This window comes from Motiliproteus sediminis (assembly GCF_017912535.1).
GTDB lineage: Bacteria > Pseudomonadota > Gammaproteobacteria > Pseudomonadales > Balneatricaceae > Motiliproteus > Motiliproteus sediminis.
Window position 1 is genome coordinate 1 of sequence record NZ_JAERQK010000010.1, and the last position, 165,145, is coordinate 165,145.

Here is a 165,145-nt window from a genome sequence, read left to right on the forward strand (position 1 = left end):
TCGGCAGGGACAAGCTGTTTGAACTGCTCAAGACCCATCGACTACTGGTTCGGCGGCTGAGGGCCTATCACAAGACGACGCAGAGTCATCATCGTTTTTGGTGTCATCCTAACTTGCTCAAGCCCGGTGCGGCGCAGGAGCAGGCAACACAACCGGAACAGATCTGGGTCGCGGATATCACCTATTTACCGGTAAGGAATGGAGAGGCGTACCTGAGCCTGGTTACCGATGCGTATTCACGCAAGATCGTTGGATACCATGTACACAGTGACTTGCGAGCGGAGTCTGTAGTAACGGCTTATCAAAAGGCGCTCAGGGACTATCGGGGTGGAACAGGATTAATTCACCACTCTGATCGAGGCATACAGTACTGTTCGCAACGTTACCAAGCCGTGCACGAAAAGTATGGCGTGCGTTGTTCGATGACGGACGGCCACGACTGTTATCAAAATGCGTTGGCGGAAAGAGTGAACGGGATACTGAAAGGAGAGTACTTGCAGAGGAGGCCTGATAATCTCGAGCAGGCTACCGTCATGGTTGATGAATCAGTTCGTCTCTACAATACACGGCGGCCACACATGGCCTTAAAATACAAAACGCCCGATGAAGTGCATCGGGCGTTTTTAGCGTGAAATAGTGTCAACCTATTTCAGGACAAGACACGGTTGGTTCAATGGGAGTGGCGTCGCTGCTCCAGCCGCATTTGACGCTTAAGGTGATCAATGAGGTCTTGCATCCGTAACGGGGTGCCTTGCTCGCGCAGCTGTCGGACTCGTTGCTGAAATGCGTTTGAGTGATCGCCGGTGTCGCGGCTCTGGGCAATCAGGCGTGCGGTAACTTCGGCGCGCAGGTGCTGGATCGCCGGATGATCAATCTTAAGTGGGGTGGCTTGATTAAGGGTTTTGTCCTGCCTCAAACGGCTGAAAATGCCCATGTGTTTCTCCACTGTTGGCTTGCGTTCATGGGACAGCAGCAAGATGCGGGCCAGGCCTGGACCGCGCGCAAAGTCTGGGTTGCGCATCAAATCCTCCGTCACTGTCGGCAGCTGTTTGCCGTGGGAAGCGGCAACCTCATCCCCGGCTTGCCGTCGGGAAAAATGTGTTTGCGTTTCATCAGGCTATGGTTTAAATTACGCGCTCCTCGAAACGAGGGCATTGCGGTGAGGTGTCCGAGTGGCCGAAGGAGCACGCCTGGAAAGTGTGTATGTCGAAAGGCATCGAGGGTTCGAATCCCTCCCTCACCGCCACGAATTATGAGAAAGCCCCGGTCATCTGGCCGGGGCTTTTTCGTTCAGGCTGTTCCGTCCAGAATAGCGGTCTGCGATAGGGCTGGTGGCTGACGAAGAGCGAGCCCTAGAGTGCGCCCCCGAAACGAAAAAAGTTGAAAACCATTTCTGATTTTCAGCTTTTCCGAATGTGGTAGCGGGGCCTGTGTTGAAGTGATCGCCTTCGCGGGCTGACGAAGAGCGAGCCCTAGAGTGCGCCCCCGAAACGAAAAAAGTTGAAAACCATTTCTGATTTTCAGCTTTTCCGAATGTGGTAGCGGGGCCTGTGTTGAAGTGATCGCCTTCGCGGGCTGACGAAGAGCGAGCCCTAGAGTGCGCCCCCGAAACGAAAAAAGTTGAAAACCATTTCTGATTTTCAGCTTTTCCGAATGTGGTAGCGGGGCCTGTGTTGAAGTGATCGCCTTCGCGGGCTGACGAAGAGCGAGCCCGAGAGTGCGCCCCCTGAAACGAAAAAAGCTGAAAACCATTTCTGATTTTCAGCTTTTCCGAATGTGGTAGCGGGGGCCAGATTTGAACTGACGACCTTCGGGTTATGAGCCCGACGAGCTACCAGGCTGCTCCACCCCGCATCAACGTGGGGCAAATTATATGGGTCTGGTTGGCTTCTGTCTAGGGGGTGGCGCAATTAATCTTGTAGAGGCTCCATGGCGTCGGTCAATGGCAATTGGCCACTCTGGCGCTGGGCTCTAATGGCCGCTTTCTGGTGTTGGACGATAAAGCGGCTCAACATCTTTTGACCTTGGATATTGAAGTGAATGATGCGGCAGCGATATTCGCCATCGTGCTCGCTGACCAGTGCCAGAGAGAGGGGCAGGGGGTGGTGGTCTTTGCCGAGGAAGAGGATCGCCGGGATCTCTTGCTGCGGTTCAGCGAACGGTGAGGGAGAGGCATCGGCTGGCAGTCGGAATGAAACCCCGTTGGCGGAGATATCGATCACCTGTGCATTGCTATCGCACAGGCGCAGATCAAGTGGCGTATCGGAGTCGGGCGTGACGCGGTAGGCCTGGCGCCGGTTGTGGCTGGGGTAGTCAACGTAAATCAAGACTTTGCTTCTTCTCCAGAACAAACTCTATGCGACGATTGCGCGCCCGCCCCTCAGGTGTGTCGTTAGACTCGAGCGGGAGGGAGTCGCCGTAGCCGGTGGCGGTGAGTCGGGCGGGGGCAATCCCTTTGCCGATAAGATAGCGCAAAACGGTGGTGGCGCGCAGGGCGGACAACTCCCAGTTGGATTCATAGCGTGGGGTGCTGATGGGCAGGTTGTCCGTGTGGCCCTGAATGTTGATGGTGAAATCGTGCCGCTGCCGGAATACTTTCATCAGTGAATCCAGCACCTGATCGACCTGGTAGTTAAGATCGGTGGAGCCGGAATCGAATAGCGCCTGGCCGCGAATCTGGATTGAGATCTTACCCTCGGCCGGTATGTCGATGGCGACAATGTCTTCCACTTCAAATGTTGACAGGGTTTTACGCAGCTGGTCGGCCAGCCCCATCCATTCGTTGCTAATGGTTGGTGTGGCGCTGTCCGGTTGTTCGGGGGTCTTGGGCGGATTAGGGGGCAGCGGCTTGGTGGTGACTTCGGCGTCGGTGGCCGGGGTCAGCTTTTGTGCCCGGTGGGGCATCTCGATCAGTGAGTTAGAGTTGCCGCTGTCGCCAAAAGCCAGCTGCAGCGAGGTGAGCATCACCTGAAAGCGTTCGGATTCCACTGTCGACATGGAAAACAGTAGCACGAAGAAAACCAGCAGCAGGGTCATCAGGTCGGCAAAGGTAGTGATCCAGCCACCGCTGCTCTCCTCCTCCATTAGCTGATTTCGGTGGTTCATGCTGACGACTCTTGTTTGCTGCCGCGGCCGACCACCAGAGGTTTGCGCTGGGCTTCGGGGATATAGGACGAGAGGCGTTCGTAGACGTGGGCGTAGTGGTCGTTGGCCAGTATGCCTTGGGTGCCCTCGCGAATGATCTCGAGGTTGGTCACTTCCATCAGGGTGCGTGCTTTAAGCTTGCCACCAATAGGCAGAAACAGCATCGAGGATAGTAGCGAGCCGTAGAAGGTGGTCAGCAGGGCGACCGCCATGGACGGGCCGATACTGCCCGGGTCTTCCAGTTTGCTCAGCATCTGAATCAGGCCGATCAGGGTTCCCAGCATGCCGAAAGCGGGTGCGTAGGTAGCCATCTTGCGAAACACATCCTGGACTACGTAGTGGCGACTCATCAGTGAGTCGATTTCGGTCTGCAGAGTTTTCTGTACCATCTCCTGAGATGAGGCGTCGGCGATCAGGTTGCAGGCACGGCGCAGGAAGTTGGAGTTGGTTTTGACGTCGGCTAGCGCCAGCAACCCGTTGCGATGCGAAATTTTGCTGAGGTTCAGCATGGTGTCGATCATCTCTTGCGGGTTGGTGTCGTCGCGTGTGAAGACGATGTAGGCGGCGCGAAAAGCGGCAATGACATCGCTGAAACGGACCGTCAACAGGGTGGCGGCAATGGTGCCACCAACCACGATCATCATCCCCGGTACGTTGACGAAGATGTCGGCGCTACCGCCCAGAAAAATGGCGGATATGATCAGTGCAAGGCCTGATAGGAACCCAAGCAGGGAGGCGAAATCCATGAACGGCTGCTCTTTGAAAGCTCATGAGAAACTGTGGATGTTGAGTATGCAGTCAAGTTGATTGGTAGGCATTGATGCAAGTCAGAGACGCCTTGATCGGCAAAAATTAGGGAAAACGCGCAGTGCATCTGTCATCTTGTTTGCATATGATGGTCAGGCTTGCTATTACGAACTGATAACTACAAGGCAAGTCAACAACGGGGTCCGGCGTCAGGATCATCGGATCTCAGGGAATATCAGTCAAAGGAGACGTTTTAAATGACTCAACGGATCGCATTGGTCACCGGTGGTACAGGGGGCATTGGCTCGGCAATCTGCGAGGCACTGGCGGGGCTGGGAATGAAAGTCGTTGCCGGATACAGCAACGAAGAGAAAGCCAAAGCCTGGCAGCAGGAGCAGAAAGATGCCGGCTTCGATTTCGAAATTCAGCACGTGGATGTAACCAGCTACGAATCCTGCCAGCAGGCGGTAACGGAAATCAAAGAGAAGTGCGGCGGTTCAATCGACGTACTGGTCAACAACGCCGGTATCACCCGTGATGGCTTCTTCAAGAAGATGGGCTGGGACCAGTGGCACGCGGTACTGACTACCAACCTCGACAGCGCCTTCAACATGACCCGTCCGGTCATTGAAGACATGCTGGAGAAAAAGTGGGGTCGTATCATCAACATCTCATCCGTTAACGGTGAGAAGGGCCAGATGGGCCAAGCCAACTACTCTGCTGCCAAAGCGGGTATTCACGGCTTTACCAAAGCGTTGGCTCAGGAAGGTGCGCGTAACGGTGTGACCGTCAATACCATCTCTCCCGGCTATATCCTGACGCCGATGGTGGCCAAGATCGACGAAGCGATCCAGCAGAAGATCGTGGCCCAGATTCCGGTGGGTCGTATGGGTCAGCCGTCTGAGATCGGTCGTGCGGTTGCGTTCCTGGCAGCAGAGGAGGGTGGCTATATCACCGGCTCCAACCTGTCGATCAACGGTGGCCAGCACATGCACTAAGTCGCTGCGGCGATAGAAAAAAGGCTCCTTCGGGAGCCTTTTTTGTGGATTAAGGTCAGCTGCTGCGAAGCTGCCGTAGCAGTGCCTGAACGGGGTGGGCCAACTGTTGCTGATCCATCCGTTTAACCTGGCTGCGACAGGAGTAGCCGGTGGCCAGCAGTCGCTCCGGGTGCTGTTCCGCGGCGATCGCCTCCCCCCAGCTTTGCCGGTAGATGGTTTCTGAGGTTTCCAGGTTGGCGGTTTCGTGGCCATAGGTGCCGGCCATGCCGCAGCAGCCGGTATTCTGATGGTCGAGGCTTTGGCCGAGTGCGGCGAACACCTGCTGCCACTGGGTAACCGCTGCAGGCGCGTTGGTGCGTTCGGTGCAGTGCGACAGCAGGCGGAAGTCGCCGTCGGCCAGCTGCAGCTCTAACTGCTCAAGATGAGCCTGCTGGCCAGCCAGCCACTCCTGCAGTAGCTGCACCTTGGGAGGTTCCATGTCGGTGAGGACTTTGGTGTACTCCTGACGATAGGTCAGGGTCATGGAGGGGTCGATACCCACCAGTGCAACATCGCAGTCGGCCAGGCGTTTGAGCCGTTCGGCGTTGGCGCGAGCGGTTTGCTCAAAGCGGTGCATGAATCCGTGTACGTGGAGCGGCTTGCCGTTGGCGGCATAGGGCGCCACGAAAACCCGGAAGCCCAGGCGCTGCAGCAGCTCGCAGCAATCCAGCACCAGTTGGGTCTCGAAATAGCTGGTAAAGGCGTCTTGTACCAGTACTACGCTGAGCTGGCGCTCGGCGTCTGCCAGCTGGCGCAAGTTGTCCGGAGTGGCCCAGGCGATGTGGCGCTCCTGTAACGCCCGCGCGAGACCATTGGTGCAGATGGCGGGGCTGTCGACCATGCCGATCTGGCGTCGGAATAACTGGCGCCCGAGTGGGTTCCGAACCATCCAGTTGTAGGGGCGTGGGAACTTGGCCAGCCAGGGGATCATGAACTCCAGTCCGGCGATCAGGTAGTGGCGCAGCGGGCGCAGGTAGCGGCCGTAGTAAAGCTCCATGAACTGGGCGCGGAACTCCGGCACGTTGACCTTGATCGGGCACTGCGAGACGCAGGACTTGCAAGCCAGGCAGCCCTCCATTGCGGTCATCACCTCGTGGGAGAAGTCATACTCGCCGCGGGCTTTGCTAACGCTGTTGCGGATGCGGCTTGGCAGCGACAGGCCCGGCAGGCGTGATCGCAATTTGCGTGCTTCCGATGCCGGATTGCTGCCTTTCTCACTCAGCAGGCGCAGCCATTCGCGTACCAGCGATGCCCGCCCTTTGGGAGAGTGGATCCGTTCGCGGGTGCCTTTCCAGGAGGGGCACATGGCATCATTGGGATCGTAGTTATAGCAAGCGCCGTTGCCGTTACAGTACATCGCTTCACTGAAGTGCTGGCGCACCGGCGGCGGAATCTGGCGGTCGTGCTGGCCGCGGGTGGACACGCCATCGATAGCCAGCAGCTCGGCATCGCTGTTGGCCGGGGTGCAGATCTTGCCCGGATTGAGCTGGTTGCGCGGATCAAATGCCGCTTTGATCTGCTGCAAACAGCCGTATAGTCGGGGGCCAAAAAAGGCCGGCGCATACTCCGAACGAATCCCCTTGCCGTGCTCGCCCCAGAGCAGGCCGTGGTATTTCTGCGTCAGTGCGACCACGCCGTCGGTGATGGTGCGGATAGCGGCTTCCTGCTCGGGGTCTTTCATGTCGATGGCGGGGCGGACGTGCAGTACGCCCGCGTCCACATGGCCGAACATTCCGTACTCCATGCCGTGGCTGTCGAGCAGGGCGCGAAACTCGGCGATAAAGTCGGCCAGGTTTTCCGGCGGCACCGCGGTGTCCTCGACAAAGGGGATCGGGCGCTTTTCGCCCTGGGCATTGCCCAGCAGGCCGACCGATTTCTTGCGCATGGTCCAGATTTTGTTGATCTCGCCAGCACCATAAGCCACGGTGTAGCCGATGCTCTTGCCCGGCTGGCCCTGCTGTTGCTCAAGCTGGGCAGTTAGCGTCTCTACTTTGGCTTGCAGTGCCTGCTCGTCGTCCGCGGTGTACTCGACCAGGTTGATGCCTCGAATCTGTTGGCCGTCCTCGGGGAAGTACTCGCGCACGCTGTCCCAGACGATGTCCTGCATCGCCAGGTTGAGCACCTTGGAGTCCACCGTTTCGATCGAGGTGGGGCCTGCACGCATCAGATCCTGGGCGTCGCGCAGCGCCGCGTCAAAACTGCCGTACTTGAGGTTGACCAGCGCCGCATACTTGGGAATCGGCAATACATTGAGCTTGGCTTCGGCGATAAAGGCCAGGGTGCCCTCGCTGCCGCAGAGCAGGGCGTTCAGGTTGAACTGCTGTTGTTCGTCATAGATGTGGGCCAGATCGTAACCGGTGAGACAGCGGTTGAGCTTGGGGAAACCCGCCTCGATAGCTTCCCGGTTGTCACGGTAGATACGGTCGGCGAGGCGATAGAGTTCGCCCGCCAGCCCCTGCTGTTGCTGTGCCTGTTGCAGCTCCGTACCGTCGATTGCCCGGGTGTCGATAACGCTGCCATCGAGCAGCACGCTTTTCAGCGCCAGCACATGGTCGCGGGTTTTGCCGTACTGGCAGGAGCCTTGGCCGGAAGCGTCGGTGTTGATCATGCCGCCGATGGTGGCGCGATTGCTGGTAGAGAGTTCGGGCGCAAAGAACAGGCCGTAGGGCTTAAGCGCCGCATTTAGCTGGTCTTTGACAACGCCGGTCTGAACCCGCACCCAGCGCTCTTCCGCGTTGATTTCCAGAATCTGGTTCATATGGCGCGAGATATCGACCACCAGACCGTCGGTCAGAGACTGGCCGTTGGTTCCGGTGCCGCCGCCGCGGGCACTGAGAACGATGTTCTGAAAACGTGGTTCCTGGGCCAGGCGGGCGATCCGCTGCAGATCCTCCAGATTGCGTGGGTAGAGAACCCCTTGCGGCAACAGCTGGTAGATGCTGTTGTCGGTGGCCAGCACCACCCGGTTGGCGTAGTCGGGATTGAGATCGCCGCGGAACCCCCGCTGCTTGAGACTCTCGATAAAGCTGAGGTAATGGCTCTGGACAGAACTGGCTTCAGAGAGTCTTGGAATCATGGCGCGTAAACTCGGGTATCAGGGCAATGAAGGTAAAAACGGGGCGCCATTATAGCAGGCATTGCCGCTGTCCAGCAGTTGGCGGTTTTGCTGATGTGGACAACGCCCTATAATTTCCAGCCTTTTATGCTGTAATGGAGGCGATGTGAGCCCGGATCTCAAGCAACGGCAAGCCGCGTTGGCCGAAAGCAGTCTGATCGATGAGCCGGAGCTGGAGAAGATGCTGCGGGCCATGGAGCGTCAGGCCGCCAGCGGCAAACCCTATGATCGGTTGGCCTCGCGCTTTGACAAACTGCTGGCTCAGTCGGCCGCGCGGGTCGCGCTCCGTGGGCCGGCTGTGGCTCCCCGTTACGACGATCAGCTGCCGATCAGCCAGAAGCGGGAGCAAATTCTGGCGTTGCTGGCCAAGCATCAGGTGCTGGTGCTGGCGGGTGAAACCGGTTCCGGTAAAACCACCCAGTTGCCCAAGTTGTGTCTGGAACTCGGGCGGGGGCGGCGGGGACTGATCGGTCACACGCAGCCACGCAGATTGGCGGCGCGGGCGGTGGCGGCGCGAATCGCCGAGGAACTTGGCACCGAGCTGGGCGGTCTGGTGGGTTATCAGGTCCGTTTTACCGACCAGGTGGGTGATTCTACCCGGGTCAAGTTGATGACCGATGGTATTTTGTTGGCCGAGATTCAGCATGACCCGTTGCTGCGTCGTTACGATACCCTGATCATCGACGAGGCGCATGAGCGTAGCCTTAACATTGATTTCCTGTTGGGTTACCTCAAGCGCCTGCTTCCTCGCCGCCCCGACCTCAAGTTGATCATCACCTCGGCTACCATCGATCTGGAACGCTTTTCCCGGCACTTTGGCGACGCACCGATTCTGGAGGTGTCCGGTCGCACCTACCCGGTAGAGGTGCTTTATCGTCCGCTGGATGAGCTGCAGGCGGAGCAGGGCGGCGAGTTGGATCAGGCTGCTGCGGTGCTGGCGGCGATCAAGGAACTTGAGGTGCTGGAGCGACAACGCAGCCGTTCGGGGCGCGGCGATGTGTTGGTGTTTCTCAGTGGTGAACGTGAGATTCGCGAAACCGCAGAGGTGCTGCGGCGTGCACAGCTGCGCGATACCGAAGTGCTGCCTCTTTATGCGCGCTTGAGTAACGCTGAACAGAACCGCATTTTTCACCCCTCGGGTCAGGGGCGGCGGATCGTGCTGGCCACCAATGTGGCAGAAACCTCGCTCACCGTGCCCGGCATTCGTTACGTGGTTGATCCCGGGTTTGCCCGTATCAGTCGCTATAGCTATCGCTCCAAAGTGCAGCGCCTGCCGGTGGAGCCTATATCCCGCGCCAGTGCCAATCAGCGCAAGGGGCGTTGCGGTCGTGTGGCTGAAGGGATCTGTATTCGCCTGTATAGCGAGGAGGATTTCAATAACCGTCCCGCCTTTACTGATGCCGAGATTCTGCGCACCAATCTGGCCTCGGTGATTCTGCAGATGGCGGCCCAGAACCTCGGTGCCATGGCCGATTTCCCCTTTATCGATCCTCCGGATCCGCGCCAGATCAAGGATGGTGTGCGCCTGCTGGAGGAACTGGGGGCTATGCACGGGGGTAAGTTGACCCGACTGGGGCAACAGTTGGCGCGCCTACCGGTGGACCCGCGGCTCGGACGTATGCTGCTGGAGGCGGAGCGTAACGGCAGTCTGCGCGAGTTGCTGGTACTGGCGGCGGTGCTGGGGATTCAGGATCCGCGCGAACGCCCCTTGGAGAAGCAGACCCAGGCGGATCAGTGCCATGCTGAGTACCGCGACGATCTATCCGATTTTGTCACCCTGCTTAATTTGTGGCAGCGCTTTGAGGAGCAGCGTCAGGAATTGAGTCAGAACCAGTTGCGCAAACAGTGCCAGAAGCAGTTCCTCTCCTATCTGCGTATGCGCGAATGGCGTGATCTGCATCGGCAGTTGCTGCTGGCCTGCAAGGCGATGGGGCTGAAGCAAAACGCCGAGCCGGCAAGTTATGCTGCTATCCATCAGGCGCTGCTGTCCGGACTGTTGGGGCAGATCGGTTTTCGGCAGGAGAATCGCGAATATCTGGGGGCTCGTAACCGTAAGTTTCTGGTGTTTCCGGGATCGCCGCTGAGCAAAGGCAAGCAGAAGTGGATTGTCGCTGCCGAACTGGTGGAAACCAGCCGGCTGTACGCTCGTCTGGTGGCGCGGATTGAGCCGGAGTGGGTAGAAAAGCTCGCGGGGCATCTGGTTCGCCGCAGTTACAGCGAGCCCCACTGGGAAAAGAAGCGCGGTGATGTGGTCGCTAATGAGCAGATCAGCCTGTACGGACTGGTTATTGTGCCGCGGCGCAAAGTCAGTTTCGGTCGCATCGAGCCCGATACTGCCCAACAGATCTTTATTCGCAGCGCGTTGGTAGAGGGTGAGTACGACACTCAAGCGCCTTTCTTCAGCCATAACCGTGACCTGCTTGCCGAGGTGGCGGCGTTGGAGGATAAGTCCCGGCGGCGGGATATTCTTATCGACGAAGAGCAGCTCTATGAGTTCTATCGCGAGCTGCTGTTAAAAAACGGCGGAGAGAGCGTCGTCAATGGCGCCTCATTTGAGCAGTGGCGGAAGAAAGTCGAGGCGACCAGTCCTCAGCTGCTATTCCTCGATAAAGCCTACCTGATGCGTCACGATGCGCAGACGATCACCGGTACCCAGTATCCTGACACCCTGACCCATGAGGGGCTGCGTTTTAAGCTCGATTATCACTTTGAGCCCGGCAGTGATGATGATGGCGTCAGCGTGAATGTTCCCGCGGCGGCGCTTAAGCGGCTGCCGGTGGAACGGCTGGAGTGGTTGGTGCCTGGGCTGGTGGAGGAGAAGTGTATTGCGCTGCTGAAGCAACTGCCCAAGGCGCTGCGCAAGAACTTCGTTCCGGTGCCGGACTACGCCCGTGCTTTTCTGCAGTCGCAGCCAGTCGAAGCCAAATCGTTGGTGGAGCAGCTGTCTCGGTGGCTGCGTCGAAAAACCGGTGTGCAGGTGCCCGATGATGCCTGGCAGAGCGAACGGCTGGAGCCGCACCTGCGTTTCAATATCCGGGTGCTGGATGCTCACGGGCGTGTCGTCGGGCAAGGGCGCAGCTGGGAGGAGCTGCTGGCCCGTTTTGGTGACAGCTGCGACGAAGAGGCGGTTGCTGATCCGGGTAGACAGCGCTGGGAAGTTGCGGTCGAGGGGGTTGATTTCGAACCGCTGCCAACCGAGGTTGAACTCCATCAGGCAGGCATGAGCGTGCCTGCGTATCCGGGGCTCAGTGTTGAAAAAGAGGGGCTGTGGGTGCGGCTGTTTGATCACCCCGCGGCGGCCATGCGTTCTCACCGGCAGGGGCTGGTGTGCCTGTTGGAGCGGCGTGAGCAAACCCGACTGAAGGAGTTGCGCCGTGGTCAGCGTGTTTTTGAATCCTGTGCGCTGCGCCTGGGTGCTGTCGTGGCTAAAGAGAGACTGTGGCAGGATCTGGCCCAGTGTGCGCTGATCAACAGCTATATAAAGGAAGGGTGTGCATTGCCTCGCTCTGGAACCGAGTTGGAGCAGGCCATTGCGCAGGGGCGCGGGGAGCTGGCGGCGCAGTTTGAGGCCGCGTTGGGGTTACTGGATCGTATTGCGACCCATTATCAGGTGCTGGGCAAAAAGCTTAAGGGGCAGGTGCAGTTGGCTTGGGTGCCGGTGCTTAATGATATCCGCGCGCAGCTGGAGCAGTTGGTCTATCCCGGATTTATGGCGGCTACGCCCACCCGCTGGCTGGCGCGGTATCCGGTGTATCTGCACGCTATTGACTATCGTCTGCAGCGGTTTAAAACCGACCTGCAGCGACAGCGGTTGCAAAGCGACGAGCTGCGCCAGGGCTGGGAGCGCTTTGCCGTCCAGCGGCGGCAGATCGCAGCGCTGGGTGGTGATGATGCTGAGCTGCAGCAATACCGCTGGATGCTGGAAGAGTATCGGGTTTCACTGTTTGCCCAGCAGTTGGGCACTGAAATGCCTGTTTCTGCCAAGCGCTTGGCCGAGCAGTGGCGGCGCTGCGGGCCCTGATTGTGCGGTGTTGACCCCTCTGGGGAAACATGGTTGAATGCTTTCAGTTTCGCGCACCGCCTGCCGCAGAGCGGCATTAAACGGGGTGCGAAACTTTATCCCGGCATATTCTGTACTCGCTTGGAAAAGGTACGGGATAGGGAATAAAAACTGAAGGCCTTTCGCCAGGTTGTTTTGGCTGGGAATTGCTGGCTAAAAAACAACCGTAACGCGAAAAAAAAGATAAAAAAACGCCGTTTTTTTAATTGATAGGTCTACATTTTTTGTTTTTGCTGGGTTAGAGTTGAAATCGCTTGGAATTTTGGCCGCGCTCAGATGAGCCCGAGGATACGGGTGATCGAGGTCGGTTAAAGACGTTTTAACTACTAGTATGTTAAAAACTGAAGGGGAAAATTTAATGAAGAAGTCACTGATCGCTCTGGCTGTTGCCGGTGCAATGACTGCTCCGATGATCGCTCAAGCCGACGCTACTATCTACGGCTCTCTGCGTACCAAGATTGAAATGTCAGACAAAGACGGAAGCTCTGCAAAGGTTACCGATAACTCCTCACGTATCGGCCTGCGTGGCAAAGCTGAAACTGGTATCGACGGTGTTTCTGCCTCTTACCGTGTAGAAGTTACTGCTTCTACTGATCCGGTCGGCACCGTGGAAGATTCTAACGGTGACACTCACACTGATAGCTCTGCGTTCAAGACCCGTCTGTCTTACGTAGGTCTGAACGGCGACTTTGGTAACGTTTACGTTGGTCGCCAGTGGACTCCGGCATTCTTGATGACCGGTTCTATGGTGGATGTACTGGACGCCAGCTCCAACCCGACTCACAACTATGGCAAAGAAGGTCGTCAGAGCAATGCGCTCTCCTACACCACGCCGAAGATGGGTGGTTTCCAGGCTGCTCTAGCCCTGATGGGTCGTGATGGTGACGCTGGTGAGGAAGATGTTGATGCGTACAACCTCGCAGCCTCTTTCGAAATGGCTGGCTTCCGCCTAGCTGCTTCTCTGAGCAGCTACGACACCGACGATGGTGCTACTCCTACTCCTGCGGTTACTGATGGCGACATCACTACTTTCGCAGCGAGCTACACCATGGATGCGCTGTACGTTGCCGCTCTGTACCAGGACAACGACGACGGCTTTGCTAACGCAGGTGTTGGTGAAAACCCGCTGGAACTGGTTGCTACCTACGACCTCGGCAACGTGAAGCTGCTGGCTAACTACGTCGATTTCGACGAGACTTCTGCTGGATCTGATCAAGGTCGTCAGGTTGCCGTTGAAGCTTGGTATAAGCTGGGCAAGAAGGCACGTGCCTTCGTTAACTACACCGACGTGAACAGCGATCGTGAAAACAACGCTAGCAAGTACGGTTCTTGGAGCGTTGGCTACCGCGTAGACTTCTAATATCGCTGGATATTAGATTCTCGTAAAAAAGGCTCCTTCGGGAGCCTTTTTTGTTGGCGTTATATTTAATACTATCCGACTGAGATCTGCGGCGGTTTAATTCGATGTTGAATAAGCGATGTGGCAAAGGTAGTGGTGTGATTCAACGGGTGCTACTTTGGGTGGTGGTGTTGGGATGGGTAAATGGTGCGGCTGCTGAAGAGGTGAATCCCGATCCTTGGGAGGGGTTTAATCGCAAGATGTTTGCGTTTAACGAGGCCGTCGATGAATATCTGTGGCTGCCTGCGACTAAAGGCTACCGCTATATAACCCCGGAACCGGTACAGCGTGGGGTGCATAATTTTGTCGGTAATTTAAATGATGTGGTTTCGCTGTTCAGTAATATTCTCCAGCTTAAGTTTCACAACAGCATGCAGGACCTTGCGCGGGTGGTGGTTAACACCACGTTCGGTCTCGGTGGATTGTTCGACGTTGCAACCCCGGCGGGTGTCGCTAAACAACATGAGGAGTTTGGCCAGGTGCTGGGCTACTGGGGGGTGCCCTCCGGCCCCTATCTGGTGCTGCCTTTCCTGGGGCCGAGCAATATCCGTGACGGTTTTTCCTGGTTGCCCAACGCTTACCTGCATCCGGTAACCTTCTATGATGACGAAAGCTTTAACTGGTCCTATACCCTGCTCTATGCGCTGGATCTGCGTTCGGAGCTGATGAAGTCCGAGGCGCTGATATCGGGCGATCGCTACACCTTTATTCGTGATGCCTATATGCAGCGGCGCGAATACCTTGTTAATGATGGGCAGATAGACGATATTTACGGGGATGACGGGTTTTAGGCCCGTGACGCGGTTTGGGCCCAAGGCTCTCAGAGGCAGGCAACCGATTGAATGAATAATGCTGAACAGCAGGGGCTGATCATCGTGCCCGGAGATCTCCCCGACGTCGAGCTGGCCTCGATCGTGAAGGATGCTGCTGAATGCGGTTTGGTGCTGGGCTCGCCGATTTCACTGGATCTGGCTACACAGCGGCTTGCCGAACAGGCCTCCTTGGTCACCGTTGTCGCTGTTGACGGCAGTACCTCGCTGGAGCAGCTGCGCCAATTGGTTGTTGAGGCGGAGCCTCATCCGGTGATCGCGCTCAATAGCGGCGCCCGGCCAGCCGATCTGAAACAGTTGCTGGCGGTTGGGGTGGCCGATGTGCTGGACGCAGATTCCGCCGACACCGAACGCAACCGCGCCTCACTTGCCCGCCATTTGCGCAGAGCTGAGCTGGTTGCAGAAAGTGAAACCCTGCGTGCAGAGCTGGAACAAAGTCTGGCGCTGCTCAAGGAAGATCAACAGGCCGGTCGTCACGTACAGCGCAAAATGTTGCCGCCACAGGAGGCGGTGATCAACGATTACCGTTTCGAATACCGCATCAAGCCCTCGCTGTTTTTGAGTGGCGACTTCATCGACTTTTTCCGCATCTCTGAATCCCTGTCCATGTTCTATCTGGCGGATATCTCCGGCCACGGGGCGTCGTCGGCCTTTGTAACCGTATTGCTAAAGAACATGACCAATCGGTTACTGAGGAACTATAATCGCGGCTCCAGTTTCCATATATTATCCCCCACTGATGTTTTGTGGCGGATCAACAAGGAGCTGCTGGATACTGGCCTTGGCAAGCATCTGACCATTTTTGTGGGGTTGCTCGACCGGATTGAGAATACCTTGCAGTACGGTGTGGGCGGGCATTACCCTATGCCGATACTGCAACAGAATGGTAAAGCCGAGTTTCTTGCGGGAACGGGAATGCCCGTTGGTCTGTTTGACGACGCCGAGTTTGATGGTCGTATCGTCGAGTTGGAGAATGAGTTCAGTCTGACCCTGTTTTCAGACGGTATTCTCGAAGTGATGGATCAGCCGGACCTCAAAGCTAAGGAGCAGGCATTACTGGATGCGGCGGCACGAGGCTACCGCGACCTGAATGAGCTGGCCGTGGCGCTGGGAGTGGACCAGGTGGTTGATGCTCCCGACGATATAGCGGCGCTGAGTGTGTCACGAGTAGTTTGACCATGCAAAGCGGAAAGATTTTAGTAGCCGAGTACGAAGGCAATTACGTTCTGAAGTTCGTCGGAGACGTACGCCTGACGCTGTGCTCTACCCTCGATCATTTTCTCGAGGCGATGCTCGACAATGAAGGCTTCAAGACGGTCATTATCGACCTGACGGAAACCGAGGGTATCGATAGTACCTCGCTGGGGTTGCTGGCGAAAATCTCGGTCAAGATGAAGCAGCGTCACCAACTGCGGCCGACTATAGTCTCGACCAACGATGACATCAGCCGGATTCTGCTGAGTATGGGCTTCGACAAGGTCTTTTTTCTGATCCGGGAGTTTGAACAGCAGGAAACGTCGCTGGTCGAACTGTCACCGTTGCAGGAATCTGAGGAGCAGGTGCGCCAGCGTATTTTGAACGCGCACCGTGTTTTGATGGACCTCAACGAACATAACCGCGAAAGCTTCCGCGACCTGGTGCGCTCGCTCGAGTGCGACTGATTTTCCGCAACTGCAGTATAAATAACTGATATCAAAGTCCCGGCAGGCTGTTTTCTTGACCTGCGCAGTATCCGGTGCGAGTCTAATACTAACAACAATAACTCCTTCCCCGGAGGGTGCTGCGCTTGGATTTGGCTCAAGAAGTTGAACGACTGCGAAAAATACCGATGCTTTCCAAAGTGGAAACGTCGAAGCTCAAGCTGCTTGCGTTCACCAGCCAGCTGCTGCACTACCACGATGGCGAAGCGCTGTTCCACCTCAAAGATCCCGCCGACAGCGTCTATCTGGTAATGTCGGGGGAGGTTGAAATCCTGACCGAGAGCGAATGTGGCACCCTCAACAGTATCGTCAGGGGCGAAGGGGCCTTGATTGGAGAGATGGCCGTTATCTCCAAGACCGGGCGCAGTGCTACCGTGCGTGCCAAGGGTGGGGCAAGCGTCCTCAAGATCGAGGATGATGCCTTTTTGCAGTTGCTGAGCGGCAACCCCGAGGTTGCTCTGGATGTGATGCGCCAGTTAAGCGACAAGCTGGCGGAAGCCCATCAGGCTAACGAAGCGTTGCAAAAGCAGCTGCGCCTGGGCCCGACAGGAGAGTAAGCCGGTGGATCGGCTGCGATTCCAACAGTTGTGGGCGCGTAACGTAGACTCAGCCGAGTGCCCATCGGGTGACGACGTGTTCACCATACTCGAGCAGCTCTATGCACACCCTTCGCGCTGCTATCATGCCGGTGGTCATATTGATCAGTGTTTGTTGTGGCTGGATCGCTACGCTGATTGGGTGTCCGACCCTGACGCGGTCGAGTTGGCCCTGTGGTTCCATGATGCCTGTTATTCCCCTGATCCCCGTGGGCACGAGGCGCGCGGCGCCAAGCTTTTTCGGCAGCTGAGTCATGGTGGTATCAGTGCGTCACGACAGAATAAAATCTGTGACATGATTCTCTACACCACCCACAACGGTGCACCTCAAAGTGACGAGGAAGCACTGCTGGTGGATATCGACCTGGCCAGTTTTTCCCGTCCATGGCATCGCTATGTGGCTGATACTGCCGCCTGCCGTGCCGAGCGTCGCGAGATCAGTGATCTTGAGTTCTGCCGTTGCCAGGTCGCTTTTCTGCAGGCCATGCTGGCGCGGCCCTGTTTTTATTTCAGCCATCCTTTCCGCGAGCACCACGAGGCTGATGCTCGCCACAATATGCAACGCATGATTCGGTTGCTGCAGAAGCGCGAGCAAAAGTTGCTCAAGCGAGAGCGTTTGGTTTAGTCGCAGTGATCGAGAACAGCGCCACCGGCTGATGCCGGCCCTTGACCCGCACGTCACCTCTGGGCTCAAACGCGAGCTCCGGCGTGCAGCAGGCGTTGACGGTGGATTCCGACAACAGGATATCGGTCCCCAGCTCTTTGTTGAGCTGCTCCAGCCGGGCGGCAACATTGACCACGTCACCGTGAACGGTATAGATGAGGCGATTGCTTGACCCCATCAAACCACCCACCAGTGATCCACTGTTGATGCCGATACGGCAACGGAGCTGATTGCCGCTGAACTGCTGCGTGTGCAGCATCCGCTGGATGGCCAGAGCGGCACGCACAGCATCGTCGGCGGGGCTCCGTGATCCGCTGGCAGGGTCAAAACTGGCCAGAATTGCGTCGCCTTGAAACTGGTTGATGGTTCCACCGTGTTGCTCGAGTATCTGCTCGACCGCGGTGAAGTAACTGTTGAGGGTTGCCACCACCTGGGTTGGTGAGAGTGCTTCACTCAGGCTGGTGAAGCCGACAATGTCGATAAACATCACGGTGGCGTCATAGGTCTTGGCTTGGCCCGCCTGGGGTTGTTCGCTGGACTCGGCCAGATTACGCATCACCTGGTCGGGTACGAAGTGACTCAGGTCATCGGCGACGCTGGCCTCTACCACCGACTCGACCAGCAAGCGCTTGGCCCGATATACCGCCGCCGCCAGTACCAGAGTAACGATCACGATGGTGACCACCTTGTCGAACTCCGCCCCCAGAAGCACACTGTTGGAGGTCAGGTAGGTAACGTAGTCTTTGGTGATCATGGTGTTGGCGGCGTCTGCGAATACGACGTAGAGGATCATTATCAGCCAGCCCATGGCGGCACTGGCACCGGCAAACAGAATGAACTTGACCTCGAAACGCAATGCGCGCAACGCGATGAAGATAAACACATAGAGCAGTGTCGGTGCTTTGAGATAAAAAGAGGGCGGCTGCATATATTGCAGATGAAAGCTCCAGATCAACAGGTAGATCAGGGCCATATCCACCAGAATCGACAGGTAGGTGAAACCGTCGCTGGGCAGTCGCCGCTGGCAGACGTACAGGTGGACCAGAGTAAACAGCGTGTAAGCGGCCAATACCCAAGGCACCGGGGCGAAGGTAGCCTCCGCCGAGAAGGTTTTGGGTGACAAGGTATAGAGCAGGCTGAAGGTGAGTACAACGGCCAACTGAATGCGCGCTACCAATCGTTCGCTGCGCCACTGGTGACGATCAATGGCCGCACACACGCGCTCCGGCAGGCGGCGGTGGTCGCTGGCGTGGCGCGAGTGCTGCTCTAGCAGGTCGGCGATATGGAGGCTCATGGCGGTTCCTCTAACTCATTGACAGCTTAGGCGATAGATTGCTGTAACGTTGATTGTCGTTGCCGCCTCTATCCCCTAAGATGCTTCAAACCGTGCGAATGTTACGTAGGTGTAGGGATGCCAGAAAAATTAGAAAACGCCCGCGTTCTGATCTATAGCCACGATACCTTTGGCCTTGGGCATCTGCGCCGTTGCCGGGCCATTGCTCACGCACTGGTGGAGCGTTACAAAGGATTGTCGGTCCTGATCCTTACCGGCTCGCCTATCATTGGCCGTTTTGATTTTAAGGCACGGGTAGATTTTGTTCGTATTCCCGGTGTTATTAAACTGCACAATGGTGATTACACCTCGCTGGGCCTTCACGTCGATATTGAGCAGACGCTGGCGATGCGGGAATCGATCATTCGCCATACTGCCGAGATCTTTGCCCCCGACCTGTTTATTGTTGACAAGGAGCCGCTGGGATTGCGCGGTGAAGTGGAGCCGACGCTGGCGATGCTCAAAGCCCGCGGAGTACCGCTGGTTTTGGGGTTGCGTGATGTTCTTGATGCGCCGCATCTGTTGCGGCGGGAGTGGCAAGACAAGGGCGCTTGCTCGGCCCTGAAGCGCTACTACCAGGAGATCTGGGTTTACGGTGACCAGAGCATGGGCAATCCGCTCGATGGCCTGTCGATACCGGACGAGGTAACGGCGCGCATTTTCTATACCGGTTATCTTCGCCGTGGCCTGCCAGGCCAGGTTGCGTCGCGACGATTGCTGGATCTGCCTCGCCCCTATCTGCTGGTGACTCCAGGAGGGGGGGGGGACGGAGCCGATATGATCGACACCGTGTTGTGCGCCTATGAGGCCTGTGCGGAGATGCCCTGGCATGGTTTGTTTGTACTCGGTCCATTTATGCCCAGCGAGCAGCAGGAGGCGTTTCGCGCCCGCGCGGCAGAGCTGCCTCATGTCACTATGATCACGTTCGATAACCATCTTGAAAGCCTAATGAACGACGCGGCGGCGGTGGTTGCGATGGGGGGCTACAACACTTTCTGCGAGATCCTCTCGTTTGACAAGCGTGCGTTGCTGGTGCCGCGGACCGAACCGCGCGAAGAGCAGCTGATCAGGGCGGTTCGGGCTCAGGCCTTGGGGCTGGTGATGCTGCACGACCTGCGCGAGCCTGGCAATGGCCAACGGATGTTGCGCTCGTTACAGGCGTTGCCGGACCTGCCTCTTCCCAGTAGCCGCCTGAGTGAACACTTTATGGGTGGGCTGGACGCGGTAGCCGAGCGGATGCAGGCACTGACGGCGGTGGACGATTGCTAGCAGCGTCATCCCCCCGGGTGTTGTTTTATGTCCAGCACCTGCTGGGCATCGGTCATCTGCGTCGTGCTGCCCTGTTGGTAGAAGGCTGGCAACGAGCGGGTCTTGATGTCGCGGTGGTGCTGGGCGGCTTGCCCGTGGCAGGAATCACCTTTGGCAGCGCGCGCGTCTATCAACTGCCGCCACTGCAAGCCGCTGATGCTGACTTTTCGGCGCTGGTCGACCCCCAGGGGCAGGCGCTAAGCGAGCCATTCAAGCAAGGGCGGCGTCAGCAACTGTTGGCGCTGCTGGCGCAGGAGCAGCCCGATATCCTCATGCTGGAAACCTACCCTTTCGGGCGGCGGCAGCTTCGTTGGGAGTTGCTACCGTTGCTGGAACTCGCGGATCAGCTGCGTCCTCGGCCACTGATCTGCAGTTCGGTACGCGATATTTTGCAGCGGCGCAAGCCGGAGCGGGAGGCGGAAACTCTGGCGCTGATCGCACAGTACTTTGATCGGGTGCAGGTCCATGGTGACCCCGCTTTTGTGACCCTGCCAGAAAGCGTGCCCGGTTGCAGCGCCATAGCGCAGTGTCTTGATTACACCGGCTATGTCACGGATAGCCGGCAGCCTGACTATCGGCCGCAGTCTGACGCTGAGGTCGTGGTGAGTGCGGGGGGCGGCGCGGTGGGTTTTGAACTGTTGCGCTGTGCCATCGAAAGTCGGCCTTTGGGGCCGCTGTCCGACCGGGTGTGGCGGGTGTTGCTGGGGCCGAATGTGAGTCCAGAGGCGCGCCGGAAACTGGCGCAGTTAGCCTCTGACAGAGTGGTGTTGGAGTCGGTCCGGCCCGACTTTACCGATCTGCTCAGTCGTTGTGCGCTATCGATATCCCAAGGGGGCTATAACACCCTGATGGATCTGCTTGGTGCGGGCTGTCCGGCGGTGGTGGTGCCTTTTGAGGGGCAGGGTGAAACCGAGCAGCGGATGCGCTGCGACAAGCTGGCGGCCGCGGGCGTTGTCACGGCGGTTAACGAAACCGAGCTTACGCCGCAGCGGTTGGCCATGGCGATAACCCGGGCGTTGCACCAGCGTCGCCAGCCACTGACCTTGGCTCGCGATGGTGCGCGTCGTTCAGCGGCGTTGCTAATTCAGCGTTGGCAACAGTATCGGAGTGCGAATGGGAGCTGATCAAACCGGCCCATGGCAGGCTCTGGCTGAGGAGCTGGCACTCTGGGGCCAGCAGGGGCGCTGCGCCACCCTGTGGTGGCGCGATGATGATGCCGAACGTCAGTCACCTCAACTGGCCCGGCTGGATCAGCTCAGCCGCGACTATCAGGTGCCATTGGCGCTGGCCGTGATTCCCCAAGGCGCGGATAGCTCTCTCTGCCCGCTGCTTGCCGCCAACCCGCTGTTAATTGCCTATCAGCACGGCGTTGCCCATCGCAATCATGCGCCGCAGGGCGCGCGCAAGTGTGAGTTGGGCGATGATCGGCCGCTAGCAGCGATGGTGGCGGAACTGATTGCCGGGCGTGAGCGCCTCGCCGGATTGTTGGGAGATCGCTTTGAAGCGGTGCTGGTGCCGCCCTGGAACCGCCTGAGCGAATCGCTGCTGCTGCAGCTTGATAGTGCCGGCTTCACGGGGTTGTCGACCCTCGCACCCCGCCGCCGCAGGTTTATTCGGCAGTTGAATGTGCATGTGGATCTGATCGACTGGCGCCGCGGGCGCTGTTTTGCCGGGGATGATGAGGTGCTGGGGCAGTTGATTGCTCATCTGCGCGCACGTCGCAGCGGTGCGGTCGACGGTGGCGAGGCGACCGGCATCATGAGCCATCACCTGGCCCACGATGAGGGGTGCTGGTTATTCCTGCGGCAGCTGTTTGATTTTATCGCCGCGCAACCGCACGCACGCTGGATCGATTCACGTACTGAGTTTCGTGGTGATCAGTCCTGCAGATAAATAAATCCACGCATTGAGTCCGGTGCCGCCACCATGTGCCATTGCTGGCAGGTTGCGCGGGCTCGCTATGCCGTCTTCGTTGATCCCGGGGGTTATAGCAGCGGCTGGAGCAGTGTGCGCAATCTTTGTGATGCTGCCTCCAGACTGTGGCACTGGCGAACGTGTTCTGCCGCGCAGCGGCGCAGTTCGGCCAGCCGCTGCGGGCGATCGAGCAGCTCTCGTGTCGTCCGGGCCAGGGCTGTACTGCTGCGGGGCTCGGTCAGCACACCGGTCTGGCCATCGGCTACCACGGCGGCAACGCCGCCCTCGCGCCCTGCGATCACTGCGCATCCAGACGCCTGCGCTTCCAGCAGCGCGATGCCGAACGCCTCATTCACTGCCGGCCACAGCAGCAATTCGGCCTGCTGGCCCAGCGCGGCGATGGTTGGGGTTGGCTGCTGGCCCAGCAACCTTACCGCGGGGTGATTAGCGAACGCGGACCTCACTTCGCTGGCGGCATCGCCGTCACCGACCACCAGCAGTTGCCAGTCGTCGCCGGCCAGTTGGTGGCAACAGTCCGCCAGTAGCCGGTAGGAAGCCAGCTTGTCGCCCGGACGCATCATCGCGACGCAGAGCAGCCAGCGCCGGTTGCTATCGAGGTTAAAGCGTTTGGCCAGTTGCCGGCGGGTCTGCCCCGGCGACTCGAACGGCGCAAGGTCGATAAAGGGCGGCAGGTCGGCCTGGGGCAGTGTCGGCACCGCCTCAGTCAGACCCCGGCGGTCGACGGGGTTGAGACAGATAGCCAGCGCGGCGCGCTGAAGTGCGATGATGCTGGCCTGGTAGCCAGCGTGCCAGCGGCCATGCTGCTGCTTGGTGGCGACCGATGCCTCGACCACCACGTAGGGAATACCCAGCGCCTCGGCTACCGCCGGGCCGATATGGTCCGGGGCCTTGTGATAAAGGTGATAGGTGAGCCAGAGCGCCGGGCGGCGGGTGAGAGGGGCGCGTTGATAACGCCGGATCAGGCGCTGGCTCAGACGTTCGCCGAGCTGCCGCAGGCGCTGTTGCCGGATGGCGTCGCCCCGGCCCTCGTAGCTGCGCAGAGACGCTGCCAGCTCGACCTCGAATCCACTCGTCTGCAAAGCACGCATCAGCATACGCGCCATCTCCCGATCACCGGAGGGAACCGGGTGATGGGGGGGCTTGAGAGGTGCGTAAAAAGCGATCCGGCTCACTCTTGACCCTCGCACAGGGCGGGCGTCGTAACCAGGTCCGGGCCGAATCGCTGCAGCAGTTGGTCGATGCCGCGATCGACGGCAAACTGCTCCCTCACCCGCTGATAACCTGCTACTGCCAGCTGCTGGCGCAGCTGGGGTTGGCGGATCAACTGTGCCAGCGCGCTGGCAAGGGCGACCGGATCGTGCTGGGGTACCAGCCAGCCGGTTTCTGCATGGGTGATCAGTTCCGGAATCCCGGACAGGTCGGTCGACAGGCACGCCAAGTGCTGGCTCTGAGCTTCCATCAGCACATTGGGCAGACCATCACGGTCCCCGTCGCCATGAACGCGGCTGGCCAGTACAAACAGGTCCGCTTGACGGTACGCTGCCAGTACCTGCTCCTGTGGTTGCGCGCCCAGCCATGTCACCCGGTCACTGAGACCGAGCTCTTCGGCCAGGCGTTGCAACGACTGACTCAGCTCACCGCCGCCGATGTGGGTCAGCGTCCACTTCAGTCCGGCGGGCAGTTGGGCCAGCGCGTTGAGCAGATCGTCGTAGCCTTTTTTGGGCACGGCGCGTCCGACCGATATCAGCCGTACGGTGGTGTTTTGACCATCAGCGGTTGAGGCCGCAGCGGTCGGCGGCATGGGAAAGCGGCTGAAGTCGAGGCCGTGGTAGACCAGCCCGATCCGCTCCGGTTCGGGAGCCAGTGTCGCAAGGTAATCGCGGTTGGCGCGAGTACAGGTGACCAGCCACTCCAGCTCGGCCAGCTTTTCGCTCAGCTCCCAAGGCTCCAGCGTCCAGATATCCTTGGCGTGGGCGGATGCCGACCAGGGGTGAGCGGTCAGGCGGGCGCAGTAGCGGGTTACCGAGGCCGGGGTATGAATAAAATGGGCGTACAGGTGTTTAATAGAGGAGGGGAGCTCGCGCGCCAGCACCAGCGCCTGGCCGAAACGACGCAACCGATTGCGGCTGGGGTCGCGCCGCCAGTCCCGCCACCACAGGGGCAAATCACGCCAGAAGGTGCGTCGAAACAGCGCCCGGGCCAGTGCCAGCAGTACCCGCAGCGGTTCCTGGTGGAGATATTCGGGCAGGTAGAGCACCGGTGCTGCGATCTCATGATGGATGGGGTGACGCGCACTGTCGGTGGGATGCCGCAGGGATACAATCAACAACGCCATTCCGCGCAGCTCAAGCTGGCGGATCTCCTGGGCAATGAAGGTTTCAGACAGGCGAGGGTAGCCCTTGAGCACCAAGGCAACGGTGGGTGACACGGCACACTCCTTATGGTCGAATGCCCCGACTATAACACTCGGGTGTCGGTGCGGAAGATAGAAGCGTTTGAATCAATAACGATTTATCGCTGCTATGTCACCGATCTATTGGCTAAGCTAGTATCTACGGACGGCACCGCAACATGGCGGCAGCGTCGCAGACGGGGGACGGGACGAATTGATGGAATCGTCCATTTTCAAGTTCATTCTCAAGTACACCCTGCGAGACCAGATCTGGATTTTGCTGCTGACGCTGGTGTCCTTCCCGTTCGTGTACGCGACTCTCGAAGTCCCCAAGATGATCATCAACGATGCCATCGGTGGGGCGAACATACCGCAACAGGTGTTTGGTTACCCGGTTGACCAGATCAGCTATCTGGGGCTGCTGTGCGCTGTCTTTTTGGCGCTGGTGCTAATCAACGGCGCGATTAAATACGTGCTTAACGTCTATCGGGGCATCGTTGGCGAGCGCACCTTGCGGCGACTTCGTTATCGGTTGTACGACGCGATTTTGCGTTTTCCCGCACCCCGTTTCAAAAAGATCTCCCAGGGAGAGGTGATCCCTATTATCACCGCCGAAACCGAGTCACTGGGCGGGTTTGTGGGTGAGGCCTTTGCGTTGCCTGCCTTTCAGGGCGGACTGCTGCTGACCTACCTGTTCTTTATCTTCAATCAGGACCCGTTACTGGGGGCGGCGGCGGTGGCGCTTTACCCGCTGCAGATGTACCTGATTCCCAAACTACAACGCCAGGTCAATAAGCTGAACAAAAAGCGGGTGCTGCAGGTGCGCAAGCTGGGCGACCGTATCGGCGACTCCATGGCGGGTGTGCGCGAGGTTCATACCAATGACACCTCCCATTTTGAGCGTGCGGTGATCAGCCAGCGGCTGGGAAAGATCTTCGTTATACGCATGGAGATCTTCCGCAAGAAATTCTTCATCAAGTTTCTCAACAACTTTTTGGCGCAAGTTACGCCGTTTTTCTTCTACCTGATCGGCGGTTATTTCGTTATCAAGGGGGAGTTGTCGCTGGGCGCGCTGGTGGCCGTGCTGGCGGCCTACAAGGATCTGGACGCGCCGTGGAAGGAGCTGCTGCGTTATTACCAGGCCAAAGAGAGTGCGCGGATCAAGTACGACCAGATTATCGAACGCTTTGAAGTAGACGGTATGCTCAACGCCGACCTGCAGCAAGGGCCGGTATTGCGGCTGGAACTGGATAAAAGCGGCTGGCAGGGGCATTGGGTCGGCTACGCTGAAGAGGAGGGCGTGCAACTGCTGGAACGGCTCAGTTTCACGCTGGCGGCGAATGCTCATGTGGCTGTGGTCGGCAGGGGGCCTAGCGGCGTGGAGGCGTTTGGGCAGTTGTTGGCGCGCCTGGTGATGCCCACCAGTGGCAAACTGACCCTTGCCGGGGCGGATCTGCGCCAGCTGCCGGAATCTGCCTTGGGGCAGCATATCGGTTACGTAGGTGCCGGTGCGCATCTGTTTTCCGGCAGCATTCTGTACAACCTGCTTTATCCGCTGCGACATCGTTTTAACCAGCAACAGGATGATGAAACGGCGCGCGCCAAGGAGATTCTGTTTTCCCGCCAGTCCGGCAACAGTACTGCGGACCCTGACGGGGTATGGATCGAGCCCGATGCCTTGCAGCTTGAGGGGGATGAGGCGCTCAACGACCATATTCACTGGGCCCTGCATCAGGCAGACCTCGACGATGACCTGTTTCAGCTGGGGCTGCAGGCTGATCTGGCAGAAGCGGCCAGCGACGCGCTTAAACAGCGGATGCTGGATGCGCGCGCGCGCATCCGTGAACGCCTTGAGGAGGACTCGTTCCGTGGGTTGGTGGAGCCGTTTGACTGGAACCGCTACAACACCAACCTGAGCGTGCATGAAAATATTCTGTTCGGTTCCACCCGGGCTCGGCCCGATGGTGAGGAGGCTGCGCAAAACCCTCTGGCTCGTCAGTTCCTGCGTGATCAGGGACTGCTAGAGGACTTTCTGCGGATCGGCCGGCAGTTGACCGAAACCATGGTTGATCTGTTCTCCGACGTTGAAGAGAGCAGTGATCTGTTTGAGCGTTTCAGCTTTATTCGGGCTGAAGAGCTGCCCGAGTATCGCGCCTTGTTAAAGCGCACCAGCAGTGAAGCCATTGATATCGATGACGAAGAGGCCACGCAGAAATTTCTCAGCCTCACCTTTATGCTCTGTCCGGCGCGTCATCGTCTGGGGCTGATAGATGCCGGCATGCAGCAGCGTATTTTGCGTGCGCGCCATGCCTTTGCCGAGTTGTATCGCAATCAGGGGACGCAGATCGAGATCGAGTTCTTCGAGCAACAGCAGTTCAACAGCGGCTTGAGCCTGCTGGATAACCTGCTGTTCGGTAAACTGGCCTATGGTCAGGCAAGGGCTAATGAGCGGGTAACGGGGTTAATTCATGATGTGATTCATGAGCTGGGGCTGGAGCGTGATGTGCGCGACGCCGGGTTGCGCTTTGAGGTAGGGACTGCGGGCAGTCGTCTCTCCCTGCCGCAACGACAGAAGCTGGCCATCGCCCGGGCGTTGATTAAAAAACCGGATGTGGTGATCCTGAACGAAGGGACCTCGGGTTTGGACCCGACTACCGAACGGCGGGTACTGGAACGGCTGCGGCAGAGTCAGCAGGGGCGGGGGTTGGTGGTGATCACCGGACGGCCGGAGCTGGTGCAGGATTTTGCCCAGCTGATGTTCTTCGAGCGCGGCCAACTGGTGGCCGAGGGCCCCTATGATGAGCTGATGGATAAAGAGGCCGGCTTCCGTGCGCTGGCTGGATAAGCGCAGCTGGACGGCCTAACTGCGGTATGGGTCGGCGGCATCACGCAGGCCATCGCCGAAGAAGTTGAACGCCAGAATCACCACGATTACCGGTACCACCGGTAGCATCAGCCAGGGATAAACGGCGACCACGTTAATATTCTGGGCTTCGTTGAGCAGCACTCCCCAACTGGTGATGGGCGGGCGCAGACCCAGGCCCAGAAAACTCAGCGCCGTTTCGCCAAGGATCATCGCCGGAATCGACAGCGTGGCCGAGGCGATCAAGTGGCTGAACAGCCCCGGCAGCAGGTGATGGCCGATCACGCGGGCTGGCCTGGCTCCCATGAGCTGTGCTGCTGCGCAGTAGTCTTCTTCTCTCAGTGCCAGCAGTTTGGAGCGTACTGCTCGGGCGAGACCGGTCCAGTCGAGCATCGCCAGAATCAGAGTGATGCCGAAGAACACCCAGATGGGGCTCCAAGTGACCGGCAGAATAGCGGACAACGCCATCCATAGCGGCAGTTCCGGGAACGAACGGATCACCTCGGTAATCCGCTGTACGGTGGCATCGACCCAGCCACCGTAGTAGCCGGCCAGACCGCCAATTACGATCCCCAGTACGAAACTGACGGTAATGCCGAGCAAACCGATGGTGAGCGAAATACGGGCACCATAGATAATCCGCGATAGCATATCGCGCCCCAGACGGTCGGTGCCGAGTATGAACAGGGTGCCACCCTCGGGGGCACACACCAGATGCAGGTCCGATTCCCACAGCCCCCAGACGCTATAGCTGTCGCCACGGCAGAAAAACTGCAGCGGATAGATCTGGCTGCGATCCTCCTCGTACTCGCGCAGCAGCTTGTCCATGTTGAGGTTGTACTGCCAGCCGTAAACAAAGGGGCCGACGAACTCTCCCTGGTGGTAAAGATGTACCGGTTGCGGCGGCGAGTAGATATAGTCCGTATGCCGGGTGGGCAGGGCGTAGGGGGCAAGGAACTCGGCAATCAGAATCGAGCCATACATCAGTGCCAGCAGCACCCCGCAGGCCAGCGCCAGACGGTGGCGTTTGAAGCGCCACCACATCAACTTCCATTGCGAGGCGAAGAACAGTTTCTCCTGCTCCGGGGTGATCGCTTCGATGCTCTGCGGATCGAAGGGCTTACGCGAGACAAAATGGTCGCTCATCGCGCTCCCTCCCCTTGCAAGCGGATGCGCGGATCCAGCAGTGCCAGCGCCAGATCAGAGATCAGCACCCCGATCACAGTGAGCAGTGCCAGAAACATCAGAAACGAACCGGCCAGATACATATCCTGGCTCTGCAGCGCGGCGATCAGGATCGGGCCGGTAGTGGGCAGCGACAGCACCACGGCGACGATCTCCGCCCCGGAGATGATGCTGGGCAGCATGCTGCCGATGTCGGCGACAAAGAAATTGAGTGACACCCGCAGCGGATATTTCACCAGCAGCTTGAACGGGGGGACACCTTTGGCCCGCCCGGTGGTGACATAGGGCTTGTCCAGCTCGTCCAGCAGGTTGGCCCGCAGCCGGCGGATCATGGCTGCGGTTCCGGAGGTACCGATTACCACCACCGGAATCCACAAGTGTTCCAGTACCGACACCACCTTGCCCCAGCTCCAGGGCTGGTTGATGTATTCGGCATCCATCAGCCCCCCTATGGAGGTGCCGAAGGTAACGTTGGCAAAGTAAAGCATCACCAGCGCCAGCAGAAAGTTGGGGGTTGCCAAACCGAGGAATCCCAGCAGGGTCAGGCCGTAGTCACCCCAGCTGTACTGGTGGGTGGCGGTGTACATGCCGATCGGGAAGGCGATCATCCAGGTAAAGATGATGGTGAAGATGGAGATAATGACGGTAAGAAACAGTCGATCTCCAACCACATCGGTGACCGGCAGGCCATACTCGAACGAGTAGCCGAAGTCGCCCACCAGCATCCCCGATGCCCAGGTGACGTATTGCAGCAGAAACGGCTGGTCGAGTCCGTATTGGGCGCGCAGGCGCTCAATTTCGGCCATGTCGATCGATTCGCCGTGACTCTGCAACTCGGAGATATAGCTCTCAAGGTAATCACCCGGTGGCAGCTGGATGATCACAAACACCACAAAGCTGATAAAGATCAGCGTCGGGATCATCAGCAGGATGCGGTTGAGAATATAGCGGGCCATCACTCAGCCTCCCGCAGGTCTGCATCCAACCAGAAGCGGTCGGGGCGATACACACCGAAATAGGCGTTGGGTTCCCAGTTCCACAGTCCCTCTTCGGGGACGTTATTAAGCCCTTTGCGCACCACGATCGGTTGCAACACCCGAGCGACGGTGCCTATCACAAAAACCTGGTCGCTGCTGATGGTCAGCATCTGCTGCCAGACGTCACGGCGCTCCGCCATGTTGGTGGCGTCGCGCCAGCGCTGGTTCAGGGTCATCAGTTGCTGTACTGCCGGTAAACTGGGGGCTTCGCCCGCGCCGGTTTGATAGTAATTGCCCCACATGGGCCACTGCAGCTGCTGCTGGTCGGTGGGGGCCAACTGGGCGGGCGTCATATCGGCGGAGGCGATGGCGTTGGGCAGACCGGTCCACACCGACATCAGTGCGTCGCCTGAAAACACCCGGTTGCGGAATACCTCACGCTCGGTGGGTTTGACGTGAAGCTTGACCCCCGCTTCCAGCCAGCTGTCGTGTACCAGCGCCAGCACATCGGTCTCTTCGGTACTCTCCCCGGCGCTCTGGATAATGATCTCCATGGGGCGGCCATCGGGTAGCAGTCGGATCCCGCGTGAATCCTTGCGGGTCAGGCCCAGCTCATCCAACAGCCGGTTGGCGTGCTTGAGGTCGAACCGCGCCCAGGCACTGCGGTATTCCGGTTTGTAGAGTGGAGACTCCGGTAGCAGCGTATCGGCCCCTTCCAGTGCCAGGCCAAAGTAGATCACCTGGTTGATCTCGTGGCGGTTGACCGCCAACGACAGGGCGCGACGGAAGCGAACATCACGCAGTAGCGGGCCCCACACAGGATCGGTGGCGTTGAGATTCGGGTAGATCGCAACTCGTGAGCCGCGGGATGTGCGCCACAAGCGTACGTCGATGGCGTTGCGCTGGGCGCCTTCTCGCAGGAAGGTGTAGTTGCTCATCTCCAGATAACGCCCCTGCAGATCAGACTCCCCGGAGCCGGTTTTGGCTGCCACCAGTTTGCTGCTGGCGATATTGATGATGATGCGATCGATGTAGGGGAGTTGATAGCCCTGCGGGTCGACCCGGTGATAGAAGGGGTTGCGCTCGAACACGAAGCGTTCCGACGGTGGCGCTGTGGTCGGCAGCCAGGGCTGCAGGGTTGGCAGATCCGGGTTATCGAAACGGTAGGGGTGGAACATGCGATGGTGCAGCGCGGTCCACTCCTTGCGTTTGGTTTTGGCCTGTTCCACCAACTGAACCAGGCGCTGTGGATCGGCGTAACGCTGGTGGAACTGTTTGAGATAGTGGGCCGGCGCATAGATATACAGTGGTCGCGGGCCAGCCAGTGCCAGCAGGAAGTCGGGGTTGGGGCGATCCCAGCTGTAGCGCACCTGATAGGGCCCCAGCACCTCAAACTGGGGTGGTTGGCCGTCTACCAGCAGTTGGTTGGGTATGCCGAAGGGGGAGAGCGCCTTGTTATTCAGTACATCTTCCCAATAGTAGCGAAAATCCTCACTGGTGAAGGGGTGACCGTCGGACCAGCGATGCCCCGGGCGCAGGGTCAAAGTGAAGATTCGCCCTTGCTCCACCTGATAATCAGCCAGCAGATCCGCCTGCAGTAGCAACTCCTCATTGAAGCCGACCAGTCGGGCGTAGCCGTACACCACCAGTTGCCGTGTGTCCTTGGCCTTGCCCATCAGCAGGTTAAGGGTCCCGCCGGGCTGGCCGAGGGTTTTGCCGTGCAGCGGGTCCTGCAACGGTTTGTCTGGCAGGCGCTGGTTGATTGGGGGCAACTCGCCGGAGGCAACGCGTGATTGCAAGTAGTCGTGCTCCTGCCAGCTTAGCGCCCGGGCATCCAGCGTGAACAGTGCCGCCAGCAACGTGGTAAGCCGGCCGAGCCAGAGGGTGCGTGATGCCGCCGCCAGGCGGGTCATAGGTTCAAGCTCCTGGCCGAGATCTGCTGTGCCAGCACCCGCACCTGATGGCCGGGTTCTATCTCCCACCAGGCGGTGTCGGTGTTGGCTGAGTGGCCGTAGGGCTCGGGCCATTGGTCTGGATCGCGAAAGCTTTCATCGCGAATCAGGCTGAAGTCCAGCGGGCGGTCAAGATCGGGGTAGGGCACGGCCGCCAGCAGCGCGCGGGTATAGGGGTGCTGGGGGTTACGGAAGATCTGTTCCCGCCGGCCCAGCTCGACCAGTTCGCCGCGGCACATGACGCCGATGCGGTCGGCAACGTAATCCACCACCGCCAGATTGTGTGAAATAAACAGATAGGTCAGCCCCAGCTCACGCTGCAGATCCTTGAGCAGATTGAGAATCTGCGCTTGCACTGAAACGTCGAGGGCCGATACCGGTTCGTCGAAAATCAGCAGCTCGGGTTCCAGCGCCAGCGCCCGGGCGATACTGATCCGCTGCCGTTGACCGCCGGAAAAACTATGGGGATAGCGGTTGAGGAAGCGCGGGTCGAGCCCTACCAGTGCCATCAACTCTTGCGCGCGCTGGCGGCGGCTGCGGGCGTCGCCAACGTTATGGATCAGCATCGGCTCGCACAGAATACGCAGAATGGTCATGCGTGGATTGAGCGAACTGTAGGGATCTTGAAAGACAAACCGCATCTTGGGCCGGAAAGCGCGCAACTGTTCATCATTCAGGTGCAGCAGGTCGATCATGGTGCCGCGGTCGTTGTAGAGAATGCGCCCGCTATCCGGTTTGAAGGCCCGCATCAGCATCTTGCTCAGGGTGGTCTTGCCGCAACCGCTCTCGCCCACCAGGCCAAAGCACTCCCCGCAGGCTATATCCAGATCCACGTCCCGTACCGCCTGGGTTGAGGAGACGGTGGCACGGCTAAACCAATGGCTCTTGCGATCGCTGAAGCTTTTGCTGAGGCCGGAGACACTGAGGTGAGGGCCGGCGTTTCGTTGCTCCTCGGTCCAGGGTGCGCGCAAGCGGTGAAAGTGGCTGGTGTCGTGATCGATTTCACGGATCGGCGTCAATCGTTCGCCCGCCCCCATGTCAAAGTGCGGCACCGCCGCCAGCAATGCCTTCAGATAGGGGTGCTGGGGAGAGCGAAACAAAGCCGCTGCGCTGCCGCGTTCCATCACCTCGCCGTGGTACATCACCACCACGTCGTCGGCCATGTTGGCGACCACGCCCAGGTCGTGGGTGATCAGCAGTACCGCCATCCCCAGTTCCTGTTGCAGTGATTTGATCAGATGGAGTATCTGCGCCTGCACGGTGACGTCGAGGGCGGTGGTGGGCTCGTCGGCGATCAACAGCGATGGGTGGCAGATCAGCGCCATGGCGATCATCGCCCGTTGGCGTAAGCCACCGGAGAGTTCAAAGGGGTAGTGCTTGAGGGCGCGCTCTGGCGCCGGGAATCCGACCAGGTCCAGCATATCGCGGGTCGCTTTCATCGCTTCCGCAACGTTGACCTTGCGATGCAGCAGCATCGCTTCGCTGATCTGGTCGCCGATGGTGTGCATGGGTGAGAGCGACACCATCGGTTCCTGAAAAATGATCGAGATCTGATTGCCGCGGATATCCAGCATCTCCGGGCTGGAGGGTTGCAGCGCGGCGATGTCGACGCTCTGGCCGCCGCGAGGGGTAAAGCGGATGGTGCCCTGGGTGATGCGGGCGCTTTTGGGCAGGATGCCGAGAATCGCCTGGGAACTGACCGTTTTACCGGAGCCTGATTCGCCCACGATTGCCAGCGTCTTGCCTGGCCACAGTTCGAACGACAACTCCTTGACCGCTGGCACCCAGCTGTCATGGACGCGAAACGCCACCCCCAGCCGGTCTACGGCGAGCAAGGGTTGTGAGGCTGTCGATGAAGAGGGCTGCGCCATCGAATCGTTCTCGGTCGGCGAATGGGACGATCTGCTGATACCGTTCATACTAGGCTAAAATCCTTGAATTAGTTCTAATTTATTCCGCCCCGCCAGACGCTGACGGGGATCAGGAGGACGTAGGATGAAGGTCAGCTGGATCGCGATTCTTTGGCTAGGTTGGTGCGTTGCGGTGGGGGCCGCAGAGCGAGGCCCGGCGGACTTTTTCGGCGAATATATCGGTGCTACCGATGGTGCTAGCGGCAAGGAGCGAGACCTTAACGTTACCATTCGCCCGGAGCATGGTGACGGGCATTTTTATGTTGAGTGGACCACCGTGATTCACAAACCGGACGGACGCACAAAGCGCCGCACTCACAAGGTATCGTTCCATCCCAGCGGTCGGGACAACATCTATGCCTCAGCGATGCGCACCACCGTGTTCGGCGGCAAAAGCAGTCTGGATCCGCTTAACGGTGAACCGCTGTTCTGGGCACAAATACAAGGTGATACGCTGACGGTTAACGCTTTCATGATTGACGATTCCGGCAACTATGTGATGCAGGTGTACAAACGGACACTGACCCGGCAGGGGCTGCACCTTGAGTTCGAGCGCAATCACGGTGGTGAGCCGCGGGTAAGCCTGCAAGCTGACCTGGTGCGCGTTGCTGATTGATGCAGACGGGACGGCTATCGCTGACATGGGTGCTGGCGGCGACCTTCGGACTGCTGCTGACGCTGGCTTTTTCGCTGTTATTCTATTTTGGTGTCTCGGCTGCCGAACAAGGGGTGCGTGGCCGGCTGACGCTGCTGGCTGATGCGGCCATCGCCGCGGTTGAAGATGAGCTGGCGGATCAGTTACAGCCGGTTGAGGTTCAACTGGAGTACCTGGCCTCCGATGTGCGAGGCTGGCGGTTGCCGTTGCAACCGACGGAGCGGTTGGTTGATAGCCTCAATGGAGCGCTGGCGGCAACCCCGCAACTGCGGGCGATTGCCTATTTTTCCGTTGGCGGCGAAGTGACGGTGGTCAGTCGGGACCCGCGCCCGGTGCATTTCGCCAACTGGCGCCAGCGTAACCAGAACCGGCTTGCTCAATGGCTGAGCGAGATGCCGCGTCAGCCAAGCTGGGAACAACCGGTCTGGAGCCAGCTGTTGCGTGCCGGGGTGCTGCCGCGTCTGCAACCGGTTTGGCAGGACGACCGGTTTCAGGGGCTGCTGGTGGCGGTGGTGGGCGCGGATAACCTGTCCTATTTTCTTAATCGCCTGCGTGACCGCATTGGTGCTACGCCCTTTGTGCTGCTGGGCGAGCGGCAGCTACTGGCCTACCCGGAGCTGGGCGTGCGCCTCAAACGCCCGCTCGGGCCAGAGCATCCGTTACCACTGCTCACCGATATGGATGATATCCAGTTACAGTCCCTCTATTCACCCCGGCGGCAAGCGGTGCGTTGGCATGACGATCAGCAGTGGTCTGCCTGGCGGGTGGGAGAGGGTAATCGCCAGACCCTCTACCTGCAACGCACCCTTGATCGTTACGGCACGACGCCCTGGGTATTGGGGGTGTATCAGCAGTTTGAGCGACCGGGCATCTTTAACGGACCGTTGCGCGGGTGGTGGCTGGGCGGTGCGCTGTTGCTGGTGGTGCTGATTGCACTGCTGGTGGTAATCAGTCGACGGCTGGGCGGTGAGATGGCAGCGTTGGAGCGGGCTTTTGCCCGGGTTGAGCGCCAGCCGGTAGCGGATATCGCCCCGCTGGCGGGCAGTGCAGTCGCCGAATTTGACGGTCTTGCGCGTGCCTATAACCGCATGCTGGTCAGTTTGCGCGATAAGGAGCGGGTGGAGGCGCTGTTTGGTCGCTACCTGCCACAGCCGGTCGCTACGGAACTGATGCGCGATGGCGGTTTCCCCGTGGCACAGCAGGCGCAAGCCACAGTGCTGTTCTGCGATCTGGAGGGCTTTACCGCCCTGTCCGAGCGGCTGCAGCCAGCCGCTATTATCGGACTGTTGAACGCCTATTTTGCCGAAGTGGTGGCGATCGTCGAAGCACATCAGGGGGTTATTACCCAGTTTCAGGGGGATGCCATCCTGGCGGTGTACAACGTCCCGGTTGCGGTCGGCGACCACGCGAGTAAAGCCTTGGCTACGGCTCGCTTACTGCAACAGCTTACTGACCAGCATGAGTTTGGCGGCCATCGGTTGCGCTGCCGGGTGGGTATCAACACCGGCAGTTTGGTGGCGGGTAGCGTGGGAGCGCCGGAGCGTTTGAGCTACACCGTGCACGGTGATGCAGTCAATTTGGCGGCCCGCCTGGAAGCGATGAACAAAGAGCTGGGCACGCGGATTCTGGTCAGCGAATCGACCGCGGAGCAGGTTGGCTATGAAGGACTTCAACCGGTGGGCGAAATGCCGGTGCGGGGACGCAGCGCAACGGTGCGTCTCTACACCGTCGCGAAGTCTGGCGATGAGCAGTCAATCGTGCCCGTTTAGGCCTGAAGCAACGCTTCCAGCTTGAGCTGATCAGCGGTAAAACTGCGGATCCCCTCGGCCAGTTTTTCGGTGGCCATGGCGTCTTCATTCATCAGCCAGCGGAACTGCTTCTCATCCAGGCTGAGTTTGGGCTGGGGCTCGCCGGTCCTGCCAGCATCCAGTTTGCGCTCGAGGTTGCCGTCAGTTTGGGCCAGCTCTTCCAGCAGTGCCGGGCTGATGGTGAGGCGGTCACAGCCAGCCAACTCCAGGATCTCACCGCTGCTGCGGAAGCTCGCGCCCATGACGATGGTGTTGTAACCGTGCTGCTTGTAATAGTTGTAGATGCGGGTGACCGACAGTACGCCCGGATCTTCGTCGGCGGCATAGCTCTCTATACCGGTGCTTTTCTTGTACCAGTCGAGGATCCGGCCGACGAAGGGTGAGATCAGGAATACCCCCGCCTCGGCACAGGCTACCGCCTGGGCAAAGCCGAACAGCAGGGTCAGGTTGCAGTTGATCCCCTCTTGCTCCAGTTGACGCGCCGCCTGAATCCCTTCCCAGGTGGAGGCGATCTTGATCAGCACCCGGTCGTTGCTGATGCCAGCCTGATTGTAGAGACCGATCAGTTGGCGGGCGCGGGCAATGGTGGCACCAGTATCGAACGACAGCCGCGAATCCACCTCGGTGGATACGCGCCCGGGGATCACCTTGAGAATCTCGGCCCCGAAGTTGACCGCCAGCTTGTCCGCCAGCAGCTCCAGCCGGCGCGCGTCGTCACCGGGCTGGTCGGCAGCCCACTGGCGGGCTTCCTCCACCAGCGATTGGTATTCGGGTAGTTGTGCCGCCTTCAGCAGCAATGAGGGGTTGGTGGTGGCATCTTCGGGGGTGTACTGACGGATCGCCGCGAACTCGCCGGTGTCGGCGACCACGGTGGTCATGCGCTTCAGTTGCTCAAGCAGATTACTCATGGGTGTTCGTTCCTTGATAACAGATTAGGCCGCGTGGGTATCGATATTAACCAGAGCGAGGGCATCTTGCAGCACTTCAATGCCAGCACCGGGCTTGAACGCGTTCTCGCTGATGTGACGGCGGAAGCGGCGGGCGCCGGGACGGCCCTGGAACAGCCCCAACAGATGGCGGGCGATCCAGCCGAGCTGGGCACCCTGATCGAGCTGATTCTGGACGTAGCCGAGCAGCCCACTAATGACTGTGTCGAGGTCGGTGGGGCCATTGGCGGTGCCATAGAGCCGGTGGTCCACATCGGCCAGCAGCAGCGGATTCTGGTAGGCCTCACGGCCCACCATCACGCCGTCTACCTGGTTAAGATGCTGTTCGCACTGGTCCAACGTCTGGATACCGCCGTTGATGATGATCTCCAGCTGCGGCAGCTCCTGCTTCAGCTGGTAGACTCGATCGTAGATCAGCGGTGGGATTTCGCGGTTCTGCTTGGGGCTGAGACCCTGCAGGATCGCCTTACGGGCATGGACGATGAAGGTAGTGCAGCCGCTGTCGGCGACCGTGTCGACAAAGTTGCGCAGAAACTCGTAGCTGTCCTGATCGTCGATGCCGATGCGGTGCTTGACCGTCACCGGGATTGACACTGCTTCTATCATTGCCCGCATACAGTCGCGCACCCGGGCGGGATCGGCCATCAGGCAGGCGCCGAACATGCCGTTTTGCACCCGGTCGCTGGGACAGCCGACGTTGAGGTTGACCTCGTTGTAGCCCCACTGCTCGGCCATCCGTGCACATTCGGCCAGTGCCGCCGGGTCGGAACCGCCCAGCTGCAGCGCTACCGGCTGTTCAAAGGGATCGAACTGCAGAAACCTCTTCGGCTCCGCGTGCAGCAAAGCCCCGGTGGTGACCATCTCGGTATAGAGCACCGCGTTGTGACTGAGCAGTCGATGGAAGTAGCGACAATGGCGGTCGGTCCAATCGAGCATCGGCGCCACGCAGAAGCGGCGATTAAGGGCGGCGGATGAGTGTGTTTCAGGCATGGGTACGGGGTAACAAAGTTAAAGCGTCCGGCGCGGCCGGTCTGAACCGGCGATTTTACCTTAAACCGGACGCCGGTGCTCGGATCGGGCCTAAGGCGCGATCCGCACCGCACAGTATTTCAGTTCCGCAATTTTTCCGAAGGGGTCGAGGGCGTCGTTGGTGAGCAGGTTGATGGCCGCCTCGGCGTAGCAGAACGGCATAAACAGCTGCCCCGGCTGCAAGCTCGCGTCGTCGTGCACTGCTACCCGGATATGGCCTCGACGCGATTCGAGGGTGATGGTGTCACCATCGTTGAGGCACAGCCCTGTCCGTTGCTCAGGGTGAATCGCCACCCAGGGGCCGGGTTCCAGCGCGTCCAGCACGCGGGAGCGGCGGGTCATGGCGCCGGTATGCCAGTGTTCCAGCTGGCGGCCGGTAAGCAGCACCAGCGGGTAGTCATCGTTCGGCAGTTCGTCCGCCTGAATCAGCTCGGTGGACACCAGCTTGGCTTTGCCATTGGGGGTGGGGAAGCGGTCGCCGAACAGTACTCTCTGGCCGGGATCGTCACTGGTGGTACAGGGATAGGTAATCGAGTCTTCGGCCTGCAGCCGTTGCCAGCTGATGCCGGCGATGCTGGGCATCAGCTGCTGCATCTCCATGAACACGTCGCTTGCAGGCTGATCGCGCCAGGGAAGCCCCAGCCGTTTGGCCAGCTGCTGAATAATCCACAGATCCTGGCGGGCATCTCCCGGCAGTTGCAGCGCCTGGCGGCCGCACTGTACCCGGCGGTCGGTGTTGGTGAAGCTCCCGGTTTTCTCGGCAAAGCCGCTGGCGGGCAGAATGACGTCGGCGTAGGCGGCGGTTTCGGTGATGAACAGGTCCTGCACCACCAGATGCTCCAGCCTGGCGATGGCGGCACGGGTATGGTTGAGGTTGGGATCCGACATGGCCGGATTCTCGCCCATAACGTACAGGCCGCGAATTTCGCCTTGGTGGGCCGCTTCCATGATCTCGACCACGGTTTTACCGGAGGTTGCCGGCAGAGTGCAGTCCCAGGCCTGTTCGAAGCGTCTTCGGGCGTCGGCGTTATCGACTCGCTGGTAGTCGGGCAGCATCATTGGAATCAGCCCTGCATCGGATGCGCCTTGAACGTTGTTCTGCCCGCGTAACGGATGGAGGCCGGTACCGGGGCGGCCGATCTGGCCGCACAACAGCGCCAGAGCGATCAGGCAGCGGACGTTGTCAGTGCCGTGGATGTGCTGGCTGACGCCCATGCCCCAGAAGATCATGGCGTTGCCGGCGGTGGCGAAAGCCCGCGCCACTTGGCGCAGGCGGCTGGCCTCGATACCGCAGATCGGTGCCATCTTCTCCGGGGTAAAGCGCCGCACCGACTGTTTGAGTTCATCGTAACCTTGGGTGCGTGCGGCGATGAAGGCGTGGTCGACCAGGTCTTCTTCGATCAGGGTGCAGAGCAGCGCGTTGAGCATCGCCACGTCGCTGTCGGGCTGGAACTGCAGAAAATGGGTGGCATGGCGCGCCAGCGGTATCCGCCGCGGGTCGGCGACGATCAGGGTCGCGCCGGCCTTGGCAGCGTTCTTGATAAAACTGGAGGCGACCGGATGATTGCTGTCCGGGTTGGCGCCGATCACCAGGATCAGGTCGGCGTGGGCGACATCGGCCACCGGGTTGGAGACCGCGCCGGAGCCGATGCCTTCGAGCAGCGCCGCCACCGAAGAGGCGTGACAGAGACGGGTGCAGTGATCGACGTTGTGGGTGCCAAAGCCGGTGCGGATCAGCTTCTGGAACAGGTACGCCTCTTCGTTGGAGCCCTTGGCCGAGCCGAATCCGGCCAGCGCGCCGCCGCCCTGCTGCTGTTTGATGCGCTGAAAGCCGGTGGCCGCGCGGTCGAGCGCTTCATCCCAGCTGGCTTCACGGAACCAGCTTCTGATCAGCGCCGGGTCGTCCGGCAGCAGTGCCTGCTTGGGCACGTCGTCACGGCGGATCAGGGGGTGTAGTAGCCGGTCCGGGTGGTAGTGGTAGTCGCCGCCAAAGCGGCCTTTGACGCACAGGCGGCGGTGGTTGGTGGCGCCATCGCGTCCTTGCACGGCGATCAGCCGGTCGCCTTTTATCTGGTAGGTGAGTAAGCAGCCAACGCCGCAATAGGGGCAGACCGAGTCTATCTCCTTGTCGGCCTCCACAGGGTCGGCGGCGACCAAACCGAGGGCTCCGGTGGGGCAGGCTTGCACACACTCACCGCAGGCCACGCAGGAGCTGCTGACCAGATTGTCATCAAGATCGAAGCCGACCTGGGTGGCGGCACCGCGACCGACCCAGCCGATCACGTCGTTGACCTGTTCCTCGCGGCAGGCGCGAAGGCAGCGGCCGCAATGAATACAAGCGGAGAGATCGACGGTAATAGCCGGATGGCTGTGGTCGGCAGCGGGATGGTTGACGCGTGCCGGGTAGCGGTTGGGGTTGGCGTTGAGTTTGTTGACCCAATGCTGCAGTTCGGAATCGGTTTTTTCATGGCTGCTTTCTACGTCCGACAGCAGCAGTTCCAGCACTCCCCGCTGGGCGTTGCGGGCGCGCATCGAGTCGCTGCTGACGGCCATGCCAGCGGTGGGCTGACGCCGGCAACTGGGCGCCAGTGCCCGTTCACCCTCGATCTCGACCACACAGCTGCGGCAGTTGCCATCGGCGCGCTGGCCTTCGCAGTAACAGAGGTGGGGAATCTCAACACCGTGACGCGCCGCGGCCTGCAGTATCGATTCACCGGGCTCGGCAGCAACGGCGTGGCCGTTGAGGGTGAAGGAAACCGATTTCGCCATGGTCATAGAGCACCCTCCTGTTCGCTAGCATCGAGCGCGGCGAGTGCGGTGCGTTCGACGGTTGAGAACGCCTCGGGAAAGTAGCGCATGGCACACAGCAGTGGATTGGGTGCGGCCTGTCCCAGTCCGCAGATGGACGCATCCTGCATCACCCTGGACAGCCGTTGCAGATTTTCCAGATCCCATGCAGGCTGTTCCATCAGCGCCACGGCACGGGCGCATCCGACCCGGCAGGGGGTGCACTGGCCGCAGGATTCATGGGCGAAGAAACGCAGAGCACTAAGGGCCAGCTCACGGACCGAGTCTTGCTGTGAGAATACAATCACCGCCGCCGAACCGATAAAGCAGCCGTGGGGCTGCAAGGTGTCGAAGTCGAGCGGCTGGTCGGCCAGGTTTGCCGGCAGAATGCCGCCAGACGCGCCCCCGGGGAAGTAACCCTGGAGCTCATGCCCCGGCAGCATGCCGCCGGCGTACTCGTCGATCAGTTCGCGTGCGCTGACGCCGGCCGGGGCCAGATAGACACCGGGCTGACGCACCCGGCCGCTAACGGAAAAGGACCGCAGTCCGTGCCGCCCGCGCCGTCCCTCGCGGGTGAAAAAGTCGTTGCCTCGGCGCAGTAGTTCACTCACCCAGTAGAGGGACTCGCCGTTCTGGACTAGCGTCGGCCGTCCGAACAGGCCCACTTCGGCCACGAACGGGGGGCGCTGGCGCGGCATGCCACGCTTGCCTTCGATCGATTCCAGCATTGCCGACTCTTCGCCACAGATATAGGCTCCGGCACCGCGGCGCAGCTCGATCTCGGGCAGCTGCAGATCCGCCGGTGGGCTGGCGCGCAGCGCCGCCAGCTCCTGTTCCAGCAGCATCCGGCAACCGGCATACTCGTCTCGCAGGTAGAGATAGATCCGTTCGCAGCCCACGACCGTCGCGGCGATCAAGGCTCCTTCCAGCAACCGGTGGGGGTGACGTTCCAGGTAGTAACGATCCTTGAAGGTGCCGGGCTCTCCCTCGTCGAGATTGACCGCCAGCAGTCGCGGTCCCGGCTGCTGGCGCACCAGTAACCACTTACGTCCCACCGGGAATCCCGCTCCGCCAAGGCCGCGTAGCCCGCTGTCTTCCAGTTGGGCAATCACGCTGTCGGCTGAACGCGCGCCACTAGCCAGCTCTGACAGCAGTTTGTAGCCGTTGTCGCTGCGAAAAGCGAGGTAATCCTCATACTCTTCGGGCAGGTTCGCTTCGCGGTCGTTGGCGTCCAGAGCGCGCTGGATCGCGGTGACATCGGCGTTGCCAACTGGGTGTCGGCCCAGAACCGCCACGGGTGCCTCGGCGCAACGGCCCACGCAGGGGGCCGGCTGAATACGCAGCCGGTCGCCGAAGGCAGCCGTCAGGGCGTCAACTAGCTCATCGGCTCCGGCCATATGACAGCTGAGTGACTCGCACACGCGCAGGGTTAACGCTGGTGTCTGTTCGGACAGCTCGAAATGGTGATAAAAGCTGGCGACCTCATGGACTTCGGCAGGAGCCAACTGGAGCAGGTCGGCCAGCGCGACCAGTTGTGAAAGCGGCAGATGACCATGCTGGTCCTGAATCCGGTGCAGGTACTCAAGCAACCGGTCGCGGCGCAGCGGCGAATCGTCCAGTAGCGTCTCCAGCTGCTCGCGGACCACGGGATCGACCCGGTGGCCGCGGCGGGGACGCGATGAAGAACGGTTGCTGGCGATCAGTTCGGGCATGGCGGTTCTGCTCTGTGTTTTTGCCTAAGTGTACACCCCCTTGAGGGGTTGTGGCTTGTGCACAACATCTGTGGATAGTTTTGTGAATTGCCTTCGGGTAGTTGGCTACAGGCCTTGTGCGGTGAGCTATTCAGCGCTCTGGTCGCTTTTTCGACGGCACCGGTCAGCGGCTGTACAAGCGGCGATTGTCAACAGGTGAAGGCGTTTTTCTGCAGCTAAAATTCGCAGCGCAGGGTATCGCATATCGATACGATAGCTGTTTGTGGTGACTGTTGTGGATTGCTTTGTGATTCTTCGTCCATCAACGCAATCAACGGAGCATCACCATGACCTCTTCCGCTTTATCCAAGCCCCTGGCCCCGACGACCAACGCCTCGCTGGAGCAACTGGTCGCCGATACCGCGGCGCAGCTGCGCGAGGGCGACATTCTCTTTATTTCCATCAACGCGTTTCTTTACAGACAGGTGGCCAGGGGGACCGGCAGTTGGTGTTCCCACGTGGGGATTGCGATCAAGGAGGCGGGCGAGTGGTGGGTGCTGGAAAGCAAGGTGCCGACGGTGGCCCGCACCCGGCTGCGTGACTTTTTGGCCCGCACCTGCAACGGTGAGCTGGCGGTACGCCGGTTGCCGCGCCCCTTGTCGGCTGATGAGCGGGTGAAGCTGAAGGCCGCTGCCGAGCAGCGAATGGGTATCTGGTACCACCTTGGTTTTCGCTATGACTCCAAGCGGATGTTCTGCTCCAAGTTCGTGTATGAGGTTTACCGCGAGGCGCTGGGCTTTTTACCCGGCAAACTGCAGACCTTGGGTGAACTGCTGGATGAGAATCCGCAGGCATCGGTGGGCTTCTGGCGCACTTGGTACCTGGGGTTCATTCCCTGGAGTCGCCGCACGGTTACCCCGGCCAGCCAGCTGCATGATCCGCGACTGGTGACGGTGCTGGATACGACTGCGGGATAATACGCCGATCGATCATTCTGTGGTCTGCTGATAGATCTTGAGGCCGCGACGCTGATAGTTGGCCAGCGCGGCCGGATGGTCGAGATCGCAGGTGTGAACCCACACACGTTGGGTGCCGGGCCAGCCCCAGGCTGACCGTAGTGCGTGACTCAGCAGGTAGCCGCCGAGGCCCTGGCCGATAAACTGGGGGGCGAGGCCGAAGTAGAGAATCTCCACCGCGGCACCGTCCCGCTGCAGTTCGTAGTAGCCGGCGATGGCACCGTCACGGTAGGCAACAAAAGTCCGGTGCTGGTCCGCTTCGACTAATTTCCGCCACTGGGCATCGCTCCAGTCGAGTTTGTCGGTCCACTGCCAGGGGCCTCCCACCAGTTGATAGAGAAAACGGTTAAAGGGGAACTGTTTGGCTACTATCTCACTGACGACCAAGTTTTCTACCTCGGGTGCCGCGCGGAGTTCGTCGGCGGCGAGCATCTGCAGGTAGGTAGTGGTGATGGCCACGGTATCTCTCCGTTGCAATGGGAAAGCCCGCAAGTGTGCCGAAACCGGAAGAGGGTTTCCAGTTGCTGTGGAGTGTAATGGCGGGGTTTTAACGGGAAGGGGCAAACCAGCCCTGGGCGAGCTGGTTTGAGCGTTGGATCGGCCGGTTACTTCTGCTCCGCGCCTTTGTCCTTTTCTTTGTCTTTATCTTCACCACCGCAAGAACCGCAACAGCCCATATTATTTCTCCTGACATGAAAGATGAGTACCCCAGGTTGGGGAAGCGCGACTATAGCCCTGTTGAATGGTGGCCGTATTGATGAAGGTCAAATCGGTGAATTGCGACCCCGAATGGCGTATCCTGCCGCTTCGCCGTTGAACCCGACAGGAGCCGAGATGACCGATCAGTACGCCGTGGTGGGCAATCCCATCGAGCACAGCAAGTCGCCGCTGATTCATGCCGCCTTTGCCGCCGCAACCGGGCAGGATCTGGAGTATGCCAAGATCTGCGCGCCGCTGGACGATTTTGCCGGCTGTGTGGAGGGCTTTCGTCTGATGGGTGGCAAAGGGCTTAACGTCACCGTGCCGTTCAAGCTTGAAGCCTTTCGGCTGGCAACCAAACTCACCGAGCGGGCGCGTTCAGCGGAGGCGGTCAATACTCTCAAGTTCGATGGTGACGAGATTCTGGGTGACAACACCGATGGTGAAGGGCTGGTGCAGGATATCCTCGGTGGTTGCGATTTCACCATCGAGGGTCGGCGGGTGTTGGTATTAGGTGCGGGCGGTGCGACTCAGGGGATCTTGTTGCCGCTGATCGCCCAGCGACCGGCGGCACTGATGGTGGTTAACCGTACTGCCGCCAAGGCTGATGCCCTCAAGGCCCACGTGGTCGATCATTTTGCCATCGACACGGGCGGCTTCGAAGCGATCGAGGGGCGCGAATTCGATCTGGTTATCAACGCCACTTCAGCCAGCCTGTCGGCCACCGCACTGCCGATCGCGCAGGACAACTTTGCCAGCGGCTCGCTGGCTTACGACCTGGCTTACGGCAACGAAGAGACGGTATTTATGCGCCAGGCCCGTGTCTGCGGCGCGGCCCAGGTGGCCGATGGCCTTGGTATGCTGGTGGGGCAGGCGGCGGAGTCCTTTTACCTATGGCGCGGCGTGCGTCCGCAAACCGCAGCGGTGATTGAACAGCTGCGGCAACAGCAGTCCTAACGGGTTGAAAATCTAGGCGCAGCAACTATATCTGGTGCTAGAGGGGTAATGCCGTAACGGCTGGCCCCCTCCGTTTTTTCCAGAAGCTCTGTTGCGCTGGCTGCATTGCCGCCGGCTGAGGTTTGCCCATGACTGACCAATCCGCCGCCATAGACAGTGACGAACCGGAACTGATCACCGCCGCTGACGAGGAGCATCACGGTGGCTTGATCGTTGCCGACCAGTCGCTGCCGACCAAGCTCTATCTGCTGCCGATCAATAATCGCCCCTTCTTCCCCGCCCAGGTGCATCCACTGGTGGTCAATCGCGGCCCTTGGGAAGAAACACTCGCCCGTGTCAGCGACACCCCGCGGCAGGTGCTGGGGTTGTGCTATGTCGGTGAACAGGGCCTTGAACATATCGAACCCGGAGACTTTGCCGAGATCGGTTGCGCGGTGCAGGTGATGAGTCTCAACGAGGGCGAGCAGCACTATCAGTTTGTGGCCCGCGGTCTGCGCCGGTTTCGTATTCGCCGCTGGTTGAGCCGTAAAGCGCCGTTTCTGGTGGAAGTGGACTATCCCGAAGTGGAGGAGGCCCGCGACAGTGAAGAGATCAAGGCTTACGCTCTGGCCTTGATTCAGGCGATAAAAGAGCTGTTGCCGCTCAACCCGCTCTACAGCGAAGAGCTCAAAATATACCTCAGTCGTTTCAGCCCCCAGCAGCCCTCGCCGCTGGCTGATTTCGGTGCGGTGCTGACCACCGCTCGTGGTGATGAGCTGCAGTCGGTGCTTGAGACCCTGCCACTGTTGCGACGCATGGAAAAAGTGCTGATGCTGCTGCGCAAGGAGCTGGAGATGTTGCGCCTGCAGGGCGAAATTCGTCAGCAGGTGGAGCAGAAAATGAGTGATCACCAGCGCGAGTTTTTCCTGCGCGAACAGCTCAAGGTGATCCAGCAGGAGCTGGGGCTGTCCAAGGATGACAAGACCGCCGACGTGGAGCAGTTCCGCGAACGTCTGGACGGCAAAGAGGTGCCACAGCAGGCGCAGAAGAAGATCGACGAGGAGCTGGAGAAACTGGCGGTACTGGAAACCGGTTCGCCTGAATACGGTGTCACCCGCAACTACCTGGACTGGATTACCGCCTTGCCCTGGGGCGTTCATGGTGACGATCAGCTCGATCTCAAGCGCGCTCGCGCCATCCTCGATCGCGACCACGACGGCCTCGATGACGTCAAGGAGCGGATTCTGGAGTTCCTGGCCGTGGGTGCCTGGCGGGGGGAGGTTGCCGGCTCTATCGTACTGCTGATTGGTCCACCGGGGGTGGGTAAAACCTCCATCGGTCGCTCGGTGGCCGATGCGCTCGGGCGTCCGTTCTTCCGCTTCAGTCTCGGCGGTATGCGTGACGAAGCCGAGATCAAGGGCCACCGGCGTACCTATATTGGTGCCATGCCCGGCAAACTGGTGCAGGCGCTGAAAGAGGTCGAGGTTGAGAACCCGGTGATCATGCTGGATGAGATCGACAAGCTCGGCGCCTCGTTCCAGGGCGACCCCGCGTCGGCACTGCTGGAGGTACTGGACCCGGAGCAGAATCATGCCTTCCTCGACCACTATCTGGACGTTCGTTTGGACCTGTCGCGGGTGCTGTTTGTCTGTACCGCCAACCAACTGGATACCATCCCCGGCCCGTTGCTCGACCGGATGGAGATCATTCGCCTGTCCGGGTATTTGACCGACGAGAAGTTGGTGATTGCCAAGCATCATCTGTGGCCCAAGGCGCTGGAGCGTGCGGGCGCCAAGGGAAGCCAGATCAAATTGAGCGATACCGCGTTGCAGCGGCTGATTGAAGGCTACGCCCGTGAAGCCGGGGTGCGCAAGCTGGAAAAACTGCTGGCCAAAATCATTCGCAAAGCGGTGATGCGACTGGTCGAGGGGGGCAAGCTGCCGGTGCGGATCAGTAACCGCAATCTGGAGGAGTTTGTTGGCCCGGCGCCATTCCGTGACGAGCGCCCGCAGCAAGGTGTGGGGGTGGTGACCGGTCTGGCCTGGACCGCGCTGGGCGGAGCGACGCTGACGGTGGAGGCCTCCGAGGTTCACCGCTATAACCGCGGTTTCAAGCTGACCGGTAAGCTGGGCGACGTCATGAAGGAGTCGGCCGAGATTGCCTATAGCTACATCGCCGGACGGGCCAAGGAGTTTGACGCCGATTCGTCGCTGTTTGAGCAGGGATTGGTGCATCTGCATGTGCCTGAAGGAGCTACCCCCAAGGATGGCCCCAGCGCGGGTATCACTATGGCCACCGCGCTATTGTCGCTGGCTCGCAACCGTCCACTGAAACGCCCGCTGGGAATGACCGGTGAACTCACCCTGACCGGCCAGGTACTGGCGGTAGGTGGGATCAGGGAGAAGGTGGTAGCGGCCAAGCGTAACGGCTTACGGGAGCTGATTCTGCCCGAGCCGAACCGTCGCGATTACGACGAATTGCCGGAGACGGTGCGTGCGGGAATGACGGTGAATTTCGCTCGCACCTTTGCCGACGTCGAGAAGCTGGTGTTCAGCTGACGCAGTGGCCGTGGTGGTGTTCGCGCGCCTGCGTCAGTAGACTGTCGGATACGACACCTCGTTTCGCACTCAGGGATTTGAGTTGCCATGCCTGTTTCAGCCTTACTTACTTTACTCCTGCTGCTCAGCGCCGCACCCGTTGAGGCGGCGCTGTCGTTATGGATCGGTGACGACAAAGGGGCTGCTGGCGTGCAGGCTGTGGCTGATCGTTACCAGGCCGAGACCGGGCAGCGGGTTGAGGTAACAGCCCATGCCAACCTGCCGCAGGCCTTTGATCAGGCGCTGGCGACGGGTGAGGGGCCGGATATTGTTATCTGGGCGCATGATCGACTGGGCGAATGGGCTAGTCGCGGCGGGTTGCAACCGGTGTATCCATCGGCTGAGTTTCGCCGTTTTACCGCTCCCTTTGTATGGCCGGCCCTGACGCTTGATGGCGAGCTATACGGCTATCCCATCGCCGTTGAGGCGGTCGGCCTTATCTATAATCGCAAGTTGCTGCCCCATCCTCCACTGGATTTTGAGCACCTGTTTGCGCTGCACCCGCAGTTACGTGCAGAGGGTGTCAAAACCATCGCCTGGGACTACACCAATCCCTATTTCAGCTGGGGGCTGTTGAGCAGTGGTGACAGCTTTTCCCTGCGTGCCACCGACGATGGCTTCGCTACCGGGATCGACTCTGCGGACGCCAAACGCGGTGCCCGATTGCTGCAGCGTTTGCTGGTTGATGGGGTGATGGCTGCTGAGCTGAATGGCAGCCGTGCGGCTGAAGCGTTCAAACGCGGCGAATTAGCCATGACTATCAACGGTCCCTGGAGCTGGCAGGCGTTTCGCAATGCCGGTATTGATATGGGCGTGGTGCCGCTCCCACGGGTTCAGGGGCAGCGATCGCGCGTCTTCGTCGGTGTCTGGGCCGCTGCCATCACCCGGTTTGCCGGAGACCAGCATACCGCAGCTGATTTTATCGAAAATTACCTGCTTAGCCTTGAGGGGTTGCGTCGGATCAACGCCGAGGTGTCACTGGGGCCGGTCGCCAATCGTCAATTGATGAAAGAGTTGGCCGCTGATCCGGCGGTCGACCAGGCTTTCATCGCGGCAGTCAGTGGTGAACTGATGCCCAACCGGGGCCCGGTGAGTGCGTTCTGGCGCGCGCTGCAGCAGGCGCTGGTAAGGATGACTCGGGAGGCGGAAGCACCGGGGGCCGCGCTGGAGCAGGCCGCGGCTCGCATTCGCTGACGATCCGGTTCAGACGGGTTCCAGCCGCGTAACCGGAGTTTCTTTAATCGGCAGGTGAATCACCGCAGCGGCTACGCCAAGTGCAACCCCGGTCCACCACAGCAGGTCGTAACTGCCGTGATGCTCATAAAGCCAGCCGCCGAGCCAGACCCCGCTGAAACTGCCCAATTGGTGGCTTAAAAATACTACTCCGTAGAGCAGCGCCATGTAGCGTGTGCCGAAGAATACTGCTACCAGGCCGGAGGTGGGCGGAATGGTGGCCAACCACAGGAACCCCATCACGCCGCTGAACAGGAGCACGCTGCCGAGCGTCATCGGTGTCAACATAAACAGGGTGATGGCAATCGCGCGACCGGTATAGATAAAGATCAGTACCTGCGCTTTGGGTATGCGGTTGGATACGACTCCCGATAACAGCGCGCCGACGACATTGCACAATCCGATCAGGGCGATACTCCAGGCACCGACCTGCGGTTCGAAACCGGCATCCACCAGAAACGCCGGCATGTGCACGGTGATGAACGCGACGTGAAAACCGCAGACGAAAAAGCCGAACGTCAGTAACAGGTAGGATCGATGCCCGAACGCTTCGATCAGCGCCTGCGAAAGACTTTGCGGCGGGTGGGGCGAGCTCTGGTCATGGGCGCCGGAGTAGGGAGCCAGCGGCATCGCCAGCAGGGCGATCCCCAAGGCGGCAACGGCGAGGATGTGCAGCGCGCCGATCCAGCCGAATTCACCGATCAGACTCTGGGCCACCGGCGCGATAACAAACTGACCCATTGAACCCGCAGCGGTGCCGAGCCCCAGGGCCAACTGACGCCGTTCGGGGCCCACCGCCCGCGCCATCGCCGGCAGCACGATGCCGAAGGCGGTGCCGGCAATACCGGCCCCCACCATCAGCCCGGCGCTGGTGTGCAGCAGCAGCGGGGTGTCGGAGGCAGCGGTCAACCACAGACCGCCGGCGTAGAGCAGCGCTCCCCCCACCACTACACGGACGTTACCGAAGCGATCGGCCAGACCACCGGCGAACACCGCTACCACGCCCCAGGCAAGATTCTGAATGGCCAGCGCCAGCGCGATGACGTCGCGGCCCCACTCGTTGGCCGCGCTGATCGGCTGCACGAACAAACCGTAGCTGGAGCGGAATCCAAACGACAGCATCAGTAGCAGGCAGGCGCTGGTCATCAGCAGCCATACGGAGGGGGCTAGTCCGGATCGGTTCATAGTTTGCACCGGCATTGTTCAAAGTGGGGTTTTATCAGCTTATATCAGCATCGGAGCCGGTACGCATGGATAATCATCGTCATGTCTATAGACGCGGCGGCCAGTAACCGCTTTACTGATCGCAACTTGGTGGACAGGGAGGAAACCTATGCCGATTATCTGGCAGCCGGCGATGTCGGTGGGCGCGAAAGCGATCGATGATGAGCACAAGTACCTGTTTGCGCTGGTCAACTGTGTTGAACTGGCGCTGAAAACCGGCGAGAAGGCCAGCATCAGTCTGTTTCTGGATCAGTTGATCGACTACTGCCAGGAGCATTTCAGTCACGAAGAAAAGCTGCAGTTGAGTATTCGCTATCCTTACTACGCCGAGAACAAACGGCAGCATATCGAGATTCTGGAGAACCTGCAGGAGTTACGCCAGCGCATCGAAGCCAGCGTGGAAAAGTTGGCAGTGGGAGCCGAAATCGATGATTACACTCCTGAACAGGGCGCATCAACCGAGCCGCCTGAGCAGATCGATATTGATGCCGCTACCATCCGGGATATCAGCGAACTGCTGCGGCAGTGGATACTGGAGCATGTGCTGGTGATCGACCGCAAGATGCACCCCTTTCTGACTCGCTTAGGAGAGGGCAAGCTCAAGCAGTACCTGTGAACCTCGCCCCCGCCCGACTGCGGCCCGTCGCTGGCAACGGGCCGCGCGGGAACTCAGTAGTTCTGGTATTCGTTATAGACCCCGACCTCATCACTTTCTGTCACTGCCCAGACGCGGAACGCATCTTTGCCCGCGCCCTCGTAGTCCATGCCGGGCCCCCCCTGGGGCATGCCCGGCACGGTGAGCAAGCGGATATCGTTGTCTGCCGCCAGCAAAGTCTTGATGTCCTGTGCCGGTACATGTCCTTCGATCACCTTGCCGTTGACCACTGCGGTGTGGCAGGACGCACCCTCCGGGGGTACGCCGAGGCGTTCCTTGTGGGCGTTCATATCCTCGGTGACCACATCCTCGACCTCGAAGTTGTGGTCGCGCAGATGGTCTATCCAGCCCTTGCAGCAGCCACAGGATTCACTGCGATAAACGGTAATTTGGTAGCGCTGGTCGGTTTTTCCTTCGAGCCAGACCGGATTGGCAGCCTGAGCCGGCAGGTTGGTCCCCAGCAGCGCCATCGCCAGACCGGTGGTAAGTAGAGTTTTGCGCATGGTTGCGTGCTCCTGACTAATTAACGTTGATGGCGTTCGAGCCACAGCTGATAGCCGCGCTCGGGCCAGAAACTTTGAAAATAGGCGATCACCTGATCCACCTCTTCCGAATTCAATACTTTGCTCCAGGCCGGCATGTCCCCCTGGGTACCCTCGCGAATGGTTTTTACCAACTGCGGGTAAGGGTGATGCCAGGCGTGTGCCGTGCCATTTAGCGGCGGTGGCGGGTAGTTGCCATTCGCCCGTGGCCGTTGCCAGTTGGCCGCGCCTTCAGCATGCAGTCCGTGGCACTCGGCGCAGTACTGTTTGAACAGTGGTCGCCCGGCTTCCACTTGGGCGCGGCTGTACCAGCGCCCGGTATCCGGCTGCTCAGTCCAGGGAATGCCGGATTGGCTGCAGCCGCTCAGTAGTGCCGCAACGGCGATGAGGAGTGGTTTCATGCGCCGCGAACCTCTTGTTGCTGCCGACTATCCCCATCGTTGTGGTGGCCGCGGCCTGTTTTTGGCTGTCCCGCCAACTGGTCCGTGAATGTGTCCCGTTGTTCTCCACGCTCTTGCAGTTTGGTCGCTTGCTGCGTCAATTGGTTCCAGGTGTGCCCGATTTCGGCAGTGGATTTTCTGGGGTGATTCCACCTGTCGGCGGAGAATGCTGTAACCTGTTCTGCCGCTGAGCTCCCAGCAGGATCGAAAGATAGTGATCGCACGTTGAATTCCTCCTATTGATGCGTGCTGTGGGTGCACGAACAACCGTTGCCAGATGGGCAGACGGACCTCGGGTGTCGCTCAGAGGGTTTGCGGAGGAATAAACGCCTGTGCCAGCGGCGGGATGATAAGGTTAAGGCTGGCCGTTAATGACAGCCCTCGAGGGGGCTGAGGCAGCAGTGGGGTGGAGGGAATTAGCAGTGCTGAACAGGCGTCACAGCCGTCATCACAATCTTGTGCCGGTAACGACGCTTGTCGTTGATCTGCGTCGTGGTCGACAGGTTGATCGGGCAGAGCCGCGTGATGCTGGTGCGGCTCTGCAGCGCCCGATCTCGCTGATGGATGCTCCAGCGCAGCAACGGGCATCGCGCTGACACTGAATGTCAGTACGAGACACAGCCAAGCGAGCGTTCGCTGAAGTGACTCTACCCATCGCATTGGTTAATCGAAACCCGCTACTCATTGCCTTAAGGATTGGGCGCAGTCTAGCAGGCTCGATGGGGGCTGTCAGCCGCAAGCAAGCGCGACTTTTGAGCCGTTTGCGCGACCCAGTGCGGTGCTGATATAACGCCCGGCGTCGATCAGGCGGTCAAGATCGATACCGGTCTCGACTCCCATGCCGTGAAGCATGTAGACCACGTCTTCACTGGCCACATTGCCCGAGGCACCCTTGGCGTAAGGGCAGCCGCCGAGGCCGGCGACGGAGGCATCGATGATCGCCAACCCCTCTTGCAGTACGGCCAGCAGATTCGCCAGCGCCTGACCGTAGGTGTCATGAAAGTGTGCGGCGAGGTGCTCGATCGGTACCTTGCCGGCGACCGCCTCCAGCATTTTCTTGGCCTTCAGCGGCGTGCCGACGCCGATGGTGTCGCCGAGAGAGATCTCGAAGCAGCCCATCTGGTAAAGGGTATCCGCAACCCGGGCAACGGCAGCGGGCGCAATCTCGCCTTCATAGGGGCAGCCCAGGGTGGTGGAAACGTAGCCACGCACCCGCAACCCTTCTGCGTGGGCGCGCTCCAGCAGCGGATCAAAGCGCTCAAGGCTTTCGGCTACGCTGCAGTTGATGTTCTTCTGGGTAAAACTCTCGGAAACGGCGGTGAATACCGCCACCTCTTCGATACCGGCAGCCAGAGCGCCCTCCAGGCCCTTGAGATTAGGAGTGAGAGCGGCATAGGTGACGCCGGGTAGACGGTCGATACCCGCCAATACCTCCGCCGCATCACCCATCTGCGGTACCCACTTGGGGGAGACAAAACTGGCGGCCTCAATATAGCCAACCCCAGCGTTACCCAGACGGTTGATCAGTTCAATTTTGGTGGCGGTGGGAATCAGTTCGCCCGCCTCGTTCTGGAGGCCGTCACGTGGGCCGACCTCCACCAGGCGCACCTGCTTGGGGAGACTCATGCCTTGGCCTCCATGCGTTCCAGGGCGATCAGTTCAGCCCCACCGTCGACCAGGTCCCCGGGAACGAAGAACACCTCGGTGACGGTGCCGTCAAAGGGCGCGCTGATGGTCTGTTCCATCTTCATCGCCTCGATGACGATCAGGCCATCGCCCGCCTTTACCTGGGCGCCTGCTTCGCACAGAACGGCCACCACGGTGCCGGTCATCGGTGCCGCCAGTGAGCCCTCATGCTGGCCTTCGCCATCGTCCCATTGTGGCTGGTGGCGGGCGCATTCGAACACAGTGCCATCGTGGAACAGGGTCAGCTGCTGCTCCTGCTGATGAATGGCCAGGCTGAAACGGTGGCCGTTGAGGGTGGCGTCCAGCTTGTCTCCGTCCAGGGTGGCGTTGACCCGGTATTCGGTATTGTCGACATGGATGAGGTAGTGGCGGTCGTCTTCCAGCACCGTAACCGGATGGTGCTTGTCCGCGTGGATCAGCTCCAGGGTGCGGGCGTAGTTAGCGTTCAGGCGCCAGTCGTTGAGGCGGTTGAACGGCGAGCTGGGATCATCCGGATTGAGCGCTTGCTGCTTGCGTGCCAGCGTCAGGTAGGTGGCGGCAAGGGCAATGTAGCGCTGCTCGTCGATCTCGTCGGCGCGGAACAGCTCGCTATTGTGCTTGTCGATAAAGCCGGTATCGACCGAGAAGCTGCGGAACGCGGGGCTGGCGGCCAGTTGCGCCAGAAAGCCGAGATTGGTTTTGACCCCACAAATACGATAGTCGGCCAGTGCCTGGCTGAGGCGACGCAGCGCCTGTTCGCGGTTTTCGTCCCAGACAATCAGCTTGGCGATCATGGGATCGTAATAGTGGCTGACGACGTCGCCTTCGACCACACCGGTATCGACGCGTACGTGGTGGCTTTCCGTTGGCGTGCGCAGGTAATCCAGGCGGCCGGTGGCGGGCATGAAGTCGGCATCCGGGTCTTCGGCATAGACGCGTACCTCCAGTGAATGACCGTCAAGGCGGATCTGCTCCTGCGTCAGCGGCAGGGTGCCACCCGCGGCGACCAGCAGCTGCCACTCGACCAGGTCCTGGCCGGTGACCAATTCGGTGACAGGGTGCTCTACCTGCAGCCGGGTGTTCATCTCCATAAAGTAGAAACTGCCGTCTTCATCGTAGAGAAACTCTACCGTGCCAGCCCCTTCATAGTTGATGGCGCGGGCGGCGTTGACGGCCGCTTCACCCATGGCCCGGCGCACCTCGGCGGGAATGTTCGGCGCCGGCGCTTCCTCTATCACTTTCTGGTGGCGGCGTTGCACCGAGCAGTCGCGGTCGCCCAGATAGACGGCGTTGCCGTGCTGGTCGGCAAAGACCTGCAGTTCGACGTGGCGGGGCTTGGTGAGGTACTTCTCCACCAACAGATCGCCATTGCCAAAGCTGCTTTCGCCTTCACGGCGGGCGGCGTCAAAGGCGGCTTCGAACTCTTCGGCTTTCCAGACGACCCGCATACCCTTGCCGCCGCCGCCGGCGACCGCTTTCAGCAGCACCGGATAGCCGCAGCGTTCCGCTTCGCGCTTGATCAGGTCAACCCGCTGGTCATCGCCGTGATAGCCGGGCACCAGCGGCACACCGGCTTTCTCCATGATCTGCTTGGCGGCGCTCTTGGAACCCATCGCCTCGATGGCACCTACTGGCGGGCCGATAAAGGTTATACCGTTGGCGGCCAGGGCTTCGGCAAAGGCGGCGTTCTCAGACAAGAAACCGTAACCGGGATGGACCGCTTCAGCGCCACTCTGCTTGGCGACCTCGATAATCTTCTCTACCCGCAGGTAACTTTCGCGGCTGGGCGCCGGGCCGATCAGAAAAGCCTCGTCGGCCAGCGCGACATGACGGGCGTTGCGGTCGGCCTCGGAATAGACCGCGACGCATTTGATTCCGAGGCGGTGAGCGGTCTGAATGATCCTGCAGGCTATCTCTCCGCGGTTGGCGATCAGAATCTTATTAAACATGGACATACCCCGCGGCAAGTGGCTTGGTTGGAGATGCGCCTGCTCGTGCTGCGCACGGCGGCAGGCGATTTGGCTGCGCCGCTGCGCCGCGTTGCGGCTGGTCACCACGGTTGGCGATAAGTATTTTATTGAACATGATCGCGATCCTAATTGTTGTTCTTTGACGGCTGAACCCAGTCGGGCTGGCGCTTGTTAAGGAAGGCACTCAAGCCCTCCTGACCTTCGCGGCTGACCCGAATGTCGGCGATGCGTCGAGCGGTGTCTTCGATCACCTCGGCGGTGATGTGGCGGCCGCTGACCGCGGCGATCAGGGATTTGGCGGCGCTGACGGCGGCCGGTCCGTTGTTGAGCAGGCGGCTGATGAGTTTGTCGCAGCAGTCGTCGAGTTCGCTGTCGCTGGCAACCACCTCGTGCACCAGGCCCCACTGCTGTGCTGTCGGGGCGCTGAATGCTTCGGCGGTGAGAAAGAAGCGGCGAGCCTGACGTTCGCCGATGGCGCGCACCACGTAGGGGCTGATCACCGCCGGAATCAGGCCGATCTTGACCTCGCTGAGGCAGAACAGGCTGGCCTCGGTGGCCACTACCATGTCGCAGCAGGCAGCCAGACCGACGGCCCCGCCAAAGGCAGCGCCCTGAACGCGGGCAATGGTGGGCTGCGGCAGGGCGTTAAGACGCTGCATCAGTTCGGCCAGACCGCGCGCATCCACCAGATTGTCGGCGTGGCTGTTGTCGGCCATACGCCGCATCCAGTTGAGGTCGGCGCCGGCGGAAAAGTTCTTGCCCTCCGAGCGCAGCAGCAATACCCGAATCGACGGATCCTCGGCAATCACTTTGAGGTGAGCGATCAGGGATTCGATGATGGCGTCGTCAAAGGCGTTATGAACCTCGGGGCGATTGAGGGTCAGGGTGGAGACACCGCGATCGTCACGGTCGAAGCGGACAGTTTCCAGGGTCATGCTCGCCTCCTTACATCCGGAACACGCCAAAGCGTGTCTCTTCAATCGGTTTGTTGAGTGCGGCGGCCAGCCCCATGGCGATCACCTCGCGAGTCTGCACCGGGTCGATGACGCCGTCATCCCAGAGACGGGCGCTGGCGTAGTAGGGGTGACCCTGGCGCTCGTACATCTCCACCGTGGGGCGCTTGAACTCGGCTTCCTCGTCGGCGCTCCAGCTGCCGCCATTGCGTTCAATACCATCGCGCTTGACCTGGGCCAGCACGCCCGCAGCCTGTTCGCCGCCCATCACCGAGATGCGCGCGTTGGGCCACATCCACAGGAAGTTGGGGTCGTAGGCGCGACCGCACATACCGTAGTTGCCGGCGCCGAAGCTGCCGCCGATCAGTACCGTCAGTTTGGGTACATTGGCGCAGGAGACCGCGGTGACCATTTTGGCACCATGCTTGGCGATCCCTTCCGCTTCGTATTTTTTGCCCACCATAAAGCCGGTGATGTTCTGCAGGAACAGCAGCGGAATCTTGCGCTGGCAGCAGAGCTCGATAAAGTGCGCACCTTTCTGCGCCGATTCACTGAACAGCACGCCGTTGTTGGCGATGATGCCGACTGGATAGCCATGAATACGGGCGAAGCCGGTCACCAGGGTGTTGCCGTAGAGTTTTTTGAATTCGTCGAAGTCTGAGCCATCAACGATACGGGCGATCACTTCACGCACGTCGAAGGGCTTTTTCAGATCGGTGCCGACGATGCCGTAGAGCTCATCGGCATCATACAACGGCGGCACTGAAGGCTGCACATCCAGATCGATCCGCTTTTTGCGGTTCAGACGAGACACCGCCTGGCGCGCCAGTTCCAGCGCGTGCTGGTCGTTCTGGGCGTAGTGGTCGGCCACGCCGGAAACCTTGCAGTGCACATCGGCACCGCCCAGATCTTCAGCGGAGACCTCCTCACCGGTGGCCGCTTTCACCAGCGGCGGGCCGGCCAGGAAGATGGTGCCCTGCTGGCGCACAATGATCGACTCGTCCGCCATGGCGGGCACGTAGGCACCACCGGCGGTACAGAGCCCCATCACCACGGCGATCTGGGGAATGCCCATGGCGGACATGCGCGCCTGATTGTAGAAGATGCGGCCGAAGTGGTCGCGATCCGGGAACACTTCGTCCTGGCGCGGCAGGTTGGCACCACCGGAATCCACCAGATAGATGCAGGGGAGGTGATTTTTCTCGGCGATCGCCTGCGCGCGCAGGTGCTTTTTGACCGTCAGCGGGAAGTAGGTGCCACCTTTGACCGTGGCATCGTTGGCGATGATCATGCATTCCTGGCCGGATACGCGGCCGATACCGGCGATCAGGCCGGCGGCGGGTACATCATCGTCATACACCTTGTAGGCGGCCAGCTGGGACAGTTCCAGAAACGGGGATCCTTCATCCAGCAGCTGGTTGATGCGCTCGCGCGGCAGCAGTTTGCCGCGGCTGGTGTGGCGCTCCTGATACCTGGGTCCGCCGCCCTGTTCGATGGTGGCGACCCTGTCGCGCAGGTCATCGACGGCTGCCTGCATGGCTGCCTGGCGATCCAGGTAGTCCTGGGCGCGGCTGTTTATTTTGCTGTTCAGCACTGCCATGGGTGTGTCCTGATCTCGGTGGAGTTATGGCGCGGGCGCTGCGGCCCGCGCGGTCGAATTGCTAGGGGTATAGCTGCCCGGCTCAGCTTTCGCCAAACAGTTCGCGGCCGATCAGCATGCGGCGGATCTCGGAGGTTCCGGCACCGATCTCGTACAGCTTGGCGTCGCGCAGCAGACGGCCGGTGGGGAACTCGTTGATATAGCCGTTGCCACCCAGCAGCTGGATCGCATCCAGCGCCATTTTGGTCGCCAGTTCGGCAGAATAAAGAATGGCACCGGCGGCATCTTTGCGGGTGGTTTCGCCGCGATCACAGGCGCGGGCCACGGCATAGACGTACGACTTGGCGGCGTTCATCTGGGTATACATATCGGCGACCTTGCCCTGCACCAGCTGGAAGTGGCCAATCGGCTTGCCGAACTGCTGGCGATCGCGGATGTAGGGCAACACCACGTCCATGCAGGCATCCATGATTCCCAGCGGGCCGCCGGACAGCACCAGGCGTTCGTAGTCCAGGCCGCTCATCAGCACTTTTACCCCGCCATTAAGCTCACCCAGAATGTTCTCCTTGGGAACCACGCAATCCTGGAATACCAGCTCGCAGGTGTTGGAGCCGCGCATTCCCAGTTTGTCCAGCTTCTGGTGGCGGGAGAAACCGGGCGCGTCACGCTCGACGATAAAGGCGGTGATGCCGTGCGGCCCCTTGCTGGTATCGGTCTTGGCGTAGATGACGTAGACGTTGGCGTCGGGGCCGTTGGTGATCCACATCTTGTTGCCGTTGAGCAGGTAGTGGTCGCCGTTGTCGCGAGCGGTCAGTTTCATGCTGACCACGTCAGAGCCTGCGTTGGGCTCGGACATGGCCAACGCGCCGATATGCTCGCCGCTGATCAGCTTGGGCAGGTACTTGGCGCGCTGCTCATCGTTACCGTTGCGGTGGATCTGGTTCACGCACAGATTGGAGTGTGCGCCGTAAGAGAGAGCCACGGAGGCTGACGCGCGACTGATCTCCTGCATGGCGATCACGTGGGCCAGATAGCCCATTTCGACACCGCCATGCTCCTCCTTGACGGTGATACCCAGCAGCCCCATATCGCCAAACTTGCGCCACAGATCAGCGGGGAACTCATTATCGTGATCGATCTGTTCAGCGCGGGGGGCGATCTCGGCGGCGGCAAAGGCGTTGACCTGCTCGCGCAGCATGTCGAGGGTTTCGCCCAGATCGAAGTTGAAGGACTTGTAGCTGGAAATCATCGTTGGTTCTCCCGGTATAGCGACCCGCGCAGGTGGGCTGAGTCGGTCTCGTTGTTATCTTGTTGTTAACGACTATACGCTATCGTATGTTTGGTGGTATGGTAATGTCAATACGGTAACGTATAGTTGATTTGAAACTAGCCTTGAACGTTACCTGCGGTCATTCCGACAACTAATAACAAAAGTGAACAGGGCGCCGTTTTCTGCGGCGTTCAGTAGCAGGAGGAACCCTATGTCTCAGCCCCTCTGGTCACCCAGCCCCGAACGTGTTGCCGGCAGCAATATGGTTGCGTTTATGGAGCGCATAAACGGTAACTATGGTCTGCAACTGAGTAACTACGACAATCTCTATGGTTGGAGTATCGATCAGGCGCAGGATTTCTGGTCGGAGCTGTGGGACTACGCCGAGGTCAAGGCTGAGGCGAAGGGCGAGCGCATGCTGGTGGATGGCGATAAGCGCCCCGGCGCGTTTCAGGATCAGCGCTGGTTCCCCGATGCGCGACTGAATTTTGCTGAAAACCTGCTCAGTCGCCGTGATAACAAAACCGCGCTGGTTTTCCGCGGCGAGGATGGCCGCCGCCAGAGCCTGAGCTATGCCGAACTCTATCAGCGGGTGGTGCAGCTGGCGGCCGGCCTGCGCCGCGCGGGGGTCGTCCCGGGCGATCGGGTCGCCGGGTTTATGCCCAACTGTATCGATACCGTCGTGGCGATGCTGGCAACCACCAGTCTCGGCGGCGTGTGGAGCTCCTGTTCGCCGGATTTCGGTATCAATGGGGTACTGGATCGATTTGGCCAGATCCAGCCCAAGGTGCTGTTTACCACCGATGGTTACCTCTATAACGGCAAGACGCTGAACTCGCTGCCGCGTGTGGCGGGTATTGCTGCCGATCTGCCAGCGATCGAACGGATCGTGGTGGTGCCGTTCGTCACGGACACCCCCGATCTTTCGGCGCTGCCTGACTCCGTGGTGCTGGATGATTTTATCGACAGCCAGGCCAGTGAGATCGACTTTGCTCAATTGCCGTTCAATCACCCGCTCTATGTGATGTATTCCTCCGGTACCACCGGGGTACCCAAGTGCATCGTGCACGGTGCCGGCGGTACCTTGTTGCAGCACCTTAAAGAGCACAAACTGCATACCGATCTGGGGCCGGATGATGTTCTGTTCTACTACACCACCTGCGGCTGGATGATGTGGAACTGGCTGGTCAGCGGGCTGGCGGTCGGTGCTACGCTGGTGCTGTTTGACGGCTCGCCTTTTGCGCCCAGAGCGGAAGTGCTGTGGGATATCGCCGAACAGGAAGGCATTACCGTATTCGGCACCAGTGCCAAATATATCGCCGCGCTGGAAAAAGCCGGGGTCAAACCGGCCGCGAGTCATGATCTGTCAGCACTGCGGGCGCTGTTGTCCACTGGTTCACCGCTGGCGCACGAGAGCTTTGATTACGTCTACCGCGATATCAAACAGGATCTGCTGCTGGCATCGATCTCGGGCGGTACTGATATCATCTCCTGCTTTGCTCTTGGTTGTCCGATCAAACCGGTGTATCGCGGTGAGTTGCAGTGCCTGGGGCTGGGGATGGCGGTGGATATTTTCGACGATGACGGCCAGCCGTTGCGGCAGGAAAAAGGCGAGCTGGTTTGCACCCAGCCGTTCCCGTCGATGCCGGTGGGATTCTGGAACGATCCCGACGGCGAAAAATACCACGATGCCTACTTTGCCCGTTTCGATAATATCTGGGCTCACGGCGACTATGGTGAGATCACCGAACACGGCGGGCTGATCATCCACGGCCGCTCCGATGCCGTGCTCAATCCCGGCGGGGTGCGGATCGGTACCGCCGAGATCTACCGTCAGGTGGAGAAAGTTGAAGGGGTGCTGGAAAGCATTGCTGTCGGCCAGAACTGGGATGACGATGTGCGGGTGGTGTTGTTCGTGGTGTTGCGCGAGGGTCTATCCCTTGACGATGCGCTGGTTCAAACGATCCGCCAGACCATCCGCGCCGAAACCACACCACGACACGTGCCGGCCAAGGTGATTCAGGTGGCGGCGATTCCGCGTACTATCAGTGGCAAAATTGTCGAGCTGGCGGTGCGCAAGGTGATTCATGGCGAGGAGGTCAAGAATACCGATGCGCTGGCCAACCCCGAGGCGCTGGCGCTGTATCGCGACCTGCCGGAGCTGCAATGTTGATCAGGCGGTGAAGAGATCCAAAAAATGGCGGCTACGGCCGCCATTTTTGATTCAGATCGGTGGTTTTTCCCTGCGGTTGTGGTGAAATGTCCCATCGTCGTTGCTTTCACCTCGGGTGATAACGACCGGCCCAACGCTTCCCATGACCAATACTCGGACTTTATCGTGTTCTTCAAACGCATCGGCAACAAAATTATTCTGGTGTACGGTGGCATCACCATTGCCGCTTTGCTGACCCTGATCTGGTTCTACGCCCAACAGCAGGAGCGCAGCATTCTGGAGCAGAACGAACTCACCATGGGCAAGCTGGCCCGCAGCGTCACCTCCGGGTTGCACGCGATCATGCTGGCGGGCTACGCCGATGTGGCCAAGGATTACGCCTCCCGTCTGCAGCAGGTACCGGACATCCTTGATTTCAAGATCGTCCGTGCCAACGGCTTGGAAGCCTTTCTGGACAACACCACCATTGAGAAGGTTAACGCGCGCATCGGCGACGAAGAGTTTTTCCCCCGCGATGACGAAGATAAACGGCAGATTTTTGAACACGACGATCCGGTACTGGAGCAGGCGTTTGCAACCCAGGATATGGTGCCCATCTATACCACCGGTGACGATGGCGTGGGGCAACTGGTTTTTGTCGCGCCGATTATGCCGACCAAGCAGTGCAGTCGCTGTCACGGTATCGACGAACGCGCTCGGGGTTACGTCAAGCTGACCACCTCGTTGGATTCGGTGGAGCGGGCGATCGAGAAGTCCCAGCGTAACGCGCTGATCGTCAGTGTGTTGATGCTGGCGGGGATTCTGTTTGTCACCACCCTGTTTGTGATACGCACGGTGGTCAGGCCGATACGCAGTGTGACCGATGCGATGGTGCATGCCGCCAAGGGTAACCTTGATCAGGCGGTGCCCATTTTGGGCCAGGATGAGATTAGCAGCATGGCAAGCAGCTTCAACGCCATGACCTCGGAGCTCAAGACCACTTACGTGGGGCTGGAGAGTGAGCAGGACAAACTCAACACTATTATTCTCAGCGCGCGCGAAGGGATCGTGGTGACCAATAGCCAGGGGGAGGTGGTGCTGACCAACCCGTCGGTGCAGGAGTTCTTGGGTAAAACCGGCTCACAGATAGCCAGCGAAGGCTTCCTGCATATCTTCGACGACGATGAAGCGATGCTCGGTTATCTCAACGATGACAGCGATGACCCGATTGAGCTGGAGTACAACGACCGGATCCTGAGCGTCAAGGTGGCGCGGATATACTCCGATGACGGTCATCTGAGCGGTTCTTCAGCGTTGATTCGCGACATTACCGAAGAGAAGCGCTTTGAGCAGCAACTGATCCGGATCTCCACTACCGATGGCCTTACCGACCTTTACAATCGCCGCTTCCTCAACAAAACCCTCGAATCCGAGCTGGCGCGCGCGCGACGCTATGGCCATCCGCTGTCCGTGCTGATGTTCGACGTTGATCACTTCAAGAAATTCAACGATACCCATGGCCATGATCAGGGAGACCGGGTACTGCAGTCGATCGGCCAGACCATGCGCGACGTGGTTCGCGCGGTGGATTTCCCCTGCCGCTACGGCGGTGAAGAGTTCCTGATTATTCTTCCCGATACCGGGCATGATGGCTCTCTGGTGTTGGGAGAACGACTGCGCCAGCAGGTGGAATCGACGCTGGTCGATGGCTTGCAGGTCACCATCAGCATCGGTATCGCCACCTTCCCGTTGGCGGACTTCACCACCTATGAGGCGATGATTGAATCGGCCGATGGCGCCCTCTACGAGGCCAAGGATGGCGGCAGAAACTGTGTCCGTCACGCCCAGCGGGAACTGCTGCTGGAGCCCTGAGGTTTCGCCGCTTGATGCTGGCGTGCTGATCTATGCTTTGTTCTGGCGATACGGTTTCGTTCCGGAGCAAAGGAGACGCGAGCATGAACGGCGAGCACGATCTTGAACACCTGATCAGCGACTGGCACAGGCGAGCCCAGCAGGTGCAGGATGCCCACTACGATTCCGGTCTCTATTACGAGCGCTTTTTCCTGGGGTTGGGGATCCCGGTAATCGTGCTGTCGGCCTTTACCGGCGGTACCGAAGTGCTGGGGTATATGCCGGAAACCGTCGGCGGTGTAATCAGCCTTTGTATCGCGGTGTTGGCCGGACTGCAGACCTTTCTCAAATACTCCCAGCGGGCCGAACGCCACCGCATTGCCGGGGCCCGTTATGGTGGCATTCGTCGTGATCTGGAAGAGGTCGAGTGTCAGTTGAATATTTTGGGTGAGCAGGCTTTCGAACGGGTACATCAGATCAAGACCCGCATGGACAGTCTCGCCACCGAGTGCCCGGAGATTCCGCACCGTATCTTGGCGCGCTATCGGCCGGATCAACATCGCCGCTGATCCCGCTGGTGATCAGATTTGCGTGACCACAACCAAGTCTGATCGTTGGGGTGATCAACGGTAAGGAGAGTTCAATGCAAGCAGGGCAGGTTCGTACCGCATGGATCATCGGCGTTAGCCTCGTGGCCGGGCTTGGCCTATTGGGGTATCTGCTGAGCGATGCGGCCATTCGTTTCAAGGCGTTCGAACGCACGGTAACGGTAAAAGGCCTGGCCGAGCGTGAGTACCCCGCTGATCGGGTGATCTGGCCGATTCAGTTTAACGAGGCCTCCAATGATCTTGGTAAACTGTACGCGGCACTGGACGAAGGTGCCGGCAAGATCCGTGCGTATCTGCTGCTGCATGGTGTTCATGAGGAGGAGATCAGCCTGTCGGTGCCCTTGATTACCGACAAGTCCGCCCAGCAGTACGGTGGTGGACCGCCGTCACCTTTCCGTTACACCGGGGTGCAGACGGTGACCGTGCTGTCGACCAAGGTAGCTCGCATGCGTGAGCTGATGACCGGGCTATCTGAACTTGGCAAGCAGGGTATTGTGCTGGCTGGCGACGGTTATCAGACCCAGACCGAGTATCTGTTTACCCGGCTCAATGAGATCAAGCCGGCGATGATCGAAGAGGCCACGCGCAATGCGCGTGAGGTCGCGGTCAAGTTTGCCGCCGATTCCGACAGTGATCTGGGCAAGATCCGCAAAGCGTCACAGGGCCAGTTTGTGATCCAGCCGCGGGACAGCAACACCCCGCACATCAAGCGGGTGCGGGTGGTGTCGACGGTCGAGTATTATTTGTCCGATTAAGCGAGCAGTCCGCTGGTATGCAACCCGGCCGGTGTGCTCAGTGCGTTGCGTGCCAACCAGGCGGCCAGCGCATCGGCGTTAAGCGGCGCTGTGATCGGCTTCCATAAGGGTCGGTTCTTCCAGGTGTTTTCCGGGCAGCGCTGTTGGCATATCCAGGTTTCCTGGTCACGAACCTGATGCCGAATCAGGCGTAGTTCGTCGTTCAGTTCAATCATGTAGCAGTAACTCTTATTCGGGGTGACGCGAGCAAACAGGTGTCGCGGCAGCAGTCGTGAAATCAGGATCTTGTGAGCGGTTACAACAGAGGGGACTAGCTGAGCAGTTTGGGAGACGGCAGAGAAAGGCAGGTGTTGCGGTAGGGCTTACAAGGAGGAGCGGCGCGCAGGCGCGCCGCTCGGGGGTATCCGGCGCTTTACAGCGGGGTTACCTGATCAGCCTGGGGGCCTTTCTGGCCGGCGATCTCGATGAAGCTGACAGCCTGGCCTTCGCTCAGGCTCTTGTGACCTTCACCGACTATGGAACGGAAGTGTACAAACAGGTCCTTGCCGCTCTCGCGTTCGATAAAGCCGAAGCCTTTATCATCGTTAAACCATTTGACAGTTCCGGATTGAATATTTGACATGTGTTCTTTACTCATTTTTTTAAAGGAAAATACCGGGGGCACCCGTAGCGGCGCAGCGCGGCAATTGGTATCAGGAAAGGCAGGCGGGGTGGAGCAGAAGGTAACTCGGAAGGAACGATCTACAAAAACTCTGGATGCGATTAATAATACACAACGAGATGCAGCCTACGCGGCTTAAGTCGGCTGCACAACCTTTATTTTGGTTTATTTTTGATCAATGCCGGCGGCGGCGGTCGCAGCCGGGCCCAAACCCGCTGTAGCCGCGCTGCTCAGGCGATAAGGCTGTCGGCAAAGAGGGTTCGTACCCGGACATTGTCGCTGCTGCTGACCGCCACCGACCAGAATCCTTCGCCCTGCTGGACCAGGGTCAGCGCCCGGATATCGACGCCGTGGTCGGCCAGGGTGCGTGCAATTTGCGCCAGCGCCCCCGGCTGGTCGACGATGCGAATCAATACACTGTCTTCGGAAATGGCCTGAAAACCGCCTTCGGTGAGCACCGCCAGTCCCTGGTCGACATCGGACAGCATCAGTTTGATATACACCTGATCACCGTCCAGCAGGGTGTCGAATGAGCGGATATCGATCTGGTGGCGACTGAGGAGCTCGGTCACGTCGGCCAGCAGACCGGGGCGGTTGGTGTCTACGACGGTCAGCTGTTTCATCAGCAGTTCTCCTTGGCGGTTTCGGCGACCAGTTCATCGATAAACTGGTCCACCTGGTCCATGTCGATACCGGGTACCAGAATCATGTGGGAGATCCCCTGGCTGGAGGCCAGTTGCCAGCGCTCGATCAGCGCCTGGGACGGTGAAGGGAATACCAGCGTAATCGCCCCCGGATTGCGCCAAACAGCGATGCCAGCGCTGCGCAAACGCTGCTCCGCGTGCGCGGTTAGCGCCAGCGACTGTTCCACTCGCTGGCGCAGCCCGTCGATGCCGAGGCTTTTGATCTTCTGCCACAAAATCAGCGGTGTCAGACCGTTGCGGGAGCCGGTGACGGTGGTATCCAGATTGCCGATGTAGGCAATGGAGCGAGCGATCCGATCGACGTGGGCTTTGCGCGCCAGCACGATACCGCAGGGGATCGGCGAGCCGAGAAATTTGTGGCCGCTGATGGAGATACTGTCGGCTCCGTCGGCAAAGTCAAACGGCGGGCGGGGATCCAGGAAGGGCGCGATGGCGCCCGCCAGCGCGGCATCACTGTGAATGTAGTAGTTGGGAATGGCCAGCTGTTTCATCATCGTCTGGATGCGGCTGATGTCGTCCTTGGCCTCGGTCATGGTGGTGCCGATGTTGGCGAAGATGATAGGTGGCACGTCGCGGTGAATCTTCAGGGTCTCGTTCAAGTCCTCGTAGTCGATCTCGCCGTTGCCCTGTGAGCGGATCATGATGTGGCGCATGTTGAGGAAGTGTACGTTCTTGCTGACGCTGTAGTGGGTGTCCTGGGAGAAGTAAACGATGCCGTTGGGGTAAAGCTCCCGTGCCAGATACAGGCCGTAGAGGTTACCTTCGGTGCCTCCGTTGGTGACGTAGCCCCACCAGGCATCGGCGGGGGCACGCAGCAGGCCGGCGAAAAAGGCCAGCACCTCACGCTCGAAGCTGTGGCTGTCCACCTTCCAGGTACCGACCGCAAAGGGGTCGCCAATATTGTTTAGTGGCAGGCCCAGGCAGGCCTGCAGCAGTTGGTAATCGAGATCCTTGGCAGCGGGATAGCCAAGGTAGCGGTGAGCTTCTGCACGGGCCTGATCGAGAAACTGATCCAGCCGGAGCTGGTCGTCCGCGCTGAGGAGCTGGGGTGTGGTTGTCATGGTGGTGTTCACAGCCATTGTTGTTATTGGGGTCGTAGAGCCTGATGCTCCATGTTAAACAAAATAGCCGCTCGGTGAAAATAATGATCAACCAGGGCGAGCCCTCGTTGCAACGGTGCTGAAAGAGTCTAGCGGGAGTGGTCGGGGGCGCCAATATCCAGCAGCGGCGCGGCGTCGAGGGATTCGGCGTCCATCATGGTGGCGACCCGCTGCAGCGCCGACAGTACCTGGGTTTTTTCCCAGTCCTCCAGCGATTCAAAGCGCTCGATAAACTGTTCGTGCAACAGTGGCGGGGCGGTGTTGAGGGTTTCGCGACCTAGTTCGGTCAAGCGTGCATTGACGACGCGCTTGTCCACCTGGCTGCGGACCCGCTCCACCAGTTGCCGATCTTCCAGCCGGTTGAGGATGGTGGTGACCGTGGCCTGGCTGAGCGAGACATCAGCCGAGATCCGTTTAACCGTGACATCACCGAGGGTTTCGATGGCACGCAGCACCATCACCTGGGGAATGGTCAGTCCGCATGCCTTGAAGATCCGCTTTGATTGCAGGTCGGTGGCTCGAATGATGCGGCGCAGGGACACCAGAACGTCCTGCCAGTAGTTATTTTCGGTCATGGAGTAACGCACAATGCGGTGAAACGAGCGGGGATTATAGCCCCGCTCGGTGATTTCGCCTACGGTTAGCTGCTGTGTCGGCTAGCCCTGACGGCGTTTACATGGCGGCCTTGCGGGCGGCGTCCAGCCAACCATCGACCAGCTTGCGGTTGGCCTTGATCCATTGCTCGGCGTGACGTTCGATATCCTTCTGGCTGTCTTCGCCGGCAGCGATCATCATGTTTTCCGCACTGACATCGTTGATTGGCAGCTTGGCCACTTCGAACAGCTTGGCCGCTGCGGGGTTGGCCTCGGCAAACGCCTTGTTGGCAACGATACGCTCGCTGTTGATGTCGAAACCGTAGTTTTTGCCGTTAGACAGCTTGGTGTCGGTGCCGTTGGGGTTGGCAGAAAAGGGAACTTCCAGCCAGACCACATCTCGGCCCGGAACCAGCTGCCCGGATACCCAGTAGGGGGTCCAGGTGTAGTAGAACACCGATTCACCCGCTTTGTAGCGCGAGATGGTGTCGGCGATGATGGCCGCGTACTGGCCCTGGTTGTGGTGCACGGTGTCGCGCAGTTTAAAGGCATCCAGTTGGTGTTCGATGACACCCTCGCAGCCCCAACCAGCCTGGCAGCCCGTCAGGTCTGCCTTGCCGTCGCCATTGGTGTCGAACAGCTTGGCGATCTCGGGTTTGGCAAAGTCCCCGACGTTGGTGATGTTGTACTTGTCGGCGGTCTTCTTGTCGATCAGGTAACCCTGTGCGGCGCCCTCGATGTAGTGGCCGGCGCGGTAGAACTTGTCGTCACCGCCGGCATTTTTGTACATGCTGTTATGCAGCGGGTACCAGTTGGTTGCCATAAAGGTCGCATCGCCATTGGCGATAGAGGTGTAGCCGGCGCTGTAATCAACTTCTTGTATCGGCTTAACGTCGTAGCCGAGCTCCTCCAGCGCTTTACTCAGCACCATCGTCTGAAAGGTTTCTTCGGCGATAGGGCTCTGTACCGGCTGCACGGTAACGCCCTTGCCGGGCATCTCCGCCGCAACGGCGCTGCCGGTCAGGGTGAGGGCGGCAATTGAGGCTATCCAGGTCTTCTTAGTGAGCATGGTTTATCCCTTTGCTTGCGATGAGTTTTTATCTTTGCCGGCAAACAGCCGGACGAACAGGGCCGCGGGGCCGCTGTCGTACCAGTTGCGTGTACCGCGTTCACGGGCGTCACGACCCAGCGATTGGGTCATGCGGTCGAGAATGATGGCGAGAATGACAATGCCGATGCCGCCCAAGGTGGCCAGGCCGATATCCAACCGACCGATGCCGCGCATTACCATCAGACCCAAGCCGCCCACGGCGATCATGGAGGCGATAACCACCATCGACAGCGCGAGCATCAGGGTTTGGTTCACCCCGGCCATGATGGTCGGCATCGCCAGGGGGAGCTGCACTTTGAACAACAGCTGAGAGCGGCTGGCGCCAAACGAGTGGGCGGCTTCGATGAGGTTGGCGGGGACCTGGCGGATGCCGAGGTTGGTCAGGCGGATAACCGGCGGAACGGCAAAGATGATGGTGACCACCACACCCGGAACGTTACCGATACCGAACAGCATGACGATAGGTACCAGATACACGAACGCCGGGGTGGTTTGCATGGCGTCCAGCACCGGGCGAACCAGATGATTGGCGGTTTCACTGCGGGCCATCCAGATTCCGGTGGGAATGCCGATCAGGGTGCAGAAAAACACCGAGGTCAGTACCAGCGACAGGGTGATCATCGATTCCTGCCACACCCCGATAGCGCCGAGTACGGTAAAACTGATGGCGGTGGCGATACCCAGTCGGCGCCCCGCCATCTGCCAGGCCAGCAGGCCGACCAGAACGATGAACAGCAGCGGGTGGACCGCTGACAGGGTGGCTTCGATAGCTGTCAGGGTGGCATCGATCGGCGTTTTGATAGCAGTAAAGAAGGGGCGGAAAAGAGGTACGAACCAGGCGATAAACTGCTCGACCCCCTCTTCGATGGGAAACCACGGCTGGGCGAATGGGTCGCTCAGGGAGTTGCCGGCTTCCGCTACCGGGTTGTCATTCTGGAGCCAATGGGAACCGCCGTTAGCACTGCCCGCATCGTTGCCAGCGCCGGCTTGGCCAGCGGCACCCCAGGGGTTGGCGCTGTTGTCGGCGGGGGCTTCTGTGGTCGACCAGGGGTTGGCCGGAGCCGGTTCGGCGGGCGCTTCGGTGGTGGCCCAGGGGTTGTTTTCGCTCATGCGGATACCTCACGGTCCAGGGCTTCCAGCAGCAGTGCTTTGCTGATGACGCCCAGATAGATCTGGTTGTCGTCCACTACCGGCACACTGCAGGGGGCCTGGGCTACAGTGCCGATCAGTTCGCCGATGGGCGTATCGCAGTGGAGCGGGAGCGGGTTGTCCAGCAGGGCATCGTCGAGGCGCTGGCCGTTGTTCAATACCTGCTTGAGCGAGTCAACTGAAACGGTGCCCACAAAGCGATTGCTTCTATCGACCACGTAACCGAAGTCACGATCGCTGTCTTCCAGCAGCTTCAAGCCGCTGCGCAGACCGTCCTGAGAATCCTTCTTGATCAGTGTCGCTTGCTTTTTCTGCGCTACTTCACGGGCTGAATACACATTGGTGATATCAACCCCCTTGAAGAAGGAGCGGACGTAGTCATTGGCGGGGTTGTTGAGAATCTCGTCCGGGGCGCCTACCTGCACAACACGTCCGTTTTGCATGATGGCGATGCGGTCACCGATCCGCATCGCTTCGTCCAGATCGTGCGAAATGAACACCACCGTGCGTTGGTGCTCGGCCTGCAGCCGCAGCAGCTCATCCTGCATTTCGGTACGAATCAGTGGATCAAGGGCGGAAAACGCTTCGTCCATCAACAGAATGGCGGGGTCGTTGGTGAGTGCCCGGGCCAGCCCGACCCGCTGCTGCATCCCGCCGGACAATTCGTCGGGATAGGATTCGGCCCAGCTGTCGAGGCCGACCTGGCGTAACGCCTCCATCGCCCGCTGGTAGCGGTCCTCCTTGCTGGCTCCGCAGAGCTCCAGGCCAAAGGCGGTATTGTCGATGATGTTCATGTGCGGCATCAGGGCGAATGACTGAAATACCATACTGATCTTGTTTCGCCGCACATCGCGCAGTTGGGTTTCATCCATTGCCGCGACGTTGTCGCCGTCGATCCAGACTTCACCGCGGGTCGGCTCAATGAGGCGGTTCAGCAGTCGCACCAGGGTGGATTTGCCGGACCCCGAGAGCCCCATCACCACAAAAATTTCACCTTCCCGGATATCGAAGCTGACGTCCTGAACGCCAATGGTAAGTCCGGTCTGTTCAAATATCTGGTCTTTATCGAGCCCCTGATCCAGCAGTTTGAATGCGTCATCGGGGGAGTCTCCAAACACTTTGAAAAGGTGTTTGACCCTAAGCTTGGTACTCATTAACGGCGGTTCCCGTTGCAGCTCATATGATTACAGAGCAAATTAATTCATCTGAATGGAAAGCGTTAAGATTACAGCTGTAAGTATAAAGTCGCAAACGGTTGGCCGTTAAACGCCGTTTTGCGCTGCCATAAAGGAGGTTGTTGCCGGTAAATGACGGGCTGTCGTTTGGAGTGCGTATTATTAGAGGGGTAATTAAGTGCCCGCTGAGGTTGGGTGTCTTTAGTTGGCCCCCAATCTCAGCGGCTGTGACGCTTCAAAGCGCGGTGCAGTAATCCCAGCAAGACCAGCATCAGCAACGCCCCTGCGGCGAGAATCAGCTTGGCACCTTGCAGCGCCGAATCGACGCGGTGAGTCATAACTTCGGCCCGCTGACGCTCCGCCGCAATCAGCTTGTCCGCCAGCTCAAGAAAACGGACCTCAGTGGCCTCAAACTGCTCTTTGAGATCGATGATGCTGAGCGAGGATGGTTCGCCCCCAAGGGCGTCGAGCAGGTGCGAGGCAGTCTGGCGCAACAGATTGCCTTCGTAAAACAGGCGCTCTGCGCCGGGACGATCGCCGGGATAGAGGCGGGTGACCAGCAGCCGGTAGCGATCAAGCTGTTGCTTGAACGATTGCTTGCCTTCACCGATCAAGCGGACCTCCTGCTGCTGCTGGATCTCCGCTTCGGCGACTGCTGCCGCCGGCTGAGGCTGCTGTAGGGAGTTATTCGCCGCTTTGGCCAGCAGTCCGTATTCGGCTGTTGAGGAGACGATCCGCATGGCGGCGTGGCGTATGCCAACCAGCGACTCCAGTACCTGGCCTGCATCGGTATGGGAGCGGTCATGGGTGCGGGCCGCCTGATCGAGGTTCGAGTGCAGCAGCATGCCGGTGGTGAGGGTAGTCAGTAGCAGGCAGATCTGCAGGGTGAGTAGATGCTGATTCACGTGTGACTCTGAAAATGTCGTTTAAATGTCGATGGATAGGGTACAGCAGGCACCGTCGCACAGCATAGCAGAGCCAAATCCAGGCTACAGGTAAACCTTAGTGGGGCGTCGGACTTGATGGCGAGTTAGCCCATGTCGCTTAGCAGCAGGGCCAGCGCCACGCTCCACATTAACAGACAGACGATCAGATCGAGTATGCGCCAGGCCTGGGGGTGGCGGAACAAGGGTGCCAGGGCGCGAGCGCTGAACGCCAGCGTGAAAAACCAGCACAGCGATGCCAGCACGGCACCGCCGGTAAACCAGGGCTGTGCCGTCGGGGCAAGGCGTCCGCCGATGGTGCCCAGCAGAATCAGAGTGTCCAGGTACACGTGCGGATTTAGCAGCGACAATGCCAGCGTGGTTAGCAGGGCGGCAGGCAAGTTTGCGGCGCCGCGTTGCTCGGCCCGCAGAGCCCCCGGGTGCAGTGCTGCCTTGAGTGCCAGGGCGCCGTAAACGGCCAGAAACAGCACCCCGCCCCAGGTGGCGGCCTGCAGCAGCAGCGGCGACTGGCGTATCAGCCAGCCGAGGCCAAGCACTCCGGCGGTGATCAGCAGCGCATCGATAAGGCTGCACAGCGCGGCCACCTGCCAGTGGAAACGGCGCAATAGTCCCTGAGTGAGCACAAAAGCATTTTGGGCTCCGATGGCGATGATCAGACCTGCGCTGGCGGCAAAACCTTGGGCAAAGGCGAGGCTGGCGGAGCTGGTGTCCATAAGCTTTAGGCTCTTGCACGACGATGACGGAGGCACAAGCCTAAAGAGGGGTGCATAATTAGTAAAATTAAAAAATATTTATCAATATAAGTACTGCTTATGTATCTCGATGATCGCCAGATTCAGACCTTTGCGGCGGTGGCCGACAACGGCAGCTTCGAACGGGCCGCGCAGCGCCTGCATCTGACCCAGTCCGCCGTTTCGCAGCGACTCAAGCAGCTGGAGGAGCGCCTGGGGCAGCTGTTGATCATTCGCAGCCAACCGCTGCAGTTGACCCCCGCGGGCGAACAGTTGTTGACCTACCACCGCCAGCAGCAGTTGTTGCAAGCGGAGCTGCTGGCAGGATTTGAGCAAACGTTCTCCGGGCCGGGGGAGATGGAGGGCGCCACTCGCCTGGCGATCGCGCTGAATGCCGACAGTCTGGCAACCTGGTTTCTCCCTGCGTTGCGCCCTCTGTTAGGCACACTACCAATACTGCTTGACCTGCGGGTCAGTGATCAGGATCAGACCCAGCGGTTCCTGCGTCGGGGCGAAGTGTTTGGCTGTATCAGTGCCAGCTCCGAACCGTTACAGGGGTGCAGCTGCAAGCCGTTGGGGGTGATGAGCTATCGCGCTGTGGCCAGCCCGGAGTTCATGCTGCGCTATTTCCCCGCTGGGGTGAGTGCCGAAGCCCTGAGGCGGGCTCCGGCCGTGGACTATGACTCTGATGACGCTCTGCAGCGCCGCTATCTGCAGCAACGGTTCGGGCTGGGGTCTGGTGATTATCCGCGCCACCGGGTGCCTTCTCCCGAAGCCTATTTGCAGCTGGTAGAAGCCGGTCTGGGCTGGGGAATGGTCCCGGATATGCAATCGGAGGCGCTACTGAGTCAGGGCCGGTTGCTGGAACTGACCCCGGGGCACCTGCAGCCGGTGGCGCTGTTCTGGCACCGGCTGCGGCTGCAGTCGAGCCGTCTGCAGGCGGTGGAGGAGACCTTGCTCAACTTTGCTGCTCGACACTTCTAACCGATTGGTGCGGCAACGGGTCCCCGTCCCTGGCGAATCGATCCGACTCGCGCAGCGGGAATGTTAGAGGTCGACAGGCTGCTCCAGTAATGCGATCAGACGACTGGTTTCGGCCGCGGAAAAGCGTAAGCCCAGTTTGCTGCGTCGCCAGAGTATGTCTTCTGCCGTGTGAGCCCATTCCTGCTGACGCATCCAGGCAAGTTCACGCAGGTACAGGTCGGCACCGATAAGTGCACCGAGGTCCTCCAGGTGGCGGGCATCGCCAAGCAACAAATTGATTTCGGTGCCGTAGCTGCGCACCCAACGGCGCAGCAGCCGCATCGGTAGCCAGGGGTAGCGGTGGCGATAGTGACGGTATAGCTGGCGCTGGTTGTCGAAGTCGCCGCCGGGTAGTACCAGTCGTTCGGGTGGTTCCCGCAGCGGTGTTGTCAGGTGTGGCGCCAGCCGTTGCAGAGCGCGTTCGGCCAGTGCTCTGAAACTGGTCAGTTTGCCGCCAAAAACACTCAGCAGCGGAGCCTCGGTTGCAGGCGCATCCAGTTCCAGAAGGTAGTCGCGACTGATCGCTGTCAGCGAGTCCGCGCGGTCATCCAGCAGGGGGCGAACACCGGCGAAGTGGTGGCGGATGTCGTCGGGACCCAGTTGGCGCACAAAATGGCGGTTGACCAGTTGCAGCAGGTAGTCCACTTCGTCATCGCTGACGTTGGCGGTGGCTGGATCACCCTGATGGATGATCTCGGTGGTGCCGATCAGCGAATAGTCGGTTTCATAGGGCAGCACGAATACGACTCTCTGGTCCTGAGGGTGTTGCAGCAGATAGGCGTGTGGAGAGGAACTCAGCGCCGGAACCACCAGATGGGAGCCTTTGACCAAACGTACCGGATGGGGCGAGGGGCGCTTGATAGTGTCTTTGAAACAGCTCTCTACCCAGGGCCCGGCGGCGTTGACCAGAGCCTGGGCGCGAACCGCCAGAGTGGTGTTCGGAGTGCCGCTCGCGGTCAACTGCAGCCGCCAGTGGCTGCCATCACGACGGGCATCGCTGCAGCGGTGGCGGGTGAGTACTCGCGCGCCGTCACGGGCAGCTTGACGCGCGCAACTGACCACCAGACGGGCATCGTCTACCCAGGCATCGGCATACTCGAAGCCATCGTCGTAGCGAGGATGCAGGGCCGAGTCGCCAAAACGGGTGCGGCGGGAGGCAGGCAGTCGGTTACGCCGGCCCAGATGATCATAAAGAAACAGCCCCAGACGCAGCATCCACGCAGGGCGCTGGCTATCCGCCAGCGGCAGGCGGAAGAGCAGTGGCCAGATCAGATGGGGTGCCATCTGCAACAGCCGTTCACGTTCACTGAGTGCTTCGCGCACCAGTCGAAAGTGGCCATGTTCGAGATAACGCAGTCCACCGTGAATCAGTTTACTACTGCGTGACGAGGTACCTTCAGCAAGGTCTCCCTGCTCGCATAGCAGTACCTTGAGACCACGCCTTGCGGCCTCCATGGCAATGCCAGTGCCGTTAATCCCGCCGCCGATCACCGCCAGATCTACTTCGATAGGTTGTTGCATACATCGGCCAGTGGCTGCTTTGCAGCTAGTATAGGTGTGTTGTTCAGAATGCTGGGGAGAGCGGTCGATGTTGACGCAGTTAAGGGATGCGGTCAGCGCAGATGCGCAGGCGATTGCCGTTTTGCTGGAGCAACTCGGTTACCCTACCGATGCCTCGCAGGTGGTCGATCGATTGCGGCGGCTGCGAGCCTGGCCTGAGGCCAGAGTGGTAGTGGCCTGTCGCAAAGAGGTGGTAGTCGGCATGATGCAGTTGCAGCGGGTGCCGGGGCTGGCCGAGCCCGATTATCTGGAGGTGCGCAGTCTGGTGGTGGAGCAGCGGGCTCGGGGTGAAGGGGTTGGGGCCATGCTGCTGGCTGAGGCCAGACGTGCTGTCAGCGAGGCGGGGCAACTGCGCATCCGTTGCAACGTGATTCGAACGGACGCCCATCGGTTTTACCAGCGCGAGGGGTTGCGGGTTCTGAAATCCCAGACCCTGTTTGGCTGGGGTGCGCGCTGACTCTGGGGTTGTGGTGTCAAAGCGGTTATTGTAACTGACACCGTGGCTCCAGAGACCCGTTGCAGGAGGTGAAGTGCTGGATAAATCGATGTTAATCAAGCTGGCTAATCAATCCATGCCATTCGGCAAGTACCAGGGGCGGGTGCTGATCGATCTGCCGGAGGAGTACCTGCTCTGGTTTGCCAAGCAGGGGTTTCCGCGGGGGGAACTGGGGCTATTGATGCAGCTGGCGCTGGAGATTCGGGTGGAAGGGCTTGAGACACTGGTGCGCCCCTTGAAAGGGATGCCCAAGCCATAACCTGCGTAGCGTTGACGCCTGCTAAAGGCTCGGTGGAAGCGGCCGGTTGCCGTTAGTGGCTGAGCACTGGCGGCACGTTCGGCATCGATAGCCCCTGCATGCTTTATGTCTGCATTGTCGGGACTGCTAAGTTGCTATAGTCTGTGTGGTTAATGACCAGTGGAGATTCTCAGGTGTCGTCGCTTCCGCCGAACCCCCCTGCCAGTATGGCGCTGCGTGCGATGTCGCGTATCGGGATAATTCTTATTCTGGTGGAAGTGATGGCTATGCTGGTGCTGGATGCTTTTGGCGCCCACCTGCACGGGTTTGCCAAGGCGATGGCCGACGCTGGTTTCCTGGTCTTCTTTTCCGCGCCCATGATCTATGGGTGGGTGGTGAAACCTTATATCGTCGATAAAGAGCGCCAGCTTGATGAGACCCGCTATCTGGCCCATCACGACGAACTCACCCAGCTCTGTAACCGGCGGATGTTTTACGACTATCTGGGACATCTGCTGCCGGGGCTACGCCGGCAGTCGCGCTGCGGGGTTCTGGTCTATATCGACCTGGACGGGTTCAAACCGATCAATGACGAATACGGCCACGCGATGGGCGATCTGGTGCTGGTGGAGGTCGCGCAGCGGCTGAATGATGCGGTCCGCGGTGAAGATGTGATCGCGCGTCTGGGGGGCGACGAGTTCGCCCTGCTGGTGCCGGATGCGGGGGCTGATCGAGAGGCTGCACATCAGCACGCAGAGGATGTCGCCCGACGCCTGCAGCAGTTGGTGTGCCAGCCGATGACCTTCAAGGGACAGCGCATTCAGGTGGGGTGCAGTATCGGGGTTCATCTGCTGGTGCCGGGAGATGATGGCCCTGAAGTGGCGATGAAAGCGGCCGATCAGGCCATGTACCGGGCTAAAGATCACCACGGTTGTATTGTCTTCTCTGATGCTATTGCCAAAGGCTGCTATGAGATCGTCAAGATCGGCGTAGCCGAGATTGACCACGAGCACGCCGAAATCGACCAGTTGCTGGCGGAGCTGATTCGAGGCAAGGGGAGTTGTCTGACCGGGTTGGATGCGTTCACAGCATTGGTCGAGATGCACTTTCACAATGAGGCCCAGATCAGTCGCAAGCTGGGGCTGAATATGACCCCTGAACACCTTCAGGCTCACCATGAGATGCTGACCGAACTGCGGCAGATGGCGGCGCAACGGCATCATGAGGATTGGGTCGATCAGCTCACCCGCATCGGTAGCCTGCTTGAAGATCACGTCAAGGTTCACGACCGCTGTTTGCGACAGGTGGGCGAGCAGTCGGTTCTGCAAAGCGCCTGATTCAGATCGACCCCGCCGACGTTCCATCGGTCCGGTGGAACTTTCCTTTCAAGCCTGCTTATCCCCCCCCCCACACAACCGCTTCCAGCGGGTACCGGTGTACGAAACCATTGACTCTGCAGGGGCTCGCACTGCCTCGGCGGCCAATGTTAGACGCCTTCCCGCACCAATTGATCCACCGGGTTAGTGGTTCCAGCGGAAACCACGACAGCGCTGCCCCATCAGGCGGCTGTCGAAGACCGAGCGAGCGGCTGCGCCCATCGCTGCACCCAGACAAACATGCAACGGCAAGAGGTGCTCTTCGCGCGGGTGACTGAAGCGGGCGTAGGGGGCCTGATACCAGTCACACAATTGCCGGTAACGCTGTTCCGGGGTTAGCTGCGCGTCGGTGCAGCAGATTGTCAGCCAGTCATCGAAGGCATCGCCGCGGTCAGGGGGCGCGCCCATCATCATCGCCGGCAGATTATGAAATGACATCCCCGAGCCGACGATCAGTACGTCCTGATCGCGCAGCGGTGTGAGTGCTTCGCCCAGGCGGATATGCTCAGCCGGGTCCAGCGAGCTAAGCAGTGACAGCTGCAGGCAGGGAATATCGGCAGCAGGGAATAGCAGTGACAGCGGAACGAACATACCGTGATCGAATCCGCGTTGCGCATCGGTGCCGGCACTGAAACCGGCGTTCTGCAACTGGGCCGCAATGCGGTTCGCAAGTGCCGGAGCACCAGGCGCCGGGTAGCGTAACTGGTAGGACTCGGGCGGGAAACCGTAATAATCGTAGATCAGCGCCGGGGCCGCAGCAGCGGTGAGGGTCGGTTGCCGCTGCTCCCAGTGAGCGCTGATGATCAGGATGGCATTGGGACGCGGCAGGGCGCTTCCGGTCTCGCTCAGCCAGTGGCTCAGCGGACGGTGATCGGGGTCGTCCAGCAGCGGCAACGGGCCGCCGCCGTGGGGCAGAAACAGGATCGGTTGTCGGCTGGTGCTAACCATCGAATAGAACTCGCTACGGGGCCGGCCACTTCAGTGGGCGGGCCAACGCGCTGATTATTTCATGGCTGCCGCGAACCGGCGCATTAAAACAGTGTTAACCGCAACAAGGGGACGGGCGCCACGGAAGGGGGCGTGGCACCCGCGTAGGGGGGGGGTCAGGAGGCTCGGGCGATCAGTTGGTTCTTGAAGTAACTGGCAGCCACTTGCACTAACTCTTTGCCCTGATAACGGCCGAGCATGTTGCAGTTGGTGCACAGTTCCGATTCGGCCTGGGTTTTTTCGCGCAGCTGGATCGCCTCACGTACGCTCATCGCGCTGATGTTGCCCAGGCTATGGTTGTGGGCCATGTCGTTGTAGCAGTACATGTAGTCGCCCAGTGAGGAGATAAACAGTGAGGTGTTGCGCGGCACGCACTTGAACTTGTTGCTGCTCCACTGCTTGACCATATCCCAAGTGCTGGGCACGAAGTCCAGATCCAGCGCGTTGAGGTTGTAGTGACGGATGATCTCGCGCAGGGTGCGGGTCTGGCTCTTTTCATCCTGAGTGCCGGCGCGGTTGTAGAAGTTGGGCGACATCCGCAGATCGTAGACCCCCTCACTGTGGAACCACTCGATGGTGGCGGGCAGGGTCTCGAGACACTCCGGCATCGGGGTCAGGCTCACTGACAGGTGAGTCTGTTTGAGCGTCTTTTGTGCGTGACTGATATTGGCCATCACCCGTTGCTGATCCAGATTGGTATGAACGCTTTTATACACCTCGGGATCAACGCTGGAGAAAGACACCATCACCATGCCGAGCGCGCCATCCAGGTGAGCCAGTTTGTCGGCATCCAGCCGCTCGCCATTAGACACCATGTCGAACTGCACCGGATGATCGCGCAGTTGGTCGATAAAATCGAAGAACTTGGGATGGGTGGTCGGCTCGCCGTAGCCAGCGATGATCACGCGAGCCAGGTCCTCAGGTTTGAGCCGTTGCAGCAACTGTTGGTGCAGCTCGGTGGTCATCAGCTTGGGGTTATTAATGACGTGGCGCGGGCACATGGCACACTTGGCGTTGCATTTGCTGGTCCATTCCACGTTCGCGGTGAGGCGGTAACTGCTCATGGGGACTCTCCCATCCATTGTTAATCGGTATGGGGGAGAGTCTAACGAGGCAAGCTTAAAGCTTACTTAAGGCAGGGCTATTTATATCGCCGTGCCGGTAAAGGCTCTGTTAACCGGCCGCGGTGGGCAACCGTACGGTGACGCAGAGCCCGTTGGGGCCAAGACTGGTGTCGCTGAGCAACAGTGAGCCGCGGTGCTGCTCGGTGACTTCCCGAACGATGCTGAGCCCCAGGCCACTCCCTGAGATCGACTGCCCCGCCAGGCGATAGAAACGCTGCAGGGCGGCATCGCGTTGTTCCGGAACGATGCCGGGACCGGTGTCACAGACCCGCAGCACCACTTCACCATCGCTCTGATCCAGCCCGATCATCACTTGGCCTCCATCCGGGGTATAGCGCATGGCGTTATCGATCAGGTTGCGGCACAGAATCGACAGACTGGCTTCATGCCCCCAGACATACAGGCTGTCGGCGGTTTCCAGCGACAGGTCCAGGGTTTTGTCGGCCATATGGGAGGCCTGGTCGGCCAGTGTGGTGCGCACCAGGTCACTGAGGTTGACGCGTGAGGTTTCGATCTTGTCGTGTTCCAGTCGACTGAGGGTCAGCAACTGCTCGACAACCCGGGTCATGCGATCGACCCCGCAGACGATCTGGTCGGCGGTGGCGACGGTGGCGGGGTTGTGCTCCTGGCGCAGGTTCTGGGCGTGGATGCGGATCCCGGCCAGCGGTGTACGGAGTTCGTGGGCAGCGTCCGCGGTAAAGCGGCGCTCGCGAGTCAGGGCGTTGTCGAGTGACGCCATCAGGGTGTTAACCGAGCTGACCACGCCACCGATCTCTTCCGGTACGCCGGTCTGCGGCAGCGGCTGCAACTGCTCCGGGTTGCGCTCAATGATCTGCCGGGCAACGCGCCGTAGCGGCGACAACCCACGATTGACGATCAGCCAGATCATCGCCGCCAGTAACGGGATGGTCAGCAGCAGCGGTAGCAGGGTATGGAGTACAATTTCGCCGGTCAGCTCATCGCGCACGTCATCCCGCTGCCCCACCTTGATCCACAGATCGTGCTGCGGATCGTGCAGCGCGAACGAGCGCCAGTGGTGATTGTCGATCACCTCTTCGCCATAACCCTGGCGGGAATCGAAGCTGAACTGGCGCGCGATCACATGGAAACTGCTGAGCAACTCCTCGCCGTCGCCGTTCCAGACCATGAACGCCAGTTTTTTTTCATAACGGTGGCCGAAGGTGGTGGCTTCGTTGCCCTCTTCATAATGGTCCAGCTCGAACGGTTCGTACTCCAGCGCTTCGGCCAGGTGGCTCATACGGCTACGTTTGAGTTGGTCCTGCAATAGACTTTGCAGCACCCGCGCCATCTGGGCCAGTTCGGCATCGAACAGCTCTTCGACCTCGTGGGTGGCGTCGCGGTAGCTGAAGTAGGCTGCGGCAGAGGTCAGCGTAAACAGGGCCAGCAGCAGGCTGACGAGCAGAAAACGGCTGATAGACTTCACGAGGCTTTATCGACCCGGTAGCCCACGCCGCGCACGGTTTTGATCAGCTCGCTGCCAAACTTTTTGCGCAGATGGTGAACGTGCACCTCTACGGCATTGCTTTCCACCCGTTCGTCCCAACTGTAGAGCCGCTCCACCAGCTGTTCGCGGGTAAGAATCCGGCCCGGATACTGCAAAAACTCCAGCAGGAGCGCGTATTCGCGTCGTGACAGATTGACGACCTCTCCCTGGAAGGTCACCTCGCGGCTGGCGGGGTCGACGCAGATCCCGTGGAGTTCAATTTTGGGGCTGGTACTGCCGGCGCGACGGCGCAGCAGCGCCCGGATGCGGGCGTTGAGCTCGTCCAGGTCGAAGGGTTTGATCAGATAATCGTCGGCGCCGGCGTCAAGGCCGCGCACCCGATCCTGTACCTGATCTCGGGCGGTGAGAATCAAAATCGGTGTGTCGATGCCGAGCTGGCGCGCCTGGCGCAACACCTCGACACCGTCCATTTCCGGTAAGCCCAGATCGAGGACCACCAGATCGAAGCTGTGGCTGCGCAGCGCTTCCAAACCCAAACGGCCGTTTTGCAGCCAGTCCATGGTGTCTCCCTGGCGGGTGAAAGCATCAACGATGCCGCGCCCCAACAACAGGTCATCTTCAACCAGTAGCAGCCTCATAGGGCGTGTTGTCCTCGTCCTTGGCTCAGCTCTTCTCTTTGAGTGAGTTCAGCAGTTTATTGATCTCTTCGCGGCGGCCCTGATCGGCGATTTCGCGCCCCTGACGTTGCGGCGCTTCCAGTGCATGTTGCAGCACCTTACGCGCCGCCTGGTACTCTTTCTGGCTGATCAGAAAGTCGCCGTAGAAGTAGTTGGGGTCGATGCCATCGGGGTTCATCGACAGCGCCATCTCCAGGTAGTGGCGGGCTTTCTTGTCACTGCCAAAGCTCAGCGGCCAACCGGGCACCTGATAGTAGAGCGCGCCCAGACTGGTATACGCCGAGCCGGCGAGAGCCTGGTCGTCGAGCGTGATCGCCTGCTCCAGGCTTTCGCGGGCCTGCTTGACCAGATCGAGCGCCCCGAGGCCGCCCTTGGCGCCTGCATAAGTGCTGAGAACAATTCCCCGCCAGATCCACAATTCGGCGGCTTCAGGATAGCGTTTTACCGATTCGTTGGCCACTTCGGTCAGCGCCTCGTAGGCGTCCTCCTGCTGCTCCTCCGGGACGGTATAGCGGATCTCGGCCCAACGGTCCTGAAGCTCGATCATGCGCTCGTCCGGCGAGGCGGCGGATGCAGCCAGGGGCAGCGTCAGCAGCAGGGAAAGGGCTAATGAGAGTGCGGCTTTCATGACAGTTTCTCCGGTCTTTTGGTTGCGTGGTTTTTAATCGTGTCGAGTTGTTTGCTGATCGAACCTGAGACCAGGCTTGGGAACAGGCCATTGAGGCGAACAAACAACTTTTCTGGCCAGCCGAGGTAACGGTGGCTGGCGCTACCGCTGATAAACGCCAGCAGGGCGTCGGCAACGGCTTCGGGCGAATCGACCGGGGTGCGCAGTTCTTCGTTAAGCGCATCCGCGGCGCCGGCGTTCAGGCTGGTACGGGTAGCGCGGGGGGCGAAATACTGCACTTTGATCGGGCTGTCAGCCAGCTCACGTCCAAGAGCTTCCGAGAACCCGCGCAGGGCGAATTTGGTGCTGCAGTAACTGACATAGCCGGGGTAGCCGATGCTGCCGAGGGTAGAGCCGACGTTGATAATGCGGGCCTCGGGCCGCGAGCGCAGCAGCGGAATCAGGGCATGGGTCAGCAGCACCGAGCTGGTAAAGTTGAGATGAATCAACTGCTCGATAGTGGCTTCGTCCTGCTGTTCAAACAGGCACAGCTGGTTGGTGCCGGCCATGTTGATGAGTACGTTGGGCGGTTGTTCCAGGGTCATCAACTGTTCGGTCATGCGCTTGCGCGCGGCGCTCTGGGTCAGGTCGGCAGCGATCGCCAGATGCGGGCCGCTGTCTACCGGTGGCAGTCGGTTTGCCAGCGCCTCCAGCGGTGCCGGTGTGCGTCCCACGGCGATGATGCGCGCCCCGGCTGTGGCCAGACGCAGCGCTGTGGCCTGGCCAATCCCGCCGCTGGCTCCGGTAAGAAGAATATGCATCTGTTGCGGTTTCATCAGGGACTCCGGACTACTGGGGCAGTGTGTTGAGAACGTCGCCATAGAGACGGTAAAAACGCTTGGCGGCATGAATGATGGCGTGTTGCTCTTGCGGGCATTCGATCTGGTCCATCAGCTGGGCAAAGTACTGCACATGATCGAGGTCCAGCTCACCGTGCGAGTTGAGGTAGCTGAACGCCGCGGCCGGTAGTGCCAGCCGCTGCTGAATGATCTTGGCGGCCTGGGTTGCCAGTGCGGTGCTGGTGCCTTCCAGCACCAGCACCATGCCGAAAAAACTCAGCGGGTGGCGGCGGGCGATGCTGTCATAGGCATAGGCCACCATCAGCTCGGTGTAGTAACCGGGTTCGCCATCCCTTGCTGCCACGTCATCCCCACCGGCAGCCTTGAGATCATTAAGAATCCACTGTTCGTGACCGATCTCTTCGTCGATATAGGCGCGCAGTGATGGCATCAGCCAGGGATGGCTGTCGCCCAGGCGACTACCACAACTCATCATCAGCGGTACCGTATGACGAACATGGTGGTAAGCCTGTTCCAGAAACGCGTGATAGCGGCAAAGGCTGACCTCTCCGGTCAGTGTTTCACGGATCACCGGCAGGGTTAGCAGTTGTTCACGCTCCCGGGCAGTGGCTTGCAGTAGCTGTTCATAAAACGCCATGGCAATGGGGCTCCTCGTGGCGGCTATAGATTGCGTCCAGGGATTCGCGGTAGCTCGCGCCGACGGCGTCTCGGCGGATACGGCCGTTGCCGGTCAGCAGGTCGTTAGCAACCGTGAACGGCTCCTCGGCCTGGATCCAGTGGGTCAAACGGGCGTAGTCGGGCAGTACGCTGTTCACGGTAGCGATCGCGCGTGCCAGCTCATCGGCACTGACGCCAGGGCGGGCGCGCAGCACCGCCACATTGAAGGGGCGTCCATCGCCAAACAGGCAAAACTGCTGGATCTGGGGCAGCGCCGCGAATTCGGCTTCGATCCACTCGGGCGAGAGGTTACGCCCGTAGCTGGTGATAAAAACATTCTTTTTGCGGCCTTCGATGTGCAGATAACCATCCTGATCGAGGTAGCCGATGTCTCCGGTGGCAACCGCTCCGTGGTGGGGGCTAGTGTCGCCCAAATAGCCGAGAAAACCGCTACCGGTGACGATCACTTCGCCATCGTCAGCAAGGGTGATGCGGCAGTGATCAAGCGGATAGCCGCAGCTGCCAGCGCGCTGCTTATCCGGGGCATTAAGCGCGACGACTGAGCCGCACTCCGACAGGCCGTAACCCTCAACTACCGGCAGCCCCAGCTCGTGGGCCCGTTGCAGTAGTGATGCCGGCACTCGGGCGCCGCCGACGGCCAACAGGCGGAACCCCTGGGGTGACAGACCCGCACTGCAGAGGTAAAGCAGCGCCTTGAGCAGCTCGGGTGTCAGGATCAGCGACTCCGGCTGATGACGGTGCAGGAATTCGCCCAGGCTTTGCAGATCCAGCCCGCTGGAACCCAGCAGGCCGGTCTCGTTGTTGCTGTAGATCAGGCAGCGGCTGCCGGCATAGAGCGGCAGCAGAACACCGGCCAGGTTTTCCAGCAGTATCGACAGCGGCAGCAGGCAGGCGTGTCGGGTAACGCCACAGCCACCAACGCGGCGGAACAGTGAACGACAGACCTGCGACAGGTGCGCCCCCCCCAGGCAAACACCCTTGGGAGTGCCGGTACTTCCCGAGGTGAAAGTGACCAGCAGGGTTCCGTTGGGCAGAGCGACCGGGCGGGGGGGGCGTCTGTATGCCAGAGGATGCAGCGGGTCGCTGGCAAAGCGGGGATCCAGTCGGCGCCCCTGATCTGCATCGTCTGAGAACAGCAGGTCGACACCGCTCTGGTCGAGGGCATGGCGCTGTTGCTCGAGTGAAAAGAATGCCGGTATCGGGGTGACCGGAATTCCGGCGTGAAAGGCCGCCAGTTGCAACACCACCCAGGTGGGGCTGTTGGGCAGCAGAATGCCAATATGAGCGATACCCGCCGCGGTGAGCTGGGCGGACAGGGTTTCGACCTGCTGCCATAGTTCCGCGTAGGAGAGTATCTCTGTGCGGCTTTCCAGCGCGATCTGTTGCGGCGTCAGCGCTACCCAGCTGCGGATCTGGTCAAAGATCTCGTTCATGCCACCGCTCCCGCGATCAGAATGCCTTGATCGCTGTGTGGCCGTGGTGAGCGCCGCATTAGTTGGCGGAACAAGGGGTTGGCGAATAGTTTTTGCAGACCGCTGCTGAAGCGGGCCGCCACGACCTGGGGCTGACTGTCGTAGTACCGGCCCCAGTCTGCGGCATGGCTGCCCAGTCTTTCGGGACGGGCATTTGCCAGTGGAATCAGTTCCAGACCGACCCCCAGCTTGCTGAAGGTGTTGAGTACCCGCGGGGTGGCAGTAATCACCAGCCACTGGTACTGCTGTTCGCAAAAGTAGCGGGCCAGAGAGAGAATGACGCGGCGGGTACAGCCGGAGTACCTCGAAGCGAGGTTGCCAACCTCGAGGATAGCGCGTCGCTGAACCGGTGCGCCTTCGAGCCGGCTGATCAGGGCCTCGACCGGCTGGTCCAGATACTGTTCCAGAAACAGCTCGCCTTCGTGGGCACCCTGATACCCCAGACAGGCCTGAATCTGGTTGTGGGTGTCGGTCAGCGCTACCAGATGGGGGGCAAAATGGTGGGGTTTGGCGCCGTGTTCATGGAGAAAACGGTCACGGATGAAGGCTTCTACATGGGCGCGGTTCTCCGGCGACTGCACCAGAACCAGTTCGCCCTGACCGTTGCAGGACAGTTGTTTGACCAATTCAAGACGACCCATGGCGATTCTCCTCAGCTATGGGAATCAGCCTAAGAGCGCAATCTTAAGAGTCTCTTAAATTTGTTAATTAGCGGGTGGGTGGGGTCTTTTCTTGGTACCGCGGGTGGGTTCTGCGGTCAACGGATCGTCGGGCCAGGGGTGTTTGGGGTAGCGGCCTTTGAGGTCCTTCTTGACCTCGTGATAGGTGTTGCGCCAGAAGTTGGCCAGGTCCCGGGTGGTCTGGATCGGTCGCTGGGCCGGTGATAGCAGCTCCAGCAGCAGCGGCACTGCGCCGCCGACAATGGCGGGGGTGGTGGTGAGCCCAAACAGCTCCTGCAGTTTGACTGCCAGTACCGGTTCGTCCCGGCGGGTGTAATCGATACTGATCTGCGAGCCGGAGGGCACGGGATAGCGCACCGGCGCCTCCCGCTCCAGCTGCTGTTGCTGCGGCCAGGAAAGTTGCTGGCGCAGCAGCGCGGCAAGATCGAGGCGAGTCAGCTGTGTCAGCCGGGTTGCGCCATCAAGGTAGGGTTTGAGCCACAAGTCGAGGCGGGTCATCAGTGCCGCGTCGGAAAAGTCAGGCCAGTCCGTACCGTAATGACGGCGCAACAGCTGCACGCGTGCCTGCAGGCTGCGCGCGTCGCGCGTCCAGGGCAGGGCGTCGCCCCCGCGGCGCTGCAGCGCCTGTAACAGGCAGTCGGCGACCGCCTCGGGATCGGGGGCGGACAGTGGCCGTTGTTCCAGTATCAGCTGGCCGAGGCGGGTCTGCGACAGGGCTTGTACCCGGTCCTGCTGCTCATCCCAGCTCACTGCTGTGCTGCGCTGCAGGGGGTGGTGCATGGCCAGTTCTTCCTGACTGACTGCTGCCGCGGCGTAGATGCGGGCATTGCTGCGGTCGCCGTCGACCTCGGCGGCGACCAGGTAGGCGGTGCGCCGCAGGGGATCCTGCTCCGCCAGGTGAGCGCCGCGGCCGTTACTGAGCCGGTACTGATTGCTGTTGGGACGCCGCTGCTGGGCGATGCGATCCGGGAAAGCGAAACTGAGCAACAGCCCCGCCTGCTCGTCCTTCGGTTCGTGGTCGGTGTCGAGCTGCAGTTGCCGACGCCAGCGTCTGGCGCTCTGGCGCGCGCTGTCCAGTTCGCCTGAACGGCTTCGGCGCAGGGCGGCAAGGGCGTGGCCCAGGTCGGCACCGGCGGTGGAGGGCAGGCGCTCGTTCAATAGGGCTGCCAGGTCGCACCCGAGGGCGCCCAGATTGAGTTCCCTGGCGCGCAGCATCATGGCGCCCAAACGGGGATGGGCGCCGAGTTCAAGCATGGCCTGGCCGCGGGGCGTCAGACGGCCGTCGGCGTCCAGTGCGCCCAACGCCTTAAGCAGCGCCTGCGCCTGGTCCAGGTGGGCTTTGGGTGGCGGGTCTAGCCAGTGCAGCTCCTCGGCCGGGGTTCCCCATTGGGCCAGCTCCAGCCGTAGCGGTGCCAGGTCGGCGCTGAGGATTTCGGCCGGCCGCTGGGGCAGCAACTGCGCCTGGCGCTCTTCGCTCCAGAGACGATAGCAGGCGCCGGGCTCCAGTCGGCCGGCGCGTCCGCGTCGCTGTTCTGCCCCCGCCTGGCTGACAGCCTGGGTGACCAGTCGGCTCATACCGCTGGGCGGATCAAAGCGGGGCAGGCGCATCAGACCGGCATCGACTACCACCCGGACACCCTCTATCGTCAGGCTGGTTTCGGCAATGGCGGTAGTCAGTACCAGCTTGCGCCCCTGCTTGGCTGGGCGCAGGGCCAGATCCTGAGCGCTACTCGGCAACGCGCCGTAAAGTGGTCGCACCTGCAGCTCGGAGGGCAGGTCGAGTTGCGCTAGCGCCTGCTGGGTGCGGCGGATCTCGCCGACCCCCGGCAGAAAACAGAGCAGGCTGCCGCTTTCCTGACGGCTGATCTGCTGCAGGGTGGTTGCCAGTTGGCGGCAATCCAGAGCTTCGGGCCGCCCCCCCAGGTAGTGAGTGGCCACCGGATAACAGCGCCCGGCGCTTGCAATCAGAGGTGTTTCGCTGCCGAGCAGTGTGAGTAGCGGTACGCTGTCGAGGGTCGCGGACATCAGCAGCAGGCGCAGATCCTCGCGCAGTACGCTCTGGCACTCCAGCAACAGGGCCAGGGCCAGATCACTCTGCAGGTTGCGCTCGTGAAATTCGTCCAGAATCACACAGCCGACATCTGTCAGTTCCGGGTCGCGCTGTAGCAGGCGTGTCAGCACGCCTTCGGTGACGACTTCAATGCGGGTGTTTTTTCCTACGCGGGTTTCCAGGCGAGTGCGATGGCCGACGGTTTCTCCCGGCTGCTCCCCGAGCTGGGCGGCCATGAAACGGCTGGCATTACGTGCCGCCAGTCGTCGCGGTTCAAGCATCACAATTCGCCGCCCCTGCAGCCAGGGAGCGTCGAGCAGGGCTAGCGGGACGCGGGTGGTTTTACCGGCCCCGGGGTCTGCCTGCAACAGGCAGCGGTTATGCTGGTTGAGGGCCTGTTGGAGCGCGGGCAGACACTGCTCTATGGGTAAACTCATACCGATTCCGCGGCTCTGTGTACACAACGCACGACCACTCGCGCGTGACCCCGGTTGGAGTTAGACTGCCAAGTAACCACCGTTACCGCCAGTGGCCTGAATCCTGAGGAGTGACGATAGGATGACATCAAAGGTAGTGGATCTGTCCCGGGCGCGGTCCGACAAGGAACACGAGCGCAAAGAGAAAAAAGTGGATTCTATCAAGGAGCGCTTCGCTCGCGCCATGGGTATGGAGGAGCGCGACCGGGCTGCCCGCCGGCGAGCGGAGAAAAAACGCAACAAGAAAGACAAACCGCGCGGTTGGTGATGGTGCTCAGTGATCGTGTTTGAATTTCATATAAGCGATGCCTGTCGCCAGTAGCAGTCGCCAAGATAACTCCACTTCGTCGCTGTATTCCGGATCGTAGTCGCGTACGGTATCAATCAGACATTCGAGCCAGACATCGAACAGCTCCAGCTCGATGTTGAGCACCAGTTTGCTGTGGCGAATGGCGACCTCTTCCAGATAGTCGTCGGTGCTGTTGGTCGCATAGAATACCAGTAGTCGGTAAAAGGACTTTTCCAGCATCTTCTGCTGCTTTTCCATGTTGGTGTCGGCGAAATGCTTGGCGACCCGCGGATCCGCCTTGATGAAACGCTGATAAAAGGCGTGGAAAAAACCGGGCCGACCCTCTTGGTCGCATTTCACCCGTTCGAAACTGGCGTCGAAGACCTCTTCGTAGTCCATGCTGTGCTCCCGCTGACGTCTTCTCAATCTAGTCCAGCGCCGGCAGCAGGGCAAACCCGGCTCAGCCGGCGCAGCGTGCGGTCCCGGTTGGCGCTGCGGTGGGTGCGAGTGCGGCCATCGACTGGTCGGCTTCAATCCTGGCGATCACCGTTGCCAGTTGCGCTTCGGCCACCGGCGGACTGTAGAGGTAGCCCTGTGCCAGCTGGCAGCCATTGTCGCGCAGAAACTGCTGCTGCGGTTCCTCTTCCACGCCCTCAGCCACGACCGCCAGCTGCAGTTTGTGGGCCATGGCGATGACGGCGGCGGTGATCGCCTTGTCGTCGTTGTCGGTGGGGATATCCTTGACGAAGGAGCGGTCGATCTTGAGCACGTCCACCGGCAACTGCTTGAGGTAGTTGAGCGAGGAGTAGCCGGTGCCGAAATCGTCAATGGCCAGGCTACAGCCGAGCTGCTTCAGTTGCTGCAGCAGGGTGATCGCCTCGTCGATATTGGTCATCAGCATGCTTTCCGTCAGCTCCAGTTCGATCCGCTCCGGCGGGGTGCGGGTTTCGCTGAGGATGTGGCGGAAGGTGCTGATAAACAGCGGGTCACGGAACTGCAGTGCCGACAGGTTAACGGCGATATTGAGGTGGCCGTTGCCACTGTCGGCCAGCCGGCGCCAGGTTTCGCACGCCTGACGGATCACCTGCTGACCAATGGCGACGATCAGGCCGGCTTCTTCGGCCAAGGGGATGAACTGGTCCGGGTAGATCATGCCACGGGTGGGATGCTGCCAGCGGATCAGGGCTTCCAGGCCGCACACCCGACCGGATTCGAGATCCAGTTGGGGCTGGAAATAGAGCACGAACTCCTGCTCTTTGACCGCGCGATGAAGTTCTTTTTCCAGGGCAAGGTTGGCCTGCACCTCTTCCACCATGCGGCGGTTAAAGTGGCGGTAATGGTTGCCACCGCGTTTTTTCGCATGGTTCATGGCCAGGTCGGCGCACTGCAGCAGGTCGCAGGTTTCGCGGGTCTGCTCATCGGCGACGGCGATCCCGATGCTGGCGGAGATCAGGACCTCGTGACTGCGAACCATATCCGAGCCCAGCCAGGTGGGCAGGCGGAGTTCGCGCAGCAGACGTTTGGCGATCGACTCGGCCAGATTGCGATCGGTGTCACACAGCGCGATCAGGAACTCATCACCACTGATCCGCGCTACTTGCCCCTGATGGCCAACCTCGCGCTGCAGTTTGTCGGCGACGCGAACCAGCAGTTGGTCGCCTGCCTCATGACCGAGCAACTCATTGACCCGCTTGAAGTGATCCAGATCGATGTGGAGCAGCGCCACCGGTTGGTCGCCGCTTTCATCCAGCAGCTCGTTCAGCTGGCGGCGGAAGTGGCGGCGGTTGCCGATCCCGGTGAGCTGGTCGTAATAGGCCAGCCGTTCGATCTCTTGTTGATGCGCGCGTTGATTGCTGATGTCTTCCAGCACGCTGACGAAGTGGGTGATCTCGCCGGTTTCGCTGGTAATGGGGGAGACGCTCTCCCGCGCCCAGAACAGGGTGTCGTTTTTGCGGCGATAGCAGAGTTCCCCCTGCCACACATGGCCGCGGGCCACTTCACGACGCAGTGCTAGTAGTTGTTGCCGGTCGGTTTGGTCGCACTCCAGAAAGCGCGGTTTGCGGCCGATCGCCTCCGCCGCGCTGAACCCGGTCAGGCGGGTAAAGCTGGGATTGACGTACTCGATGTAACCGCTGCGATGCAGCATCACGACGCAGGTGGAGCTCTGTTCTACGGCGCGGGAGAGTTTCAGCAAGTGGTTTTCCGCGGCGCGCTGATGGGTGATGTCCTGAGCGACGAACAGCAGATTGAGCTGCTGGTCGTTACCCTTGACCACGGTACAGTTCCAGCTCAGCAGACGCTGGTCACCGTTGCGACACAACAGCGGCAGTTCGCCCTGAGTCTGGTAGCCGAGCGGTTGATTTTCCATGCCGGCGAAGAACGCTTCGGCGCGCTCGATCCGCTTTTCCGGGATGCAGCGGCGGCTCCAGTTGTCGCCGGTGAGGGTGTCCAGCGGATAGTCTAGCAGTTGGTAACCGAAGCGGTTGAGCAGGATCACGTTGCCCTGCAGATCGGTAACCAGCAGCAAGGTCTGGGACAGGTTGTCGAGGTAATCGCGAGCGCGGTCACGCTCGTGAGTAAGGGCTTGTTGCAGTTGTTCGGAGCGTTGCGCCTGTTGCTGCAGGCTGTGCTTGAGTTTGCGTGGATGGCTGAGGCGGAAGAATGTAAGCACCCCGGCCAGGGCGGCGATAATCGAGCTGAGGATGATCTGATAGGGGGTATAGGGTGCCAGGGTTTGCGCGGTGGTCCAGCCCAGTTCCAGTGTCCATACCTGATTAGGTAACTGCACCGCTACTCGCTCGGTGAATCCCTGTAGTGCCGCTTTACTGCCGGCGATCAGCGCGCTGCTGTTGCCGTGTGGATCCTGGCGCGTCAGCCGGTAAGCAAACTCAGTGTTCTCCAGTTTGCTGAGCGGCGTGGCGGCGATGAAATCGTCCATCATGATCAGCGCTGAAGCGAAGCCCCAGAATCGTTCATCATCGCCGTTGCCGACAAATACCGGCTGGCGCGCCAGCATGCCCTGTCCGCCCTGGACCAGGGTCATGGGTCCGGCAAGGGTCAGGGTACGGGTGTTGATTGCCACCCAGGCGGTATTGCGGCTGCTGTCGCTGCGCAGGATGTTGTGACCGAGGGCCTGCTGGTGTGGTTCGGTGAGCGGGTAGATCGCGTTGATGACACCATCGGGCGCCAGCTGCAGGTTGGTGACGCCCTCAAAGGCGGTCAGTAGCTCGCGAGCGTTGTCGTTGAAGCGCTCCAAGCGACCATCATACTGCCGCACCAGCATACCGAGCAGAGTGGCAACGGAGAGGTTGCGCTGCAGGTGGCGCTCCAGAATCGAGGCTACGCGAAACGCTTCGTCATGAAGTCGGGATTGGCGTTCGGTATGCCACAGTCGGTCGTTGGCGGCGACGGTAAGCAGCATCAGAACCAGTGTGACAGCGGCCACCAGCAGGGGTGTCCACACACGGTGCACTAACTTCATGCATTCCTCAGTGATCAGTAATTGTTGTTGTTCTTCCTGAGCTCTGGGGTCGTCCGTGAGTAGCGATCTTACGGAGTAAGCTCGGGGCCTTTCAATAGATTTATGTCAAACTTTGTGCGATTGGTGTTTTTTGTCAGAGGGGCGATCGAAATGAATACAGTGGTGGACTGCTATTTTACGCCGATCTCGGTATGGGCCTATCTGGGTGCCGAGCGGTTTAACCGGCTGTCGCAGCGGCTGGGTGTTGAAGCGCGCTGGAAGCCGGTGAAAATCGCCGAGGTCTTTGCCGCCTCAGGCGCCTTGCCGCTGGGGCAGCGCCCCCCAAGCCGGCTGGCCAACCGGTTGCAGGAGATCGAGCGCTGGAGCGAGTATCTGCAGATCCCGCTGCACCTTGAACCGCGTTTTTTTCCGGTTGATCCTACCCCCGCGTGCCGGCTGATTACCGCGGCAATTTTGGCCGGAGAGGATGGCGGCTCACTGGCGCGGGCTTGTCTGACCGCCTGCTGGCGCGAGCAGCGCGATATCAGTAACAGGGAAACCCTGGCCCATCTGGCAGCTGAGGCGGGCCTGGATGGCGAGGCGCTTCTGGCCCGTGCCGCCGCGGCTGAAGTTGAGGCGCAGTTGGATGCCTGGACTCAGGAGGCAATTGAGCGCGGTGTGATTGGGTCCCCCTGCTATCTGGTGGATGACCAGGTGTTTTTTGGTCAGGACCGGCTCGAGTTTCTGGAGCGCTATCTGGCGTCGCGCGCGGGGTGACCGGACTTGAATGCCTGGTAGTGGCGATAAAAACGTTGCAGTTGTTGCTCCAGAGTGGCGGCAATCTGCGGCTGGCCACGCAACCGTAACAGCTCTGCGATCGCCTCGGCGGTGCACAACTGGCCGGGGTCTGCACCACGCCGCAACGGATAGCGACTGGGTCGATCCGGTGTCAGTCGAAGGCGGGGAAGCCGTTGCAGCCAAGGCGTCTGGCGCAGCATCTTGCGGCACTCCTTCCAGCTGCCGTCGAGCAGTAGCACCGGAGTTTGCGCGTCGAGCTCGGCGGGGGCGATTATCTGTTCCGGCCAGGGCGGACGATCAGCAGGAAACAGCAGGCAGCCGGCTTCGGGCTTACCTGGCGTTGCAATACCGCGTTGCCACCGGTGCAGGCGGACCTCCTCGATCAGCGCCGCTGCAATTCGCGCCGTATTGGTGGGGCGTTCGCTTTCATTGGGGTGCAGCCAGATGTTGATCGAGGCCAGCCCGGTCTGCAACGGCGGCAAATCGCAGATGCAGTGACTGGCGGGGAGGGCGCAGTGGCACCGGGTCATCGTTTGCCTGCGGGCCACAGTCGAAGCAGGGAAGCAGCGGCCCAGTGCGGCCGGAAGCGCACCAGCAGTGCCAGCGCGGCGAGATTGAGCAGGGCGATCAACAGAAAAAACTGCGGTATTGACCAGTTGGCGTTGCCCAGCAGCACAAAACCGGCGAGCGCCGACACCACCATGAACAGGGCGTTGAAAATATTACTGACCGCAAACACACGGGCGCGGTCGCGACCGTCGGTCCAGGCCTGAAACTGGGTGCAGAGCGGGACGATAAACAAACCGCCGGCGACGCCAATCAGCACCAGATCGACGCTGATGCGCCAGCCGCTCAACTGACGTAACAGCTCGATCATGCCGTCGCCTGCCGCCAGCTGAAGTGCAGGGCTCGCCCACACCAGATCCAGCCCTGCCAACACCATCAGGGCCAGCCCGAGGCAGGGCATTTCACGTCCATAGCGATCCCGTTTCAGACGGCTGCAACCCAGTGATCCAAGGCCTATGCCGATGGTCAGACAGGCCAGTAGCCAGCTGACGCAGGTGGCGTTGCCGCCCAGTACGCTGCGAGCGAAGTTGGGAATCTGGGTGAGGTAGCTGGCGCCGACAAACCAGAACCAGGCGTTAAACAGAATCAGCAAGCGCAGGCGGGGTGACGACCAGTAGTTGCCGATCAGGCGGATGCTGGCGCGCAGCGGATTCCAGTCCGGCTGCAGTTCGGGGGCGATAGATGGTGCTGGCGGGATGTGTCTGGCCGCCAGCCATCCTGCCAACGCCTGAATGACAATCAGTGCACTGACCAGCGCCATACCCCAGGCATGGGGGTAGATCAGGCCGGCGATCAGTGTGCCGAGCAGGATCGCGGCGAAGGTGCCGGCCTCGACCAGGCCGTTGCCTGAGACCCACTGCCAGCGCTCGAGATGTTGGGGAATCAGTGAGAATTTGATCGGGCTGAAAACGGCTGATTGGGTCGCCATCAGAAACAGCAGCACCATCAGCAGCGTCAGGTTGTGGCTCAGCAGGGCCTGGGCGGTGAGTAGCATCAGTGCCACTTCAACCAGTTTGAGGCTCCGAATCAGACGGGACTTCTCCCAGCGGTCCGCCAACTGTCCGGCAATGGCGGAAAACAGCAGGTAGGGGAGAATAAACAGCGCCGCTGCCAGGTTGGTCAGTTGGTTGACGTTGCCGCCCTGCTGCGTCGCGGCCTGATAAACCACCATCAGGATGAGGGTGTTCTTGAACAGATTGTCGTTGAATGTCCCCAGGAACAGGGTGACAAAAAAGGGGCCGAAGCGCGGGCTGCGAAGCAGGCGGGCGGGGGTGTCGTCACCCTGAGGGTGGTGCATGGCTGAGGTTTCCTGTTGTGATCGGCGCAGTGTATCGCAAACGCGCGGCGACGACCGCCGGGCAATGATAAAAGGCACTTTAATTGGCCTGACCAATATTGTACCGCGCGACGTAATCCGCTAGCCTGTGCGCCACTCTGACAGATGCGTGGGTGCGGCCACGGTAGTGCTAATGTCGTATTGAGCCCTGCGACGGGGCTGATTAAGGTGCCACTCTGGTTTACCGCACCGGCGCACTGTCCGACTCATGGCGAGCTGTCTGGCTCTATTGCCGCCAGGGACGAGTCGGTAACGATTTTGATTAAGACATGGAGTAACCCTACCTATGCGTATTATCCTGCTGGGCGCTCCGGGTGCCGGTAAAGGCACTCAGGCCCAATACATCACCGACAAGTTCGGTATTCCGCAGATCTCCACTGGCGACATGCTGCGTGCGGCGGTCAAGGCGGGTACCCCTCTGGGCCAGCAAGCCAAAGCGGTGATGGATGCCGGACAACTGGTGTCGGACGACATCATTATTGGTCTGGTCAAAGAGCGGATCGCCGAAGCAGACTGTGCCAACGGTTTCCTGTTTGACGGTTTCCCCCGCACTATTCCCCAGGCAGATGCACTGAAAGAGGCGGGTGTACAGATCGATGCGGTGGTTGAGATCGACGTCGCCGACGAAGAGATCGTCAAGCGGATGAGCGGACGCCGTGTGCATCCGGGCTCCGGTCGTACCTACCACGTAGTATTCAATCCGCCTAAGGTTGAAGGCAAAGATGACGTGACCGGTGAAGAGCTGGTCCAGCGTGTTGACGATAACGAAGAGACCGTGCGTGATCGCCTCAAGGTCTACCATGACCAGACCGCACCGCTGATCGACTACTACAAAGGCTGGGCCGGCAAAGACGCGGCCACGGCGCCCAAGTACGTTTACGTACCGGGGGTCGGTTCGGTGGAAGATATTCGTGACAAAGTGTTTGAAGGCCTGTCCTGATCGGCAGCGGAAACACTGGAACAAGAAGAGGGCTGCGGCCCTCTTTTTTTATGCCTGTCACCCGCTTGTCGGTTCTCGCTCGGTCCACTGCCAGGTGATGCGGAGGGCTGTCGCTCGGGCTGTATTTTCAGCCGTCGGTGCTGGATAATGGCCCCACTTCGCGACTGGACAGAGACTTTGACTACCGTGACTCAACGTCAGCCTAAAACCGCTATATTGCTCGTCAACCTGGGCACCCCGGATCAACCAACCCCCGCTGCGGTGCGCCGCTATCTCGGCGAGTTTCTGTGGGATAGGCGGGTGATCGAAGGCAGTGGGCCGCGCCGTGCCCTTTGGTGGGTGATCCTTAATCTGATCATTCTGCGGGTGCGTCCGGGTAAGGTGGCCAAGCTTTATGCCAGCATCTGGGAGCAGGATTCGCCGATGCGCAAGATCCTCAACCAGCAGGTGGCCGCCTTGCAGTTGGCGCTGCAGCAGCGTTATCCCGGCCACAGCCCGGACGTCTTCTCCGCCATGACCTACGGCTCGCCGGGGCTGGCTCAGCGACTTAAAGAACTGCACGGTGACGGTTACCGCCGGGTCCTGGTAATGCCGCTCTATCCGCAGTACTCGGCCACATCCACCGCGCCGGTGTTTGACAAGGTGGCCCGCTTTCAGCTCGAAACGCGCGACCTTTTCGACGTGCGTATTCTCAAGGATTACCACGATCATCCGCTCTATATCGGTGCGCTGGCGCAGAGTGTGCGTGAGCAGTGGCATGCGCAGGGCCGGGGCGACAAGCTGCTGCTGAGTTTTCATGGTATTCCCAAGGCTTACTACGAGCAGGGCGACCCTTATCCGGATCAGTGCCGGACCACCGCGCGCCTGCTGGCTGAAGCTCTGGGCGTTGCCGACAATGACTACCTGGCCACCTTCCAGTCCCGCTTTGGCCCGGCGGAGTGGGTCAAGCCCTACACCGACGAAACTCTGGAACGACTGGGCAAGGAGGGGGTTAAGTCGATCGACGTGCTGAGCCCGGCGTTTTCTGCAGATTGCCTCGAAACCCTGGAGGAGATCGCCGAAGAGAACCGTGAGGTGTTCCTCAAGGCTGGCGGCAAGCAGTACCACTATGTGCCGGCGTTGAACGCGCGCCCGGACCACATCGCGTTGCTGCTGCAACTGGTGGAGGAGCAGGCCGGTCACTGGTTGCAGAGCGGAGACGCGGGTAATGAGTAAAGCGGAGCTGAGTTTCGGTCTGCACGCAGTATTCACCCTGCTGGAGCGACAACCCGAGCGGGTGCGCAATCTTTGGGTGCTCAAGGGGCGCCAGGATAAGCGGATCCAGAAGTTGCTGGCGCTGGCAGAACAGTCCGGCTGCCGTTGGCAGCCGGCGGATCGCCACACGCTGGATCAGATGGTGGATGGCAATCACCAGGGGGTGGTTGCCGAAGTGGTACCGATGAAGAGCCACGGCGAGGCCTTTCTCAAGACGTTGCTTGATGGTCTGGAGCAGCCAGCGTTTCTGTTGGTACTGGACGGTGTGACCGATCCGCACAATCTCGGTGCCTGCTTGCGATCTGCCGATGCCGCCGGGGTGCACGCGGTGATTGCGCCCAAGGATAAGTCGGCGCCGCTTAGTGCAGTGGCGATCAAGGTTGCCTGTGGCGCGGCCGAGTCGGTGCCTTACGTGCAGGTGACCAACCTGGCCCGCACCCTGCGCGAGTTGCAGCAGGCCGGCATCTGGCTGACCGGCACCGCCGGCGAGGCCGAAACCTGGGTGTATGATGCCAATCTGGCCGGGCCGATGGCGCTGGTAATGGGGTCGGAAGGCAGCGGCATGCGTCGCCTGACTCGCGAGTGTTGTGATCAGCTGGTCAAAATCCCCATGGCGGGCGAAGTGAGCAGTCTCAACGTGTCCGTTGCCGCTGGCGTCTGTCTGTTTGAAGCGGTGCGTCAGCGTCGCTGATCGCCGCGTCAATAGTGGTTGCAGCCGCGCCTTGCAATCACTATAATCCCCGCTCCCGAAAAACCGATAACTCCTTGCTTCTCCCCGGTTCGCCGGTCAAGGGAAGCTGATAACCCGTAAGGAGACCTAATGCGTCACTACGAAATCGTGTTCATGGTTCACCCGGACCAGAGCGAACAAGTTCCTGCAATGATCGAGCGTTACACCGGCATCGTCGAAGGTGATAACGGTAAGGTCCACCGTCTTGAAGACTGGGGCCGTCGCCAGCTGGCATACCCGATCAACAAAATCCATAAAGCGCACTACGTTCTGATGAACGTGGAAGCTTCTAACGAAGCCATGGACGAACTGTCCAACCTGTTCCGCTTCAATGATGCCGTGATCCGTAACATGGTGATCCGTCAGAAAGAAGCTGTAACAGGCGTTTCTCCGATCAAGGCTGCTGAATCCCGTGAAGACCGTCGCGCACCGCGTCGTGAAGCGCCCAAGAAGGACGCTGAAGAGTCTAACGAAGATTCCGCTGACAAGGCTGAAGCAGCTGCCGAGTAAGGCACCGCTGATCTCATACTGAATTTAGGAGAAACCACACATGGCACGTTTTTTCCGTCGTCGTAAGTTTTGCCGCTTCACCGCGGAAGGCGTAACCGAGATCGATTACAAGGATCTGGACACGCTGAAGGGTTACATCACCGAAACCGGTAAGATCGTACCCAGTCGTATTACTGGCACCAAAGCGCGTTACCAGCGTCAGCTGGCCACTGCTATCAAGCGTGCGCGTTACGTTGCCCTGCTGCCCTATACCGACGGCCACAAGTAAGGTTTAGTCGTAAAGGTAAGCATGATGCGTGCGTTGGCCGAGTGGGTTATGCACGGGCCGATTCAGGCGCGCATCGCAACCGTTGTTTTGGTTTCTTTCCCGCTGCTGTTTGCGGGACTCGAAGCCGGTACCGCCCGCGTAATGGTGGGCTTTGCAGCTACGGCCCTGGTGGCCTTGAGTGCTGCAGCCGTCGGTCTGGTTACCCTGAACAAGGGGCCGGCCAACGGAGCAGGCCTGCTGGCCTGGGCCTTGTTGCCCTGTGCTGTCTGGTTTGTCTGGCGTGAGGAAAGCTCACCGCTGATCCTGCTGGTGTCTACCACCTTGCTGGCTACGGTGTTGCGATCCACTGCCTCCTGGTCCCGCACCCTGATGGTGGCTACGGCTGCCGCTGTGCTGATCAGTGCGCTGTTGGGATTTCTGGTCCCGCAGACTGCGTTCGAACTGCGCGAGTTGTCGCAACAGTTGGAGCAGGCGCTGGTCGGTAATGATCCGCAACTGGCGGATCTGGTCTCGCCCGAGGCCCTGTACGAGATACTGCTCGGCGGGCTGGTGGCAGGACATCTGGGGTCGGCGCTGACAAGCCTGGTGATTGCACGCTGGTGGCAGGCGATGCTGTACAACCCTGGCGGGTTGCGTAAGGAGTTTCACCAACTCCGATTGCCGCCGCTGTTTGCGGCACTGGCGCTGGTGATACTGATTGCAGGCGGTAGCCTCAGTCAGGAACTGTTGCGCATGCTGCCGGTGGTGATACTGCCGCTGATGGTAGCGGGGGTGGCGCTGGTACACGGCGTGGTTGCGAAAAGAGAATTAGGCAGGTCCTGGTTGGTGGCATTTTATGTGGCCACCTTTGTAGCCGGACCCTATTTGATATCTTTGCTGATTCTGGTTGCGGTAGCTGACAGTCTGGTCGATATACGCAAGCGGTTGAAGGCAAAATCCTGAGCCTGAGGGCTCAAACGGAAAAGAGGTTGGCGAGATGGAAGTAATTCTGCTCGAGAAAGTAGGCAAGCTGGGTGGCCTGGGTGACAAGGTCAACGTGAAAGCGGGCTTCGGCCGTAACTACCTGGTACCCCAGGGCAAGGCTGTTCCTGCAACTAAAGCAAACGTAGCGAGCTTTGAAGCCCGCCGCGCGGAGCTGGAGAAGGCTGCTGCTGAAGCACTGGCTGCTGCTCAGGCGCGTGGCGAGAAGCTGGATGGTCTGGAAGTGTCTATCGTTTCCAAGGCTGGCGACGAAGGCAAGCTGTTCGGTTCCATCGGTACCCGTGACATCGCGGACGCGATCGTTGCTGCCGGTGTTGAAGTCGAGAAGAGCGAAGTTCGTCTGCCGGAAGGCGCACTGCGTCACACCGGTGAGTTCGACATCGACGTGCAGCTGCACAGCGACGTTACTGCAACCGTTAAGCTGGTTGTTGTTGCCGAGTAATCCCATCGACGGTTCCTCGCGGAACCCCGTCTGATGATGAAGCACCGCCGGAGCACCGGCGGTGCTTTTTTTTGCCCCGCGGTTTAGAATCCCAAGCTCACCTTTGACCCCTGCGCACCAAGGTAGTGATAGCAACCCATGAACCAGACTGTTACCGTCGATCCCGAAATCGCCAAGATCAAGACCCCGCCTCACTCGGTCGAAGCGGAGCAGTCGGTTCTGGGCAGCCTGATGCTCGATGACAAGATCTGGGACACCGTGGCGGAGATCATTACCCCTGAAGACTTCTATCGTGCCGAGCATCGAGTGATCTACACCATGATGCAGAAGCTGGTGGCGGCCGAGCGTCCCATCGATGTGGTCACCCTGTCGGAAGAGCTTGATCGCAACGATGGACAGGACGAAGTAGGCGGGCTCGATTATCTGGTCGATCTGGCCGCGAACACGCCCAGCACCTCTAACGTGCGTGCTTACGCCCAGATCGTGCACGAGCGGGCGGTGCTGCGTCGGCTGATCAGTGTTGCCAACGAGATTGCCGACAGCGCCTACAACACCCAGGGGCGCAGCAGCGAAGAGCTGGTCGACGATGCCGAACGCCAGGTGTTGCAGATTGCCGAAGCGCGCGCCAACGACGGTGGGCCGCAGCCGGTCAATCCTCTGTTGGAGCGGGCGGTGGAGCGGATCGACGAACTGTTCAATTCCGGCACCACCATGACCGGGGTCAGCAGCGGTTTTACCGACCTTGACAAGATGACCTCGGGGTTACAGAAAGCGGACCTGCTGATTGTTGCCGCCCGTCCCTCCATGGGTAAGACCACCTTCGCCATGAACCTGGTGGAAAACGTGCTGATGGGTTCGGAGAAGGCGGTGCTGGTGTTCAGTCTGGAGATGCCGGCCGAATCTATCGTCACCCGGATGCTGGCATCGCTGGGGCGGATCGACCAGACCCGGGTACGGGACGGCAAGCTGGAAGAAGACGACTGGCCGCGGCTATCCACTGCCGTCAACATGCTCAAGGACAAGCCGCTCTATATCGACGATACCGCCGGTATCTCTCCGACCGAGATGCGCTCACGGGCGCGTCGGATTCATCGTGAGCATGGCGGTATCGGCCTGATCATGGTCGACTACCTGCAGCTGATGTCCCTCAAAGGGGCGGTCGAAAGCCGGACCCAGGAGATTTCGGAGATCTCGCGCTCGCTCAAGGCGCTGGCCAAGGAGCTGGAGTGTCCGGTGGTGGCGTTGTCGCAGCTTAACCGGAGTCTTGAAAACCGCCCGAACAAGCGCCCGGTGAACTCCGACCTGCGGGAATCGGGCGCGATCGAGCAGGATGCCGACGTGATCATGTTTATCTATCGCGACGAAGTCTACAACGAAGACAGCGAATACAAGGGCCAGGCCGAGATCATCATCGGCAAGCAGCGTAACGGTCCGATCGGTACCTGCCGTCTGGCGTTCCTCGGTCGCTACAGTAAGTTCGAAGACCTGGCGCACGATAGCTATCAGGATTACGAATAGCGGCCTCTTGGCTTTTGTGAGTCGTTACTTCGGAGCGGGCTCGATTGCGCTGCCCGATTAAATCTGCGTTTCAAGCTTCTTGTCGTGCCCACCGATACGTCCTGTTGCGCCCACCCGGGCGCATTCATTTTCTTTGAGCGCTCAAAGAAAACGAATCAAAAGAAAACCGCCCCCGCTTACTTGTCGGCTACGCCGATTCCCTGCGCAGGGCACGAACAATCCGGGGATCGTCAGAATGGCCGTCCCTGGCCATACTGCCGCCGCTTCGCGCATCCAGCGCTCGCCCCTTCGGGCCTTAATCGGATTGTTCGCACCCTGCTCCGGCTGCGTAAAAGGGGGAATGGGGTGCAAGCCGATACATCAGGGTGAAAGGATCGAATAGACCGAATTTCAGGAGAACTCGGTCGCTCGACGGCGACTTAGCCCCTTTGGAGCCGACGAGCACGGTGGCGGGGATTCGAAATAGGCCCCGAAGGGGGCGAGGCAGGGATGCCGAGCCGGATTGCGGCACAAGGACAAATCGGCAGGATAGCCGATTTGCACAGACGTAGGCTGCCCGTAGGGTGAGCCACATGGATGTGGCGAATGAATGTGCCGTCCGATCCGCCCGAATCACCGCTGCCGCGCGCAGTGGACCCGGAGGGCGGCGGAACCAGGGGAGCATAAAGCACCGTTAGCGTTTTCTTGGTTCCGTTCTTTTCCGCGTCTGGAAAAGAATGAACCCGCCCGGGTGGGCGGAACAGAGGCTTTCAAACCAAGCCGTTAATGAGCTTCAAATCTACACTGGCCGGCTCTGGTCTGGTGACCGCTCCGCGCCGATTCGCGTCATCCCTCTAACCGACGAGCCGCCTCTCAGACCTCGGCCGCTTCCTTGATAAACAAATCGCGGAAGCTTTCCGGTACCTGCGCTACCTTGCGCTGCTGGTAATCGAAAAACACGATGCCAGTTTTGGCGTGGGCGATCTCGACCGCGGTTTCCTTGTTGCTCAGCAGATAGAAGAAATCACAGCCGTACTTGTTGAAATCGGTGACGGTGACATCCACCTGAATCTGGTCGCCATGGAACCCCTCGGCCTTGTAGATGATCACCGAATCGGTCATCACCAGGCCCAACCCTTCGATATCCAGTTCGCCGTAATGGTACTGCTTGAGAAAGCGCACCCGCGCTTCGTGAATCAGTCCCAGCAAGGCATCGTTGCCGAGATGGCCGCCGTAGTTGATATCGCTGATGCGGACCGGCAGCTCGGTGGAGAAGGTGAAATGCTTGGGCATCTCCAGTTTGACTCGTGCCATCTTGGCTCCTGCTTAGATTCTTTGTCTGTTTGGTTTAGAGAGTGTGAATGACGCTGACCATGGCGCGGGTCAGCGTGGCAAGTTCATCGTTGCTGATAACGTAGGGCGGCATGACGTAGACCAGCTTGCCAAAGGGTCGCACCCAGACGCCGGCATCGACCAGACGCGGCTGGATCTCCTTCATCACTACCGGCTGTTTGAGTTCGACCACGCCGATGGCGCCCAATACCCTGACGTCAGCCACCTGCGGTAGTTCGCGGCAGGGGGCCAGCCCCTGCTTCAGACCTGCTTCTATGGCTGTAATCTGCGTCTGCCACGCGCCCTCTTGCAATAACGCCAGGCTGGCGCCGGCCACTGCGCAGGCCAGCGGGTTGGCCATGAAGGTGGGGCCGTGCATAAAGCAGCCGGCGCCGCCGGCGGAGATGGTCTCGGCGATTTCAGTGCGGGTGAGGGTCGCTGCCAGGGTCATGTAGCCGCCGGTCAGTGCCTTGCCGAGGCAGAGGATATCCGGGGTGATACCGGCGTGTTCGCAGGCGAACAGCTTGCCGGACCGACCAAAACCGGTGGCGATCTCATCAGCGATCAGCAGCAGATCGTAGCGGTTGCAGAGGGCGCGTGCCGCCTTGAGGTATTCGGGATGGTAGAAACGCATTCCGCCGGCGCCCTGCACAACCGGCTCCAGAATCAGCGCGGCCAGTTCGTCATGATGCTGCTCGATCAGCGCCGCCAGAGGTGCGATATCGGCATCATTCCAGGGCTGGTCAAATCGGGTTTGTGGGGCCGGCGCGAACAGGTGCTGCGGTAGCACCTCGGTGAACAGTTCGTGCATGCCGTTGACTGGATCGCATACCGCCATGGCGCCAAAGGTATCGCCGTGATAGCCGTTGCGAATGGTGATCAGGCGATGCTTCTGCGGCTGGCCCTTGGCATGCCAGTACTGGATCGCCATCTTGATGGCAACCTCCACAGTCACCGAGCCGGAATCGGCCAGAAAAACTTTGTCGAGGCCATCGGGGGTCATCTCGACCAGTTGGCGACAGAGACTGATGGCGGGCTCGTGGGTCAGGCCGCCAAACATCACGTGTGCCATGCGGTCGATCTGTTGGTGGGCGGCCTGGTTGAGTGCCGGATGGTTGTACCCGTGGATGGCGGACCACCAGGATGCCATGCCATCAATCAACTGGCGCCCATCGGCCAGAGTCAGACGAACGCCATCGGCTCCAACCACCGGAAATGCCGCTGGCGGATCGATCATCGACGAGTAGGGGTGCCAGATGTGCTGTTGATCGAAACGGATATCGTCGGAACCGAGGCTCATAGCTGCTCCCTGTTGGAAAGCGGTTATTAGAACGCCTCGGCCCCGACCGGTTCAAGCGCTAATCGGGTTCAGTCGAGGCGGAATCCGACCTTGATTACGACCTGGAAGTGAGCCACTTCGCCATCGCTGACATGGCCGCGGGTTTCGACCACCTGAAACCAGCCGATATGGTCGAGGCTTTGGGAGGCCTTGGCCACGGCATTGCGAATCGCCTGATCGCTGCTTTCCGGTGAGGAACCCACGACTTCTACCATCTTGTATACATGATCGCTCATGCGCTGCTCCTTGCCTGAATCTAGCTTGGATGGAGCGGTCGATACCGAGCTTAGGGGTGTCTGTATCGACCGCTCCGATGCCACCAGAGTGTAGTAGAAGAATTGGCCGCGACCGGAGCAGAACCCGTTCTGGGTCCTATGCTTAGGGAATAGTAACGATTGCGGTGACAACCAAGGGCGCAGCTTATGGCACAGCAGGTAATGAGCGATATCGAGATTGCCCGGCAGGCCAAGGGGCTTGCTATCGATGCGGTGGCGGCGTCGCTGGGGCTTGAGGAAGCAGAGCTGGAACGTTACGGCCGCGACAAGGCAAAAGTCTCCTTGCAGGCGCTGCAAAACCGTACCAATCTCCCGGACGGCAAGCTGGTGCTGGTTTCGGCCATCCACCCGACGCCGCTGGGAGAGGGTAAAACCACCTCTGCCATAGGCTTGGGGGATGCGCTCAATCGGATCGGGCGCAAAGCCTCGATCTGTTTGCGCGAGCCATCGCTTGGACCCTGTTTCGGCATCAAGGGCGGTGCGGCCGGGGGCGGCTACTCCCAGGTGATACCGATGGAGTCGATCAACCTCCACTTCACCGGCGACTTTCACGCCATCGGTCTGGCCCATAACCTGTTGGCGGCGGTACTTGATAACCACCTGCATCAGGGCAATGCGCTCGGTATCGATTGCCGTCGGGTGGTGTGGAAGCGGGTCCTGGACATGAATGACCGTGCCTTGCGCAACGTCATGGTGGGGCTGGGTGGACCGGCCAATTCGATGCCACGGGAAAGCGGCTTTGATATCACCGTGGCCTCTGAAGTGATGGCGATCTTTTGTTTGGCCATGAGCCTGAATGAGCTCAAGCAGCGGCTCGGTGACATCATCGTTGCCTATACCTACGACCAGAAACCGGTCACCGCGCGTGATCTCAGGGCCCACGGAGCGATGACGGTACTGCTCAAGGATGCGTTCCAGCCCAACTTGGTGCAGACCCTGGAGCATACGCCGGCCTTTGTGCACGGTGGTCCCTTCGCTAATATTGCCCACGGTTGCAACAGTCTGGTGGCGACCCGCATGGCACTCAAACTGAGTGATTATGTGGTGACCGAGGCGGGCTTCGGAGCCGATCTCGGTGCGGAAAAGTTCTTTAATATCATCTGTCGGATGTCGGGGTTAAAACCGCAGGTGGTGGTGTTGGTGGCTACGGTGAGGGCGCTGAAGTTCCACGGCGGCGTGGCGGTTGATCGGCTGAAGAAGGAAGACGTGGAGGCAGTAGAGCGGGGGGTGGAGAATCTGCGCCAGCATATCGACAACGTGCACCGCTTTCACCTACCGGTGGTGGTGGCGATCAACCGCTTTGCCGGCGACAGCGACGCTGAGATCGACGCGATCCGTTACAAGTGCGATTACCTCGGGGTGCCTGTGGTGCCCTGTAGCAATTGGGCAGACGGCGGTGCCGGCGCAGAAACGCTGGCGCAAGCGGTGGTGGATAAAGTGGAACAGCATCAAGGCGACTTTCGCTTGCTTTACGATGATTCGCTGCCCCTGTGGCAAAAAATCCGCACCATTGCGCGTGAAATTTACGGCGCCGACGATATCCTCGCCGACAAAAAACTGCGCGACAAAATTCGTGCCCTGGAGCGTGACGGCTATGGTCGGTTGCCGGTCTGTATGGCCAAAACCCAGTACAGTTTCTCCACCGATCCGGCCCTGAAAGGGCGCCCGCGTGGGTTCGATGTGCCGCTGCGTGATGTGCAACTGGCTGCCGGCGCCGGCTTTATCGTCGTGTTGACCGATAACGTGATGACCATGCCGGGGCTACCTAGACAGCCGTCGGCCGAGTTGATCGATCTGGATGACGATGGCCTGGTTAGCGGCTTGTTCTGAAACCTCGGCTAATCTGTACCTTGGTCACCCGCTAACCGCAACGCAAAAGGAGAGCAACGATGCCGGGACTGTTATCCCACGTCGACCCCGACGGACTGCTGGAATATTCGGTGGTCTATACCGACCGCGCCCTGAATCATATGTCGGAGCGCTTTCAACAAGTGATGCGCGAGATCTCCACCACCCTCAAACAGGTTTACCACGCCGACGCAGTGGCGGTGGTGCCGGGCAGCGGCACCTTCGGCATGGAGGCGGTGGCGCGCCAGTTTGCCGGCGAACAACCGTGCTTGGTGATCCGTAACGGCTGGTTCAGCTACCGTTGGAGTCAAATCCTGGAGATGGGCGCTATTGCCGCCTCGGTGCAGGTGATGAAGGCGCGACCTGCGACCGAGCACCGTCATAGCTCTTTTGTACCGGCACCCATCGAAGAGGTCTGCGAGCAGATTGCGGATCTGCGTCCGCAAGTGGTGTTCGCGCCGCATGTGGAAACCAGCTCCGGTATGTTGCTACCCGACGATTACCTGCGCCGGTTGGCCGATGCGGTGCATGGGGTGGGCGGCTTGCTGGTGCTGGACTGCATCGCCTCCGGCGCTTTGTGGGTGGATATGCAGGCGCTGGATATTGACGTGCTGGTCAGTGCGCCGCAGAAGGGTTGGAGCGGATCGCCCTGTTGCGGACTGGTGATGCTGCGCGAGCGGGCGCTGGCGCGGATGGCCAAGACCACCAGTAGCAGCTTTGCTTGCGACCTGAAAAAGTGGCATCAGATCATGCTGGCGTATGAGCAGGGGGGGCACGCCTACCATGCCACCATGCCGACCGACGGACTGCGAGTGTTCGCCGAGGTGATGCGTGAAACGGCCGATTATGGCTTCGACAAGGTGCGTGAAGAACAGCTGGAGCTGGGGCGTCGGGTGCGCCAGTTGCTGGATGAACGCGGCTTCGACAGCGTCGCCGCGCCCGGTTTTGAAGCGCCGGGAGTGGTGGTCTGTTACACCCAGGATGGTGATCTGCACAGCGGCGGCAAATTTCGCCAGCAGGGTCTGCAGATTGCAGCTGGCGTGCCGTTGGCTTGCGATGAGCCGGAGTGGTTCAAAACCTTCCGCATCGGCTTGTTTGGGCTGGATAAACTGCACCATCCGGAAAGGACGGTGGCGGAATTGGCGCGCGCCTTGGATTCAATGGCCTGACCACGACCTTCAGGTTTTTACGGCGGCGGCCGATACTCGCTCTCTTTTGGAGGGGAGTTGGGTATGAAGTATCGTTGGTGGCTGGTCGTTGGGTTACTCGGTTGGTTGGCCGGTTGTTCGCCGATTCCGGACCTGCCGGGGCCGCTCGGTATCCCGGGCTTTTAAAACGTCCTCTCGATAAAAAAGCGCCGCTGGCCTTGAAGGTACACCGGCGGCGCGAAAGCGTATGAAGGTTAGAGGTTGATACCCACTTTCAGCAGCACGCGGCTGTTGTCGACGTCGACCTTACCGGCGCCAAAATCCTCTTTGTCAGTGATCTGGTAGCGCGCTTCGGCACCGAAAAAGAACGCATCGCGCCGGTAATGCAGGCTGACACCGGCCTGCAGGCCGAGCAGGGTCTCATCGTTGCCGTTGCTATCCACTTTCATGATTCCCACGCCCGGGCCAAAGCCCAGTTCCATATGCTCACTGACCGGAACAACATAATGGGGGTTGATCTCCAGACTGGTGATCTTCAGGCCCTGATCGTCATAGCGGGTCAGGCTGGCCTGCTGACGAATGCGGTTGCTCGGCGGCTGAATCAGCGGGCAGTTGAGTGATAACTCCAGCCCCCACAGGTCGTCCGCATCTGCTCCGGTAACGTCCGGGTCCAGTTGGCCGCCGATCAGCGCCAGCGTCGGTTCGGCGCGGTAGTTGTCGCCGGTCAGCGCGGGAAAGCTCCAGCCTTCGGCCAGGGCCAGCGGTGCGGTGGTGGAAACGGCGAGGCCCAGCAGGGCGGCAGCGGCGGGGTTGCGCATGATGAATTAGCTCCGGTTGATGAGTATGAGCGGAGCCTATCGTTGCGCTAACCCCTGGTATGTAACTGCAGTCACACAACCGTGCCGCGGGGTGAGGGTGGTCAGTCGCCGCTATGCTGGCGGGCCCGGAATGCAGCCACCGGTTCGCCGCCGATGCCCCAGTTGTCCATCTCCACCTCGTCGATCACCACCACGGTGGTGTTGGGGTTTTTCCCCAGCGTATCCTGCAGCAACCGGGTGACACCGGCGATCAGTTCGGCTTTCTGTTCGGCGCTGGCGCCTTCTTTGGTGATCTTGATATTAACGTAGGGCATGGGCTCTCCGGTTGGTTTCAGACGGCGCTTTTCAGCGTCAGTTCGTTACGTTCTACTGCACGCAACACCAGCAGCAGCACGCTGCCAACGATCATGGCGCCGGTGGCGAGAATCAGGCCCGCACTGTAATCACCGCTGCGCCCCACGATCAGTGCGATCAGCGCCGGTGCCAGAATTTGGGCCACCCCGTAGGAGAGTGTCATCTTGCCCATCATTTTGGCGGGGTGGCGGGGGTAGTAGCGCCCTGCCATGGTCAACACCAGGCTGACGATGCCGATAAAGGTGCCGCCAAACAGCACGGCGCTAATCAATGCTGCGCTTTCTGTTTTTACCACCAGCGGCAGGCCGATGCCGGCTATCTGCACCACCGACGCGATAATCAGCGCGTTGAGATCGCCGGTTATCCGCGCGATCCGGTCCCACACCACGCAGGCAGGTGCTGCTGCCAGCCCGATCAGCATGAATACCTGGTTACCCAGGCCATTCAGCGAGGGCATGGCGTCGACGATGGCAACGATAAAGGTGGCGCTGATGACGTAACCGATGCCGGCACAGAAGTAGGCCGCCATAAACAGGCGCAAAAACAGCCGCGAGGGTGGACTGTCGGTGAGCTGCTGCCCGCTGACAGTGACCGAGGTGTCGCCGGGACGAGGTAGCCAGAGCCAGGCGGGCACAGCCAGTGCAGCGCCGACAGCGCTGAACCACCACCATTGCTGAGCCCAGTCAAACTGGCCGCTCAGGCCATCTACCAGCAGGGCACAACCGGCGATGCCGATACCGACGCCGGCAAAGTGAACCCCCAGCTCGCTACGGAAATGGTGGCGGATCAGCCAGTTGAGAACCAAGCCAGAACCGAACAGCAGCCCCGCAGCGCTGCTGAGGCCGGCGACGTAACGCAATAGCGCCCACAGTATCCAGTCGCTGGTCAGCGCCATGCCGGCGGTGGAGAGCAGAGCCACCACCATCCCCAGCCGGTAGAGGCGGTCTTTAAGTGACATATCGGTGATCGAGGAGGCAAACAGGGCGCCACTGAGATAACCGAGATAGTTGATACTGGCCAGCCAGCTGCCCTGTGCGGGGGTCAGTCCAGCCTGCTCCAGCATCACCGGCAGTAAGGGGGTGTAGGCGAAGCGGGCGACGCCCATCATCAGCATTAAGCCGAGGATGCCGGCAATCAGGACGCGTATTCGTTCAGCGGCTGGAGTCATCAACAGGTACTCAGGGTATAGGTGCAACCAGCTTAATGGAGGGTTACTATCCCTACAATCGAATTAAACAGAACAAAACATTCTGCCTGAGAGATCTATCTATGGAGCTGCTTACGTTGCGTACGTTTTTGGCGGTGGTTGAGGAGGGGGGCGTGTTGGCGGCTTCGCGCAAGTTGAACACCGTGCAGTCCAACATCACCAACCGTATCCAGCGCTTGGAGGAAGAGTTCGGCAATGAGCTGTTTCACCGTCAGGGGCGGGGGTTAACGCTGGCTCCGGCTGGCAGGGTGTTGCGAGGATATGCCGAACAGATGCTGGCGCTGGCGTCGCGCACCGAAAAGGCGATGCGAAGCGTGGGCGACAACAGCGGTGAGTTGCGGGTCGGTACCATGGAGTCTTTTGCCGCGGTGCGCTTGCCAGCGGCGCTTATGCAGGTCAGGGCGCGGCACCAGGGGCTGGGTTTAAAGGTGGAAACCAACCCGACCCAGCAGTTGATCGAGCGGGTGCTGAGTCATAAGCTCGATTGTGCTTTTGTTGGTGGACCGCTGGAACATCCGGGACTGGTGGTTGAAACCGTGCTGATCGAGGAGTTGGTGCTGGTCTCGGCCAAAGGCATGGACCGCAGCGACATGCCGCTGATCCTGTTCCGGGAAGGCTGTGCTTACCGTGCTCGCGCGTTGAACTGGCAGCGGGAGTGTGGCCACCCCCATTCCGATGTCATGGAGATGGGAACGCTGGACGGCATTCTCGGCTGCGTCGCGGTGGGGATGGGCTTTACCCTGATGCCACGCGGCGTGGTTAGCAGTTCTGCCTATGCGGATCAGCTGCAGGTCTCAGGCTTGAAACCGTCGATTGCACAGGTGCCGACGGTGATGATAGCGCTGCGCGATAACCCGCCGCTGGACGCGATGCTGACGCTTAAACAGGCGGTGTTGAATAGCGACTCCCGGCAACTGGCGGCAACGGTTGCCTAAAGCGGAAAGCGGCTAAACTACAGGTCACCGACTTGGACCGGAGAGCTTCGATGGCGCTGACCGAATCCTCGATGCTGCCTTTGGGCACCGTCGCCGCCGATTTCGTCTTGCCCGACCCCCGCGGCACGGAATCGCTGAGCTTGCGTGCCGCTCGGGGGGAGCGGGGAACCCTGATCTGTTTCATTTGCAACCACTGTCCCTTCGTTAAGCATATCGAGCAGGTCTTGTGCCGCCTGGCGCCAGAATGGATCCAGCGGGGCGTTGCGGTGATCGCGATCAGTGCCAATGACGTGCAGGCCTTTCCTGAGGACGCGCCGGAGCGGATGGCGGCGAAAGACTATCCCTTTCCCTATCTGTACGATCAGAGTCAGCAGGTGGCGAAGGCTTATCACGCCGCCTGCACCCCCGATTTCTATCTGTTTGATGCCACGCTGGCCCTGGTTTACCGGGGCCAGTTTGATGACTCGCGCCCCGGTAACGAGCTGCCGGTAAGTGGTGAATCGTTGAGCGCTGCGGTGAACGGGTTGTTGCAATCACAGCCGCCGTTGGCGGAGCAGAAGCCCTCCATCGGTTGTAATATCAAATGGAAAACCACTGACCCCCAATGACCCTCATATCCCTGAGCTAAGGAGCCTGTGTGGATCTGGATCTGACTTTGCAAGAAACCCGCGTTATCGGCGCACTGATCGAGAAAGAGATCACTACGCCGGATCAGTATCCGCTGTCGCTGAACGCGCTGACTTTGGCGTGCAACCAGAAGAGCAACCGTGAGCCGGTGCTGAACCTCAGCGAAAGAGACGTGCAGACCACTCTGGGTCAGCTACAGAACCGGCGACTGGTGCGGGAAGAAACCGGCTATGGCAGCCGAGTACCCAAGTATCGTCACCGCTTTTGCAACACCGAATTCAGCGAGCTGCAGTTGAGCCCAGGCGCGCTGGCTATCCTAACCGTACTGTTTTTGCGCGGTCCGCAAACCCCGGGCGAGCTGCGCGCACGCACCCAGCGCCTGCATCCGTTCGATGACGTCGAGCAGATTGAGCGCGAACTGAACGCGTTGGCGCACCGCCAGCCCGAAGGGTTGGTGGTGCGGTTGGCGCGTCAGCCGGGCAAGCGGGAGCATCGCTACGCCCACCTGTTCAGCGGTCCGGTGACGAATATCGATACCCAGGGGTGTGAGCCGCTCGGGCGTGAGGCGCTGCAAGCGCGAATTACAACCCTGGAAACCGAGCTGGTTAGTTTGCGGCGACAGCTGGCGGCGCTGGATGAATGAGATGGATTGGCACGCGGTGATCGAGTTCTGGTTCGATGAGTGTGAGCCACAGGATCACTGGCGCAAGAGTCCGGAGTTCGATCGCCTGATTGCCATGCGCTTCGGTGACGCCCATCAGCAAGCCTGTCGCTGTGAACTGTGGCGTTGGCGTGAACGCGCGCAGGGGCGGCTGGCCGAGATCGTGGTGCTGGATCAGTTCTCGCGCAATATCTACCGTGACCAACCGCAGGCCTTTGCGCAGGATGCGCTGGCACTGGCGCTGGCACAGGAAGCGGTTGCGGTGGGGGCTGACCTTGAGCTTCGCCCCGAGCAGCGTGCGTTCTTGTACATGCCCTATATGCACAGTGAATCATTGGCTATTCATCTGCAGGCCGAGCGACTCTTTTCTCAGCCAGGCTTGGAGAGCAATCATCGCTTTGAGCAGCGCCACCAGCAGATCATCGAGCGCTTTGGGCGCTATCCACACCGCAATGCGATTCTGGGGCGGCGCAGTACGCCGGAGGAAGAGCGCTTTCTGCAACAGCCGGGGTCATCCTTTTGAGGTCGTCATGCTGAATTTTTCCGAGGCCTGTGAACGCAACCAGGAGCCGATTCGCCAGACAATGTCGGAATGGATCGACACACCGGGATTGATGCTCGAACTCGGCAGCGGTTCCGGTCAGCACGCGCTGTATCTCGGGGCGGCGTTTCCGCAGTTGCGCTGGCAGCCGACAGAAACGTCCCTGTTGTTACCCGTGCTGCAGCAGAACCTGAGTCAACGCCCGGTGAACGTGCTGGCGCCACTGATGTTGGATGTCACCGAGTCCCCCTGGCCGGTGGTGGAAGCCAACCAGATTTTTACCGCCAACACGCTACACATTATTGGCTGGAATGCGGTGGAAGCATTGCTGCTTGGGGCCGGTCGCTGTCTTACCAGCGGCGGTCTGCTGTTTGTCTACGGACCGATGCGTTATCAGGGACAGTACACCAGCGCCAGCAATGCCGAGTTTGATCGCTGGCTGCAACAGCGTGATCCGGCTAGCGGTATCCGTGAGTTCGAGCAGGTCGATGGGATATTAAAGCGCGCAGGGATGGCGTTACTGGCAGACCATAGCTTGCCCGCCAACAACCAGTTGCTGGTATGGCGTAAGGATTGAGCAACCAGTGCAAACAGAGCCTTTACGGTCAGCAAACGCTGTCGGGTACTCCGCCGTCTATGCTTGGGGAACATCCATTCACTGGGAGAGCGCTATGTTGGTCAAGTCCCTGCCTGCCATGCTGAAATCGGGCGTGGCTCTGTGCGCGTTAATGTTGTCTTTTTCGGCCCATGCCTGGGAGATGCAATGGTATGGCCAGGCAGCATTCAGGATCACCACACCGGGAGGAAAGGTGATTCTGATCGATCCGTTTATCAGCAAGAATCCCAAAACACCGGCCGAGTTCAAAGATCTTGCTTTGCTCAAACAGGTGGATCTGGTGCTGGTGACTCATGGTCACGGCGATCATGTGGGTGATACGGCGGCGATTGCCGAAATGTACGGCGCCAAGGTGGCCATGAATGCTGACATGGGGCACACCTTTGCAACGCTGGGGCTGGTACCGATGAAGCAGCTGATTCGCTTCAATAAAAGTGGCCCGATTCAGCCGCTGTCCGACATCACGGTGACCATGGTAAGAGCCGAGCACAGCTCCGAAGTGGTGCACACCGATGCCGATGGCCATAAGAGTGTCCACCCGGGAGGAGAGCCGGCAGGCTACATCATCAAGCTGGAAAACGGCACGGTCCTTTACCATGCCGGTGATACCGGGGTCTTTGCTGACATGGCCTTTATTCGCGACTACTACCAACCGGATATCGCGTTGTTGCCCATTGGTGGCCACTTCACCATGGATCCGGCGCACGCCGCCTACGCGGTCAACAAGCTGCTGAAGACGCCGGTGGTGATACCGATTCACTACGGTACTTTCCCTCCCCTCAAAGGTACGCCCGAGCAGTTTGAAGCGGCCCTTGGCAATAGCGCTAGCAAGCTGGTCGTGATGCAGCCGGGAGAGACCCGTACTTACGACGACTGAAGCCGATCGTTGCCAAGGCCGTCGTCAGGTGCGCGTTTAGGAGTTGCTCCTAAGACCAAAAGGGAATGGTGACGGCAGGCGGTAAGCGTAGAGTAGTCTCGCCATAATAATAACTCCTAGAGGGGCAAGGAATGGACTACAAAGCTGCACTGGCTCACAGTCGCCAGGGATCTGCCAACGTCGTCGGTTTGCAGATCTGTGGACGCACGGTTGAGCTGTACCGTCCGCGCTTCTGTCGAACCGCGGGTAAACTGCAAATCGAATACCGGGAGGGGGCGCTGTTTCAACAGCAGCAGGAGCAGGCATTGTTTGAGCGCGAACATATGCCGGCAGACGCCCAACGTATCCGCTATTTTGTTGCACCGATGTCGGATGCCGAACTGGATCAGGTGATCGAGGGGCAGCCGGAAATGATGCTGCACCGCCTGCTCGAGGGCGCGCCCGACCCCAGCCGTTGCGCCAGTCCACGAGACAAGGCCGCTTTCACCTCTTGGTGTATCTCGACACTGGCCGAACGTAACGGCTGATACCAACGGCGCCTTTGGCGCCGTTTGCATTTTTTCTACTGGCCCTGTTCGGACCGGCGATGCTAGTCTCAACGATGAAGCATGCCGGCCGGATAGCCTAATGTTCAGACTGCTACGTCTCTTTCCCTTCATTAGCCTGCTTGTGGTCGCAGTGGCCGCAGCGGCCCTCAGTTACTATTCCTATCATGCATCGCGCCAGATACTGGTAGATCATGGTGAAGCAGAGAATCGCACGGTGGCCGAACTGCTGGTGGCAGCCCTTGGTGATACGGTGTGGCAACTGGACTCCGAGCACGGCGGTAATCGCCTGCGTGGCTATATTAGCGATTCTCTTCGCCGTCAGCTCGAAGGGCGAGGCATCACCGCCGTTGCCTTCTATGACCCCAGCGGGCGACTGCTGTACGCCGATAACGACGGCGCGGAGGGGATTCTGGATCCTGTTGAGCTTGCTCGTCTTAACCATCAGTTGGCGCTGTCCGAGGTAGTGGAGCAGCGCGATGAGACCGACAGCAACCAAACCCGCTACGGGGTCCGCAGCCTGATTCCGGTGCACGAGGGTGAGCGCACCACCATGCTGCTGAGTCTGGCCAATGATGTATCGGCTCTTTACCAGCGTACCCAGCAAAATCGCTGGCGGGTAACCGCTTTCAGCGTGTTGTTGTTGCTCCTGCTATATCTGCTGCTTTATCTGGTAACTCGTTACGCCGAGCGCCAGCTCAAGGCCCAGCATGGCCAGCTGGAGAGTTCGCTGCGCGAACTTAAACTCTCGCGCCACGATCTGGAACGTCGGGTGGACCAGCGTACCCGTATTCTGGCTAAGGAGGTCGAGGAACGCCGGATCGCCGAGCGTCGTCTGCGCGAACAGGAAGCCTACCTGTATGCCTCCATGGATAATGTTTTCAACGCCATTATCTGCATCGACTCACGTGGTTTTGTCCGTTCGTTCAACCGCACCGCCGAACGGATGTTCGGCTACCAACCGGCCCAGGTTCTGGGCAAGAACATCAAGATGCTGATGCCGCAGCGTTACCGAGAGCAACATGATGAGTACCTGCGCCGCTACATGGAAACGGGCGAACAGCACATTATCGGCAGTCAGCGTGAGCTGACCGGACGTCGCAGTGACGGTTCGGTGTTTCCCATTGAACTGGCGATTACCGAAACCATGCTGGGCAACCAGACGATTTTTATCGGCACCATTCGTGATCTGACCACGCAGAAGTCGGCAGAGCGTGAGCTTGACGAGGCGCGGCAGAAGTTCTACCACCAGGAAAAGATGGCCGCGATCGGCAATCTGGCTGCCGGCCTGGTGCACGAGATCGGCAATCCGACGGCTGCGGTGGCGGGCCTGCTCGAAAGCTTGTGTGATGATGCGTCCGGCTGTTCACCTGAGCTGCGTGACAAGGTTGATCTGGTGCAGGAGCAGGTGCAGCGGATCATCCAGATAACCCGTGATGTGGCCGAATTCTCCAACCCGAGAGGACAGGACGCCCAACTGCTGGATCTTAACAACCTGATCGGGCGTACCTGCCGGCTGATGAAACATGACAAGCGTTTTCGGGGGGTTGAACTGGTGCTCGAACTGGATGGCCAGATACCGGCGGTATCGGCGGTGGCCGACTACCTGATCCAGATACTGATGAACTTGTTGATCAATGCGCTCGACGCTATCGAAGCCGAGGGGCGCGGTGACGGCCTGGTCAAAGTGCTGTCGGGTTATGCGGCGGACAGTGTCTGGTTTGCGGTGGAAGACAACGGCTGCGGCATGACCGCAGAGGTTTTGTCCCATGCGCGTGAAGCCTTCTATACCACCAAGCCGGTGGGCAAGGGTACCGGGCTGGGGTTGTCTTTATGTGATTCGCTGATTACCACTCAGGGGGGAGAATTGCAGATCGACAGCGAACTCGGGCAGGGAACCCGCGTTCGCGTCAAGGTGCCGCTGGGCGACGATTGAAACGTCGCGTGGCAGTGCTTAGTGCAGGCTCGGCAACAGCGCTGCGGGTACGAAACGGTTATAGGTACCGCTGCTGATCAGCGCCGCGGCGCGTTCAATGTCTGGAGCAAAATAGCGGTCCTTGTCGTAGAAGGGCACCTGTTCTCTCAATAACGCTTTGGCCTGCTCCAGTCGCGGCGAGCTTTTCAGCGGGGCGCGGAAATCCAGCCCCTGGCAGGCCGCGAGATACTCCACCGCCAGAATGCCAGCGGTGTTTTCCGCCATATCCCGCAACCGGCGCCCGGCAAAGGTAGCCATGGATACATGGTCCTCTTGGTTGGCCGAGGTGGGCATACTGTCCACCGAGGCCGGATGGGCCAGAGTTTTGTTCTCGGACGCCAAAGCCGCAGCGGTCACCTGGGCGATCATGAAACCGGAGTTGACCCCGCCGTTGTTGACCAGGAACGGCGGTAGCTTGCTCAGGTTGGAATCGATCAGCAGCGCCATGCGGCGTTCGGATAGTGCTCCGATCTCGGCAATCGCCAGGGCCAGATTGTCGGCGACCATCGCCACCGGCTCGGCATGGAAGTTTCCGCCGGAGATAAAGTCGTCGTCCTCGGTAAATACCAGCGGGTTGTCGGAAACCGCGTTGGCTTCCACCAGCAATACCTCGGCCGCGCTGCGGATCTGTTGCAGGCAGGCCCCCATCACCTGTGGTTGACAGCGCAGCGAATAGGGATCCTGAACCTTTTCGCAGCCGGCGTGGGAACCGCCCACTTCGGAGGCGTCATCGAGCAGGTGGCGATAGGCTGCTGCGGCGTCAATCTGGCCCTGTTGGCCGCGCACCGCATGGACCCGAGGGTCGAAGGGGCGGCGGCTGCCGAGGGCCGCATCCACCGAAGTGGCGCCGGCGACAGTGGCGGCGGCAAACAGGTCTTCGGCAGCGAACAGCCCTTCCAGTGCAAACGCGGTGGATGCTTGGGTACCATTCAGCAGCGCCAGACCCTCTTTCGGCGCCAGGGTGATCGGCTCCAAACCGGCAATGCGCAGGCCTTCAGCGCCGGAGAGGCGCTCACCCCGATGTAACACCTCGCCTTCGCCCAGCAGTACGGTACTCATGTGGGCCAGCGGCGCCAGATCGCCGGATGCGCCCACCGAGCCTTTTTGCGGCACACAGGGGTAGACCTCGGCGTTGACCAGCTTGATCAGCGCTTCGATCACCTCCAGGCGGATGCCGGAGAAGCCGCGCGCCAGCGAATTGACCTTCAGCGTCATCATCAGGCGCACCGTGGCTTCACTCATCAGCTGGCCGATGCCGGCCGCGTGTGAGAGCACGATGCTGCGTTGGAGCAGCTCCAGATCAGTGGGGGCGATACGGGTGTTGGCGAGCAGGCCAAAACCGGTGTTGATACCGTAGACCACACGGTCTTCGGCAATGACCCGCGCCACGGCTGCGGCGCTGGCGTGAATGGCGTCATGGCTGGATGGGTCGAGTGTGAGCCTAACCGGTGCGTTTTTGACCCGGCGCAGGTCCACCAGAGTCAGCTTGCCAGGTTCAATGGTCAGTTGTGTCATGGTGTTCAGTTCCAAAATGAGTAGCAATCACGGCGCGGGTCGTAGCCACCGCTCCGTTCTGGCGTTATGGCCTTAACCTTCCAGCATCGGCAGGTCGAGGCCCTGTTCTTTGGCGCAGTTGATAGCGATATCGTAGCCGGCATCCGCGTGACGCATCACTCCGGTGCCCGGATCGTTGCGTAGTACCCGGCCCAGGCGCCTGGCGGCGGCATCGCTGCCGTCGGCGACGATGACCACTCCGGCATGTTGGCTGAAGCCCATGCCGACGCCACCACCGTGATGGAGGCTGACCCAGGTGGCGCCGCCGGCGGTGTTGAGCAGTGCGTTCAAAAGCGACCAGTCGGAGATCGCATCGCTACCGTCTTTCATCGCCTCGGTTTCGCGGTTGGGGCTGGTGACCGACCCCGAATCCAGATGGTCACGTCCGATCACCACCGGCGCTTTTAGTTCACCGCTCGCGACCATCTCGTTGAACGCCAGTGCCAGCCGCGCGCGATCTTTCAGGCCGACCCAGCAGATCCGCGCGGGCAGCCCCTGGAAGGCGATCCGTTCACGCGCCATGTCCAGCCAGTTGTGCAGGTGGGGATCGTCAGGAATCAGCTCTTTGACCTTGGCGTCGGTCTTGTAGATATCCTCCGGGTCGCCGGACAGTGCCACCCAACGGAACGGACCGATCCCTTCGCAGAACAACGGGCGGATATAGGCGGGCACGAAACCGGGGAAGTCGAAGGCGTTGTCTACCCCTTTCTCCTTGGCCATCTGGCGAATGTTGTTGCCGTAATCGGTGGTGGCCGAACCGCGCTGTTGCAGCACAAGCATGGCGCGCACTTGGATCGCCATCGACTCCTTGGCGGCGTCGATCACCCGTGCTTCGTCGGTTTGGCGCATCTCGGCGGCGTACTCCAGCGTCCAGCCCTTGGGTAGGTAACCGTTGAGCGGATCGTGGGCGCTGGTCTGGTCAGTGACCACATCGGGAACGATGCCGCGCTCGACGATCTCGGGGAAGATGTCGGCGCAGTTGCCCAGCAGACCCACGGAAACCGGCTTGCCCTCGGCCCTGGCGGCGTCGATCATCGCCAGCGCCTCATCAAGGCTGTAGGCTTTCTTGTCGACGTAACGCGTGCGCAGGCGGAAGTCGATGCGGGTTTCGTCGCACTCCACGGTGATACAGGAGAAGCCGGCCATGGTAGCCGCCAGTGGCTGTGCGCCGCCCATGCCGCCGAGGCCGCCGGTGAGCACCCACTTGCCGGAGGCATCGCCAGCGAAGTGCTGCTTGGCCATGGCGGCGAAGGTTTCGTAAGTGCCCTGCACGATCCCTTGTGAGCCGATGTAGACCCAGGAGCCGGCGGTCATCTGGCCGTACATCATCAGGCCTTTCTTATCCAGCTCGTTGAAATGTTCCCAGGTGGCCCAGTGGGGTACCAGGTTGGAGTTGGCGATCAGGACCCGCGGTGCGTCGGCGTGAGTCTTGAACACTCCCACTGGCTTGCCCGACTGGATCAACAGCGACTCGTCGTCTTCCAGCCGTTGCAGCACTTCGATGATCTTGTCGTAGCAGGCCCAGTTACGTGCCGCTCGGCCGATGCCGCCGTACACGACCAGCTCCTCGGGGCGCTCGGCCACATCGGGGTGGAGGTTGTTCATCAGCATCCGCATGGCGGCTTCGGTGAGCCAGCTTTTGCAGCTCTTCTCGGATCCGGTCGGGGCCTTGATCACACGGCTGGGGTCGAAACGATTGTTACTACTCATTACATACTCTCTTGAAAAAGGGGTTGCGGTTAGCGGGTTTTCAGAATTTGGTGGCAAAGGCGCGCCGCCACCCTGGCGCTGCGGTTGTCGATATCCTTGACCGGGTTCAGCTCAGCCAGATCGGCGAGCCGCAGGCGAGATCCCGCGCACTTCTGCACATGCGCTATCAAGGCGTTCAGCGCGGGTAAGGCGACTCCGTGACCTGCCGGTGCGCTGACCCCCGGCATGGTGCCGGCGGGCAGTACATCGAGGTCGATGGTCAGATAGAGCGCCGCGAGCGGCGTTATAAAGCGTTCGATCATCGCCAGGGCCGGCTCCAGGTGCCATTCGCTGATCTGTTCGTCACGCAGGTAGTGCACGCCGAGACGGTCGGCGCGTTCGAACAGCGCCCGGGTGTTAGCGGTTTCGCTGACTCCCAAGCAGGCGTAGTTGAAGCTTTGTCCGTGCGCTTCACACCACTCGGCGATCTGCAGAAACGGGGTGCCGGAACTCGGTTGGTGGTCTTGGCGCAGATCGAAGTGGGCATCGAAGTTAAGCACGCCGATGGGCCCCTCCAGCCGGGTTCGGGCAAAATTGGCTAGTCCCAGGAAACTGCCATAGGCAATTTCGTGGCCACCACCCAGTAGCAGCGGGAAGTGGCCCGCGGCCAACAGCTGCTCCACCTGCTCAGCCTGGGCGCGGGAAAAGGCCTCCAGATCATCGCCATCCGGATGCAGGTTGCCCGCGTCATAGAGCGGTTGATTCAGGTGCCAAGCCTGGTTGGCCAGGGCTTGGCGAATGGCGTTGGGCCCGTTCCTCGCGCCCACCCGGCCCTGATTGCGGCGCACCCCCTCGTCGCAGCACAGACCCAGCAAGGCGATGCCGGGTGCGCTCTCCGGGTCCAGCGGTTGCACCAGATCGTGCCAGCGACGGCTGTCGCCTGGCTCGCAACTGTCCACGCGCCCTTGCCACAGGCCGGTTTTCATCGGTTCAAACATGGCTCAATACTCCACCCAGCACGCGGTGCAGGGGCTGGGGCCAACCGAGGCTGTAGCTCAGTTCGGCCGGGTCATCGAAGGTCCATACCAGCAGATCGGCCTGCTGTCCGACCTTGAGCCTGCCGCGCTGATCTTGAAGTCCCAGCGCGCGGGCGGCGTGGCGGGTGACGCCCGCCAGGCACTCATGCGGCGTCAATCCGAACAACACCGCGCCCATATTCATCATCAGGCGCAGCGATCCCAGCGGTGAGGTGCCGGGATTGAGGTCGGTGGCCAGCGCTATCGGAACCCCGGCGTCGCGCAACGTCTGAACCGGAGGCAGGCGACTTTCGCGGAGAAAGTAAAAGGCGCCGGGCAGCAACGTCGCAACGGTGCCGGCGGCCGCCATCGCGGCCGCACCGCTGGCGTCGAGGTACTCCAGATGGTCGGCTGAGAGGGCGCCGTAACCTGCCGCCAGCGCTGCGCCTCCCAGGTGGGACAGCTGCTCGGCATGAATCTTCACTGGCAAGTCATGGGCACGGGCGGCCTGCAATACCCGTTCGCTTTGCGCCAGACTGAAGCCGATGCCTTCGCAGAACAGGTCGACGGCGTCGGCAAGACCGCTGTCGGCAGCGGCGGGGATGATACGGTCGCATACCTCGGTTACGTAGCCGTCGGCATTGCCGCGGTACTCGGGGGGAACAGCATGAGCGGCCAACAGGGTGGTACAGACCCGCACGGGCAGCTCTTCACCCAGTTGGCGGGCGGCTGCCAGCATTTTCAGTTCGTCATCAAGGGTCAGACCGTAGCCGGATTTGATCTCTACAGTGGTTACCCCTTCACGGCAAAGCGCAATAAGGCGGCTTCTAGCACCATCGACCAACTGCTGCCGCGACCAGGCACGGGTGGCGCGAACACTGGCTTGGATCCCTCCTCCTGCGGCAGCGATATCACTGTAGCTGGTACCCTGCTGGCGCTGGCTGAACTCGTCGACGCGCTGACCGCCGAACACCAGATGTGTATGGCTATCGATCAGGCCTGGGGTGATCCAGCCGCCCTGAAGGTCAAACCGTTCGCCACAGTAGTCGCCAGCGTCGAGCTCGGTCATTGGCCCCAGCCACTGGATCCGACCATCGGCGACGGCCAGGGCATGTGCTTCGCGGATCGCCAGGTCGTCGTTGGCGCTGCCGTCCAGAGTAACGAGGCAGGCGTTGAGCCATAGCTGTTGGGTGTTGTTGGTCGGCTTGAACATGGTTGGTTGCTGACGTCTCGTAAATGTATATACAAATATATACAATTGCTCTGGGCGAACACAACTGCTATTTGTTGTTTCTTTAGGCACAATAGTAGCCCCTGCCGTTGTCAGCGGTCTGAAGCGGCTCGGAGTTCTCGCTGTTTCAAATCATTATTTGCATTTTAATCAGATGGTTACCGCTGGTGTTGCTGTCTGTATCAACAGGTACCGGACTGCATGAGTAAGGTGATACCCCGTTACAAGGCGATTCGTGCGCATCTGGAGCAAGGGATCCGTGAGCGGCGCTGGTGCCCCGGTGAGCGACTGCCCACCGAAATGGCGCTGGCGCAAGAGTTTGGCGTCAGCCGGATGACGGCCAACAAGGCGGTACAGGAGCTGGTAGCCGAAGGTGTGCTGGTGCGTCATCAGGGGCTGGGCACTTTCATCGCCGAGGTGAGAGCCGAATCCCCGCTGGTCGGAATCCGGAACATTTCTGACGAAATTCAAGAGCGTGGCCATGTTTACAGCAGCCGGCTGCTGGAGTTGAGTGAGGTGGCCGTGCCGGCTGAGCTGGCTGCCCAATTGGGCATGGTGGCGGGTGCGCCGGTGTTTCTGTCGCGCATCGTTCATCAGGAAAACGGCGTGCCGATCCAGTATGAGGCGCGTTACGTCAATCCGCTCCATGCGCCGGGGTATCTGGACCAGGATTATCGTCAGCAGACGCCCAACCAGTACCTTAGCGGGTTGTTTCCGCTGCCGGATGTGGAGCATGTGGTCGAGGCGGTGCGCGTCGACGTCGAGATAGAGGCGCTGCTGCAGCTAGAGCCGGGTGAGCCCTGCCTGTTGCTGCACCGTCGTACCTGGTCCGGTAGTAAATTGATCAGTTACGCGCGGTTGTTGCACCCGGGTAGCCGCTACCGGCTCAGTTCCCGCGCCGCTGGCGGGGGCGGGGCGAGCGCTCCGCGATAAACTCCGCTTCCAGGCGGTGACGCGCGCCGTCAGCATGCAGCTCGCTGGTGTACAGGCCGAAATGATCACAGCGCCAGCTGAAGCGTTGGCGTTGAAACTCGGCAATCCATTGTTCCAGCCCCGGGGGCTGATCACGGCGGTAGCGGCCCAGGGTAATGTGGGGGTGATAGCGACGGCGGTCCGGCTGCACGCCGGGTAGTTCTGCCAACACCCTGAGCTGTGCTTGACGCAACGCGCGTAAGTCTGCCTGGTCGTCTACTCGCAATCCCAATGCGCCGTTGCCGGAGTCGAACAGGCCGCTGGCGGACAGGCTGAGGCTGGGGACGGGAATCTCCGCCAGGGCGTCCTCGATCGGTGCCAGCTCCCGCGGGTTTACTTCGCCAATAAAGACCAGGGTCAGGTGCAGCTGCTCCTCGGGCATCGGTCGCAGCCCTTCGACCAGATCAACCTGCGAGGCCAGCTGCTGGCGCAATGTCGGCGGCAGTGATAAGGCGGTAAAAAGCCGCATGTTTATTCCTATTTATTCCTAAGTTTCTGGTAAAAAAGCAGAAAATACATATGGGTCTATAATAGCAGCAACTCATCGGTTGCTGCTGGATCGCCTCCTCGGGTTGACCTTGTCGAGGTTACGGGCAAGAATCGTCGCCGTTTTAGCAGGATTTGTTGCCCCTGGCTTATTCAGGCCGCCGGCAATGTTATAGAGGTAGGGACACCGCTATGCCGCTGCACCGCAAATTAATGCTCACCACCCTGTTGCTCTTCAGCACCTTGTTTGTGCTGGTTGTGTCGCTGGAGGTTCGCTACAGCCAGGCACACCTGAACCAGCAGTTGAATGCCAGCCTCAACCTTACCGCCGATCAGTTGACCCAGTTGCTCGCCCCGCCGTTATTGCGCGGGGATCTTGAACAAGCGGTTACTGCCTTCGACAACTGGCCGCTGGGCAGTCCCGAAATTGTGGTGCGGCTGCAACTGGGTGAGGGCATGCCTGATCGAGTCCGTGCCGGGCGCGTAAGCGAGTTTTCCGCCCCCGAATGGTTCAAGCGATGGGTGGGGCCGGAGCGTCTGGTGGCGACCCGCTCGCTTCAACGGGCCGGCGGCAAAGAGGCAACCTTGCGTCTCAGCGGCAATGCTCACGAGGGCTACCAGGCGCTGTGGCGGCAGACTTATCAGCTGACGCTGTGGTTCGGCATCTCACTGCTGGCGGCAATGCTCATGCTGCTCTATGCCGTCAGGCGCTGGACGGCCCCCCTCAAGGAACTTCAGCAGCGTACCGATGAGCTGGCCCAACCCCGTTTTGGTCATCCGTTGGAAGCGCCGGATCTGGTCGAGCTGCGCGGGCTGGTGGATAGCTTTAACGCCATGTCTGAGCGGCTGCGAGCGCTGTTCGGACGCCAGGCTGAAGAGATCGAAACCCTGCGTCGGGCGGCCTATCAGGATCGCCTCACCGGGCTTGCCAATCGCGCTTTTTTCAGCGCGGAGATGCAGCAGTGGATGGCTGAGCCGGGCGAGGGGGGACTGTTGTTCATGCGGCTGTATCAATTGGAAGCGATTTACCAGACGCTGGGGTTCGCCCGTCGCGATCAGCTGCTCAATGACACCGCCGAGCAGTTGCGGGCGCTGCGGCGGGTGACGCCTTCGCTATTGGTCGCGCGGTTGTCAGACGTGGAGTTTGCGCTGTTGATGCCGGGTTTTGATCCGGAACAGGTAAAGCGGGTGGTTGAGGAGTTGCAACAGCGGATGAGCGCGACGGTCAGCCCCCTGGGCGATGAGTGGGGGCCGCTGTTTGCCATTGGCGCAGCGCTGCGCTTTCCCGGCACCGACGAGGCGGGGTTATTGGCCCGTGCTGATTCAGCCTTGCAGCAAGCGCGTCAGAGCAATCTGTCACCGGTTCGCTTTCTGAGCGATCTTCAGCAGCCGCCGGCCATTGGTCGGGGCGAATGGCGTAACCTGTTGCAGCAGGCGATCGAGGAGCGGCGTATTCGTTTCCAGTTGCAGCCGGTGATGCGAATGAGCGGCAAGATTCGCGGTTTGGAGCTGCTGAGTGAAATCGAGTTTGACGGCGGCAGCTATCCGGCCGCGCTGTTCATGCCGTTTGTGGAACAGTTTCAGTTGGGCGCGGCGCTCGACCGGTACGTGCTGGAGCAGATCGCTCCGCACGTGAGCCGGCATCAGGTACCGGTGATGGTGAACCTGTCGGAGCATGCCATCGGCGACGTCGGGTTTGTCAGCTGGTTGAGTGGCTGGCTGGAGGCGAATACCCCCTTGCGGCGCTGGATCGGCTTTGAAGTGCCGGAGGCTGCTTTAATCAGTAATCCTGGCGGGCTGGCGGCCTGCGCGGCGCTGTTTCGCCGCCTTGATCTGTGCTTTGGGGTGGACCGCATTGGTCGCCATCTGGAGCAGTTGCGTGAACTGGTCGAGCTGGGCCCGGACTACCTTAAGATTGACCGGTCGCTGGTGCTCTGTTCGCCGGAGGAAGACAAGGGCTTTGTGCGTTCTCTGGCGCGTATGGCGCACGATCTGGATATCGATCTGATCACGCTGCGCATCGAAGACCAGGCTGACCTTGACGGGCTGCACGAACGCTCGATGGACGGCTATCAGGGCTATATTCGCAAGCCGATTCGCTGGAATCCGGGGCGTAACGGTAAGTCGGTCTAGCCCAGCTGCAGCAGGTTACCCTGCTGTCTTAGCCAGCGGCGCCGTCGGGCGTAGTCCGGACACCACTGCTGCACCAGTGCCCAGTAGGCGGGACTGTGGTTGAGGTGGCGCAGGTGGCAGAGCTCGTGCACGATCACATACTCCTGTACAGCCACGGGTGCCTGCATCAGCTGGGTGTTCAGGCTCACCAGTCCGGCCGCAGTGCATGCGCCCCAGCGGCTTTTGTAGGGGCGGATTTTCAGTCCGGTCGGAGTTAGCCCGGTGCGCTCGGACCAGGCGTCTAGCAGCGCTGGCCAGCGCTGCTCAGCTTGTTGTTGATACCATTGGGAAATCAGTGTCAGGCGCCGCTCCGGTGAGTCGTTGCTGAGCGACAGCCGCAGCCGGTCGCCGTCGATCTCGCAGCCTTCCACCGAGCTGGGGTGCAGCGTCAGGGTAAGCGGCCGATCGTCCAGCTTGAGGATAGCCCCGTTGGCGAAACGCGAACTCGGGTCCGGCTGCTGACGCTGCTGTTCACGTAGCCGGGCGATGCTGGATTCGATCCACGGGCGGCGCTGTTGCAGCACTCCTTCGATCGTGGCCTTACGGGTGCCCCTGGGGGCGAGAATGCGTACTTCGTCCGCCAGAATGCGCAGGGCGATGCTGCCCCGGCGTGTGGTGAAGCGGACCCGGCAGGGGAGCTCGAAGCTTTGTGGCAGAATCACGGCAGGCTGCGCACCTGTACCGCATCGACACCGGTGCCGGCGAGAATGTCGGAGATCACCACCACCTGGTCACCGCTTTGCAAGCCAGCCCGCTCTTTCAGTGTGGCAAAGGCGGTGAGCAGGGTTTTTTCCGGATCGTTGCTGAAATCGGTGCGAAACGGGTACACGCTACGGTTCAACTGCAGCTGGCGACGGGTGCGGCCGTCATTGGTAAAGGCGTAAATCGGCGTCTGGTGCGGATGGCAGTTGGTTACGTAGTTAGCCATGCGGCCGCGCCGGGTGATCACCACAATGCCGGCCGCGCCGAGCGACTCGGCCAGCGCCACGGTGGCATGGGCCAGGTGTTGTTTTTCATCGCGCATAACCAGCTTGCGGGCAAACTGCAGCCCCGGTTCGGCCTCTGAGGTGGCGGCGATCTTGGCCAGCGTCTCGACACATTTGACCGGGTATTTGCCCACCGTGGTTTCGCCCGACAACATCACCGCGTCGACCCCTTCGTAGATGGCGTTGGCGACGTCCGTGACCTCAGCGCGGGTGGGTATGGGATTGTCGATCATCGATTCCAGCAGGTGGGTGGCGACGATCACGCGCTTACCCTGCTCGTTGCACAGCCGCACCATGCGCCGCTGCACATTGGGCAGGTGTTCGACGTGGATCTCTACTCCCAGGTCGCCCCGTGCCACCATGATGCCGTCGGCCGCGTCGATGATCTGTTCCAGGTTGCGAACGCCTTCCTGATCTTCAATTTTGGCGATGATTTTGATTTTGCTTGCCTTGTCGCCCAGCAGTCGGCGCAGCTCCTCAACGTCCGCTGCCTGACGCACAAAAGAGAGGGCGATGTAATCGACCTCCTGCTCGATCCCGAACAGTATGTCGCGGCGATCTTTCTCGGTGATAGCCGGCAGGTTGACACGGATGCCCGGCAGGTTGACGTGACGTTTGCTCTTCAGTACGCCGCCGTCGAGCACCTTGCAGCTCAGGGTCGGTGGCTCCTTGCTCAGTACTTCCAGATTGATCAGGCCGTTATCGACGGTGATCCGGTCACCAACCTGCACGCTCTCGACCAGTTCGTCGTAGTTGACGTGAATCGAAGTCTCTTCGACGTTTTCGCTACCGCGGACGCTGACCGAGATTACGTCGCCTTTCTTCAGTTTCAGTTCTTTGGCGAGGTCGCCGGTACGGATCTCCGGTCCCTGGGTGTCCAGCAGCACCGGAATCGGAAAGCGGATCCGCTTGTTGAGGGTGCGAATGGTGCGAATGATTCGTGCGTGGGAGTCGTGATCGCCGTGGGACATATTCAGGCGCACCACGTTCATACCGGCCTCCGCCAGTTGTGTCAGAACCTCCAGCGATTCCGTGGCGGGGCCGATGGTGCAGATAATCTTGGTCTTACGCATGACGGTTCCGTGTTGCGGTTAATGCAGTTTACTCAGTTGTATCTCGTAGTGCTTGCCCTCTTCGACCTGCTCCAGCTTGACCACCAGATAGGGGACCTCCTTGGCCAGCCAGATCCGGGTCTGGCGGCTGGCGTCGGGGCCGCGGTCGCGCTCCACCAGCAGGGTGTCGAAACTGCCGGCGGGAGTCGATAGCTGTTGCTCGCCAATGATCCGGTAACGGTAGGTTTCCAGATGATCGCCATCAACTACGCGATACTCCAGTGGAGCGTTGCCGGCCATGGCATCACGCCAGAGCGGAATATGGTGGCTGACTTTGTCGTAGGCGGGGACATTGGCGGGCAGGCTCAAGGGAGTGGCTGTGGCGTCGGTGCGAATAAGCCCGGTGTCCCAATCGAACTCGATCTGGCGTGTGCGCTTCTTGCGCAGCACCTTGCGCTGGTAGCGGTAGAGCAGCGGTTGTACCTGCTCCTGCTCGAGCCTGAAGTGGCTGGATTCGTCGATCATGGCGATCATCGCTTCGGCGTGCAAACGCAGGCGCCAGCTGCCGTCGGCGTTCTGCTCCAGCGAACGGGTAGCCTCGCCGTCGATGGCGAGGCCAAGGTCGAACAGGGCTTTGTATTCAGCGCGAAAGGGTTGTAACGGTTCGCTGTGGCTGGTAAGCGGCAACGTTAAGGCGGTCAGTAGAAGTAGCAGCAGACCCGGCTTACGTTGCATCGGCGACCTCGTTTATCTGTCCATGTGCAGTTGGCAACCTTCCGCAGGCAGGGGCTGGCCGTCGAGGCAGGCGGTACCGTTGATCATCTGCAGTCGGCCTTCGACGAACCACTTCACTGCCAGCGGATAGATTATATGCTCCTGAGCCTGCACACGCTTGGCCAGGGTTGCTTCATCGTCGTCGTTCAGCACCGGAACCACCGCCTGGATAGCCAGCGGGCCGCCGTCGAGCTCTTCGGTGACGAAGTGCACGGTGACGCCGTGTTCGCTGTCACCGGCCTCCAGCGCGCGCTGGTGGGTGTGCAGACCCCGGTACTTCGGCAACAACGATGGGTGAATGTTCAACATTCGGCCCTCGTAGCGGCGTACAAAGTCGGGGGTGAGAATGCGCATAAAGCCGGCCAGCACCACCAGATCAGGGGCATAGCCGTCAATTACGCGGATCATTTCGGCGTCGAACAGCTCGCGACTGGTGAACGCTTTGTGGTCCACCACGCGGGTTTCGATGCCGACTGCTTCGGCACGCTCCAAGCCTTTGACGTCGGGACGGTTGCTGATTACCGCGCAGATTTCGGCCTCGAACTGACGCTCACGAACGGCGTCGATAATCGCCTGCAGATTGGTGCCGCTGCCGGAGATCAGGACTGCGATGCGGGGCAGACTCATCAGCCGTTCAGTCCTTTGAGTACCACCTGCTCCTCATCGCTCTCGAGGGCGGCGATGGCACCAATGATAAAGGCCTCTTCGCCTTCAGCCTTCAGCAGCGCTACCGCCTCGTCAGCGCGCTCTGCCGGTACTGCCACCACCATGCCGACGCCACAGTTGAGGGTGCGGTACATCTCACGCTCTTCCACGTTACCGTGACGCTGGATCCAGTTGAAGATCTCGGGGCGCTGCCAGCTGGTGACGTCGATCACCGCCTTGGCGTTGTCGGGCAGTACGCGGGGAATGTTTTCCAGCAGACCGCCGCCGGTGATGTGGGACAGGGCGTTTACCTGCGACTCGCGAATCAGCTTCAGCAGCGGTTTGACGTAGATGCGAGTCGGCTCCAGCAGTGCTTCGCCCAGGGTGCGACCGTCAAAGTCGGCGCTGATGTCGGCACCGCTGACTTCGATGATCTTGCGGATCAGCGAATAGCCGTTGGAGTGCGGGCCGGAAGAGGGCAGGCCCAGTAGCACGTCGCCGACGCTGACCTTGGAGCCGTCGATGATCTCGCTCTTTTCCACCACGCCAACGCAGAAGCCGGCCAGGTCATAGTCGTCGCCGTCGTACATGCCGGGCATCTCTGCGGTCTCACCACCGACCAGCGCGCAGCCGGACAGTTCGCAGCCTTCGCCGATGCCGGTGACTACGTCAGCGGCGACGTCGACGTTGAGCTTGCCGGTGGCGTAGTAGTCGAGGAAGAACAGCGGCTCGGCGCCGGCAACCACCAGGTCATTGACGCACATGGCGACCAGATCGATACCGATCTTGTCGTGCTTGTTGAGGTCCATGGCCAGCCGCAGCTTGGTGCCGACGCCGTCGGTGCCAGACACCAGTACCGGTTGCTTGTAGCCGGCGGGCAACTCGCACAGCGCACCGAAACCACCCAGACCGCCCAGGCATTCCGGGCGTTGTGTACGTTTGGCTACACCCTTGATGCGATCGACCAGTGCGTTACCCGCGTCGATGTCCACGCCGGCGTCTTTGTAACTGATGGAAGTGGGTTGGTTGGGAGTCGTCATAGGAGAGAAACCTGTCAGGCCATGGCTGCAAAATCGAGGGCAGCATTCTACCAGCTTGGATCGCTTCAGGCCACGCGATTCCGACCTTCTCTTTGGAGTTGGCCGGCCATGGTTTATGCTTGTCCCGTTTACCTCGGCAGCCAGCGACAACGGCTGCTTTTAAAGCGTTAATGTGGGGAGTATTTGTGACCGTTTTTTTACCTCGACCGATTATCCTGCGTTGGTTGTTCGCCGGGATGATACTGGCCCTCTTCGGGACCGCCTCAGCCCAGGCTGCGCGAGTGCAGAATCTATACAGTGCCGAGTTGATGGTGGCGCAGCAGACTATGCAGGTGTCACCGGATCTGGGTGGTCAGGCACTGGCGCAAGTATTGGTCAAGGTTAGTGGCCGCCCCCAGGTGCTGGAAACCGAACCGGTGCGAACCGCGCTGGCGAGCCCCAACCGCTTTGTGCAGCAGTTCAGTTACCAGAGTGCCGGACAGATGCTGACCAATGACGACGGGGTCGAGGTGCCGGCTCAAATCCTGCGACTGGACTTTATTCCGGCACTGGTGGACCAGCTGCTGCAGCAGGCCGGCTTCCGTCCTCTGGGTGCTGTTCGTCCGGGAGTGCTGGTCTGGATTGTTGAGGAGCGTGGCCAGCAGCGAGAGTTTCTCGGGCGCGAGGAGGATCCGGTTCTGGCACCGATGCGCGAACGGGCACGGGAGCGAGGGTTGCCGCTGTTCCGGCCGCTGCTTGATCTGGAAGATCAGGCCGCACTGTCGGTCAGTGACGCCTGGGGCTTTTTTGCCGAACCGGTAACCAAAGCGTCATCGCGCTATCAGGCGGATGCGGTGCTGGTCGGACGGTTGTTCCCGCGTGGAGGCGGCTGGCAAAGCCGCTGGATGCTGCTGCATGGTGATGAGCGGGTGCTGTTTGATGGTCAGGGTGATTCGCTGGGCGAACACTTGGGTGGCGCAGTGGATCAGACCGCTGACCGTGTTTTCGCCGATTACGTGGTCACGGTTGCCGATGATGGCGGCGACGGGGTGCTGGTGGAGGTCGGCGGGGTGAGCCAGTTTGACCATTTTGCCCCGGTGGTGGATGCCCTGCGAGAAATGACCGTGGTGCGCTCGGTACAGCTGCTTGAGCAGAACCATGAGGTGTTGACGCTGAAACTGCAACTGAACGGTTCGCTGGACCAGCTTAAGCGGGCCATTGCGCTCAACAATCGCTTTAGTGCCCAAGAAGGCCCGTTGCAGCCGTTGAGCCAGGCGCAGCTCTACTATCGCTGGGGAGGCTGAGATGAGCGATTCGCAGCGGTGGCTGCTGTTGACGGTCTTTGTGCTGGTGGGTGCTCTGGTTTATCTGCTGGAGCCGATCCTGTTCCCGTTCCTGGTCAGCTTGTTGCTGGCGTATCTCTGGGATCCGGTGGTTGATCGGCTGGAGGCCCGCGGCTGCTCTCGCACCTGGGGGGTAGTGGTGGTGTTTGCGCTGGTGACTTTGCTGGCGTTGCTGGCGGTGTTGCTGGTGGTGCCGATGCTAGGCCGGCAGTTAAGCGTGCTGGTGCAGAAAGTTCCCCTGATGATCGACTGGCTGGAGAACGTCGCCCTGCCCTGGCTGCAGGTAGCACTGGGCATCGACGTATCAGCACTGGACCTTTCACAGGTGAAGAAAGTGATCACCGCCAACTGGCAGAAAAGCACCGATCTGGTGGGCTCGGCCCTCGGCAGCGTAACCCGTTCGGGGCTGGCGTTTGCCGGCTGGATCGCGAATCTGGTGCTGATTCCGGTGGTGACCTTCTATCTGCTGCGTGACTGGGATCTGATGATCGGCAAGCTGGGTGACTTGCTGCCGCGCAGCGTTGAACCCAAGGTCGCGCGCTGGGCCCGTGAATGCGACGAAGTGCTGGGCGCTTTTATGAAGGGCCAATTACTGGTGATGCTCTGTCTGGGCGTGGTGTACGCCGTGGGTCTCAGCATTATCGGACTGGATCTGGCGCTGGTACTGGGCATGGTGGCGGGCTTGGCGAGCATTGTTCCCTACATGGGCTTTGTGGTCGGCATCGCCGCGTCGTTAATCGCGGCAATGATGCAGTTTGGTGATCCGCTCTATCTGGTGTTCGTGGCGTTGGTATTCGGTGCTGGCCAGGCGCTGGAGGGGATGGTGTTGACCCCGCTGCTGGTGGGCGACAAGATCGGTCTGCACCCGGTGGCGGTGATCTTCGCCATTATGGCCGGCGGTCAGCTGTTCGGCTTTACCGGAATTTTACTGGCGCTGCCGGTTGCCGCCGTGATCATGGTGCTGTTGCGCCACCTGCATGAGGGCTATCGTGACAGTCCGTTGTATCATGCCCGCCCCGCACCGGTGGTATCCGTAGAGAAGGAATCCGATTAAGTGAGTAATGATGGTCAGGCGCCGCGACAGCTGGCGCTGAGTGTCGGTCTGCGTGACGACGCCACCTTCGAAAATTTCTATCCGGCCAGTAATGGCCTGGCGCAGCAGGCCACCGAGGGGGTGGCGGAAGGGGTCGGGGAAACCTACCTCTACCTGTGGGGGGAAGTCGGAGCCGGCTGCTCGCACCTGTTGCAGGCTGCCTGTCACCGGGCCGCCGAGCACGGGCGGCAGAGCCTTTATCTGCCGCTGGAGCAGCTGCGAGATTATGGGCCTGAACTGCTGGAGGGGCTGGAAAGCCTGGATCTGGTCTGCATCGACCGGGTGCAGGAGATTGCCGGTGACCGGCTGTGGGAAGAAGCGCTGTTCCACCTCTACAACCGCTTGCGCGATGCCGGCACCGGCTTGCTGGTGGCGGCGGATCGTGCGCCACGCCAGCTCCCGATCGAGCTGGCTGATCTGGCGTCGCGCCTGAGCTGGGGGATGGTGTTTAACCTTCAGGTGCTGGATGACGACGCCAAGGTGGCCGTATTGCAGGCGCGCGCCCACGCTCGTGGTATCGACCTGAGTGACGAGGCGGCGCTATTTATTCTCCACCGCAGCCCGCGCCAGATGAACGAACTGTTCGCGCTGCTGGAGTGCCTTGATGAGGCCTCTCTGAGCGCCAAACGCAAAGTAACCATACCTTTTATCAAAGCCACCCTTGGTTGGTGACAGGAGAGCCTCATGGCCCGTATTGAACGTGATTTCAGCCAGCGTCCCGCCGAAGAGCAGCAGGATTTCCTCACCCAGACCTGGTGCAATGACTGCATGGAAGCGGATCTCGGTATGACCGCGCCACAGGAGTTCGAGCAGAACGGAGTGGTTTACATCGTCGGTCGATGCAAGCGCTGTGGTGGCGAGGTGACCACTGAGCTGAGTGAAGAGGACTGATACCCAGTCCTCTTGCCGGGCTTAGCTCGCTTCGTCGGTCAGCTTGCGATTAAGCTGGCTGCGCCAGCGGGCGAACAGCATGGCGCTGGTAAACAGCACCATGGTCAGGAGCGACTGCAGGATCCCCAGCAGTTGCACTTGGGGATTGCTGGAGCCGCCGTAGATCACCCCTTCGCAAAAGTAGATGATGATCACGAAGCAGAGCCAGGCATGGGGGCGCGGTCGGCCGCGCAGCACCGCTGGCACGAACAGCGCCAGAGGAATCAGGTGGATGGCGACAATGGTCACCGGATTGGCCTGACCCGGTGGCACCAGCCATAGCATCCACAGACCGATCAGTCCCATCAGCCCGAGCAGCGAGGCGCGGGTGACCAACCCGGTAATCCGCACCTTGACTTCGAGGTTTTTGGCCGGTCTTTTGCTCCTCATAGGGGCTTCTCCAGTTTTAACGCCATCTCGGCGACCCGTTTGCCCTGCGCCCGGCAGAGAGCCAGCTCAATATCGGTGAGCGGTTGCTTGCCGTCGCTGCCGGCCACATGGGTTGCGCCGTAGGGCGTACCGCCTGCAGTGGTTTGGGTCAGTCCTGCTTCGCTGTAGGGCACTCCGGCGATGACCATGCCGTGGTGCAGCAGTGGCAGCATCATGCTGAGCAGCGTGGTTTCCTGACCGCCGTGCAGGCTGCTGCTGGAGCTGAATACCCCCGCCGGCTTGCCGATCAGCGCGCCGCTGGCCCAGAGCGCGCTGGTGCCGTCAATAAAATACTTCAGCGGTGCCGCCATGTTACCAAAGCGGGTGGGTGAGCCCAGCAGCAGGCCGCTGCAGTGGCGCAGGTCGTCATCGCTGGCGTAGATCGCGCCACTGTCGGGCACCGCTGGAGCCGTGGCTTCACAGGTTGGTGATACCGCCGGCACCGTCCGCACTCGTGCTTCGATCCCCTTGATGCTCTCCACCCCGCGCGCCATATGCTGCGCCAGCGTCGCGGTGGCACCGTAACGGCTGTAATACAGAATCAGCACATAGGGCTGGCTCATCCGACCAGCTCCAGCACCTTCTCCGGCGGGCGACCGATCACCGCCTTGTCGGCGACAATGGCGATGGGGCGTTCGATCAGGCGGGGATGGGCCACCATGGCGTCGATCAACTGATCGTCGCTGAGGTTGTTATCGCCCAGGTTGTTATCCTTGTACTCCTGCTCGCCTTTGCGCAACAGGGCACGCGGCTCGATACCCAGCTGGGCCAGCAGCGTCACCACTTCATCACGGCTGGGAGGATTGTCCAGGTAAAGGCGGATCTCGGGTTCAATCTGTTTCTCCTGCAGCAACTGCAGGGCCTGGCGTGATTTGGAACAGCGCGGGTTGTGATAAAGGGTTACAGTTGTCATGGAAACTCTCTTTAAATCGGCCGGTTAAGATGATTTTTGTCAGGCGGGAGCGCTATTCTAAACCCAGACCTACCCGGAATGACAATGGGATCTCGTTATGAACGCCACTGAGCGGCTACCACAAGCGGTGCGCCATGCCGGTTTGTTCCTGCGCATGCTGGTGCACCAGTTCGGAGCGAACCAGGGGGCGCTAAACGCCGCCGCGTTAACCTACACTACGCTGTTTGCGGTGGTACCGCTGATGACGGTGACCTATTCGATGTTGGCGTCGATTCCGTCGTTTCAAGGGGTTGGCGAGCAGCTCGAAGGGCTGCTGTTTGATCATTTCGTGCCTAGCAGTGGGGAGAGCATTCGCGGTCATCTCTCCGGGTTTGCCACTCAGGCCCGCACCCTGACTGCGGTGGGGATCGGATTCCTGATCGTCACTGCGTTCCTGATGCTGAAGTCGATAGAGGGCACGTTTAACCGTATCTGGCGGGTGGATTCGCCGCGCAAAGGCCTGTCCAGTTTTCTCTTGTACTGGGCGGTACTGAGCCTGGGGCCGCTGCTATTGGGGCTGGGGTTTGTGCTGACCTCCTATCTGGCCTCGTTGCCGCTGATATCCGATGCTTCCGAGATACTGGGTGGTCGCCAGGGGTTGCTGTCATTGCTGCCCTTCGTCACCAGCACGGCGGCGTTTACGCTGTTGTATGCTGCGGTACCTAACTGCCGGGTACCGCTCCGCCATGCGCTGGCGGGCGGAGTTCTGGTGGCACTGCTGTTTGAGGCAGCCAAGCGCAGCTTTACCCTGTTTGTAACCCACTTTCCCTCCTATGAGCTGATCTATGGTGCTTTTGCAGCGGTGCCGCTGTTTCTGGCCTGGATCTACATTACCTGGATTATTGTGCTGCTGGGCGCCGAACTGGTGCGTGGGCTGAGCAGCTTTACGCCGCTCCTGAGCGACCGAGACCACCGCCCGCTGTACTGGGTCTTGCGCTTGCTGGAACAGCTTTGGCAGGCTCAGCTGAAGGGCAAGACGCTATCCGCATCGCGGCTGCGCGCGGCGCTGCCTGGCCTGCATGCGGACCCCTGCGGGCGCTATCTGTCGCTGCTTCACCGTGAAGGAATCATTACGCGCACCGAACAGGGACGCTACACCCTGTGCCGCGACCTGAGCCAGTTCACGGTCGATGCCCTCTGCAGGCATCTGCCTTGGCCGATCGCCGACACTATTGGTGACAGCAAGGTGGCCTGGCGAGGGGAGCTGGAGCGGCGGCTGGCGCAGTTGAAGTCTGCGCGTAACGCGCAATTAGGTGTGTCGCTGGCGGCGCTGTTCAGTGCAGCCGATACTGAAAAAAACCTGTCTGAGGAGGCTTCATGAATCGTATTGCGTTGCATGTCTGGGTATCCGGGCGGGTACAAGGCGTCTGGTACCGGCAGTCGACCAAGGAACAGGCTGATGCCAACGGCGTTAGCGGCTGGGTCCGTAACCTGCCTGACGGGCGGGTGGAGGCGGTGCTGTGCGGCGATGCCAACGGGGTGCGCCTGGTAGAAGCCTGGATGAATCAGGGGCCGCCGTTGGCAACGGTGGCCGAGGTGGTTGTTGAAGAGATCGACCCCGCACAACCGTTCTCCGGATTTGAAGTGCGTTGAGCGCGTAGCGCGCCGGGACTACTCTTCATAGCGATCGAGCGCGGCGTAAACCTTGCGCGGATAGCGATAGCTGCCGTAGCTGCCGTTATAGCGCGCCAGCGCTTCGGTTAGGTCGTTGTTAGCCTTCTTCAGGTAGTAGGCCAGGATGGTGCAGCCGTAGCGCAGGTTGGTGTCGATATCGGTTAAGTTGTCGTCGCTGCGCCCGATCTCGTTCTTCCAGAAACTCATCACCTGCATCAATCCCTGCGCGCCCACCGAGGAGATGGCAAAACGCTGAAAACGGCTTTCGGTGTGGATCACCGCCAGCACCAGATCCACCGGCAATCCGGCGCGGCTGGCTTCGCGGTGGGCCGAGCGCAGTATATGCAGTCGCTCTTGGTCATCCTCGACATAGCGGCGGATGCGGGTGTTCATATCCAGCAGCCAAACCTCGGCGTCAAAACGGTCGTCGAAGCTTTCCGCACTGTTGGCGGCGTCTTTGAGCAGCTGGCGTAGCTCCTGATCAACTTCGGTGGCCGCTAACAGCTTGGGACTGAGCGTGACGGCTAGCAGCCAGCAGCAGAGTAGCAGGGGGCGGATGACAGGCCGCATTTGGATCATGCGTCCTTCCTCATTACGCGCCGGTCGATATCCTCGCACCAGACGTCGCTTGCCAACGGAGGGCGCCCCGGCAGGCCGCGCAACCCCAGTTTGAACTCGACCACCCCGCGCCATTCCACAGAACCCACGTCTGGTCCGTGGCCGCGACCATCACTACTGCCAACGCGCTCCTCCAGCGCTTGGTTCCATGCAGGGGAACAGGGCGCAGGCGCGTCGCTGACCTGGGCGGCGCAGCCGCCGAGTGCCAGGGTAACGATGGCGGTAACCAGCGGCGTCATGTCGAAAGTGCGTTGACAGGGCATAGCTGTTCGGGGGCTCGTTGGCTGCTGTGGGCTCCTATCATAGCAACCGTCGGGGACCCGGGCCTAGGGGGGGATGCTGGCGGGTAAATACTGTTTTTAACAACGACAAGGGCGATAGCTGCCGAAGCCGAACAACCCATCGCGCCGCCGTGGAAAGCGCCGGTTGGTGTGGTGTCGCCTTATTGCGCCTCGGTGACATTGTCACCGTTGTCGGGGGGGGCGCTCCCTATACTGCGTGTTTTCACCCGTTGGATAGCGGGGGTGAGGAATAAAAACTGACTACTATTGTTGGTGTTACGTCAGCCGTGGCGTTATGGGTGCCTCGGTTATCCGTTTACGTGAATGATCCCAGACGGGGTCTGCTAGGAGCAATAGCAATGAAAAAAGTCGCGAAAGTGGTGTGTGGTATGGCTCTGCTGGGGATGGTGAGCGCGCCGGTGGTGGCTGCCGGTGACGATCCCATGGAGAAGGCGGTTAAGGCGCGCCAGGGCGAGATGAAAGTGCGCGCCTTTAACATCGGTATTCTGGCCGCCATGGCTAAAGGCAAGGTCGAGTACGATGCCGATGCAGCGGCCACGGCAGCCAAAAACCTACATCTGGCCTCCATGATGAAAAACGGGGCGATGTGGCCCAAGGGATCGGACAATACCAATGCTTCTTTGAAAACCGAGGCATTGCCCGCCATCTGGCAGGCCGATTCCAAGGTTGGTGAAAAAGCCAAGGCCTTTGCTATGGCGGCTGAAGAGCTGGCGGGCGTGGCCGGTAACGGTCTTGATGCGATGAAGCCCAAATTCGCTGCATTGGGCAAATCCTGCAAAGGTTGTCACGAGGACTACCGCGAAAAGAAAAAGTAGTCGCGCCTGTCAGGGTGGCGGAACTGAAGGCCACCCTGGTGATGGAGTAACCCGGCTCCGCCCCGGAATTGTTTGCCCCGCTCGCGGTCAGACAATATGATCCGCGTCAGCTATGGACGGCTCGAGAGATTCGAGTCATCACCGCGTGACGCGGATTCGGGAGGCGATAGTGCGAATTGTTATCGGAGCCGGTTGTGCCCTGGCAGTAATCTGGGCGTTATCGGTGAGGGCTGATCCGTTACCGGGGTCGCCACTGGAAGCGGTGCCGTGTGCCACCTGCCATCTTGAAACCAACGCTTCCGGCATCGTTCCCAAGGGTCGTGCCCGCCTGATGATGGAAGCGCAGGAGATGCTGTGCCTTGAGTGTCATCGTCAGGCGATCGAGACCGGCCACCCCAGTGGCTTTATTCCAGCGCGTCCCCTTTCCGCCGATTATCCGCTTGATTTTGCCGGCTTTCTTACCTGCTCCAGCTGTCACTGGATTCATGAGCCCGCCCATGGGGCAATGCGGGCTGGTGGTACCGTTTCCGAAAGCTGTCTCGGCTGTCACGATTACTGACAGGCCTCAGAACCGGTAGCCGACGCCGATACTGCCCTGCACCTGATACAACGCGTCCCCTTCGACCTCGATCCGGCAACCTGTCCCGCATTCGATCAGTGTGGTGCTGCTGGTCAGGCTGCCGAATGCGCGCAGTTCCAGGCGTACGCCAAACTGCTCGCTGATGCGCCAGCGTCCACCCAGGGCCAGGTTCATCGACGCCAGCAGGTCGCTGTCCCGCCCCGGAGTGGCGACACGGGTGATGCCGAGTCCGCCGGCAACGTAAGGCGACCAGTTTTCCTGCTGCCCCTGAAAGTAGTACAACCCGCCGAAATGCAGGTAATCCAGCTGCAGGGAGATGTCAACGTCACGAATGTGCGTGTCCTGATGGCTGTAGAGCAGTTCGTAGCCTTTGTCGGGGGCGCTGTCCCATAGCAGGCTGACACCGCCGGAGGCGCCGTGATCGATGCGATAGCTGTTGGTGTTGCTGGTGTCGCGGTAGTTGCCGCCTGCGGAGATCCCGGCAAAGGGCGTTAATTCGGCGGCATGGCCAGCAGGCGCGACAAGGGAGGCGAGGGCGAGGCAAAGGCTGGTGATGAGTGGGCGCAACATGCTGGGCATAGCAATCCTCAGACAACCGGTTTGATCAGGGAATGATAACTTTGACACGGGGCTTTGCTTCGCCGTGCACCGAGTCTCGCGCGCGGATCAATACCTCATTGATTCCTTCGGGAACCGCCACGCCGGTGAGACTGCGGGTAAAGGGCTGCTCCTGAACGTGGGGGTGGAGCAGTTCCCGCGTGCCGAGCACCTCACCATCCGGAGACAGCACTTGCCAGCGGTTGGCGTAATGATCCCAGCCTGTATCCTCATGCCGCAGGGTGACCTCGAAACGGCAAACGCGCTGCTGGCATTGGGCGTGGGCGCTGACCACCTCGGCTTCGCCGGCCTGCAAGGCGGCTGCCTGCATTAGTGCGGTCGATAGAGCTGCTACGGTCGCTTTGCGCATCATGCTTCTCGATGGGACATCCAACTCCGAATCCAGCGGGTGAATAGGTTGACGCGGAGACGCCTGTTTGTTCATAAGGATAGTAGTGTAGACCGCGGTTGATCCCAAAGTAGTGCTTGTTCGCTACCTTCGGATCAGGGTGGGGACGGGGTGCCAAGGCTAGTCTTAACGGACTATCGCCCGAGGTGAATGATGAAAACTGTGGTTACCCTGTTGTTATGGACGCTGCTGATGCAACCCGCCGCAGCCCGTGAGCTTCTGCCGCCGGAGTTTGTTGATGCTGATCCGCGGGTGCAGCTGTATATGGCGTATGCCCAGTTCAAGATGGCTAATCACCGGATGGCGCGATTGATGTGGGAGCGCATCGGAGGATCCGGCGAGGCGGAAGCGGCGTTTAATCTGGGCATTGTCTACGAACAGGGGCTGGGAGTGCCTGCTGATCTGCAACGGGCCGTGGACTATTACCGCAAGGCGGCGCAGGGTGGAAGTCGTGCCGGTGCCTATCAGTTGGGGCTGATGCAGTTTTCTCATCCCGCTCTGGTCGCCAAGTCCGAGGCGCGCCATTGGTTGTCGGTGGCCGCGCTGGATGGCGATGAAGATGCCGCCGCGTTACTGCAACAACTGCTCGGCCCGGATCAGGCTGCTGATCCGCTGACCGAGCTGCGCCTGCGGCTGGCGGCGGGCGAGACCGAAGCCGCGCTGGCGGCGTTACAGTCGCTGGTTGACGCCGACCCACCCGCCCCGCGGGCGCTGACGCTGCTGGCGTGGATGTACGAGCGCGGGGTCGGGGTGGGACACGATATCGAGCGCGCCGGTGCGCTGTTTCGGCAGGCCGCCGAGGCCGGCGATGCCGAGGCCCAGTACGCGCTGGCGGTGATGCTGGAGACCGGGGTTGGTCAGCCTCATGATCCTGAGCAGGCGGCTATCTGGTTGCGTCGCGCGGCAGAGCGGGGGTATCAGCCGGCCAGGCGAGCGATCGATCGCCAGTGAGCGCAGAGTGCCGCTAGTCCATCGCCCGCTGGCTGCTCTGCACCATCGCTACCCCTTCGGCCAGCGTCGCGGTGAAGGCCAACTGGTCGGTAATGGGCTGCAGTCCCGATTTGGCCACCGTACGCAGCGGTTGAAACTGCAGGTCGGCGATTATGACCCGCTTGCCACTGTCGGCGGCAAATGCCAGGAAGTGGCGCAGAGCGGATAGACCGCCGGCATCGAGGATGGTGACCCCGTCCATGTACAGCACCACGCCGCTGTGGTCGGTCGCCCGTTGCTCCAGCTCGACAAAGATACGATCGGCGGCGGCAAAAAACAGTGGCCCGCTGATCTTGTAGATCGCCCATCCGGGGGGCAAAGGCTCCGGCACATGCTTAGGGTTGTCGCTGATGTCGGTCACTTTGGTCATGCTGGCTATCTCGCGCATAAACAGCAGTGCGGCGAGCACGATACCGACCGAAATAGCGACCACCATGTCGACCAGTACGGTCAGCGAGAAGCAGACCAGCAATACGATGATGTCGCCGTTGGGAGCTTTGCGCAGTAGTTCCGATACCTTGTGGGCTTCGCTCATATTCCAGGCCACGACCAGTAGCATCGCCGCCATCGAAGCCATCGGGATATAGGACAGCCAGGGGGCGAGGGCCAGCAAGCTGAACAGAATCACCAGTGCATGGACCATGGCGGCTATCGGACTGCGGGCGCCGGCGCGGAAGTTGGCCGCAGATCGGGCCAGCGCAGCGGTGGCGGTAATGCCGCCAAACCAGGGGGCGATGAGGTTACCGACTCCCTGGCCGAGTAGCTCGCCGTTGGAGTGATGGCGCTTACCGCTCATGCCATCCAGTACCACGGCGCACAGCAGCGACTCGATGGCGCCGAGCATGGCGATGGAAAACGCCGCCGGCAGCAGGCTGATCAGCAGCTGCAGATTCCACTGCAGCGGCATGCCGTCGGGCCCCGGCAGCAGCCAGGGCCATTGAAACTGTGGCAGGATCGGGGGAATACCGAAACCGCTGCTGCCGTCTTCGAGCAGGTAGTGAAAGCGTGAGCCGATAGTGTCGACCGAGGCACCGCCGGCGGTCAAAAGCAGGGATGCCGCGACCCCGCAAGCGATGGCGGGCAAGTGTCCGGGAACGGCGATCTTCAGCCGGGGCCAGAGCAGCAGTATCAGCAGCGTGACCAGCCCTACCGTCAGCTCGGCGGGCGAGGTGGCCGGCAACCACTGCAGCAGGGTGACGACCTTGTCCAGATAGCTTTCAGGCAGAGACTCCAGCCGCAGACCGAAAAAATCCTTGATCTGCAGGGTGGCGATCACCACCGCAATGCCGGAGGTAAATCCCAGCGTCACCGGTTCGGGAATGTATTCGATCAGTCGACCCAGACGGGCGATCGACATGATCACCAGCATCGCTCCCGCCATCAGCGTCGCTACCAGCAGACCACTTAAACCGTAGCTGCTGGCGATTGGATAGAGAATGACGATGAATGCCGCGGTGGGGCCCGATACGCTGTAACGAGAGCCGCCGGTCAACGGGGTCAGCAGGCCGGCGATGATCGCGGTATAGAGGCCGTACTGGGGAGCGACGCCGCTGGCAATAGCCAGCGCCATCGCCAGCGGGATGGCGATAATGCCAACGGTAATGCCTGCCAGAATATCGGCTCGCAGGTGCGGCAGCCTGTAGCCGTCATGGATGGCCTCGCGCAGAGCGCTGAAAGGGCGTAGCTGGGTGGTGCGATGTGGCATGCTGTGGTACTCGAAAGGAGAGGGCCGTGCTGCTGTGCCCCGATGACGATGATCCACACTACATGTGTGTCAGCGATTAAATCAATGTTAATATGATTAACATGTTTTGGTTTTGAGCATCGGAGATAGATGACGATGGAGCAACGCACCGCCCGACTGACGCTGTTGATCGACCCCAAGAAAAAGGCGACCTTCGAGCGCTTATGCAGTGAGGACGACGTCACCCCCTCGCAGATGGTGCGCAAGCTGATTCGGGACTATATCGAGAGCAAACTGGGCGAGGACTGGCGTGCTGAGGTGTTCTCGCCAGAGCGCAAAAAATAGCGCCATCACAGATGCCCTTCAGAGGTGGTAGGGTGAGCTCAAAGACGAGTGGGTACTGGTCCGGCGTCAGGGGCTGACGGCCATCATGGTTGCCAGCATGGTGGCGACCGGCTGCTCACCCTCGGCGGTGAGCGCCAGCACCTCGCCACTGCAAACCGTCAGCGTGCGGCCCGCACGCACAATTGATCCCACCGCGCGATAGCGCGGCGCTTTAGCCGGGGCAATAAAGTTTACCTTGAACTCAACCGTGACCACCTCGCTGTCCGCCGCCATCAGGGACGAAGCAGCGTAGCCGCAGGCGTTGTCGACGATGGTGGTCAGCATACCTGCGTGCAGATAGCCATGATGCTGGGTCAGAGCCTCATGGTGTCGCAACTCGATCACGACCCGCCCCGGTTTTACATCTGTCAGCTCTGCACCGAGGGTGGTCATCGCGCCTTGGCGGGAAAAGCTTTGCCGTATACGGCTTTCAAAGTCGGAATCCTGGGGCGTTAACGGCGACATGGTGGTCTCCTGAAGCGGGAAGGGGGCTTGTTCAGGGGCTCAGGGCCCATGCTACGGCGGCCTCGGCGTGAATGGCCGCAGTGTCATAGAGTGGAAGCGCACTGTGGTGAGGCTCCAGCAGCAGGCCGATCTCGGTACACCCGAGGATCACCGCCTCCGCGCCGTTAAAGCCCAGCTCGGCAATAATCTGTTGGTAGCGTTCACGCGACGGGGTTTCGATGCGGCCCTGGCAGAGCTCGTCGTAGATGATGCGGTGAACCTCGTCACGCTGGCGTTCGTTGGGGATGATGACGTTGATTCCCTGCTGCTCCAGACGTTGACGGTAGAACGCCTGCTCCATGGTAAAGCGTGTTCCTAGCAGGGCGACCTTGTCGACCCCATCCGTCAGCAGGCGATCGGCGGTAGCGTCGGCGATATGCAGCAAGGGAATCGATACGGCCGCGCAGACCTGGTCGGCGACTTTATGCATGGTGTTGGTGGCGATCAACAACCCTTGCGCCCCGGCCGATTCCACCGCTCGTGCGGCGTCCGCCAGCATCGCTCCGGCTTCTTCCCAGCGCTCCTCTGCCTGCAGCTGCGCAATGGGGGCGAAGTCGACGCTGTAGAGACAGATCCGGGCCGAGTGCAGCCCGCCCAGGCGTGCCTTCACACCCTGATTGATGAGGCGGTAATAGCTCTGGGTTGATTCCCAGCTCATGCCGCCGATCATGCCGATGGTTTTCATGGGCCTCTCCTTGCCGTGAAAGGCTCCATCCTGCCGTAGCCGCTGTTGTCGCGCAATCTTCTATGGCTCGGGTAGCCGGGCGATCTGCAGCAGCAGTGACAGCAACGCGCGGCAGCTGTCGATGGCGGCCGACTCCTCCATGGTGTGGTAGCCGGTGGTGGGAATCTGCAGGGTGGTGCCATGAACCAGGCCGTTGCTGGCGGCGGTGATGCGGCCCATTTCGGTGCTGCCGAGCGACTGAGGTGCTAACCCCCGGCTCTCCAGCTCGCGGTTGCCGGCCTCGATATAGGCGTCCTTGTAGCTGAAACTGAGGCCGAGATCGTGGCAAAGGTTTTCGATCCGGTCGGTGGTGCGCGCGTTGAAGGGGGCGTTGGCGTCCTTGCGGCGCAGCACGATCTGCTGCCGGTCGGCCGTGGCAATGTCGGGGTAGGGGCTGGTATCGACGACGACCAGTTGGTTGGTACTGCCACCGAAACGGCGAAACCACTCCAGCAGGTAGCGCCAGCTGCGGCCGGCTTCTTCCTGGGCGGTGAAGAAGGCGGTGCCAGCGTATCCGAGGCTGAACAGGTGTACCAGCAGTGCCGCGGTCAATACGTTGTCGAGCTGTCCGTAAAGGCGTTGATCGCGGATCGACAGGCGGTCGGTGAACGCCACCGGAGTGCCGGCCACCAGATGCTCCAGCCCCTGCAGTTCGAAGATCAGGTTGTTGCGGTATTCGCAGATGTAGGCGCGACTGATCTCGCCCCGGCCGCGGTAGGCGCCGGACCAGGGCTCGTAGGCCATCACCGGGGTGTGGTTGAAGCGGTCGGCCACCTTGTTCATCAGCTGTTCGGAAACTGAGTTGCCGAGCAGGTCGGAGCGGCTACCGGCGACAAAAGCGGCGTACTGGAATTCGTTGGGTCCGGTGCAGATCAGTCCATGTCGGTCAATGTGGGCCGAGAACATGCAGCTGTGCGGTTCGCGACCCTGGGCCACCAGCAGACCCTCGTACCAGGTGACCTGGGCGCCGCGCTCCTCCAGCGCCCGCTGCAGCACGCGGAAAAACGCGTGTTCGGCCCCCACCACACTGGGTTGGCGTATCAACTCTTTCAGCAGGTCGATAAACTGGTCGAATTGCATGGACGGTGCTCTCCGGCTGCCCCAATGGACGGAGCCGGGCGGGGCAGCACGCGGCGGCGGAGCGTCGCTTGGGCGGCGCTCGAGGCGATTGTGCGCCGAAGGCTCGGCCAAGGGAATAGTTGAGGGAGGTGCTGAGTTACTTTTTTTGCCACCCACGCCAGATCAGACTGCGCTTGCCAGCAGCAGCTGTAAACGACCAGCTAGCACCCACTGGCTGGAGCTGAATGAGCGCTGGACTCGATCCCGAATGCGGTTTCGATCCGGCGCCACAGGGGCTGCGTCAGAATGGTCAGGGTTGCCGCCAGCGGCACGGCGATAGCGCCGCCGACCAATGCATAACGCAACCGCTGGCGAAAACCGCGGGCCACGGTTCAGCTTTTCTTGACGAACTTGGTCAGGATCACAATTCGCTGACCGTTAACCCGGCCTTCGATATGCTCCGGATTGTCCTGAACCAGTGAGATGCCGCGCACCGCGGTGCCGCGCTTGGCGGTGAAGCTGGCGCCTTTGACGTCCAGATCCTTGATCAGGGTGACGGTATCGCCCGCTTCCAGCCTGTTGCCGTGGCAGTCCAGGTGCACAACGGCATCGTCGTCGCCCGCCGCAACGCCAGCTTCGGCCCAGCTGCGCACGTCGTCTTCCAGATAGAGCATATCCAGCGCGTTCTGGGCCCAGGTCTCGCCGCTCAGGCGCTTGAGCATCCGCCAGGCCAATACCTGCACCGCTGGGGTGGGGCTCCACATGCTGTCGTTGAGGCAGTGCCAGTGGTGGGGGGTAAGTTCGCTGCTCTGATCGAGCTGGCCGCGGCAGGTCCCGCACAGCAGCGCGCTTTGCTCGGCGCTGCTGTCGCTGGGAGTGACTTCGAATGCCGCCAGATTGTCGGTGGCGCCGCACAGTTCACACTTGCCGGCGCTGCGTTGTTGCAGGGTGGCTTCGATACTCATGGCGGACAAGACTCCTTGGTTAACTGCGTGAACGGATGCCGCAGACCGACGGCCCCGGAAAAAAAAGAGCGGCCATTCTACGGGATAAGCAGGGCCGTGTGGGGATAAAGTTGCGGTCTGCCCCGGCTGTGGTGGCCCTGGTGAGCTGGTTGCCGGTGGTGCCAGCGAAGCGGGGCTGTCAGTTGCCCCGCTTCTGTTGGTTTGGGTTGCGCTTACAGGGTGATCTTTTGTTGTAGCAGATCAATCATCTGGTCAATGGCGACATCCTGCTTGTCGGCGTCGCGGCGGCCCTTGTACTCCAGCGTGCCGGCTTCGATACCGCGGTCGGAGATCACCACCCGGTGCGGAATGCCGATCAGTTCCATATCGGCAAATTTCACCCCGGGACGCTCTTTGCGGTCGTCCAGCAGCACGTCAAAGCCAAGAGCGCTCAGCTCGGCGTAGAGCTTGTCGCTCAGTTCGCGCACCGGCTCCGACTTCTCCGGATTCATCGGCACCAGCGCGATGTGGAAGGGGGCGATGGCATCGGGCCAGATGATGCCGCGATCGTCGTTGTTCTGCTCGATGGCAGCCGCGACCACCCGGGTCACACCGATGCCGTAGCAGCCCATCGGCATCAGTACCGACTTGCCGTTCTCGTCCAGTACGGTGGCATTCATGGCCTCGCTGTACTTGGTGCCGAGCTGGAAAATATGGCCCACTTCGATACCGCGCTTGATCACGATGTTGCCATTGCCACAGGGGCTGGGGTCACCCTCGACCACGTTGCGCAGGTCGGCGACCTGGGGCAGCGGCACGTCACGCTCCCAGTTGATGCCGAAGTAGTGCTTGTCGTCGATATTGGCGCCGGCGCCAAAGTCGGCCATCGCTGCCACGGTGCGGTCGATGATCAGCGGTAGCGGCAGGTTGATCGGGCCCAGGGAGCCGGGTCCTGCACCGATGGCGGCGCGGATCTCTTCGTCAGTGGCCATGCGCAGCGGCTCGGCGATCTCGGGCAGATGTTCGGCCTTGATCTCGTTCAGCTCGTGATCACCACGTACCATCAGCGCGACAAAGTCAGCCTCCACGGCATCGGAAGCGGCGACGATCAGGGTTTTGACGGTCTTCTCGATCGGCAGGCCATGCTGTTCGACCAGTTCCGCGATGGTCTTGGCGTTGGGCGTATCAACCAGGGTCATCTCCTGGCTTGGCGCCGGGCGCTCGCCGGCGGGTGCCAGGCACTCGCAGGCTTCAATGTTGGCGGCGAATTCGCTGCCGTCGCTGAAGGCGATGGCGTCTTCACCGGACTGGGCCAGCACGTGGAACTCGTGCGACCAACTGCCGCCGATGGCACCGGAATCAGCCTGCACCGGGCGGAAGTCGAGGCCGAAACGCTCGAAGATGCGGGTATAGGTAGCGTGCATCACCTCATAGGTCTGCTGCAGCTGTTCCGCATTGAGGTGGAAGGAGTAGGCGTCCTTCATGATGAATTCGCGCGAGCGCATTACGCCAAAGCGGGGGCGGATCTCATCACGGAATTTGGTCTGGATCTGGTAGAAGTTGGCTGGCAGTTGCTTATAGCTGCGGATTTCGCGGCGGATCAGGTCGGTGATCACCTCTTCGTGGGTCGGTCCGACACAAAAGTCGCGCCCGTGGCGGTCATTCAGGCGCAGCAGCTCGGGACCGTAGAACTCCCAGCGCCCCGACTCCTGCCACAGCTCGGCCGGCTGTACCGCCGGCATCAGCACCTCTTGGGCCCCGGAGCGGTCCATCTCCTCGCGCACGATGCGCTCCACCTTGCGCAAGGTACGCAGCCCCATCGGCAACCAGGTGTAGAGGCCGGAGGCCAGCTTACGGATCATCCCGGCCCGCAGCATCAACTGGTGGCTGATGACTTCGGCGTCGGCCGGAGTCTCTTTGAGGGTGGCAATCAGGTATTGACTCGCACGCATGGTGGACGGGCTCCAGATTCGGTCAAAAAAAGAGGGGTATTGTACGAGCGGGGCCCGGCAGTCACAAGGCCGGGCGCGGTTACGCGCGCTGGTCGAGCTGCGCGGCCAGCTGTTGCAACTGTGATTCGTTGTAGCAGTGGATACCATGACGCTGCAGCAGTGCGGCGGTGACCCCCTCGCCTGCAACGAGGCTGCCGCTGAAGGAGCCGTCATAGGTCTCTGCGTTGCCGCAGGAGGGGCTCCGGCTCTTCAGCAGGGCGTAACGGATGTCGTGGGTCCGGCACAGGTGCAGCGCCACCTCTGCACCGCGGATGAATGCGCGGCTGACATTCAGTCCGTCGCTGGTGGTGACCTGCGCCTGGCCATCCAGCACCCTGCTGCCCCGACCACCGCGTATCTCCGCCGCCGGGCGCGGACAGCCAAGGCCGCCGGCCATCTCCGGACACACCGGAACCAGACGCCCCTGTTGCTGCCACAGTCGCAGCAAGGCATGCGTGACCGCCTTGCCTGCACCGTCGTAGCGAACCGGTTCGCCCAACAAACAGCGGCTGATCAAAATCTTGTCCATGGTTGAACCCTCAAGCCTGACCGCTATCATACGCTGAACAGACTTGTTAACAGAAGGCACTCCCATGTTGTTATCGCTAGGCTGCAAGCCCCGCTCGCTGCTTCTCGCGTCTATCCTGCTCGGTCTGGGTGGTTGTGCGTTGGCCCCCGGTGACACGCAGCGTGACGACCCGTTGATCGGGCAGATTATCGATACTCGCAGTGGTGAAGCGATTACCGAGGCAGCCCTGCTGGAGCGGATGGCCAGCGCCGACGTTGTTTACCTGGGGGAGAGTCACGATAACGCGGATCACCACGCCAAACAGAAACAGTTGCTAGAGGCGCTGGTGGCCAAGGGGTTTAAACCCGCTCTCGGGTTCGAGTTTTTCGATGTCGGTCAGACCGGTTACCTGCAGCAGTATGTCAGCGGTCAGGCGTCGATGATGCAGCTACACGTTGGTGGCAAGGCGAAACAAACGCCAGAGCAGCGTCTGCGTCGCCAGCTGGGGTGGGAGCAGCGCAGCGACCGCGACTGGGGCTTCTACTTTTCCTTGATCGAGGTGGCTAAGCAGCATCAGTTACCCATCTTTGGGGCCGACCTGCCGGCCGGGATCAAGCTGCGGCTGAGCCGGGTGGGGAGCGACGGTTTGAATCCGGTGGAAAGCCACCAGCTGGTGCGACTGCAGAACGACCATGCCGACTATCGTCAGTTGATGTACCAGCGGTTTCGTGACGGTCATTGTGGCTGGGGTGAAGAACCGCTACTGACTCGCCTGTATCAGACCTGGAACGCTCGCAACAACCGTATGGCGCAGTCGATTGTACAGATGGCCGCCGCATCCGAGGGCGGTCCGGTGGTGATGATACTGGGTAACGGCCATACCGAGTACAATCGCGCCGTGTATGGTCAGGTCGAGTATCTCAATCCCGGGTTGCAGCAGCTGAACCTGGCACTGCAGCCGATCACTATCGAGCCGGCGCCGCTGGCCGATTATCTTGAACCGGCCCGTGTTGGCGATACCGACTTCGGAGCCCGCCATGAGCTGCTTTGGTTCACGCCTCGGCACAGCTATATTGATCCCTGCGCTAGTCTTAATAAACCGGGGGGCTGAGCATTTCCGGCACCGTTCTGGCAGGGATAGCCTATTGTTATGTTACCGTTTTTGCTCCGCAGGCCAGTCACCGGGTGGCTGTACAGCGGGTCAGTGCTGAGTAAAATGGTGCGGTTTGACGCCATCGGTCGGGGACAGTTATCAACATGAGTTTGGTTTGGATAGCGCTACTGCCGCTGCTGGGGACCTTTTTGGCGTTGGCGGGCGATCGCTACGGGCGCAACGTCTGTGCGGCGGCAACCGCGGTATTGCCGGGCATCGCTCTGCTACTGCTGCTGGCCTTGTTTCCGGCGCTGTTTCGCGACGAGGAGCTGCGAGTATCGCTGCAGTGGATTCCGGCGCTTGACCTGGCGTTTGCGCTGCGCCTTGATGGCCTGGCGGCACTGTTTGCGCTGATGATTCTGGGAATCGGGCTGTTGGTGATCCTGTATGCCCGCTACTACCTGTCCGATAGCGACCCGATGGGACGCTTTTACGCCTACCTGTTGCTGTTTATGACCGCGATGCTGGGCATCGTGCTGTCCAACAACCTGATTCAGCTGTGGATGTTCTGGGAGCTGACCAGCATCAGTTCTTTCCTGTTGATCAGCTTCTGGTCACATAAAACCGAAGCGCGACTCGGTGCCCGCATGGCCTTGACCATCACCGGTTTTGGCGGGCTGGCGTTACTGGCCGGGCTGCTGCTGATCGGCCAGGTGGTGGGGTCGTTTGATCTGGACCGGGTGCTGTCCAGCGGCGACCTGATTCGTGACTCCGGCTGGTATCCGGTGATTCTGGTGCTGGTGTTGCTGGGAGCCTTTACCAAATCGGCACAGTTTCCGTTCCATTTCTGGCTGCCACAGGCGATGGCCGCGCCCACACCGGTCAGCGCTTATCTGCACTCGGCTACCATGGTTAAAGCCGGTATCTTTCTGATGGCGCGGTTCCTGCCGGTGCTCGCCGGCACCGATCTATGGTTCTTGCTGGTGAGTTTGACCGGTCTGGCAACGTTGTTGCTGGGAGCGTATATCGCGCTGTTCAAGCACGACCTCAAGGGGCTGCTGGCATACTCAACCATCAGTCACCTGGGCCTGATCACCTTGTTGCTGGGGTTGGACACCCGCTTGGCGGCGGTGGCGGCCATTTTTCACATCATCAATCACGCCACTTTCAAGGCGTCGCTGTTTATGGCCGCGGGGATCATCGACCACGAATCGGGTTCGCGTGATATGCGCCAGCTGAACGGGTTGTGGAAATATATGCCCTATACCGCCACGCTGGCGATGGTAGCGGCGTCCGCGATGGCCGGGGTGCCGTTGCTGAACGGGTTTCTGTCCAAGGAGATGTTCTTTTCCGAGACCCTGGATCAAAGCACCTTGGGCGCGCTTTCCTGGCTGGTACCGGTGTTGGCCACCACCGCCGGTGCGTTTGCGGTGGCCTATTCACTGCGCTTTATCCATGACGTGTTCTTTAACGGCGAACCGGTCGGTCTTTCCCGCACTCCCCACGAGCCTCCCCGGTACATGAAACTGCCGGTGGAGATTCTGGTGGGCCTCTGTCTGCTGGTGGGTATTTTTCCGGACTACGTGGTCACCGACTTGCTGCTGAAGGCGGCGTCGGCCACCTTGCAAGGGCCGCCTCCCGAGGTCAACGTGGCGCTTTGGCACGGGTTTAATCTGCCGCTGCTGATGAGTGTGCTGGCCCTGGCCGGAGGGGTGGCGATCTACTACAACCGCAAATTGCTGTTTCAATTTCAGTCCCAGTTTCCGGATCCTGACCCCAAGCTCATCTTCGAAGAGGGCGTGCAGCGCTTGATCACGTTCTGCAGTCGCATCATGCAGCTGCTTGATCGTGGATCACTGCAGCGGCAGTTGCTGCTATTGCTGCTGCTGATTCTGGTGTTTCTGGGGCCGCCGATGATGAAGCTGCACCAGACCAGCGGCGGGCGCGAGTTGCTGGAGCCGGATGGATTGGCACAGGTAGGCGCGGTACTGCTGATTGTCGCTGCGCTAGCCACCGTTTACTGGCATCGGGTGCGGTTGGTGGCACTGCTGATGCTGTCGGTGGTCGGGCTGGTGGTGTCATTGATATTCGCCCGTTTCTCAGCTCCGGACCTGGCGCTGACCCAGTTGTCGGTGGAAGTGGTTACGGTATTGCTGTTGCTACTGGCGCTGTTCTTTCTGCCCCAGCGCGCGGCCAAGGAATCCAGCCCTCACCGGGTAGCGAGGGACCTTGGTCTGTCGGCGCTGGTCGGCGGCCTGGTGGGCACCCTCTGCTACGCCATCTTGACGCGTTCGGGCAGCAGCATCGCCGGTTTCTTTATTGACAACAGCGTGCCGGGGGGCGGTGGCACCAATGTGGTCAACGTTATTCTGGTGGATTTCCGCGGCTTTGATACCTTCGGTGAGATCAGCGTACTGGCGATTGCCGCGCTGGGAATCTTCAAGCTGATCGATCAGATGAAGCTCTACCTGCCCACCAGCGACGACTCCGGTCGCCCTTGGTCCCGGGATCGTTATCCGGTGATTCTCGCGGTGATTTCGCAACTACTGTTGCCGATGGCGCTGCTGGTGTCTGCCTATATTCTGCTACGCGGCCATAATCTGCCGGGTGGGGGCTTTATCGCCGGGCTGATCACGGCCGTGGCCCTGATTCAACAGTACGTAGCCTTCGGAGAGGCGCATATCCGCGAACGGTTGCGGCTCAACTATCAGTGGCTTATCGCCTGCGGCCTGATGCTGGCGCTGCTGACCGGGGCGGGTAGCTGGCTGGTCGGACGGCCATTCCTGACCTCCTGGTTTGACCATTTCCACTGGCCGCTGGTTGGCGAATTCGAGCTTGCCAGCGCGATGCTGTTCGATATCGGGGTTTACCTGACGGTGGTCGGCGCAATCCTGTTGATTCTCGCCAATCTGGGCAAGTTGACCACGACAGGACGGCATGATGGATGATGCAGACAGCCGCCGTGTCGGCACCATGATGAAAAAGGTAGCGAACTGATGGAACTGTTATATGCACTGTGTGTGGGGGCGCTAACGACCTGTGGCTTCTTTCTGGTGCTGCGTAGCCGTACCTTCGCCGTGGTGCTGGGTCTCACCTTATTGTCCTACGCGGTAAACCTGTTTCTGTTTGCCAGTGGCCGGTTGACTATCGATGGTGCCCCCATATTGGGACAGGGGGGGGCGCCCTACGCGGATCCGCTTCCGCAGGCGCTGGTGTTGACCGCCATCGTGATCGGCTTTGCGATGACCGCGTTCGTGGTGATACTGGCGATGCGCGGTCGGGCCGATACCGGCACTGATCATGTGGATGGACGTATCCCCGAGCGTCGCGAACCCCCGGCAGCCAAGTAGAGAGCGCATGAACCATAGCATCATCTTTCCCGTCCTTATACCGCTGCTGATCGCGATCCTGCAGCTGTTACCTCCCTTGTCAGGGCGCGGCGGGTTGGCCTCCGGGCGCCTGCGGGCCAGTTCACTGTTCGCGGTGGGGTTGGTGCTGGTGGTGGCCGTCTATCTGTTGCTGGCGACCCACAGCGGAGCGGCCCAGATCTACCGTCTGGGCGATTGGCAACCCCCCTTCGGTATTGTCCTGGTCGCCGATCGGCTGGCGGCGCTGATGTTACTGGTGACCGCAGTACTGGCCCTGGGAGCGCTGCTTTATGCCTGTGCCGGAGATGACCACACCGGGGTTTATTTTCACCCTCTGTTTCTGTTCCAGTTGGCGGGTATCAACGCGGCTTTTCTGACAGGCGATCTGTTCAACCTGTTTGTGGCGTTCGAAATTCTCCTCATCGCCTCTTATGCGCTGCTGATTCACGGCGGCGGCAAGGCGCGCACCCGGGTGGCGGTCGGCTATGTGATTCTCAATCTGGTGGGCTCCACCGTGTTCCTGTTTGCCTTGGGTATCCTCTATGGCGTTCTGGGCACACTCAACATGGCGGACATGGCGGTCAAGATCAGGCACCTCAGTTCGGCCGAGCAGGCGATTGCCAGTACCGGCGGACTGCTGCTGCTGGTGGTGTTTGGCTTGAAGTCAGCCATGTTGCCGCTGCAGTTCTGGCTGCCGGCGACCTACGCTGCCGCAAGTGCCCCCGTGGCGGCGCTTTTTGCCATTCTCACCAAAGTGGGTATCTACAGCATGCTGCGGGTGTTTGGGCTGATATTCGGGCCCCATGCCGGCGCATTGGCCGATCTGATCGTGCCTTGGTTGTGGCCGCTGGCTGTGCTCAGCTTGCTGTTGGCCGCGGTCGGCATTATGGCGGCGGTCAGCTTGCGGCAGCTGATCGGCCAGTTGATTTTACTCTCCATCGGTACCCTGCTGGCGGCGATGGCGATCAACAATACCGCCGCCGTAGGCGCAGCCCTTTACTATCTGGTGCATTCGACCCTCATCTGCGGCGCGCTGTTTCTGCTCGCCGATATTGTCGTGCGCCAGCGCGGCAAGGCGGAAGATCGTTTTGTACAGGCGCAGCGGATGTGCCATCCGGGGCTGCTGGGTACGGTGTTTTTCGTCGCCGCATTGAGCGTGGTCGGGTTGCCGCCGCTGTCTGGCTTTGTCGGCAAGGCGCTGATGCTGAACGCGGCGGAGACCAGCGCCCAGATCAGTTGGTTGTGGCCACCCATTCTGCTGGGGGGATTGGCGTCGTTGGTGGCCCTGTCGCGTGCCGGCAGCACACTGTTCTGGCGGATCAGTGGTGAGAAAGCCTGTTGCGAGCCGGTCTCCCGACTACAGTTGGCGGCGGTGTTGCTATTGCTGAGCGCTTCGCCGTTGCTGGTGCTGTTTGGTGGGCCGGTGACCGGGTTTACCGGTGCCTCCGCCGAACAACTGGCGTTGTTTGAACGTACCCCGCAGCTGTTGCTGCCGCAGGTGTCGCCATGAAAACCGGTGGATTGAGTCGTTGGTTGCCGCTGCCACTGCAAACGGCGGTTCTGGTGGTGGTGTGGTTGCTGCTCAACAACTCCATGGCGCCGGGGCAGATTCTGCTGGGGGTCGTGCTGGCCTGGCTGGTATCACTGCTGGTTGCACCCTTGCAGGAGGGGCCGATTCGGGTACGGCGTTTCCGGTTGGCGGGCAAGTATCTGTTGCGATTGCTCAAGGATATTGTGGTGGCCAATTTTGATGTGGCCGCGCGTATCCTGCGCTCACGCCGTCATCTGAAGCCGGGCTTCGTTGCCGTGCCCCTGGATATCCGCGGGGATCTGCCTGTGAGCCTGCTGGCCAATACCGTTTCGCTGACGCCGGGAACGGTCAGTGCGGAGCTCTCCTCCGATCGCTGTTGGTTATACGTGCATGCACTGCACCTGGAAGACGATACGGTGCTGATCAAGGTGATCAAGGAGCGTTACGAGCAACCGTTGAGGGAGATCTTTGAATGCTGAGTACGGTGATCTGGATCGTCAGTGCCATGTTGGCGGCCGCGCTGGTGATGAACCTGGTGCGATTGCTGCGCGGGCCGGACCTGTCGGACCGGATTCTGGCCCTGGATACCTTGTACATCAACAGTATCGGCTTGATATTGCTGTTCGGCCTCTATCGCGGCACCACGCTTTATTTTGAAGCTGCAATGCTGATTGCCATGCTCGGTTTTGTAAGTACCGCCGCGCTGTGCAAATACCTGCTGCGGGGAGATATCATTGAATAACCGACCACGTGATGGAGGCCGCCGATGAGTCTGGCGCTGGAAATACTGGTATCGCTGCTGCTGCTGGCGGGCGGCGGATTTATGCTGCTGGGCTCCTGGGGACTGGTGCGGCTGCCCGATTTCTATACCCGGCTACATGCGCCCACCAAGGCGACCACGCTTGGCATGGCGGGACTGTTGCTTGCGTCGATGATCTATTTCAGCGTGTCGGAGGCTCGCCTCAGCGTCCATGAACTGCTGATCACGCTGTTCCTGCTGCTGACCGCGCCGGTCAGTGCCCACATGCTGGCCAAAACCGCACTGCACCACCGGGTCAAGGTGGTCGATCGAACCCAGGGCAAGCCGTTAATCGATTGCGCGGAAGCGCGGCGCCCGCCGAGCTCCTCCTGACGGAGGTTCAGGCCGGGGTCAATTCACCGCAGATATCCGTGGCCATCAGGTCGCGTACCCGCGCCGCTGATGATTCGGTCATCAACAGGTGGTGAAGTTTGGCAAAAGTGGCTTCCATCGTCATGTCCGCACCACCTATGACTCCGGTGCGCGCTAACGCCGAGCCGGTAGCGTAGCTACTGAGATCCACGCGCCCGTAGAGGCACTGCGACAGGTTGACGGTCACCAGTCCCCTGCTGTTGGCTTGGTCCAGCAGACGCAGCAGTTCAGGATCCCTATCCGGCGCATTACCGACACCAAAGGACTCCAGAATAAGGCCATCCATAGGCAGCTGCAGCACGTGCCTGAGGTAGTCCGCGTCGATGCCGGGATAGAGTCTTAGCGGTACCACGCGTTTGTCGTAATGGGGCAGTTCAAACTGCTCGCCAGCGGTGCTGGGTGGTCGGATGTTGGCCTGTTCCATCTCGATATTGATCCCCACCTTCCCCAGCCAGGGGTAGTTGGGGCTGTCGAAGGCATCGAAGCCGGTGGCCTTAAGCTTGGTGGCGCGGTTGCCGCGCAGCAGACGACCACTGAAGTACAGACAGACCTCGGCCACCGGGTAGTTGCGTGCCAGCACCAGCGCGGTGATCAGGTTGTCGAGTGCGTCGTTACGCAGCTCAGACAGGGGGATTTGCGAGCCGGTGATGATTACCGGTTTCTGCAACCCCTGCAGCATAAACGACAGCGCTGAGGCGGTGTAGGCGAGGGTGTCGGTACCATGGAGAATGATAAAACCGTCGTAGTTGGCGTAGTTGTCCACCACCTTGGCCGCGATACGGCGCCAATCCGCCGGAGTGGCGTTGGTGCTGTCGATCAGCGTGTCCAGCTCTTCGAGGTGATATTCCGGCACGCTCGCTGAGAGGTGCAGAGGGATTTTCTCATTGATCAGATCAGCCAGACCCGCCATCGGCACGTAACCGTCGGCCGAGCGCTGCATGCCGATAGTGCCGCCGGTGTACAGAATATAAATCCGTCTGTTCATGGTCAGCCCGACTCCTCGAAAAAAAGGGCCGCAGTATAGCGGGAAAGAACGCAGGTCAGAAATTTAAGCTAGTGGGTAATCAAAGCAGACCCCGTCGGGGGCAACAATATCGCTACCTGATTCCGCTTGGCGCTAAGTGGTGATATGTTAGCGTCAATTAGCATCACCACGGACATGCAAGCAGAATAATAACGGGGTAAACCGATGCGCGAAGATTTCGCCGACAACCTGCGGCTGATGTGCGGCTACTACCGCTCCATCGCGGAAGTGTGCCGATTGATCAACATCAACCGGTCCCAGTTCAACAAGTATCTCAGCGGCGCTACCCTGCCGTCAAAGTTCATCTTGCGCACCATCTGCGACTTTTTTGGGGTGGAAGAATACGAGATTTTTCTGCCACATCAACAGTTTGCTCAGATCGTTCAGGTAAGGGCGAAGCAGCAGGAAAGTGAGCGGCCACGCACCTACGCCCAGCATATCGATAAGCTGCAGCAGCGTAGTCAAGGGCGCTTCGATCACTATCTGGGTTATTACTTTGAGATCTACTACTCGATGGCGTTTCCCGGCAATATTCTGCGCAATCTGGTGTATATCGGCCAGCGCGACGGAGAGGTCTACTACCAGCGAATCGAACGTTTGCGGGCGCCGGATGGCAGCGGCAAGGTGTTTCATTCTCGCTACCTTGGCTGTGGCTTTTTTCTGGCCGACCGGATTTTTCTGTCCGATTACGAATCGCTGGCCGGTAATGAGCTGACCCAGACCATTCTTTACCCGACCTACAAAAGCCGAGTCAGCCGCTTATCAGGCTTGCGCCTGGGCGTCGCCGCCAGTGATCAGCATGAGCCCGCCTGTGTGCGTGTTATCTACGAGTTTCTGGGGCGGCGGGTTGATCTGCGCAAGGCGCTGCGCAAATGCGGCCTCTATCCGGACCAGTCGACGGAAATTGACCCGCAGGTCCGGGAAAAAATCGATAATCGCAGCCGCGATGACAAGAATCTGTTCCTTGCGGTAGCGCTTTGACCCCAAACAACAGGCTATTATTACCCGGTGCCACCGGGCAATGGAGCTAAGAGATATTTGATGGATACCACCCCCCAGTTCAATTCGCTGAAGCTGGTCGGCAAGATTTCATTGTGGTTTTCGCTGGTCGCTTTTATCGGCCTTACCGCAGTGGTGATTCTTGCCGGTGTGCCTGAAGCCGACTATTTGGAAACCCTGCGTTCGCTCTCCAACACTCGCGATCGTCTGCCGCTGGTCATGTTGGCCGGCGGGTTGGTGCTGGCGGTGGGCACCGGCGTTACTACCTGGCTGATCACGCTCTACTCAACCTTTCGCGTGGCCGGCCCCTTGTACCGTTTTTCACGGAACCTAGAATCCGGCATCCGCAGCGGCAAAGTGCCGCAGATTCGCATTCGGGGCAATGATCAGCTGCAGCAGGAGTGTGATCTGCTGCAGCAAAGCGTAGGCCAGCTGTACGCTCACTATCGCCATATAGATGCGCTGACGGTCGCAGCGTTGAACGCCGGTAAGGCGGGCGATCGAGAACAGACGCGAGCTCTATTGAAAGAGCTCGGCGAGCAGCAGGGACGCGTGCGTTATGAAACAGCGAAGACTCGTTAGGATTGCAACGGCACTGGCGCTTGGTGCCGTAATGCTGGTGCCGGTTGAGCGCTGGGCGCGGGGGGCGTTTCAAGCGCTCAGCGTCGATCCACTGCAGGGAGCTGACTGTGGTAGCTGTCACCTGGCAGGGGATAAGACCCGTAGCAGCAACTCGGCCCTGCTGACCGCACCGCCGGAGCAGTTGTGCAGCCGCTGTCATCCGGGTGCGCTGGAGGCCAGTCATCCCAGCGGCGTGTCGCCCAGCATGGCCGTGCCGCAATCGCTGCCACTGGATTGGAAGGGTAACGTTACCTGCAGCACCTGCCACAGCATTCACGCCAGTGGTCACGGCGCCTTGCAGATAGCGGAACGGGGTGCCGCCTTCTGCACCCAATGCCACGAGCTGAGCTTCTTCAGCAATATGGCCGATCAGGGCGGCTCGCTGCTGGTGTCCGGGCACATGACGTCCGGCAACGGCCTGGAAGCAGCGCAGACCGATGAGTATTCGGTGCAGTGCATGGCATGCCATGACGAGCGTGGTCAGGGGCCGGGGGTAACGGTGGTAGGCGGTAATATCGCCCGCCACGCGACCGGGTCCATGGAGCACCCCATCGGTGTCGACTATCGCCAGGCTTTCGCTTTTGGCGGCTATCGCGATCCCGAACAGCTGCCGCCCTCGATCTCGCTGCCGGGCGGTCAGGTAAGCTGCATCTCTTGCCATCAGGGGTATAGCAGCACACATGGCCAGATGGTGGCCAGCAACGAGGGCTCGAACCTATGCTTTCAGTGCCACGATCTATGAAGTCCGCGGCCGACAACAACATTCACGGCCATCGGGTGCGCCGGCGTAAACTGATCGACCTGCGTCTGCAGGGTTGGTTGCTGTTAGCGTTGGTAGTGCTGGAAACGGCGATGCTGGTTGCGGCGATGATCTTTCTCTATTTCCGCTTCAGCGCCGCCATTGAAGCCAACCTGTTTACCATTCACCGCTCGGCGCAGCAGCCGCTGTTGCCGCTGTTTCTGAAAGAGATGGCGATCGTGATCGTCACCATGGGGGTGATCAACACGCTGGCGCTGATCCTGGCTAACGGGCTGTGGATGGGGCACATCAAACGGGTGCTGGCGGCGTTCCGGCAGCAGTTGCAAAAGGTGGGGCGGCTTGACCTAACCCCTGGCCTGTCCGACCCGCAACCCGAGCATGAGGTGCTGGCACTACTGGAGTCCTGGCGCGCGCGCGAAGTGGCGCGCTGCGAGCGCGTGGATGAGTTGCTGGAGCACCTGAAACAGTTTGCCGATAGTGGTACCGACATCGACCCGCACCAGTTGGCCCACTGGGCTAACGAGCTTGATCATACCCTGCAAGAGGTGCGTTAGTATCGGGACCAGAAACTGAAAAAGCCCTCGAATGAGGGCTTTTATCGGTTGCTGCGGTTAGCGCGCCGCTCAGGCGTTAGCGGTCACCGCGTTGCTGCTGTCTTCCAGTAGCGCTTCCACCTGCTCGAACTTCTCAGTGACCGAGCGCTTGGGCGCCGGGGTCAGCAGGGTGGCGATGATGATGGCGACGGTCGCCAGAATCATACCGGGGATGATCTCGTACAGATCAAACCAGCCACCGGAGAGCTGCTTCCACACCACCACGGTGACCCCACCGACGATGATGCCGGCCAGGGCGCCTGCCTTGTTCATGCGCTTCCAGTACAGCGACAGAATCAACGCCGGGCCAAAGGCGGCGCCGAAGCCGGCCCAGGCGTAGGAAACCAGTTCCAGTACCTTGGAGTCGGGATCGAGGGCGAAGGTCAGCGCCACCAGAGCGATACCGATCACCGCAATACGACCCACCATCACCAGCTCCCGCTGGGAGGCGTCTTTACGGAACAGCGCCTTGTAGAAGTCTTCTGCCAGGGCTGACGACGAGACCAGCAGCTGGGAGTCTGCCGTGCTCATGATGGCGGCCAGGATCGCGGCCAGCAGAATACCGGCAACCACCGGGTGGAACAGGGCGTCAACCAGCACCATGAATACTTTCTCTTCATCACCGAGCGGATTGTTGAGGTAACCGATGGCGGCAAAGCCCACCAGACAGGCACCCAGCATCGACAAGCCGGACCAGATTACCGCGATACGGCGGGCGGTCGGTACGTCGTTCTGGCTGGCAATCCCTTTGAAGCGCGCCAGAATATGGGGCTGACCAAAGTAACCCAGACCCCAGCCGAGCAGTGACAGCACCGCGATCAGGCTCAGTGCGTTACCGTCGGTACCAGTGAACATGTTCAGCAGTTCCGGGTTCTTGGCTTCCATCGCGGCCCAGGTTTCACCCATGCCGCCGACCTGATTCATCGCCACCAGTGGCACGATGATAAGCGCCGCGGCCATCAACAGTCCCTGCACTACGTCAGTCCAGGATACCGCCAGGAAGCCGCCGAACAGGGTGTAGGAGATCACGGCTACCGCACCGATTATGACCGCCAGGGTGTAATCGAAGCCAAATACGGTTTCAAACAGCTTACCGCCGGCGACCAGGCCGGAGCTGGTGTAGAACAGGAAGAACAGCAGCACGAAGATGGCGGAGATTACCCGCAGGCTATGGTTGCCGTCTTCAAACCGTTTTTCGAAGAACGCCGGCAGGGTCAGGGCGTCATCGGCTTCCTTGGAGTAGACACGCAGGCGCTGGGCGACCAGCAGCCAGTTCAGCCAGGTACCGACCAGCAGGCCGCCAGCGAGCCAGAATACCTCGTAACCGGCAGCCATGGCATAACCGGGCAGGCCGAGCAGCAGCCAGCCACTCATATCGGACGCGCCGGCGGACAGAGCGCTCGGAATCGGGCCGAGATTACGGCCACCGAGAATATAGTCGGACAGATCCTGGGTGCGGCGGTAGGCAACTACGCCGATCCAGAGCATCAACGCCAGATAGGCGATAAAAGTGAGGGTAACAATCATGGGTTGGGACCTCGTTGTTATAGGTAAGCCGGGGTGACCCGGTCATCGCTTGTGTCCTGATCGTCGCTCCTCCACGACGACTTGACGCTAACGGTCAACGGACGTGCCCTTGCGGGCGGTGCCACCAGAGCCGGCCTGGCGTGGTGGCGGGGGTCCTTCCTGGACGCACAAAAAGGGGAGCACCCGGTGCTCCCCTCAGGGACTTTTACGCGACCTCTTCTTCGGCTTTGTCACCCAGCGACAGCAGCGTGGCGTTGCCGCCGACGGCGGTGGTATTGATGGTGCGGGTGCGCTCGGTAGCGAAGCGCAGCAGGTAGTGGGGGCCGCCCGCCTTGGGTCCGGTTCCCGACAGTCCCATGCCGCCGAATGGCTGCACCCCGACCACCGCGCCGATCTGGTTGCGGTTGACGTAGACGTTGCCGACCCGAACACGGCTGTCGATGTAGGCGGCCGTGCCTTCGTTACGGGAGTGAATGCCCAGAGTCAGGCCGTAGCCGGAGGCGTTGATCTCGTCGATCACGGCGTCCAGTTCGCTGGCCTTGAAGCGCACAATATGCAGGATGGGGCCAAACTGCTCGCGTGCCAGCTCGTTCATGCTTCCAATCTCGAACGCAGTCGGGGCGACGAAGTGACCGTTGCCGCACTCGGCCGGCAATTCGCACTGGTAGACGAACTTGGCGGAGTCGCGCATCTGCTCGATGTGGGCGTTGAGCTTGGCCTTGGCGTCAGCGTCGATCACCGGACCGACGTCGGTCTTGTAGGCCTCGGGATTGCCGATGGTCAGCTCTTGCATCGCCCCCTTGATCAGCTCGACGATGCGATCTGCGACATCCTCCTGCACGTAGAGTACCCGCAGCGCCGAACAGCGCTGCCCGGCGCTGGTGAACGAGGAGTGAACCACGTCGTTGACCACCTGCTCCGGCAGCGCGGTGCTGTCGACCAGCATCGCGTTCTGGCCGCCGGTTTCGGCAACGAAGGTGGCGATCGGGCCGTTGCGGCCGGCCAGGGTCTTGTTAATCAGCTGGGCGGTTTCGGTGGAACCGGTAAAGGCCACGCCGGCGATGCGCGGATCGCTGGTCAGGGCGCCACCGATTTCGGCACCTTTGCCCGGCAGCAACTGGATGGCGCCAGCCGGTACTCCGGCTTCGAGCAGCAGTTCGATGGCGCGGTGGGCGATCAGGCCGGTCTGCTCGGCCGGTTTGGCGATGACGGTGTTGCCCGCAGCAAGGGCGGCCACCACCTGGCCGATGAAGATCGCCAGCGGGAAGTTCCAGGGACTGATGCAGAGGAATACGCCGCGGCCTTCCAGGTACAGCTCATTGGATTCGCCGGTCGGCCCCGGCAGTTCGATCACACTACCGAAGCGGGCGCGGGCCTGATTGGCATAGTAGCGGCAGAAATCGACCGCCTCGCGCACTTCATCGATACCGTCCTGCAGGGACTTGCCTGCTTCACGGGTGCACAGCGCCATCAGCTCGGCGCGATGCTGCTCCATCAGGTCGGCCATTTTTTCCAGCGTCTGGGCGCGAACTTCCGCGTCGGTATCGTTCCAGCGGGTGAACGCCGCCGCGGCAATATCCAGCGCTTGCCCCGCCAGTTCGGCGTTGGCCCAGCCGATGGTGCCCACTTTCTGGCGTTGGTCGAAGGGGCTGAATACATCCTGTTTGGCCGCGCTGGCGACGGTGGCGCCGTTGATGATGGGGCCGGCGGCCCAGTTGCGCTGGTCAAACTGACGAATGGCGGACATCAGGGTCTGTTGTTCGGCGTTGATGTTCATATTGATCCCTTCTGAATTGATGCGGTCGCTCCCCAGAATCTGGGACGGCAACGGAATACGGTCGTTGGAGAGGCTGTCGAAGGCCAGCAGCTGCTGCACCGGATGGTGGACCAGGTCGGCCACCGGGGTGCGGGCGTCAACCAGACGGTGCACGAACGACGAATTGGCGCCGTTTTCCAGCAGCCGGCGGACCAGATAGGGCAGCAGGTCCTTGTGGGCGCCGACCGGGGCGTAGATGCGGCAGCGGGTGGATTGATCAGCAAGAACCGCGTCGTAGAGGGCATCACCCATGCCGTGCAGGCGCTGGAACTCGTAGCGGTCGCTGTTGGCCATGGTCATGATCGCGGCCACCGTGTGGGCGTTGTGGGTGGCGAACTGGGGCTCGATGCGGCCAACGGTCAGGTCACTGAGCAGGAAGCGGGCGCAGGCGAGATAAGCGCAGTCGGTGCCCTCCTTGCGGGTGTACACCGGGTAGCCATTGAGACCGAACTGCTGCGAGTGCTTGATTTCGCTGTCCCAGTAGGCGCCTTTCACCAGTCGTACCGGAATCGGATCGCCCTGCTCGGCGGCCAGCTTGGTCAGCCAGCAGAGCACCGGCAATGCGCGCTTCTGGTAGGCCTGAACCACCAGCCCCAGTTTGCCCCAGCCCTTGGCAGCAGCCGAGTTGTAGACTGCCTTGAACAGGTCCAGGGAGAGCTCCAGTCGGTCCGCCTCTTCGGCGTCGATGGTGATTCCCACATCCAGTTTGCGCGCGGTTCTAACCAGCTCGATTACGCGCTCGACCAGCTCGGTCAGCACTCGGTCGCGGTTGGCGACTTCGTAGCGCGGATGGAGCGCCGACAGCTTGATTGAGATAGTGGGCTTGCCGCTGCGGCTTTCGATATTGCTGGCGCCACCGACCTTTTCGATCGCCTGCAGATAATCGCGGAAGTAGCGGTCGGCGTCGGCCATGGTGAAGGCCGCTTCACCGAGCATGTCGTAGGAGTAGGTGTAACCTTTCTTGCGGCAGTCGCCACCGTTGGTGACCGCTTCGTCGATCTTGCGGCCCAGCACAAACTGCTTGCCCATGATCTTCATCGCCTGATACATCGCCTTGCGAATCACCGGTTCGCCGGCACGGTTGACCAGACGCTTGAGCAGGTGGTTGGGGTTGCCGTCCATATCCTTGTCGAGGCTGACGATCTTGCCGGTCAGCATCAGTCCCCAAGTGGAGGCGTTGACCAACAGTGATTCGCTGTTGCCCATATGCCGTTTCCAGTCAGCGCCGGCCAGCTTGTTGCGGATCAGCGCGTCGGCGGTGTCGGCATCGGGGATGCGCATCAGCGCTTCCGCCAGACACATCAGAATCACACCCTCTTCGGTATCGAGGCTGTATTCCTGCAGCAATTTGTCGATGTTGTGCAGTGCCTTGTCGTTGGCGCGTACCGTTTCTACCTGGCGGGTAGCACAGTCGGTAATCTGTTGAAGTTCGGATTCGCTCGGTGTGGCGAGGGGCAGCAGTTCGCGAAGGTAAGCGTCTTCGTCGACGGCATAGTTCTGCGTGATGAGTTGCTCGATGGCGCTGAGGTCCTGATTCAGGAAGTCGCCCTTGAGCACGTCGCTAGCTTTAAACATAGAGTCACCCTCAGAAGATGGGTAGCCTGCCGATGGCTTGATTGTTATCGGGGTATTCGGCCGCGGGCATAGAGCCGCTGTCGTCAGCGGTCCGGCGTTGAAGCTCCGCGCGAACGATAAAGGCTACGATGTGCGGGGGTGTTTGATCTTGCGAAAAGCGCGGTTGTTTTTGCGAAAAGCTCTTACGCCGGCGGGACCTGAAGCCCGTCGGGAGGGGTAACTCAGGCCGCCGTTAGTGCTGGTGGCGGTAGTGGCGGATGTACGCTTTGGCGTCGCGTTCGCTATGGGCGAAATAGACCACGCGGCCGAGTAGTCGTCCTGTCAGTTCCGGGCCGTCGGGGTAACGAACAACCCAGAAACTGCGTTCGCCGTGACACTCGATCTGATGTTGGTCATCGGCAACAGGGAGATGCGAACTGGCCATGGTAAGGCTCCTTATCATCCTGTACACACTTAAGCGTAGCGGCCATTGGCGCCAAGGGTTGAGTTGCAGAGTAAAAAAAGGTTTTACCGTTTATGGTGTGGAGCGAGCAGTAACGGCGCGGAGCGGTCATGTTAGGTGGCCGACTAAATCTGCGTTTCAAGCTCCTTCCACTGCAATCAGATAGTCTTTGTTCCGCCCACCCGGGCGGGTCACTTTTTGTCCGTCGTGACAAAAAGTAAC

General features: G+C 60.4%; 157 protein-coding genes and 2 tRNA genes. 73 read left to right on the forward strand and 86 right to left on the reverse strand.

Features of this window, described 5'->3' with window-relative positions:
• The coding region (locus JJQ76_RS14920; RefSeq protein WP_210397684.1) for an IS3 family transposase at positions 1-632 on the forward strand (632 nt) is incomplete at its 5' end.
• A 38-nt stretch (positions 633-670) separates the two neighbouring features.
• Here the strand turns inward: JJQ76_RS14920 and JJQ76_RS14925 are convergent.
• Positions 671-1,021: a hypothetical protein gene (locus tag JJQ76_RS14925; protein WP_210397685.1), complete on the reverse strand. Its 351-nt coding sequence runs from the start codon at positions 1,019-1,021 to the stop codon at positions 671-673.
• A 137-nt stretch (positions 1,022-1,158) separates the two neighbouring features.
• Here JJQ76_RS14925 and JJQ76_RS14930 point away from each other — a divergent pair.
• A tRNA-Ser gene (locus JJQ76_RS14930) sits at positions 1,159-1,246 on the forward strand.
• A gap of 531 nt (positions 1,247-1,777) precedes the next feature.
• Here the strand turns inward: JJQ76_RS14930 and JJQ76_RS14935 are convergent.
• The 4 genes from JJQ76_RS14935 to JJQ76_RS14950 form a co-directional block, all read right to left on the reverse strand.
• A tRNA-Met gene (locus JJQ76_RS14935) sits at positions 1,778-1,854 on the reverse strand.
• Positions 1,855-1,910: 56 nt separating this feature from the next.
• A complete protein-coding gene (locus JJQ76_RS14940) occupies positions 1,911-2,327 on the reverse strand; it encodes a PilZ domain-containing protein (RefSeq protein WP_210397686.1) in 417 nt (138 codons plus the stop codon).
• A complete protein-coding gene (locus JJQ76_RS14945) occupies positions 2,314-3,105 on the reverse strand; it encodes an OmpA family protein (RefSeq protein WP_210397687.1) in 792 nt (263 codons plus the stop codon). The genes JJQ76_RS14940 and JJQ76_RS14945 overlap by 14 nt, the downstream gene beginning before the upstream one ends.
• The gene (locus JJQ76_RS14950) at positions 3,102-3,890 is read right to left on the reverse strand and encodes a motility protein A (protein WP_210397688.1); all 789 of its coding nucleotides are present in this window, start codon (positions 3,888-3,890) and stop codon (positions 3,102-3,104) included. Before JJQ76_RS14950 ends, JJQ76_RS14945 begins: the two co-directional genes overlap by 4 nt.
• Positions 3,891-4,148: 258 nt before the next feature.
• Here JJQ76_RS14950 and phbB point away from each other — a divergent pair, with 258 nt between their 5' ends.
• Positions 4,149-4,889, forward strand: coding sequence for an acetoacetyl-CoA reductase (gene phbB, locus JJQ76_RS14955; protein WP_210397689.1), 741 nt, complete (start codon positions 4,149-4,151; stop codon positions 4,887-4,889).
• Between the two features lie 55 nt (positions 4,890-4,944).
• Here phbB and ydiJ read toward each other — a convergent pair whose 3' ends face one another.
• Positions 4,945-8,004, reverse strand: a complete 3,060-nt coding sequence (gene ydiJ / locus JJQ76_RS14960; RefSeq protein WP_210397690.1) for a D-2-hydroxyglutarate dehydrogenase YdiJ — start codon at positions 8,002-8,004, stop codon at positions 4,945-4,947.
• A gap of 145 nt (positions 8,005-8,149) precedes the next feature.
• On the opposite strand from ydiJ, the gene hrpA reads away from it, so the two are divergent.
• The 7 genes from hrpA to JJQ76_RS14995 all read left to right on the forward strand — a co-directional run bounded on the left by hrpA (position 8,150) and on the right by JJQ76_RS14995 (position 17,253).
• Positions 8,150-12,064, forward strand: coding sequence for an ATP-dependent RNA helicase HrpA (hrpA, locus tag JJQ76_RS14965; RefSeq protein WP_343232545.1), 3,915 nt, complete (start codon positions 8,150-8,152; stop codon positions 12,062-12,064).
• A 397-nt stretch (positions 12,065-12,461) separates the two neighbouring features.
• Positions 12,462-13,463 carry a porin gene (locus JJQ76_RS14970; RefSeq protein ID WP_210397691.1) on the forward strand — a complete coding sequence of 334 codons (1,002 nt, stop codon included), beginning with the start codon at positions 12,462-12,464 and terminating at the stop codon, positions 13,461-13,463.
• A 104-nt stretch (positions 13,464-13,567) separates the two neighbouring features.
• Positions 13,568-14,293, forward strand: coding sequence for an MlaA family lipoprotein (locus JJQ76_RS14975; RefSeq protein ID WP_210397692.1), 726 nt, complete (start codon positions 13,568-13,570; stop codon positions 14,291-14,293).
• Positions 14,294-14,344: 51 nt separating this feature from the next.
• Positions 14,345-15,508 carry a PP2C family protein-serine/threonine phosphatase gene (locus JJQ76_RS14980; protein ID WP_210397693.1) on the forward strand — a complete coding sequence of 388 codons (1,164 nt, stop codon included), beginning with the start codon at positions 14,345-14,347 and terminating at the stop codon, positions 15,506-15,508.
• 2 nt (positions 15,509-15,510) lie between these two features.
• Positions 15,511-15,993 carry an STAS domain-containing protein gene (locus JJQ76_RS14985; RefSeq protein WP_210397694.1) on the forward strand — a complete coding sequence of 161 codons (483 nt, stop codon included), beginning with the start codon at positions 15,511-15,513 and terminating at the stop codon, positions 15,991-15,993.
• Positions 15,994-16,118: 125 nt separating this feature from the next.
• Positions 16,119-16,589 carry a cyclic nucleotide-binding domain-containing protein gene (locus tag JJQ76_RS14990; RefSeq protein WP_210397695.1) on the forward strand — a complete coding sequence of 157 codons (471 nt, stop codon included), beginning with the start codon at positions 16,119-16,121 and terminating at the stop codon, positions 16,587-16,589.
• 4 nt (positions 16,590-16,593) lie between these two features.
• Positions 16,594-17,253, forward strand: a complete 660-nt coding sequence (locus JJQ76_RS14995) for an HD domain-containing protein (protein WP_210397696.1) — start codon at positions 16,594-16,596, stop codon at positions 17,251-17,253.
• Here the strand turns inward: JJQ76_RS14995 and JJQ76_RS15000 are convergent.
• Positions 17,231-18,586, reverse strand: coding sequence for an adenylate/guanylate cyclase domain-containing protein (locus JJQ76_RS15000; protein ID WP_210397697.1), 1,356 nt, complete (start codon positions 18,584-18,586; stop codon positions 17,231-17,233). The two genes, JJQ76_RS14995 and JJQ76_RS15000, sit on opposite strands and share 23 nt — an antisense overlap.
• A gap of 117 nt (positions 18,587-18,703) precedes the next feature.
• Here JJQ76_RS15000 and JJQ76_RS15005 point away from each other — a divergent pair, with 117 nt between their 5' ends.
• From JJQ76_RS15005 to JJQ76_RS15015, 3 genes are read left to right on the forward strand one after another with little or no spacing between them, the layout of a single operon-like run.
• Entirely contained in the window at positions 18,704-19,894 is a 1,191-nt protein-coding gene (locus JJQ76_RS15005; RefSeq protein ID WP_210397698.1) for a glycosyltransferase family protein, read from the forward strand.
• Complete coding sequence (locus JJQ76_RS15010; RefSeq protein ID WP_210397699.1) at positions 19,888-21,057, forward strand: glycosyltransferase family protein; 1,170 nt, start codon at positions 19,888-19,890, stop codon at positions 21,055-21,057. Before JJQ76_RS15005 ends, JJQ76_RS15010 begins: the two co-directional genes overlap by 7 nt.
• A complete protein-coding gene (locus JJQ76_RS15015) occupies positions 21,047-21,826 on the forward strand; it encodes a polysaccharide deacetylase family protein (protein ID WP_210397700.1) in 780 nt (259 codons plus the stop codon). Before JJQ76_RS15010 ends, JJQ76_RS15015 begins: the two co-directional genes overlap by 11 nt.
• A 92-nt stretch (positions 21,827-21,918) precedes the next feature.
• On the opposite strand, the gene JJQ76_RS18175 is transcribed toward JJQ76_RS15015, so the two are convergent.
• Both JJQ76_RS18175 and JJQ76_RS15025 read right to left on the reverse strand, forming a co-directional pair.
• Positions 21,919-23,040 carry a glycosyltransferase family 4 protein gene (locus JJQ76_RS18175; protein WP_210397701.1) on the reverse strand — a complete coding sequence of 374 codons (1,122 nt, stop codon included), beginning with the start codon at positions 23,038-23,040 and terminating at the stop codon, positions 21,919-21,921.
• Positions 23,037-24,296: a glycosyltransferase family 4 protein gene (locus JJQ76_RS15025; RefSeq protein ID WP_210397702.1), complete on the reverse strand. Its 1,260-nt coding sequence runs from the start codon at positions 24,294-24,296 to the stop codon at positions 23,037-23,039. The genes JJQ76_RS18175 and JJQ76_RS15025 overlap by 4 nt, the downstream gene beginning before the upstream one ends.
• Before the next feature lie 181 nt (positions 24,297-24,477).
• Between JJQ76_RS15025 and JJQ76_RS15030 the strand changes: the two genes are divergently transcribed.
• Entirely contained in the window at positions 24,478-27,105 is a 2,628-nt protein-coding gene (locus JJQ76_RS15030; protein ID WP_210397703.1) for an ABC transporter transmembrane domain-containing protein, read from the forward strand.
• A gap of 15 nt (positions 27,106-27,120) precedes the next feature.
• Here JJQ76_RS15030 and JJQ76_RS15035 read toward each other — a convergent pair whose 3' ends face one another.
• From JJQ76_RS15035 to JJQ76_RS15050, 4 genes are read right to left on the reverse strand one after another with little or no spacing between them, the layout of a single operon-like run.
• A complete protein-coding gene (locus tag JJQ76_RS15035; protein ID WP_210397704.1) occupies positions 27,121-28,269 on the reverse strand; it encodes an ABC transporter permease in 1,149 nt (382 codons plus the stop codon).
• Positions 28,266-29,264, reverse strand: coding sequence for an ABC transporter permease (locus JJQ76_RS15040; protein ID WP_210397705.1), 999 nt, complete (start codon positions 29,262-29,264; stop codon positions 28,266-28,268). The genes JJQ76_RS15035 and JJQ76_RS15040 overlap by 4 nt, the downstream gene beginning before the upstream one ends.
• Positions 29,264-31,198: an ABC transporter substrate-binding protein gene (locus tag JJQ76_RS15045; protein WP_210397706.1), complete on the reverse strand. Its 1,935-nt coding sequence runs from the start codon at positions 31,196-31,198 to the stop codon at positions 29,264-29,266. Before JJQ76_RS15045 ends, JJQ76_RS15040 begins: the two co-directional genes overlap by 1 nt.
• A complete protein-coding gene (locus tag JJQ76_RS15050; RefSeq protein WP_246480943.1) occupies positions 31,195-33,156 on the reverse strand; it encodes an ABC transporter ATP-binding protein in 1,962 nt (653 codons plus the stop codon). Before JJQ76_RS15050 ends, JJQ76_RS15045 begins: the two co-directional genes overlap by 4 nt.
• Before the next feature lie 76 nt (positions 33,157-33,232).
• On the opposite strand from JJQ76_RS15050, the gene JJQ76_RS15055 reads away from it, so the two are divergent.
• Both JJQ76_RS15055 and JJQ76_RS15060 read left to right on the forward strand, forming a co-directional pair.
• Complete coding sequence (locus tag JJQ76_RS15055) at positions 33,233-33,763, forward strand: hypothetical protein (RefSeq protein WP_210397707.1); 531 nt, start codon at positions 33,233-33,235, stop codon at positions 33,761-33,763.
• Positions 33,763-35,571 (forward strand): adenylate/guanylate cyclase domain-containing protein, encoded by a 1,809-nt coding sequence (locus JJQ76_RS15060; RefSeq protein ID WP_246480976.1) that lies wholly within the window; start codon positions 33,763-33,765, stop codon positions 35,569-35,571. The genes JJQ76_RS15055 and JJQ76_RS15060 overlap by 1 nt, the downstream gene beginning before the upstream one ends.
• Here the strand turns inward: JJQ76_RS15060 and tal are convergent.
• The 4 genes from tal to JJQ76_RS15080 all read right to left on the reverse strand — a co-directional run bounded on the left by tal (position 35,568) and on the right by JJQ76_RS15080 (position 42,085).
• Positions 35,568-36,518 carry a transaldolase gene (tal, locus tag JJQ76_RS15065; RefSeq protein WP_210397709.1) on the reverse strand — a complete coding sequence of 317 codons (951 nt, stop codon included), beginning with the start codon at positions 36,516-36,518 and terminating at the stop codon, positions 35,568-35,570. The genes JJQ76_RS15060 and tal overlap by 4 nt on opposite strands.
• Before the next feature lie 24 nt (positions 36,519-36,542).
• Entirely contained in the window at positions 36,543-37,547 is a 1,005-nt protein-coding gene (gene dusA, locus JJQ76_RS15070; protein ID WP_210397710.1) for a tRNA dihydrouridine(20/20a) synthase DusA, read from the reverse strand.
• A 90-nt stretch (positions 37,548-37,637) separates the two neighbouring features.
• Complete coding sequence (gene fdhF / locus JJQ76_RS15075) at positions 37,638-40,361, reverse strand: formate dehydrogenase subunit alpha (protein WP_210397711.1); 2,724 nt, start codon at positions 40,359-40,361, stop codon at positions 37,638-37,640.
• Entirely contained in the window at positions 40,358-42,085 is a 1,728-nt protein-coding gene (locus JJQ76_RS15080) for an NAD(P)H-dependent oxidoreductase subunit E (protein WP_210397712.1), read from the reverse strand. Before JJQ76_RS15080 ends, fdhF begins: the two co-directional genes overlap by 4 nt.
• 326 nt (positions 42,086-42,411) lie before the next feature.
• Here JJQ76_RS15080 and JJQ76_RS15085 point away from each other — a divergent pair, with 326 nt between their 5' ends.
• Complete coding sequence (locus tag JJQ76_RS15085; RefSeq protein ID WP_210397713.1) at positions 42,412-43,041, forward strand: YiiX/YebB-like N1pC/P60 family cysteine hydrolase; 630 nt, start codon at positions 42,412-42,414, stop codon at positions 43,039-43,041.
• 12 nt (positions 43,042-43,053) lie between these two features.
• On the opposite strand, the gene JJQ76_RS15090 is transcribed toward JJQ76_RS15085, so the two are convergent.
• Positions 43,054-43,539: a GNAT family N-acetyltransferase gene (locus JJQ76_RS15090; protein WP_343232546.1), complete on the reverse strand. Its 486-nt coding sequence runs from the start codon at positions 43,537-43,539 to the stop codon at positions 43,054-43,056.
• 375 nt (positions 43,540-43,914) lie between these two features.
• On the opposite strand from JJQ76_RS15090, the gene aroE reads away from it, so the two are divergent.
• The 3 genes from aroE (at position 43,915) to malE (ending at position 48,506) form a co-directional block, all read left to right on the forward strand.
• Positions 43,915-44,736 carry a shikimate dehydrogenase gene (aroE, locus tag JJQ76_RS15095; RefSeq protein ID WP_210397714.1) on the forward strand — a complete coding sequence of 274 codons (822 nt, stop codon included), beginning with the start codon at positions 43,915-43,917 and terminating at the stop codon, positions 44,734-44,736.
• 128 nt (positions 44,737-44,864) lie between these two features.
• Positions 44,865-47,273 (forward strand): endopeptidase La, encoded by a 2,409-nt coding sequence (lon, locus tag JJQ76_RS15100; RefSeq protein WP_210397715.1) that lies wholly within the window; start codon positions 44,865-44,867, stop codon positions 47,271-47,273.
• Between the two features lie 87 nt (positions 47,274-47,360).
• Positions 47,361-48,506, forward strand: a complete 1,146-nt coding sequence (malE, locus tag JJQ76_RS15105; protein ID WP_210397716.1) for a maltose/maltodextrin ABC transporter substrate-binding protein MalE — start codon at positions 47,361-47,363, stop codon at positions 48,504-48,506.
• 9 nt (positions 48,507-48,515) lie between these two features.
• Here the strand turns inward: malE and JJQ76_RS15110 are convergent, their stop codons facing one another.
• Entirely contained in the window at positions 48,516-49,730 is a 1,215-nt protein-coding gene (locus JJQ76_RS15110) for an MFS transporter (RefSeq protein WP_210397717.1), read from the reverse strand.
• 148 nt (positions 49,731-49,878) lie between these two features.
• Between JJQ76_RS15110 and JJQ76_RS15115 the strand changes: the two genes are divergently transcribed.
• On the forward strand, positions 49,879-50,385 hold the full coding sequence (locus tag JJQ76_RS15115; protein ID WP_210397718.1) for a bacteriohemerythrin: 507 nt from the start codon (positions 49,879-49,881) through the stop codon (positions 50,383-50,385).
• Between the two features lie 53 nt (positions 50,386-50,438).
• Here the strand turns inward: JJQ76_RS15115 and JJQ76_RS15120 are convergent, their stop codons facing one another.
• Together JJQ76_RS15120 and JJQ76_RS15125 are read right to left on the reverse strand one after the other, a co-directional pair.
• Positions 50,439-50,927 carry a DUF411 domain-containing protein gene (locus JJQ76_RS15120; RefSeq protein WP_210397719.1) on the reverse strand — a complete coding sequence of 163 codons (489 nt, stop codon included), beginning with the start codon at positions 50,925-50,927 and terminating at the stop codon, positions 50,439-50,441.
• A 20-nt stretch (positions 50,928-50,947) separates the two neighbouring features.
• On the reverse strand, positions 50,948-51,367 hold the full coding sequence (locus JJQ76_RS15125; protein WP_210397720.1) for a c-type cytochrome: 420 nt from the start codon (positions 51,365-51,367) through the stop codon (positions 50,948-50,950).
• Positions 51,368-51,828: 461 nt separating this feature from the next.
• On the opposite strand from JJQ76_RS15125, the gene JJQ76_RS15130 reads away from it, so the two are divergent.
• Positions 51,829-52,002, forward strand: a complete 174-nt coding sequence (locus tag JJQ76_RS15130; RefSeq protein WP_210397721.1) for a hypothetical protein — start codon at positions 51,829-51,831, stop codon at positions 52,000-52,002.
• 133 nt (positions 52,003-52,135) lie between these two features.
• On the opposite strand, the gene JJQ76_RS15135 is transcribed toward JJQ76_RS15130, so the two are convergent.
• The 5 genes from JJQ76_RS15135 to JJQ76_RS15155 form a co-directional block, all read right to left on the reverse strand.
• The gene (locus tag JJQ76_RS15135) at positions 52,136-53,032 is read right to left on the reverse strand and encodes a hydroxymethylglutaryl-CoA lyase (protein ID WP_210397722.1); all 897 of its coding nucleotides are present in this window, start codon (positions 53,030-53,032) and stop codon (positions 52,136-52,138) included.
• Positions 53,029-55,020, reverse strand: coding sequence for an acetyl/propionyl/methylcrotonyl-CoA carboxylase subunit alpha (locus tag JJQ76_RS15140; protein ID WP_210397723.1), 1,992 nt, complete (start codon positions 55,018-55,020; stop codon positions 53,029-53,031). The genes JJQ76_RS15135 and JJQ76_RS15140 overlap by 4 nt, the downstream gene beginning before the upstream one ends.
• A gap of 146 nt (positions 55,021-55,166) precedes the next feature.
• Positions 55,167-55,976: an enoyl-CoA hydratase/isomerase family protein gene (locus tag JJQ76_RS15145; protein ID WP_210397724.1), complete on the reverse strand. Its 810-nt coding sequence runs from the start codon at positions 55,974-55,976 to the stop codon at positions 55,167-55,169.
• Positions 55,977-55,986: 10 nt separating this feature from the next.
• On the reverse strand, positions 55,987-57,594 hold the full coding sequence (locus JJQ76_RS15150; RefSeq protein ID WP_210397725.1) for a carboxyl transferase domain-containing protein: 1,608 nt from the start codon (positions 57,592-57,594) through the stop codon (positions 55,987-55,989).
• 82 nt (positions 57,595-57,676) lie between these two features.
• Positions 57,677-58,843 carry an isovaleryl-CoA dehydrogenase gene (locus JJQ76_RS15155; RefSeq protein ID WP_210397727.1) on the reverse strand — a complete coding sequence of 389 codons (1,167 nt, stop codon included), beginning with the start codon at positions 58,841-58,843 and terminating at the stop codon, positions 57,677-57,679.
• A 232-nt stretch (positions 58,844-59,075) separates the two neighbouring features.
• Between JJQ76_RS15155 and JJQ76_RS15160 the strand changes: the two genes are divergently transcribed.
• The 4 genes from JJQ76_RS15160 to JJQ76_RS15175 all read left to right on the forward strand — a co-directional run bounded on the left by JJQ76_RS15160 (position 59,076) and on the right by JJQ76_RS15175 (position 64,230).
• A complete protein-coding gene (locus tag JJQ76_RS15160; protein ID WP_210397728.1) occupies positions 59,076-61,037 on the forward strand; it encodes an acetoacetate--CoA ligase in 1,962 nt (653 codons plus the stop codon).
• Between the two features lie 81 nt (positions 61,038-61,118).
• Positions 61,119-62,888, forward strand: a complete 1,770-nt coding sequence (locus tag JJQ76_RS18280; RefSeq protein ID WP_210397730.1) for a sensor domain-containing diguanylate cyclase — start codon at positions 61,119-61,121, stop codon at positions 62,886-62,888.
• An 83-nt stretch (positions 62,889-62,971) separates the two neighbouring features.
• A complete protein-coding gene (locus JJQ76_RS15170) occupies positions 62,972-63,436 on the forward strand; it encodes an SLATT domain-containing protein (RefSeq protein ID WP_210397732.1) in 465 nt (154 codons plus the stop codon).
• A gap of 74 nt (positions 63,437-63,510) precedes the next feature.
• Positions 63,511-64,230: an SIMPL domain-containing protein gene (locus tag JJQ76_RS15175; protein ID WP_210397734.1), complete on the forward strand. Its 720-nt coding sequence runs from the start codon at positions 63,511-63,513 to the stop codon at positions 64,228-64,230.
• Here JJQ76_RS15175 and JJQ76_RS15180 read toward each other — a convergent pair.
• From JJQ76_RS15180 to JJQ76_RS15225, 10 genes are all read right to left on the reverse strand, one after another.
• On the reverse strand, positions 64,227-64,445 hold the full coding sequence (locus tag JJQ76_RS15180) for a hypothetical protein (protein WP_210397735.1): 219 nt from the start codon (positions 64,443-64,445) through the stop codon (positions 64,227-64,229). The two genes, JJQ76_RS15175 and JJQ76_RS15180, sit on opposite strands and share 4 nt — an antisense overlap.
• Positions 64,446-64,642: 197 nt before the next feature.
• Complete coding sequence (locus JJQ76_RS15185; protein ID WP_246480946.1) at positions 64,643-64,852, reverse strand: cold-shock protein; 210 nt, start codon at positions 64,850-64,852, stop codon at positions 64,643-64,645.
• Between the two features lie 269 nt (positions 64,853-65,121).
• Positions 65,122-65,514, reverse strand: coding sequence for an ACT domain-containing protein (locus JJQ76_RS15190; RefSeq protein WP_210397737.1), 393 nt, complete (start codon positions 65,512-65,514; stop codon positions 65,122-65,124).
• A complete protein-coding gene (locus JJQ76_RS15195; protein WP_210397739.1) occupies positions 65,514-66,656 on the reverse strand; it encodes a histidine decarboxylase in 1,143 nt (380 codons plus the stop codon). The genes JJQ76_RS15190 and JJQ76_RS15195 overlap by 1 nt, the downstream gene beginning before the upstream one ends.
• 128 nt (positions 66,657-66,784) lie before the next feature.
• Positions 66,785-67,270: a MarR family winged helix-turn-helix transcriptional regulator gene (locus JJQ76_RS15200; RefSeq protein ID WP_210397741.1), complete on the reverse strand. Its 486-nt coding sequence runs from the start codon at positions 67,268-67,270 to the stop codon at positions 66,785-66,787.
• 97 nt (positions 67,271-67,367) lie between these two features.
• Positions 67,368-68,357, reverse strand: a complete 990-nt coding sequence (gene proX, locus JJQ76_RS15205; protein ID WP_210397743.1) for a glycine betaine/L-proline ABC transporter substrate-binding protein ProX — start codon at positions 68,355-68,357, stop codon at positions 67,368-67,370.
• A 3-nt stretch (positions 68,358-68,360) separates the two neighbouring features.
• The gene (gene proW, locus JJQ76_RS15210) at positions 68,361-69,509 is read right to left on the reverse strand and encodes a glycine betaine/L-proline ABC transporter permease ProW (RefSeq protein ID WP_210397744.1); all 1,149 of its coding nucleotides are present in this window, start codon (positions 69,507-69,509) and stop codon (positions 68,361-68,363) included.
• Positions 69,506-70,702, reverse strand: a complete 1,197-nt coding sequence (proV, locus tag JJQ76_RS15215) for a glycine betaine/L-proline ABC transporter ATP-binding protein ProV (RefSeq protein ID WP_210397746.1) — start codon at positions 70,700-70,702, stop codon at positions 69,506-69,508. The genes proW and proV overlap by 4 nt, the downstream gene beginning before the upstream one ends.
• Before the next feature lie 239 nt (positions 70,703-70,941).
• Positions 70,942-71,628: a hypothetical protein gene (locus tag JJQ76_RS15220; protein WP_210397747.1), complete on the reverse strand. Its 687-nt coding sequence runs from the start codon at positions 71,626-71,628 to the stop codon at positions 70,942-70,944.
• A gap of 125 nt (positions 71,629-71,753) precedes the next feature.
• Complete coding sequence (locus JJQ76_RS15225) at positions 71,754-72,380, reverse strand: LysE/ArgO family amino acid transporter (RefSeq protein ID WP_210397749.1); 627 nt, start codon at positions 72,378-72,380, stop codon at positions 71,754-71,756.
• A gap of 99 nt (positions 72,381-72,479) precedes the next feature.
• Here JJQ76_RS15225 and JJQ76_RS15230 point away from each other — a divergent pair, with 99 nt between their 5' ends.
• Complete coding sequence (locus JJQ76_RS15230) at positions 72,480-73,382, forward strand: LysR family transcriptional regulator ArgP (protein WP_210397751.1); 903 nt, start codon at positions 72,480-72,482, stop codon at positions 73,380-73,382.
• A gap of 63 nt (positions 73,383-73,445) precedes the next feature.
• Here JJQ76_RS15230 and glpD read toward each other — a convergent pair whose 3' ends face one another.
• The gene (gene glpD / locus JJQ76_RS15235; protein ID WP_210397753.1) at positions 73,446-74,942 is read right to left on the reverse strand and encodes a glycerol-3-phosphate dehydrogenase; all 1,497 of its coding nucleotides are present in this window, start codon (positions 74,940-74,942) and stop codon (positions 73,446-73,448) included.
• 67 nt (positions 74,943-75,009) lie between these two features.
• Here glpD and JJQ76_RS15240 point away from each other — a divergent pair, with 67 nt between their 5' ends.
• The 3 genes from JJQ76_RS15240 to JJQ76_RS15250 all read left to right on the forward strand — a co-directional run bounded on the left by JJQ76_RS15240 (position 75,010) and on the right by JJQ76_RS15250 (position 77,052).
• Entirely contained in the window at positions 75,010-75,438 is a 429-nt protein-coding gene (locus tag JJQ76_RS15240) for a GNAT family N-acetyltransferase (protein WP_210397755.1), read from the forward strand.
• A gap of 88 nt (positions 75,439-75,526) precedes the next feature.
• Positions 75,527-75,736 carry a DUF3820 family protein gene (locus JJQ76_RS15245; RefSeq protein WP_246480947.1) on the forward strand — a complete coding sequence of 70 codons (210 nt, stop codon included), beginning with the start codon at positions 75,527-75,529 and terminating at the stop codon, positions 75,734-75,736.
• Positions 75,737-75,909: 173 nt separating this feature from the next.
• Positions 75,910-77,052 (forward strand): diguanylate cyclase domain-containing protein, encoded by a 1,143-nt coding sequence (locus JJQ76_RS15250; protein ID WP_210397761.1) that lies wholly within the window; start codon positions 75,910-75,912, stop codon positions 77,050-77,052.
• Between the two features lie 183 nt (positions 77,053-77,235).
• Here JJQ76_RS15250 and JJQ76_RS15255 read toward each other — a convergent pair whose 3' ends face one another.
• From JJQ76_RS15255 to hrpB, 10 genes are all read right to left on the reverse strand, one after another.
• Positions 77,236-78,039 carry a DODA-type extradiol aromatic ring-opening family dioxygenase gene (locus JJQ76_RS15255; protein WP_210397763.1) on the reverse strand — a complete coding sequence of 268 codons (804 nt, stop codon included), beginning with the start codon at positions 78,037-78,039 and terminating at the stop codon, positions 77,236-77,238.
• 155 nt (positions 78,040-78,194) lie between these two features.
• Positions 78,195-79,142 (reverse strand): radical SAM protein, encoded by a 948-nt coding sequence (locus tag JJQ76_RS15260; protein WP_210397764.1) that lies wholly within the window; start codon positions 79,140-79,142, stop codon positions 78,195-78,197.
• A gap of 109 nt (positions 79,143-79,251) precedes the next feature.
• A complete protein-coding gene (locus JJQ76_RS15265) occupies positions 79,252-80,646 on the reverse strand; it encodes an ATP-binding protein (protein ID WP_210397766.1) in 1,395 nt (464 codons plus the stop codon).
• On the reverse strand, positions 80,643-81,305 hold the full coding sequence (locus tag JJQ76_RS15270) for a response regulator transcription factor (RefSeq protein ID WP_210397767.1): 663 nt from the start codon (positions 81,303-81,305) through the stop codon (positions 80,643-80,645). Before JJQ76_RS15270 ends, JJQ76_RS15265 begins: the two co-directional genes overlap by 4 nt.
• Before the next feature lie 25 nt (positions 81,306-81,330).
• Positions 81,331-81,972: a tetratricopeptide repeat protein gene (locus JJQ76_RS15275; RefSeq protein ID WP_210397769.1), complete on the reverse strand. Its 642-nt coding sequence runs from the start codon at positions 81,970-81,972 to the stop codon at positions 81,331-81,333.
• Positions 81,969-82,787: an SDR family oxidoreductase gene (locus JJQ76_RS15280; RefSeq protein ID WP_210397771.1), complete on the reverse strand. Its 819-nt coding sequence runs from the start codon at positions 82,785-82,787 to the stop codon at positions 81,969-81,971. Before JJQ76_RS15280 ends, JJQ76_RS15275 begins: the two co-directional genes overlap by 4 nt.
• Before the next feature lie 13 nt (positions 82,788-82,800).
• Entirely contained in the window at positions 82,801-83,448 is a 648-nt protein-coding gene (locus JJQ76_RS15285) for an iron-containing redox enzyme family protein (protein ID WP_210397773.1), read from the reverse strand.
• Positions 83,435-84,922: an AMP-binding protein gene (locus JJQ76_RS15290; RefSeq protein ID WP_210397775.1), complete on the reverse strand. Its 1,488-nt coding sequence runs from the start codon at positions 84,920-84,922 to the stop codon at positions 83,435-83,437. Before JJQ76_RS15290 ends, JJQ76_RS15285 begins: the two co-directional genes overlap by 14 nt.
• Positions 84,919-85,602, reverse strand: coding sequence for a thermostable hemolysin (locus JJQ76_RS15295; RefSeq protein WP_210397777.1), 684 nt, complete (start codon positions 85,600-85,602; stop codon positions 84,919-84,921). The genes JJQ76_RS15290 and JJQ76_RS15295 overlap by 4 nt, the downstream gene beginning before the upstream one ends.
• Positions 85,603-85,665: 63 nt before the next feature.
• Positions 85,666-88,128, reverse strand: coding sequence for an ATP-dependent helicase HrpB (hrpB, locus tag JJQ76_RS15300; protein WP_210397779.1), 2,463 nt, complete (start codon positions 88,126-88,128; stop codon positions 85,666-85,668).
• Between the two features lie 121 nt (positions 88,129-88,249).
• Here hrpB and JJQ76_RS15305 point away from each other — a divergent pair, with 121 nt between their 5' ends.
• A complete protein-coding gene (locus JJQ76_RS15305; protein WP_210397781.1) occupies positions 88,250-88,435 on the forward strand; it encodes a tRNA (uracil-5-)-methyltransferase in 186 nt (61 codons plus the stop codon).
• A 6-nt stretch (positions 88,436-88,441) separates the two neighbouring features.
• Here JJQ76_RS15305 and JJQ76_RS15310 read toward each other — a convergent pair whose 3' ends face one another.
• Positions 88,442-88,855 (reverse strand): globin, encoded by a 414-nt coding sequence (locus JJQ76_RS15310; RefSeq protein ID WP_210397783.1) that lies wholly within the window; start codon positions 88,853-88,855, stop codon positions 88,442-88,444.
• 61 nt (positions 88,856-88,916) lie between these two features.
• The gene (locus JJQ76_RS15315; RefSeq protein ID WP_210397785.1) at positions 88,917-91,937 is read right to left on the reverse strand and encodes a bifunctional diguanylate cyclase/phosphodiesterase; all 3,021 of its coding nucleotides are present in this window, start codon (positions 91,935-91,937) and stop codon (positions 88,917-88,919) included.
• Positions 91,938-92,087: 150 nt separating this feature from the next.
• Between JJQ76_RS15315 and JJQ76_RS15320 the strand changes: the two genes are divergently transcribed.
• Positions 92,088-92,693, forward strand: a complete 606-nt coding sequence (locus JJQ76_RS15320; protein WP_210397786.1) for a 2-hydroxychromene-2-carboxylate isomerase — start codon at positions 92,088-92,090, stop codon at positions 92,691-92,693.
• Here JJQ76_RS15320 and JJQ76_RS15325 read toward each other — a convergent pair.
• Positions 92,669-93,244, reverse strand: a complete 576-nt coding sequence (locus tag JJQ76_RS15325) for a tRNA-uridine aminocarboxypropyltransferase (RefSeq protein ID WP_210397788.1) — start codon at positions 93,242-93,244, stop codon at positions 92,669-92,671. The two genes, JJQ76_RS15320 and JJQ76_RS15325, sit on opposite strands and share 25 nt — an antisense overlap.
• Positions 93,241-94,578 (reverse strand): MFS transporter, encoded by a 1,338-nt coding sequence (locus tag JJQ76_RS15330; protein WP_210397790.1) that lies wholly within the window; start codon positions 94,576-94,578, stop codon positions 93,241-93,243. Before JJQ76_RS15330 ends, JJQ76_RS15325 begins: the two co-directional genes overlap by 4 nt.
• 325 nt (positions 94,579-94,903) lie before the next feature.
• On the opposite strand from JJQ76_RS15330, the gene adk reads away from it, so the two are divergent.
• From adk to dnaB, 8 genes are all read left to right on the forward strand, one after another.
• Entirely contained in the window at positions 94,904-95,557 is a 654-nt protein-coding gene (gene adk / locus JJQ76_RS15335; RefSeq protein WP_210397792.1) for an adenylate kinase, read from the forward strand.
• A gap of 186 nt (positions 95,558-95,743) precedes the next feature.
• On the forward strand, positions 95,744-96,772 hold the full coding sequence (gene hemH, locus JJQ76_RS15340; RefSeq protein WP_343232547.1) for a ferrochelatase: 1,029 nt from the start codon (positions 95,744-95,746) through the stop codon (positions 96,770-96,772).
• The gene (gene rlmB, locus JJQ76_RS15345) at positions 96,765-97,502 is read left to right on the forward strand and encodes a 23S rRNA (guanosine(2251)-2'-O)-methyltransferase RlmB (protein ID WP_210397796.1); all 738 of its coding nucleotides are present in this window, start codon (positions 96,765-96,767) and stop codon (positions 97,500-97,502) included. The genes hemH and rlmB overlap by 8 nt, the downstream gene beginning before the upstream one ends.
• Positions 97,503-97,631: 129 nt before the next feature.
• Positions 97,632-98,051, forward strand: a complete 420-nt coding sequence (gene rpsF, locus JJQ76_RS15350) for a 30S ribosomal protein S6 (protein ID WP_210397798.1) — start codon at positions 97,632-97,634, stop codon at positions 98,049-98,051.
• Between the two features lie 40 nt (positions 98,052-98,091).
• Positions 98,092-98,319: a 30S ribosomal protein S18 gene (gene rpsR / locus JJQ76_RS15355; RefSeq protein WP_210397800.1), complete on the forward strand. Its 228-nt coding sequence runs from the start codon at positions 98,092-98,094 to the stop codon at positions 98,317-98,319.
• 24 nt (positions 98,320-98,343) lie between these two features.
• On the forward strand, positions 98,344-99,261 hold the full coding sequence (locus tag JJQ76_RS15360) for a hypothetical protein (protein ID WP_210397801.1): 918 nt from the start codon (positions 98,344-98,346) through the stop codon (positions 99,259-99,261).
• A gap of 34 nt (positions 99,262-99,295) precedes the next feature.
• The gene (rplI, locus tag JJQ76_RS15365) at positions 99,296-99,742 is read left to right on the forward strand and encodes a 50S ribosomal protein L9 (protein WP_210397803.1); all 447 of its coding nucleotides are present in this window, start codon (positions 99,296-99,298) and stop codon (positions 99,740-99,742) included.
• Positions 99,743-99,880: 138 nt separating this feature from the next.
• Positions 99,881-101,260, forward strand: a complete 1,380-nt coding sequence (dnaB, locus tag JJQ76_RS15370) for a replicative DNA helicase (protein ID WP_210397805.1) — start codon at positions 99,881-99,883, stop codon at positions 101,258-101,260.
• Positions 101,261-102,112: 852 nt separating this feature from the next.
• Here dnaB and JJQ76_RS15375 read toward each other — a convergent pair.
• The 3 genes from JJQ76_RS15375 to JJQ76_RS15385 all read right to left on the reverse strand — a co-directional run bounded on the left by JJQ76_RS15375 (position 102,113) and on the right by JJQ76_RS15385 (position 104,146).
• A complete protein-coding gene (locus tag JJQ76_RS15375; RefSeq protein ID WP_210397806.1) occupies positions 102,113-102,553 on the reverse strand; it encodes an acyl-CoA thioesterase in 441 nt (146 codons plus the stop codon).
• Positions 102,554-102,587: 34 nt separating this feature from the next.
• Positions 102,588-103,871, reverse strand: a complete 1,284-nt coding sequence (bioA, locus tag JJQ76_RS15380; protein WP_210397808.1) for an adenosylmethionine--8-amino-7-oxononanoate transaminase — start codon at positions 103,869-103,871, stop codon at positions 102,588-102,590.
• A gap of 68 nt (positions 103,872-103,939) precedes the next feature.
• The gene (locus JJQ76_RS15385) at positions 103,940-104,146 is read right to left on the reverse strand and encodes a dodecin (protein ID WP_210397810.1); all 207 of its coding nucleotides are present in this window, start codon (positions 104,144-104,146) and stop codon (positions 103,940-103,942) included.
• Between the two features lie 186 nt (positions 104,147-104,332).
• On the opposite strand from JJQ76_RS15385, the gene JJQ76_RS15390 reads away from it, so the two are divergent.
• Both JJQ76_RS15390 and JJQ76_RS15395 read left to right on the forward strand, forming a co-directional pair.
• Positions 104,333-106,015, forward strand: a complete 1,683-nt coding sequence (locus tag JJQ76_RS15390; protein ID WP_210397811.1) for a formate--tetrahydrofolate ligase — start codon at positions 104,333-104,335, stop codon at positions 106,013-106,015.
• 59 nt (positions 106,016-106,074) lie between these two features.
• A complete protein-coding gene (locus tag JJQ76_RS15395) occupies positions 106,075-107,202 on the forward strand; it encodes an aminotransferase class V-fold PLP-dependent enzyme (protein WP_210397812.1) in 1,128 nt (375 codons plus the stop codon).
• A 233-nt stretch (positions 107,203-107,435) separates the two neighbouring features.
• Here JJQ76_RS15395 and JJQ76_RS15400 read toward each other — a convergent pair whose 3' ends face one another.
• The 3 genes from JJQ76_RS15400 to JJQ76_RS15410 all read right to left on the reverse strand — a co-directional run bounded on the left by JJQ76_RS15400 (position 107,436) and on the right by JJQ76_RS15410 (position 109,521).
• Positions 107,436-107,999 carry a hypothetical protein gene (locus JJQ76_RS15400; RefSeq protein WP_210397813.1) on the reverse strand — a complete coding sequence of 188 codons (564 nt, stop codon included), beginning with the start codon at positions 107,997-107,999 and terminating at the stop codon, positions 107,436-107,438.
• A gap of 101 nt (positions 108,000-108,100) precedes the next feature.
• Positions 108,101-108,313, reverse strand: a complete 213-nt coding sequence (locus tag JJQ76_RS15405; protein ID WP_210397814.1) for a tautomerase family protein — start codon at positions 108,311-108,313, stop codon at positions 108,101-108,103.
• A gap of 17 nt (positions 108,314-108,330) precedes the next feature.
• A complete protein-coding gene (locus JJQ76_RS15410) occupies positions 108,331-109,521 on the reverse strand; it encodes a YbfB/YjiJ family MFS transporter (protein WP_210397815.1) in 1,191 nt (396 codons plus the stop codon).
• Positions 109,522-109,622: 101 nt separating this feature from the next.
• On the opposite strand from JJQ76_RS15410, the gene JJQ76_RS15415 reads away from it, so the two are divergent.
• From JJQ76_RS15415 to JJQ76_RS15450, 8 genes are all read left to right on the forward strand, one after another.
• Positions 109,623-110,495, forward strand: a complete 873-nt coding sequence (locus tag JJQ76_RS15415; protein WP_210397816.1) for a LysR substrate-binding domain-containing protein — start codon at positions 109,623-109,625, stop codon at positions 110,493-110,495.
• Positions 110,496-110,545: 50 nt separating this feature from the next.
• Positions 110,546-111,103, forward strand: coding sequence for a thioredoxin family protein (locus JJQ76_RS15420; RefSeq protein ID WP_210397817.1), 558 nt, complete (start codon positions 110,546-110,548; stop codon positions 111,101-111,103).
• Between the two features lie 29 nt (positions 111,104-111,132).
• Positions 111,133-111,765 carry a YceH family protein gene (locus JJQ76_RS15425; protein ID WP_210397818.1) on the forward strand — a complete coding sequence of 211 codons (633 nt, stop codon included), beginning with the start codon at positions 111,133-111,135 and terminating at the stop codon, positions 111,763-111,765.
• Position 111,766: 1 nt separating this feature from the next.
• The gene (locus tag JJQ76_RS15430; RefSeq protein ID WP_246480952.1) at positions 111,767-112,306 is read left to right on the forward strand and encodes a DUF924 family protein; all 540 of its coding nucleotides are present in this window, start codon (positions 111,767-111,769) and stop codon (positions 112,304-112,306) included.
• Between the two features lie 7 nt (positions 112,307-112,313).
• Positions 112,314-112,901 carry a DUF938 domain-containing protein gene (locus tag JJQ76_RS15435; protein ID WP_246480961.1) on the forward strand — a complete coding sequence of 196 codons (588 nt, stop codon included), beginning with the start codon at positions 112,314-112,316 and terminating at the stop codon, positions 112,899-112,901.
• Between the two features lie 94 nt (positions 112,902-112,995).
• Entirely contained in the window at positions 112,996-113,817 is an 822-nt protein-coding gene (locus JJQ76_RS15440) for a metal-dependent hydrolase (protein ID WP_210397821.1), read from the forward strand.
• Positions 113,818-113,948: 131 nt separating this feature from the next.
• Positions 113,949-114,344 carry a hypothetical protein gene (locus tag JJQ76_RS15445; protein WP_210397822.1) on the forward strand — a complete coding sequence of 132 codons (396 nt, stop codon included), beginning with the start codon at positions 113,949-113,951 and terminating at the stop codon, positions 114,342-114,344.
• 100 nt (positions 114,345-114,444) lie between these two features.
• Entirely contained in the window at positions 114,445-116,298 is a 1,854-nt protein-coding gene (locus tag JJQ76_RS15450) for a two-component system sensor histidine kinase NtrB (RefSeq protein WP_210397823.1), read from the forward strand.
• A gap of 18 nt (positions 116,299-116,316) precedes the next feature.
• Here JJQ76_RS15450 and hutH read toward each other — a convergent pair whose 3' ends face one another.
• The 4 genes from hutH to hutI form a co-directional block, all read right to left on the reverse strand.
• Entirely contained in the window at positions 116,317-117,852 is a 1,536-nt protein-coding gene (hutH, locus tag JJQ76_RS15455; protein ID WP_210397824.1) for a histidine ammonia-lyase, read from the reverse strand.
• 72 nt (positions 117,853-117,924) lie between these two features.
• Positions 117,925-119,601, reverse strand: coding sequence for a urocanate hydratase (hutU, locus tag JJQ76_RS15460; protein WP_210397825.1), 1,677 nt, complete (start codon positions 119,599-119,601; stop codon positions 117,925-117,927).
• A gap of 29 nt (positions 119,602-119,630) precedes the next feature.
• Complete coding sequence (gene hutG, locus JJQ76_RS15465; RefSeq protein ID WP_210397826.1) at positions 119,631-120,578, reverse strand: formimidoylglutamase; 948 nt, start codon at positions 120,576-120,578, stop codon at positions 119,631-119,633.
• Entirely contained in the window at positions 120,571-121,809 is a 1,239-nt protein-coding gene (gene hutI / locus JJQ76_RS15470) for an imidazolonepropionase (RefSeq protein ID WP_210397827.1), read from the reverse strand. Before hutI ends, hutG begins: the two co-directional genes overlap by 8 nt.
• Before the next feature lie 219 nt (positions 121,810-122,028).
• Between hutI and hutC the strand changes: the two genes are divergently transcribed.
• Complete coding sequence (hutC, locus tag JJQ76_RS15475) at positions 122,029-122,760, forward strand: histidine utilization transcriptional repressor HutC (RefSeq protein ID WP_210397828.1); 732 nt, start codon at positions 122,029-122,031, stop codon at positions 122,758-122,760.
• Here hutC and thpR read toward each other — a convergent pair.
• Positions 122,714-123,268: an RNA 2',3'-cyclic phosphodiesterase gene (gene thpR, locus JJQ76_RS15480; RefSeq protein ID WP_210397829.1), complete on the reverse strand. Its 555-nt coding sequence runs from the start codon at positions 123,266-123,268 to the stop codon at positions 122,714-122,716. The genes hutC and thpR overlap by 47 nt on opposite strands.
• A 209-nt stretch (positions 123,269-123,477) precedes the next feature.
• Here thpR and JJQ76_RS15485 point away from each other — a divergent pair, with 209 nt between their 5' ends.
• A complete protein-coding gene (locus JJQ76_RS15485; RefSeq protein WP_210397830.1) occupies positions 123,478-125,418 on the forward strand; it encodes a bifunctional diguanylate cyclase/phosphodiesterase in 1,941 nt (646 codons plus the stop codon).
• Here JJQ76_RS15485 and JJQ76_RS15490 read toward each other — a convergent pair.
• The 5 genes from JJQ76_RS15490 to purM are packed head-to-tail and all read right to left on the reverse strand — an operon-like array spanning position 125,415 to position 129,954.
• Positions 125,415-126,119 carry a M48 family metallopeptidase gene (locus JJQ76_RS15490; protein WP_210397831.1) on the reverse strand — a complete coding sequence of 235 codons (705 nt, stop codon included), beginning with the start codon at positions 126,117-126,119 and terminating at the stop codon, positions 125,415-125,417. The genes JJQ76_RS15485 and JJQ76_RS15490 overlap by 4 nt on opposite strands.
• Complete coding sequence (gene pyk, locus JJQ76_RS15495) at positions 126,116-127,516, reverse strand: pyruvate kinase (protein ID WP_210397832.1); 1,401 nt, start codon at positions 127,514-127,516, stop codon at positions 126,116-126,118. Before pyk ends, JJQ76_RS15490 begins: the two co-directional genes overlap by 4 nt.
• Positions 127,517-127,534: 18 nt before the next feature.
• Complete coding sequence (locus tag JJQ76_RS15500; RefSeq protein ID WP_210397833.1) at positions 127,535-128,230, reverse strand: DUF3108 domain-containing protein; 696 nt, start codon at positions 128,228-128,230, stop codon at positions 127,535-127,537.
• A gap of 12 nt (positions 128,231-128,242) precedes the next feature.
• Positions 128,243-128,896, reverse strand: coding sequence for a phosphoribosylglycinamide formyltransferase (purN, locus tag JJQ76_RS15505; RefSeq protein ID WP_210397834.1), 654 nt, complete (start codon positions 128,894-128,896; stop codon positions 128,243-128,245).
• Positions 128,896-129,954, reverse strand: a complete 1,059-nt coding sequence (purM, locus tag JJQ76_RS15510) for a phosphoribosylformylglycinamidine cyclo-ligase (RefSeq protein WP_210397835.1) — start codon at positions 129,952-129,954, stop codon at positions 128,896-128,898. Before purM ends, purN begins: the two co-directional genes overlap by 1 nt.
• Positions 129,955-130,139: 185 nt before the next feature.
• Here purM and JJQ76_RS15515 point away from each other — a divergent pair, with 185 nt between their 5' ends.
• From JJQ76_RS15515 to JJQ76_RS15530, 4 genes are read left to right on the forward strand one after another with little or no spacing between them, the layout of a single operon-like run.
• Entirely contained in the window at positions 130,140-131,237 is a 1,098-nt protein-coding gene (locus tag JJQ76_RS15515) for a DUF2066 domain-containing protein (protein ID WP_210397836.1), read from the forward strand.
• Position 131,238: 1 nt separating this feature from the next.
• Entirely contained in the window at positions 131,239-132,330 is a 1,092-nt protein-coding gene (locus tag JJQ76_RS15520; RefSeq protein ID WP_210397837.1) for an AI-2E family transporter, read from the forward strand.
• Complete coding sequence (hda, locus tag JJQ76_RS15525; protein WP_210397838.1) at positions 132,331-133,041, forward strand: DnaA regulatory inactivator Hda; 711 nt, start codon at positions 132,331-132,333, stop codon at positions 133,039-133,041.
• A 12-nt stretch (positions 133,042-133,053) separates the two neighbouring features.
• Positions 133,054-133,260, forward strand: a complete 207-nt coding sequence (locus tag JJQ76_RS15530) for a hypothetical protein (RefSeq protein WP_210397839.1) — start codon at positions 133,054-133,056, stop codon at positions 133,258-133,260.
• Between the two features lie 21 nt (positions 133,261-133,281).
• Here the strand turns inward: JJQ76_RS15530 and JJQ76_RS15535 are convergent, their stop codons facing one another.
• Genes JJQ76_RS15535 through arsC form a run of 3 tightly spaced genes read right to left on the reverse strand, consistent with a single transcriptional unit; the run spans position 133,282 to position 134,641 of the window.
• Positions 133,282-133,689: a DUF2069 domain-containing protein gene (locus JJQ76_RS15535; RefSeq protein ID WP_210397840.1), complete on the reverse strand. Its 408-nt coding sequence runs from the start codon at positions 133,687-133,689 to the stop codon at positions 133,282-133,284.
• A complete protein-coding gene (gene wrbA, locus JJQ76_RS15540) occupies positions 133,686-134,291 on the reverse strand; it encodes an NAD(P)H:quinone oxidoreductase (RefSeq protein ID WP_210397841.1) in 606 nt (201 codons plus the stop codon). Before wrbA ends, JJQ76_RS15535 begins: the two co-directional genes overlap by 4 nt.
• The gene (gene arsC, locus JJQ76_RS15545) at positions 134,288-134,641 is read right to left on the reverse strand and encodes an arsenate reductase (glutaredoxin) (protein ID WP_210397842.1); all 354 of its coding nucleotides are present in this window, start codon (positions 134,639-134,641) and stop codon (positions 134,288-134,290) included. Before arsC ends, wrbA begins: the two co-directional genes overlap by 4 nt.
• 97 nt (positions 134,642-134,738) lie before the next feature.
• Between arsC and JJQ76_RS15550 the strand changes: the two genes are divergently transcribed.
• Together JJQ76_RS15550 and JJQ76_RS15555 are read left to right on the forward strand one after the other, a co-directional pair.
• Positions 134,739-136,001, forward strand: coding sequence for a YihY family inner membrane protein (locus JJQ76_RS15550; RefSeq protein ID WP_210397843.1), 1,263 nt, complete (start codon positions 134,739-134,741; stop codon positions 135,999-136,001).
• Positions 135,998-136,273, forward strand: coding sequence for an acylphosphatase (locus JJQ76_RS15555; protein ID WP_210397844.1), 276 nt, complete (start codon positions 135,998-136,000; stop codon positions 136,271-136,273). The genes JJQ76_RS15550 and JJQ76_RS15555 overlap by 4 nt, the downstream gene beginning before the upstream one ends.
• Before the next feature lie 18 nt (positions 136,274-136,291).
• On the opposite strand, the gene JJQ76_RS15560 is transcribed toward JJQ76_RS15555, so the two are convergent.
• Positions 136,292-136,873 (reverse strand): lytic transglycosylase domain-containing protein, encoded by a 582-nt coding sequence (locus JJQ76_RS15560; RefSeq protein ID WP_210397845.1) that lies wholly within the window; start codon positions 136,871-136,873, stop codon positions 136,292-136,294.
• Positions 136,870-137,175, reverse strand: a complete 306-nt coding sequence (locus JJQ76_RS15565) for a hypothetical protein (protein ID WP_210397846.1) — start codon at positions 137,173-137,175, stop codon at positions 136,870-136,872. The genes JJQ76_RS15560 and JJQ76_RS15565 overlap by 4 nt, the downstream gene beginning before the upstream one ends.
• A 377-nt stretch (positions 137,176-137,552) precedes the next feature.
• Between JJQ76_RS15565 and JJQ76_RS15570 the strand changes: the two genes are divergently transcribed.
• Together JJQ76_RS15570 and JJQ76_RS15575 are read left to right on the forward strand one after the other, a co-directional pair.
• Complete coding sequence (locus tag JJQ76_RS15570) at positions 137,553-138,029, forward strand: c-type cytochrome (RefSeq protein WP_210397847.1); 477 nt, start codon at positions 137,553-137,555, stop codon at positions 138,027-138,029.
• Positions 138,030-138,198: 169 nt separating this feature from the next.
• Positions 138,199-138,588 (forward strand): cytochrome c3 family protein, encoded by a 390-nt coding sequence (locus JJQ76_RS15575; RefSeq protein ID WP_210397848.1) that lies wholly within the window; start codon positions 138,199-138,201, stop codon positions 138,586-138,588.
• Positions 138,589-138,594: 6 nt separating this feature from the next.
• Here the strand turns inward: JJQ76_RS15575 and JJQ76_RS15580 are convergent, their stop codons facing one another.
• Entirely contained in the window at positions 138,595-139,179 is a 585-nt protein-coding gene (locus tag JJQ76_RS15580) for an outer membrane beta-barrel protein (protein WP_210397849.1), read from the reverse strand.
• A 34-nt stretch (positions 139,180-139,213) separates the two neighbouring features.
• Positions 139,214-139,579, reverse strand: coding sequence for a hypothetical protein (locus JJQ76_RS15585; protein WP_210397850.1), 366 nt, complete (start codon positions 139,577-139,579; stop codon positions 139,214-139,216).
• Positions 139,580-139,768: 189 nt separating this feature from the next.
• Between JJQ76_RS15585 and JJQ76_RS15590 the strand changes: the two genes are divergently transcribed.
• Positions 139,769-140,566, forward strand: a complete 798-nt coding sequence (locus tag JJQ76_RS15590; protein WP_210397851.1) for a tetratricopeptide repeat protein — start codon at positions 139,769-139,771, stop codon at positions 140,564-140,566.
• 13 nt (positions 140,567-140,579) lie between these two features.
• On the opposite strand, the gene dauA is transcribed toward JJQ76_RS15590, so the two are convergent.
• Positions 140,580-142,310, reverse strand: a complete 1,731-nt coding sequence (dauA, locus tag JJQ76_RS15595; RefSeq protein WP_210397852.1) for a C4-dicarboxylic acid transporter DauA — start codon at positions 142,308-142,310, stop codon at positions 140,580-140,582.
• Between the two features lie 135 nt (positions 142,311-142,445).
• Here dauA and JJQ76_RS15600 point away from each other — a divergent pair, with 135 nt between their 5' ends.
• Positions 142,446-142,634 carry a CopG family transcriptional regulator gene (locus JJQ76_RS15600; RefSeq protein ID WP_210397853.1) on the forward strand — a complete coding sequence of 63 codons (189 nt, stop codon included), beginning with the start codon at positions 142,446-142,448 and terminating at the stop codon, positions 142,632-142,634.
• 66 nt (positions 142,635-142,700) lie between these two features.
• On the opposite strand, the gene JJQ76_RS15605 is transcribed toward JJQ76_RS15600, so the two are convergent.
• The 7 genes from JJQ76_RS15605 to JJQ76_RS15635 all read right to left on the reverse strand — a co-directional run bounded on the left by JJQ76_RS15605 (position 142,701) and on the right by JJQ76_RS15635 (position 148,424).
• On the reverse strand, positions 142,701-143,138 hold the full coding sequence (locus JJQ76_RS15605) for a PaaI family thioesterase (RefSeq protein WP_210397854.1): 438 nt from the start codon (positions 143,136-143,138) through the stop codon (positions 142,701-142,703).
• A 31-nt stretch (positions 143,139-143,169) separates the two neighbouring features.
• Positions 143,170-143,862 carry an aspartate/glutamate racemase family protein gene (locus JJQ76_RS15610; RefSeq protein ID WP_210397855.1) on the reverse strand — a complete coding sequence of 231 codons (693 nt, stop codon included), beginning with the start codon at positions 143,860-143,862 and terminating at the stop codon, positions 143,170-143,172.
• 60 nt (positions 143,863-143,922) lie between these two features.
• Complete coding sequence (locus JJQ76_RS15615) at positions 143,923-144,981, reverse strand: peptidase M42 (protein ID WP_210397856.1); 1,059 nt, start codon at positions 144,979-144,981, stop codon at positions 143,923-143,925.
• Positions 144,982-145,181: 200 nt separating this feature from the next.
• Positions 145,182-145,349: a hypothetical protein gene (locus tag JJQ76_RS15620; RefSeq protein WP_210397857.1), complete on the reverse strand. Its 168-nt coding sequence runs from the start codon at positions 145,347-145,349 to the stop codon at positions 145,182-145,184.
• 3 nt (positions 145,350-145,352) lie between these two features.
• The gene (locus tag JJQ76_RS15625; RefSeq protein WP_210397858.1) at positions 145,353-145,925 is read right to left on the reverse strand and encodes a PhnA domain-containing protein; all 573 of its coding nucleotides are present in this window, start codon (positions 145,923-145,925) and stop codon (positions 145,353-145,355) included.
• A gap of 212 nt (positions 145,926-146,137) precedes the next feature.
• Entirely contained in the window at positions 146,138-147,856 is a 1,719-nt protein-coding gene (locus tag JJQ76_RS15630) for a proline--tRNA ligase (protein WP_210397859.1), read from the reverse strand.
• 79 nt (positions 147,857-147,935) lie between these two features.
• Entirely contained in the window at positions 147,936-148,424 is a 489-nt protein-coding gene (locus JJQ76_RS15635; RefSeq protein ID WP_210397860.1) for a 2-thiouracil desulfurase family protein, read from the reverse strand.
• A gap of 64 nt (positions 148,425-148,488) precedes the next feature.
• Between JJQ76_RS15635 and JJQ76_RS15640 the strand changes: the two genes are divergently transcribed.
• The 7 genes from JJQ76_RS15640 (at position 148,489) to JJQ76_RS15670 (ending at position 155,527) form a co-directional block, all read left to right on the forward strand.
• On the forward strand, positions 148,489-149,514 hold the full coding sequence (locus JJQ76_RS15640) for a ChaN family lipoprotein (protein ID WP_210397861.1): 1,026 nt from the start codon (positions 148,489-148,491) through the stop codon (positions 149,512-149,514).
• Positions 149,515-149,660: 146 nt separating this feature from the next.
• Complete coding sequence (locus JJQ76_RS15645) at positions 149,661-152,444, forward strand: monovalent cation/H+ antiporter subunit A (RefSeq protein ID WP_210397862.1); 2,784 nt, start codon at positions 149,661-149,663, stop codon at positions 152,442-152,444.
• 48 nt (positions 152,445-152,492) lie between these two features.
• Positions 152,493-152,846, forward strand: coding sequence for a Na+/H+ antiporter subunit C (locus JJQ76_RS15650; protein WP_210397863.1), 354 nt, complete (start codon positions 152,493-152,495; stop codon positions 152,844-152,846).
• 7 nt (positions 152,847-152,853) lie between these two features.
• Positions 152,854-154,374: a monovalent cation/H+ antiporter subunit D gene (locus JJQ76_RS15655; RefSeq protein ID WP_210397864.1), complete on the forward strand. Its 1,521-nt coding sequence runs from the start codon at positions 152,854-152,856 to the stop codon at positions 154,372-154,374.
• Entirely contained in the window at positions 154,371-154,874 is a 504-nt protein-coding gene (locus JJQ76_RS15660) for a Na+/H+ antiporter subunit E (RefSeq protein ID WP_210397865.1), read from the forward strand. The genes JJQ76_RS15655 and JJQ76_RS15660 overlap by 4 nt, the downstream gene beginning before the upstream one ends.
• Positions 154,868-155,137: a K+/H+ antiporter subunit F gene (locus JJQ76_RS15665; protein ID WP_210397866.1), complete on the forward strand. Its 270-nt coding sequence runs from the start codon at positions 154,868-154,870 to the stop codon at positions 155,135-155,137. The genes JJQ76_RS15660 and JJQ76_RS15665 overlap by 7 nt, the downstream gene beginning before the upstream one ends.
• Positions 155,138-155,161: 24 nt before the next feature.
• Positions 155,162-155,527, forward strand: a complete 366-nt coding sequence (locus JJQ76_RS15670) for a Na+/H+ antiporter subunit G (protein WP_210397867.1) — start codon at positions 155,162-155,164, stop codon at positions 155,525-155,527.
• Between the two features lie 7 nt (positions 155,528-155,534).
• On the opposite strand, the gene ansA is transcribed toward JJQ76_RS15670, so the two are convergent.
• Entirely contained in the window at positions 155,535-156,551 is a 1,017-nt protein-coding gene (gene ansA / locus JJQ76_RS15675) for an asparaginase (protein ID WP_210397868.1), read from the reverse strand.
• A 204-nt stretch (positions 156,552-156,755) separates the two neighbouring features.
• Between ansA and JJQ76_RS15680 the strand changes: the two genes are divergently transcribed.
• From JJQ76_RS15680 to JJQ76_RS15695, 4 genes are read left to right on the forward strand one after another with little or no spacing between them, the layout of a single operon-like run.
• Positions 156,756-157,571: a helix-turn-helix domain-containing protein gene (locus JJQ76_RS15680; protein WP_210397869.1), complete on the forward strand. Its 816-nt coding sequence runs from the start codon at positions 156,756-156,758 to the stop codon at positions 157,569-157,571.
• Positions 157,572-157,631: 60 nt separating this feature from the next.
• A complete protein-coding gene (locus JJQ76_RS15685) occupies positions 157,632-158,171 on the forward strand; it encodes a hypothetical protein (protein WP_210397870.1) in 540 nt (179 codons plus the stop codon).
• The gene (locus JJQ76_RS15690) at positions 158,149-158,952 is read left to right on the forward strand and encodes a cytochrome c3 family protein (protein ID WP_210397880.1); all 804 of its coding nucleotides are present in this window, start codon (positions 158,149-158,151) and stop codon (positions 158,950-158,952) included. Before JJQ76_RS15685 ends, JJQ76_RS15690 begins: the two co-directional genes overlap by 23 nt.
• Positions 158,949-159,524 carry a hypothetical protein gene (locus JJQ76_RS15695; RefSeq protein ID WP_210397871.1) on the forward strand — a complete coding sequence of 192 codons (576 nt, stop codon included), beginning with the start codon at positions 158,949-158,951 and terminating at the stop codon, positions 159,522-159,524. The genes JJQ76_RS15690 and JJQ76_RS15695 overlap by 4 nt, the downstream gene beginning before the upstream one ends.
• A gap of 69 nt (positions 159,525-159,593) precedes the next feature.
• Here the strand turns inward: JJQ76_RS15695 and putP are convergent, their stop codons facing one another.
• From putP to JJQ76_RS15710, 3 genes are all read right to left on the reverse strand, one after another.
• A complete protein-coding gene (gene putP / locus JJQ76_RS15700; RefSeq protein ID WP_210397872.1) occupies positions 159,594-161,090 on the reverse strand; it encodes a sodium/proline symporter PutP in 1,497 nt (498 codons plus the stop codon).
• Between the two features lie 205 nt (positions 161,091-161,295).
• A complete protein-coding gene (putA, locus tag JJQ76_RS15705; RefSeq protein WP_210397873.1) occupies positions 161,296-164,481 on the reverse strand; it encodes a bifunctional proline dehydrogenase/L-glutamate gamma-semialdehyde dehydrogenase PutA in 3,186 nt (1,061 codons plus the stop codon).
• A gap of 232 nt (positions 164,482-164,713) precedes the next feature.
• On the reverse strand, positions 164,714-164,905 hold the full coding sequence (locus JJQ76_RS15710) for a hypothetical protein (protein ID WP_210397874.1): 192 nt from the start codon (positions 164,903-164,905) through the stop codon (positions 164,714-164,716).
• Between the last annotated feature and the right edge of the window lie 240 nt (positions 164,906-165,145).

Coding starts and splice junctions, on each gene's coding strand:
- JJQ76_RS14925 (WP_210397685.1), bottom strand. CDS start 1,021: ATGCGCAACCCAGACTTTGCGCGCGGTCCAGGCCTGGCCCGCATCTTG.
- JJQ76_RS14945 (WP_210397687.1), bottom strand. CDS start 3,105: ATGAACCACCGAAATCAGCTAATGGAGGAGGAGAGCAGCGGTGGCTGG.
- JJQ76_RS14950 (WP_210397688.1), bottom strand. CDS start 3,890: ATGGATTTCGCCTCCCTGCTTGGGTTCCTATCAGGCCTTGCACTGATC.
- phbB (WP_210397689.1), top strand. CDS start 4,149: ATGACTCAACGGATCGCATTGGTCACCGGTGGTACAGGGGGCATTGGC.
- ydiJ (WP_210397690.1), bottom strand. CDS start 8,004: ATGATTCCAAGACTCTCTGAAGCCAGTTCTGTCCAGAGCCATTACCTC.
- JJQ76_RS14970 (WP_210397691.1), top strand. CDS start 12,462: ATGAAGAAGTCACTGATCGCTCTGGCTGTTGCCGGTGCAATGACTGCT.
- JJQ76_RS14975 (WP_210397692.1), top strand. CDS start 13,568: ATGTTGAATAAGCGATGTGGCAAAGGTAGTGGTGTGATTCAACGGGTG.
- JJQ76_RS14980 (WP_210397693.1), top strand. CDS start 14,345: ATGAATAATGCTGAACAGCAGGGGCTGATCATCGTGCCCGGAGATCTC.
- JJQ76_RS14985 (WP_210397694.1), top strand. CDS start 15,511: ATGCAAAGCGGAAAGATTTTAGTAGCCGAGTACGAAGGCAATTACGTT.
- JJQ76_RS15000 (WP_210397697.1), bottom strand. CDS start 18,586: ATGAGCCTCCATATCGCCGACCTGCTAGAGCAGCACTCGCGCCACGCC.
- JJQ76_RS15005 (WP_210397698.1), top strand. CDS start 18,704: ATGCCAGAAAAATTAGAAAACGCCCGCGTTCTGATCTATAGCCACGAT.
- JJQ76_RS15015 (WP_210397700.1), top strand. CDS start 21,047: ATGGGAGCTGATCAAACCGGCCCATGGCAGGCTCTGGCTGAGGAGCTG.
- JJQ76_RS15030 (WP_210397703.1), top strand. CDS start 24,478: ATGGAATCGTCCATTTTCAAGTTCATTCTCAAGTACACCCTGCGAGAC.
- JJQ76_RS15035 (WP_210397704.1), bottom strand. CDS start 28,269: ATGAGCGACCATTTTGTCTCGCGTAAGCCCTTCGATCCGCAGAGCATC.
- JJQ76_RS15040 (WP_210397705.1), bottom strand. CDS start 29,264: ATGGCCCGCTATATTCTCAACCGCATCCTGCTGATGATCCCGACGCTG.
- JJQ76_RS15045 (WP_210397706.1), bottom strand. CDS start 31,198: ATGACCCGCCTGGCGGCGGCATCACGCACCCTCTGGCTCGGCCGGCTT.
- JJQ76_RS15050 (WP_246480943.1), bottom strand. CDS start 33,156: ATGAACGGTATCAGCAGATCGTCCCATTCGCCGACCGAGAACGATTCG.
- JJQ76_RS15055 (WP_210397707.1), top strand. CDS start 33,233: ATGAAGGTCAGCTGGATCGCGATTCTTTGGCTAGGTTGGTGCGTTGCG.
- JJQ76_RS15060 (WP_246480976.1), top strand. CDS start 33,763: ATGCAGACGGGACGGCTATCGCTGACATGGGTGCTGGCGGCGACCTTC.
- tal (WP_210397709.1), bottom strand. CDS start 36,518: ATGAGTAATCTGCTTGAGCAACTGAAGCGCATGACCACCGTGGTCGCC.
- dusA (WP_210397710.1), bottom strand. CDS start 37,547: ATGCCTGAAACACACTCATCCGCCGCCCTTAATCGCCGCTTCTGCGTG.
- fdhF (WP_210397711.1), bottom strand. CDS start 40,361: ATGACCATGGCGAAATCGGTTTCCTTCACCCTCAACGGCCACGCCGTT.
- JJQ76_RS15080 (WP_210397712.1), bottom strand. CDS start 42,085: ATGCCCGAACTGATCGCCAGCAACCGTTCTTCATCGCGTCCCCGCCGC.
- JJQ76_RS15085 (WP_210397713.1), top strand. CDS start 42,412: ATGACCTCTTCCGCTTTATCCAAGCCCCTGGCCCCGACGACCAACGCC.
- aroE (WP_210397714.1), top strand. CDS start 43,915: ATGACCGATCAGTACGCCGTGGTGGGCAATCCCATCGAGCACAGCAAG.
- lon (WP_210397715.1), top strand. CDS start 44,865: ATGACTGACCAATCCGCCGCCATAGACAGTGACGAACCGGAACTGATC.
- malE (WP_210397716.1), top strand. CDS start 47,361: ATGCCTGTTTCAGCCTTACTTACTTTACTCCTGCTGCTCAGCGCCGCA.
- JJQ76_RS15110 (WP_210397717.1), bottom strand. CDS start 49,730: ATGAACCGATCCGGACTAGCCCCCTCCGTATGGCTGCTGATGACCAGC.
- JJQ76_RS15115 (WP_210397718.1), top strand. CDS start 49,879: ATGCCGATTATCTGGCAGCCGGCGATGTCGGTGGGCGCGAAAGCGATC.
- JJQ76_RS15120 (WP_210397719.1), bottom strand. CDS start 50,927: ATGCGCAAAACTCTACTTACCACCGGTCTGGCGATGGCGCTGCTGGGG.
- JJQ76_RS15125 (WP_210397720.1), bottom strand. CDS start 51,367: ATGAAACCACTCCTCATCGCCGTTGCGGCACTACTGAGCGGCTGCAGC.
- JJQ76_RS15135 (WP_210397722.1), bottom strand. CDS start 53,032: ATGAGTCTCCCCAAGCAGGTGCGCCTGGTGGAGGTCGGCCCACGTGAC.
- JJQ76_RS15140 (WP_210397723.1), bottom strand. CDS start 55,020: ATGTTTAATAAGATTCTGATCGCCAACCGCGGAGAGATAGCCTGCAGG.
- JJQ76_RS15145 (WP_210397724.1), bottom strand. CDS start 55,976: ATGACCCTGGAAACTGTCCGCTTCGACCGTGACGATCGCGGTGTCTCC.
- JJQ76_RS15150 (WP_210397725.1), bottom strand. CDS start 57,594: ATGGCAGTGCTGAACAGCAAAATAAACAGCCGCGCCCAGGACTACCTG.
- JJQ76_RS15155 (WP_210397727.1), bottom strand. CDS start 58,843: ATGATTTCCAGCTACAAGTCCTTCAACTTCGATCTGGGCGAAACCCTC.
- JJQ76_RS15160 (WP_210397728.1), top strand. CDS start 59,076: ATGTCTCAGCCCCTCTGGTCACCCAGCCCCGAACGTGTTGCCGGCAGC.
- JJQ76_RS15170 (WP_210397732.1), top strand. CDS start 62,972: ATGAACGGCGAGCACGATCTTGAACACCTGATCAGCGACTGGCACAGG.
- JJQ76_RS15175 (WP_210397734.1), top strand. CDS start 63,511: ATGCAAGCAGGGCAGGTTCGTACCGCATGGATCATCGGCGTTAGCCTC.
- JJQ76_RS15180 (WP_210397735.1), bottom strand. CDS start 64,445: ATGATTGAACTGAACGACGAACTACGCCTGATTCGGCATCAGGTTCGT.
- JJQ76_RS15185 (WP_246480946.1), bottom strand. CDS start 64,852: ATGTCAAATATTCAATCCGGAACTGTCAAATGGTTTAACGATGATAAA.
- JJQ76_RS15190 (WP_210397737.1), bottom strand. CDS start 65,514: ATGAAACAGCTGACCGTCGTAGACACCAACCGCCCCGGTCTGCTGGCC.
- JJQ76_RS15195 (WP_210397739.1), bottom strand. CDS start 66,656: ATGACAACCACACCCCAGCTCCTCAGCGCGGACGACCAGCTCCGGCTG.
- JJQ76_RS15200 (WP_210397741.1), bottom strand. CDS start 67,270: ATGACCGAAAATAACTACTGGCAGGACGTTCTGGTGTCCCTGCGCCGC.
- proX (WP_210397743.1), bottom strand. CDS start 68,357: ATGCTCACTAAGAAGACCTGGATAGCCTCAATTGCCGCCCTCACCCTG.
- proW (WP_210397744.1), bottom strand. CDS start 69,509: ATGAGCGAAAACAACCCCTGGGCCACCACCGAAGCGCCCGCCGAACCG.
- proV (WP_210397746.1), bottom strand. CDS start 70,702: ATGAGTACCAAGCTTAGGGTCAAACACCTTTTCAAAGTGTTTGGAGAC.
- JJQ76_RS15225 (WP_210397749.1), bottom strand. CDS start 72,380: ATGGACACCAGCTCCGCCAGCCTCGCCTTTGCCCAAGGTTTTGCCGCC.
- JJQ76_RS15230 (WP_210397751.1), top strand. CDS start 72,480: ATGTATCTCGATGATCGCCAGATTCAGACCTTTGCGGCGGTGGCCGAC.
- glpD (WP_210397753.1), bottom strand. CDS start 74,942: ATGCAACAACCTATCGAAGTAGATCTGGCGGTGATCGGCGGCGGGATT.
- JJQ76_RS15240 (WP_210397755.1), top strand. CDS start 75,010: ATGTTGACGCAGTTAAGGGATGCGGTCAGCGCAGATGCGCAGGCGATT.
- JJQ76_RS15245 (WP_246480947.1), top strand. CDS start 75,527: ATGTTAATCAAGCTGGCTAATCAATCCATGCCATTCGGCAAGTACCAG.
- JJQ76_RS15255 (WP_210397763.1), bottom strand. CDS start 78,039: ATGGTTAGCACCAGCCGACAACCGATCCTGTTTCTGCCCCACGGCGGC.
- JJQ76_RS15260 (WP_210397764.1), bottom strand. CDS start 79,142: ATGAGCAGTTACCGCCTCACCGCGAACGTGGAATGGACCAGCAAATGC.
- JJQ76_RS15270 (WP_210397767.1), bottom strand. CDS start 81,305: ATGAGGCTGCTACTGGTTGAAGATGACCTGTTGTTGGGGCGCGGCATC.
- JJQ76_RS15275 (WP_210397769.1), bottom strand. CDS start 81,972: ATGAAAGCCGCACTCTCATTAGCCCTTTCCCTGCTGCTGACGCTGCCC.
- JJQ76_RS15280 (WP_210397771.1), bottom strand. CDS start 82,787: ATGAAACCGCAACAGATGCATATTCTTCTTACCGGAGCCAGCGGCGGG.
- JJQ76_RS15285 (WP_210397773.1), bottom strand. CDS start 83,448: ATGGCGTTTTATGAACAGCTACTGCAAGCCACTGCCCGGGAGCGTGAA.
- JJQ76_RS15290 (WP_210397775.1), bottom strand. CDS start 84,922: ATGAACGAGATCTTTGACCAGATCCGCAGCTGGGTAGCGCTGACGCCG.
- JJQ76_RS15295 (WP_210397777.1), bottom strand. CDS start 85,602: ATGGGTCGTCTTGAATTGGTCAAACAACTGTCCTGCAACGGTCAGGGC.
- hrpB (WP_210397779.1), bottom strand. CDS start 88,128: ATGAGTTTACCCATAGAGCAGTGTCTGCCCGCGCTCCAACAGGCCCTC.
- JJQ76_RS15305 (WP_210397781.1), top strand. CDS start 88,250: ATGACATCAAAGGTAGTGGATCTGTCCCGGGCGCGGTCCGACAAGGAA.
- JJQ76_RS15310 (WP_210397783.1), bottom strand. CDS start 88,855: ATGGACTACGAAGAGGTCTTCGACGCCAGTTTCGAACGGGTGAAATGC.
- JJQ76_RS15315 (WP_210397785.1), bottom strand. CDS start 91,937: ATGAAGTTAGTGCACCGTGTGTGGACACCCCTGCTGGTGGCCGCTGTC.
- JJQ76_RS15320 (WP_210397786.1), top strand. CDS start 92,088: ATGAATACAGTGGTGGACTGCTATTTTACGCCGATCTCGGTATGGGCC.
- JJQ76_RS15325 (WP_210397788.1), bottom strand. CDS start 93,244: ATGACCCGGTGCCACTGCGCCCTCCCCGCCAGTCACTGCATCTGCGAT.
- JJQ76_RS15330 (WP_210397790.1), bottom strand. CDS start 94,578: ATGCACCACCCTCAGGGTGACGACACCCCCGCCCGCCTGCTTCGCAGC.
- adk (WP_210397792.1), top strand. CDS start 94,904: ATGCGTATTATCCTGCTGGGCGCTCCGGGTGCCGGTAAAGGCACTCAG.
- rlmB (WP_210397796.1), top strand. CDS start 96,765: ATGAGTAAAGCGGAGCTGAGTTTCGGTCTGCACGCAGTATTCACCCTG.
- rpsF (WP_210397798.1), top strand. CDS start 97,632: ATGCGTCACTACGAAATCGTGTTCATGGTTCACCCGGACCAGAGCGAA.
- rpsR (WP_210397800.1), top strand. CDS start 98,092: ATGGCACGTTTTTTCCGTCGTCGTAAGTTTTGCCGCTTCACCGCGGAA.
- JJQ76_RS15360 (WP_210397801.1), top strand. CDS start 98,344: ATGCGTGCGTTGGCCGAGTGGGTTATGCACGGGCCGATTCAGGCGCGC.
- rplI (WP_210397803.1), top strand. CDS start 99,296: ATGGAAGTAATTCTGCTCGAGAAAGTAGGCAAGCTGGGTGGCCTGGGT.
- dnaB (WP_210397805.1), top strand. CDS start 99,881: ATGAACCAGACTGTTACCGTCGATCCCGAAATCGCCAAGATCAAGACC.
- JJQ76_RS15375 (WP_210397806.1), bottom strand. CDS start 102,553: ATGGCACGAGTCAAACTGGAGATGCCCAAGCATTTCACCTTCTCCACC.
- bioA (WP_210397808.1), bottom strand. CDS start 103,871: ATGAGCCTCGGTTCCGACGATATCCGTTTCGATCAACAGCACATCTGG.
- JJQ76_RS15385 (WP_210397810.1), bottom strand. CDS start 104,146: ATGAGCGATCATGTATACAAGATGGTAGAAGTCGTGGGTTCCTCACCG.
- JJQ76_RS15390 (WP_210397811.1), top strand. CDS start 104,333: ATGGCACAGCAGGTAATGAGCGATATCGAGATTGCCCGGCAGGCCAAG.
- JJQ76_RS15395 (WP_210397812.1), top strand. CDS start 106,075: ATGCCGGGACTGTTATCCCACGTCGACCCCGACGGACTGCTGGAATAT.
- JJQ76_RS15400 (WP_210397813.1), bottom strand. CDS start 107,999: ATGCGCAACCCCGCCGCTGCCGCCCTGCTGGGCCTCGCCGTTTCCACC.
- JJQ76_RS15405 (WP_210397814.1), bottom strand. CDS start 108,313: ATGCCCTACGTTAATATCAAGATCACCAAAGAAGGCGCCAGCGCCGAA.
- JJQ76_RS15410 (WP_210397815.1), bottom strand. CDS start 109,521: ATGACTCCAGCCGCTGAACGAATACGCGTCCTGATTGCCGGCATCCTC.
- JJQ76_RS15415 (WP_210397816.1), top strand. CDS start 109,623: ATGGAGCTGCTTACGTTGCGTACGTTTTTGGCGGTGGTTGAGGAGGGG.
- JJQ76_RS15420 (WP_210397817.1), top strand. CDS start 110,546: ATGGCGCTGACCGAATCCTCGATGCTGCCTTTGGGCACCGTCGCCGCC.
- JJQ76_RS15430 (WP_246480952.1), top strand. CDS start 111,767: ATGGATTGGCACGCGGTGATCGAGTTCTGGTTCGATGAGTGTGAGCCA.
- JJQ76_RS15435 (WP_246480961.1), top strand. CDS start 112,314: ATGCTGAATTTTTCCGAGGCCTGTGAACGCAACCAGGAGCCGATTCGC.
- JJQ76_RS15440 (WP_210397821.1), top strand. CDS start 112,996: ATGTTGGTCAAGTCCCTGCCTGCCATGCTGAAATCGGGCGTGGCTCTG.
- JJQ76_RS15445 (WP_210397822.1), top strand. CDS start 113,949: ATGGACTACAAAGCTGCACTGGCTCACAGTCGCCAGGGATCTGCCAAC.
- JJQ76_RS15450 (WP_210397823.1), top strand. CDS start 114,445: ATGTTCAGACTGCTACGTCTCTTTCCCTTCATTAGCCTGCTTGTGGTC.
- hutH (WP_210397824.1), bottom strand. CDS start 117,852: ATGACACAACTGACCATTGAACCTGGCAAGCTGACTCTGGTGGACCTG.
- hutU (WP_210397825.1), bottom strand. CDS start 119,601: ATGAGTAGTAACAATCGTTTCGACCCCAGCCGTGTGATCAAGGCCCCG.
- hutG (WP_210397826.1), bottom strand. CDS start 120,578: ATGTTTGAACCGATGAAAACCGGCCTGTGGCAAGGGCGCGTGGACAGT.
- hutI (WP_210397827.1), bottom strand. CDS start 121,809: ATGTTCAAGCCGACCAACAACACCCAACAGCTATGGCTCAACGCCTGC.
- hutC (WP_210397828.1), top strand. CDS start 122,029: ATGAGTAAGGTGATACCCCGTTACAAGGCGATTCGTGCGCATCTGGAG.
- thpR (WP_210397829.1), bottom strand. CDS start 123,268: ATGCGGCTTTTTACCGCCTTATCACTGCCGCCGACATTGCGCCAGCAG.
- JJQ76_RS15485 (WP_210397830.1), top strand. CDS start 123,478: ATGCCGCTGCACCGCAAATTAATGCTCACCACCCTGTTGCTCTTCAGC.
- pyk (WP_210397832.1), bottom strand. CDS start 127,516: ATGCGTAAGACCAAGATTATCTGCACCATCGGCCCCGCCACGGAATCG.
- JJQ76_RS15500 (WP_210397833.1), bottom strand. CDS start 128,230: ATGCAACGTAAGCCGGGTCTGCTGCTACTTCTACTGACCGCCTTAACG.
- purN (WP_210397834.1), bottom strand. CDS start 128,896: ATGAGTCTGCCCCGCATCGCAGTCCTGATCTCCGGCAGCGGCACCAAT.
- purM (WP_210397835.1), bottom strand. CDS start 129,954: ATGACGACTCCCAACCAACCCACTTCCATCAGTTACAAAGACGCCGGC.
- JJQ76_RS15520 (WP_210397837.1), top strand. CDS start 131,239: ATGAGCGATTCGCAGCGGTGGCTGCTGTTGACGGTCTTTGTGCTGGTG.
- JJQ76_RS15530 (WP_210397839.1), top strand. CDS start 133,054: ATGGCCCGTATTGAACGTGATTTCAGCCAGCGTCCCGCCGAAGAGCAG.
- JJQ76_RS15535 (WP_210397840.1), bottom strand. CDS start 133,689: ATGAGGAGCAAAAGACCGGCCAAAAACCTCGAAGTCAAGGTGCGGATT.
- wrbA (WP_210397841.1), bottom strand. CDS start 134,291: ATGAGCCAGCCCTATGTGCTGATTCTGTATTACAGCCGTTACGGTGCC.
- arsC (WP_210397842.1), bottom strand. CDS start 134,641: ATGACAACTGTAACCCTTTATCACAACCCGCGCTGTTCCAAATCACGC.
- JJQ76_RS15550 (WP_210397843.1), top strand. CDS start 134,739: ATGAACGCCACTGAGCGGCTACCACAAGCGGTGCGCCATGCCGGTTTG.
- JJQ76_RS15555 (WP_210397844.1), top strand. CDS start 135,998: ATGAATCGTATTGCGTTGCATGTCTGGGTATCCGGGCGGGTACAAGGC.
- JJQ76_RS15560 (WP_210397845.1), bottom strand. CDS start 136,873: ATGATCCAAATGCGGCCTGTCATCCGCCCCCTGCTACTCTGCTGCTGG.
- JJQ76_RS15565 (WP_210397846.1), bottom strand. CDS start 137,175: ATGCCCTGTCAACGCACTTTCGACATGACGCCGCTGGTTACCGCCATC.
- JJQ76_RS15570 (WP_210397847.1), top strand. CDS start 137,553: ATGAAAAAAGTCGCGAAAGTGGTGTGTGGTATGGCTCTGCTGGGGATG.
- JJQ76_RS15580 (WP_210397849.1), bottom strand. CDS start 139,179: ATGTTGCGCCCACTCATCACCAGCCTTTGCCTCGCCCTCGCCTCCCTT.
- JJQ76_RS15585 (WP_210397850.1), bottom strand. CDS start 139,579: ATGATGCGCAAAGCGACCGTAGCAGCTCTATCGACCGCACTAATGCAG.
- JJQ76_RS15590 (WP_210397851.1), top strand. CDS start 139,769: ATGAAAACTGTGGTTACCCTGTTGTTATGGACGCTGCTGATGCAACCC.
- dauA (WP_210397852.1), bottom strand. CDS start 142,310: ATGCCACATCGCACCACCCAGCTACGCCCTTTCAGCGCTCTGCGCGAG.
- JJQ76_RS15600 (WP_210397853.1), top strand. CDS start 142,446: ATGGAGCAACGCACCGCCCGACTGACGCTGTTGATCGACCCCAAGAAA.
- JJQ76_RS15605 (WP_210397854.1), bottom strand. CDS start 143,138: ATGTCGCCGTTAACGCCCCAGGATTCCGACTTTGAAAGCCGTATACGG.
- JJQ76_RS15610 (WP_210397855.1), bottom strand. CDS start 143,862: ATGAAAACCATCGGCATGATCGGCGGCATGAGCTGGGAATCAACCCAG.
- JJQ76_RS15615 (WP_210397856.1), bottom strand. CDS start 144,981: ATGCAATTCGACCAGTTTATCGACCTGCTGAAAGAGTTGATACGCCAA.
- JJQ76_RS15625 (WP_210397858.1), bottom strand. CDS start 145,925: ATGAGTATCGAAGCCACCCTGCAACAACGCAGCGCCGGCAAGTGTGAA.
- JJQ76_RS15630 (WP_210397859.1), bottom strand. CDS start 147,856: ATGCGTGCGAGTCAATACCTGATTGCCACCCTCAAAGAGACTCCGGCC.
- JJQ76_RS15635 (WP_210397860.1), bottom strand. CDS start 148,424: ATGGACAAGATTTTGATCAGCCGCTGTTTGTTGGGCGAACCGGTTCGC.
- JJQ76_RS15640 (WP_210397861.1), top strand. CDS start 148,489: ATGTTGTTATCGCTAGGCTGCAAGCCCCGCTCGCTGCTTCTCGCGTCT.
- JJQ76_RS15645 (WP_210397862.1), top strand. CDS start 149,661: ATGAGTTTGGTTTGGATAGCGCTACTGCCGCTGCTGGGGACCTTTTTG.
- JJQ76_RS15650 (WP_210397863.1), top strand. CDS start 152,493: ATGGAACTGTTATATGCACTGTGTGTGGGGGCGCTAACGACCTGTGGC.
- JJQ76_RS15655 (WP_210397864.1), top strand. CDS start 152,854: ATGAACCATAGCATCATCTTTCCCGTCCTTATACCGCTGCTGATCGCG.
- JJQ76_RS15660 (WP_210397865.1), top strand. CDS start 154,371: ATGAAAACCGGTGGATTGAGTCGTTGGTTGCCGCTGCCACTGCAAACG.
- JJQ76_RS15665 (WP_210397866.1), top strand. CDS start 154,868: ATGCTGAGTACGGTGATCTGGATCGTCAGTGCCATGTTGGCGGCCGCG.
- JJQ76_RS15670 (WP_210397867.1), top strand. CDS start 155,162: ATGAGTCTGGCGCTGGAAATACTGGTATCGCTGCTGCTGCTGGCGGGC.
- ansA (WP_210397868.1), bottom strand. CDS start 156,551: ATGAACAGACGGATTTATATTCTGTACACCGGCGGCACTATCGGCATG.
- JJQ76_RS15680 (WP_210397869.1), top strand. CDS start 156,756: ATGCGCGAAGATTTCGCCGACAACCTGCGGCTGATGTGCGGCTACTAC.
- JJQ76_RS15685 (WP_210397870.1), top strand. CDS start 157,632: ATGGATACCACCCCCCAGTTCAATTCGCTGAAGCTGGTCGGCAAGATT.
- JJQ76_RS15690 (WP_210397880.1), top strand. CDS start 158,149: ATGAAACAGCGAAGACTCGTTAGGATTGCAACGGCACTGGCGCTTGGT.
- JJQ76_RS15695 (WP_210397871.1), top strand. CDS start 158,949: ATGAAGTCCGCGGCCGACAACAACATTCACGGCCATCGGGTGCGCCGG.
- putP (WP_210397872.1), bottom strand. CDS start 161,090: ATGATTGTTACCCTCACTTTTATCGCCTATCTGGCGTTGATGCTCTGG.
- putA (WP_210397873.1), bottom strand. CDS start 164,481: ATGTTTAAAGCTAGCGACGTGCTCAAGGGCGACTTCCTGAATCAGGAC.
- JJQ76_RS15710 (WP_210397874.1), bottom strand. CDS start 164,905: ATGGCCAGTTCGCATCTCCCTGTTGCCGATGACCAACATCAGATCGAG.